This is a genomic window from Streptomyces sp. NPDC033174 (assembly GCF_055577795.1).
Genome location: NZ_JBVIPQ010000009.1, coordinates 59,188 through 283,052, shown reverse-complemented (window position 1 = coordinate 283,052; position 223,865 = coordinate 59,188). Strand labels below are relative to the sequence as shown.

The 223,865-nt window shown below is 70.2% G+C and carries 201 protein-coding genes and 14 pseudogenes (1 of these 215 running past the window's edge); 114 read left to right on the top strand and 101 right to left on the bottom strand.

Annotated elements, in window-relative coordinates:
* The first annotated feature begins 93 nt into the window (after nt 1-93).
* Nucleotides 94-501, top strand: a complete 408-nt coding sequence (locus ACZ5VC_RS27450; protein ID WP_469122672.1) for a glycine cleavage system protein H — start codon at nt 94-96, stop codon at nt 499-501.
* Nucleotides 502-693: 192 nt separating this feature from the next.
* Nucleotides 694-1,194: an SMI1/KNR4 family protein gene (locus tag ACZ5VC_RS27445; protein WP_469122671.1), complete on the top strand. Its 501-nt coding sequence runs from the start codon at nt 694-696 to the stop codon at nt 1,192-1,194.
* A gap of 84 nt (nt 1,195-1,278) precedes the next feature.
* Here the strand turns inward: ACZ5VC_RS27445 and ACZ5VC_RS27440 are convergent, their stop codons facing one another.
* A complete protein-coding gene (locus tag ACZ5VC_RS27440) occupies nt 1,279-2,097 on the bottom strand; it encodes an MmyB family transcriptional regulator (protein ID WP_469122670.1) in 819 nt (272 codons plus the stop codon).
* Nucleotides 2,098-2,230: 133 nt separating this feature from the next.
* Between ACZ5VC_RS27440 and ACZ5VC_RS27435 the strand changes: the two genes are divergently transcribed.
* A complete protein-coding gene (locus tag ACZ5VC_RS27435; RefSeq protein WP_469122669.1) occupies nt 2,231-2,677 on the top strand; it encodes a hypothetical protein in 447 nt (148 codons plus the stop codon).
* A gap of 68 nt (nt 2,678-2,745) precedes the next feature.
* Here the strand turns inward: ACZ5VC_RS27435 and ACZ5VC_RS27430 are convergent, their stop codons facing one another.
* Nucleotides 2,746-3,678 carry a LysR family transcriptional regulator gene (locus ACZ5VC_RS27430; RefSeq protein WP_469122668.1) on the bottom strand — a complete coding sequence of 311 codons (933 nt, stop codon included), beginning with the start codon at nt 3,676-3,678 and terminating at the stop codon, nt 2,746-2,748.
* Between the two features lie 75 nt (nt 3,679-3,753).
* On the opposite strand from ACZ5VC_RS27430, the gene ACZ5VC_RS27425 reads away from it, so the two are divergent.
* Nucleotides 3,754-4,464 (top strand): CTP synthase C-terminal region-related (seleno)protein, encoded by a 711-nt coding sequence (locus tag ACZ5VC_RS27425; protein ID WP_469122667.1) that lies wholly within the window; start codon nt 3,754-3,756, stop codon nt 4,462-4,464.
* Nucleotides 4,465-4,950: 486 nt separating this feature from the next.
* Nucleotides 4,951-5,145, top strand: a complete 195-nt coding sequence (locus ACZ5VC_RS27420; RefSeq protein WP_469122666.1) for a hypothetical protein — start codon at nt 4,951-4,953, stop codon at nt 5,143-5,145.
* 45 nt (nt 5,146-5,190) lie between these two features.
* Here the strand turns inward: ACZ5VC_RS27420 and ACZ5VC_RS27415 are convergent, their stop codons facing one another.
* The 5 genes from ACZ5VC_RS27415 to ACZ5VC_RS27395 form a co-directional block, all read right to left on the bottom strand.
* A complete protein-coding gene (locus tag ACZ5VC_RS27415; RefSeq protein ID WP_469122665.1) occupies nt 5,191-6,468 on the bottom strand; it encodes a mannosyltransferase family protein in 1,278 nt (425 codons plus the stop codon).
* A 75-nt stretch (nt 6,469-6,543) separates the two neighbouring features.
* Nucleotides 6,544-6,954 carry a hypothetical protein gene (locus ACZ5VC_RS27410; protein ID WP_469122664.1) on the bottom strand — a complete coding sequence of 137 codons (411 nt, stop codon included), beginning with the start codon at nt 6,952-6,954 and terminating at the stop codon, nt 6,544-6,546.
* Nucleotides 6,947-7,444 (bottom strand): SigE family RNA polymerase sigma factor, encoded by a 498-nt coding sequence (locus ACZ5VC_RS27405; protein ID WP_468712169.1) that lies wholly within the window; start codon nt 7,442-7,444, stop codon nt 6,947-6,949. Before ACZ5VC_RS27405 ends, ACZ5VC_RS27410 begins: the two co-directional genes overlap by 8 nt.
* Nucleotides 7,445-7,723: 279 nt before the next feature.
* Nucleotides 7,724-9,631: a serine/threonine-protein kinase gene (locus ACZ5VC_RS27400; RefSeq protein ID WP_469122663.1), complete on the bottom strand. Its 1,908-nt coding sequence runs from the start codon at nt 9,629-9,631 to the stop codon at nt 7,724-7,726.
* A 368-nt stretch (nt 9,632-9,999) separates the two neighbouring features.
* Entirely contained in the window at nt 10,000-10,881 is an 882-nt protein-coding gene (locus ACZ5VC_RS27395; protein WP_469122662.1) for an SGNH/GDSL hydrolase family protein, read from the bottom strand.
* A gap of 849 nt (nt 10,882-11,730) precedes the next feature.
* Between ACZ5VC_RS27395 and nadE the strand changes: the two genes are divergently transcribed.
* Nucleotides 11,731-12,561, top strand: a complete 831-nt coding sequence (gene nadE / locus ACZ5VC_RS27390; RefSeq protein ID WP_469122661.1) for an ammonia-dependent NAD(+) synthetase — start codon at nt 11,731-11,733, stop codon at nt 12,559-12,561.
* 240 nt (nt 12,562-12,801) lie between these two features.
* Here nadE and ACZ5VC_RS27385 read toward each other — a convergent pair whose 3' ends face one another.
* From ACZ5VC_RS27385 to ACZ5VC_RS27370, 4 genes are read right to left on the bottom strand one after another with little or no spacing between them, the layout of a single operon-like run.
* Nucleotides 12,802-14,232, bottom strand: coding sequence for an NAD(P)/FAD-dependent oxidoreductase (locus ACZ5VC_RS27385; protein ID WP_469122660.1), 1,431 nt, complete (start codon nt 14,230-14,232; stop codon nt 12,802-12,804).
* Nucleotides 14,233-14,238: 6 nt separating this feature from the next.
* A complete protein-coding gene (locus ACZ5VC_RS27380; protein WP_469122659.1) occupies nt 14,239-15,426 on the bottom strand; it encodes an MAB_1171c family putative transporter in 1,188 nt (395 codons plus the stop codon).
* Between the two features lie 4 nt (nt 15,427-15,430).
* Nucleotides 15,431-15,964, bottom strand: a complete 534-nt coding sequence (locus ACZ5VC_RS27375; RefSeq protein WP_469122658.1) for a hypothetical protein — start codon at nt 15,962-15,964, stop codon at nt 15,431-15,433.
* Between the two features lie 14 nt (nt 15,965-15,978).
* Nucleotides 15,979-16,131, bottom strand: coding sequence for a hypothetical protein (locus ACZ5VC_RS27370; RefSeq protein WP_469122657.1), 153 nt, complete (start codon nt 16,129-16,131; stop codon nt 15,979-15,981).
* Nucleotides 16,132-16,441: 310 nt separating this feature from the next.
* Here ACZ5VC_RS27370 and ACZ5VC_RS27365 point away from each other — a divergent pair, with 310 nt between their 5' ends.
* The 4 genes from ACZ5VC_RS27365 (at nt 16,442) to ACZ5VC_RS27350 (ending at nt 21,272) form a co-directional block, all read left to right on the top strand.
* Nucleotides 16,442-16,768, top strand: a complete 327-nt coding sequence (locus tag ACZ5VC_RS27365) for a hypothetical protein (protein ID WP_469122656.1) — start codon at nt 16,442-16,444, stop codon at nt 16,766-16,768.
* Between the two features lie 194 nt (nt 16,769-16,962).
* Entirely contained in the window at nt 16,963-20,061 is a 3,099-nt protein-coding gene (locus ACZ5VC_RS27360; RefSeq protein WP_469122655.1) for a CHAT domain-containing protein, read from the top strand.
* 27 nt (nt 20,062-20,088) lie between these two features.
* Nucleotides 20,089-20,493 carry a hypothetical protein gene (locus tag ACZ5VC_RS27355; protein WP_469122654.1) on the top strand — a complete coding sequence of 135 codons (405 nt, stop codon included), beginning with the start codon at nt 20,089-20,091 and terminating at the stop codon, nt 20,491-20,493.
* Nucleotides 20,493-21,272 (top strand): hypothetical protein, encoded by a 780-nt coding sequence (locus ACZ5VC_RS27350; RefSeq protein ID WP_469122653.1) that lies wholly within the window; start codon nt 20,493-20,495, stop codon nt 21,270-21,272. The genes ACZ5VC_RS27355 and ACZ5VC_RS27350 overlap by 1 nt, the downstream gene beginning before the upstream one ends.
* Here the strand turns inward: ACZ5VC_RS27350 and ACZ5VC_RS27345 are convergent.
* The 5 genes from ACZ5VC_RS27345 to ACZ5VC_RS27325 all read right to left on the bottom strand — a co-directional run bounded on the left by ACZ5VC_RS27345 (nt 21,256) and on the right by ACZ5VC_RS27325 (nt 27,595).
* On the bottom strand, nt 21,256-21,351 hold the full coding sequence (locus ACZ5VC_RS27345; RefSeq protein WP_469122728.1) for a pentapeptide repeat-containing protein: 96 nt from the start codon (nt 21,349-21,351) through the stop codon (nt 21,256-21,258). The two genes, ACZ5VC_RS27350 and ACZ5VC_RS27345, sit on opposite strands and share 17 nt — an antisense overlap.
* Nucleotides 21,352-21,439: 88 nt before the next feature.
* On the bottom strand, nt 21,440-22,381 hold the full coding sequence (locus tag ACZ5VC_RS27340; RefSeq protein WP_469122652.1) for a nitroreductase/quinone reductase family protein: 942 nt from the start codon (nt 22,379-22,381) through the stop codon (nt 21,440-21,442).
* Between the two features lie 469 nt (nt 22,382-22,850).
* The gene (locus ACZ5VC_RS27335) at nt 22,851-23,420 is read right to left on the bottom strand and encodes a hypothetical protein (RefSeq protein WP_469122651.1); all 570 of its coding nucleotides are present in this window, start codon (nt 23,418-23,420) and stop codon (nt 22,851-22,853) included.
* Nucleotides 23,421-23,509: 89 nt separating this feature from the next.
* Nucleotides 23,510-25,465: an RICIN domain-containing protein gene (locus ACZ5VC_RS27330; protein ID WP_469122650.1), complete on the bottom strand. Its 1,956-nt coding sequence runs from the start codon at nt 25,463-25,465 to the stop codon at nt 23,510-23,512.
* A gap of 1,146 nt (nt 25,466-26,611) precedes the next feature.
* The gene (locus ACZ5VC_RS27325) at nt 26,612-27,595 is read right to left on the bottom strand and encodes an aldo/keto reductase (RefSeq protein ID WP_469122727.1); all 984 of its coding nucleotides are present in this window, start codon (nt 27,593-27,595) and stop codon (nt 26,612-26,614) included.
* Between the two features lie 111 nt (nt 27,596-27,706).
* Between ACZ5VC_RS27325 and ACZ5VC_RS27320 the strand changes: the two genes are divergently transcribed.
* The 4 genes from ACZ5VC_RS27320 (at nt 27,707) to ACZ5VC_RS27305 (ending at nt 31,410) form a co-directional block, all read left to right on the top strand.
* Nucleotides 27,707-28,294, top strand: a complete 588-nt coding sequence (locus ACZ5VC_RS27320) for a TetR/AcrR family transcriptional regulator (protein WP_469122649.1) — start codon at nt 27,707-27,709, stop codon at nt 28,292-28,294.
* A gap of 76 nt (nt 28,295-28,370) precedes the next feature.
* Nucleotides 28,371-29,579, top strand: coding sequence for an MFS transporter (locus ACZ5VC_RS27315; RefSeq protein WP_469122648.1), 1,209 nt, complete (start codon nt 28,371-28,373; stop codon nt 29,577-29,579).
* Nucleotides 29,580-29,678: 99 nt separating this feature from the next.
* Complete coding sequence (locus ACZ5VC_RS27310; RefSeq protein WP_469122647.1) at nt 29,679-30,674, top strand: GlxA family transcriptional regulator; 996 nt, start codon at nt 29,679-29,681, stop codon at nt 30,672-30,674.
* A 91-nt stretch (nt 30,675-30,765) separates the two neighbouring features.
* Nucleotides 30,766-31,410: a cysteine hydrolase family protein gene (locus ACZ5VC_RS27305; protein WP_469122646.1), complete on the top strand. Its 645-nt coding sequence runs from the start codon at nt 30,766-30,768 to the stop codon at nt 31,408-31,410.
* A gap of 28 nt (nt 31,411-31,438) precedes the next feature.
* Here the strand turns inward: ACZ5VC_RS27305 and ACZ5VC_RS27300 are convergent, their stop codons facing one another.
* Nucleotides 31,439-32,206: a class E sortase gene (locus tag ACZ5VC_RS27300; RefSeq protein WP_469122645.1), complete on the bottom strand. Its 768-nt coding sequence runs from the start codon at nt 32,204-32,206 to the stop codon at nt 31,439-31,441.
* 558 nt (nt 32,207-32,764) lie between these two features.
* On the opposite strand from ACZ5VC_RS27300, the gene ACZ5VC_RS27295 reads away from it, so the two are divergent.
* Complete coding sequence (locus ACZ5VC_RS27295; RefSeq protein WP_469122644.1) at nt 32,765-33,196, top strand: hypothetical protein; 432 nt, start codon at nt 32,765-32,767, stop codon at nt 33,194-33,196.
* Between the two features lie 83 nt (nt 33,197-33,279).
* On the opposite strand, the gene ACZ5VC_RS27290 is transcribed toward ACZ5VC_RS27295, so the two are convergent.
* Entirely contained in the window at nt 33,280-33,909 is a 630-nt protein-coding gene (locus ACZ5VC_RS27290) for a VC0807 family protein (protein ID WP_469122643.1), read from the bottom strand.
* Nucleotides 33,910-34,238: 329 nt separating this feature from the next.
* On the opposite strand from ACZ5VC_RS27290, the gene ACZ5VC_RS27285 reads away from it, so the two are divergent.
* Entirely contained in the window at nt 34,239-34,580 is a 342-nt protein-coding gene (locus ACZ5VC_RS27285; protein ID WP_469122726.1) for a nuclear transport factor 2 family protein, read from the top strand.
* Between the two features lie 94 nt (nt 34,581-34,674).
* On the top strand, nt 34,675-35,790 hold the full coding sequence (locus ACZ5VC_RS27280; RefSeq protein ID WP_469122642.1) for an AI-2E family transporter: 1,116 nt from the start codon (nt 34,675-34,677) through the stop codon (nt 35,788-35,790).
* Nucleotides 35,791-35,899: 109 nt separating this feature from the next.
* Here the strand turns inward: ACZ5VC_RS27280 and ACZ5VC_RS27275 are convergent, their stop codons facing one another.
* The 3 genes from ACZ5VC_RS27275 to ACZ5VC_RS27265 form a co-directional block, all read right to left on the bottom strand.
* Nucleotides 35,900-39,289, bottom strand: a complete 3,390-nt coding sequence (locus ACZ5VC_RS27275; protein ID WP_469122641.1) for a hypothetical protein — start codon at nt 39,287-39,289, stop codon at nt 35,900-35,902.
* A gap of 180 nt (nt 39,290-39,469) precedes the next feature.
* Nucleotides 39,470-40,090 carry a DUF4232 domain-containing protein gene (locus ACZ5VC_RS27270; RefSeq protein WP_469122640.1) on the bottom strand — a complete coding sequence of 207 codons (621 nt, stop codon included), beginning with the start codon at nt 40,088-40,090 and terminating at the stop codon, nt 39,470-39,472.
* Between the two features lie 157 nt (nt 40,091-40,247).
* On the bottom strand, nt 40,248-41,066 hold the full coding sequence (locus ACZ5VC_RS27265; RefSeq protein ID WP_469122639.1) for a dienelactone hydrolase family protein: 819 nt from the start codon (nt 41,064-41,066) through the stop codon (nt 40,248-40,250).
* Nucleotides 41,067-41,272: 206 nt separating this feature from the next.
* Here ACZ5VC_RS27265 and ACZ5VC_RS27260 point away from each other — a divergent pair, with 206 nt between their 5' ends.
* The 3 genes from ACZ5VC_RS27260 (at nt 41,273) to ACZ5VC_RS27250 (ending at nt 44,995) form a co-directional block, all read left to right on the top strand.
* Nucleotides 41,273-43,123 (top strand): bifunctional phosphatase PAP2/diacylglycerol kinase family protein, encoded by a 1,851-nt coding sequence (locus ACZ5VC_RS27260; protein ID WP_469122638.1) that lies wholly within the window; start codon nt 41,273-41,275, stop codon nt 43,121-43,123.
* A gap of 2 nt (nt 43,124-43,125) precedes the next feature.
* Nucleotides 43,126-44,079 carry a YihY/virulence factor BrkB family protein gene (locus ACZ5VC_RS27255; protein ID WP_469122637.1) on the top strand — a complete coding sequence of 318 codons (954 nt, stop codon included), beginning with the start codon at nt 43,126-43,128 and terminating at the stop codon, nt 44,077-44,079.
* 76 nt (nt 44,080-44,155) lie between these two features.
* Nucleotides 44,156-44,995: a phosphatase PAP2 family protein gene (locus ACZ5VC_RS27250; RefSeq protein WP_469122636.1), complete on the top strand. Its 840-nt coding sequence runs from the start codon at nt 44,156-44,158 to the stop codon at nt 44,993-44,995.
* A gap of 7 nt (nt 44,996-45,002) precedes the next feature.
* Here the strand turns inward: ACZ5VC_RS27250 and ACZ5VC_RS27245 are convergent, their stop codons facing one another.
* Nucleotides 45,003-45,554: a GNAT family N-acetyltransferase gene (locus tag ACZ5VC_RS27245; RefSeq protein WP_469122725.1), complete on the bottom strand. Its 552-nt coding sequence runs from the start codon at nt 45,552-45,554 to the stop codon at nt 45,003-45,005.
* 48 nt (nt 45,555-45,602) lie between these two features.
* Between ACZ5VC_RS27245 and ACZ5VC_RS27240 the strand changes: the two genes are divergently transcribed.
* From ACZ5VC_RS27240 to ACZ5VC_RS27225, 4 genes are all read left to right on the top strand, one after another.
* Nucleotides 45,603-46,229, top strand: a complete 627-nt coding sequence (locus tag ACZ5VC_RS27240) for a TetR/AcrR family transcriptional regulator (RefSeq protein WP_469122635.1) — start codon at nt 45,603-45,605, stop codon at nt 46,227-46,229.
* A gap of 84 nt (nt 46,230-46,313) precedes the next feature.
* Complete coding sequence (locus tag ACZ5VC_RS27235) at nt 46,314-47,624, top strand: ATP-grasp domain-containing protein (protein ID WP_469122634.1); 1,311 nt, start codon at nt 46,314-46,316, stop codon at nt 47,622-47,624.
* Between the two features lie 22 nt (nt 47,625-47,646).
* Nucleotides 47,647-49,716 carry a CocE/NonD family hydrolase gene (locus ACZ5VC_RS27230; protein WP_469122633.1) on the top strand — a complete coding sequence of 690 codons (2,070 nt, stop codon included), beginning with the start codon at nt 47,647-47,649 and terminating at the stop codon, nt 49,714-49,716.
* A gap of 105 nt (nt 49,717-49,821) precedes the next feature.
* Nucleotides 49,822-50,550: an SOS response-associated peptidase gene (locus ACZ5VC_RS27225; protein ID WP_469122632.1), complete on the top strand. Its 729-nt coding sequence runs from the start codon at nt 49,822-49,824 to the stop codon at nt 50,548-50,550.
* A gap of 74 nt (nt 50,551-50,624) precedes the next feature.
* On the opposite strand, the gene ACZ5VC_RS27220 is transcribed toward ACZ5VC_RS27225, so the two are convergent.
* From ACZ5VC_RS27220 to ACZ5VC_RS27180, 9 genes are all read right to left on the bottom strand, one after another.
* Nucleotides 50,625-52,181, bottom strand: a complete 1,557-nt coding sequence (locus tag ACZ5VC_RS27220; protein WP_469122631.1) for an MFS transporter — start codon at nt 52,179-52,181, stop codon at nt 50,625-50,627.
* A 72-nt stretch (nt 52,182-52,253) separates the two neighbouring features.
* Nucleotides 52,254-53,477 carry a beta-ketoacyl-[acyl-carrier-protein] synthase family protein gene (locus ACZ5VC_RS27215; RefSeq protein ID WP_469122630.1) on the bottom strand — a complete coding sequence of 408 codons (1,224 nt, stop codon included), beginning with the start codon at nt 53,475-53,477 and terminating at the stop codon, nt 52,254-52,256.
* Entirely contained in the window at nt 53,474-53,743 is a 270-nt protein-coding gene (locus ACZ5VC_RS27210) for an acyl carrier protein (RefSeq protein WP_469122724.1), read from the bottom strand. The genes ACZ5VC_RS27215 and ACZ5VC_RS27210 overlap by 4 nt, the downstream gene beginning before the upstream one ends.
* 47 nt (nt 53,744-53,790) lie before the next feature.
* Entirely contained in the window at nt 53,791-54,777 is a 987-nt protein-coding gene (locus ACZ5VC_RS27205) for a beta-ketoacyl-[acyl-carrier-protein] synthase family protein (protein ID WP_469122629.1), read from the bottom strand.
* Between the two features lie 2 nt (nt 54,778-54,779).
* A complete protein-coding gene (locus tag ACZ5VC_RS27200; RefSeq protein ID WP_469122628.1) occupies nt 54,780-55,931 on the bottom strand; it encodes a cytochrome P450 in 1,152 nt (383 codons plus the stop codon).
* Nucleotides 55,932-56,469: 538 nt separating this feature from the next.
* On the bottom strand, nt 56,470-56,640 hold the full coding sequence (locus ACZ5VC_RS27195) for a hypothetical protein (RefSeq protein WP_469122627.1): 171 nt from the start codon (nt 56,638-56,640) through the stop codon (nt 56,470-56,472).
* Entirely contained in the window at nt 56,637-56,975 is a 339-nt protein-coding gene (locus tag ACZ5VC_RS27190; RefSeq protein ID WP_469122626.1) for a hypothetical protein, read from the bottom strand. The genes ACZ5VC_RS27195 and ACZ5VC_RS27190 overlap by 4 nt, the downstream gene beginning before the upstream one ends.
* 550 nt (nt 56,976-57,525) lie before the next feature.
* A complete protein-coding gene (locus tag ACZ5VC_RS27185; RefSeq protein WP_469122625.1) occupies nt 57,526-58,017 on the bottom strand; it encodes a hypothetical protein in 492 nt (163 codons plus the stop codon).
* Nucleotides 58,014-60,503 carry a molybdopterin oxidoreductase family protein gene (locus ACZ5VC_RS27180; RefSeq protein ID WP_469122624.1) on the bottom strand — a complete coding sequence of 830 codons (2,490 nt, stop codon included), beginning with the start codon at nt 60,501-60,503 and terminating at the stop codon, nt 58,014-58,016. Before ACZ5VC_RS27180 ends, ACZ5VC_RS27185 begins: the two co-directional genes overlap by 4 nt.
* A 289-nt stretch (nt 60,504-60,792) precedes the next feature.
* On the opposite strand from ACZ5VC_RS27180, the gene ACZ5VC_RS27175 reads away from it, so the two are divergent.
* Nucleotides 60,793-62,517 (top strand): PP2C family protein-serine/threonine phosphatase, encoded by a 1,725-nt coding sequence (locus ACZ5VC_RS27175; protein ID WP_469122623.1) that lies wholly within the window; start codon nt 60,793-60,795, stop codon nt 62,515-62,517.
* A gap of 52 nt (nt 62,518-62,569) precedes the next feature.
* On the opposite strand, the gene ACZ5VC_RS27170 is transcribed toward ACZ5VC_RS27175, so the two are convergent.
* The gene (locus ACZ5VC_RS27170) at nt 62,570-63,142 is read right to left on the bottom strand and encodes a hypothetical protein (RefSeq protein ID WP_469122622.1); all 573 of its coding nucleotides are present in this window, start codon (nt 63,140-63,142) and stop codon (nt 62,570-62,572) included.
* 204 nt (nt 63,143-63,346) lie between these two features.
* Between ACZ5VC_RS27170 and ACZ5VC_RS27165 the strand changes: the two genes are divergently transcribed.
* Entirely contained in the window at nt 63,347-63,910 is a 564-nt protein-coding gene (locus tag ACZ5VC_RS27165) for a hemerythrin domain-containing protein (RefSeq protein WP_469122621.1), read from the top strand.
* Nucleotides 63,911-64,225: 315 nt separating this feature from the next.
* Here ACZ5VC_RS27165 and ACZ5VC_RS27160 read toward each other — a convergent pair whose 3' ends face one another.
* On the bottom strand, nt 64,226-64,411 hold the full coding sequence (locus tag ACZ5VC_RS27160; RefSeq protein WP_468712264.1) for a DUF2795 domain-containing protein: 186 nt from the start codon (nt 64,409-64,411) through the stop codon (nt 64,226-64,228).
* Between the two features lie 482 nt (nt 64,412-64,893).
* Between ACZ5VC_RS27160 and ACZ5VC_RS27155 the strand changes: the two genes are divergently transcribed.
* The 3 genes from ACZ5VC_RS27155 to ACZ5VC_RS27145 all read left to right on the top strand — a co-directional run bounded on the left by ACZ5VC_RS27155 (nt 64,894) and on the right by ACZ5VC_RS27145 (nt 67,946).
* Complete coding sequence (locus ACZ5VC_RS27155) at nt 64,894-65,751, top strand: SDR family NAD(P)-dependent oxidoreductase (RefSeq protein ID WP_469122620.1); 858 nt, start codon at nt 64,894-64,896, stop codon at nt 65,749-65,751.
* 62 nt (nt 65,752-65,813) lie between these two features.
* A complete protein-coding gene (locus tag ACZ5VC_RS27150; protein WP_469122619.1) occupies nt 65,814-66,977 on the top strand; it encodes a low temperature requirement protein A in 1,164 nt (387 codons plus the stop codon).
* Nucleotides 66,978-67,136: 159 nt separating this feature from the next.
* Complete coding sequence (locus ACZ5VC_RS27145) at nt 67,137-67,946, top strand: alpha/beta fold hydrolase (protein WP_469122618.1); 810 nt, start codon at nt 67,137-67,139, stop codon at nt 67,944-67,946.
* Nucleotides 67,947-68,027: 81 nt separating this feature from the next.
* Here ACZ5VC_RS27145 and ACZ5VC_RS27140 read toward each other — a convergent pair whose 3' ends face one another.
* Complete coding sequence (locus tag ACZ5VC_RS27140; RefSeq protein ID WP_469122617.1) at nt 68,028-68,867, bottom strand: hypothetical protein; 840 nt, start codon at nt 68,865-68,867, stop codon at nt 68,028-68,030.
* Between the two features lie 212 nt (nt 68,868-69,079).
* Here ACZ5VC_RS27140 and ACZ5VC_RS27135 point away from each other — a divergent pair, with 212 nt between their 5' ends.
* Nucleotides 69,080-69,952: a hypothetical protein gene (locus ACZ5VC_RS27135; protein ID WP_469122616.1), complete on the top strand. Its 873-nt coding sequence runs from the start codon at nt 69,080-69,082 to the stop codon at nt 69,950-69,952.
* 76 nt (nt 69,953-70,028) lie between these two features.
* Nucleotides 70,029-70,268 carry a hypothetical protein gene (locus tag ACZ5VC_RS27130; protein WP_469122615.1) on the top strand — a complete coding sequence of 80 codons (240 nt, stop codon included), beginning with the start codon at nt 70,029-70,031 and terminating at the stop codon, nt 70,266-70,268.
* A 176-nt stretch (nt 70,269-70,444) separates the two neighbouring features.
* On the opposite strand, the gene ACZ5VC_RS27125 is transcribed toward ACZ5VC_RS27130, so the two are convergent.
* Nucleotides 70,445-70,882 carry a VOC family protein gene (locus ACZ5VC_RS27125; protein ID WP_469122614.1) on the bottom strand — a complete coding sequence of 146 codons (438 nt, stop codon included), beginning with the start codon at nt 70,880-70,882 and terminating at the stop codon, nt 70,445-70,447.
* 380 nt (nt 70,883-71,262) lie between these two features.
* Between ACZ5VC_RS27125 and ACZ5VC_RS27120 the strand changes: the two genes are divergently transcribed.
* Nucleotides 71,263-72,681 (top strand): hypothetical protein, encoded by a 1,419-nt coding sequence (locus ACZ5VC_RS27120; protein WP_469122613.1) that lies wholly within the window; start codon nt 71,263-71,265, stop codon nt 72,679-72,681.
* A 362-nt stretch (nt 72,682-73,043) separates the two neighbouring features.
* Nucleotides 73,044-73,730, top strand: a complete 687-nt coding sequence (locus tag ACZ5VC_RS27115; protein ID WP_469122612.1) for an esterase/lipase family protein — start codon at nt 73,044-73,046, stop codon at nt 73,728-73,730.
* 100 nt (nt 73,731-73,830) lie between these two features.
* Here the strand turns inward: ACZ5VC_RS27115 and ACZ5VC_RS27110 are convergent, their stop codons facing one another.
* Entirely contained in the window at nt 73,831-74,253 is a 423-nt protein-coding gene (locus ACZ5VC_RS27110) for an ATP-binding protein (protein ID WP_469122611.1), read from the bottom strand.
* 162 nt (nt 74,254-74,415) lie between these two features.
* On the opposite strand from ACZ5VC_RS27110, the gene ACZ5VC_RS27105 reads away from it, so the two are divergent.
* Nucleotides 74,416-74,928 (top strand): hypothetical protein, encoded by a 513-nt coding sequence (locus ACZ5VC_RS27105; RefSeq protein ID WP_469122610.1) that lies wholly within the window; start codon nt 74,416-74,418, stop codon nt 74,926-74,928.
* A 36-nt stretch (nt 74,929-74,964) separates the two neighbouring features.
* On the opposite strand, the gene ACZ5VC_RS27100 is transcribed toward ACZ5VC_RS27105, so the two are convergent.
* Nucleotides 74,965-75,774 (bottom strand): alpha/beta fold hydrolase, encoded by an 810-nt coding sequence (locus tag ACZ5VC_RS27100; protein WP_469122609.1) that lies wholly within the window; start codon nt 75,772-75,774, stop codon nt 74,965-74,967.
* Nucleotides 75,775-75,956: 182 nt separating this feature from the next.
* Between ACZ5VC_RS27100 and ACZ5VC_RS27095 the strand changes: the two genes are divergently transcribed.
* On the top strand, nt 75,957-76,193 hold the full coding sequence (locus ACZ5VC_RS27095) for a hypothetical protein (RefSeq protein WP_469122608.1): 237 nt from the start codon (nt 75,957-75,959) through the stop codon (nt 76,191-76,193).
* 199 nt (nt 76,194-76,392) lie between these two features.
* Here ACZ5VC_RS27095 and ACZ5VC_RS27090 read toward each other — a convergent pair whose 3' ends face one another.
* The gene (locus ACZ5VC_RS27090; RefSeq protein ID WP_469122607.1) at nt 76,393-77,334 is read right to left on the bottom strand and encodes an NAD-dependent epimerase/dehydratase family protein; all 942 of its coding nucleotides are present in this window, start codon (nt 77,332-77,334) and stop codon (nt 76,393-76,395) included.
* 180 nt (nt 77,335-77,514) lie between these two features.
* On the opposite strand from ACZ5VC_RS27090, the gene ACZ5VC_RS27085 reads away from it, so the two are divergent.
* Nucleotides 77,515-77,802, top strand: coding sequence for a hypothetical protein (locus tag ACZ5VC_RS27085; protein ID WP_469122606.1), 288 nt, complete (start codon nt 77,515-77,517; stop codon nt 77,800-77,802).
* A 243-nt stretch (nt 77,803-78,045) separates the two neighbouring features.
* Nucleotides 78,046-80,193 (top strand): FG-GAP repeat domain-containing protein, encoded by a 2,148-nt coding sequence (locus ACZ5VC_RS27080; RefSeq protein WP_469122605.1) that lies wholly within the window; start codon nt 78,046-78,048, stop codon nt 80,191-80,193.
* 357 nt (nt 80,194-80,550) lie between these two features.
* On the opposite strand, the pseudogene ACZ5VC_RS27075 reads toward ACZ5VC_RS27080, so the two are convergent.
* Nucleotides 80,551-80,904, bottom strand: a pseudogene (locus ACZ5VC_RS27075) (sensor histidine kinase); the annotation flags it as partial.
* 118 nt (nt 80,905-81,022) lie between these two features.
* Nucleotides 81,023-81,366 (bottom strand): annotated as a pseudogene (locus tag ACZ5VC_RS27070) (exo-beta-D-glucosaminidase); the annotation flags it as partial.
* Between the two features lie 592 nt (nt 81,367-81,958).
* On the opposite strand from ACZ5VC_RS27070, the gene ACZ5VC_RS27065 reads away from it, so the two are divergent.
* Together ACZ5VC_RS27065 and ACZ5VC_RS27060 are read left to right on the top strand one after the other, a co-directional pair.
* Entirely contained in the window at nt 81,959-82,708 is a 750-nt protein-coding gene (locus ACZ5VC_RS27065) for a cyclodityrosine synthase (protein ID WP_469122604.1), read from the top strand.
* A complete protein-coding gene (locus ACZ5VC_RS27060; RefSeq protein ID WP_469122603.1) occupies nt 82,698-83,906 on the top strand; it encodes a cytochrome P450 in 1,209 nt (402 codons plus the stop codon). The genes ACZ5VC_RS27065 and ACZ5VC_RS27060 overlap by 11 nt, the downstream gene beginning before the upstream one ends.
* Nucleotides 83,907-84,040: 134 nt before the next feature.
* Here the strand turns inward: ACZ5VC_RS27060 and ACZ5VC_RS27055 are convergent, their stop codons facing one another.
* Nucleotides 84,041-84,244: a hypothetical protein gene (locus tag ACZ5VC_RS27055; protein ID WP_469122602.1), complete on the bottom strand. Its 204-nt coding sequence runs from the start codon at nt 84,242-84,244 to the stop codon at nt 84,041-84,043.
* Nucleotides 84,245-84,492: 248 nt separating this feature from the next.
* Nucleotides 84,493-85,152 (bottom strand): lysophospholipid acyltransferase family protein, encoded by a 660-nt coding sequence (locus ACZ5VC_RS27050; protein WP_469122601.1) that lies wholly within the window; start codon nt 85,150-85,152, stop codon nt 84,493-84,495.
* Between the two features lie 368 nt (nt 85,153-85,520).
* Between ACZ5VC_RS27050 and ACZ5VC_RS27045 the strand changes: the two genes are divergently transcribed.
* Nucleotides 85,521-85,685, top strand: coding sequence for a hypothetical protein (locus ACZ5VC_RS27045; RefSeq protein ID WP_469122600.1), 165 nt, complete (start codon nt 85,521-85,523; stop codon nt 85,683-85,685).
* A gap of 208 nt (nt 85,686-85,893) precedes the next feature.
* Here the strand turns inward: ACZ5VC_RS27045 and ACZ5VC_RS27040 are convergent, their stop codons facing one another.
* Both ACZ5VC_RS27040 and ACZ5VC_RS27035 read right to left on the bottom strand, forming a co-directional pair.
* Entirely contained in the window at nt 85,894-86,190 is a 297-nt protein-coding gene (locus ACZ5VC_RS27040; RefSeq protein WP_469122599.1) for a hypothetical protein, read from the bottom strand.
* A gap of 292 nt (nt 86,191-86,482) precedes the next feature.
* Complete coding sequence (locus ACZ5VC_RS27035; protein ID WP_469122598.1) at nt 86,483-87,172, bottom strand: DUF6882 domain-containing protein; 690 nt, start codon at nt 87,170-87,172, stop codon at nt 86,483-86,485.
* 240 nt (nt 87,173-87,412) lie between these two features.
* On the opposite strand from ACZ5VC_RS27035, the gene ACZ5VC_RS27030 reads away from it, so the two are divergent.
* Both ACZ5VC_RS27030 and ACZ5VC_RS27025 read left to right on the top strand, forming a co-directional pair.
* The gene (locus ACZ5VC_RS27030; RefSeq protein WP_469122597.1) at nt 87,413-87,772 is read left to right on the top strand and encodes an STAS domain-containing protein; all 360 of its coding nucleotides are present in this window, start codon (nt 87,413-87,415) and stop codon (nt 87,770-87,772) included.
* Nucleotides 87,769-88,701 (top strand): anti-sigma factor RsbA family regulatory protein, encoded by a 933-nt coding sequence (locus ACZ5VC_RS27025; RefSeq protein ID WP_469122596.1) that lies wholly within the window; start codon nt 87,769-87,771, stop codon nt 88,699-88,701. Before ACZ5VC_RS27030 ends, ACZ5VC_RS27025 begins: the two co-directional genes overlap by 4 nt.
* Before the next feature lie 193 nt (nt 88,702-88,894).
* Here ACZ5VC_RS27025 and helR read toward each other — a convergent pair whose 3' ends face one another.
* The 3 genes from helR to ACZ5VC_RS27010 form a co-directional block, all read right to left on the bottom strand.
* Nucleotides 88,895-91,042 (bottom strand): RNA polymerase recycling motor ATPase HelR, encoded by a 2,148-nt coding sequence (gene helR / locus ACZ5VC_RS27020; protein ID WP_469122595.1) that lies wholly within the window; start codon nt 91,040-91,042, stop codon nt 88,895-88,897.
* A gap of 477 nt (nt 91,043-91,519) precedes the next feature.
* A complete protein-coding gene (locus tag ACZ5VC_RS27015; RefSeq protein WP_469122594.1) occupies nt 91,520-92,107 on the bottom strand; it encodes a pyridoxamine 5'-phosphate oxidase family protein in 588 nt (195 codons plus the stop codon).
* A gap of 831 nt (nt 92,108-92,938) precedes the next feature.
* Nucleotides 92,939-93,487 (bottom strand): DUF1062 domain-containing protein, encoded by a 549-nt coding sequence (locus tag ACZ5VC_RS27010; protein ID WP_469122593.1) that lies wholly within the window; start codon nt 93,485-93,487, stop codon nt 92,939-92,941.
* Between the two features lie 357 nt (nt 93,488-93,844).
* Between ACZ5VC_RS27010 and ACZ5VC_RS27005 the strand changes: the two genes are divergently transcribed.
* Nucleotides 93,845-97,960 (top strand): hypothetical protein, encoded by a 4,116-nt coding sequence (locus ACZ5VC_RS27005; protein WP_469122592.1) that lies wholly within the window; start codon nt 93,845-93,847, stop codon nt 97,958-97,960.
* Nucleotides 97,961-98,072: 112 nt separating this feature from the next.
* Complete coding sequence (locus ACZ5VC_RS27000) at nt 98,073-98,906, top strand: SDR family NAD(P)-dependent oxidoreductase (RefSeq protein ID WP_469122591.1); 834 nt, start codon at nt 98,073-98,075, stop codon at nt 98,904-98,906.
* A gap of 463 nt (nt 98,907-99,369) precedes the next feature.
* On the opposite strand, the gene ACZ5VC_RS26995 is transcribed toward ACZ5VC_RS27000, so the two are convergent.
* From ACZ5VC_RS26995 to ACZ5VC_RS26985, 3 genes are all read right to left on the bottom strand, one after another.
* On the bottom strand, nt 99,370-100,908 hold the full coding sequence (locus ACZ5VC_RS26995; protein ID WP_469122590.1) for a hypothetical protein: 1,539 nt from the start codon (nt 100,906-100,908) through the stop codon (nt 99,370-99,372).
* A 91-nt stretch (nt 100,909-100,999) separates the two neighbouring features.
* Nucleotides 101,000-102,163 (bottom strand): FAD-dependent monooxygenase, encoded by a 1,164-nt coding sequence (locus ACZ5VC_RS26990; protein WP_469122589.1) that lies wholly within the window; start codon nt 102,161-102,163, stop codon nt 101,000-101,002.
* 355 nt (nt 102,164-102,518) lie between these two features.
* Nucleotides 102,519-103,667, bottom strand: a complete 1,149-nt coding sequence (locus tag ACZ5VC_RS26985) for a hypothetical protein (RefSeq protein WP_469122588.1) — start codon at nt 103,665-103,667, stop codon at nt 102,519-102,521.
* A gap of 376 nt (nt 103,668-104,043) precedes the next feature.
* Between ACZ5VC_RS26985 and ACZ5VC_RS26980 the strand changes: the two genes are divergently transcribed.
* The 3 genes from ACZ5VC_RS26980 to ACZ5VC_RS26970 all read left to right on the top strand — a co-directional run bounded on the left by ACZ5VC_RS26980 (nt 104,044) and on the right by ACZ5VC_RS26970 (nt 107,781).
* Entirely contained in the window at nt 104,044-105,210 is a 1,167-nt protein-coding gene (locus ACZ5VC_RS26980; protein WP_469122587.1) for a polysaccharide pyruvyl transferase family protein, read from the top strand.
* A 31-nt stretch (nt 105,211-105,241) separates the two neighbouring features.
* The gene (locus ACZ5VC_RS26975; protein WP_469122586.1) at nt 105,242-106,651 is read left to right on the top strand and encodes an FAD-dependent oxidoreductase; all 1,410 of its coding nucleotides are present in this window, start codon (nt 105,242-105,244) and stop codon (nt 106,649-106,651) included.
* 443 nt (nt 106,652-107,094) lie between these two features.
* A complete protein-coding gene (locus ACZ5VC_RS26970; RefSeq protein WP_469122585.1) occupies nt 107,095-107,781 on the top strand; it encodes a hypothetical protein in 687 nt (228 codons plus the stop codon).
* 41 nt (nt 107,782-107,822) lie between these two features.
* Here ACZ5VC_RS26970 and ACZ5VC_RS26965 read toward each other — a convergent pair whose 3' ends face one another.
* The 3 genes from ACZ5VC_RS26965 to ACZ5VC_RS26955 form a co-directional block, all read right to left on the bottom strand.
* Nucleotides 107,823-108,095, bottom strand: a complete 273-nt coding sequence (locus ACZ5VC_RS26965; protein WP_469122584.1) for a hypothetical protein — start codon at nt 108,093-108,095, stop codon at nt 107,823-107,825.
* Between the two features lie 245 nt (nt 108,096-108,340).
* Complete coding sequence (locus ACZ5VC_RS26960) at nt 108,341-108,946, bottom strand: hypothetical protein (protein WP_469122583.1); 606 nt, start codon at nt 108,944-108,946, stop codon at nt 108,341-108,343.
* 364 nt (nt 108,947-109,310) lie between these two features.
* Entirely contained in the window at nt 109,311-110,345 is a 1,035-nt protein-coding gene (locus tag ACZ5VC_RS26955) for a PucR family transcriptional regulator (protein WP_469122582.1), read from the bottom strand.
* A 108-nt stretch (nt 110,346-110,453) separates the two neighbouring features.
* Between ACZ5VC_RS26955 and ACZ5VC_RS26950 the strand changes: the two genes are divergently transcribed.
* The 3 genes from ACZ5VC_RS26950 to ACZ5VC_RS26940 all read left to right on the top strand — a co-directional run bounded on the left by ACZ5VC_RS26950 (nt 110,454) and on the right by ACZ5VC_RS26940 (nt 113,416).
* Nucleotides 110,454-111,350 (top strand): alpha/beta hydrolase, encoded by an 897-nt coding sequence (locus tag ACZ5VC_RS26950; RefSeq protein WP_469122581.1) that lies wholly within the window; start codon nt 110,454-110,456, stop codon nt 111,348-111,350.
* A 170-nt stretch (nt 111,351-111,520) separates the two neighbouring features.
* On the top strand, nt 111,521-112,759 hold the full coding sequence (locus ACZ5VC_RS26945; RefSeq protein ID WP_469122580.1) for a serine hydrolase domain-containing protein: 1,239 nt from the start codon (nt 111,521-111,523) through the stop codon (nt 112,757-112,759).
* Nucleotides 112,760-112,837: 78 nt separating this feature from the next.
* Nucleotides 112,838-113,416 carry a hypothetical protein gene (locus tag ACZ5VC_RS26940; protein WP_469122579.1) on the top strand — a complete coding sequence of 193 codons (579 nt, stop codon included), beginning with the start codon at nt 112,838-112,840 and terminating at the stop codon, nt 113,414-113,416.
* 15 nt (nt 113,417-113,431) lie between these two features.
* Here the strand turns inward: ACZ5VC_RS26940 and ACZ5VC_RS26935 are convergent, their stop codons facing one another.
* Nucleotides 113,432-114,082: a TetR/AcrR family transcriptional regulator gene (locus ACZ5VC_RS26935; protein WP_469122578.1), complete on the bottom strand. Its 651-nt coding sequence runs from the start codon at nt 114,080-114,082 to the stop codon at nt 113,432-113,434.
* Between the two features lie 140 nt (nt 114,083-114,222).
* Here ACZ5VC_RS26935 and ACZ5VC_RS26930 point away from each other — a divergent pair, with 140 nt between their 5' ends.
* The 5 genes and pseudogenes from ACZ5VC_RS26930 to ACZ5VC_RS26910 form a co-directional block, all read left to right on the top strand.
* Nucleotides 114,223-114,897 (top strand): FMN-dependent NADH-azoreductase, encoded by a 675-nt coding sequence (locus ACZ5VC_RS26930; RefSeq protein ID WP_469122577.1) that lies wholly within the window; start codon nt 114,223-114,225, stop codon nt 114,895-114,897.
* 2 nt (nt 114,898-114,899) lie between these two features.
* Nucleotides 114,900-115,220 carry a DMT family transporter gene (locus ACZ5VC_RS26925; protein ID WP_469122576.1) on the top strand — a complete coding sequence of 107 codons (321 nt, stop codon included), beginning with the start codon at nt 114,900-114,902 and terminating at the stop codon, nt 115,218-115,220.
* An 87-nt stretch (nt 115,221-115,307) separates the two neighbouring features.
* Nucleotides 115,308-116,033 (top strand): DUF2625 family protein, encoded by a 726-nt coding sequence (locus tag ACZ5VC_RS26920; RefSeq protein WP_469122575.1) that lies wholly within the window; start codon nt 115,308-115,310, stop codon nt 116,031-116,033.
* Between the two features lie 15 nt (nt 116,034-116,048).
* The gene (locus tag ACZ5VC_RS26915; RefSeq protein ID WP_469122574.1) at nt 116,049-116,462 is read left to right on the top strand and encodes a hypothetical protein; all 414 of its coding nucleotides are present in this window, start codon (nt 116,049-116,051) and stop codon (nt 116,460-116,462) included.
* A 29-nt stretch (nt 116,463-116,491) separates the two neighbouring features.
* Nucleotides 116,492-116,575, top strand: a pseudogene (locus ACZ5VC_RS26910) (VOC family protein); the annotation flags it as partial.
* 102 nt (nt 116,576-116,677) lie between these two features.
* Here the strand turns inward: ACZ5VC_RS26910 and ACZ5VC_RS26905 are convergent.
* Nucleotides 116,678-117,031 (bottom strand): hypothetical protein, encoded by a 354-nt coding sequence (locus ACZ5VC_RS26905; protein ID WP_469122573.1) that lies wholly within the window; start codon nt 117,029-117,031, stop codon nt 116,678-116,680.
* A 164-nt stretch (nt 117,032-117,195) separates the two neighbouring features.
* On the opposite strand from ACZ5VC_RS26905, the gene ACZ5VC_RS26900 reads away from it, so the two are divergent.
* On the top strand, nt 117,196-117,549 hold the full coding sequence (locus ACZ5VC_RS26900; RefSeq protein ID WP_469122572.1) for a hypothetical protein: 354 nt from the start codon (nt 117,196-117,198) through the stop codon (nt 117,547-117,549).
* A gap of 55 nt (nt 117,550-117,604) precedes the next feature.
* Here ACZ5VC_RS26900 and ACZ5VC_RS26895 read toward each other — a convergent pair whose 3' ends face one another.
* A complete protein-coding gene (locus ACZ5VC_RS26895) occupies nt 117,605-118,330 on the bottom strand; it encodes a GbsR/MarR family transcriptional regulator (protein ID WP_469122571.1) in 726 nt (241 codons plus the stop codon).
* A 263-nt stretch (nt 118,331-118,593) separates the two neighbouring features.
* Between ACZ5VC_RS26895 and ACZ5VC_RS26890 the strand changes: the two genes are divergently transcribed.
* From ACZ5VC_RS26890 to ACZ5VC_RS26880, 3 genes are all read left to right on the top strand, one after another.
* A complete protein-coding gene (locus ACZ5VC_RS26890) occupies nt 118,594-119,586 on the top strand; it encodes a hypothetical protein (protein ID WP_469122570.1) in 993 nt (330 codons plus the stop codon).
* A gap of 138 nt (nt 119,587-119,724) precedes the next feature.
* On the top strand, nt 119,725-120,327 hold the full coding sequence (locus tag ACZ5VC_RS26885) for a TIGR03086 family metal-binding protein (RefSeq protein ID WP_469122569.1): 603 nt from the start codon (nt 119,725-119,727) through the stop codon (nt 120,325-120,327).
* A 195-nt stretch (nt 120,328-120,522) separates the two neighbouring features.
* The gene (locus ACZ5VC_RS26880; RefSeq protein ID WP_469122568.1) at nt 120,523-120,762 is read left to right on the top strand and encodes an NADPH-dependent FMN reductase family protein; all 240 of its coding nucleotides are present in this window, start codon (nt 120,523-120,525) and stop codon (nt 120,760-120,762) included.
* A 321-nt stretch (nt 120,763-121,083) separates the two neighbouring features.
* On the opposite strand, the gene ACZ5VC_RS26875 is transcribed toward ACZ5VC_RS26880, so the two are convergent.
* Nucleotides 121,084-122,751 (bottom strand): sigma-70 family RNA polymerase sigma factor, encoded by a 1,668-nt coding sequence (locus ACZ5VC_RS26875; protein WP_469122567.1) that lies wholly within the window; start codon nt 122,749-122,751, stop codon nt 121,084-121,086.
* Between the two features lie 2,710 nt (nt 122,752-125,461).
* On the opposite strand from ACZ5VC_RS26875, the pseudogene ACZ5VC_RS26870 reads away from it, so the two are divergent.
* Nucleotides 125,462-125,581 (top strand): annotated as a pseudogene (locus ACZ5VC_RS26870) (IS5-like element IS4811 family transposase); the annotation flags it as partial.
* A gap of 161 nt (nt 125,582-125,742) precedes the next feature.
* On the opposite strand, the pseudogene ACZ5VC_RS26865 reads toward ACZ5VC_RS26870, so the two are convergent.
* A pseudogene (locus tag ACZ5VC_RS26865) lies at nt 125,743-125,985 on the bottom strand (IS110 family transposase); the annotation flags it as partial.
* A 106-nt stretch (nt 125,986-126,091) separates the two neighbouring features.
* Nucleotides 126,092-128,473 carry an LPXTG cell wall anchor domain-containing protein gene (locus ACZ5VC_RS26860; RefSeq protein ID WP_469122566.1) on the bottom strand — a complete coding sequence of 794 codons (2,382 nt, stop codon included), beginning with the start codon at nt 128,471-128,473 and terminating at the stop codon, nt 126,092-126,094.
* A gap of 186 nt (nt 128,474-128,659) precedes the next feature.
* Here ACZ5VC_RS26860 and ACZ5VC_RS26855 point away from each other — a divergent pair, with 186 nt between their 5' ends.
* Together ACZ5VC_RS26855 and ACZ5VC_RS26850 are read left to right on the top strand one after the other, a co-directional pair.
* Nucleotides 128,660-129,154 (top strand): hypothetical protein, encoded by a 495-nt coding sequence (locus ACZ5VC_RS26855; protein WP_469122565.1) that lies wholly within the window; start codon nt 128,660-128,662, stop codon nt 129,152-129,154.
* A 221-nt stretch (nt 129,155-129,375) separates the two neighbouring features.
* Nucleotides 129,376-130,029: a TOPRIM nucleotidyl transferase/hydrolase domain-containing protein gene (locus tag ACZ5VC_RS26850; protein WP_469122564.1), complete on the top strand. Its 654-nt coding sequence runs from the start codon at nt 129,376-129,378 to the stop codon at nt 130,027-130,029.
* A 173-nt stretch (nt 130,030-130,202) separates the two neighbouring features.
* On the opposite strand, the gene ACZ5VC_RS26845 is transcribed toward ACZ5VC_RS26850, so the two are convergent.
* The gene (locus ACZ5VC_RS26845) at nt 130,203-131,255 is read right to left on the bottom strand and encodes an aldo/keto reductase (protein ID WP_469122563.1); all 1,053 of its coding nucleotides are present in this window, start codon (nt 131,253-131,255) and stop codon (nt 130,203-130,205) included.
* Nucleotides 131,256-131,652: 397 nt separating this feature from the next.
* Between ACZ5VC_RS26845 and ACZ5VC_RS26840 the strand changes: the two genes are divergently transcribed.
* The 4 genes from ACZ5VC_RS26840 to ACZ5VC_RS26825 all read left to right on the top strand — a co-directional run bounded on the left by ACZ5VC_RS26840 (nt 131,653) and on the right by ACZ5VC_RS26825 (nt 135,902).
* A complete protein-coding gene (locus ACZ5VC_RS26840; protein WP_469122562.1) occupies nt 131,653-132,387 on the top strand; it encodes a dienelactone hydrolase family protein in 735 nt (244 codons plus the stop codon).
* Nucleotides 132,388-132,757: 370 nt separating this feature from the next.
* Nucleotides 132,758-134,275 carry a hypothetical protein gene (locus ACZ5VC_RS26835; RefSeq protein ID WP_469122561.1) on the top strand — a complete coding sequence of 506 codons (1,518 nt, stop codon included), beginning with the start codon at nt 132,758-132,760 and terminating at the stop codon, nt 134,273-134,275.
* Between the two features lie 403 nt (nt 134,276-134,678).
* Nucleotides 134,679-135,068, top strand: a complete 390-nt coding sequence (locus ACZ5VC_RS26830; protein ID WP_469122560.1) for a PP2C family protein-serine/threonine phosphatase — start codon at nt 134,679-134,681, stop codon at nt 135,066-135,068.
* A 345-nt stretch (nt 135,069-135,413) separates the two neighbouring features.
* Nucleotides 135,414-135,902: a carboxymuconolactone decarboxylase family protein gene (locus tag ACZ5VC_RS26825; RefSeq protein ID WP_469122559.1), complete on the top strand. Its 489-nt coding sequence runs from the start codon at nt 135,414-135,416 to the stop codon at nt 135,900-135,902.
* A 136-nt stretch (nt 135,903-136,038) separates the two neighbouring features.
* Here ACZ5VC_RS26825 and ACZ5VC_RS26820 read toward each other — a convergent pair whose 3' ends face one another.
* A complete protein-coding gene (locus ACZ5VC_RS26820; protein WP_469122558.1) occupies nt 136,039-136,257 on the bottom strand; it encodes a hypothetical protein in 219 nt (72 codons plus the stop codon).
* A gap of 320 nt (nt 136,258-136,577) precedes the next feature.
* Between ACZ5VC_RS26820 and ACZ5VC_RS26815 the strand changes: the two genes are divergently transcribed.
* Complete coding sequence (locus ACZ5VC_RS26815; RefSeq protein WP_469122557.1) at nt 136,578-136,724, top strand: hypothetical protein; 147 nt, start codon at nt 136,578-136,580, stop codon at nt 136,722-136,724.
* 103 nt (nt 136,725-136,827) lie between these two features.
* Here ACZ5VC_RS26815 and ACZ5VC_RS26810 read toward each other — a convergent pair whose 3' ends face one another.
* Both ACZ5VC_RS26810 and ACZ5VC_RS26805 read right to left on the bottom strand, forming a co-directional pair.
* Nucleotides 136,828-138,444: a sodium/solute symporter gene (locus ACZ5VC_RS26810; RefSeq protein WP_469122556.1), complete on the bottom strand. Its 1,617-nt coding sequence runs from the start codon at nt 138,442-138,444 to the stop codon at nt 136,828-136,830.
* Nucleotides 138,441-138,974, bottom strand: a complete 534-nt coding sequence (locus ACZ5VC_RS26805) for a DUF485 domain-containing protein (protein WP_469122555.1) — start codon at nt 138,972-138,974, stop codon at nt 138,441-138,443. The genes ACZ5VC_RS26810 and ACZ5VC_RS26805 overlap by 4 nt, the downstream gene beginning before the upstream one ends.
* 236 nt (nt 138,975-139,210) lie before the next feature.
* Here ACZ5VC_RS26805 and ACZ5VC_RS26800 point away from each other — a divergent pair, with 236 nt between their 5' ends.
* The gene (locus ACZ5VC_RS26800) at nt 139,211-139,603 is read left to right on the top strand and encodes an MmcQ/YjbR family DNA-binding protein (protein ID WP_469122554.1); all 393 of its coding nucleotides are present in this window, start codon (nt 139,211-139,213) and stop codon (nt 139,601-139,603) included.
* Nucleotides 139,604-139,685: 82 nt separating this feature from the next.
* Here the strand turns inward: ACZ5VC_RS26800 and ACZ5VC_RS26795 are convergent.
* From ACZ5VC_RS26795 to ACZ5VC_RS26780, 4 genes and pseudogenes are all read right to left on the bottom strand, one after another.
* A pseudogene (locus ACZ5VC_RS26795) lies at nt 139,686-139,926 on the bottom strand (transposase); the annotation flags it as partial.
* 118 nt (nt 139,927-140,044) lie between these two features.
* A complete protein-coding gene (locus ACZ5VC_RS26790) occupies nt 140,045-141,643 on the bottom strand; it encodes a sodium/solute symporter (RefSeq protein ID WP_469122553.1) in 1,599 nt (532 codons plus the stop codon).
* Nucleotides 141,643-141,927, bottom strand: a complete 285-nt coding sequence (locus ACZ5VC_RS26785) for a hypothetical protein (RefSeq protein WP_469122552.1) — start codon at nt 141,925-141,927, stop codon at nt 141,643-141,645. Before ACZ5VC_RS26785 ends, ACZ5VC_RS26790 begins: the two co-directional genes overlap by 1 nt.
* Before the next feature lie 146 nt (nt 141,928-142,073).
* Nucleotides 142,074-143,354, bottom strand: coding sequence for a PucR family transcriptional regulator (locus ACZ5VC_RS26780; protein WP_469122551.1), 1,281 nt, complete (start codon nt 143,352-143,354; stop codon nt 142,074-142,076).
* Between the two features lie 546 nt (nt 143,355-143,900).
* Here ACZ5VC_RS26780 and ACZ5VC_RS26775 point away from each other — a divergent pair.
* The 3 genes from ACZ5VC_RS26775 (at nt 143,901) to ACZ5VC_RS26765 (ending at nt 146,099) form a co-directional block, all read left to right on the top strand.
* Nucleotides 143,901-144,788 carry a hypothetical protein gene (locus ACZ5VC_RS26775; protein WP_469122550.1) on the top strand — a complete coding sequence of 296 codons (888 nt, stop codon included), beginning with the start codon at nt 143,901-143,903 and terminating at the stop codon, nt 144,786-144,788.
* 226 nt (nt 144,789-145,014) lie between these two features.
* Complete coding sequence (locus ACZ5VC_RS26770; protein WP_469122549.1) at nt 145,015-145,347, top strand: hypothetical protein; 333 nt, start codon at nt 145,015-145,017, stop codon at nt 145,345-145,347.
* A gap of 98 nt (nt 145,348-145,445) precedes the next feature.
* Nucleotides 145,446-146,099 (top strand): EF-Tu C-terminal domain-related protein, encoded by a 654-nt coding sequence (locus ACZ5VC_RS26765; RefSeq protein WP_469122548.1) that lies wholly within the window; start codon nt 145,446-145,448, stop codon nt 146,097-146,099.
* Here the strand turns inward: ACZ5VC_RS26765 and ACZ5VC_RS26760 are convergent.
* Nucleotides 146,089-146,886 (bottom strand): hypothetical protein, encoded by a 798-nt coding sequence (locus tag ACZ5VC_RS26760; protein WP_469122547.1) that lies wholly within the window; start codon nt 146,884-146,886, stop codon nt 146,089-146,091. The genes ACZ5VC_RS26765 and ACZ5VC_RS26760 overlap by 11 nt on opposite strands.
* A gap of 317 nt (nt 146,887-147,203) precedes the next feature.
* Between ACZ5VC_RS26760 and ACZ5VC_RS26755 the strand changes: the two genes are divergently transcribed.
* The 4 genes and pseudogenes from ACZ5VC_RS26755 to ACZ5VC_RS26740 all read left to right on the top strand — a co-directional run bounded on the left by ACZ5VC_RS26755 (nt 147,204) and on the right by ACZ5VC_RS26740 (nt 149,530).
* Nucleotides 147,204-147,941, top strand: coding sequence for a hypothetical protein (locus tag ACZ5VC_RS26755; RefSeq protein WP_469122546.1), 738 nt, complete (start codon nt 147,204-147,206; stop codon nt 147,939-147,941).
* A 24-nt stretch (nt 147,942-147,965) separates the two neighbouring features.
* A complete protein-coding gene (locus tag ACZ5VC_RS26750; RefSeq protein ID WP_469122545.1) occupies nt 147,966-148,379 on the top strand; it encodes a hypothetical protein in 414 nt (137 codons plus the stop codon).
* 100 nt (nt 148,380-148,479) lie between these two features.
* A pseudogene (locus ACZ5VC_RS26745) lies at nt 148,480-148,567 on the top strand (IS5 family transposase); the annotation flags it as partial.
* Nucleotides 148,568-148,729: 162 nt separating this feature from the next.
* A complete protein-coding gene (locus tag ACZ5VC_RS26740; protein WP_469122544.1) occupies nt 148,730-149,530 on the top strand; it encodes an inositol monophosphatase family protein in 801 nt (266 codons plus the stop codon).
* A gap of 11 nt (nt 149,531-149,541) precedes the next feature.
* On the opposite strand, the pseudogene ACZ5VC_RS26735 reads toward ACZ5VC_RS26740, so the two are convergent.
* The 3 genes and pseudogenes from ACZ5VC_RS26735 to ACZ5VC_RS26725 all read right to left on the bottom strand — a co-directional run.
* Nucleotides 149,542-150,241, bottom strand: a pseudogene (locus ACZ5VC_RS26735) (IS630 family transposase); the annotation flags it as partial.
* 93 nt (nt 150,242-150,334) lie between these two features.
* Nucleotides 150,335-151,048, bottom strand: a complete 714-nt coding sequence (locus ACZ5VC_RS26730) for a hypothetical protein (RefSeq protein ID WP_469122543.1) — start codon at nt 151,046-151,048, stop codon at nt 150,335-150,337.
* Between the two features lie 312 nt (nt 151,049-151,360).
* Nucleotides 151,361-151,990: a TetR/AcrR family transcriptional regulator gene (locus tag ACZ5VC_RS26725; RefSeq protein ID WP_469122542.1), complete on the bottom strand. Its 630-nt coding sequence runs from the start codon at nt 151,988-151,990 to the stop codon at nt 151,361-151,363.
* Nucleotides 151,991-152,058: 68 nt separating this feature from the next.
* On the opposite strand from ACZ5VC_RS26725, the gene ACZ5VC_RS26720 reads away from it, so the two are divergent.
* Nucleotides 152,059-153,687, top strand: a complete 1,629-nt coding sequence (locus ACZ5VC_RS26720) for an FAD-binding oxidoreductase (RefSeq protein ID WP_469122541.1) — start codon at nt 152,059-152,061, stop codon at nt 153,685-153,687.
* 60 nt (nt 153,688-153,747) lie between these two features.
* Here ACZ5VC_RS26720 and ACZ5VC_RS26715 read toward each other — a convergent pair whose 3' ends face one another.
* Nucleotides 153,748-154,320 carry a TetR/AcrR family transcriptional regulator gene (locus ACZ5VC_RS26715; RefSeq protein WP_469122540.1) on the bottom strand — a complete coding sequence of 191 codons (573 nt, stop codon included), beginning with the start codon at nt 154,318-154,320 and terminating at the stop codon, nt 153,748-153,750.
* Between the two features lie 141 nt (nt 154,321-154,461).
* Here ACZ5VC_RS26715 and ACZ5VC_RS26710 point away from each other — a divergent pair.
* Nucleotides 154,462-155,251 (top strand): annotated as a pseudogene (locus tag ACZ5VC_RS26710) (SDR family NAD(P)-dependent oxidoreductase).
* A 437-nt stretch (nt 155,252-155,688) separates the two neighbouring features.
* Nucleotides 155,689-157,983, top strand: coding sequence for a CehA/McbA family metallohydrolase (locus ACZ5VC_RS26705; protein ID WP_469122539.1), 2,295 nt, complete (start codon nt 155,689-155,691; stop codon nt 157,981-157,983).
* Between the two features lie 114 nt (nt 157,984-158,097).
* Here the strand turns inward: ACZ5VC_RS26705 and ACZ5VC_RS26700 are convergent, their stop codons facing one another.
* Nucleotides 158,098-158,565, bottom strand: coding sequence for a hypothetical protein (locus ACZ5VC_RS26700; RefSeq protein WP_469122538.1), 468 nt, complete (start codon nt 158,563-158,565; stop codon nt 158,098-158,100).
* On the opposite strand from ACZ5VC_RS26700, the gene ACZ5VC_RS26695 reads away from it, so the two are divergent.
* Nucleotides 158,530-158,991: a DUF4328 domain-containing protein gene (locus tag ACZ5VC_RS26695; protein WP_469122537.1), complete on the top strand. Its 462-nt coding sequence runs from the start codon at nt 158,530-158,532 to the stop codon at nt 158,989-158,991. The genes ACZ5VC_RS26700 and ACZ5VC_RS26695 overlap by 36 nt on opposite strands.
* Before the next feature lie 92 nt (nt 158,992-159,083).
* On the opposite strand, the gene xdhC is transcribed toward ACZ5VC_RS26695, so the two are convergent.
* The 3 genes from xdhC to ACZ5VC_RS26680 are packed head-to-tail and all read right to left on the bottom strand — an operon-like array spanning nt 159,084 to nt 163,808.
* Nucleotides 159,084-159,944 (bottom strand): xanthine dehydrogenase accessory protein XdhC, encoded by an 861-nt coding sequence (gene xdhC / locus ACZ5VC_RS26690; RefSeq protein WP_469122723.1) that lies wholly within the window; start codon nt 159,942-159,944, stop codon nt 159,084-159,086.
* Nucleotide 159,945: 1 nt separating this feature from the next.
* Nucleotides 159,946-162,348, bottom strand: coding sequence for a xanthine dehydrogenase molybdopterin binding subunit (xdhB, locus tag ACZ5VC_RS26685; protein WP_469122536.1), 2,403 nt, complete (start codon nt 162,346-162,348; stop codon nt 159,946-159,948).
* The gene (locus tag ACZ5VC_RS26680) at nt 162,345-163,808 is read right to left on the bottom strand and encodes a xanthine dehydrogenase small subunit (RefSeq protein ID WP_469122535.1); all 1,464 of its coding nucleotides are present in this window, start codon (nt 163,806-163,808) and stop codon (nt 162,345-162,347) included. Before ACZ5VC_RS26680 ends, xdhB begins: the two co-directional genes overlap by 4 nt.
* A gap of 570 nt (nt 163,809-164,378) precedes the next feature.
* Between ACZ5VC_RS26680 and ACZ5VC_RS26675 the strand changes: the two genes are divergently transcribed.
* The gene (locus tag ACZ5VC_RS26675) at nt 164,379-164,732 is read left to right on the top strand and encodes a VOC family protein (protein ID WP_469122534.1); all 354 of its coding nucleotides are present in this window, start codon (nt 164,379-164,381) and stop codon (nt 164,730-164,732) included.
* Between the two features lie 110 nt (nt 164,733-164,842).
* On the opposite strand, the gene ACZ5VC_RS26670 is transcribed toward ACZ5VC_RS26675, so the two are convergent.
* The 3 genes from ACZ5VC_RS26670 to ACZ5VC_RS26660 form a co-directional block, all read right to left on the bottom strand.
* Nucleotides 164,843-165,658, bottom strand: coding sequence for an alpha/beta fold hydrolase (locus ACZ5VC_RS26670; protein WP_469122533.1), 816 nt, complete (start codon nt 165,656-165,658; stop codon nt 164,843-164,845).
* A 158-nt stretch (nt 165,659-165,816) separates the two neighbouring features.
* Nucleotides 165,817-166,482, bottom strand: coding sequence for a DUF4097 family beta strand repeat-containing protein (locus tag ACZ5VC_RS26665; RefSeq protein WP_469122722.1), 666 nt, complete (start codon nt 166,480-166,482; stop codon nt 165,817-165,819).
* A gap of 395 nt (nt 166,483-166,877) precedes the next feature.
* A complete protein-coding gene (locus ACZ5VC_RS26660) occupies nt 166,878-167,639 on the bottom strand; it encodes a TioE family transcriptional regulator (protein ID WP_469122532.1) in 762 nt (253 codons plus the stop codon).
* Nucleotides 167,640-167,697: 58 nt separating this feature from the next.
* On the opposite strand from ACZ5VC_RS26660, the gene ACZ5VC_RS26655 reads away from it, so the two are divergent.
* On the top strand, nt 167,698-168,900 hold the full coding sequence (locus ACZ5VC_RS26655) for an erythromycin esterase family protein (RefSeq protein WP_469122531.1): 1,203 nt from the start codon (nt 167,698-167,700) through the stop codon (nt 168,898-168,900).
* Between the two features lie 60 nt (nt 168,901-168,960).
* Here the strand turns inward: ACZ5VC_RS26655 and ACZ5VC_RS26650 are convergent.
* Nucleotides 168,961-169,169 (bottom strand): annotated as a pseudogene (locus tag ACZ5VC_RS26650) (DUF899 family protein); the annotation flags it as partial.
* A 317-nt stretch (nt 169,170-169,486) separates the two neighbouring features.
* Between ACZ5VC_RS26650 and ACZ5VC_RS26645 the strand changes: the two are divergent.
* Complete coding sequence (locus ACZ5VC_RS26645) at nt 169,487-170,599, top strand: ABC transporter substrate-binding protein (RefSeq protein ID WP_469122530.1); 1,113 nt, start codon at nt 169,487-169,489, stop codon at nt 170,597-170,599.
* Nucleotides 170,600-170,785: 186 nt separating this feature from the next.
* Here the strand turns inward: ACZ5VC_RS26645 and ACZ5VC_RS26640 are convergent.
* Together ACZ5VC_RS26640 and ACZ5VC_RS26635 are read right to left on the bottom strand one after the other, a co-directional pair.
* Nucleotides 170,786-171,500 (bottom strand): annotated as a pseudogene (locus ACZ5VC_RS26640) (transposase).
* A gap of 12 nt (nt 171,501-171,512) precedes the next feature.
* Nucleotides 171,513-171,983, bottom strand: a complete 471-nt coding sequence (locus ACZ5VC_RS26635) for a hypothetical protein (RefSeq protein ID WP_469122529.1) — start codon at nt 171,981-171,983, stop codon at nt 171,513-171,515.
* A 152-nt stretch (nt 171,984-172,135) separates the two neighbouring features.
* Between ACZ5VC_RS26635 and ACZ5VC_RS26630 the strand changes: the two genes are divergently transcribed.
* Nucleotides 172,136-172,681: a GNAT family N-acetyltransferase gene (locus ACZ5VC_RS26630; protein ID WP_469122528.1), complete on the top strand. Its 546-nt coding sequence runs from the start codon at nt 172,136-172,138 to the stop codon at nt 172,679-172,681.
* 384 nt (nt 172,682-173,065) lie between these two features.
* Here the strand turns inward: ACZ5VC_RS26630 and ACZ5VC_RS26625 are convergent, their stop codons facing one another.
* Entirely contained in the window at nt 173,066-173,506 is a 441-nt protein-coding gene (locus ACZ5VC_RS26625; RefSeq protein WP_469122527.1) for a MarR family winged helix-turn-helix transcriptional regulator, read from the bottom strand.
* A 137-nt stretch (nt 173,507-173,643) separates the two neighbouring features.
* Between ACZ5VC_RS26625 and ACZ5VC_RS26620 the strand changes: the two are divergent.
* From ACZ5VC_RS26620 to ACZ5VC_RS26610, 3 genes and pseudogenes are all read left to right on the top strand, one after another.
* A pseudogene (locus ACZ5VC_RS26620) lies at nt 173,644-175,119 on the top strand (MFS transporter); the annotation flags it as partial.
* Between the two features lie 81 nt (nt 175,120-175,200).
* Nucleotides 175,201-175,707 carry an MSCRAMM family protein gene (locus tag ACZ5VC_RS26615; protein WP_469122721.1) on the top strand — a complete coding sequence of 169 codons (507 nt, stop codon included), beginning with the start codon at nt 175,201-175,203 and terminating at the stop codon, nt 175,705-175,707.
* A gap of 122 nt (nt 175,708-175,829) precedes the next feature.
* Nucleotides 175,830-176,957: an NADH:flavin oxidoreductase gene (locus ACZ5VC_RS26610; protein ID WP_469122526.1), complete on the top strand. Its 1,128-nt coding sequence runs from the start codon at nt 175,830-175,832 to the stop codon at nt 176,955-176,957.
* Between the two features lie 343 nt (nt 176,958-177,300).
* Here the strand turns inward: ACZ5VC_RS26610 and ACZ5VC_RS26605 are convergent, their stop codons facing one another.
* Nucleotides 177,301-178,308, bottom strand: coding sequence for an AraC family transcriptional regulator (locus tag ACZ5VC_RS26605; protein ID WP_469122525.1), 1,008 nt, complete (start codon nt 178,306-178,308; stop codon nt 177,301-177,303).
* A gap of 217 nt (nt 178,309-178,525) precedes the next feature.
* On the opposite strand from ACZ5VC_RS26605, the gene ACZ5VC_RS26600 reads away from it, so the two are divergent.
* On the top strand, nt 178,526-179,299 hold the full coding sequence (locus ACZ5VC_RS26600; protein WP_469122524.1) for a type 1 glutamine amidotransferase domain-containing protein: 774 nt from the start codon (nt 178,526-178,528) through the stop codon (nt 179,297-179,299).
* Nucleotides 179,300-179,787: 488 nt separating this feature from the next.
* Here the strand turns inward: ACZ5VC_RS26600 and ACZ5VC_RS26595 are convergent.
* A pseudogene (locus ACZ5VC_RS26595) lies at nt 179,788-179,910 on the bottom strand (PucR family transcriptional regulator); the annotation flags it as partial.
* On the opposite strand from ACZ5VC_RS26595, the gene ACZ5VC_RS26590 reads away from it, so the two are divergent.
* Nucleotides 179,890-180,081, top strand: a complete 192-nt coding sequence (locus ACZ5VC_RS26590; RefSeq protein ID WP_469122523.1) for an MmyB family transcriptional regulator — start codon at nt 179,890-179,892, stop codon at nt 180,079-180,081. The pseudogene ACZ5VC_RS26595 and the gene ACZ5VC_RS26590 overlap by 21 nt on opposite strands.
* A 78-nt stretch (nt 180,082-180,159) precedes the next feature.
* Here ACZ5VC_RS26590 and ACZ5VC_RS26585 read toward each other — a convergent pair whose 3' ends face one another.
* Both ACZ5VC_RS26585 and ACZ5VC_RS26580 read right to left on the bottom strand, forming a co-directional pair.
* Nucleotides 180,160-180,723, bottom strand: a complete 564-nt coding sequence (locus ACZ5VC_RS26585) for an NADPH-dependent FMN reductase (protein ID WP_469122522.1) — start codon at nt 180,721-180,723, stop codon at nt 180,160-180,162.
* 975 nt (nt 180,724-181,698) lie between these two features.
* Complete coding sequence (locus tag ACZ5VC_RS26580; protein ID WP_469122521.1) at nt 181,699-182,193, bottom strand: hypothetical protein; 495 nt, start codon at nt 182,191-182,193, stop codon at nt 181,699-181,701.
* A 357-nt stretch (nt 182,194-182,550) separates the two neighbouring features.
* On the opposite strand from ACZ5VC_RS26580, the gene ACZ5VC_RS26575 reads away from it, so the two are divergent.
* The 6 genes from ACZ5VC_RS26575 to ACZ5VC_RS26550 all read left to right on the top strand — a co-directional run bounded on the left by ACZ5VC_RS26575 (nt 182,551) and on the right by ACZ5VC_RS26550 (nt 189,999).
* Nucleotides 182,551-183,447: an alpha/beta hydrolase gene (locus ACZ5VC_RS26575; protein ID WP_469122520.1), complete on the top strand. Its 897-nt coding sequence runs from the start codon at nt 182,551-182,553 to the stop codon at nt 183,445-183,447.
* A gap of 135 nt (nt 183,448-183,582) precedes the next feature.
* Nucleotides 183,583-185,406, top strand: a complete 1,824-nt coding sequence (locus ACZ5VC_RS26570; protein ID WP_469122519.1) for an ABC transporter ATP-binding protein — start codon at nt 183,583-183,585, stop codon at nt 185,404-185,406.
* Between the two features lie 29 nt (nt 185,407-185,435).
* On the top strand, nt 185,436-186,104 hold the full coding sequence (locus ACZ5VC_RS26565) for a metal-dependent transcriptional regulator (protein WP_469122720.1): 669 nt from the start codon (nt 185,436-185,438) through the stop codon (nt 186,102-186,104).
* On the top strand, nt 186,101-187,816 hold the full coding sequence (locus tag ACZ5VC_RS26560; RefSeq protein WP_469122518.1) for an ABC transporter ATP-binding protein: 1,716 nt from the start codon (nt 186,101-186,103) through the stop codon (nt 187,814-187,816). Before ACZ5VC_RS26565 ends, ACZ5VC_RS26560 begins: the two co-directional genes overlap by 4 nt.
* Nucleotides 187,817-188,130: 314 nt before the next feature.
* Nucleotides 188,131-189,750, top strand: coding sequence for an MFS transporter (locus tag ACZ5VC_RS26555; protein ID WP_469122517.1), 1,620 nt, complete (start codon nt 188,131-188,133; stop codon nt 189,748-189,750).
* A gap of 105 nt (nt 189,751-189,855) precedes the next feature.
* Nucleotides 189,856-189,999, top strand: coding sequence for a hypothetical protein (locus tag ACZ5VC_RS26550; protein WP_469122516.1), 144 nt, complete (start codon nt 189,856-189,858; stop codon nt 189,997-189,999).
* A 116-nt stretch (nt 190,000-190,115) separates the two neighbouring features.
* Here ACZ5VC_RS26550 and ACZ5VC_RS26545 read toward each other — a convergent pair whose 3' ends face one another.
* The 3 genes from ACZ5VC_RS26545 to ACZ5VC_RS26535 all read right to left on the bottom strand — a co-directional run bounded on the left by ACZ5VC_RS26545 (nt 190,116) and on the right by ACZ5VC_RS26535 (nt 191,489).
* Complete coding sequence (locus ACZ5VC_RS26545) at nt 190,116-190,457, bottom strand: VOC family protein (protein WP_469122515.1); 342 nt, start codon at nt 190,455-190,457, stop codon at nt 190,116-190,118.
* 131 nt (nt 190,458-190,588) lie between these two features.
* Nucleotides 190,589-191,077, bottom strand: a complete 489-nt coding sequence (locus ACZ5VC_RS26540) for a hypothetical protein (RefSeq protein WP_469122514.1) — start codon at nt 191,075-191,077, stop codon at nt 190,589-190,591.
* A gap of 106 nt (nt 191,078-191,183) precedes the next feature.
* Nucleotides 191,184-191,489 (bottom strand): hypothetical protein, encoded by a 306-nt coding sequence (locus ACZ5VC_RS26535; protein WP_469122513.1) that lies wholly within the window; start codon nt 191,487-191,489, stop codon nt 191,184-191,186.
* A gap of 276 nt (nt 191,490-191,765) precedes the next feature.
* Between ACZ5VC_RS26535 and ACZ5VC_RS26530 the strand changes: the two genes are divergently transcribed.
* Both ACZ5VC_RS26530 and ACZ5VC_RS26525 read left to right on the top strand, forming a co-directional pair.
* Nucleotides 191,766-192,359, top strand: coding sequence for a TetR/AcrR family transcriptional regulator (locus ACZ5VC_RS26530; protein ID WP_469122512.1), 594 nt, complete (start codon nt 191,766-191,768; stop codon nt 192,357-192,359).
* Between the two features lie 49 nt (nt 192,360-192,408).
* Nucleotides 192,409-192,771: a DoxX family protein gene (locus ACZ5VC_RS26525; RefSeq protein WP_469122511.1), complete on the top strand. Its 363-nt coding sequence runs from the start codon at nt 192,409-192,411 to the stop codon at nt 192,769-192,771.
* 252 nt (nt 192,772-193,023) lie between these two features.
* On the opposite strand, the gene ACZ5VC_RS26520 is transcribed toward ACZ5VC_RS26525, so the two are convergent.
* Nucleotides 193,024-193,983, bottom strand: a complete 960-nt coding sequence (locus tag ACZ5VC_RS26520; RefSeq protein ID WP_469122510.1) for an SDR family oxidoreductase — start codon at nt 193,981-193,983, stop codon at nt 193,024-193,026.
* A 20-nt stretch (nt 193,984-194,003) separates the two neighbouring features.
* On the opposite strand from ACZ5VC_RS26520, the gene ACZ5VC_RS26515 reads away from it, so the two are divergent.
* Nucleotides 194,004-194,411 (top strand): ricin-type beta-trefoil lectin domain protein, encoded by a 408-nt coding sequence (locus ACZ5VC_RS26515; RefSeq protein WP_469122509.1) that lies wholly within the window; start codon nt 194,004-194,006, stop codon nt 194,409-194,411.
* 231 nt (nt 194,412-194,642) lie between these two features.
* Complete coding sequence (locus ACZ5VC_RS26510; protein ID WP_469122508.1) at nt 194,643-195,200, top strand: hypothetical protein; 558 nt, start codon at nt 194,643-194,645, stop codon at nt 195,198-195,200.
* A 10-nt stretch (nt 195,201-195,210) separates the two neighbouring features.
* On the opposite strand, the gene ACZ5VC_RS26505 is transcribed toward ACZ5VC_RS26510, so the two are convergent.
* From ACZ5VC_RS26505 to ACZ5VC_RS26475, 7 genes are all read right to left on the bottom strand, one after another.
* The gene (locus ACZ5VC_RS26505) at nt 195,211-195,912 is read right to left on the bottom strand and encodes a hypothetical protein (protein ID WP_469122507.1); all 702 of its coding nucleotides are present in this window, start codon (nt 195,910-195,912) and stop codon (nt 195,211-195,213) included.
* Between the two features lie 581 nt (nt 195,913-196,493).
* Nucleotides 196,494-198,080, bottom strand: coding sequence for an oxidoreductase (locus ACZ5VC_RS26500; protein ID WP_469122506.1), 1,587 nt, complete (start codon nt 198,078-198,080; stop codon nt 196,494-196,496).
* A gap of 186 nt (nt 198,081-198,266) precedes the next feature.
* Nucleotides 198,267-198,749, bottom strand: a complete 483-nt coding sequence (locus ACZ5VC_RS26495) for a hypothetical protein (protein ID WP_469122505.1) — start codon at nt 198,747-198,749, stop codon at nt 198,267-198,269.
* Complete coding sequence (locus tag ACZ5VC_RS26490) at nt 198,746-200,596, bottom strand: glycoside hydrolase family 15 protein (protein ID WP_469122504.1); 1,851 nt, start codon at nt 200,594-200,596, stop codon at nt 198,746-198,748. The genes ACZ5VC_RS26495 and ACZ5VC_RS26490 overlap by 4 nt, the downstream gene beginning before the upstream one ends.
* A 25-nt stretch (nt 200,597-200,621) precedes the next feature.
* On the bottom strand, nt 200,622-201,872 hold the full coding sequence (locus ACZ5VC_RS26485; protein WP_469122503.1) for an NAD(P)/FAD-dependent oxidoreductase: 1,251 nt from the start codon (nt 201,870-201,872) through the stop codon (nt 200,622-200,624).
* Nucleotides 201,873-202,073: 201 nt separating this feature from the next.
* Entirely contained in the window at nt 202,074-203,189 is a 1,116-nt protein-coding gene (gene tal, locus ACZ5VC_RS26480; protein ID WP_469122502.1) for a transaldolase, read from the bottom strand.
* Between the two features lie 32 nt (nt 203,190-203,221).
* Nucleotides 203,222-204,028, bottom strand: a complete 807-nt coding sequence (locus tag ACZ5VC_RS26475; RefSeq protein WP_469122501.1) for a helix-turn-helix transcriptional regulator — start codon at nt 204,026-204,028, stop codon at nt 203,222-203,224.
* 127 nt (nt 204,029-204,155) lie between these two features.
* Here ACZ5VC_RS26475 and ACZ5VC_RS26470 point away from each other — a divergent pair, with 127 nt between their 5' ends.
* Together ACZ5VC_RS26470 and ACZ5VC_RS26465 are read left to right on the top strand one after the other, a co-directional pair.
* A complete protein-coding gene (locus ACZ5VC_RS26470; RefSeq protein WP_469122500.1) occupies nt 204,156-204,695 on the top strand; it encodes a DUF2231 domain-containing protein in 540 nt (179 codons plus the stop codon).
* Nucleotides 204,696-204,762: 67 nt separating this feature from the next.
* Complete coding sequence (locus tag ACZ5VC_RS26465; protein WP_469122499.1) at nt 204,763-205,185, top strand: hypothetical protein; 423 nt, start codon at nt 204,763-204,765, stop codon at nt 205,183-205,185.
* A gap of 126 nt (nt 205,186-205,311) precedes the next feature.
* Here the strand turns inward: ACZ5VC_RS26465 and ACZ5VC_RS26460 are convergent, their stop codons facing one another.
* Nucleotides 205,312-206,484 (bottom strand): PP2C family protein-serine/threonine phosphatase, encoded by a 1,173-nt coding sequence (locus tag ACZ5VC_RS26460; RefSeq protein ID WP_469122498.1) that lies wholly within the window; start codon nt 206,482-206,484, stop codon nt 205,312-205,314.
* Nucleotides 206,485-207,234: 750 nt separating this feature from the next.
* Between ACZ5VC_RS26460 and ACZ5VC_RS26455 the strand changes: the two genes are divergently transcribed.
* From ACZ5VC_RS26455 to ACZ5VC_RS26445, 3 genes are all read left to right on the top strand, one after another.
* Nucleotides 207,235-207,729, top strand: a complete 495-nt coding sequence (locus ACZ5VC_RS26455) for a MarR family winged helix-turn-helix transcriptional regulator (protein ID WP_469122497.1) — start codon at nt 207,235-207,237, stop codon at nt 207,727-207,729.
* Nucleotides 207,726-208,169: a MarR family transcriptional regulator gene (locus tag ACZ5VC_RS26450; protein ID WP_469122496.1), complete on the top strand. Its 444-nt coding sequence runs from the start codon at nt 207,726-207,728 to the stop codon at nt 208,167-208,169. The genes ACZ5VC_RS26455 and ACZ5VC_RS26450 overlap by 4 nt, the downstream gene beginning before the upstream one ends.
* Nucleotides 208,170-208,452: 283 nt before the next feature.
* Entirely contained in the window at nt 208,453-208,590 is a 138-nt protein-coding gene (locus tag ACZ5VC_RS26445) for a hypothetical protein (RefSeq protein WP_469122495.1), read from the top strand.
* Between the two features lie 394 nt (nt 208,591-208,984).
* Here the strand turns inward: ACZ5VC_RS26445 and ACZ5VC_RS26440 are convergent, their stop codons facing one another.
* A complete protein-coding gene (locus tag ACZ5VC_RS26440) occupies nt 208,985-210,244 on the bottom strand; it encodes a hypothetical protein (RefSeq protein ID WP_469122494.1) in 1,260 nt (419 codons plus the stop codon).
* Nucleotides 210,245-210,776: 532 nt separating this feature from the next.
* Here ACZ5VC_RS26440 and ACZ5VC_RS26435 point away from each other — a divergent pair.
* The 11 genes and pseudogenes from ACZ5VC_RS26435 to ACZ5VC_RS26385 all read left to right on the top strand — a co-directional run bounded on the left by ACZ5VC_RS26435 (nt 210,777) and on the right by ACZ5VC_RS26385 (nt 222,604).
* Nucleotides 210,777-211,571, top strand: coding sequence for a hypothetical protein (locus ACZ5VC_RS26435; RefSeq protein WP_469122493.1), 795 nt, complete (start codon nt 210,777-210,779; stop codon nt 211,569-211,571).
* A gap of 317 nt (nt 211,572-211,888) precedes the next feature.
* A pseudogene (locus ACZ5VC_RS26430) lies at nt 211,889-213,038 on the top strand (hypothetical protein).
* Nucleotides 213,039-213,421: 383 nt separating this feature from the next.
* Complete coding sequence (locus tag ACZ5VC_RS26425; protein ID WP_469122492.1) at nt 213,422-214,474, top strand: type III polyketide synthase; 1,053 nt, start codon at nt 213,422-213,424, stop codon at nt 214,472-214,474.
* A gap of 20 nt (nt 214,475-214,494) precedes the next feature.
* Nucleotides 214,495-215,073 carry a cupin domain-containing protein gene (locus ACZ5VC_RS26420; protein ID WP_469122491.1) on the top strand — a complete coding sequence of 193 codons (579 nt, stop codon included), beginning with the start codon at nt 214,495-214,497 and terminating at the stop codon, nt 215,071-215,073.
* Nucleotides 215,061-216,266 carry a cytochrome P450 gene (locus ACZ5VC_RS26415; protein ID WP_469122490.1) on the top strand — a complete coding sequence of 402 codons (1,206 nt, stop codon included), beginning with the start codon at nt 215,061-215,063 and terminating at the stop codon, nt 216,264-216,266. Before ACZ5VC_RS26420 ends, ACZ5VC_RS26415 begins: the two co-directional genes overlap by 13 nt.
* A 762-nt stretch (nt 216,267-217,028) precedes the next feature.
* A complete protein-coding gene (locus ACZ5VC_RS26410) occupies nt 217,029-219,470 on the top strand; it encodes a bifunctional serine/threonine-protein kinase/ABC transporter substrate-binding protein (RefSeq protein ID WP_469122489.1) in 2,442 nt (813 codons plus the stop codon).
* 294 nt (nt 219,471-219,764) lie between these two features.
* On the top strand, nt 219,765-219,938 hold the full coding sequence (locus ACZ5VC_RS26405) for a hypothetical protein (protein WP_468712907.1): 174 nt from the start codon (nt 219,765-219,767) through the stop codon (nt 219,936-219,938).
* A 294-nt stretch (nt 219,939-220,232) separates the two neighbouring features.
* Entirely contained in the window at nt 220,233-220,361 is a 129-nt protein-coding gene (locus ACZ5VC_RS26400) for a hypothetical protein (RefSeq protein ID WP_469122488.1), read from the top strand.
* Nucleotides 220,362-220,466: 105 nt separating this feature from the next.
* Entirely contained in the window at nt 220,467-220,970 is a 504-nt protein-coding gene (locus ACZ5VC_RS26395; protein ID WP_469122731.1) for a hypothetical protein, read from the top strand.
* Between the two features lie 321 nt (nt 220,971-221,291).
* Nucleotides 221,292-222,251 (top strand): MerR family transcriptional regulator, encoded by a 960-nt coding sequence (locus tag ACZ5VC_RS26390; RefSeq protein WP_469122487.1) that lies wholly within the window; start codon nt 221,292-221,294, stop codon nt 222,249-222,251.
* Nucleotides 222,248-222,604 carry a hypothetical protein gene (locus tag ACZ5VC_RS26385; RefSeq protein ID WP_469122486.1) on the top strand — a complete coding sequence of 119 codons (357 nt, stop codon included), beginning with the start codon at nt 222,248-222,250 and terminating at the stop codon, nt 222,602-222,604. Before ACZ5VC_RS26390 ends, ACZ5VC_RS26385 begins: the two co-directional genes overlap by 4 nt.
* Nucleotides 222,605-222,825: 221 nt before the next feature.
* Here the strand turns inward: ACZ5VC_RS26385 and ACZ5VC_RS26380 are convergent, their stop codons facing one another.
* Nucleotides 222,826-223,865 carry the 3' portion of a helix-turn-helix transcriptional regulator gene (locus ACZ5VC_RS26380; RefSeq protein WP_469122719.1) on the bottom strand. 1,804 nt of this gene lie beyond the right edge of the window, so the window shows 1,040 of its 2,844 coding nt (coding positions 1,805-2,844); its start codon lies off the right edge, out of view; its stop codon occupies nt 222,826-222,828.

Sequence of the window (223,865 nt, the reverse complement as noted above, 5' to 3'; positions counted from 1 at the left end):
GGCGACGGGGGGTTTGCGTGACGGTGACCTGTGCAAGAAGTGGTGGGGACGACGACCGGTGACCGTGGCCGTCCCACGACCCAGGAGGTCCGCATGCAGAACATTCCCGACGACCGGAAGTACAGCCGCGAGCACCTGTGGGTGCAGGTGGTGGGGGACGACCGCGTGCGCGTCGGCATCACGAACCCCTGGCAGAGCAGTCTCGGTGACATCAACCGCCTGGAGCTCCCGGACAAGGGGGCCGCGATCGACGCGTCCCAGCCGGCCGGGGTGGTCGAGTCGACGAGCGCGGTCGCCGAACTCCGTATGCCGATGAGCGGCACAGTGGCCACGGTGAACGAGAAGACGGTCGCGGCGCCGTCGACGGTCAACACGGATCCGTACGGCGAAGGCTGGCTCTTCGAACTGACCGTCGACAAGCCGGCGCAACTGGACGGACTGTTCACGGCCAGCCAGTACCTGTCACTCGACGAGGGCGTCGACCAGGACCTGCCCGGCTGATCATCGAAGGGGACAGATGTAGGCTGCCCGGTCGGCGGGAGGGACCGCCGCACGGAAGGGGGCCGGACCGTGGCAACGGATTCAGCCGGTTCAGCAGTCTCAGCGGTTGCCCCGGAACCAGCGGCGCAGTTGGCCGACGCGGGCCGGAGTCGGCTCTGGGACGCCGCTTCCGTGCGGGCCCGCGTGGCCGCCATGGCAGAAGCGGACCCGGACCTTCAGCGATTCGGTTCCGCCTTCCACGGATACCGACTGCGGTCACCCTTGACCGAAGAGGCGGTCCATTCCTTCGAGCGGACCTTCGGTGTCGGCCTTCCCGGCACCTACCGAAGCTTCCTCACGGAGGTCGCCGACGGAGGCGCCGGTCCCTACTACGGCGTTCTCGGGCTCGAAGAGGAGCTGGATGACGAGGACGCGGTGTACGACCTCCGGGAGGAGAGCCGCGGGGCCGGCTTCCTGGCCGCACCTTTTCCCTACACCCGGGCCTGCCCCGGGCCCGGCAAAGGCGGCCACGCCGACTACACGCTGAGCGGGACCCTGGTCATCGCGGAATGCGGGTGCGGGATGTTCTGCCGCCTCGTCGTCACCGGGGAGAGCGCAGGACAGGTGTGGTTCGACGACCCGGACTGGGGCGGCTTGACCCCGGGACCCGACTTTCACACCTGGTACGAGGCCTGGCTGGACTCGCCGAGCTGAGGCCTCACCGAGCAGGCACCGCATGACCACCGACGGCCGCCGTGATCGGCCTCTTGCCGGGCCCGCCCAGGGGGCGCGGCGCCCTCACCCCGCAGGCGCGGCAGCGGCGTGAAGTGCCTTCGTGGTGAACTCGTCGAGGGGGTAGAACAACTCGATCGCCAGTTCCGACAGCGTCACATCGGCCGGCGCTTCGAACGTGGCCATGGTGCTGAACATCGATAGCTCGCCCAGCGGAGTGCGGACCCTCAGCGGCACCTGCACCGGGCCCGGACGTGCCGCTGGGGCGGCGGTGGCCTCCGGCGCCTCCTCGTCCACCGGGACGGGGTACCGGCACACCTCTTCGTACAGCGCGCGCAGTTCCGCGTCTCCGGTGGCGTCGACCTGCCGGAGCAGCCGCTGGAGGAAGAGCGTCCGGACCTCGGGGAGATTGGCCAGTCGCGAGGCCAGGCCGTCGGGGTGGAGGGTCAGCCGGAAGACGTTCGGTTGTGGCTGGAGCAGATGCGGCGGTATCCCGTCCATGAGTACGGACATGGCCCGGTTGCCGACCAGCACGTTCCAGCACCGGTCGACGACGACGGCGGGATAGGGCTCGTGCGTGGTCAGCATCATGTCGAGTGCGGAGCGGACGGAGGCCATTTCCTCGTCGTCGAGACTGCTCTCCCGGTACGCGGGCGCGTAATCGGCCGCCAGCAGCAGGGTGTTGCGCTCACGCAGGGGGACGTCGAGCGCGGCGGACAGGCGGAGCACCATCGTGCGGCTCGGGCGCGCCCGCCCCGTCTCGACGCAGGAGAGATGCCGCGCGGAGGTTTCCGCGAGGAGGGCGAGTTCGAGCTGGCTCAGCCTGCGGCGGCGGCGCCACTCCCGTAGCAGGGCACCCACGCGTGACGCCTGATTCATCTCCATGTCGACGAGAATAGTTGCCTGTTGATCACCGCGGCCATGACCTCGGAGGTCATTGAGTTCGTGATCCCCGCGATGCCAAGGTCTCACCAGACCAGGGCCGGTCAGGCCCCGGCCACGAATCAAGGAGACCCGTATGAGCAGTCCGGCCACGATGAGCACGCCCGCCACGGCCGCCCCGCCCCAGGCTCGCGACCGCGCCGCGGCGGATCTGCTGCGCACCAGCCTGCGGATCGACGGCTGGAGTACCGCCCTCTTCGGTGTCGTCCTGCTCGCCGGAGGCGCGTGGCTCAGCGGTCCGCTCGGCCTGCCCGTCACCTGGGCCGTGCCCTTCGGAATTGCCATGCTGGGCGGGGCCGCGGCCCTCGGCCTCATCGTCGGCTATCCGCAGATCCCCACGCGCCTCGTCACGGCCGTCGTCGCAGCCAACGCACTGTCCTGTGTGCTGCTCCTCGTGCTCGCGTTCACAGGCGTGCTGCCGCTCACCGGCCTGGGGGTCGCTTTCCTGATCGTCGGAGCGGTGGTGGTCGCCGCCTTCGCCGGGCTTGAGTTCGTGGGCCTCCGTCGCGCAGCGGCCGGATGAGTCGCTGACCGTGCCGGATACGGACTTGCCCCGATGGAGGGGCTCAGCGGGGACGGGTCTCCCCGTCATTAGTGCGCACGTTCGGATTCTAGGGCTCTGGTCGGCCGAGCAGCTTCCCCACTGGTGGTGAGGAGGTCGGCCAACCGCTGTGCGGCGTCCGTGGGGTGAGCGGTGTGGAGGAGTTCCGTACGGTGCAGTAGTCGGGGTTCCTCGACCGGGATCGCCGTGACGCCGGAGAGCGTGGCGGCCACAGGCAGGGGAAGCGCCGCGAGCCCGTGGCCGGCGGCGGCAAGGACGGCCAAGCCGTGCAGGTCGGTGCCGCGGTGGCGGATCCGGGGACGGAATCCGTCGGTGCGGCAGACGGCGCGCAGCCGGTCGAGGGGAATGGCGGTGTCGGGGGCGTCGATCCACTGAGCCTGCGCCAGATCGGTCAGCCGCACCGCGGGGCGCCGTGCCAGGGGATGGCCCTCGGGGAAGAGGACGGCCAGGGGCTGTTCGGCTGCCGCGAGCGTGGTCATGGGACCCAGGTCCGGCAGCGGCAGCGGGTCGCTGGGTGCGGCAACGCCGTCGACGAGGCCCAGGTCGGCGCGATTGGTGAGCACGTCCTCGAGCACCGCTTCTCGCCCCAAGACCCGTACTTCGAGATCCAAGGGGCGGGTGACTGTCCGCAGTTGGGCGAGGCTGTGTGCGAGGGCCGGGGTGAGGGCGGCGGGCGAACAGGCGAGGGTCAGCTGGGTGGGATTGGCGTGGTGCAGGCCGGCGATGTCGGCGCGGGCGGCGTCCAGGCGCAGCAGCAGGGCGGGGGCGTGCTCCATCAACCGTGTACCGGCCGGAGTGGGGGCGACGGGCCGCCGTTCAACCAGTCGGCTGCCCAGGTCGGCTTCGAGCGCGGCGATGTGCTGGGAGACGGCGGACTGGGTGTAGCCCAGGGCCGAGGCGGCGTGGGAGAAGGAACGGTGTTCGAGGACGGCGACGAAGGTGCGCAGCAGATGCGTATCCATGTGCATCAGTGTTGCTTATGTGGAGTGCAGCAATCATCGTTGGACGCGATGTGGGGCGGTCGGCAGGATGGCGGCATGAACCACACGGCACGCATCGCACTGGTCGGGGACCGCTCCGACTCCGTCCGCTCCCACGCTCGTATTCCAGGCCTGCTGGAAGCCCTTCGCGTTCGGGACGGTCTGGATCTGGACGCGTACTGGATCGCCACGGAGGACGCCGATCAGGGCATGGACGGCTTCGACGCCGTCTGGGTTCTGCCCGGCAGCCCCTACCGCAGTGAGACCGGGGCCCTCGCCGCGATCCGCGCGGCACGCGAGAGCGGCATCCCCTTCCTGGGCACCTGCGGAGGCTTCCAGCACGCCCTGCTCGAATTCGCGCGCAACGTCTGCGGCCTGGATCGCGCCGCCCACGCCGAGAACACCCCGGACGTCGCCGACGAGGACGCCGTGATCGTCCCGCTGGCCTGCTCGCTCGTCGGCCACGAGGGCGTCATCCGGATAACCCCCGGCTCCCAGGCCGCCGGCCTGATCGGCGCCGACCGCGCGCAGGCGCGCTACCACTGCAACTACGCGACGAACCCCGCTTACCTGGACGCCCTCAGCGCACACGGCCTGACCTTCACCGGCACCGACGAATCCGGTGACGTCCGCATCGCCGAACTGCCCTCCCACCCCTTCTTCCTGGCCACCCTCTTCCAGCCAGAACTGGACGGTGACGGCACCCGGCCGCACCCGCTGATCACCGGCCTGGCCGCCGCCGCCGTCGACCACGCCCGCACCCGATGAGCCCGGGCACCACGCGGGCCTGGGTCAGCTCCCTGCTCCGCGCTTGGCTGCGCGCGTGCACGGTGCCCGATGCCCACGCGACGAGCCCGCTCGCCCCGACCACGGAGGCCGCACTCACCGCCGCGCGCGTCGACCACGACCCACACCGATGGCCTGCCGAATCTGCTTGAGCCTCCCCGGCTCCTGTAACCGTCGACAGCGGAAGCTGACGCAGCCCGAGAAGGTGCGGCGGACGCGCTGCGCCTCCGGGTCGATCGTTGCCACGGTCTGACTGATGGAGACTATGCAGTTCTCGACTCCTGGCTGAGGCAGTTGCCTCGGCAGTAGGCGGGCGCGGCGATGTCAGGTCACGCCAAGTCAGGCCAGGTCACGCCAGGCCAGGTCAGGTCAGGTCAGGTCATGAGGACACCGGATTCGTGGCGAGGGCGTAGGCCCGATTCGTTTGATCACTTCCGTCGGCCGGGGGTTGTCGTTGATGATGTCCGCGTGACCAACCGCATCAGCGCTCTGATCTCGGCCTTCGGCGTCCTTGTCGGCGTATTGCTGGTCGCCGTTGCCGTTCGTGACTACCGCTTCGGGGCATCGATCCTCTGGATCGGGACGGCAGTTGTGATCCTTCTCAGCGCCTTGTACGCGCTCGTGCGGGACGTGCGGCGGCTCCGCACCGAGCCGACGGTCTGACGGGCGGCGCCGGCTCCGCTCCGACACTCGCACCCTTCGGCTTCGTCACCCCGCCCACCGGCCTGACAGGAACGTGAGGGCGAAGACGGTTGTCAGGGGTACGACGAGACAGAGGTAGAGAGTCTTGACCCGCGGCCGGCGCAGGCTCCACGCGGCCAGGGCGATCCAAAGGGGCCACCACAGCAGGGTCGCGCGGGGGATCGACATGTACCAGTACGAGGTGCCCAGGGCCCACAGGTTGAGGCCGGTGTAGACGGCCTCGGCCCAGCGGCGTTTCAGGAGCAGCAGTACGAGCACGGAGAGCCCGACGAGCATCGCGAGGAGTTCGGCCTGGAACATGAAGGCGTACGGCGTGGTCTGTGCATGGGTGAAGGCGGCGTGCCAGGTGTTGGCCCAGGCTTCCCATGGAGTGTGGAAGGTGCGGTACCAGCCCCGTTCCTGCGCATGTTTCCAGGCCATCCAGTCGCCGGTGTGCGCCTGCAGGTACCAGGTGTAGAGGGCCGCGGGCAGCGCGGGCAGGGCCAGCCAGGGCAGTCGGCGCCAGTGGTGGCGGTTGCGGGCCGTGAGGGCGAAGTGCACGGCTATGGCGGCGGCGAGGAAGAGGCCGCTGATGCGTACGGTCGTGGCCAGGGCGGTCAGAGTGGCGGCGAGGGGCCAGTGGTGCCGCTGGGCGGCAAGCCAGGCCGGCAGGGCGAGTGCGAGGAAGAGCGCCTCGCTGTAGCCGGCCGCCAGGAAGATCGCGCACGGTGAGAGCAGCAGGAAGAGAACTGCGCGCCGGCCGGTGTCCGTACCGGGCAGGTGCAGCCGGGCGATCCGCGCCAGCGCCACGACGGCGACGGCCCCCGCGACGAAGGAGATCAGCAGGCCGGCCGCGGTCCAGTCGGGGATGACGGTGTGGACGGCCCGCAGCAGAAGCGGGAAGCCGGGGAAGAAGGCTTCGCGGTTGTCCCAGCCCCTCAGCCAGGGGCCTGCCTCGCCGGGGAAGTACCCGTCGCGCGCCACATGCAGGAAGTGGGTCCAGTCCCACTGCTGAAAGGGTGCGAGGACAGAGCCGGGAGCTCGGGTTTCGGCGTCGGCGGGAAACAGCCACCGGGTGCAGTAGGCGGTGGTCCAGACGCCTATTCGGGTCATTAGGTACAGCCACAGTGCTTCACGGTCTGCGGTGCTCAACCGGTTCGCCAAGGCGCCCCACAGGGGTGCCCTCGCACTCTGCGGGCCGGGTCCGGACGGTGCCCGGCTGAGAGGCGACAACTGGTCCTGGTGGACGAAGAACTGCGTGGACACAGTCTCCTTCTCACTCGCCCGTGGTGACAAAATAGGCATATCGGACTCTCTTGGTTGTGTGGAGGCGCGCGGGACCGCCCGACGGCGGCCCGCCGGGTCACGAGGCGAAACAGATCAGGGTGCTGAGGTGCCGACCCCATGGTCGGGAGGCTGCGACGAAGTGGCGGACGAGCTGCCTGTGGTGTCCGTTGTGGCCGGGCTGGTGGTGGTTCCCGTCGCACCGGGGCTGGAGTAGGTGCCGGTCGACGGTGGCCGGGTGGTGGACGCGGGCGACGGTTCGCGCGAGGACGACGGGCTGGTGGCCGGGAGGACGGGAGCGGGCTTGCCCGGCAGGAGTGTCGCCGTGGCCGCACCGCCCCCGGCGACGATCAGGCACGCGGCCGCCGTGAGCGCGACGACATGGCGCCGGTGCGCCCGCTTGCCGCGTTCGGCGATCTGCGCGATCGGGGCCGTACGCGCACGGGACTGCCCGGCGTCGGCCGCTTGCCGGAACAAGTGCCGGAGCGGGTCATGGGGCTCAGGCATCAGGGGCCTCCTCAATGCGCCAGTCCTGCAAGCTGTGGGCGAGCGCGGCGCGTCCGCGGACCAGGTGCGTCTTGACGGTGCTGGCGGACAGACCCGTCTCGCCGGCGATCTGCTCGACGGTGAGGTCGCACAGGTAGTGCAGGGTCATCGTGCGGCGCTGCTGCGCCGGCAGCTCGCGCAGCGCGTCGACCAGCACCACCTGATCCGGACCTGGGCCCTCGACATGAGGTGAGGGGCCACCGCGCCTCCAGGCGTCGGTCGTACGCCGACGGAAACGCCATCGGCTCACCGCGAGACGCCAGGCGACCGTACGGATCCACGCCTCGGGCCGGCCGTCACGGTCGAGCTGCCGGCGCCGGCTCCACCCCTTGACGAACGCCTCCTGCACGACGTCCTGAGCCTCGTGCAGATCGCCGAGCATCACGTACAACTGCCCCGTGAGACGTGCCGCCGCCTGGGCGTAGAACTCTTCGAACTCCTCGACGGTCAACAGCCACTCCCGGATCTTTTCGCTTCACCGGGCATACGCTCGGCGCGGCCCATCCGGTCGACACCGAACACGAAGAAACACAGTGACGCTCGTCACGCACCCGAAAACACACCGGACGCGCCTTGCCGCCGACGGCCCCAGCCTTGCGGCCCAACCCTGCCCGCTCAGAACGTCACGCGGCCGCGGACGCGGCAAGGCACCCCATGGATCGCCGATGGCAGCGCCTTTGCCGAGACGTCCCGTACCCGGTGTTGCCCGAAGGCGGCACCGGGGTACGACTCAGGCCTGGCTCGTCCAGCGCTGTGAGGCCTCCCCGGTGCACGATTGCGTCACCAGGCCGCTGCTCATGCCCAGGTCGAGACAGCCGCCGCCGTAGCTGCTCCGGAGGCTGCCGCCCGACGCCGTACGCCACAGCCGGCCGGCGTCCTGGGCGCAGTCCCCCACGAAGACGGCCTGGCCGAGGCCGTTGGAGTACAGGCACTGGCCGGTCTGCTGGTTGACGAGCTTGAAGCTGCCGTCCGACCGGCTCCGGACGGTCCACCGGGCGGTCGAGTCCGAGCAGCTGCCGGAGTCCGAGGCGCCGTAGACCTGGGTGATGCACTTGCCGTTGTCGCCGTTGCGGTAGCGGTGGGTGCCGGAGGCCGGGGGCTTGGTGGTCGGGGACGTCCCGCCACCGGAGGTGCTGGAGCCGCCCGGGCCGCCAGAGCTGGTGGAGCCACCGGAACTGGTGGACCCGCCAGAGGCGCTGGAACCAGTGCCTCCGCCCGTTCCGTCCTGTGCCCCGGTGCCGGCGCCCCCGGAGACGGCCGCGCCCCCGGCGACCGCGCCCCCGGACCCGCCCGTTGCTGACTGCCCCTTGCCACCGTCGTTCTGCCCAGCAGCGTCCGTCGCCGGCGACTTCACCGGGGACGCGACACCCGAAGGGCTCCCGCCCCCCGTCGACGGCATCGGGCCGGTCGGCACGGAGGCCGATGGGGGCGGCGTGGTCTGCACCTGGGCCTGAGGCGTGGACGTGTACGGCAGATGCTGGATGGCGAACGTCGTACCGCCCGCGACCACGACGACGGGGACGACGGCGAGAAGGACACGGGTGCGGCGGCGGCGCCCGGGACGCTCGGGTCGCTCCGGACGGGCCTCGGCCCCGGGCTTCGGCTCCGCCTCGGTGCCCTTCTCCAGCCCCTGCTTCCGTCCCTTGCCCCGTTCCAGGTCCGGCCCCTCGTCCGGTTCCGGCGTGCCGCCCGTGAGCGGGATCGTCGGTACGTCGATCTCCTGCACATCCGCGGCGAAGGCGGCTCGCTCGGACAGGCGCTCGGTGATGGCCCCCGGCCACAGCGGCGCGGTGAACGGGCCGTACCGCGAGGCTCGTTCGAACAGTTCGGCGGCGGTGGGACGGCCTTCGGGGTCCTTGTCCAGGCAGGCCGCGACGATCTCGGCGAGGTTCGGCTCCAGCTCCTGCAGCGGCTCCAGGTCGGGTTCTTCGTGGACGATTCGGTACAGCACCCCGTGCCCCGACTCGTCGCCGAAGGGCGGCCGGCCGCACGCCGCGTACGCGAGGACCGAGCCCAGCGCGAACACATCGGTGGCGCCCGTCAACCGCCGTGAGGCCGCCGCTTGTTCGGGGGCCATGTAGGCGGGCGTGCCCACGACCATGCCCGTTCTGGTCAGCTGGCTCTGTTCGGCGGCCCGGGCGATACCGAAGTCGATGAGGGTGAGACCGTCGAGGGTCAGCATGATGTTGGACGGCTTGAGGTCCCGGTGCACCATGTCCAGTGCGTGCACCGACGCCAGGCCGGCGGCCGCCTCCCGCAGCAGCAGCCACAGCGCGTGCGCGGGCAGGGGGCCGCCGTGCAGCTCGATGGCTTCCCTCAGGGTGAGCCCGGGGACGTACGCGGTGGCGAACCACGGAGGGCGTGCGGTGCGGTCGCTGGCGAGCAGCGGGGCGGTGGCCGTCGCGGGTAGCCGGGACAGGTTGTCCAGCTCGTGCCCGAAACGGCGTACGAAGTCCTCGTCCTCACCGACGACGGAGGACAGCAGTTGCTTGACGGCGACGTACCGGCCCTCTTGGACCCCGAGGTACACCCGCCCCATACCGCCGGCCCCCAGTCGCCCCGCCAGCGGAATCGACCCGATCCGCCGCGGATCCTCCGCCTCCAGCGGTTCGGCTCCGCTCCCCCTCAGCTCCAACACGTCAGCCCCGTCAGAATCGGAATCAGTTCCTAGAAATCTACTCTAGAACGAGCGAGTGAACCCAGGAGCCCGAAACGACAACGCGTCGAGGTGGAAGGGAACTTGCGCCTCCCAGCGGCGTCACATGTCAATGCCGCTGACGCCCCGGTTCGCTGCGGATGAGCGCTGGGAGCTTGCCATGTCAGTCTCTTCCCTACGGGGCGCCGTCGGTGTGTCAGGAGGCGTACCTCGTCACATCGCCGGTGGCCGGCTTATCACCGCTCCGGATGCGGCGCGCGTCGGCGCTGGGCTGCGCATGGAGCGACCACCGGGGGGCGTGGGTATCGCCCCGCCAGTGGGCTCGGAGTGCACCGGCGGGGCGCGTCGCGTCAGCCGATCGCTGTCAGCGCGGCTTCGGCCATGGCCCGTTCACCGGCCGCGTTGGGGTGGAAGGGCGCGGCGGCGCTGGTGGTGAGCGGTTCCATCCAGCGGGTTCCGGCCGGCTTGCACGCGTCGTGCCCGATGGACTTGGAATAGGTGTCGACGTAGACGGCGCCATGTGTGGCGGCCTGAGCGGCGATCACGGTGTTGAGACGCTTGTGGGTGTCACGCAGCCACGGGGCGTCGCCCTTGGCGATCGAGAAGACGGAGGGACAGTTGGTTCCGTCGTCCGGCAGGATCGCGGGGTATCCGGTCACCAGAATCCTGGCACGGGGAGCGCGCTGGTGGATGCCGTCGAGGGTGGCGGCGAGTTTGGGGGCAGTGGCGTTGATGGTGGCGGCGAGGCTGTCCGTGCCGGTCCAGGTGTAACTGCTCTTGCACGGGGAGCCGGAGGGGTTGAACGCGCCGAGGAAAACGCAGCGGGTGATGATGTCGGCGAAGCCGACGTCGTTCCCGCCGATGGTGAGCGTGACCAGGTCGGTGTCCGCGTTGAGCGCGTCGAACTGTGGGGGCGCGGAGGGGTTTTGCGCCGAGGCCATGTGGACTGTGGTGGCTCCGCCGCAGGTGACGTCCTGGTGAGCTGCGGGAGACAGCGCGGAAGTCAGCAGCGAAGGGTAGTTGACGTTGGAGCGGGCGCAGGCGGAGTTGACCTGGTCCGGCACACCGGCCGCCGAGGCGTAGGAATCTCCCAGCGCGACGTATCGGTTGAGCGCTGCATCGGAGGCCAGGGCGGGCGTCGCGCCGAGCGCGGTCGCGGCGGCCAGGGCGACTGTGGTGGTGGCGAGGGCGAGAGCGGTACGCGTGCGGCGGCTCGCAAGCGCTGATCGCATGACGGTGCCTCTCGTGGTGGGGGAGGGGAAGCCTCCTGCACGTTGACGGGACGTCAGGAGGCGTACGAGGCCGACGGCGGTGCGGGCCCGTCCGCCCCGCAGCCGGCTCCCGCGCGGGCACTGCGCGCAGTTACTGGTGGGTCTACTGGCACGTAATATGCGGTCGGCGTACTGGAGCGTCAAGGTGTCCGACGGTAATTTCCGAGGCGGGGACCACCGGATCTCGGGCGGACCAACAACCCTGCGTGGAAGGTGACTTGGCACTCCTCGTGACTGCTCCTTGAGCGCGGGAGAGCCCCTGCGGACGAGGCGATGCGCCACTCGGGCGGGGTGGTACGGAGCGGGGTGCGGCTCCCAGCCGGGTCGCCCCGGGAAGCCACCACGCGGTCGAGGAACCGTACGGCCGTGGGGTGGCCGAGTCGGCTTCGCCCGTCCCCCCGACTCGGGAGGCCGGGGCGGGCAGCGGGCCTGCCGGGCGACGAGCCCCGACCCGGGACCCGGACACGGGCGGCTGCCCGGCCTCGGCCGTGGTCCCGTCGACGATCCCGCCCCGGGCGAGACGGGCGGCGAGCCTCGACCCGCCGGCCCGGACACGGGCGGCTGCCGGAGCGCGGCCGTTACTGGCCTCGGCCGCAGCCCCGACGACGATCCCGTCGGGGCCCGCGATCCCGCCGGGCGCCGGGCGGGCGCTCCGAACCCCGAGCCGGTAGGGCACCGCCGTGGTCTCCCGCTCGCATCCGCCGCATCAGCCCGCACCAGCCGCCCCGGGCCGTCAGGCCCCGAGCCGCCGGCACCCCCCTGGGTAGGGTGGCGCGACAGCACATCATGAACCGAAAACAAGGAGCAGACGTGAGCGAGCCGGCGTCCATCGCCCTGCAGCAGGAGATCGCCCGGGAACTCGAGGTCGCCGCGACCTTCGACCCCGCGTACGAGATCGAACGCCGGGTGGCCTTCCTCGCCGAGCGGCTGACCTCCACTGGTCTGCGCTCCCTCGTGCTCGGTATCAGCGGCGGTGTCGACTCCACCACCACCGGTCGGCTGTGCCAGCTCGCCGTCGAGCGGGCCCGCGCCGCCGGGCACGAGGCGCGGTTCTACGCGATGCGGCTGCCCTACGGCGTACAGGCCGACGAGCACGACGCCCAGCTCGCGCTCTCCTTCATCCGGGCCGACGACGTGCTGACCGTGGACATCAAGCCCGCGAGCGACGCCGCCCTCGAGGCCTCGCTGGCCGCCGGCGTGAGCTTCCGCGACGCCCGTCACCAGGACTTCGTGCACGGGAACATCAAGGCCCGGCAGCGCATGATCGCGCAGTACACGGTGGCCGGCGCGCACGACGGACTGGTCGTTGGTACGGATCACGCCGCCGAGGCGGTCTCCGGCTTCTTCACCAAGTTCGGCGACGGTGCCGCCGACCTGGTCCCGCTGACCGGTCTGACCAAGCGCCGGGTGCGCGCCGTCGCGGACGCGCTGGGCGCGCCCGCCGAGCTGGTGTGGAAGACCCCGACGGCCGACCTGGAGACCCTCGACCCGGGCAAGGCCGACGAGGACGCGCTCGGGGTCACCTATGACGACATCGACGACTTCCTGGAGGGCAAGCCGGTGGAGGAGCGGGCCTTCGAGACGATCGTCAGCCGCTACCGCCTCACCGACCACAAGCGCCGGCTGCCCATCGCCCCCTGAGGACTCGCGCGGCAGGACGGCGGACACGGCGACTGGCCTGTCCGCTGGCAGGCCTGCACGAGCGCCACGGCGTCGGGCCCGCCGATGGCGTCGAGGGCCGCGCCCTGCCCGTTTCGCAGGCTCACCCAGGCCGGTGGGAGAGAGTGGCGGCGGGAGGCGTTCCAAGGGACGGGTGGCGCGGATGCGCGGACGAACGGGTCGCGCGGATGCGCGGACGAAGACCGTCACGCCCGTCATGCCCTACGCGGGAATGTTCTCCGTGGGCCCCGCCGACAGCCCTCCCGCGGCCAGCTCCCGTTCCGTCAAGGGGGGACCTTGCAGGGCGGGGGCCTTGGCCCCCACCGCCGCAGCGAGGAGGATCCCGGGACGGAACAGGCGAGTGGGGGCCGTCTCCATCGTCATGACGTCCAGAACCGAGAGCATGACCCGTCGGTTGCCGGCGCCCACGGTGACGACGCGATCGAGATAGCGGGCCATGGCCCGCTCCATGAGAGTAGGCGGCTCGTCGGCCGCGCCCGGGTAGAAGATGTCCTGGCCCGTCGCCAGGTTCCAGGCGTCACCGACGGGCCCGGCGACCGCGCGCTGGACGCGCCGGGCCGTGCCGGCCCCCCGCACTCCGACGTCGCGAAGTACGCCCCCCATGGCCAGGACGGACTTGGCCGCGACGGGCAGGCCGTGACCGTAGACCGGGTTGTACGTGGCGACGGCGTCGCCGAGGACCGCGAAGCCCTCGGGCCAGCGCTGCGCCTTCTCGAAGAACCGCCGGCGGTTGGCCGTGCTGTGGCTCACGGCCACGTCGGTCAGCGGTTCGGCCTCCGCGACGAGGTCGCCGATGATGGGGTGGCGCAGCCCACGGGCGAACGGTATGAACGCGTCGGCGGTCGCGGTCGGCCGGCCGCCGCGGGTCCCGGACAGCGTCACCAGCCATCGGCCGCCTTCGATCGGGACGAGAATGCCGCCCTGGCCGGGTCGCCCGGACCGGGGGTCCGCCTGGACGTTGACGACAGGGAACTCGCGGGCCGCGGCGGGAGCCCGGTAGATCCGGGTGGCGTAGCCGACGCCGGAATCCACCGAGCGCTCCTCGACGGCGGGCAGGCCGAGGGCCTCCAGCCAGGCCGGAGCACGGGACGCGCGGCCGGTCGCGTCAATGACGAGATCTGCGGGGATGATCTCCTCGGTCTGCCGGACGCGGGCGCGGACACCGACGACCCGACCCGCGGTCCCTTCGAGCGCGAGGACGGTGGCCCGCTGGCGGATGGTGACGCAGGGCAGCCGCCGCACATGAGCGCGGATCCGAGCGTCCAGGAGGTCGCGGCTGCACGCGAGGATGTAGTGCCGGGGCCGCTCGTGCCGGCCGAACCACGCGCCGGGGGGACTGAGGGACACCAGGTCCGTCATGACGGGGATCCGGCCGGCGCCCGCGCCGACGAGGTCGTCGGATATGCCGGGCAGGATACGGGTCATGGCCTTGACGCCGCCCGACCAGATGACGTGCGCGTGACGGGCCTGGGGGAGGCCCTTGCGCGGCTCCGCGCCCTCGGGGAGCTCGTCGTGTTCGAGGACTGTGACGTCGGCGAAGGCGGACGCGGCGGCCGCGGCGAGCATGCCGGTCGTACTTCCACCGAGGACGACCACCGCCGGCCGCCGAATGGCCGGCCGTCTTTCACTCATGGGTTGTCACACGCTCTCTCTTGTGGCCGCGCGCTGCAGGATCGTTTCCACGGCGGCGGGCCTGCGCAGGGCTCGCGAGATGGGTTCCAGGGCGCGGTAGTCCTCGCCGAGGGAGGCGGATGCGCCGTGGTCCTCGGGTTCGCTCCCGGAACAGAAGGCTCTGATCGCTCCGGTCACCGCCGCGGCGGACGCGACGACGGCTGCTCGTTCCTCGGTGTGGCCTGCCTTGACGGCCTCGTCGTAAGCTCTGGCGCGCAGGTCAGCGTCGAGGAATCCGGCCAGTTTCAGCAGTCCGTCGTTGATGTCGGACTCCCGCCGCATCAGGCGCACCCCCGTCGGTGCCCAGGGGCCCAGACGTACGGCTGCCGCCGATGGATCGATGGCGCGCATCAGGCGCCACAACGGCCCCAGGTTCCGGTAGCTCCTGCGCTCCTGCATGTGTTCCTGCACAAACGGGCCGGCCTGCGGAATGATGAATCCGACTGCCACGAAAGCGCCGTTGAGGGCTGCCATGGGCGGTGCCACATGGGTGCTGAGCCAGTCCAGGTCATTGCCGGCCCATCGGGCGAAGTAGGCGGACAGCTTGGCGCCCTCGTACACGATGCCGATCACATAGCCGATCTGCATGGAGATCAGCCCGGCGCGGAGGTACGGCCACTTCCTGACGCGGGGGATCCATGTCCACAGCAGGAGGGCGGCCACCACGGTGGAGGTGGTGTGGGCGAGGAGGTACAGCAGGATGTGCTCGCGCATCCACGGCGTCGTGGCGTAGTAGGTGTCGAGATCACGCAGGCGTTCGACGCCGGCGTCGGCGGGGAAGAACGTCACCCACAGGCCGACGATCACCGCGCCGTACGCGACCAGTACCGCCCGTACCTTGCGGGTCCTGCCGGGGGACGGGTCCTCCCGCCAGGTGATGATCAGGCCCAGGCAGGAGGCGCAGAAGGCGGTCAGCAGGGTGTAGACGATCGGCGCGGCCACGTTGGGTTCGCCGATCAGGGCGTTGATGCGTGCGATGTTGCTCGGCGCCGCGGAGACGAACACACAGGTGGCAAGGACCAGAAGGCCCGCGACGGCACGGACGTCGGGCTCCCGTCGCCAGGCGCGGACGATGCTGGGCGCCTTGATGACGAGGGCGGCCGTCAGGGCCGCGGCGGGGATGGCGTAGGAGATGTAGTAGTCGGCGAGAGCCATGGGTTCAGTTCAGTCCGTGGTAGTCCAGGGACGTCCGCAGGCGGCCGACGACGGTGTTCTTGGTGACCGGCCCGCGGGCATGGGGGCCGGTGATCCAACTGCGGAACTGTCTGCCGACCAGGAGGCCGAAGGTCTCGGCGTCGGCCTCGTGCTCTTCGTCGAAATCGCTGCGAGCAGCCACCGCGAGCAGGGCGTCCCAGTCGACTTCCTCCAAGGAGAGCATGCGGGCGGCAACGGCGGCTCCGCCGACGCTGTGGGAGCAGTCAGCTGCGTGCTCGTGCCACAGTTCGTGGCCCAGGATGACGAGCTGGTGCTCCGGCGTGGCGCGCTCCTCGATCACGATCAGCGTGTTGGTGCCGAAATCGATCCGCAGCCCGGACGCCGTGTCAGCCGGGAACGTCCTGAACTGCAGGCGAACAGGCCGGTCTTGGCGTCGGCTCATCACCTCGCAGAGAGCCTGCATCACGGCAGAAGGCTCGGACGGGCGCTCCAGCTTCTGCCCTGCCTCATGGGCCAGTTCGGCCAGGAGTGTCTTCATGGGCCTGGTGACGCTCACTTCTCCCCCCGCCCGTTCGACCGGAGCATCGCCCCGAGCATCTGCGCGAACATCGCCTCCTGTACGGGCGTCGGTTGCAGACCCTTCTCTCGCAGCGGCTTGTTGAGACGCGAGAGCGTCTCGCGGAGAGGAGTCGCGGTCTCGCTCACCGATGGTTCTCCCTAGGTCGGGGCATGGCTCTGGTGCTTCTGTGACGGCTTGACGGTACTTGCCCGGCCTAAGTTGGACCAGGGCTGTTTCCACGATCCTCGCTGGCCGGAAAACGATCGTTGACACGGCACGGTCGCGTACCGGCGCCGCGGCGCCGCAGGTGAGACGCATCAGTGAGCGCATCGGTTGATCGACTGGTGTGAAGAGATGGCATAGGGGACATTCGGGTGGGAAATTGCCCGTATGGAAACTGGCTCGGGTCTCCATGCCGTCGTCGTGACCAGTTGCACGACAACCAAGGAGGCACTCATGACTGTTGGGAAGTTTTCCACCATGGCCTCGACGGCGGGATTCACGGTCGACCCCTATCGGTTCCCCGGCGCGGTCATCGACGATTTCACCGAACCCGCCTGTGCGTTTGAGTCCGGCGACTTCCTCCTGGCCGCCCCGGACCCCGGACAGCGCGTGTCGCTGCCACTGGAGCCGGCGGACCGCAGGCGACTGGACCTGCACGCCGCCCTGACCGCGGCCGGCATCGCACCTTTGCCAGGCGACCTCGAGGCCATCAAGGCCCTGTGCGCTCTGGACGACGCCACCCACTTGGCGCTCCGGCGGTGGATCAGCCGCGCTCTGTGAGGGTGCGGCTGCGGCGGTAGTGGCGATGGCCAGGGGCGGGAGCCGGATCCCGGCAGCGCCGGCCGCCATCTTCCGGCGCCGCACTTGAACGCGATCGCGTCCGTAGAACGCGCGGCGGGCATGGGGGAGTAGACGTTTCCCGGCTGCGTACCCCTCGGCACTGAGGCGGTGGCCGCCCCTGAAACACTGCCCCCATGCGCATCGGTTTATGGATCTTGGGGGCGGTCTACGCCGTGCTGCCGGGGGCGGCCGCCGTGTCTGTGTATCTGGACGGGCCGCCCGCCGACCTGACGCTGATTCAGATCGCCTCGTTGGTCCTCTTCGGCCCGCTCACGGCCGGCGTCCTCCTCCGTGCGGCGTACGATCCGCTGATCGGGGAGGGCTGGCGGTACATGCCCCCGGCGCTGCGCGTGCTCCTTCCCCTCGCGTATGTCGCCCTGATGGTCTTCTTTGCGTTCGTGGGGCTGGCAGTGCGCGTGGCCGTTCTCGGCACCGGGTTCGATCTTGTCGACAGCCCGCGGCAGTGGTGGGCGGAGGCGTCCGCCCCGGTTCACGAGCTGTGGGTACTGATGATCTGCCTGGCCGCCCCCGTACTGATCTGGACCCCGGTGGTCCACTACGAGGGCGCACAGCTGGTGCTGCGTGCCCTGGTGTTCCTCGCGGCGCGCAACGCGATCCAGTCGGGTGACACGGAGGCCCTCCGGCTCGTCACAGCGCCGCTGCGCAAGCCCCGGCGGCTGCCGAGCGTGACGGCGTTCAACGAGGCCGTCGTGGCCTCCCTCGACAGTCTCGTCCTGCTGAACCGCCTGGGCGAGACCGACGAACCGGAGTCCCTGGACGCCTGCCTGGCGGCGGTCCGCCGCGGGCTGGCCGGGATGCAGGCGCTCCCGGGGCGCAGTTCCCGGAAGTTCCTGTGGACGCTCCGGGACACCCTCGGCGACGCCCTCTGGGAACGGTACCTGGACACGCTCAGCTCGGCCGCGCTCGACGAGGCGATCCTCGTCCGTCGCGAGGTCGTGGCCGCCCCGCGCTGGACGAAGGGCATCGACGACCGCCCGTACCTGCTCCAGCTGAGCCAGGCGCTGGGCGCCCGGTTCGACCTGCGTGGTGACGAACGGGATCTGCGGGAGGCCGTCGACATGGCCGAACGAGCCGTGCGGTCAAGGCCGTTGGGAAGAGGCCCGAGCGCAGAGGCCCTGCAAATCCTGGGCGTGCAGCACATCCGCGGCGTGCGCGAGGGGATCGACGGCCCGGCCGCGTGGGAGGCCGCCGTCACGGCTCTCCGCGAGGGCATCGCGCTCGAAGAGGAGGCCGGCGGGCGGAGCTGCCGCTACCAGCTGGCCGCGGCCCTGCTCGAGGCGCCACGGGAGGGCAAGCGGGCCGCGGCGCTGGCCGAAGCGGAGGAACTGGCCCGGGGCCTGGCCGACGAGGCGACCCCCGGGACCAGGGCCGAGGGCGAGTACCGCAACCTCCTGGGCTTGGTCCTGCTGGAACAGGTGAACGACGGTCCCGATCCGGTCCCCGCGCTGTGGGAGGAGTGTGCCCGCGCCTGCCGCGCGGCGGCGGAGAACGCGGCCCTGCCCGCCAAGATGCGTGTACACGCGGCACGGCATTGGGGCCTGTTGGCGGCGGCAACCGCCGTCGAGATCGCCATGGGCCGGCTGACGCCGGAGGCGGCGGGCGACACCGTGGACCGGCTGTGGGCGTCCGGCGCGGACGGGCTCGCGCTCGCGGTGGAGCTCATGCCACTGGTGGCCTGGCGCGGCGTTGCCCACCACGACCAGCGCACCTTCCTCACCGAACTGGACGAGCTCGCCGTCGACGCCGCGGCCGCCGCCGTCGGAGCGGGCCGGCCCGAGCGGGCGGTCGAACTCCTCGAGCGGGGCCGGACGGTGATGTGGTCGCAGCTGCTCGACCTGCGCACGACCGAACTGTCCCGGCTGCGCGCCGAGGACCCGGAGACGTTCGCCCGGCTCGACACGATCCGGGCGGAGCTGGACGGCTCGCTCCCGGAGGGCGAGGAGGAGAGCCCGGCGGCGGCCGAGCGGCGGACCGCCCTGGCCCGCGAGTGGGAGTCACGGATCCGGCAGGCGGGACTGCTGCGCAGCCCGGACTACGCCACGCTGCGCGCGGCCGGCGCCGACGGTCCCGTCGTGATCGTGAACATCAGCGTACTGGGCTGCCACGCCCTGGTCGTACGCGCGGAGGGCCCCCCGGTCGTCGTGCCACTGGAGGGCCTGACCCACTCGGACGTCCGGGAGGCCCTGGAGCGCGCGGCCCAGGCCGACGAGCGGCTCGTCCAGGCCCACGCGACGCTGCGGACGGCCCGGGCGGACGGCCCCGCCGCCATGGACGCCGCCGGGGCCGGGGACACCGCCGCCGCGGACGCCGTCCAGGCCGCCGGTACCGATGTCGAGGCGGCCGAGGCGCTCGTCATCCGGGCCGAGATGCGCCGAACACAGGCCTCCGCGCGGATGCTCGACTGGCTGTGGAGCCACCTCGCCCGACCGGTGCTCGACGCCCTCCCCGAACTCGACTGTGCCACCGGCGAGTTGCCGCGGCTGTGGTGGTGCCCCACCGGCCTGGCGACCTATCTGCCGTTGCACGCGGCCGGGGCCCAGCGCGGTGGCGAGCGGGAGTCGGTTCCCGGGCGGGTCGTGCCCTCGTACGCGCCGACACTCACCTCCCTGCTGCATGCCCGCAGGCCCGTGACCCGCACGGACGCCCCGGGACGCCTGCTCCTGGTGACCGTGCCCGAGCCGGATCTGCCGGAGGTCGCAGCGGAGGCCGCGGTCGTCGCCCGGCATGTACCGGCGCTGCGACGACTGCACGACGAGCACGCGACCGTGGACGCCGTCACCCGGCTGCTGCCGGAGCACACGCGGTTGCACACGGTCTGCCACGGCGTAGCCCGTGAGGGGCTGCGGCTCGGCGGCGGCGAGATCCTCACCCCGCTCCAGCTGTCCCGTGTCCCGGCCGTGGACGCGGAGTTCGCGTTCCTGTCGGCCTGCGACACCGCCGTACCGGATCCGGACGTCCTGGACGAGGCGACCCACCCGGCCGCGGTGCTGCACTTCGCCGGCTTCCGGCACGTACTGGCCAGCCTGTATCCCGTACAGGACGCGAGCGCCCCGGCGGTGACCGACGCGGTGTACGGGCGTCTCGCGAGGGGCGACGGCGACCTGGACGCGGCCCGGGCGCCACGGGCCCTGCATGACGCCCTCGCCGAGCTGCGTGCCGCCCACCCGCACCAGCCCAAGATCTGGATGCCGTACATCCACGTCGGGGCCTGACCCCGTTCGTCTCAGGAAGAGGGGAAGATGACCGACCGCGCCCTGGAGAAACGCGCCCGCACTTGGCTGTGCGACCACTACAGCGAAGTCCGCGCGGACTTCGAGGAGGACGGCGCCCTCGACGAGTTCGAGGACGTCCTCGACGAGGTGAGGGAGGGCGGCAGCGCGCTGGAGGCGCTGCGGCAGCTGGGCCACGATCCGTCCCTGGTGCTCGGCGAACGGCGCAAGGACGGCGTGGGCGCTGCCGGGCTGTGGAGCGAGGAGACCCCGGTGAGCAGCGTGTTCCGGTGCCCGCGCGCCACCGGCCGCTGCACGGCCCGCCGTTCACGGGACGAGTCCGGCGCCTGGCCGATGTGCTACCTGGACCCGGACGACCCGGACGGGGTCCCCCTCAGGCCGGCGGCGCAGCCGGCGGACGGGAGCCCGGTCTGATGGACGGATTTCTCTCGGAGGTCGGCAAGAAGGTCACCGAACGCTGGTTGACCCGGATCGTGCTGCCCGGGCTGCTGTTCGTGGTCGCCTGCGCCGTGGCCCTGGCCCCCGGCCGCTCGGGAGCCGTGGACGTGGCGGCGACGATCGACTGGCTGGAGCGGCTGCGCACCGGCCGGTACGCCTCGCCTTCCGGGAAGGCGGCCGCGCTGGTGATCCTGGTCCTCGCGGTCGCGGCTTCGGCGCTGTGCGCGGACTGGCTGGCGTCGGGTGTTGGCCGGCTGTGGGCCGGACGGTCGCGCCTGCTGCGGCGGACGGTGGGGCGGCTGCGGGGCAGCGGCGGAGAGGTCCCGGACCGGGCCACGTGGATCGGGGGCCGGCTCGGCGCGGTCGAGGAGCGGATACGGATCCAGCACGGCGTCCACATGTCCTTTGTGTGGCCGCGCCTGTGGCAACTGGCTCCCGATGGCACCCGGCAGGAGGTCAACGCCGCGTGGGACCGCTACGCGGCGGCGGCCCTCCGCACGGCTTGGGCGGTCCCGTACGGGGCGCTGGCGGCGGCCGCCCTCTGGTGGCCGGCACTCGTGATCGGGGCCGGCCTCGCCCTGACGGGTGTGCGCGAGGGGCGGGCGGCCGTGACGGGCTTCGCCGTGGCCGTCGAGGCGGCCGTCGACACGGGCCTGAAGGGGCTGGCAGAGGTGCTCGGGGTGCCGCTGCGGCACGGCCGGGTGCTGCCGGCGGACGGCGCGTTGATCAACGAACTTCTCAACAAGGGGCGTTGACGTGACTAGTCCCTCGGAGGTCGGCCAGTCTCAGATCCGCGCCGGCGAACTTGGTGCCACGACACCGCGCCTTGCGCAGATTCGCCTGTCCGGTCAGAGCACCGGGCGCTGGGCGGCAGGGGCCGCGGCGTCCGGTTGTCGGACGTCGCGGCCCCCGTATGCCCCCGTCAGGCTCCGCCGTCCTCGCCTTCTTCAGGCGCGTTCGCGGGAGGGACAGGGGGCCAGGGGACCTCGGCCAGGAGGGGGAGAATGGACGCTTCCTCGTAGTCGAGGTGTGCGTTCAGCTCCGACGACATCTCCTCGAGCTCGGTGCGGAAGCGCTGCGGCTCGGCGACGCTGATGCCGGCCAGCAGGGCCACGAGCCGGCCCTGGATGTGCGCGACCGTGCGGTGTTCGTCGCTGAGTCGGTCGAAGGTGGCGCTCAGGTGGGGGTGATGGCGGACGATCCCGGGGAACATGTGCGCGTCTTCGCTGGTGTGGTGGAACTCCAGCGCCTGACAGAACGCCAGGCAGCGCTGCCGGATCTGCAGCCCGAGACTGGGGGCCGGAAGCCCACCGGGACCCTGGTGGGCCGCGCGTACGGCGAAGTGGGCGTCGACCTCCGCCCTGACCTGGCGCAGCTGGCCGCGCAGCCAGGTATGCACCTCCATGAGCTTGTCGGCGAGGGTGCGGACTTCCCGGGGACCCTCCCAGTCGTCGGGGTCGGCTCGCTCCAGCACCACGACGGGCAGCGGGCGGGACGTTCGGGCCTGGTAGTCGCCGTATCCGGGAACCTCCCGCACGACATGCGCGAACAGTGCGTCGCGCCGGGCTCCCTCAGCGGGGACCGCGAGGGCCTCGAAGGTCTCGGTGCCGATCTCCACCCGCACGACGGGGTGGGCCAGGACGTTGTGGTACCAGGCGGGATGCCTCGGGCCACCGAGGTTGGACCCGATGAGCAGGAGTGAATCGCTGTGACGGACGTATCCGAGCGGAGTGGTCCGCTCGGCCCCGGACTTCGCGCCGGTGGTCGTCAGGAGGAGAAGATTCTCGCCTTCGAACGGGCCACCGACCTTTCCTTCGTTGGCGCGGAATTCCTCGATGACCGATTCGTTGAAAGACGTGGGCATGCGTGTGTGTTCTCCGGAAGCTGCGGGTGATCCGCGGTGCGTGCGGATGCGGCTGATGGACGAGCGCAGAACGAAAGCGGCCGCACGGTCTCTCACCGGACACACCGAACACGGGCTGCGGACAGGTGCACACAGCGGTCGGATGATGCCGTCGGCGCCCCATTCATCGGGCGCGGCCCGCGCATGACACACGGCACACGTGATGGTGCCGGGATACGCGAAGGCGGAAAGACGACGTGCGGCTGCGCTACGTCAGTTTCAGGGCGCGGAGTAGGAACTCATGACGGACCCCTTGAAATGAAGGGTGTTCGCCCGATCGCCGACCGGCCCACTGCTCTTTGGCCGGCGCCACGCGACACCGGCTCCATTACATGCATTCGACAGGCACCTGTCAACACGGATGATCACGCGTCTTCGGCGATCGGTGCTCCTCCGCCGCGTTGAACGGCCAACCGGCTACCGGCGGGCGCTACTTGCTGCTGCCACGCCGGTGGCGAACGGCCCCGAAGACTGCCGCCGCCGCGGCCACAAGGGCGACTCCGACGAGGGTCACCGTCACGGGACCGGTGCCGGCCGCGGCCGTACGGGTCTGCGCATCCTCCGTGTGCGCGGGCGCCGTCGAGGAGGGGCGCTGTTGCACGGCGGGGGCGGGCGGTGCGGGGGCGGCCGCCACGGTGATGTCCGCCTCGTCCCGTCCGAGTGCCGGGTGGCCCGCCTCCACGGCGACCTTCCAGGTGCCGGGTGGCAGCGCTTCGGCCGTGGTGTAGGAGTTCGGGTGGGCGGGGTCGCGGACGAGCATCCAAGGCCCGGCGGTACGGGAGCCGTCGGCGCTCACGGCGTTGACGGTGGCGGCGACCCGCTCGGTGACGGGGTCCTCGTCGTTCTCCCACGTGACCACCGCGGTCACATGGCCGGCCTGCTGGCCCTTGATGTCGACCGCCAGGGTGCCGCCGTGTGCCCATGCTCCTCCCGTGCCGAGGGCGGTCAGTGCGAAGGCCGCCACGGCGGTGAGCAGGGCGGGTCGGAGCGCTGTGCGCATGGTCGTCGTCCTCCGGTGGGGCGAAATCGGTGGGGCCGACGGGCGGTTGGGACCGCCCGTCGGCCGTGGTGGTGGCAGAAGCCGACGGGTCAGGAGGCCTTCTGAAGCGTCCAGACCTGCGCGGGGCCGCCCACCGCGTGCTGCAGCTCGATCAGCCAGGACCCGTAGTAGGGGCGGTTGCTGACGGCGAGCACATAGCCGCTCGAACCGGCGCTGACGGTCACGCCGTTGCCGCTCGCGGCGATCCTCCACTGCTGCGCGGCGGTGTTCCCGCAGGGCTGCTGGGAGACCCACGTGCCGGCGCCGGCCGTACCGCCGAGCTGCAGGCACTTCCCGGACACGACCGAACGGACGCGGCTGTAGCCGTTGCCCGCGTCGTCGAAGTACCACTGCTGCTGGGCGTACCCGTTGCGCTGGGAGCCGACGAGGACGGTGCCGTCGGCGGTCCTGCCGCCCCAGATCTCAGCCGCCGTTCCGGTCGGGCCGTTGGTGAGCAGGTAGCGCGTGTTCGGCGTGGTGGTACCGCCGCCGCTGCCGGAGGTACGGAAGGCCGTCGCCCTGCCCGGCCCACTGTCCCGGCCGGACTTGTCCCGTACGGAGACGGCGAGCGTGTAGCTCGTGCCCGGCTTGAGGTTGTACACGCGGGCGGTGTTCGTCTGCACCCAGCCCAGGGGCTTTCCGTCCAGGAAGAGCTGGTACCAGACGGCAGTGTCGACGGCCTTCCAGCTGGCCACGGCGGAGTCGGACGCGACCTGTCCGACGGTGACGTCGGGCGCCGTCGTGGAGCCGCCCGTGGGAGTCGGCGTCGGCTTCGGGTCGGGCTGCGTGGTGCCCTTCGTACCCATCAGGAACTGGTTGTCGGCGATGTTCCAGTGGGTGGCGAGGTAGCTGCCGGGCTTCGGGTTCGTGTGGAAGTAGTCGTCGTGGTTGCAGTCCAGCCGGTTCTCGTACGCGCCGTCCTGACAGATCGAGCGCATCTTGGGGTAGTACGGCGTGTCCGAGTAGCACATCACGTCCCACTCGTCGGTGCAGTGGGCCCCCAGGCTGGTGTTGGGCGCGCTGTTGTTGACCGCGCCCAGGTTGTGGCCCAGTTCATGTGCGGCGGTGTGCCCACCCCAGCAGCCGGTGTCGGTACGCCCGTAGGAGGGACCGAAGTTGCTGAGGTTGCTCTGGCCGGGCCGCTCGTCGCCCGCGAACGTCCCGATGCCGCAGTAGACCTGCGTGTCCGCGAAGATCATGTACTTGCGGTCGCGACGGTCCAGGCCCTTGGTGGCGAGCGCTTGATTCGTGGCACTGAACTCGCCCAGGGACGAGGCCGGGAGCTCGATGTTGAGCACGGTGGGCAGGCAGTCGGAGCCGGTCACATAGCGGATGTGCCGCACGCCGCCGGTGTCCTTGGCGCTCTCCGAGAAGATGAGGTCGGCGTCGGAGGACCACTTGCGGAAGGACGCCAGGTACTCGGCGTACCTGTCCCTTCCGGGCGCGTGTACGTAGACCACCTGGACGCGGTTGCCGGTGCTGCCGTCCCCGTCGCACTGCACGGTCTGTCCGGCCGGGCCGTTGGCGCCCGTCGTCCTGGGGGCACTGGAACCCGCGGCGGCGGGCGGCCCGCCGGCCTTCGGGGCGGCGGCGTCGAGCCGAGGCGTGGTGCGGGGCAGTTCGCGGTCGGACGGCTTCGTGGCGCCCGGCTTGGTCGGGTCGGCCGCCGGCGCGGTCGATTTTACGGCCGGCGGCGTGTCCTTCTTGATGTCGACGCCCTTGGGCGGCGCGTCCGGGCCGTGGGTGCAGTGGCCGTCGGTGGTGCGGTACACCCCGGCGCACGGATCCCCCGCGGGCGCCGGTGACAGGCCCTTGTAGACAATTCCCCGGTTGGGCTCGCTCTTGGGCGTCTTGCTCAGCGGCTTGGGGTCCTTCTCCCGGGTGGGCTCGGCGGCCGGTTCGGGAGCGACGGCCGGCGTTCCGGCCGGCTGGGCCAGGGAGACCGGGCGGTCCGTGTCGGTTGCCGGTCGGGTGACCTCGTAGGCCACGCCTCCCAGCACGGCCATGGCCGCGACCGCGGCCGTGCCGAATATGAGTCCGCGGGATGTGCGGCGCTGTGACGTGAGTCTTCGACGTCCGGGCAAGTGGCACCTCTTCCTTGGTCAAGGGACGGTGCGCGGAAGCCTGCCAGAACGAATGGAGGGAAAATTCAGGCATAGAGGGTCTAATGAATAAGTACGTTCCGTTACCTTGCGGTTCAAACTGACGACAGATCAATTTGCTTTAGACGCAAGCCAGTTGCGTTCTGGTCGTCGCATTGGTCTAGCCCTTTTTAAGGTTTCCGTGATCTGATCGAGATCTATAAATTCCTTATTTGACTCGCTGTCAGTGGAATCCCTCACTCCAAGGAATTCGCGAGATTACGCATGGTGCGCCGACTGAAAGGGTTTCCTTGAGGTCGCATAAGTGGGCCTATGGCTCGGCCGTCCGGGCGGTACTAGAGGCCGGTGAACGACCGGAAACCGAGCAGGTCGCAGAGCGCCAGCAGACCGAGGGCCACTCCGCTGGCCAGCAGGGGAAGGGCCAGGATGAGGAGGACGCCAGTCCGGCGACGAGCTTGCGACGGTATGGCTCCGCATCCGGCAGGCGCCCGGGTCGCGCGGATCGTAAGTGATCCCCTCCTCGTCGCGGCCCCCGTTCACACCCCGGTAGGCGCGCGGTACGCCGTCGGCGTCGGTGAACAGGTAGACGTACGGCGTGTCGGCGTCCCCCGGTCGAAGGAGCCGGAGTTCTTCCGGTGCCCCTCCACCGTGATCCCCCGGGGCCGGGAACTCGAATCCCTCCCGCTCCGGCAGCGCCTCGCGCAGCACGGCGACGAAGCGTTCCACGGCGGCCGGGCTGCGGGAAGCAACCACTCGTCTCGGCCGCGTCGCTTTCCGGGCCGGTCGGGACGGCGGCGAGCCTGCGTCCGTTGCGGCCGCGCACCTCCACCCGCTCGATCGCCGCCACGCGTATGCGCCGGAGCTCCCTCCTCGACTCCAGCAGCAACTCACCCGAGCGCAGCGGGAGCGCTGCCCGAAGCGTCCGTGAAGTACGAGCGCAGACGAGGCGGTTGAGGTCACCTGCCACCCTGGAGACCACCTTGACCGGCTTCCACCGCCCGAAGTCGTCCGGCGGCCCGCGCGGAACCGGGGCGACAGCCGGTCCGCCGGTCAGCCGTTCAGTGAGCTCATCAGCTCGGGGGCGTACCGGTCGCCCGAGGCCACGCCGTGCGGGGCCACCGCGTCGATGGCGGCGAGGTCCGCGTCGTTGATCGTCACCGCGGTGGCGGCGATGTTCTCCTCCAGGTAGCGGCGGCGCTTGGTGCCCGGGATGGGCACCGCGCCCTGGTGGAGGGTCCAGGCCAGGGCGAGCTGTGAGGGCGTGACACCCTTCTCGGCGGCGAGACGGCGCACCTGGTCGACGACGGCCAGGTTGCGGTGGAAGTTCTCACCCTGGAAACGGGGGTCGGTGCGGCGGAAGTCGTCGGCGGCGAAGTCGTCCGGGCTGGTGATGGCACCGGAGAGGAATCCCCGCCCGAGCGGGGAGTAGGCGACGAGCCCGATGCCGAGCTCGCGCAGGGTGTCGAGGACGCCGTCCTGCTCGATGCCGCGCTCGAAGAGGCTGTATTCGGTCTGTACGGCGGCCAGCGGGTGGACGGCGTGTGCGCGGGCGATGGTCGAGGGCGCGACCTCGCACAGGCCGATGTGGCGGACCTTGCCCGCGGCGATGAGCTCGGCCATGGCGCCCACGCTCTCCTCGACAGGCACGTTCGGATCGATGCGGTGCAGGTAGTAGAGGTCGATGTGGTCGGTGCCCAGGTGGCGCAGGGAACGGTCGACCGAGCGGCGGATGTACTCGGGTGTCGCGTTGTGGCCGAGAAAGGCACCGTCGTCGGTGAACTCGATTCCGGTCTTCGTGGCGATCACTGCGGCTTCGCGGCGGCCGGCCAGCGCCTTGCCGAGAAGCTGTTCGTTGCGGAAGGGGCCGTAGCCCTCGGCCGTGTCGAGAAGCGTGACGCCCAGCTCCAGGGCGCGGTCGATGGTGGCGAGGGACTCGGTCTCGTCGGTGGCTCCGTAGTGGGCGCTCATGCCCATGAGGCCGAGCCCTTCGGCGCCGACCTTCAACCCCTGGCCGCCGAGCGTGCGGATCTCCATCGTCGTATCCATGGTGGTGCCCTTCGTTAGGTAACTAACTGGATATATAGAGAGTGCGCCAAGGTCGCGGCAGATGTCAATAACCAGATAGTTACTTGCTACGCTTCGAACATGGCACGGGATTCCAGCGCGACCAAGGCCCGGCTGCTCGACGCGGCCTTCTCCGAGTTCGCGACGTACGGCATCGCCGGTGCGCGAGTCGACCGCATCGCCGAGGCCGCGCAGGCGAACAAGCGGCTCATCTACGTCTATTACGGCAACAAGGAGCAGCTCTTCGACGCCGTGCTCCAGCGGGCCCTGGAGACGGGCTCGGAGTCCGTACCGTTCGACGCCGACGACCTGCCCGGCTACGCGGGCGCCGTCTTCGACCACCTCGTCGAGCGGCCCTCGCTGATGCGTCTGGTGCTGTGGAAGCAGCTGGAGCGTCCGGGGTCCACGGACGTGGAGGCGGCGTCCTACCAGGGCAAGCTCGCGGCTGTGCGGCAGGCGCAGGAAGCGGGCCGGATCGACGCCGGGCTGGACGCGGCCGATGTGCTGACGCTGGTGATGGGCCTGTCGCAGGCCTGGTTCGGCGCGGTGGGCGGTCCGGCGGCGGGCGAGACGGGCGCCGGCTGGGCGCCGGCGCGTCTGGCCCGGCACCGGGCCGCGGTGGTGGAGTCCGTGCGCCGAGCCGTCACGCCGCCCGGGGATGGGGCTTGAGGACAGAGCCAGTCACCGGTTCTCGACATCGCGTCCGGAATTTTTTGGCTCGCGCGGTGGCCCTACTGTGTGATCCATGACACAGATCGCCGGACGGTCCCGTACCCGCAGCCCGCGCCGGCTCGGATACGTGAGCGCCGGGGCGGTGTTCGCCATCGGCATGGCCGGTACGACGCTGCCCACCCCGTTGTACGGGCTCTACCGGCAGGAGCTGGGATTCTCGGAGCTGGTGGTGACGCTGGTCTTCGCCGCCTACGCGGTCGGCGTGATCCTCACCCTCCTGCTGGCAGGGGGTTACTCCGACGACGTGGGGCGCCGCCCGGTCCTGTTCTACGCGCTGGGGCTCGGCGCCCTCAGCGCGCTCTGCTTCCTTCTGGAGGGCGGGCTGCCGCTGCTGTTCGGGGGCCGGGTGCTGTCGGGGTTCTCGGCGGGACTGCTCAGCGGGGCGGGGACGGTCACCGTTCTGGAGCTCGCCCCGCCGGAACGCAAGGCGCGCGCCGCTCTTGTCGCGACCGCCGCCAACATGGGCGGGCTCGGCTGCGGCCCGTTGCTCGCCGGTCTGCTGGCCGAGTACGCCCCCGAGCCGCTCACCCTGCCCTTCCTCACCCATCTGGCCCTGCTGGCGGTGGCGTGTGCTGTCGTCCTGCTGCTGCCCGAGACCGTCGAAGACCCCCGGCGCCTGGCCCCGCTGCGGCCACGGGGCCTGTCCGTCCCGGCGTCCGTCCGGGGGGTCTTCGTGCCGTGCGCGCTGGCCGCCTTCGCCGGGTTCGCCCTGCTCGGCCTGTTCACCTCGCTCGCGCCCAGCTTTCTGGGCGAGACCCTGGGCGTCGACAACCACGCGGTGGTGGGGCTCGTGGTCTTCTCGGTGTTCTTCGCATCGACCGTGGGCCAGTGGCTGGCCGGCCGCGTGCCGGTGTCGAGGGCGCTCCCGCTCGGCTGTCTCATCCTGGTGGTCGGCCTGCTGTTGGTCGCCGCGTCGCTGTGGACCGAGCTGCTGGTACTGCTCCTGGCCGGTGCGGTGGGTGGGGGCCTGGGGCAGGGGGTGGCGTTCCGGGCAGCGCTCAGCGCCGTGAGCGACGCGGCACCGGCCGCACACCGGGGCGCCACGGTCTCCTCGTTCTTCGTCGTCGCCTACACCGGCATCTCGCTGCCCGTCGTGGGCGTCGGCGCCCTGACCCTGTGGCTGGGGCTGGTGGGCGCCGGGCTGACGTTCAGTGCGTGCGCGATTCTCGTGACCGCCGCCACGGGCCTGTACCTGTTGCGCCACCGGCTCCCCGCCTCCTGAACGGGCGGTCCGGCAGCGCCCCGACCTGGGGTGGCGATGTCCGGATGTGACACAAGCCCGTCATTGCGGTCGCACGGGCCCGGGGCGAACGATGGGGCCATGCCCGAGATCAAGCACCGCGTCGTGATCGCGGTCTTCCCCGACGTCGATCTGCTGGACGTGACGGGGCCGGCCGAGGTCTTCGCGCTGGCCAACCGAGAGTCCGGCGGCCGTGCCCGCTACCAGGTCCGCCTGGCCGGCCCCGGGACGGCGGGGGAGGCGGTGGCCACCTCCGCGGGGGTGCGGCTGGTCACCGATCTCGGCTTCGCCGACGTCGGCGCCGCGGTGGACACCCTCCTCGTGCCCGGCGCGGTGGACACGTACGCCGACGGGCCCCGTCCCCGGATCGACCAGGACGTCGTGGACTGGATCAAGAACACCGCGCCGCACGCGCGGCGGATCGCCTCCGTGTGCGTGGGTGCGCACCTGCTGGCGGCGGCCGGTCTGCTGGACGGCAGGGCCGCGACCACGCACTGGTCCACAGCCGACCGGCTCGCCGCCGACCACCCCGAGGTCACCGTCGATGCCGACCCGATCTTCATCCGCTCGGGCCGGGTGTGGACCGGAGCGGGCATCAGCGCCTGCCTGGACCTGGCCCTCGCCCTGGTCGCCGAGGACCACGGCGAGGACCTCGCGCTCACGGTCGCCCGGCACCTGGTCGTCTACCTCAAACGGCAGGGCGGCCAGAGTCAGTTCAGCGTTCCGATCAGCCGCCCGCCGACGACCCGACGGGACATCGACGAGCTGCGCCTGTACATCGCCGACCACCTCGACGCGGACCTGTCCGCGGGCGCGCTGGCGGAGCGCATGTGCCTGAGCGAACGGCACTTCGCCCGCGTCTTCACCCAGGAGACCGGGGCCACACCCGCCGCGTACGTCGAGGCCCTGCGCGTCGAGGCCGCCCGCCGCCTGCTGGAGACCACCGACCAGCCCCTGGAGCTCGTCGCGCGGGCCACGGGGCTCCGCTCGGTGGAAACCCTGCACCGCGCCTTCCGGCGGCAGATCGCCACGAGCCCCGCCACCTATCGGCGCCGCTTCCGCACCACTACGGCCTGACCAGTCAACAGCCCCGGCGCGGATCACCGTCGCGCACGTCCGCGCGCCCGGCCGTGCCGGTTCCATCCCATTTCCGGAGGAAGAGACAACCATGCCCGTTTCCAGGACACTTCGCGACGTGATCGGTCTGGACAACCAGCCCCCGAAGCTCGCCGACGCCACCCTTCTGATGATCGACTTCCAGAACACCTACCGCACCGGTGTCATGGCCCTGGAGGGGGTCGAGGAGGCGCTGGCCGCCGGCGCACGTCTGCTGTCCGCCGCCCGTGCCCGGGGCGCGCACGTGGTGCACGTCATCAACGACGGCGGTGAGGGCAGCCCGTACGACATCCGCGCCGAGATCGGCGCCATCAGCCCCGAGGTCGCCCCGGTCGAGGGGGAGCGGGTGGTGGTCAAGCGGTTCCCCGACGCCTTCCACGAGACGGACCTGCAGAAGACACTGCGCGATCTGGGCGCGGGTCCGGATCTGGTGCTCGCCGGCTTCATGACGCACATGTGCGTCCTGTTCACCGCACAAGGAGCCTTCAATCTCGGCTACCGGCCCGCCGTCGTCGCCGAAGCGACCGCCACCCGCACCCTCGCCGCCCCCGATGGCACGGCCCTGCCCGCCGAGGTCCTCCAGAGCGCCGCCCTGACCACCATCGGCGATCTGTTCGGCCCCGTGGTCCCCCGCGTGCACGACCTCATCGACGGGATCGACGACACCGAGCAGGAGGCGAACGCCGACGCGCTGTGACCGGCGCGTACCTGTGCGCTAGTCGGCGCTAGTCGGCGGCCGGGGCTCCGGACGTCTTCTGCAGAACGCCGATCTTGTCGATGCGGTGTTCGGGGTTGCCCTGGGCGTCGCTCCAGAAGTTGCCCGCCGCGTGGTCCTCAGGTGTGGCGCAGGTCGAGATCGTGATCATGGCCCGGGTCGGTGCCACCCCCGGGTGTCCCGGCACGGCGGCGCGCTGCTCCTCGAGCGAGCGCTCCGACCGGAAGGACGTCTTGCGGGTCGCGACGATCTCGTACGTGTACACGACCTTCCCGACCGTCACGAGGACGGTGTCGCCCTTGTCCACGGACGGCAGGTCGCGCAGTGGGCCGCCTGCCGACAGGCGATGCGCGGTGACCAGGAAATTGCCCACCTGGCCGGGGCCGACTCCGCCCCGCTTCCCGTACGGGCTGGCCGCGACGCCGCGGTCCTGGATGCGGGTGCCCGGCGCGTCGTCGGTGGTGCCCTCGTACGGGACGACGCGTAGTGCGGCGATACCCGCCGAGGGTATGGAGAGCATGGACACCTGAGTCCGCGGCGAGGGGCGCGGGGAGGGTGAGGCGTCGGCTGCGGCGGACGGTTCGTGGCCGGGTGTGACGGCCGCGGTGGTCACGGGCGGGGCGGCGGGAGCCGTGGCGGGTACCGCCGCCGCCGTCGCCGGCGGCGAAGAAGCCGGCGTGCCTGCGATGGCCTCGGGCGACGCGCACGCCGCCAGCAGGACGGTCATGGCTCCGGCCAGTACGGCGGATGCGGCGCGGTGCGGTGAGAGCAGATGCATGGGCGTGATCCGTGTCGATCGGCCGGGTCGTGCGGCAGGTGGAGGACCCGGTCCACCCCGCCAGAGTGACATACGGAGCAAGAAGGCCATAAGGGGTCAGGGCTGTGACCTTTCCCCCTGGCGCGAACCCGGCGGGCGTGGTAAACCGCTCGCCGAGCGGCGGCGCGCGGCCGTTCTGTCGGGCGGCGGTGATCAACGTGTAGGTGGAGGCCGAAACCGCATACGGACCGCCGTCCGCCCGTGTCCGGAGTTCGTCCGGCTCATCTGCTCGTCCATGCGTGGCCGGAACTTTGCGGTCGCGTTTCGGCGCCTGAGGTCCGTGTCGGGCGACGCCGTGCGCGGCTTCGCGATCCCCCGCCGGGCCGTGCGGCTCCTCGACAGTCGGCGTAGGGGAGCGGACGCCGTGCCTCGGCTGCCGCGGCGCCGGCCGAACGATTTCAGGCCCGGACTTTTCGGCCAAGGTATTCGACCTGCTGGCAACTTCCGCCCCTCTTCACGCATCTGACCACAGGCAGCATTCACCGTTTGGGAAGTGAACTTCCTTGAGCAGGGGGACAGTTGCATAGAAACGAGCACATTCGCCATCTGCGCCCAGCCGCGGCCGCCGCGTGCGCGGCCGTGGTCCTCGCCGTGGGGCCGGCCGCTCCCGCACAGGCCACCGCCGTGACGGAACGCGCGTCCGCTCCGGGCAAGAGCGCCCAGCGCACGCAGGCTCCACAGCGCATCACCCTCATCACCGCCCCGGCGGGCAGGGTCCAGTCCGTACCCGTCACCGTGCAGGGCGCGGCCGCGGGCGACAACCTCAAGTCCCTCCAGATGTACGTCTCCTGGGACGGGGCCCGCTCATGGAAGAAGGTCCCGGTGATCAACGGCAAGGTCACCGTTCGCAACCCGGCCAAGGGGAAGGCACTCTCGTTCCGCTCCGAGGTCACGGACAAGGACGGAAATGTGTCGACCGTGACCATCCACGACGCGTACTGCGGGAAGTGATCCGTCATTGAGACGCCGACGGCCCGCCGGGCCCCCGAAGGTTCCGTCGGGCCGTCGGGCCGTCGTCAAAGATTCGGCCGCGGTCAGGCCTGAGCGGCGGCAGCGGCCGCCTGCGCGGCACGCTCCTCGCCCTTGCGCTGTGCCCGCTTGGCGTACAGGGTCGTCCACACGGCGAGCGCGCCGAGAACCCCGTAGATCAGGACGGGGCTCAGAACCACCATCGTGTCCGTGCTCAGCGTGTACGCCAACGCGATGCGGACCACGGCCTCCACGCAGTAGGCCACACCCCAGACCGTCGTCATCGTGACCATGGTCGTGCGGAAGCCCTCGAACTGCCAGAGACCGTTCCACCATGCGGTGCTCTCGGCGGTGCCGTCGGTCGCGAACTTGCGGCCGAAGTAGAACATCAGCGGGCGCCGTGCCAAGAGCGTCGCCAGACACAGCAGTCCGAACAGACCGGTGATGGCGGAGTCCTTGACCAGCAACGAACGGGCCGACTGCTCGCCGACGACGGACACCACGGCGGTGACGGCGAGCAACACCAGGGTGACGATGCCGAATTCGTCGAGGCGGCGCCGCCAGGCGAAGTGGACGGCGCAGTCGAGCACCGGCCAGGCACCGCTCACCAGGAGCGCGGAGAACTCGCTCCAGCCGTGGTCGTGGAGCGCGTTGTACGTGACGATCGGAGCGACGACGTTGAGCGATATCGTCATCGCCCAGCCGAGAGCCGCGGCGCCACGGGACCGCGCCGGCGGCGCCGGGCGCTCATGGTGCTGCGTTGCCGGCGCGTCCTCTGCCCCCGGAGGGTGGGGAGCGCTTGGAGCGCCTGGAGTGTTCACGGTGTCCTGAGTGGACATGGTTCCCCCTGAAGTGCCTGGTGAATGCGGTATCGCGAACGTTATGCAGACCGGCGGCCAGGAACCAGAGGCTGGATCTCAAATGATCACCAAATTTGGCGGAGCGAAGGAGACCACGTCTCAGGGCGAATGCTCGTTCCGGCGCGGACTAGGGTTCGTTCGTGGCAGACGAGAACGAGCGGGCAGTGCAGGCGGCCATCGCGGCGGAGATGCGGCTCCTGGACCCCGGCGTGCGTGCTTCGCCGGCCCTGGTCTCGAAGCTTCTGGACCCGGAGTTCACCGAGATCGGAGCGTCGGGACGACGCTGGGACGCAACGTCGATCCTCACGGTGACGAGTGCCGGTTCAGTGGACCCGGAGTCCCCGGTGGAGGTCAGCGAGATGACGGGCGTCGTACTCGCCCCGGGCATCGTCCACCTGACGTACCTCGCCGACGACCGAGGACGCCGTGCATGGCGGAGCTCTCTGTGGCGCCTGACGGAAACGGGCTGGCGGATGTACTTCCACCAGGGCACGCCGGCGAGCTGAGGAAGCGTACTGTGCTCCGCCCGCACGGCCGTCGCTGCTCCGTGACCACCGGCCGGATCACCAAGGGGAAGGGGAGTCCCCCTAGGGTGATCCCATGTCTGCCACGTTGAGTTCCACGAGAGCCCGCGCCGCACTCCGCGTATCGGCGCGTATATCCGCCGAGTTGCTGCTGGTCCTTGTGATGACCGCGGTGGCCCTCTGGGTAGTGGGCCGTATGTGGCCCGTCGTCTGGCCGCTCATCGTCGGCCTGCTCCTCACCACCCTCACCTGGCCCCTGACCCGCTTCTTGCGCCGGCACGGATGGCGCCCGGCCCTGGCCGCTTCGGCGGTGACCCTGCTCTTCCTCCTGGTCGCCACCGGCGTGGTGGCGCTGATCGCGGTCCCGGTGGCGTCCCAGTCCGGCGAGTTGACCGACGGCGTGGTCGAAGGCATCCACAGAGTGCGCGAGTGGGCCGCCGGGCCGCCGCTCAACATCGGCGACGCCCAGATCACAGACGGACTCGACGCCGCGGTCGCCCGTATTCAGAAGAGTCTCGGCAGCATGGTCACCGCTCTCGTCACCGGGGTGAGCACCGTCGTCAACGGCGTGGTCACGGCCGTCCTGGCGCTCTTCCTGATGTTCTTCTTCCTCAAGGACGGCCCGCGGTTCCTGCCGTGGCTCACTCGCCAGCTGCCCGGTCGGCTCGCCGTCGACATTCCCGTCGTGGCCGAGCGCGGCTGGGACACCCTGAGCGCGTTCGTACGATCCCAGGCGCTCGTCGGCCTGCTCGACGCGGTCTTCATCGGCCTCGGCCTGTGGGTGTTGGACGTACCACTGGTGCTACCGCTGGCGGTGCTGACCTTCGTCTCCGCGTTCGTGCCGATCGTGGGCGCGCTGTTCGCCGGTCTGGTCGCGGTACTCATCGCGTTGGTGTCGAACGGCCTGACGGACGCGCTGATCGTTCTGGCGATCATCGTCGTCGTGCAGCAGCTCGAGGGAAACGTGTTCCAGCCCATGATCCAGAGCCGCGGGCTCGGTCTGCACGCGGCGGTGGTCCTGCTGGCGGTGACGCTGGGCGGCAGCCTGGCGGGCATCGTGGGCAGTCTGCTCGCCGTGCCGGTCGCCGCGCTGATCGCCGTGGTCTGGAACTACGTGCGCGAGCAGCTCAACGACCCGCCGAGCGAGCCGGAAGCCGACGCACCGCACACCGGTGTCTCCGTCCCGTCGTGAGGGCATGGCTGTCCCCGGCCCGTCGTGAGAGCCACGGCGTGACGCCCCGCTCTTCGTGGTCTCCGCCGCCCACGCGGTGCGCCCGGCGCCCGGCGGCCCGCCCCCGGCGTCATTCGGTCACCGTGACGACCCGGTACGCCCCGTGGCGTACGTCGGGGTCGGGATGCCGCCGCAGCCGCCGCAGCACCGACCGCCACTCCTCGGGCCACTCGAGGGCGTTGGCCGTCCCCGTCACGAGACCGACCGCCAGCAGGCCGGTCGCGGTGCCGCCGTCCCGGGCCAGCCGGTCGGCCGCGGCCAGGAGCGAGCCGGTGTCCCGCGGCAGCGGTCGATGCGCCCAGGTGGTCCACAGCCGGCCGGCGGTCTGCGTCGCGACGGTCACTCCGCCGACTTCCAGAACGTACGAGAGCTCCCGCAGGCGCCGGAGGAGTACGGTCGGCTCGGCGCTGCGGTCGATCAACCGGCTCAGCAGGTCGGCGCGTTCGGCGACCAGCAGGGGTTCCGGCGCGAGCTGCCGGGCGATCGCCTCGGACACCTCGGGCCGTGCGCCCGGGTCGGACAGCGACACCAGAGTCCGCAATCGTTGCAGCGCCGGCACGTCCCGGTCCTCCCACGCGTCGCAACCGCCCTCGGGCCCGCGCATCGCGGCCAGGAGTTCTTCCACGGCGCCGTGGAAGGCACTACCCACAGCCGCGCCGCCCACAGGGTGCGGCAGTTCGGAGACGGCCAGGTCGCGCAACGTCCACGCCGCGTACTGCCAGGGTCCGCGGCTGCCGAGATCGCAGACCGTACGGGCGAGCCGGTCGGCCAGTTCGGGGGCGTAACGGGACCACACACCCACGGCCCGCAGCGTGCCATAGCTCGCGAAGCCGTCGAGCGTCGCCAGGCACGCGTCGTACGCCGCGTCGACCACGGAGGCATACGCGCGACGGTGACCGTCGGCCAGCTCCCACGGGGTGACTTCCAGGAGGGCCCCGAGCACCGGCGGGGCGTCGTCGCCTGCGGCGTCCTCGAGGAGACGCCAGGCCTCGGCCACGCCGAGCAACGGCGGCAGGGCGCGGACGACGGCGGCCCGCACGTCCGGGTGCCGGTCGGGGGCGTGGAAGGCGCTTGCCAGCAGGACCACCGCCCGTCGCGGCGACAGGAAGCGGGCGGCGAGCCGTACGGCCTCCTTGCGGGAGGTCACCTTCGCGGGGCGCTCCCCGGTCAGCAACGGGCCGAGCAGGTCGGCGAGTTCGGACGGAGCGGTGAAGCGAGCGGCGCGCCCCGCCGCGTAGACGGCGACCCGTGCCCGGTCACCGCCGGCGTGCTCCAACAGCACCGGCAGCACGTCCCGCGGCCGGTCCGTCCAGGGCAGCGCGCCGAGGGCGGCTTCGGCGACGACCGCGTCGCCGTCGTCCTTGTGCCGCATCGCCAGCGCGCGCCCCAGCTCCGGTACGGGCGCGGCGGCCCGGATCGCGGCAGCCCGATCGTCCAGGGGAAGAGAGCCGTCCGCGACCGCCTGCCCCGCGATCCCTACCGCCGCCCGCTGCTGGCGGGGCAGCCAGCGGTGGCTCCGGGCGAGGTCAGGCAGCGGGCGCCGGGCACCCCGCACCAGGAAGCGGCCGTACGGCGGGGTGCCGTCGAGGAGCGGGTCCAGCAGATCCGTACGCCGCCGGGCCAGCACATCCCGTACGGGCGCGAGGACGACCGCCGACGGCTCGAGCGCGACGATTCCGGCCACCCGGTCGTCGCGGGTGGCCGGGGCGGCGAGCCACAGCCGCGCGGCCGCCGCGAACGTCTCGTCGTCACCGCGCTCCAGGGCCGTGACCAGCATGTCCTGCAGCTGGGGCATCGTCCGGGCACGCGGCCCCAGCGCCTCGGCCAGGCCCAGCAGCAGCCGGAAGTCGGCCCGCCCGGCCGCGGCTTCGAGCCAGGGTCGCAGTGCCTCGAACACCTGGTGTTGCTGGCCCCGGCGCAGGACCCGGTGCAGCGGGCCGAAGTCGGGTACGCCGACACGCCCGGCGATCCGCTCCAGCGTCCGCAGCGCCCAGGTGCGCAGGGCCGTTTCGCCGTCCGTGGCGTGCTCGACCAGCACGCGCTCGGCGAGCGTGCGCAGTGCGGTCCTGTTGTCGGCCGAACCGTCCCGCGCTTCAAGGGCGTCGAGGGCGATCCGGTCCAGCGGCGCGGCGTCGTCCGCGCTGAACAGTGCAGGGCGTACTGCGGCGAGCGCGTTCAGCGCGGCGGCGCGCACGGGGTCGCGCTCGTTGCGCAGGCGACCCGTCGCGGCCAGTACCTCGGTGATCGCCCCGCGGCCGCCGTCCCGGGCGGCGCACGCCACCATCAGCGGCCAGGCGAGGGCCCGGTCGTCCGCATCGGGCCGTCGGACCGCCGCGAGCAGTGCTGTCCGTGCCTCGGTGAACGGGCCATGGGCGAGGGTGTCCAGATCGTCCCACCAGGACCAGGCTTCGCCGGTGAACCCGGCCGCCGCCCGTCGCACCTCGGCCCAGCGGCGCTCCCGGGGCAGTAGGTCGAGCACGCGCAGAGCCGGCTCTCCGGGCGCCCCTCCCGCGGTGACCGTGTCCAGGAACGCCGCACGCCGGGCAGGGGCCATGGCCTTCAGCAGCGCCTCGAAATGGCCCTCGCGGTGCAGCCAGTGGCGGCCCAGCGCCGGCAGCGACGCAGGCGCTGCCCGTACGAGTCTGCGCAGCACTCCCGGTGGCGGTATCGGCTCGTAGCGCTGTTCCCTGCGGTCGGGGGAGACGATCCACCGGACCACGCGTTCGGCGTCGGCGGTGGCCAGCGCGCCGAGTCCGCTCCGCAGCAGCGCGGGCGGCAGGCTCCCGGGCCCGTACCGCTCCAGCAGCGTCAGCACCCGCTCGGGCCGCAGCGGCGAGAGTGCCGCGACCGTCGTGGCACGGGTGCGCCACCAGTCCTCCCGCTGATGTCCGGCGCGGTCGGCCAAGGCGCGTTCGGCGTGGTCCAGAACCGGGTCGGGATGCCGGCGGGCGAGGGCGGTCCAGCCGTCGACGGCGTGCGCGAGCCCCGGCAACTGCCGTGACACGAAAGGCGTGGAACAGGCCACCAGCAGCCGCGCGGCCTCGGCGTCGCCCCACTCCGCGCGCAGCCGCGTCACCAGGCGTTCGGCGAGCGCGGTACGGCCGCCGGAGGCGAGCAGGCGCGCCAGCCGGTGCCGCAGGGACGCCGGCGCGTCCTCGTACGCCGCCTCCACCGCCTCGTCCGGCACCGCCAGGACACGCGCCCCCCGCAGGGAGTACCCGGCGACGACCGGGTCGGGGTCGGCCAGCCGCTCGGCGAGGAAGGCGACGTCGCGCCCGGCGGAGGCGGCCAGCGCCGCCAGCCGCCGCTCGTACGGGCCGCCCGCGTCCAAGTCGGTGAGCAGGGCGGTCAGTTGCTCCTCGTCCGCCAGTCGGCGGGCGGTCCTCGCGGTGAGCGAGAGGCGGGCGGGGAACGGCAGAGGTTCAAGTGCGGAGAGCAACTGCTCCGCGGTGGTCGGCATCCGCCGATTGTGCCCGTGATGATCCATCCGTGCGATCGATTATCCGACCGGGCGCCGGCGGGAGGCCGGTGCGCCGGGCGGTCCGTCGGTTCAGCGGTCCGCGCATCACGCTCGCGGGCAGCGCCGGGTTGGCGGCGGCGTGCACATCCAGCTCCTCGTCGGCGTCAGCCGGCGCCGCGCCTACAGGGTGAGCGCGTCCTCAGGGTTGGCCATCCACGCCGTCACGGAGTTCTTGAGGGGCGAGACGTACAGGCCGGGAGTCGCGGCCTTGAGCGGCGTCTGCTCCAGGTCGGACTCGGTGTCCATGGTCATCGCGATCGACGTGACGGTCTTGCCCGTGCCGTCCTTGAGACCGCCCATGAGCCCGGCGTAGGCGGATTCGCCCGGCGCCAGCCTGATCGCGTCCTCGATGGCGGGGGCCTCGCCCCGCTTCTTGGCCTGCCCGTCCAGATCGCCGAACGTCACGACCGGATGGCCGAGCGCCCTGCATGCCTTGGTGCCCTTGTTGGTGATCTTCAACAGGTAGCTGCTGGTCGTGGGCTCCGCGAGGGTCGCGGTGAACTTCACGTCGAACGTGCTGCACGGGAAGACGTCGTAGTCGGGGTCGGGCGACGAGCCGTCACCGCCGCCGGACGAGCCCTTGTCCGGGGACTTCGACGGTGTCGACGGCGTCGCCGGCTTCTTCGGGCTCGTGGTCGGCTTCTTGGCGCCTGCCGCCCCGTCTTCGGTGGGCCCGCAGGCGGTGAGGGCGAGGGCCGATACGGCGGCGAGGGCGAGGGCGGCTCTGCGGACGGTGCTCATCATGTGTTCCCCCGACTGAGAAGCGCGAAGTGCGCTGGAGTGAGAACCACGGTCCCGTACAAGTTTCACAGCTTGGTGACGGTGTCTTGCCAAGTCCACAACGGTCGTGGGGCCGGCACCTCGGCCGGCGCGGCGCGCCGCTCCGCCGCTCGGTGTGTCAGCCCAGCAACCGGTGACGGAACAGGTCGAGCACCGTGTCCAGCGCGGCACGCGTGGGCTGGCCCGGCGCGTCGATGAGGTGCTCGGTCAGGACGGAGTGCGGGGCGTGTGCCGCTTCGGGGTTGGCGGTCGATCCGTCGAGTTCCACGGCGACGAATGCCTCGCCGAGCGTCCTGCGCAGGAACGCGAAGCGGTCCGCAGGGACGAGCCGGTCGCCGTGGAACCGCAGGCCCAGGACCTGCAGCCCCTCGCGCTCACAGCGTCCCCGTACGGTGGCGAGCTCGTCCGCGGAGATGTCGATACCGCCCGACCGGCGCGGTGTGACGGCCAGCGGCAGCGACGGCTGGGAGAGTACGGCGGCCAGGAGGCGCGGATCGCTGGCCATGGCGAGCGCGAAGCCGCCGGTCAGGCACATGCCGACGGCCCCGACTCCCGGCCCTCCGCAGCGCTCGTGTTCGGCGGCGGCCAGCGCCCGCAGCCAGTCCACGATCCGGGAGCTCCGCCCCGTGGCCAGTACGGTGAACTCTCGGCTCACGCACACCCGCGCGATCGACGCGCCCGCGTACAGCGCCGAACGCAGCGCACCTCGGGCGCCGGGAGCCGGGTCGCGGCCCGGTATGCCGAAGAGCACGGGAAGCACGGCCGTGCAGCCGATCGCGGCCACCCGCTCGGCGAACTCCAGGACCTTGGGCGTGATTCCCGGAATCTCCGCCAGCACGACGACGGCAGGCCCGGTACCGCGCCGCAGGATCTCGCGGGTGGCCCCCTGGTGGGTGAACGTCTCCCGTTCGAATCCGGACAGATCGTGGTCGGTCACGGGCTTCCTCTCGGCGTGGGCGAAGGAGCGACTTCGGGCGAACGAGCGTGTTCGGGCGAACCGCCCAGCGCCTGGCTGACTTTAGAACAGATCTCCGTGTGCCACCGGCCGTCCGGACGCCCACCGGCCCCCGGTTGCCAAGCCGTTCCCCCGGCGGCGGCCCGGTTCGGCGAATCATCCGGCCGTGACGGGCAATGAGGGATTCCATGACGACGGAGAGCGGTGCGGCCTCGAGACGTTCCTGGCTTGTGGTGCTGGTGCCGGCGCAGGTGACCCTGATGGTGGGCCTGGGCCTGCTGGTGACGGGTGCCCCGGCCGGCAGTCCGCTCGTGCCTGCGGAGGACGGGATCAACCGGGGATTCGTCGCCCACCGCGGCTCCTTGGCCGACGGCATTTCGGAATGGCTGTCCGTCGTGGCCAGTACGGAAGGCATCATCGGCGTGACGCTGGTCTGCATGGCCGCGCTGCTGATGCTGCCTGGCGCCCCGCGCTGGACGGAAGCCGTGTTCCTGGGCACGTCGGTCGCCGTGCAGTCGGCGGTCTTCCTCGTCGTGACGATGTTCGTGCAACGGCCCCGCCCCGAGGTGCCCCATCTGGACGGGGCGCCACCGACGTCGAGCTTCCCCTCGGGGCACGTCGGAGCGTCCGTCGCACTCTACGGAGGGCTGGCCACGCTGGCACTGACCCGCATCCGTGGTCCCTGGCGGCATGTCACGGCGGTGGCGCTGGTGCTGGTTCCCCCGGCCGTGGGGCTGTCGCGGATGTACCGGGGCATGCACCACCCCACCGATGTGGTGGGCGGCCTGATCAACGGCGCCCTGACGCTCCTCGTCGTCGGGGCCGTGTTCCTCTCAGGCCGGGGCCCGGCCGACGGCCGCGGCAGCCGGCGGCCCTCGCCGGGCACCGTTCCCGCCGCGCCCGTGGGTTCCCGTACCGGCGGCCGGGTCGTCGTGGTCCGTCATCCTCTCGCCTGCGGGGACGAACTGGCCGACCGTGTGCGCGCCGTCCTCCACGACCACGGCCGCCCGGATCAGAAGTGGACGCGAACGTCGGCCGAGCGGCCGAGCGGCGACCTGGCGGCGGAGTGCGCTCCGGCAGGGCCCGGCGCCTCGGGCGAGGGCTCCGGCCGCGTCGACCTGGTCGTCGTCTGCGGAGGGGACGGAACAGTCCGCGCGTGCGCCGATGTGGTGGCCGGTACCGGGATCCCGCTGGCCGTCGTGCCCTGCGGCACCGGGAACCTCCTCGCCCGCAATCTGGGACTCCCCTTGGATCCGGCGACCGCCCTGGCCGAGGCCCTGGCCGGAGACAGCTTCAGCATCGACGTGGGTCGGGTGCGAGGCGACGGCCTCCCGGCTACGCGGTTCACGGTCATGGCCGGCGCGGGCTTCGACGCCGCCATGGTCCGCGACGCCTCCCCGCGCCTCAAGGCCAGGCTCGGCTGGGCCGCATACGTACTGTCGGCGGCTCAGCACCTGCGAGACCCCCGCACGCGCCTGTCGGTCCAGGTGGACGGAGGCCGGCGTCACCGGCACCGGGCCCGCATGGTCGTCATCGGCAACGTGGGCGCTCTGCAAGGGGGTGTCGACCTCCTGCCCCGGGCCCGGCCCGACAGTGGGCAGTTGGAGGTCGTGCTGTTCGACCCGAAGGGAGCCTCCGGCTGGTTCGCCGCCGTCGGACACTTGACGTCCCGCCTCGTGCGCAAGGGCACCCCGAAGCGGGGGCCCGCGGCCGACTTGGGACCGGGAACGGAAGGCGACCGGTCCGCGGCCGGAGGAGCCCTGAAGTACTTCAGTGGCACCCGGATCGACATCCGCTTCGCCGCGGCGCAGCCCCGAGAAGTCGACGGCGACACCGTCATGGAGGGCTGCCGGCTGATCGCGGAGATAGAGCCGGGCGCCCTGCGGATGCAACTGCCCCGCGCTCCGGGCGCGACCACCGGGCGCACGCATGACGCACCCGGCGGTCGCGAGACCGCGAGTCTCCCGACCCCGCCGAGCCTCCCTGCCCCGCCGAACGTCCTCGCGCCCCGCGCGCTGAGGCACACACAGTCAGGATGACCATGGGCACCGCCACTCGCGTACCGCAGAGACGTGACGTCCGGGGCGAGGAACTGTCCGGCGACGAAGCGTGGGCCGCCCTGCGCCGCTACGGCGGCTGGAGCCTGGCCCGTGACTCCTTCGTACGCTTCCGCTACGCCGACGGGTTCAGCCACTCCCGCGCGCTGGCCCTGCAGACCGTGCTGTCCATCGTTCCGCTGGCCATCGCCGCCATAGGCCTGTCCAGCGTGCTCCACACCGAGGAGATCGGCCGCGTGGCCGAGATCACGATAGGCCGGATCACGAGCGGCCCCAGCCAGGAGATGGTCGACGAGGCGTTGCGCCAGAGCCGACGGCACGCGGGCGACGGCGGCCAGGCGGCCCTCTGGCTGGGCCTGCTGTTCTCCCTGGTCAACGTCACCACCAGCCTGTGCCAGGTCGAGCGCGGTGCCAACCGCATCTACGGGAACGAGCGCGACCGGCCCTTCCTGCACAAGTACTCCCGCGGGCTGGTGATGGCCGCGCTGGCGGGGTTCCCGCTGGGGCTCAGCTTCATTCTCACCGTCCTCGGCTCCGACCTGACCTATGCGTTCGCGCAGGTCTACCACCTCGGCCCGGCAACCACCCGGGCCTGGGAGATCCTGCGCTGGCCGATCGGGATCCTGCTGGCCGTGCTGGCCACCAGCGCGATCTTCCGTCTCTCGCCCCGCCGGGCCCAACCCGGTTACACCTGGCTCGCCTTCGGCGCCGTCGTCTATCTGGCGCTGTGGATCACGGCGACCTGGGGGCTGAGCCTGTACGTCGGAGTGAGCAGCTCCTTCACCAGCGTGTACGGGCCGCTCAGCGCGGTCATGTCACTGTTGCTGTGGTCCTACCTCACCTCGCTGGCGCTGTTCCTCGGTCTCGCGTTCGCCGCCCAGCTGGAGGCAACGCGAGCGGGTGTGAAGAGACCAGTCACGCGAGATCCCGGAGTCTGACCGCCCGGCCGCCGCGCAGACCGGCGCGGGCCCACTGCCCACCGCTCACCGCTCACCGAAGGAGGAGGGCGTCACCATGGCACAGCGCACCGCCCGAGCCCGAGGGCCCGTCGTCCGCGCACTCCTTGCCCGTCACGGCGGGACCGATGCGACATTCGGCATGAGGCTCGTGCTGACGGTGGCCGCCACCGCCGTGGTGGCCGTGCCCTTCGCTCTCGCTCTGGTCCTCGTGGAGTCCCAGTGGGCACCGCTGCACCGCCTCGACCGGTCCACGGCCGAGCGACTGCATCACACCGCCCTCGAACATCCGGACTTGGTGCGCCTTCTGGAGTTCCTCACCAGCTACGTGTGGGACCCGGTGCTGATGCGACTGCTGGTCGCCGTCCTGGTCGTGTGGCTGATGAAGCGCCGCGCGTGGCGGCTGGCGGCGTGGGCTGCCGTCACGGCGGTGGCCGGCGGCCTGATCGGCCTGCTGACGAAGAACGCCGTGGAGCGGGCACGCCCCCATCTGCCGGATCCGGTCTCCCACGCGCCCGGCTTCTCGTTCCCCTCCGGTCATGCCATGACGGCCACCTCGTCCTGCGCCATCCTCCTGCTGGTCCTGCTCCCTCTGGTGCCCCGCGCCTGGCGCCCGCTCCCGTGGGCGCTCGCGGTGACGGCCGTACTGGGGGTCGGGTACACCCGAGTCGCGCTCGGCGTGCACTGGGTGAGCGACGTCGTCGGCGGATGGCTGCTCGGCATCACCGTGGTCACGGCGACGACATTCGTCTTCGAGGCCTGGCGTACGGACATCGGGCGCCGGCGGACCACGGTCACGCAGGGACTGGAACCGGAGCTTTCGGCAAGCCATCACCCGGAACCGCCTCTGGAGCTGCATCACCAGCCTCAGCCCCCGGACGGCCCGCCCAACTCCTGAGGGCGGTTCAGGGGCGACGAGCTCGCCATTCGGGGGCGAGGACCGCCCACATCTGCTTGTCGTGGCGGGTGCCTCCGACGGGCCACGACTGGCGCCGCACCCCTTCGAGGGTCATGCCGAGCCGCTCGGCAACCGCGGAGCTCCGTTCGTTGTCGGCTCGACAGTTCCACTCGGCGCGATGGAGCCCCCGGGAGGTGAACGCCCAGTCCAGAAGGGCGCGGCAGGCCTCGGTGACCAGCCCGTGGCCCTCGGCGGCGGGCTCCAGCCAGCAACCGATCTCGCACGAGCCGGCGGCGGCGCTGAAGTCCACGAACATCACACCGCCGACCAGCGTGCCGTCGAGCCGGATGCCGTACAGACGGGCACCGTCCGCGGCCTGTCGTTCGGCGTACCGGCGCAGGGTGGCCCGCGCTCCGTCCAGATCGTCGGTCACGAACGCCGGGCCGACCCAGGGCCGGATGTGCTCGCGGGCCCGGTCCATATGGGCGGCGAACTCCTCGGCGTGCCAGACCTCCAGCGGCTCGAGGCGCGCGTCGTCCCGCAGCGGCAGCGAGAACATGATGACCCCATTCACACAACAAGTGTTACGGGTATGTACCGTAGCACCATGCCACGCACCAAGGGCGATCATGAGGCCCGCCGTCGCGACGTCTCCGAAGCGGTCTGGCGAGTGCTTGCCGCGCACGGCTTCGGCGGTCTCACCCTGCGCGCCGTCGCCACCGAACTCGGCGCGACCACCGGTCTGCTCACCCACTACTTCCCGGCCAAGCGCGACCTCGTCGCACACGCCCTCGACCTGCTCGAACAGCGCACCGAATCCCGTCCCCGCCGCGCCCGGGGGCAGGGCCTGTCCGCGGTGAGGGCCGCCCTGCTCGACGTCCTGCCGCTGACTCCCGAAGCCACCGACAGCAACCGGATCTGGGTCTCGTCCTGGGACGCGGCCCTCGCCGACCCCGCTCTGAGCGACGACTACGCCCGCAAGTACGCACAGAGCCGGGACAGGCTGCGCGACCTGATCGCCTCGGCCCAGGAACTCGGCGAACTGCCGCCCAAAGACCCCGCGCGCATCGCGGCCGGCGCCCAGTCCTTCGTACTCGGGCTGGTGGTGCAGGCCTTGTTCGCCCCGACGGCCCTCCCGCCCCGTCGCCAGGTCGAGCTCCTCGACGACTACCTGGCGTCACTGGCGTCGCCGGACCCGCGACAGGGCGGACCGTCCCCGACCCCGGATGTGTGAGACGAACCTCGGCATGTGTGAGACGACTCTGGCGAGGCAGGCGGTCCAGGACGATCCCTGAGCATCACGACCGGAGGAGTGCCTGTGACCGCACGCAAGAACATATTCGTCCTGGGCCTGGACGAGGCGAATCTGCCGACCCTGCGCGATGTGCCCCACGCCGACGAGTACGAGTTCCATCAGCTGCTGACCGTGGAGGAGCTCCAGCACGGCGAGGTGTCCGTGGCGGAGCTGAGGGAGAAGGCACAGGGCGTGCTGGACGCCTTCGACGGCAGCATCGACGCGATCGTCGGCTATTGGGACTTCCCCGTGAGCACACTCGTACCGATGCTCAGCGAGCGCTACGGAACGCGCAGCACGAGCCTGGAGTCGGTCGTCAAGTGTGAGCACAAGTACTGGAGCCGGCTGGAGCAGCAGAAGGTCGTCGACGAGCATCCACGCTTCGGCCGGGTGGATCTGGAGGCGGACGACCCGCGCCCGCCCGAGGGCATGAGCTTCCCCATGTGGGTCAAGCCGGCCCTGTCGTACTCCTCGGAACTGGCCTTCGGTGTCAAGGACGAGAAGGAGTTCCGCGAAGCGGTGGAGGAGATCGGCAAGGGAGTCGCCCGCGTCGGCCGGCCCTTCGAGTACGTCCTCGACCGGCTCGACCTGCCCGCCGAGATGGACGGCGTCGGAGGCCAGGTCTGTCTGGCGGAAGAGGCGCTCTCCGGGGTCCAGGTCGCCGTGGAGGGTTATGTCCGCGACGGTGAGGTCACCGTCTACGGCGTCCTCGACTCCATCAACTACCCGGACTCGTCGAGCTTCCTGCGCCACCAGTACCCGTCCGCGCTGCCCGAGCCGGTCATCCGGCGGCTGCACGACGTGTCGACACGGGTCATGCGGCAGATCGGCATGGACGCGGCGACGTTCAGCATCGAGTACTTCTACGACCCGCAGACCGACGCCATCAATCTGCTGGAGATCAACCCCCGGCACTCCCAGTCGCACGCCGAGCTGTTCGAGTACGTCGACGGCGTACCCAACCATCACTGCATGATCAGCCTCGCCCTGGGCAGGGATCCCTCCCTGCCGCACCGGGCCGGCCCGTACAAGGTGGCCGCCAAGTGGTACCACCGGTGGTTCGCCGACGGTGTGGTGCACCAGGTGCCGACACGGGAGGAGCTCGACCGCATCGAGCGCGAGATCCCGGGCGTACGGATCGACGTGGTGCCCGAGGAGGGGCAGCGCCTGTCGCAGACCCCGCAGCAGGACAGCTACAGCTACGAGATCGCCCACATCTTCACCGGCGGGGACAGCGAGGAGGACCTGCGGGCGAAGTACGACCGCTGTGTGGCGGCCCTCGGCCTCGCCTTCGACGGGACCACTCCGGGCGGCCGCGACACGAAGAACGCCTGAGGGAAGGGAGCGGACCGGCCGTATGCGTTTTGTCAGCAATCTGCCCTGTGCGACGAAGGAAGAGGAACACGTCGTCGTCCCCATGTCCGACGGCACACGCCTGTCGGCCCGCGTCTGGCGCCCGGTCTCATCGGACGAGGAACCGGTGCCCGCGGTGCTGGAGTGCATCCCGTACCGCAAGCGCGACCTGACCGCCCGCCGCGACTCGATCCACCACCCCTACATAGCCGGCCACGGCTACGCCTGCGTACGGGTGGACCTGCGGGGCACCGGCGACTCCGAGGGCGTGCTGGCCGACGAGTACACCGAGCGGGAACTGGCCGACGCAGAGGAGGTCCTCGCCTGGCTGGCCGAGCAGCCCTGGTGCGACGGCGCCACCGGCATGATGGGCATCTCCTGGGGTGCGTTCGCCGCCCTCCAGACGGCCGCCCGCCGGCCGCCGAGCCTGCGCGCGATCGTCATCGCGTCGTTCACGGACGACCGTTACGCCGACGACATGCATTACATGGGCGGCACCATGCTGTCCGACAACCTCGCCGAGGCGGGCACCATGTTCGCCTACGCCACCTGCCCACCGGACCCCGCCGTGGTCGGCGAGCGCTGGCGCGAGATGTGGCACGAACGCATGGAGCACACCCGGCCCTGGGTGCTGGAGTGGCTGCGCCACCAGCGGCGGGACGACTACTGGAGGCACGCCTCGGTCTGCGAGGACTACGCCGCCATGCGCTGCCCCGTCCTCGCGTCCAGCGGCTGGGCCGACGGGTACTCCAACGCCGTGACACGGCTGCTGTCCCATCTGGACGTACCGCGCAAGGGACTGATCGGTCCCTGGTCGCACAAGTTGCCGCACCTCGGCGAACCGGGCCCCGCCATCGGCTACCTCCAGGAAGTGGTGCGCTGGTGGGACCACTGGCTCAAGGGCGTGGACAACGGCGTCATGGAAGGGCCCATGCTGCGGGCGTGGATGCAGGACAGCGTGCCGCCGTCCACCTCGTACGAAGAGCGCCCCGGCCGGTGGGTCGGTGAGCCGGGCTGGCCCTCGCCGCACATCACAGCGGTCACCCACCCGCTCCTGCCCCACCGGATCGGCCGGCCCGAGGAGGCGGCGGAGGTGCCCGGTGAGCCCAGGGGCGACGAGGGTGGCGACGACACGGGCGACGACGCCATGACCGTGCAGTCGCCGCTGTCCGTCGGCCAGTTCGCGGGCAAGTGGGCTTCCTACAACGCCCCGCCGGACCTGCCGTACGACCAGCGCGAGGAGGACGGCGGCTCGCTCGTCTTCGACACCGGGCCGCTGAGCGAGCCCGTCGAGATCCTCGGCTCTCCCACGGTCGAACTCGACGTGTCCGTCAGCGAACCGGTGGCCACCGTCGCCGCCCGCCTCTCCGACGTGGCACCCGACGGCCGGGCCACTCGTGTGACGTACGGCCTGCTCAACCTTGCCCACCGCAGTGGCACTGGCGAGCCGGAACCCCTTGAGCCGGGCCGGCGCTACCGGGCCACCGTCGAACTCAACGGGGTGGCCCAGGTGTTCCCGCGCGGCCATCGCATCCGGCTCTCGCTGTCCACCTCCTACTGGCCGCTGGCCTGGCCTCCGCCGCGTCCCGCCCTGCTGAGCGTCCACCAGCGGACCAGTACCCTCACGCTGCCGGTGCGCCCGGCGACGGAACCGGACGAGGTGCCGCAGCGCCCCTTCGGAGAGCCCGAAGGCACCCAGCCCCTCACGACCACTTCACTGACGGCTCCGGAGCAGCGCTGGGAGGTCAGGCGCGACCTGATCGGTTACGACTGGGCGTTGGAGATCGTGAAGGACCGGGGCACCGTGCGCATCGACGACATCGGTCTCGATGTCGGCTGCCGGGCCTACGAGCGCTACACCGCCACGGCCGACGACTTCACCTCCGTCGGGGGCGAATCGGCGTGGACCATGCGCTTCCGGCGGGACGACTGGGACGTGCGCGTGGAGACCCGCACACAGCTGACGTGCAGCGAGACGGAGTTCTTCGTCGACGCGACCCTCGACGGCTATGAGGGAGAGCGCCGGGTGTTCTCCCGCACCTGGAACGAGACGCTGCCCAGGGACCACCTGTAGCGCGGGGTGGCACGGGGCAGTACGGGCCGCACCGGGTGCCGGTGCGGCCCGGCTGTCTGCCCGTCGGTGCCGCCCCCGCGGCCCAGGGGGTGGGAGAGTGGTGCCATGTGCGGCCGATATGCCTCCACCCGAGCACCGGAGGATCTCGCCGGCCTCTTCGAGGCCCGCTGGAATCCGGAGGAGACCCTCGCCCCGAGCTGGAACGTCGCCCCGACCGACCCGGTGTGGGCCGTCCTTGAACGCCCGGACCGGGGCAGCGGCGAGCTGGAGCGCCGGCTGCGCACGGTGCGGTGGGGCCTGGTGCCGTCGTGGGCGAAGGACCCGTCAGTCGGTTCGCGGATGATCAACGCACGCGTCGAGACGGTGCACGAGAAGCCGGCCTACCGGCGGGCGTTCGCCACACGCCGGTGCCTGCTCCCGGCGGACGGCTTCTACGAGTGGCAATCCGTCCCCGCGACCGGCAGGGCGAAGGCCTACAAGCAGCCGTACTTCATCCGCCCGCAGGACACGTCGGTGATGGCGATGGCCGGTCTGTACGAGTTCTGGCGCGACCCGGCCGTCACCGACGAGGACGCCCCCGGGGCCTGGCTCACCACCTGCACGGTCATCACCACCGAAGCCACCGACGCGGCCGGCCGCATCCACCCCCGCATGCCCCTCGCTCTCGACCCCGACGACTACGAGGCCTGGCTCGACCCCACCCACCAGGACGTGCACGACCTGCGCGCCCTGCTCCACACCCCCGGGGGCGGGCGCCTCGACGTACGACCGGTGTCGACCGCGGTCAACAGCGTCCGCAACAACGGCCCCCACCTTCTCGACGCCCCCGCCTGACGCCCATGCCCTGACGCCCATGCCCTCACGCCGGTCGCTCTCCGGCGTGGGACACCCCATCGCGTCGGCACCCTCTACACCGGTTCGTCCACCACGGTCCGCGACCGAAGTCCCGAGCCGAGCCGGGCGACGGCGCGCGGCCGGCTGAGGAGGAAGGCGGTGCAGGCGGCGGTCAGGGTGACGGCTCCCGCGGTCAGGGCGGCCGTGGTGAGTCCGTCGATGAACGCGTGGTCGACGGCGCCGAGCAGCCGGGCACGCACGGCGTCGGGAAGAGCGGCGAGTTGGTCCGCCTGTGGCGTGCGCTCCGTGATGCCCCGCAGAATCCCTGGGGGAAGGCTCTGTTCCTGGGCGAAGGTGTCCAGGCGGGCGGTGCAGACGGTGGCGAGGACCGAGCCCTGGACGGCGACCCCGAGGCAGGCGCCGACCTGGCGGGTGGCGTCGTTGATGGCGGACCCCAGACCCGCACGCTCGGACGGGACGGCGTTCATGACCGCTTCGGTGCCGGCCGCCGCCACCATGCCGGCGCCGAGCCCCGCGATGACCTGGAAGACGACCAACCGGGGGTAGCCGGAGCTGTCCTGGGTGCCGGCCAGCACGGCGAAGGCCACGGTGCTCAGGAGGAGCCCGGTGATGATGGGCGGCATCTCTCCGCCCCGGGCCAACAGGGGCAGGGCGGCCGTCGCGCCCGCACCCAGAGCGGCCAGCAGCGGAAGGGTGTGCACGCCGGCCTGCCAGGGTGTGTAGCCGAGGACGCCCTGCAGATGGAGCGTCATCATGAACAGGGCGCCGTAGATGCCGAAGGAACTCATGGCCAGGGTGAGAGCGCCCGCGCCGATACGGCCCTCGCGCAGGATCCACAGCGGCAGCATCGGGGCCCTGCTGCGGCTTTGCTGAAGCAGGAAGACGGTCAGGAGCAGACCCGACACAAGGTATCCGGCCAGCATGGGCGTGCTGGTCCAGCCGCGTCGGGGTGCCTCGATGATCGACCACACGAGGGTCAGCAGCGCCGCGGTGGAAAGAAGGGCGCCTGTCAGGTCGACGCGCCCCGTGCCGGGCGCCTTCGATTCGGGTACCAGCCACAGGGCCAGCGCGATGGTGAGGACGGCGACGGGAAGGTTCAACCAGAACCCGGCCCGCCAGGAGAACTGCTCGACCAGCCAGCCGCCGATCAGAGGCCCCGTCAGGCCGCCCGCGCTGCCGATGACCGCCCAGATGGCGATGGCCCGCCGGCGCAGGGCCGGTTCGGGGAAGAGATTGGTGATCACGGACAGGGTGGCGGGCATGAGCAGCGCTGCTCCGGCGCCCATGCCGCCTCGTGCGGCGATGACCTGTACGGGGGTGGTGGCCAGGGCTCCCGCGACGCCGGCGGCCCCGCACAGGGCAAGGCCGAGCATGAAGGCACGGCGCCGGCCGATCCTGTCGGTGACGGCGCCCAGGGCCAGGACGGTGCCGCCCAGGACGAGGGCGTACCCGTCGACGATCCACTGCACCTGGGCCATGGACGGGGACAGCCGCTGCTGGAGGTCGGGGATGGCGACGTTGAGGATGGTCAGATCCAGCCCGAGCAGGAACAGTCCTGAGCACACCACGGCGGTGGCGGCGTAGCGTCGGTCGGGCAGGCGAGGGCTCATGGTCATCTCGTCGAGGTCGGTGTGGCGGAGTGGGCGTCAGCCGCACGTCCGGCTGCGCGGTGGGGCGGGCGGTCAGGCCGTGGTGAAGACCAGTACGGTGTTCTGTCCGCCGAAGCCGAACGAGTTGCTGATGGCAGCGTTCATCCGGTGCCGGCGGGGCACCTTGGTGACGACATCGAGGTCGATGTCCGGATCGAGGCAGTCCAGGTTCGCCGTTGGAGGGATCTCCTGGTGGAGGAGGCTCAGGACGGTCAGAGCCGCCTCGATGGCCCCGGCCCCGGCGATGCTGTGACCCGTGACACTCTTGGGCGCTGTGACGGGTGGGGGCCTGTCGAAGACCGACCGCAGTGCCCGTGCTTCCGCCAGGTCGTTGAGACGGGTCGAGGTGCCATGGGCGTTGACGTGGTCGACGTCGGCCGGATGCAGGCCCGCGTCGGCGAGCGCGAGGCGGATGGCGCGCGCGGCTCCCGAACCGTCGGGGGTGGGAGCCGTGGGGTGGTGCGCTTCGCCGGAGACGGCGGCCCCGGCGAGGTAGGCGTGGATCGGGGCGCGACGGGCCCGAGCGTGCTCGGCCCGTTCCAGAACCAGGACCGCGGCGCCCTCGGAGAGGACGAACCCGTCCCGGTCGCGGTCGAAGGGGCGACTGGCGGCGTCCGGCGCCGACGTGCGGTGCGACAGTGTCTGCAGCCGGTCGAAACACATCGCCGCCATCGGACCGCAGGCCACGTCCGTGCCGCCGGCGAGAACGATGTCACACGTTCCGGAGCACAGCAGGTGCCGTGCCAGGCTCATGGCCGTGGCGCCTGAGGCGCAGGCCGTGCTCACCGTCAGTCCCGGGCCCTGAATGTTCATGTCGAGGCTGATCTCGCCCGCGGCCATGTTGGGGCTGCTGCGCGGAATGGTGCTCGGGGCGATCCTGCTGCCGCGGCCGTCGAGGAACTTCTTCCAGGTGTTCCTGGCGGTCTCCTCGCTCTGCCCGCTGGCTCCGATGATGACACCGACGCGTACGGGGTCCCAGCCGGCCGGATCGAGCCGCGCATGGCCGACCGCCTCGCGGGCGGCCGCCAACGCGAGCTGGATGAAGCGGTCCATGCGCCACACCAGCTTGCGGCCGAGCCTGCGCTCGCCGTCGAAACCGTCGGCCCGGCAGCAGAACGTCACCGGCAGGCCCGCCAGTTGGGGCTGATGAGCGGCGGTTCCGGTACCCAGGCGCATCCGCTCCCACGTACCGTCGACGTCGCTGCCCGCCGAGGTGATCATGCCCAGGCCGGTGACGGCCACCGCGTTCCGGCTCATGCCACCGGCCCGCCGCTGACGGCCGGGGTGGTCTGCGCGGGCTGGATGTCTTCCAGCAGTGTGGCGACCTCCTCGAGGGTGGAGTGCTTCTGAATGCCGCCCAGGTCTTCCGGCAGGGTGATGTGGTGGTCGTCCTCCAGGATGGTCAGCATCTCCATCAGCGCGAGCGAGTCCACCTCCAGCGCCTCCAGACGCGACTGGCCGGTGATGGTGCTTTCATCCACCCCGAAGTGGTCGGTCAGGGTACGGATCAGCAGATCGAGCATTGCGGACAAGGCGCATACCTTTCTCGTCGAGTGGTCCCGCGGGGTGTTCATCCGGATGCTTGGGCTTCCACGACCAGGCAGGTGGCGGTGAGGCCGACGCCGACGGACACCAGCACCGACACCGGTGCCGCCCTGTCGGCGCCGCGGGCGCACAGACAGGCCAGATCGGCAAGGAGATCGCCCGGCCCCAGGTGCGCGGAGTGCTGTCCGGTGGTGCTCACCTTCGCTCGCAGCGTCGCGGGAAGGGCCGACAGCAGCCGGCGCGCCAGCATCGGACCGAGACGCGGCAGCATCATCAGGCCGATCGACGGATCGTCGTCGGACAGGCCGGCATCCAGCAGAGCGTGGTGAACGGCTGTCTTCACCGCCCGCAGCACGGCGATGCCATGCTCGAGATGGCCTCGCACGGTGTCGTCGACCACGATGCGCGTACCGCGCCGCTGCTCCGGCGCGCCCGGTGGGCCGGCGGGACGGCGTACGAAGGGGGCGCCCGCCGTGGCAGCGGAGCGGATGGACAGCGGCCCGCGCCCGCCCCGACGCAGCAGTACCGCGGCGGCACCGTCCTCAAGTTCGACACCCTGGACCGACCTCTGACCCCAGTGCTCCGGGGACAGGCCGGCGAAGCTGTCGGCGGCGACCACCAGGGCCGAACCCAAAGCGGGTTCGCACATCAGGCTCATCACCGCATGGGTGACGCCGGCTGCTCCGCCATTGGACATCTGCTGCAGACCCAGCACCGTGGCTGCCCGCGCCCCGCAGGACTCGGCGAGGTGGAAGGGAGCCAGACGCCAGTCGTCACCGTTGTCGAACCCCAGGGCCAGACACAGCAGATCCAGGTGCTGTGCCGCCTGCCCGGTCTGCCGCAGCACCTGGCACGTCACCTCGTACGCCAGCTCCGGACCGGTGCGCATCGTCGTCGTGGTGCCGCTCCTGCCGGGGCTCGGGTGGGCGGACGGAGCCGGTACGTGCGGTGAGGAATGGCGGATCCCCGGCAGCAACTGAGCGGCGCCGGCCACGCTGACGCGGTTGTCCACCCTCACACCGAACCCGCTTTCGCCGTGGCGCGGCAGGTGACCGGCAGACTCTCGAGGGAGGCGACCGCACCCTCCTGGCCGCGCAGCGTTTCGGCGGGCACCGCGAGGGCGAGGTCGGGCATCCGCGTGAAGATCTGGAGGAGCGCGCCGCGTACCTCCCGGCGGGCCAGCGCCGCTCCCGGGCAGAAGTGGGCGCCGGAGCCGAAGGAAAGATGGGCGGCGGGAACCGGACGGTCCAGCCGCACGCTCAGCGGATCCGGCCACCGTTCAGGGTCGAGATTGGCGTGCAGGAAGGAGACCACGACCGCCTCGCCCCGCCCGATGTCGGCATCGGGGAGCTGAAGCGGCTCCCGCGCCACCCGCAGGCTCGAGTGGGGAAACGGGGGTGCGAGGCGCAAGAGCTCTTCCAGCACCCGGTCGCCCACAGCCTGTTCCCCGCGGCACAGCAGCTCACGCACCGCCGGGCGCTGCGTCAGCAGCAGCGACGCGGCCGGGAGGACCGCGACCAGGGACTCCACCGTCCCGAACACCATCAGCTCGACGGCCGCCAGCGTTTGCGGCCCGCTCAGGCGGCCCGCCTCGTACGCCTCGACCAGCACACCGGCGACACCGTCGCTGCTCCGCCGCCGCGCATGCGCGACCATGCGTACGGCGATGCCGTCCAGCGCACGCTGCGCCGCCGGACTCGGTCGCACACTCCACCCGCCGTCCACCACCACGGCGACGGCGTCGCGTGCCAGATCGGACGGCACTCCCAGCACCGCGGCCACCGTCGCCTCGGCCAGGGGCACAGCGACATCGGTCACGAGGTCGAAGGCGCCTTGCGCGGCGGCCCGGTGCATCAGCGCCGCACACGCCTCGTCGACCACACCAGCGACGGCCCCCACGGACGCACCCCTGAGTCGCTCACCCACAGCACCGCGCAGTTCCCGGTGCGAGGGCCCGCTCGCGGCGAGCAGTTGCGGCGTATCAGCCAGCAGGACGCCGGTATTCGTGAGAGCCCCGGCGTCGATCGGTGCACCGTTCCACGACAGGCCGCCGACCGTCACGTCCTTGGCGAAACGGGTGTCGGCCAGTACGGCCCTGGCGTCGCGGTCGGTGAACACCGCCCATACCGGAAGGTCGCCGAAGACCCGGACGGCGGCCGTGCGCACCGACGGCCTGGTGAAGCGTGTCGCGAAGCGTGGATCCCACACCGCCGGACACGAGAGACGGGCTGGGAGCGTTCGTGCGGGCATGAGAACGCGTCACCAATCTCGACAGATGCAAGGGCTCATTCCGAGCATCGTCCCAAGGCGGCTATTCGGGACAAGCGAGACACGCTTCTCGTGCGTTACTTCAGATCATGCGACCGGCTCACGCGCACATGAGGGCAGACCGCCTTGTCCCCGCCTCAACCGCTACGGGCGATGCCGCCGAAAGGGCCTGGTCCTCAGTGAGGACCAGGCCCTGTCTTCGTGCCGCTACAGCAGGATTCCCAGCAGGGATTCAACGGCCTGGAGGAGGTGAGAGAGGAGGCCACCGGGGCCCGGGTTCAATACCATGGCATTCTCGATTCTGCGGAAGAGGATGAAATCAAGCAATTCCCTCAGGAGCGGTTCCGTAACGAGACCGACCGGGTGTTTGCCGGAGAGCGGAAGAGAAACGACATGGACCGCCCGCCGCGGCGTGCGCCGCGCCGTGGGGAACGGATCAGCCCGCGCAGCCGGGGACGCTTCCGACCGGGCGGCAGTTGGCGCCGGTGTTCCCGGTGACCCTCGTGTTGACGAGGCTGACCGTGGATCCGGGGTTCTCCCAGATGCCGCCGCCCTGCCCGCCGTCGGCCGTACTGGCGCTGTTCCCGATGACCCGGCTGCTGGTCAACGTGGCGACGCCGTCGGCGAAGTTGCCCACCCCGCCGCCGCGGTGGACCGCTGGATGGTTGTGCCGAAGCCGCTGATGGTGACGTTGCCGCTGATCCGGGGCAGCCCGGCGGACGGGTTGTCGGCCTGCGCCGGCGTGTAGGTGCAGAACGGAGCCAAGAAGACGGGTGCGCCCGTGGTGTTCGCCTGCTGGATCGCCGCCCGCAAGGCCGTCGTGTTCCCGCACGGAACGACGATCTGGGCGTGCGCCTGCTTGGCCGGAATCATGGCCAGGCACAGGCCGAGCCCGGCGGCGGCACCGAGGGTCTTCAGTCGTGGCATCACTGTCGCTGTCATGGCGCCCAGCAAAGGCGGCGGTCGTCACCCTCACCACACGGGGTGCGCCGCTCGGGTCTGGAATCCACCCACCCGGTCGTGCGCCGGGCGACGGCCGGGGGCGCCGGGCAGTCGAGGAGGCATCGCTTCGAGACCCCGCAGGGGCGCGCCCTTCCTAACTCCCCCTCGTGACAGCTACGTTGGAGCGGTCTCTTTCCGTCGGTGTCCAGCTGTAGGGGCAACGCCCGTCGATGGGGGAGGGCCGCCACCTCGAGGCGGACCCCGTCCGGAAGGAGGAGATATGGCCGACAAGCCGTCGTCCATGCGGGCAAGGTTGAGGCGTGAACTCGCGATACGGGTCGCCGCCGGTCTGGGCGTACGCGCCCTGTGGGCGGTGATCGTAGAGCTCTTGCGTCACGACATTTGAGGAGCGCCGTAGGCCGGTCCTGAGGGCGGCGCCGGCACGACGGGGGTCGCCCCCATGCTTCCCGTCGTGCCGCGCTGTCCTTCCCGGCCACCGCCGCACCGCTGAAGGCGAGCTGGGCAGGTCGACCCCGTCGCACGGTAGCCGTCACAAGCTGGTCAGGACCTGAGGGGCGAGGGTCTTGACCATGGTGTTGGTCCAGCGCATCTGCCGCAGCGTCTGCGGGTGGCACGAGGAAGCCAGCTCGAGCAGCTTGTCGTCCTTGGTGGCCTGAGCGGCTTGGGCCAGCATCTCCCAGTACAACGAATTCTCCGACGCGCTCACGTGCAGATCGCGCAGGTCGCGCAGGAGAAGCAGACCCGGCTCGGGCCGGCGCCCCACCGCCTCGGCCGCCTTCTGGCGCACTGTCGCGAGAAAGCCGGAGGAGGTCTCGTCCGGGGGATCACCCAGGGCCAGGCTGTAGTCCGCGGCCGTCCGGGCCAGTCGCCGGACGTGCTCGCGCGACCAGGCGGCGAGGTCCGTCGCGACATGGTGGATCTCGTGCTCGGTGCGGTGCCGGTCCGCCACGGCCATGAGTTCTCCGGCCAGGTGCTGCTCGCCGTGGTGGACAACGCGCAGGACGAGCTTGATGCCGTTCACTCGCCGCCTCCTTCGGGCGTGTTCCGGGCGGCGCTTTCCGACTGCGATGCGTAGGCCGCAGGACCGCCCACGGTCGGGGGCACGTGGGCGCCCCGAGACGGGGCGGACGCCGTGGTGGTGGGGGCCGGGGCGCTCTTGCCGTCACCGCGCTCGATGAGATGCACGGCGGCCGCGGCTGTTTTGAACAGCGGTTGCTTGGAGACGGGATCCCAGTCGGTGACGGTCGTCTCGTTCGCGGCCCGCCCCTTTGTCGTGCCGCCCGGGCCGTGTCCGGCGGGCGTGTCCCAGTACCCGTAGTGGAAGGGCACGAACAGCAGACCCGGGCGGATGTCAGTGACCCGCAGACGCCCTCGCAGGGCACCGCGCGGGGTGGTGACCTCGACCAGGTCGCCTTCGCCGAAACCGAGCCCTTCCGCGTCCGGGGAGGACATCTCCACCCACACATCGGGTGCGGCGGCGTTGAGTTGCGGCGCGCGCCCCGTCTTGGTGCGGGTGTGGAAGTGATAGATCGTCCGACCCGCGGTCAGCTGGAAGGGGTGGTCGTCGGTCGGTTGCTCGTGGGACGGGATGTACGCGGCGGCCTTGATCATCGCCTTGCCGTCCGGGTTGAGCGAGCGGTACTCGACCACACCGTTCGCCGCTCCGGTGACGAGGTCCTTGCCGTAGCTCTCACAGGTGTCCGGGTCGGCCCAGGCGACGCCTTCGGTGTAGAGACGCTCCGTCCCCTCGGGCGCTGCCTCGTTGCACGGCCACTGGATGCCGCTCGCGCCGCGCAGCTTGGCGTAGGTGATCCCGGTGTAGTCGCAGGGGCGGCCGGCGCTGCACCGCTTCCACGCCTCGAACGCCGACTCGGGGTCGTCCCAGGTGATGAGCGGGCCGCCGTCCTTGTCCCGGAAGTCCATCCTTGCGGCGTAGTCCAGGAAAATGTCCAGGTCCGGTTTGGCCCCGCCCGGCGGCTCGACGGCCTTGTCCGACAGATGCACCGTGCGGTCGGCGTTTGTGAAGGTGCCGGTCTTTTCGCCCCAGGTCGCCGCCGGCAGCACCACGTCGGCCAGCTGCGCAGTTTCGGTCAGGAACAGATCCTGGACCACGACGAACAGCCGCTCCTGGCCCAGGATCGAGCGGATGCGGGACAGCTCGGGCAGGGAGACGGCCGGATTGGTCCCGCTGATCCACAGCATGCGCAGGGAGCCCTGTTCCGCGTACCGGAACATCTGCATGGCGTGCGTCGGCGGGGCGTAGTGCGGGATGGCCCGCGGCTCGACGTTCCACACCTTCGCCAGATCGGCGACGTGTTCGTCGTTCTCCCAGTTGCGAAAGCCGGGCAGGTCCCCGTTGGCACCGCACTCGCGGGTGTTCTGCGCGGTGGGCTGGCCGTTCATCTGGAGCACCCCGGCCCCGGGCCGGCCGAGCATCCCTCGGATCAGGTGCAGATTGTTGATCTGCACGGCGGCGGCGGTGGCCTGATGGGACTGGTAGACGCCCTGGAGCACCGTGGACAACAGCCGGTCCGCCGTACCGAGGATCTCCGCCGCCTCGATGATCCGGTCGGCCGGGACGTCACAGATTTCCGAGGCCCACTGCGGGGTGCAGACCTCGACACGCGCCGCCAGTTCGTCGAAGCCGACGGTATGGGCGGCGATGTAGTCATGGTCGACCCGGTCGGTGCGGATGATCTCGTGCAACAGCGCGTTGAGCAGCGCCACATTGGTTCCGAGGCGCGGCGCCAGATGGACGGCGGCCCGGCGCGCCACCGGAGTGGGGCGCGGATCCACACACACCAGCCGGGGCGGGGCACTGCCCTCCAAACGGTCGAGGACGCGCATCCACTGGACCGGCTGCGTCTCGGCGATGTTGTGGCCGAACAGCGCGATCACGTCCGCGTGATCGATGTCGTCGTAACTGCCGGGCTGCCCGTCGCAGCCGAAGGACTCCTTCAGCGCCTCCGCGGCGGTGGAGGTGCACAGCCGTGTGTTGCCGTCCACATGGTTGGTGCCGATCCCAGCCCGGGCCAGGACCGCGAGCGTGTAGTACTCCTCCAGGAACAGCTGGCCGGTGGTGTAGAAGCCGACCGCACCCGGACCCCGCTCGTCGAGCAGCGCCCTGGAACGGGAGACGACCCGCTCCATCGCGGTGTCCCAATCGCTCTCCACCAGACGTCCGCCCTCTCGGATCAGGGGACGCGTCAGCCGGTCCGGCGAGGCGTTGGCCTGCCAGCCGAAAAGGTCCTTCGGCTCCAGCCGCCCGTGGTTGACGCGATCCCCAGGGCGTCCGCGTACACCGACGATCCGGCCGTCCCGGACGGCGATGTCCATCGCGTCACCGTCGGAGTGCAGGATCGACGCCGACTGCACCCACCGCTGCACCCCGTCCGATTCGACGCCTTCCGCCAGGTGGGTGTCCACGCGTGCCGGCCAGGACTCATGGCGTCCGTACGGGGTGCGGCCGCCCCACGGCTGAGCGATCCGGTCCACCGAAGCGTCCACGCCTGCCTCCCGGCGATCACAGACGACACCTCGCGCGCCGACGACGTCATCGGTACCCTCGGCCTTCGCCGTCTAACGGCACCCGTGCCGCCGAGGAGGGGCACATCGGGGCCCGCGCCGCCGATATCAGCAGCAGTCCGGGAGCGGGCGCCGCGACACACCGTCGAGATCGCCGCCGGTGATCGACTCCTCGCTGCCGGCGGCGGGGGGTGGTGATCCAAACCGCCGGATCGGGGTAGCAGAGGCTCAAGCGACAGCGACAGTGGCACGAGTGCGGAGGTGTGCGGTAGTGGGCGTTCCACCCGAACGGACAGGAGTCGACGAGAGTGTCGATGACTGGCAGCGTTTGCTGGACCGGCTCGAGGCCGGGGCGTACGTGGTGGATGCCGATGGCTGCATCGTCGCTGTGAACGCGCGGTTGGAGGCGCTGCTGGGACGCGGCGCTGAGACCCTGCTGGGTCACGACGCGCATGATCTGCTGCACCGGGACGCCCATGGGCACGCCATGCCCAGAAGCCAGTGCCCGATGATGGAGGCCTTTGTCGCCGGACGGGCCCGGCAGGAGGATTCTGGTTACTTCGAACGCGGCGACGGGACCTCGGCGCTCCTGTCGTGGATGGTGTCCCCGCTTCGCCTCACGACCGACGAGGTGGGCGCGCTCGTCGTGTTCCACGCGCATGAGCCGTCCGGCGTCCAGGGCCGGGGGGCGCCTGTCCGGACGGGGCCGCTGCCGGAGCTGGAGCGACTGGCGCTGCTGGCCGAGACCACCACGCAGCTCACCTCCACCCTCGACATCGACGACGCGCTCGACCGACTGGTGCGACTCGTTGTTCCCCAGCTGGGGGACTGGGCCGTGATCGACCTCATCACGGAGAACGACGAGGTGTGGCGCGCCGTGGTCGCGCACGAGGGGGACGGTGGCCGGCCCTCACGCCTGGTAGACCTGCAAGGAGCCATGCCGCCAGTGCCTCAGGTCTCGCCGCTGCCGCTTTCCAGGGCGTTGCGAGGCGCCGGGTCCACTCTGGCCACGCCCAGGACGTATCAGGGGCCGCCCGACTCCGGGATCGCCGTCGAGCAGCGCCGGCTGTTCGAGACCACCGGTATGCGTTCGGCGGTCATCGTGCCCATCCACGGACTGCGCGAGGTCCTCGGCGCTCTGACGGTCGGTAGATCCAAGCAGCCCGACGACTTCACCGCCGCCGACATCCCCCTGGTCGAGGACATCGCCCGCCGCGCCGGCCTGGCACTCGACAACGCGCGCCTTTATCAGCGCCAGCGCAAGGTGGCCGAGACCATGCAGCGCCACCTGCTGCCGCAGATGCCTCGCGTCCCGGGACTGGAGATGGCCGCCCGCTATCTGCCCGCGCCGCACGCCTCCCAGGTCGGCGGCGACTGGTACGACGCCTTCCACCTCCCCGACCAGGCCCTGGCCCTCGTCATCGGCGACGTCGTCGGGCACGACCTGGACGCCGCAGCCGACATGGCCCAGCTCCGCAATGTCCTACGTGCCTACGCCTGGTCCCGCCAGGATCCCCCCAGCGTCATCGTCAACCATGTCGACCAGGCGCTTCCCCACATTACGGAAGTCGACATGGCCACCATGATCCTCGGCAGACTGGCGGCCGACGCCGACGGCCGGTGGCAGCTCCAGTGGACGAACGCCGGCCATCCGCCGCCCCTGCTCGTCACACACGACGGCCGGACCGAATACCTCACCGACGGACACGGCATCCTCCTCGGCGCCAATGCCGCCGGGGTCAAGCGCACCGACGGAACGGTCCACCTGCCGCCGCTGTCCACGCTGGTGCTCTACACGGACGGTCTGGTGGAAACCCCTCGCCGCCCCATCGACGACGGCCTGGAGCGGCTACGCCGGCACGCCGCGTCCCTGGCCCACCGGCCGCTGGAAGCCTTCAGCGACCTGCTGATGGAAAGGATCCGTCCGCGCGACAACGACGACGACGTCGCCATACTCGCCGTGCGAGTGCCTCTGGCGGAGGGCCCCGGTAGCTGACCGGCGTCAGACGAAGGGTGGGCTTCCCGTCACGCGGGGCGAGGCCGGGTGTCTACGAGGGCCGGGAGGGCGGCGTCCACCCGACGGTGCACTGCCGGCGCCCCGGGCTCGCGTCCCCGAGCCGGTCCATCAGCTGCTCCTGGTGAAGTTCGGCGATGGGGGCGAGGAAGTCCGGGTGGCGCAAGAGCGGGGCCGCTCGCCAGTCGCGGTCCTCCGGCTTCGTCAAGCGCCGGAAGTCCACCGGCGCACCGTCGACATGCATCGTGTCGGCGAGTGCGTCCATGGCGGCGGCCGCCAGCGGCGGCGTACTCAGCAAGCAGGCAGCCCAGCTCGCGACGACCTCGTCGACCCAGCTGCGCCACGGGTGGTCACGGCCGTCCTCGGACTGGTGGATGTCCGCCCCTGTGACCCAGTCCAGGCGTGCCGAGCCACCCGGACCGGTGACGGCGACCAGCTCGACGTCCAGCTCCGTGGGGTACCGCAGCCAAGCGGCAACCGTGACGGCCTGGCGCGCCTGGGCCTCCGCCAGGCTGACCGCCAGGGCGCCGGGTCCCGAGGGAAACGTGTGGGTGAGCCACTGCGTCGTCGCGCCTATGAGCGGAGAGAGGGAGAAATCCTCGGGCACGGCCGACCACCTCAGCAGGCAAGAAGGGGATTAAAGCATTGGCACGCTAATCGCTACCGAGCGGGAAGGAAATGACGCAGTTCACCGTCGGCCGGTGGCCTTGGCCACACCGGGCGACACGCGCGGTGAGCGGCAATCCACTCCTCGCATTCCGGACGAGGTTTCACTGAGCGGAACGAGGTCACCACGCGAAGGAGAAAAACAATGGGTCACGGCGGAGATGTCATCGCGGAACTGATCACCGACCACGAGGAAGTGGAGGAGCTCTTCGCCAACATCGAGGAGCTGCCGTCCGGCGACGCGCGCAGGAAGCGCTACGCAGACCAGGCCACCATGGAACTGGTCCGGCACTCCGTCGCGGAAGAGGCACACCTGTACCCGGCCGTGCGCGAGCATCTGCCCAACGGCGACAGCATCGCGGACAAGGAGCTGGAAGATCACGCGACTGCCGAGCGGACCATGAAGGAGCTCGAGGGCTGCGAGGCCGGCGACCCGGAATTCGACACGCTGATCACCCAGCTCATGACCGAGATCCGCACACACGTCGCCGACGAGGAGAACAACCTGTTCCCGCAGCTGCGCGCCGCGTGTTCCGCCGAGATGCTCGAAAAGCTGGGTGACAAGGTTCGTCAGGCGAAGAAGATGGCCCCCACCCGCCCTCACCCCGCCGCCCCGGACAAGCCCCCGGCCAACAAGCTCCTCGCCCCGGGAGTCGGCCTCGTCGACCGGCTGCGCGACGCGATGACGGGCCGCGGCAAGGACTCCTGAGCCGCGGGAGGGCCTGCGGTCACTCTGCGGAGGCGCTCGGCGCAGGCCACGTGGCGTGGGCTGCCCGAGCGCAGTCGCTGCGGCGCTTTTCCCGTCGGGTGCCCCCAGGCTCACGCAAGCCGGAAGTGATCGCGCACCGCGACCGGTCCGCCCCGCGTAGGACTCCGAGCCTGTCGTTGACGGCCCAGGGGAGCCGGGCCCGTACGCGGGCCATCGACCGAAGTCTTCTTGAACGCCTGAAGCCCGGGCCGGCGACGACCGCCGATGCCCGGGCTTCGCGCGGACCGGTGAGAGGGCCGGTCCGCGGGTCGGGATCTACTTGCCGACTTCCTTGCTGACTGCCGCGGGGGAGTCGTACTGCTTCTCGGGGAGCGACTTGAGCGCTTCCTTTATCTCACGGCCGGCGCCATTGTTCTCCGCCTGCTCCAGGATGTCCTTCTTGGAGGCGGGGTAGTCCACGCCGCTGAGGGACTTCTGCATTTCGATGGGGTTCACGTTCATGGGCCGAATATGCCTCCGGCGGCTGTGCCTGAATACGATCCCGCCGCTGCTTCACCGCGATGGCGCAAAACCGCAGCCGCCCGCGCTTCCGGGTGCCCCCGCCGCAGCGGGCGGGACGCCGACCCCGGTCCGGCATTTCCGTGAAATGACGTTTCGTATGCCACCGCGTGCTGGACAGACGCGATGGCATACGTCACGTCCCCAGCAGGCGGGGCCGTGGCATACCCCACGACAGCGCTGTGCCGCGCCGCTTCCTCGCCAGGGATGGCCCCACGTTACGGAGCGCAGCCACCATGTGTCGCCGCGACAAGCGGTTGCGTCATCCGATCGCCTCACCCGCGTTCAGGTGCGACCCACCACGGGCGAATCACGGCGTGAACCGACGTACATCCCGATAGCGGCTATTCCTCGCGGTCCGACCTAAACTGCGCGCACCATGCGCAGAGCGGTCAGCCGACCATCACGGAAGTGGGATTGAGACCATGGCGTCCGACACCCCCAGGACAGTCCTGATCACCGGCACCTCCTCCGGCATTGGCCTGGCGGCGGCCGTGGCCGCCGCCCGAGCCGGCTGGACGGTCATTTCCACCATGCGTGACCTGGGCAGGTCCGAGGCCCTCATGAAGGCCGCCGAGGCGGCCGGTGTCACCGGCAAGGTGCGGCTCAAGCAGTTGGACGTGGTCGACCCCGCCTCCGTCGCCAGCTGCTTCGAGGACACCGCCGCCGAGTTCGGCGGCCTGCGCGCGGTCGTCAACAACGCCGGCGCCGGCCACGTCGGCACGATCGAGCTCGAGACCCTCGAGGACGTCCGCGACACGATGGAGGTCAACTTCTTCGGGGTGGTCGCCGTGACCAAGGCTGCGATGCCGCACCTGAGGGCCTCGGCTGGTCGCCTCATCACCGTGTCGAGCGTGGGTGGCGTGATCGGACAGCCCTTCAACGAGGCCTACTGCGCTGCCAAGTTCGCCGTCGAGGGCTTCATGGAGTCTCTGGCCCCGCTGGCGAAGTCGGTCGGCGTCGACGTCGTGGTGGTCGAGCCGGGTGCCGTGGGAAGCGAGTTCGTGGCCAACGTCGGTATCGACATTCCCTCCTACCTGGCCGCCGCCGGGCCGTACGCGCCTTCCCTCACCAACTACCTCGCCCATGTGAGGGAAAGCTTCACCACGCCGCAGACCATCGAGGACGCGGCCACGCACATCATCGATGCCCTCGACGCCGAGCGCCCGGCGTTCCGTGTCCAGACCTCGGAGTGGGCGCGGGACTTCGTCGCCATCAAGCTCGCGGACCTCGACGGCTCCGCGACGACCTCGAAGACGACCGATTGGGTCTCCACCGGCTGACCCTCCCGCCCGTGGGCGGCTCGGTGAGGGTCCGGCGGAGTAACGGTGACGAAGGTGGCACGATGACGCTTGCCTCAGCTGGGGCGCAGCACCGGCCGGTACGGCACGCGGGCTGGCTGGAGCTCTTCTTCGACCTGGTGTTCGTGGCGGTGGCCGCCCAGCTGGCCCACGCCCTGCACGGGGATCCGGGCGCGGCGGACTTCGGCCGCTTCCTGGCGTTGTACTTCCCGGCCTGGTGGATCTGGATCAACATCACATTCTTCGCGAATCTATTCGAGGGTGACAGTGCGCGCAGACGGCTGCTGATGCTGGTCGCGATGCTCTGCCTCGCGTTGATGAGCGCGGCCGTCCCGGACGCGTTCGGCGACCGCGCGCCCGCGTACGCCCTGGGATACGCGGGCACCCGCGTCGTGTTGTGGATGCTGTGGTGGCCGGCGACCCGACTGCCGGGTCGCGGGAGTGTGCCGCGCTGGCGGCCGGTCGCCTACTGCCTGGGCAGCGGCGCGCTGTGGGCGGCGTCCGCCGTGGTACCCGCGCCGGGGCGGTACGTCCTGTGGGCGGTGTCGCTGGCCTTCGAGATCGTGCTCCTGCTCAGCTACACCTGGCCAGAAGGCCCCGGTCGGCTGCACGCCGGCCACCTCGTCGAACGCGTCGGCCTCTTCGTGATCATCGTGCTCGGCGAATCCGTGGTCAGCCTGATCACTTCGGTCGACCACACGTGGACCGCCGCGTCAGGAACCGTCGCCGTGGTGGGATTCATCCTGCTCACCTCGCTGTGGTGGTCGTACTTCGACTTTGCCTCCTCCAGCGCCGAGCGTGTCCTCGACTCCGCCCAGCGCAAGGACGCGTACCTCCTGGCCCGCGACACGGCCGGCTTCCTGCACTTCTTCGTCACCGCCGGGATCATCGCCATGGCCGCGGGGCTCGCCACCGCGGTGGAGGAGGCCAGTCATCCGCACCTCGCCCACGGCGCCGCAGTGGCCGTCGCGGGAGGCCAGGCGCTCTATCACACGGCTCATGCCGCCATCGCCCTGCGCTACGGACGCCGTCTGCCCGGCATCGCGGTCTGGGCCGTGCCGGGCATCTGTATCCCGCTGCTCGTCATCGTGTTCAGCGACAGCCTCTCCCCACTGCTCGCCATCGCCGTCCTGGCGGCCGAATCCCTCGGACATCTCCTCTGGGCCCGCCTGGCCCTGCGCAGGGGCCGGGTCACACCCCTGCGCTGACGGTACAAGCGGTTCGGCCGACCGGCTGCGCGGCCCTACGAGGCCCGGGGGACTCGGCAGCGAGAAAGTGTTCGTACGGCGGCGTCACCGAGACGGGGGACGGCCCGGATGGCGGCCGAGGTGTTGCCGTGGCCACGCCTCGGGGAGACGCTGAACGGGATGACCACGATCTCCGTCAAGAGTGCGTCGCTGCGGGACGGGCCGACCCTTCCCTACGCCGAGGCCGGCTATTCGGGTGGCACGCCCGTCGTCTTCGTTCACGGCATCGCCGACTCGTGGTGGTCCTTCGAGCCGATGTTGCGGCGGCTGCCGATGGCCCTGCACGGGTACGCGCTCACTCAGCGCGGACACGGCGACGCCGAGCGCCCGGACGAGGGCTATCGGCCGGAGGACTTCGCCGCCGACATCGTGGGCTTCCTCGACGCCGTCGGAATCGAACGCGCCGTCCTCGTCGGCGCCTCCAGCGGCGGTGTGGCCGCCCGGATGGTCGCCGGCAGTCACCCGGACCGCATCTTGGGCCTGGTCCTGATCGGCGTACCCGCCACTCTCGCGGACAAGCCGGTGATCGCCAGTGCGTGGGAGGAGATCCAGGGGCTCTCCGATCCCGTACCGCGCGAGTACGTCGACGGCCTCATGAGCACGATGACCGCCCGGCCGATCGCCCCAGGGCTCATCGAGACCATGACCGAGGAGAACCTGAAGGTGCCCGCCCGCGTATGGCAGGAGACCATGCGAGGCCTGATGGAGGCCGATCTCCCCGCCACCCTCGCCGGGATCCTGGTGCCGACCCTCGTCATCTGGGGTGGCGAGGACGATTTCCTTCCGCGCGCCGACCAGCAGGTCACACTCGATGCCATCCATGGTTCACGGTTCCTGGTGTACGAAGGCGTCGGCCACGTCGTTCATTGGGAACAGCCCGATCGCGTCGTCGCCGAAATCGCCGCGTTCGTGGCCGACGCGCTCGGGTGAAGCGCGACGTCGGCGCGGAGTCCTGCGGTGACAGTCCCGCGACGAGTGCCGCCGCCGTCCGACCGTGCCGGGACCGCCCGGCTAGGGGAAGGTCGCCGGTCTGCTGTCCGCGAGGACGCTCCGCGTGTAGGCCACGTAGCGGTCGAAGAGCTCGCACTGAGTCGCCCGGGCGATGTCGACCACAGGTGAGTCGGCTCGCCTGACCCCGGCCAGGTACGGGGACATCCGGCACCGCCCAGCCGTGGAATCAGGGTCGACGAGGCTCACGTAACAGGTGGGGAGTTGCCCGGTGAAACGCACGGACATGAGCCCCGCATGTCCTTCGGCGGCGAAGCCCCTGGCGACCTCGAGCAACTGGCGGGCGGATTCGGCTGCCCGCCGCGGCAGATGGGTGTCGCCGATGCTTCGGGCGTACTCGGCGACCAGTACCGATTCCGGATCCGCCACTATGTACGTGATGTTCACGCCCTGCCTCAGGAGTCGCCGAACCGGGTCGGCGAAATCCTGCTCGGGGCGCGAGACGAACAAGCTCGCCAGACTGCGCAGCGCCACGCCGACCTCGATGATCTCCGTACGCGCGCCGTCCAGGAACACGGCCTTCTCGGTCGGAGCGGGCCGCCCCTGCGCATGGATCGTGAGGCCGCGGCCACCACCGGAAGCGAACAGCCTCTCGTCGAGGAGCTGCGCCATCTCTCCCAGAAGACGCTGTCGTTCGGCGTCCCGCAGGAAGAGGTCGTAGTAGAAGGGGATGGCGACCCCAGCCGCGGCGAAGACAGCGAGCTCGTTGAGCACGGCCCAGCCGAAGCCCTCACGTCCGTTGGACACCAGGGCCAGACTCAGGCCGCCCAGCAGAACGCAGATCGCGAGTGCGATGCGGAACCTGCTGAGCAGGGTGCGATTTCCCCTCACGTCACTGTCCATGCTCCCCCCCCGGGTCCCCGTCTTCCTCCCCAGGACGACGACGCTTCACACAGCCGTCCGCGACCCGGGGCCGCACGAGGGCGGCAGTACCGTTTCTTCGCTCCTGTGGGCGAGTCCGCGAACCGCCGCGGCCAAGACCCCTGTGTTTAGGGGATCTCGCATGGTGTTAACCCTGACATGCCCACAGTCGACGGCGAAGTGGAATCCTCAACATGTTCCTCACCCAGCTCGCACTCGTCTCCGAAACGCAGAGCAACCCGATCACACCCTCCGAACTCAATCGCGTCGCCGCCGCCCTCCAGAAGCAGGCCACCCGAGACTTCGGTCCGCTGTGGCAGGTCGAGGCAACCGTCGACGCATTCGACCGCCTTGAGGATGTTCCGATCGGTTATTGGCCGCTCATCGTCGTGGACGACGTACAGGACGCCGCCGGATACCACCACGACAAGAACGGACAGCCGTTCTCGTTGATCGAGTTCAGCGACAGCTGGTCACTGACCGCGAGCCACGAGATGCTCGAGATGCTGGCCGATCCATGGGGAAACCGGCTGATCCCGGGAAAGTCCCCGCATCCGAACCAGGGCCTCGTCGAGTTCCTGGTCGAGGTCGCAGACCCGTCCGAGGCCGCTGAATTCGGCTACATGGTCAATGGGCTGCTCGTCTCCGACTTCTTCACACCACGCTTCTACGATCCCGTCGCCTCCGACAGCGTCCGCTACAGCTTCGGCGGCCACATCAAGAAGCCCCGTCAGATTCTGCGCGGCGGATACATCAGCTGGCGGAATCCGCTGACGGACGAGTGGTGGCAGCAGCACTGGTTCGAGGGCAACCAGCCGAAATTCGAGAAACTGGGACGGCTGACCAGCGGCACGAACATCCGCGCGGCCATCGACGCCAAGACCAAGACGGTCAGCCGTATCGCCCGCAGCGGCCCGGCAACCGAACGGTTCGGGGCAGCCAGGGAACTCATGGCGGCAGCTCGGGAGTCAGCCGGCGCCCGTGCCGACGCATGGCGCGGGCAGATCGACGAATTGCGACGTGCGAACCCCGACGCGCAGGCCTGGGCAGATGGCGACAACGACTGAGGTCGACTGAGTTCGACTGAGCTGGATTGAGGACACTGTAAACGGCCCCGGGTCGGTCGAGGAGGAGGAGGCCACTATGAGCGAGGATTCCGCGAGCAGGAAGGCCCGCGCGGAACAACTGCGCGCAGCGATCGACGAGGTCAGGCGCCGCTCCCGGAAACCGGCCCCAAGGGGCGACGGTCCGGACGAGGTTCCCCCGGCTGACGAGAGCCTGCGGGAGGCGGTTCATCGCCGCATGCGTGAACTCGACGACACCGACAAGGGCGAGGGCGACGACCCCGGTGCGGCGCCCAGAGGCACTCGAGACCAGAAGTAGGCAACACCGCGGCAACGGGACCTCGTCGGTGCTCTAGAGCTTCGCAACTCCGAGCTACCGAGAGGCCCCGCCTTCATGCGCTGATACTGCGGCGATCACCCGATCCAGAGTCCAGTTCGGCTGATCAAGCACCCCGACCGGTAAGCGGAAGCCGTCTCGACCCCGTTATCCTGCCCTCAATCCAGGCAGAATTCGTTTTCCTCCGGGTCGGTCATCACGATGATCCCCTCGTCCATGCCATTGGGCTCGAGCCGGTACAACCGCTTCGCTCCCAGCGCCTCCAGCCTCGCGGCCTCCTCCTCCAGCGTGGCCATCCGCTCGTCCCCGGTCAGGCCGGGTGCTGCGCGCACATCCAGGTGCAAGCGGTTCTTCGCTGCCGGCTTTCCCTCCGGGACCTTCTGGAAGAACACCCGCGGCCCCTTGCCGTCCGGATCCGTGATGGCCGACCGGTCGTTGTGGTGCTCGGGCGGCACGCCCCACGCCGTCAGCGCAGCCGTCCAGTCGGGGAAGCCCTCGGGCGGCGGCTGGATGCGATAACCCAGCGCCTGAGCCCAGAACACCGCCTGCGCGCCCGGATCGGCGCAGTCGTAAGTCACCTGCAATTCCTTGGCCATGCCGCCTCCGACCGCTCGAAACCTGCTCTCCTCGCCCCGGTCGCCTCCCGGAGCACACTGCCATCCTCGCACCGCCCTCGGACAAGCCGCTCGCCGACCCAACGGACCGAGCACCGACGGCGCCGGCCGGCTCCACGAACACGACGCGAGCAGTCGAACGACCCCATCTCCCCTGCCACCGAGCAGGGTTCATGCCCACGCAGCCCGAATCAAGCCTCATCGGCATCGGCCGAGCAACCCCAACCCCGCACCCCGCATCGTCAGTTCCGGGCTGACCCCACCGCCTGGAAGATCATTCTGTTCGGGATCCTCAGGGCCGTCCCGAGCCCTTATGCTTCCGCAGGCACCAAAGATCATCCAGTGCGGAAACCAACGGGGACATGAACAAACACACGGTAGTGGCCACGACCCTCGTCCTGTCGCTCGGACTCCTGGCGGGCTGCGGCTCCTCCGAGCCTGAGAAGACCAACTCGCAGGGCAAACCGGGTGGTTCGGCCGCCCCGGAAAGTACCGCGAAGGCCGCGGGGCCGGTCTACGCCGGGCCCGCGATACCCGGCCTCGCCGCGAAGCAGGCGTGGAGCCTGCCGCCGGCCGGTGCCATCGACCTCGGCGACACCCTCCTCTTCGTGAAGGACGCGAAGGGCACGTACGCCCAAGCGGGAACGTACGAGAAGGAGCCGGCCGACGGCACGACCGGCACCCTCCACTCCAGTGCCACGCCGGAGCCCGTCACGCTGGAGTTCCGCGACCTGAAGACCGGCGCCGTACGCAAGACCCTGAAAGTGACGGCCGACCATGTCGCCGCCACCACCTGGCACAAGGGCGTCCCGGCGCTGGAGGTGCGCGCGGGCAGTAAGACGGAGTCCGACGGCCTGAGCGCCGAGAAGACCACCGTCACGATCACCGTCTACGGCGCCGACGGTGCGGAACTCGGTAGGACCCAGCACTCCGGCGACGACACGTTCCACGTCCACGAGGGCCATCTCATCGAGCAGGCCGGTGACGCGAGCTTGCTGCTCACACCGATCGACGGCGGAAAGCCCCACAAGGTCACCTGCACCGGCACCCTGGCGAGCTGCTCCTACGACCCGCGCAACCATGAGATCGACGGTGGTCAGGCGCACGCCCCGCTGATCACCGGCGATTACGCCTTCCACGTGGAGAACGCGTCGAACTACGAGAGCGAACCCGAGCAGCTCGTCATGTCCGACCTTGCCACCGGCAAGAAGGTCTGGAGCACGGCAGACGTCACCCCGCCGCAGGGCGTGGACTTCAACGACGATAAGAAGCGGACCTCCGGAGCGCTGCGCGTGCTGGACGTCCGTGACGGCCGGGTGCTCACCGCCTGGGGTGCGGGCGCCTTCTCGCCGGACACCTGGATCACGGCGACCTATGACCTCACCTCGGGCAAGCAGATCGGCGGTTCCACGAAGTACTCCTACGCCGACAGCCCTCACGACACGATCAACACCGAGGGTTCGTCCGTCGTCTCCCCGGACCGCGAGCTCGCCGCTGCCGCCACGAAGAACGGCGCGGCCGTGTGGCAGCTCGCCGACGGCAAGGAGGTCTGGGCACAGAAGGGGAACGAGAAGCCGTTGACCCCGCTGCGTCTCTCCTCGAACGGCGTGCTCTACGGCACCGTGGAGGGTGGGGGCGAGACAGTGCTCGCCGTCGACGCCCGCACGAAGAAGGTGCTCGCCAAGAGCCTTCCCGCGGCGAGCGTTCCGCTGTTCTCGGAGTCCGCGGGTTACGGCTGGATCAGTATGGACGGGTTCTTCGTCTTCCAGGTGGAGGGCTAGGAAGCCGGGTTCGGCGGCCGGCATGGGCACGGCGTGGGGGAGTCCAGGGTGTGACGAGGGCTGCTGTCGCGGAGGTGCCCAGGCCGGCCGGCCTCAACCCCGGCGCTGTACGGGGGCGGTGGGCGCGACCCGGTGAGAAACCCGGCGCACACCTCTTGACCGCGGATACTTACCGGTCAGTATGCTCACGCCACCCCTCAACGACCCCGGTGTCCTCCTTTCCTGCGGCTGCGGTGAACCGGCCCCTCGGCCCGGCACCGCAGGCCCGCACATACGGCTCCCGCAACCCGGGAAACGCCCCGCGCAGTCTCGTCAGACGCGCCATCGAGCGCTACTCCGAACCGCACTCCGTGAGGCCCCTCGTGAAGAGATCCCTCGTGTCCGCGGCCGTCGCCGCGGCCGTTGCCCTTGTCGCCGTGCAGACCTCAGGTCCCGCCCGGGCTTCCAGCAGCTCCACTTTCCGCTCCGACAGCAATCCCATCCTTTTCGTGCACGGCTACAGCGGTGACGGCAGCAACTGGAACACCATGGAGAACCGTTTCATGACCGACGGCTGGCCATCCTCCTACCTGGACCGGTGGACCTACGACTGGCGGCAGTCGAACACCACGACCGCCCAGCAGCTCTCCGCCGAGGTCGACCGTCTGCTCGCGGCGACCGGCGCCGCCAAGGTCGACATCGTCAGCCACTCCATGGGAGGGCTCTCCTCGCGCCACTACCTCAAGAACCTCGGAGGGACCTCCGAGGTCGACGCCTGGGTGTCACTGGGAGGGCCGAACCACGGGACCGACAGCGCCAACGGCTGCTTCGACACGTCCTGCACCGAGATGCGCATCGGCTCAAGCTTCCTCGCCGCGCTCAACTCCGGCGACGAGACACCGGGCTCGACCCGGTACGCGACCTGGCGGTCGCCCTGCGACACGGTGATCAACCCCGACAGCTCCGTCCCCGTGTCCGGCGCGACGAATACGCAGACCGCTTGCCTCAGCCACACGGATCTGCTCAACGACGCTACGGTCTACGCCCAGACACGGGACATGATCAACTGATAGCCCGCCCCGGCAGCCGGCAGGGACCGCGGTCACGACATCCGCCACCGCGGCCCCGCCGGAACCGCGCCGCGCAACCCCGTGGCAGCGGAGCGGACGGTCAGCAGATGCCCTCCTCGTGCTGCGGCGCCGCGGCACCGGGCGGTACGAAGCAGGCGGTCACGGTCTTGCCCGACCGCTGACGATGGGCCTCCCAACTGTCGGCGACAGCGTCGACGATGGCCATCCCGCGGCCTCCGGTCGTCGTGACGTCATGCGGTCGCTGGGAGGGCAGCGCGGGGGCGGAGTCGTGAACACTGACATGCAGACAGTGGCTGTCCCAGGTCAGGACCAGCTGCGCCTCACTGTGCGCGTGCACGTGTGCGTTGGTGACCAGCTCCGAGACGCTGAGCAGTACCGCATCCACGGTTTCGGGCGCGTCCTTCGTCCAGCCCAGGGATTCCAGGTGCTCCCGCGTCCAGCGGCGGCTTTCCCGTACCCCGCGCGACACAGGAAACGACTGCGCCCACCCGACAGCACGCATCGACGAATCTTTCGACACAGGACCTCCCCTGGCTCGGTTCCCCACACCCGCCTACCCCCGGCCGCCGGGATTACGGCATCGAGCGACGGACCGCAGGGGGGCGGCCTGGTCCCGGGCCGTCGGAGCAGACGACGCTCGGGCTGGGGTGGGATCATTTCCCCCATGGGTGCGGAGCGGGATGCCGATACTGAAGGTGTGGTCCTCGACGACCTTCTGCGCGATGTCGGCGCGGACAGGACGGGGGCATTGTGGCGGCTGACCGGTGGGGCACGGCAGCTCGATGCCAACGTCGTGCGGCTGGCGCCGGGGGCGTCCATCGCGGAGCATGTGGAGCCTGATCTCGACGTGCTGGTGTCGGGGATCGCCGGACACGGAACCTTGCGGTGCGAAGGCACTGACTACGACCTTCGGCCCGGAGCGATGCGCTTCTTGGCGCGCGGGGCGAGGCGGGGCGTGTACGCGGGGCAGGACGGTGTCGTCTACATGACGGTGCACCGCAGGCGCCCCGGGCTGGCACTCCGGCCTGCCTCGTCTTCGGCGGTGCTGGAGGACGTTGACGACGGAGAGGGCGGCGAGGCGCCCTGTCTCCTCAGCCAGGTCTGTGCCCATTGCGGGGCAGTCGTCGAAGTGCGCGCGGCCGCGTACTGCCCGCGGTGCGGTCAGCGGCTGCCGTAGTCACCCGCTGCCGACGCTGGAGCAGAGGCGCGGCGGTCACGCGGAATTGCTGCCCGCGGAGGCTGCCGCCTGGGCGCGACGAATGGGGAACATAGTCTGGATGGGCTCGCTGGCGAGGAAGTCGAGAATGATGTGGTTGACCTCCCCGGGCTTCTCCATCGGCAGCGCATGAGAGGTTCCGGGGACGACGCCCAGCTCGGAGTTGGGGATCCCGCGATAGAGGGCGATCGTGTGCTCCAGCGTGATCAGGTCGTCGTCCCCGACGAGGACGAGGGTGGGCGCGCCGATGCGGGCCAGGTCCTCCGCGGGGATGTTCGGCTGAGTGCGGTACATCGCGGACAGCTTTTCCGCGACGACCGGCCAGTGCTCGGCGCCGTCGGGCGACGTGGCCTCGTACATCTCTCGGAACATCGCCATGTCGGGAGCGTCGGGCGTCATGTGATCCAGCATCTCCGGCACCGCGCCGCTCTGCGGACTCGGGAGGAAGTTGGCCCCCATGGCCACGACCTTCCGGACCAGGTCGGGGCGGGCGATGGCGACGAGGAGGGCGACGATCCCGCCGTCGCTCCATCCGACGAGATGGGCGGGACCGCCGACGACCGACTCGATGAAGGCGGCGGTGTCGTCGGCCATGTCCTGGTAGGAGAGGGGTCCCGCGACGTCGGGCGTATGCCCGTGCGCGCGACGCTCCTGGAGGAAGACGCGGTACTTCGCCGCGAAGTCGGGTCGCTGAGCCCCCCACGTCTCGTTCGTGCAGAAGCCGCCGTGCAGCAGGAGCAACGGGTCGCCGGCGCCCTCTGCCTCGTACCAGGTCCTGACGCCGTGGAGATCCACATAGTCGCCCATGTTCCGGGCCTTTCCCGAGTGCCGTCCTTATTGGTCAGTCTTCGCTGTGGGCGAGGGACCTGCCATCCGGGCGGCTTTGCCGCCGGGGGAGTGGCCCGCACGCGCCGCGCCCAGTCACGGCGCGTGACTGAAGCGTGTGTCCCAGGATGACAAAATATTCGAACAAGCGATCTAATATGGGCATGGACGTCACCGCCTTCCCTCACGACCTGGTCCAGGTCCAGCACGACTGGAACACCACCTACGCGGCTCTCGCCGCGTCCCGCCCCGCCGACAACACGGCGCTCCGCCGCCGGCTGCTGGAGCTGTCGGTGCGCCTGTGGTGGCACCCGTACTGGGACGGCGCCCGGTCGGTGCCGGCAGCGCGGGTGGAGCTGCGGAAGCCGGCCCGCTCGCAGGATGAGGAAAGAGCGGCATGAGGCAGGAGAAGCCGGGTCGGTCGGCCTCTCGATCCGGCCTCTCGGCTTGGTGTCCCGGCTCGGCCTGAATGGGGGAGCGCAGCCGCGGCGACCAGCACCGGCGATCAGTCCGTTTTGGGGAGCCGGCCGATCCGGGCGGCTGTGGTTCGCCCGGACCGGTCGTGGAGACCGACCTGCTCTTCCCCGTGCCCCGGGGACGTCAGCCGGTGATGGCCACTCGCTCACGCCACCAGGCCACCGTCGCTTCGATCTGCTCATCGAGGGGAGTGGCCCGGACTGTGAACGCGGCTTCGTAGGCGCGCGAGTCGAGGACGAACGGGCGGTCGAACTGGTAGCGGATCTCCTTCAGTTCGCGGATCAGCGGGGAGAAGACGGATGCGATGCCCAGCAAGGCCGGTGCCATCGCGCGCACCGCGACCGGCCCCGTCCCCGCGTGGGCGGCGAGGCGGTCGGCCATCTCCCGGACGGACAGCGGCGGCGCCGTGGGGACGTGCCAGGGCCGTCCCCAGGCGCGTTCCTCTTCGGCGACTTCCACCAGGGCTCTGGCGACATCGGGGAGATAGCTCCAGCTGTGGGGAGCGTCCGGGTCCCCGAGTGTGGAGATCGGCTTGCCGCGCAGCAGGCGTGGCATGACCCGCGCGGCCAGGTGCCCGCCGTCGGTCACGCCGGGCCCGAAGAAGTCCGAGGCCCGGACCTCGACCGCCCGGACACGCCCCTGCTCGTGCAGGCTCCGCGCCTGCTCCCAAACGGCGGCGCGTACCCGTCCCTTGGCCCCGGTCGCCGCGAGCGGCCGTTCCTCGGTCAGGGGGCCGTCCACCGGGCCGTAGCCGTAGAGGTTACCCAGCAGGACCAGGACGGCCCCGGTCGCCTCGGCCGCCGCGCACATCGACGCGGCGAGGGGCGGCCATTGCGTGGCCCAGCGATGCAGGGGCGGTGCCGCGCAACTGAAGATCGCGGCCGCACCCCGCGCGACCTCGGTCAGCCGCTCGGTGTCCGTCGCGTCCAACGCGACGTGCTCGATGCCGGGCTCCTGGGGGCGTCCCGACGTGGTGACGACCCGTACCGAGTGCCCGTTCTCGACCAGCAGGCGAGCGGTTGCCGCCCCGGCGGGCCCGAATCCAACGACGATATAAAGACTCACCCACGCACACTAGTACGAGCGTGCAGGCTGAGGGGAGTTGTAGCGGATTGCCGGACGGGGGACGGGCGGCCGTCACGCCTCGACCCAGTGCCGAGGCTCCTGCCGCGTAGGGACCTCAAGACGGCCGCTGGTGACGGCGGGTCAGGATGACTTCGCAGGTCGCCTGGGTCATGGTGAGCCATGCCCACTCTCCACATCGAGCATCCGATCACCGATTACGCTGTCTGGAAGACGGCGTTCGACCGGTTCGCCGCCGCGCGGCAGGAAGCCGGTGTGCGGCGCTACCGGGTTCAGCGCCCTGTGCACGACCCGCGGTACGTGCTCGTCGATCTCGACTTCGGCACGACTGACCAGGCGGAGCGCTTTCTCCACTTCCTGCAGAGCCAGGTCTGGTCCTCGCCGGTCAATGCGCCCGCACTCGCCGGCGAGCCACTGACGCGCATTTTGGAAACAGCCGACGAGTCCTGACAACGACGGGCGCGTCGTCCCGTCAGCCGGACGAACTCGCCCTTCGTCGCTGGCGAGAAGGCGGCCCGGGCCACAAATTGCCTCGAGTGCCCCTCGGGGCTGCTGTTAGGCTCATAGACGCTTGTTTGTGCATGGGGGAAGCAGACCGGGGGGTCGGGGACTTCACACGTCGCACGACGGCGCGCGCACTGCGCGGGTCGTCTTCTTGCCATGCCTCGACCACTGGTTTGGGGAGAATGTTCGATGCGTAGGACCAGGATCATCGGCGCGGCTCTGGTGCCCACTTTGACGCTGGCTGTCGCCGGCGCGGGTGTCTCCACGGCGCTCGTGACGGCGGCGCCCGCCGACGCCGCGGTATTGCAGGCGTGGGGTGCGCCGGCGTCGCTGACCGCGTTCGGCACGCACAACTCCGTCCACGGCCTGAAGATCACCTCGGACGGCACCGCCGTCACCGTGTGGAGCCGTGACGCGGGGGCGGGCAACCAGGAGCTCTGGGCCGCCACCCGACCGGCCAAGAGCACCGTATGGAGTGCGCCGGTCCGGGTGGCGGAGACGAAGGGTGAGGTCTACACCGCCACGCTGACCGCCGGTAAGGACGGTTCGGCGACGGTGGCCTGGCTGCACTGGGAAGGCTCGCTCGGGTACACCTACAGCTCGTCCACCCTCTCGGCAGGGGCCAGGACGTGGACGGACCCGGCGCAGGTCTCGAACATCTCCCACCCGGCATGGCTGACCCTCGCCGGCGGCCCGGGCGGACGCCTCGTGGCGGTGTGGACCAGCTTCGGCGACAACGCGCAGGGCGACGCGGGCCGCGGGATGTACGTCTCGGAGCGCCCGGCGCCCGGCGCCGCCTGGTCCGAGCCCGTCAAGCTCACCGACGCCCTTGCCTTCTCGCCGGCCGCGACCGTCGGTGCCGACGGCGCGGTCACGGTCGCCTGGAAGGACGACTTCGACAGCAGTGGCCTGTCCTTGCGGGTCGCCAGCCTGCCCGCCGGAGCGACCGAGTGGCAGGCGCCCAAGGCCGTCGAGGGGACCACGTCCTCTCTCGCCGGCGACCTCGACCTGCAGTCGTCCGCGTCCGGCGCCACCCTGTTGAGCTGGACGGAGGGCGGCTCCTCCCATCGCTTCGCCTACCGTCCCGCGGTGGACGCGTCGTGGGGTCCCGCCGAGTCGGCCCCCTCCGATGGGCTCCCGTACGACTCCGCAGCGCCTCAACTCGGCCCCACCGGCGAGGTGACTTCCGTGTGGAAGGACATGTTCGCGTTGCGCACGGCAACCCGTTCGTCGGCTGGTGTCTGGTCGCCGGTCCGGACGTTCGCCGAAACGGGGGTGGACGACGTCTGGTCCTCGAGCATCGGCCCCGACGGTACGGTCACGGCCCTTTGGACCACGAACGACGGGGATCTGAAGGCCGCCGCGCGCACGGACGGCGCCTGGGCCCCGCCCGTGACAGTCGGCCGGATCGACGCGGACGCGGTCAAGGGCACCGCCTTCAGCGCGACCGGAGCGGACGGCCGGGCCGTCGTCGTCTGGAATCGCACGACCGGGACGACGGACAAGGGAAAGGACATCCACCAGGTGTGGTCGGCCGCCACGATGCCGGGCACCTCCCAACCGTGGAGCGCGGCCAAGCGCCGTGACTACGTCGGCGCGGACGGCCTTCCCGACCTCTACGCCCGGACCGGCACGGGCGCGCTCGCGGTCTACCGCGGCACCGCCCAGGGCACCGTCTCCGCCCGTACGGACGGCGGTACTTGGCCCACCTCCTCCACGCTCATCCCCTTCGGTGACCTCGACGACGACGGCGCCAACGACACCCTCGTGCGCACCGCGTCGGGCGAACTCCACCGCTATACGCCCCCTCGCGGCCAGGTCGTCACGCCCAGCAGCCCCCACACCAGCGTCGGCACCGGCTGGACCGGCCTCGACGTCCTCACCTACTCCGGCGACTTCAACGCCGACGGACGGCCCGACCTCGTCGCCCGCCAGACCGCCACTGGTGACCTCTACCTCTACGCCGGCACGAAGAACGGCACTCTCACCCGCACGGGCCGCATCGGCACCGGCTGGAAGAACCTCACCATCGTCGGCGTCGGCGACCTCAACAACGACAAGAACGCCGACCTCCTCGCCCGTACGAGCACCGGTGACCTGTACCGGTACAACGGCACCGGCAAGGCCACCATCGGATCCGGCACCAAGATCGGTTCCGGCTGGACCTCCATGACCGACCTCGTCGGAGTCGGCGACCTGAACCGGGACGGAAACGACGACATCCTGGCGCGTACGAGCGCCGGTGACCTGTACCGGTACTACGGCACCGGCAAGGGCACCATCGGATCCGGTGCCAAGATCGGAACGGGCTGGAAGTCCTTCACCAGCCTCCGATAGGCACAGAGCCCCGCGGTCTTGCCTCCGTGGCCCCACAGCCTGGAGGCAAGCCGGCGGCGGGCGGAACCGGGACGACCCGCCTCGCGACCGAGGGTGGCGCAGCCTTAGCCCTGGGATGCTGCCGGGGGCCCACAGCGTGAGCCCCGACCACGCGTACCCGGGCCGCGGGCCACTGGCGCCGAAACTGACGGATCGTCCGCGGCAGCGGTGACCGGTCGGTCCGGTGACCGCTCCCGCATGGCTACCGCTGCCGCGCCGGCCGGTCCGGCTACCGCTCCCGCGCTCAGTGGCCCGTCGGCCAGGGCGTTCCCATCAGGAGCGGCCCTCCCCGACGCCGAAGGCATGAGGCGGTTCACGTCACCCACCGCTGCCCGTGGGGAGCGCCAGGCGGAACAGCGCGCCACCGCCCGGGGCGTTCTCGGCCGTCAGCTCGGCGCCGTGCGCCCGGGCGATCTGGCGGGCCATCGCCAGACCCAGTCCCGAGCCTGGCAGGGCACGGGCCGACTCGGCCCGGTAGAACCGGTCGAACACGTACGGCAGATCCTCGGGCGCGATGCCCGGCCCGTGGTCCCGCACCGTCACCCCCGCCGCGGTCAGCTCCACCTCGCCCGGCGGGCCGCCCGGCGGACTGAACTTGGCGGCGTTGTCCAGCAGGCTGACCAACCGCCGACAACCGGCGGGCGCGCGAATGGGCGGGCTGGCGGCCGGAGGTGTCCCTGGAGGACGGGCTGAAGCACACGTCGACATGGATCGCCGACCACCTCGGTCTCTTCGCGGCGGACCGCTACCAGGTCTGAGCCGGCCCTGAACGGCCCCGGCTCCCGGCAGCTCAGCGGGCCGGGGCCGTCACCGTCGGCGTGTTCCACCGGGAGACGCGCAGCCGGGGCTCGGAACCGTGCAGATCACCTGTCCGGTATGCCGCCGTCAGCGTCGCCGACTCACCCGGCCGGAGGCTGATCTGGTTGTCGCCACCGGACCGGCAGCACGGGAGCGCACTGCGCGTTCACCAGGTGAACATCGGTGAGCAGAGCCGGGGTGGTCCCTGTGCCCGCGTTGCGTACGGTCACCGTCGTCGTGGATGTGCCCGTGGCGTCCGCCGTCGTCGATGCCGTCGCGGAGACGGTCGCCCGCTCCATCGAGTTCAGCCCCCGGTGGATCGGCGTAGGCGGTGGTCGTCGCAGCACTCCCAGCCGGGCAGCGCGCGGCGGTGGAGCACGGGGGCCTCCGCGGGGCCGGAGTCGGGACTCGGCATGGTGCAGATTCAGCCACGGGTGATCTGTGCGATCTGGTTGAGCCGACCGCGTCGCCGGGGTGCTCAGAGGCGGGCGGCATCCCGCCCGATCGGGGGTGTGCGGTGCTCCCCGACGGACTGGGGAGCGGGAGCAAAGGGTGTATATCGGCTGGAACAGAGCCGATACTGCCACGGTGGAGGTCAGAAGCGACGGCGACAGTCCGTGAGCGGTACACCCGTGGGACCCGGGTTGAGTCCGAAGCGCTGGAATGCCCCGCGTCGCTGCCGGGTGGCTTGAATCGACCGGCTTCAATGTCCCGCACGAGCTGCCCGACGGTCCGGCCGACTCCAGGCCGAGGGGACGGTCAACGGCATCGTTGGTGGCGGAAGGGTTAATTCCGAGTGACGGTAAACCTTCGGGAATGGACGTTCGTTGACACTCTCCGTGTTCGGAAGCTAACTTCACGGCGTCGTCGCCACACCCGGAGCACCAGGCTCCGTCGGGACTTGCGGCGCAAAGGACGCTTTTTTCAGTTGACCGCTGAGACCGTCTTCCAGATCCAGCCCCTGACTCCGCCGGCAACGGCGACGGGGATCTTCCAAGTCCAGCCCTATACCGCCCACTGCCAGGTGATCTGCGCCGAAGGAGCGCATGCCGTGATCGGCGTCTCACCCGGCAACAGCTACTTCTCCGCCCAGCGCGTCCTCGATCTGGCCCGCTGGGGCCTGGAGTACTTCGACCGCGTCGACTTCGTCTATACCGACCTGCACGTGGCCGAGATGTACGAGGCCTCCGGCTACGCCCCCGACGACGCACGGCGCAAGGCCGTCAAGAACCTGCGGGGCGTACGGGCCAAGGTCCTCAACGCCGTGCAGGAAGTCGACCCCGAGGGCAAGCGGCTGCGGGCCCATCCCATGTCGGCGTTCGCGACCAACCCGGCGTACCGCGAGATCCACGACCACCTCCAACGCCGACTGGATGTGGACGCGGACTTCCGTGCGACCTGCGAGGCGCTCGTCGACGCCTTCCTCTCGTCCAAGGTCCTGGACGGAAGGCCGGCCACCGCGCGCCAGCGCGAGGTGTGCCTGGAGTACGTCTGCGCCGAAGCGCCGTTGTTCCTGGACACCCCCGCCATCCTCGGCGTGCCGTCCTCGCTCAACTGCTACCACCAGCTCTTGCCGATGGCCGAACTGCTCTACTCCCGCGGATCGGGCCTGCGCGCCTCCCGCAACCAGGGCCACGCCATCGTCACCCCCGCAGAAGGAGACACCCATGTCCGTTGAGTCGCTGCTCGAACCGGCCGCCGAGGAGCTGCTCGACTTCCCCTTCTCCTGGCGGGGCGACCGACTCCCCGACGAGCTGGAGCAGTTGCGCAAGGAACCGGTCAAGCGCGTGCGCACCATCGCCGGTGACCCGGCCTGGCTGGTGTCCTCCCACGCCCTGTGCAAGCAGGTACTGGAAGACCCCCGGTTCAGCCTGAAGGACACCTCGGCGCCGGGTGTGCCCCGGCAGTACGCCCTGACGATCCCCCCGGAGGTCGTCAACAACATGGGCAACATCACCGGAGCCGGCCTGCGCAAAGCGGTGCTCAAGGCCATGAACCCCAAGGCGCCCGGCCTCATCCCCTGGCTGCGGTCGCACGCCACGGCGCTGATCGACGACCTGATGGCCGAGGGCGCGCCCGCGGACCTGCGCGGGCAGTTCGCCGACCCGTTCTCGTCCGGCATGCACTGCCACATCCTCGGCATCCCACAGGCCGACGCCCCGCGCCTCATGCGGAGCCTGGACATCGCGTTCATGAACTCCGCCTGCCCCATCACCGGCGCCAAGCTCAACTGGGACCGCGACATCGCCTACATGGTGGAGCGCCTGGACGACCCGGCCACGACCGGTCTGATGGCCGAGCTCGCGGCCCTGCGCGAGGACGCGGAGTACGCCCACCTCACCGACGAGATGCTCGCGACGGTCGGCGTGACCATGTTCGGCGCGGGGGTCATCTCGACCTCCGGGTTCCTGACCATGGCGGTCGTCTCCCTCCTCCAGCACCCCGAACTGAGGGAGGAGCTGCTGGCCGACCGCGCCAAGATTCCGGCCGCGGTCGACGAGCTGCTGCGGATCAACCTGTCGATCGGCGACGGTCTGCCGCGTCTCGCCCTCGAGGACGTCACGCTCGGGGACGTGGAGGTGAAGAAGGGAGAGCTCGTCCTCGTCCTGGTCGAAGGCGCCAACTTCGACCCCGACGTCTTCGCCGATCCGCACCGCGTCGACCTCACCCGCGAGAACAACACCGCCCACCTGTCCTTCGGCGGCGGCCGGCACTACTGCCCCGCCACCGCGCTGGGCAAGAAGCACGCGGAGATCGCCCTGGAGGCCCTGCTCGACCGCATGCCGGACCTGCAGCTCGCCGTCCCGATCGAACAACTCGTCTGGCGCACGCGGTTCATGAAGCGTTTGCCCGAGAGGCTGCCCGTCATGTGGTAGCCGCCGGAGTGCCGCCGCCCCGCGGGGGGCGGCGGCAGCGGGGGCGGGGCGGTCGGGCGCGGGCCGGAGGAGCGGCGCCCCGCCGTGGCCGTGCACGGCCGATTCGTCCCTGCCCCGTGGGACGGCGTGCCGGACTACTGGTCCCCGGAGGCGTTCCGTGCCGTCTGCAGTGCCTGGTCGGCGATGACGATCGCTTCTTGATCGTGGCCCGCCGCCTTTGCTGCCTGGGCCTGACTGAGGGACACACGGAGCAGTTCAACGGTGTGTTCCGGCAGGCGGTTGCTCGCCACGATCTCTTCCAGCTTCCGGATGGTGTCTGCGGCCAAGTCCTCGGACATGGTGTGGTGTCTCCTGCGTTGCGGATCAAGGACATGCGACGGTGCCACGCCGCAGCGGGCAGAACAAGGAGGCTTGCGGCCGAACTGCTCCCACGCGTGACGGGAGGCGAACTCCCCACCCGGACGGCCCCGTCTCAAGGCTTCTTCGCCGGTCGCGCGGCCACTGCCCTCGCAGAAGGCGACGGCGCGCCGCGCCTGCCCCGTTCTCGCGTTACGTGCCCGGCCGCGTCAAGGAGGAGCGGGATTGCTCACGCGGCGAGCGCCGCCGGCTCGCCCAGGCGCACAGCGGCGACGCGCCAGGCAGCGGTGACGGCTCGGTGGGCGGCCGCGCTCGCCTGACCGATGTCGGCGGGGAGTTGAAGGGGAGCGCCGACGTGGACGTGCAGGCGGGGACGCCGGACGGGGGCCGTGAGGAGTCCTGCGACCTGCTTGGTGGGGCTGCCTGAGGTGACCCGGCGAGCCCCGGCCTGGCCGATCGGGATGATGGAGGCGCCGGAGGCCACGGCGAGGCGTGCGGGGCCACTGCGGAAAGGAGCCGGGGCGGCCTCGGCGGCGTCTGTGCGGCGCGGAAGTCCTCCCTCGCCGTAGATGAGAACGTGACGGCCGGCGTCGAGCGCTGCCGCCGCCTGACCCAGCGCGTCGGCCGCGTGCGCGGTGCGGCGGAAGACGGGGACGTGGCCGTCGCGATCGAGGAGGAACCGCAGGACGGGGACGCGCCAGAGTCCGGCGGCGGCGAGGACGACGGGTTCGATGTCCATCCGGCGCAGGGCGGCCAGCACGACGCCGGGGTCTGCCGGCGATGTGTGGTTGGCGACGAGGATGCCGGGGGCCGGGACCGTCGCGAGATCGGTGGATGTCGTCAGTCGACCGAGGGAGGGGACGTGGGTGGCGGCGATGCGACTGAGCACGGGACTCCTGCCTTCTGGACGACGACGTGATCTTCATCGTCGCGCCGGGGGCCGCAGGGGGCCTGAGTGCGCGTACTCATCTGTCCCGGTGGTTCCGTGACCACGTGCTCAGTCCGTCGGACCACCGGACGCAGCACGTTCGGAGTCGACCACCAACAGGTTCCCTCCCGCGTGCGCCGGGCCACGCGACGATCGGGTGGGGGAGCCCGCTGTCTCCGCGGGTCGACAGGCTCGCTGACGGTGACGCCGGCCGGCAGATGCCCATTCCGGTTCCTGACTGGCAGTCGCGTCGCGGCGTGTGGAGGTGATCTCGCACATGAGTACGTCTACGGGTAGCCTGGCGCCGCCGGGATCAACAGGATGGCTCCATGAGTGAGCACGAGCGTTGTCCCCGACTCGCTGCCAGACCCGACCGCACCCATGGGACCGCCCGCAAAGTGATGAAGTCCCTCCTTGTCGTGGCGGCCGTAGCAGCTGCGGTTCTGCTGCTCTACATGGCTTTCTTCATCGGCATCTTCGTCCTGGCCAGTTGATCGCTGCCGCATCGCCGTACCTCGAGGCACGCATGGGAGCAGGCCGGTCGTGCACCGGGGGCGTAGGAGACGGGCGGCAGACGGCACAAACCATCGCCTCGAGGGGGCCGAGGATCCCACGGAGGCACGACCAGGGAGCCGCCGCTGCGCAGACCCGGCCCGCGCACGTCGAGCCGGCTCTTCGGCGTGGCGCGCGGTGTGGGGCGGTCTAGCCGGTCACCACGTTGAAGGCCTGGAGGATCTTCGGCTCGACCTCAGGGATTCCCGCCTCGCGCACCAGCGGCAGGAGTTTCTCGCTGAACCTCTGGAACGCCTCCTCGGATTCCCATACGTCCACCACGACCCAACCGGTGGGAGTGGGCCCGGCGACATGCGAGATCAAGCCGGGGACGGGCCAGTCCGATCTGGCCCTCACCGTGCCCCGCCCACCGGTCAAACCGTTCGTGACCTGCTCGTACTGCGCCTGGGTGGTTCCGGGAAGCTCGTGTACGACGATGATGGCCATGGGGACTCCCTCTCGCTTGACGGCCGCGCTCGCCACCCAGTCGACCAGCACGCGCGACCGTGCACACGAAGAGGGCCGCCATCCGAGGTACCGCGCCGGGCGACGTCCTCCGCCGGGTCAGGGGGAGCTCCACCACCCGGCGCGGTTGCGCTCTCGCCGTCGGCCGCGGGCACGCCGGATCACCAGCCCCATGAGGACAGGTGGCGGTTTTCACTGATCCGGCTGGGCACCCGTTCTGCCTCGTCGGGGGCTGATCGGGAGGTGGGGGCGCCCTGAGGGCGGCGCCTCGCCCTCAGGGAAGAACCTTGACGCCTACGCCTGAGATCCGACCGACGGTGTCGAAGGTGACCTCGACCGCGTTGTCGCCGGGCAGATCGGCGACGATCCGGTCGCCCTCGACACGCTGGGGCACACCGTGGTGATCGAAGTACCCGCCGACGACGTGCCGGGCCGAGTACCCGATCAGTCCCGCCCCGGTGAGCAGCGTCCGCGGCAGCGTGACCGGATCCAGGACCGCGCACGGAACCTGTGGGTCGTCGGGTAGGAAGTAGACCTGCGTGCCCGGTCCGGCCGGAACGCCGATGTACCCCGGTGCCTCGGCGACCCCCATCCCGGTGAAGGCCAGCATTTCCGCCGCGCGCCGCGGGTCGTCGAAGCCGGACAGGTCCAGGACCTCCTCGGTCAGTTCGGCGATGCCGTGCGCCCGGCCGTACCGTTCGACCGCGCCGGTCAGCGCGACCACCTCGGTGCCCCGCAGGCCCGGGTTCGCCCAGCCCCACATCCAGGACCGCTCGTCCATGTCGTACGTACCCAGGACGGCGACGCGCAGCTCCAGCTCACCCTGTCGGTACAGACGGGAGGGCAGGTCGGCGGTCCACGGCCCCTCGGGCAGGAACGTGGTCAGGGCCTCGAGTTGAGCCGCACCCCAGGCGGCATGCCGTTCGGCCTCCAGGAGGAACGCGTCGCTGAATGCACTCACCATGCCTTGACCCTATGTGACCGCCACGATCCATTCCGAGGAGGGCCGCCGACCTCGATTGGGGCGCCACCAGGACCGGGCCGGGCGGCAGGGTCATTTGCCTGGAGAGGTCGTCCCTGGGAACGTATCCCCGGGCTCACCCGGATAGCATGAACACCGGTCGGGCTCGACCGAGTAGACGGTAAAGATGACCACTGCGAGATAGGCAAGCAGGCTGCCTGGCCTGCGGGGTGGGGCGAGGGCATGGATGACCCGCAGCACAGCACGAGCGGGCCTGCCGCCGTGCAGCCACGCGTCGAGGCCTCGCTGGAGATCAAACCGCTGCCCGCGGGGCTGCGTGCAATCGGGGAGATCAGCATGAGCACGCAGGCAACATGGCAGCAGGCACTGGAGCAACTCGCACAGAACCGGACCGCCACGCTGCATCTGGACATGGAGCAGGTGACTTTCGTCGATGTGGCAGGCGTAACCGATCTGGCCGTCGTCGCGCAGCGGATCGCGGACGACAGGCGGGTGGTGGTGCACCAGCCTCCGCCACAACTTCCCCGTATTCTCGAGATCTTTTGGCCCGGACTTCCCACGATTGAGGTGGCTCAGCGATGAAGACGAGCCACCCTGGTGAGCCGTTCGTCCACCCCGCCTTGTTCTACCGGGATGACGAGCAGTACGTGAACGGAACAGTGCCCTTCGTCCTGGAAGGGCTCGACGCCGGCGAGCCGGCGGCTGTCGCCGCGCCACCGGACCGGCTGGATCTGATCCGTGAGGGGCTGGGCGCGCGTGCCGCCGAGGTCCACCTCGTGGACATGACACAGGCCGGCCGCAATCCGGGCCGCATCATCCCGGGTGTGCTGCGCAAGTTCGCCGACGCGCACGCTGCCGCGGGCAGGGTACGGATCATCGGTGAGCCGATCTGGCAGGGCCGCTCCGAGACCGAGTACCCGGCATGCGTGCAGCACGAGGCACTGATCAACCTGGCCTTCACCGGCCGGGACGTGACCATCCTGTGCCCCTACGACGCCTCACGCCTTGCGGAGCAGGTCCTCGCCGACGCGTTTGCCACCCACCCCGTGCTCATCGACGAACGAGGCGAGGTGGCATCCACCACCTACAGTCCCGAGCAGGTCATCGCCCGGTACAACGAGCCCCTGCCCCACCCGCCGGGTGTCGACGCGAGGTCCTTCACCGCCGAGACACTGCCCGATGTCCGGCACTTCGCCGTCCAAGGCGCGCAGAAGCTCGGCCTGGCGGGGTTGGCTCTGGAGGATCTCGCCCTGGCGGTGGCGGAGCTGACCACCAACAGCGTCGTCCATGGCCCAGGGGCCGGAACTCTGCGGCTCTGGGCCGAGGGGGAGCACATCGTCTGCGAGGTGCACGACACAGGGCGGATGACCGATCCCCTGGCCGGGCGCCGCCCGCCGGCACACACCCGCCCCGGTGGCCGCGGACTGCTGCTCGTGAACCACATCGCCGACCTCGTACGCCTCCGCACCGGCGAAGAGGGCACCACCATCCGCTTCTACCTGGCTCGCTGATCGCCGCGGGCGATCGACTCACGACGACCGGTGGTGAAGGCCGAGTGCCCGATCAGTACTGCTGGCCGGCGGCGGGGGGCGTCAGGCGGATCGTGCCCCAGGTACGAGCCGGCCGATCACCGTACACGTACGAGTCGGCCGGTCACCCGCACCGGCGCCGGCCGGTGCGGGTGAGGCGAGAGCGCGTCCGGCGTCAGGAGCTCGTGAGGATGACGAGTTGCCGGGTCGCACGGGTCATCGCGACATAGCGGTCGACGGCTCCTTCGATGCCCGTGCCGAACGTCTCCGGGTCGATGAGGACGACCAGATCGAACTCGAGCCCCTTCGACAGCCCCGGCGTCAGGGACCGGACGCGGGATGTCGCCCGGAACGTGGGATCGCCGATGACGCAGGCGATCCCGTCGGCATGGGCAGCGAGCCAGGTGTCCAGGATCGAGTCCAGATCCGCGACTGATCCATGGACGACGGGGATGCCGCTGCTGCGGATGGAGGTCGGCACATTGGCGTCCGGGAGCGCGGAGCGGATGGCCGGCTCGGCCTCCGCCATGACCTCTTCCGGTGTGCGGTAGTTGATGCTGAGGGAGTTCACGGTGATCCGGTCGAGCCCGACCCGCTCGAGCCTCTCCTCCCACGACTCCGTGAACCCCTGCCTGGCCTGGGCTCGGTCACCGACGATGGTGAAGCTCCGGGAGGGGCAGCGGAGCAACAGCATCTGCCACTCGGCGTCGGTCAGTTCCTGGGCCTCGTCCACGATGATGTGTGCGAACGGGCCTGCGAGAGCGTCCGGTTCGGTACCGGGCAGCGCGCCCTCGTCGATCAGCGTGTCCTGCAGGTCCCGTCCGCGCAGCATCGTCACCGCGCCTTCACCGTCGTCGTCGGCCTCCAGCAGGCCGTCGATGACGTCGGCTCTGCGCGCACGCTCGGCGGCGACAGCGGCCTCGTGCCGACGTTTGCGCACCGACGCCTCCGGATCGCCGAGCCGCTGCCGTGCCGCGTCCAGGAGCGGCAGGTCGGACACCGTCCAGGCCTGGGCATCCTTGCGCTGAAGTCTGTGAACGTCGTCGGGGCCGAGCCAGGGAGCGCACTTGCGCAAGTAGGCGGGTACCGACCAAAGATCTCCGACGAGTTCACTCGCTTCGAGCATCGGCCACGCACGGTTGAGGGTCCTGATCAGGTCTCGGTCCTGGAGCAGCGACCTCCGGAGGAGGGCGGGCGAGGCGTCGCTGTCGTCCTTGTCGATCAGGATCGTGAGCAGTTCCTCCAGGATCTGCTCGCGCGCCTCGTTGTGCGGAGTACCTGGCTCCACTGCCTCGAACGCCGCCGCCCAGTCGTCGGGGCTGAGCCAGATGTCGGACCAGTGGCTCGAGACCGTCATCCCCTCGGTGGGCGGCTCCTCGTAGATGCCGACGGCCGGTTCGATCGCCTTCACCATCTCCGCGGACGACTTCAGAAGGGCCACGCTCGGGTCGGTCTCGATCGCTGCCCCGGCTCCTTCCGTGACGAGGTCGCGCAGGGTGCAGGTCTGCACGCCCTCCTCGCCGAGGCTGGGCAGGACATCGGCGACGTAGGCCAGGTAGGGCTGGTGCGGACCGACGAACAGTACGCCGCCCCGACGGTGACCGAGGCGGGGCTCGGAGTAGAGGAGGTGAGCGGCGCGGTGCAGAGCGACGACGGTCTTGCCCGTACCCGGACCGCCGTCGACGACGAGAGCGCCGTGTGATCCCGCCCGGATGATGGCGTCCTGGTCCGCCTGGATGGTGGCGAGCACGTCCCGCATCCGGGCCGACCGGTTGCTGCCCAGGCTGGCGATGAACGCGGACTGATCGTCGAGCGCGGCGTGCCCCTCGAGCCCGTCGGAGGTGAACACTTCGTCCCAGTAGTCGCTGATCAGGCCGCGGGTCCAGCGGTACCTGCGGCGGCTCGCCAGACCCATCGGGTTGGCGTGGGTCGCCCCGAAGAACGGCTCGGCCGCGGGGGAGCGCCAGTCGAGCAGCAGCCGACGCCCCGCGCTGTCGGTGAGGCCGAGGCGTCCGATGTACACGGGCTCCGGGTTGTCCGTACGGACGACGTGTCCCAGGCAGAGGTCCATACCGAAGCGTCGCAAGGTGCGCAGGCGACCGGTCAGGCGGTGGATCTCGGCGTCCCGGTCCATTGCCTCCCGGCCGACGCCGCCGGGCGCCTTGCGCTCGGCCTCGAGACGGTCGGACAGGTCCGCGATCGCCTGCTCGAGGGCTTCCGAGATGGCCGCGAAGTGGCGCTCGTCGCCGTCGATCAGCGCCGGGTCGGCCTTGGGGGAAAGAAGCTCGGAAAGATTGAACGCGCTGGTGGTCAGAGGGGTCATGTCATCAGCTCCGGTCCGAGGCCGCCGCCGCGACGGCCGATTGTGCACACGCCCGAGTCTCTGTGCCGAGCGCCCCCGTCCGCAGTTGGTGTTCCGCCACCAACTCGACATCACCGCACGTCCTGTGAACCGACACCCACGCATGCACTATGTGAATCCCCCGTCTTTTCCCGCAGGTTGTGACTTCGGCCCGCGATTCTGCCCCACGGCCGGGGCCTTGCGGCAAGCCCCCCAGTGGGCTATAAGTTGAAAGTGGCAAGGAGTGGGTGTTCCTCATTGCCTTTCTCGTCCGTTCGGGACGGACAAGCCTCCGCGGCTCAGCGACGTACCGTGCCTGACCATGAAGATCCACCTCGTCAGCCAGCCGGTCCGGCGGCGGACCGCTGTCGTCCCGGGGGTCGGGCGAACAGGACGGCAGAGAGCGCGACACGGGCAGGTACGACGGCCACGGCAACCCCGAAGGCAGGGGACGGTTGCTCAGAAGTTACTGGGGGGCAGCGGGAGAGGCAGCCCGGGCAGGCCGTCGATGCTCTGTGCGATGTGGTCCTTCTTGGCGAAGTACGCGCTCAGCGAGGCGTCGTCCTCACGCGAGAAGCGCTTGCCGTGCAGGTCGCGATCTTCGTCGTACGACATGAAGGGCACCCCGTATCCGCAGGAGTCGCGGACGAGTTCGGCCGTCACCACGATGATCGCGCGCAGCCCGTGCAGGGCCGGGTCGATGTCCGGGAAGTGTGCGAGCAGTTCCATGAAGCGCGGGTCGTCACGGAAGACGGGCTCGCCCCGGCCGTGCACCCGAACGATGTTGGGCGGCCCCTGGAAGGCGCACCACATCACCGTGATCCGGCCGTTCTCCCGCAGGTGCGCGATGGTCTCGGCAGTGCTGCCGGCGAAGTCGAGATAGGCGACCCGCTTCTCGTCGAGCACCGCGAAGGAGCCCTTGAGGCCCTTGGGGGAGAGGTTGACCGTGCCGTCGCCGACCAGCGGGGCGGTCGCGGTGAAGAATATCGGCTGTTGCTCTATGAAGGCGCGCAGCCGGCCGTCGATGCGTTCGTAAGTCTTTCCCATGCCTAAGGATTATGTAAGGAAACTCTTCGCCTGTCTAACGAACTCGATGGCCCAGTCGCGAGCCTTGGCGTCCTCGTCGGCCAACAGGACTTGCACAGCCCGGAGTTGACGGCGCTCGTCCTGTTCGGCGAGTTCAGGCAACCTCCGTGCACGACACGTGTCACGTGACGATGTCGCTGCTTAGCGCAGGCGCTGACCAGTAGGAACGTTGGTGAACGGACAGGCAAGCCGGCAGCGGACCCCACAGAAGTGACGTCCTGGCTGAGGTGCGTGCCACACTCCCCGAGGCAGATCTCCCCGCCGTCCCGTCGCCGGGAGCGGAGTCGAAGTATCAGCGCGTCAACAGCAGAGGGAAGTCGACGGTCCCGTGCCGGAGGCTCCCTGGCCGGAGATTCGCGCACCCTCGATCATCAGCATCGCGATCTCGTCCTCCGCGCGCGGGCAGCTGCGCACGACGGCGCGCAGTACCTCACCCCGGACGGTCCATTCCGGCCCCCAGTCGGCCCCGTCCGCCGGATCGTCGTCGGTCGATGACGGAAGTTGACCGATTCGTCGCGAGGGAAGGCGTCCCAGACACGGCGTTCGGCGGGGGTCAGTTCGATGATCTCCACCGCAGGACTCTGACGCGGGGCCGGGCCGCACGTCAATCGGCCCGGGTCGCTGCCAATTGACCCCCTGTAATGACCGGGCCCCTGATCGGCCGACTGCGAGCTCGAAGAGCACTCGCGAGCCCGACTTCAGGGTGCGGCCCAGCCGCAGCGCCGGCCGCACGTGGCGGCCAGAGCCTGTCCGGCGGGTCATGCCGGACAGGCCCGTGGTCCCGAGGAATGCTCAGCGCTTGAGCGTGAAGGTGAAGTCGCCGGAGAGCTTGCCGCTCAGCCGGACTGCCGAAACGAGATTCCCCTCCGTGATCAGCCTCTCGACCTCGGCCCGCGAAAGGCCGCACCCTTCAGCGATCAGTCGCACCGGCCGGACAGGGATCCGCGCCGCAAAGCGGACCGAGACGTCGATCACCTCGCGACCCAGGTGATCCGATCCGCCGGTGTCGAGACGCCAGGCGTTGTCCCAGTCGAGGGCGATGTGATTACGGCGCCGCACGACCGGATCCTGGAGCAGCTCGGCTGCGAGGCCAAGGTCGTTGTCATGCAGCCGGTCCAGCAGCTCAGGTCGTACGGAGCGCACATTCATCCGCTCCAGGACCGTGAGCTTCGCGGTGTCCCCGCAAGCGGTACAGAGCGCGAGGAGCCAGGCGTCGATGAGCTTGTGGTTTGCGTTGACGCGGAATTTACCGCTTGCCCGGAAGTGCTCGGACGCGCACGCGTGGCAACGGCGGCGGACGAGCGGCAGGCAGGTGGGCACGACCACCCAGTTATTGAGCACAGAAGTACACCGGTTTCAGTGAGAAGTCCGCAGCAAGAAGAAGCGCGGCGCAGATGCGCGACGCGCGACAGATCAGCGCTCGGGAGGTCTCACAGGGTGTACAACGGCACGTCCTTGACCAGACGACTTGGACCGGCAGCACGGTAATGGCGCACAACGGCGCTGCTCCACTGGTTTTCGAGCGCCTCACCGACAGGTTCCATCCGGCGGATCATGACGAGGCCGGAGCCGGATCACGGAGACGGTGACGGTGCCGTCGACCGCCTTCACTTGGGGACCGTGGCCGGGACCCGCGAGCGGGCCCGTTCCACAAGCCCCGCACCCACGTTGTCAGTGCGGCCTGACAAGATCGAGGGCATGACCAGCAGCACCGGAAGCGCCCTCCCTCTCCCGTCCAACCATCGCATCTCGGAGACGTACGCCGACTGGGCACGCGCCCAGGACCCCGTCACGGAGACTGCCGCGCGGGCCGTGCTCGAGGAGGCCGATCGGAAGCGCGGGCGGGCCTGGGAGAAGCCCGGTCGGTTCGTGGAGGACATGGAGCGCCTGGCCCGAGGCCTGCCGGCCGCCCATCTGCCCTGGTTCTGGGACACCATCGGCCACTGGCTGCTGGAGACGCACCGCCGTTCGGCTGCCCGCGCCTACGGCCTGGCGCGTACCGCCGAGCGCACCCATCAACTCTTCGTGGACCCTGACTGGCGGCAGGCGAACCTGCTGCTGTTCGCCCGGTTCGGAGCCCTGCCCGCCACCGAACTCGGCGGCCACCTCGTCTGGTTGAGCGGCATCCTCGAACCGGCCGACGCACACCGTGAGTTCACACGGATGCTGGCCGTCTGGGCGGCTTCGCCCGGCGACCTTCCCGCCGACCTGGCCCGTCGGGTCCGCGACTCGGCCCGCTCCGCCGGCCTTGGCACCGAGGAGGAGGCCCGCGTGCTGGGCGGTGTACTGGCCGCCGCGCGCGGCAAGGCGATACCCGACCGGCTGCTCGACGCGGCCGCCGGCCCGCTCGCCGCGTACCCGCCGGACGACACTCAGGCCACCGCCTTCCTCGACCTGTTCCCCGAGTCGAAGAACAACGCCGCCGCATGGCTGCGGCTGCTCATCGCCTGCGGCGCCGCCGGCGCCGCGGCGGCCGGCCGGATCGCACCCGAGGGCGGCCTCGGCGACTGGCTGCGCCGCTACGCCGCCGGCTACTCGCACCGCACCGTCGCCGGCGGCGGCGTGACCCGCCAGCCCATGCCGGCCGAACTCTTCGACATGGTGGGCCGGTTCGCGCCGCTGCTTCGTGCAGCCGGTACGCCGGTGCGGCTGCACGAGGACCGCTACCAGTGGCCGCACCTGGACGCCGACCTGCTCGACCTCTGCCTCGCCGAGGGTGTCCCCGTCGAGGACCCGGGTCCCGCCATCGGCCTGGAATTCTGGGGCGAGCACTCGCAGCGTGACCTCAAGGCGCTCGCCGCCGACCCGGTGTTCGGGCCCAGGCTGGAGGGCACCGTGCACGCCGGGCTCCGCACCCGCGGCGGCACCGCCATTAGCCGCCTCCCGCACAACCCGGGCATCGCGGCCGAGGTGCATGCCCGGATCGAGAGGCTGCTCGACGCCCTGCGCGGCGGCGGCCTCGCCGCCGCCGACGAAGCCGTCGATGAACTGCGCGACCTGCTCGACCGGCCCACGGTCATCGCCCTGGACGGCATCGAAGAAGCCCTCGACGCCCTCGACCTCACCGGACCGCTGGCCCGCGCGCTGCGCGCCGGACTGCCGGAGGAGCTGGCCTGGCCCGCGCTCGAGCAGGCCCTTGCCGAGTTCCGCCCCGGTGAGACCGTGCACGTCACCTGCACCTGGCCGGTGCTCACCGTGTACGGGGACGCGCGCGCCATCGCCGTCGACCACGCCGGCCGGCGCGGCGACCACATCCTGGAGCTCCCCCACGCCTCCCGATCCCACACCGTCCACTGGGCCGGCGGCCGCTTCCTCGTCTCCTGGAACGACACGAACGAAGACAACAGGGGCCATTACGCCTACTGGTCCGACCAGCCCCGTGAGACCTTCGAACCGGAGGAGACGTACGGACTGCGCCCCTACGGCGGCAGCATCCAGGGCGGCCTCGGCTACCAGTTCGAAACCCCCGACGGCGGCGGCCGGTTCGACGGCGAGCGCGTCCTGAGGGCCGGCGGCCGCGAAGGCATCGGCCACCGCGACTACCAGATGAGCGACGGCCGCACGGCCTGGAGCTCCGAGGTGTTCGGCCGGAGCCGCGGAGGCTGGGCCCGCCTCGACCCGAACACCGGCGTACCCAGCGACGACCACACCCTGCCCGACTTCCACCGGCCCGCCGAAAGCCCGCCCGGTACCGCTCCCTTCAGCGACCACCACATCCTCGCCGCACTGCCACCCGGCGCGCCGGCCTCCCCACTCGGCCAGGACGGGCGACTCACCGGCTGCCGGGTCCACCACCGCACTCCGTACGCCGGGCCGTCACCCCGCGAGTTCGTGCTCGAGAGCATCGACGGCCGCACCGCCTCCTACCGCAGCCGCCGCTGGGGCCGGCGCCCCTGGGGCATCCTCGCCCTGCCGCTCGGTGGGGAGGACGCCGTCCTCGCCGGCGAGACGACCATTCGCTGCCACGCCGCCGACGACAACTCGCTCCTCTGGCAGGTCCGCGGCTTCCCCGGCAGCACCGACAGATCCCCCGTCCGCGTCACCCTCGGCGAACAGGCCGGTCCGGTGCCTCCGCCCGCGTACTGGCACTTCCTCACCCCTCGCGACGAGGCCTCCTCCACATCCCTCCGGGCCGTCACCGACACCGCCGTGCGCCGGCTGCTGGAACCCGGCACCGGAACCGGCGACGAAGCGGCCACCGTTCTTCCCGGTGTGACCGACCCGCGGATTCTGGCCGGCATCGCCCGAGCCGCCAGTCTCGCCGCCGACGTACTGCGCCGCCGCCAAGAACTCTCCCACCGCGTCGCCGTCATGCGGTCCGGGCCGGTCGTCGACCTGCCCGACCCGGCACCCGACACCCGCCTCCTCCCCGCGCTGCGCGGCCTGCTGCCCCGGCTCCGCGGCTACGAGGAGAAGCCGTCGCCACCACAGCCCGCGCTCCTCACCGCTGTCGCCGCCGACGGCCGGTACCTGCGCGGCGAGATCGACGACGAGGTCCGGGTGCTCGCCCTGCCCGCCTCCCCGCCCGAGTGGGCCGTCCTGACCGGCCGGATCGACGCCGTGGCCTGGCGGGCCGCCATCACCGCCACCCCCGCCGAACACCGGCAGGCCCTCACCGCACTGCTCGGAGTGTGGAGCCGGCAGCCCTTCGCCGAGGCCGACAGCACCTGGCGGACCGGCCGCGCCCCCGAACAGCGGATCGCCGAACTCCGCGAGGGCGGCGCCACCGTGGCCTCCGGCCCGGTCCGCAGCGGCCTCGTCCCCTTCCTCCAGCGCGCCGCCGAACCGGCACCCGCCGACGCCGAAGAGTACGAATCGCAGACGATCGCCGGCGCCGACGGCATCCGGCTGCCCCGCCTGCTTACCCTGCTCGCCGAGCACGGCCCGCTACCGGTCCCCCCGGAGGCCATAGACCTGTTCCGCTGGCGCACCGGGGTGCTCCGCCCGATCGCCGCCCTGGTTCTCGACGGATTCCCGGGCAGCGCCGACTACGACGAGCACCGCAAGCTCCTGCGCGGCAAGCCGTACAAGGCGGACCAGACTGCCGTCCAGGCGTACGAGGAATTCCAAAGGCGCCTCGGCCCGGCCGGCCGGCGCACCGTGCTCGCGGCCGCCCTGCCCGTGGACCCGGCCGAGCTGTGGGCGCCCGGTGGCATGACCGCCGCCGCGGACCGGATGGCCGCCGCCTGGACCGCACTCCTCGGCACCGCCCCGTACACCGACGACGGCAGCCACGCCGCCGCCCTCGCCACAGACCGTGGTCTGCCCGAGGCCTGGGCCACGGCCCTGCTCACCGGCCGCGCCCCTGAGCCCCTGGACGCCGACGGGGCCCGCGCGGCCGCCACCGCCGCAGCCTGGGCCCTCACCGAACGCCCGGTGGGTGACCCGGCCATGACCGGCGCCCGCACCCTGATCGACCACCTCACGGCCGCTCCGGAGGCCCTCCTCGCCGGCCTGCGCCGACTGGCGGAACGGTCCACCGTCACTCCGGTCCCGCCCGGCCAGTACGAGACCAACCCGCTGTTCAGCGTCCCGCACGTGGTGGACGAGGCTGCCGCTTCCCTCGGTGTCAGCCGCGACGCGGCCGCCCTGCACCTCCAACTCCACGCCCTGGACCGCCCGGCCGACCGCACCCTCCGCCGCTGGAACTTCTGGACCCTCGACCACTACCGAACCGTCCGCAAGGAGCTCACCGCGGCGAAGGCGCCGCGCCCCGTGCCGTCCGCCGCAGCGGCCGAGCCCGCAGCGGTCCCGGCTCCCCTCCACGAACGGTTCGCCCAGGCCTGGACGGAACGCGCCAGGCCACAGTCCTGACACAGCGGAGGTGCGTGACTCGCGGACGCGCGCGAGACCTTGCCTGGTGGTGTTGACACCAGGTGCAGCACACACTTCCGTTCCATCGCCCCCTAAGACCAGGCTGGTTGGCATGAACCGACGTACCGTCCTGATCACCGGAGCGACCCAGGGCCTGGGCCGCGGCATCGCGCGCGACCTCGCCGTACGGGGCCATACCGTCCTGCTGCACGGACGCGACCGCGCCCGTCTGGATGCCGTGGCGGCCGAGGTGAGCGCCGCCGCCTCAGGCGCCACCGTACGCACGTACCTCGCCGACCTGGCCGATCTCGAGCAGGTGCACGCGATGGCCGCCCGGATCCGTGCGGCCGAGCCCCGGCTCGACGCGCTCGTCAACAACGCCGTCGCGGGCGGCGGCGCTGAGCCGCTCCGGCGCGAACTGAGCCGGCAGGGGCACGAGCTGCGGTTCGCCGTGAACCATCTCGCCCCCTACGCCCTCACCCGCGGTCTGCTGCCGCTGCTCACCGCCTCCGCGCCCGCCCGCGTCGTCAACGTCGCCTCGATCGGACAGGAGGCCATCGACTTCGACAACGTCATGCTGGAGCGTGACTACGAGGGCCTGCGGGCCTATTGCCGGAGCAAACTCGCGATGATCATGGCGACCTTCGAGCTGGCGGCCGAACTCCAGGGGACCGGCGTCACGGTGAACACCCTCCACCCGGCACACCTGATGGACACCGAGGGGGTGCGCGAGTACGGCCTGACTCCGGTCACGGGAGTCGACGAGGGAGTGAGGCCCACTGTGCGGCTCGTCACCGACCCGGACCTCGAAGCCACCACGGGCCGCTATTTCGACCAGTTCACCGATGTGCGCGCCCACGACCAGGCGTACGACACCCGGGCCCGGGAACGCCTGATGAAGCTGACCCACCGGCTTCTCGCCGAGGGACCGCCCGGCAGGCCCTGAGGGCAGCACTCCGGGAAGACCGGGGCGATCCCGAGGGCGGGGGCGACGGCTCGCCAGATCGTCGACCGGCCGTCGCCAGGCCGATCCGGGGGTCCTCCAGCAACGGGCGGATGCCGAGGCCGTCGCACTGGGCCAGGACCAGCGTGCTGACTTCGGTGACGTCGTGCATCGGAGCTCCCTGCTGGCCGCCCTCCGCAAGCACGCCGCCGTACCCGGCGTCGACCCCTACGAGTACGAAGCGTGGGAGGGCCTCCGGGTCGCCGAGGGAGCGGCGACCGTCGCCCTGCGCATGGCCGCTGCTCTCGGCGGCCGCATCAGGACCGGCGCGCCCGTCGAGCGGTCACCGTACGGCGGCCCTTGGGCTGCTCCGTACGCCGTCCGGGAGCGGTCGGCCGGATCCGGATCCCCGACTCCGGCTTCCGGAAGCCGTGAACGGTCAAGGAGCGCTCGCCGGGGCGGACCGTCACTCCTTCGGCGTCGCCGACGCCCTGGCGCAGAGGTACGGACGCGCGAGCAGCAGGCCGGTGCCGGTCACGGCGATGCCGAAGTAGACCGGCGCGAGGTGGATGAAGTCCGTGTAATGGATCGCGCCGTGCACCATGACGGCCGGCAGGAAGCCGGCGGCGGCCGCCGCGGCCAGCGTCCAGAACACCCAGGCCTCACCCCGCCGCCAGCCCCACGCGCTGATCAGAACGATGGCCACCGCGGCGGCCATCAGGGCGCCGCCGAACCCCGCGCGGTCATGGGCGACGAACGGCACAAGCCGCGGACTCACCGTTTCCAGCATGTGCGTGCTGGTGCCCAGGAAAGAGAGGTCGGTCGGCACGAAGACACCGGTGAGACCGACCACCGAGATCACCGCTCCGCCGACGAAGAGCCCCGCCCCCGTGACGATCAGCATCAGCTGGCCGACCAGCGCCCGCCGGCGCTCCGGCTCCGGCCCCTCGGGTGCCAGGCGCCACCGCGGTACGTGCGGGGTCCGGCGCACCGCGGCCACGAACATCGGGAACAGCACGATGGCGGTGGCCGTGTGCAGGGGCTCCACGAAGCCGGTGGCCAGGAAGTAGAACAAGGTGGGGAAGCCGATCGCCCCCGAGAGCAGATACACGTCGCGGGCCCAGGGCCAGCCGCGTCTGATCCCGCCCACGGCCAGGCCGGTGTAGAGAGCGCCGATCGCCACCATCGTGCCGGCCATGGTGATCCGGTCGTGCTGGAGGAAGTGCACGAGGTGGTGGTTGGCGACGTGCAGTTCGTGCAGTGTCATGCCGAGGTAGTCGCGGTCGTACCAGAGCAGCACCGGCCCGAGAGTGATCGCCGCGGCGCCGAGTCCGGCGCCCGTCATACCGAGACCGACGAGCAGCGCCCACCACCAGGCGGGCCAGCGGCGGGGATCGCGGCCGATCTCCCGGAGCACCGGAGCCGGCGCGGTGGGCGTGGCCGCTTCGGTGACCCGCGCGAACCAGCCGGGTCCGGCCTCGACGAGCACCTCGGGCCGGGCGAGCACGACGGCGCCCGGCTGCTCGAGCACGGTGGCCGCGGCGCTGACCGACGGGTCGGACACATGGACCAGGTGCGGGTCGTCGTCGCTGGTGAATCCGTCGACATGGGGCTTGAGGGCGGCCTCGGCCTCCGGGTCGCAGGCGCGGACGACCAGCGGGATCGAGCGGCCGGCAGCCGCCTCCCGCACGGTCTTCGCGTCGGCCGCCGAGACGGGCGCCACTTCGATGACGCCGGCCCCGAGCGGAGGCAGCGCGCGTACCGCTTCATGGGCGAGCGAGGGCGGCACGGATATGCCCAGGCGGACGGTCACGGGCACGCCGGCGACCTCGCCGGCGAGCCGCTTCGGCGGATGGCGGTGGCCGAACCCCCGGGCGATCAGGCGCGCGCCGGCGGGACGGGAGCCGATCGAGGCCAGCAGCCGCAGCGCGGTTCGCTGCGAACGGCGCCGGCCGAGGACGGCGGCGGCCGAGCCGCGCAGCGGGTGATACGTCCAGTCCGGCATCAGCGGCTCTCGTTCTCCGTCGCGGTCACCCGGTCACCGGGTGCGGTCTCTGTCACGCCCACCCGGTCACCCGGCTTCGTCTCCGCCGTGATCACCCGGTCACCTGGTCGCGGGGAGCGGTCCAGCCGAGCACCGGCGTCATGGAACGCAGCGTCGCCCGCGTCGGCGTCAACCGGGCAGCCGCGTCCCGCAGCAGTACCGCCGGCGGCCACGACAGCTGGCCGAGTGCGCCGAGCCTGGCGGAGCGGCGCGTGATGGCCTGTGTCCTCGGGCGGCGCAGCAGGTCGTACGAGCGGAGCGCGGCGGCCACGTCCGGGGCGGCGTCGAGGCAGTGGGCGAGGGTGACCGCGTCCTCCAGCGCCTGACACGCGCCCTGGCCCAGGTTGGGGGTCATGGCATGGGCCGCGTCGCCCAGGAGCGCGACCCGCCCACGGACGAATGAGGCCAGCGGCGGCAGGTCGTACAGGTCGTGTCGGAGCACCGCGTCCGCGGGGACGGCGGCCAGCAGGGCGGGGATGGGACCGGGCCAGGACCCGAACCGGCGCAGCAGTTCGGCGTACTCGGACGAGCCGGAGGCCGCTCCCGCCGGCAGCGACGCGGTAGCGAAGCAGTACATCCGCCCGCCCGGCAGCGCCGTATAGCCGAACCTCTCCCCACGGCCCCAGGTCGCCGCGCCCTCGGAGGGCGGCTCGGCGAGGGGCTCGGTGACCATGCGCCAGGCGGTGTAGCCGGCGTACCGGGGGGCGGCCACGTCGGGCCACAGGACGCGGCGGACCGCGCTGCGCAGCCCGTCGGCGCCGACCACGAGGTCGGGCCGGGACTCGCCCCCACGGTGATCGACGACCGGACCGTGGCCGTCGTCGCGGACCGCGGACACCTCGCTCCCCGACCGCAGGCTGTCAGCGGGCAGTGCCTCGGTGAGTGCCTTCAACAGATCCGCGCGGTGCAGGACCACCAGGGGGTGGCCGAAGCGGCGGGCCAGCTCCGCGTTGTCCGTACGGGACAGCCAGCGGCCCTTGCGGTCGCGCACGCCGCCTGCCGCCTCGACGGCGCCGAGCGCCCGGACGGCGTCGGCCAGGCCGAGCTCCTCCAGCGCATGCAGCGCGTTCGGCCACAGGGAGATGCCGGCGCCGACCTCGGTGAACTCCGGGGCCCGTTCCAGCACCTCGACGTGCCAACCCCGGCGGTGCAGGGCGACGGCCGCCGCGAGACCGCCGATCCCGCCGCCGACGATGGTCGCGGCGCGCTGCGGCATGGGTCCTCACTCTGGGTTCGGGGGCGCCGCCCCCGGGGTGAAACGGCCGTCGATCCGGTGCCCGAGCGGTATGCGACGCGGCGCAGGCCCTGCTGAGCAGCGCCTCATAGCAACATGTCGACAGACGCCTGTCAACGCGCGGAGGGGGGCGGACCGGCAACGGCCGCTGAGTTGACCGATGGCAGCGGCGTAAGCGGGAGGGAGTCAGCACCGGCCGTCAGGGTCCGCGATCACGGACGCGCATGATGTCGAGCGCCACGGGTTCCGCCATGGCAGAGCTCGGCCGGCCGCTCCAGAGGCCGCCGGCGGGGACCGGGACTCCTTGGAATCGGCCCTCCCTGTCGCCGGGGGCGTCCTACGGGGCGGCCTGGGTCCGGAAGTCCTCCACCGGCGGGACGCTCCACCGTGTCGGGTCCAGCACCTTGGTGTCGCCTCGCAGGGCGGCCAACGGCGCGTCGATGACCGCTGCCGCGGCTGTCAGACCGAGCAGAGCGCTGAGGCCACCCGATACGGAGTCCAGAAGCACGGGGGTCAGCGCGGCCGCCGCGACGGCGAGCCGCAGCAGCATCCGGCCGTGCACGGCCGCGCGGAAGTACGGGCGGGGGCGTACGGGCCGGGCCCGCAGGCCGGGGGTGGTTGGGCGCAGGTTCGCGGGATTCGTCAGATAGCGATCGGTGTAGTCGAGCGCCGCGTAGCCCCACACCATCTCGCCGGTGTCGGCGATAACGGCCACAGGGTAGGCCGGGTGGCCGCGCCGTCTGGCCACCGCCAGGACGGGTTCCCACCGCTCCGGCCAGAGTATCCAGACGTGGCTGCCCGCGAATCGGGGGCCGAACACGGCGAGCTGCTTACGGGCATGGTCCGGGCCGATCAGGCCGCGGAGCAGTCCGTGGACGCCGTACCACTTGCCCTCGGCGTCCCGGACCTTCAGGAGCTGGGCGTGTTCGAGCGGCGGATCGACGAGCTTGGTGCTGTTCTCGGGCACGATCCGGATCCACTCGGCGCCCGCGGACTCGTAGCGGACGGCCACCACCCGCCCCGCCCGGGCGTCCTGGGCCAACAACCGGTGCGGCTCGGGCAGCCTCCGGACCAGCAAGTGCTTGGCCGTCTGCCAGGAGACCGCCGCGCTCCAGGAGACCAGCAGCAGGGTGCCCAGGACGACGACGGCGGGGTGGACTTCGAGGTGGGCGGCGTGGCGGAACGCGGCCAGGGGCGCGACGGCAACCAGCAGCATGCCCGCGGCCAGGTACCAGTCGACCGGGTTGCGGGGGAGTACGGACGGCAGCGCCTCCATGGGCTGGGGGACGGGCACCGGCGGGCCGGGCGGCGGGGCCTGGCGGGTCATCAGGGCCCATGCGCCGATGCACACCGCCCCTGCGGCGAGCGCGGCCAGGACGTCCCAGCGGGCTCCGTCGGCCCGGTCGTGGAAGAAGCAGAGGACGACGGCGACGGTGGCGCAGCAGAGCGAGGCGGCGCGCAGGGATTCGGCGACGGTGTGTCTCACAGGAGTCCTGGGGGTCGGCCTGACAGGGGCGAGGGGCGAAGAGGAGGAGCGAGGAGTGAAGATCCGAAGATCGGCTCAACGTACCCAGACCGCCCGGGCGGCCGGAAGGCTGTGCCCGTTCCCAGCCCGCGTGTGGCGAGTACCGCCGACTGGTTGAAAGGGAAACCGGCCCCTGGTCGACGTTCTGAGATGCGTAAACGCCGCCATGGGGTGAACTGGTGGAGGAGCACTGGAACGGCGCAGTACGGAAGGGACTCGGGCAGCCCATCGGCTCGGTGCAGGCCGGCACCCCGTAACGGCCTGAGCCGTACGGTTGTCCTGCCGCCGCCGCACAAGCCGTCGGGATCGTCTTCCTGAACCTCGCGAGGGGCTGATCATGGGCAATCGAAGCAGCGTGACCGTAGGGGTGCTGGGGTCCTACGGGGGGCGGAACGTGGGTGACGAGGCGATCCTCACCGCCATGCTGGACCGCATCCGGACCGGGCGTCCAGACGCCCACCTCGTGGTCTTCTCGCGGGATCCCGAGTACAGCCGCATCATGCATCCGGACGTCGAGGTGGTCGCCTGGGAAGGCGTGTGCAGGGAGCGGATCTCCGAGCACCTGCAGCGCCTGAGTGTGCTCGTGCTCGGAGGCGGCGGGATTCTCTACAACACCGAGGCGCGCCGCTACCTGCGACTGGTCCGGACCGCCCAGGACCACGGTGTTCCCGTCTTCACCTATGCGGTCGGCGCCGGTCCGCTCAGCGACGAGGCGGACTGCGCGTGGATCCGCGCGACGCTCGGCGACGCGGCAGAGGTGACGGTCCGCGACGAGGAGTCGAAGCTGGTGCTGGAGGAGGCCGGGCTGGACAGGCCTGTCACGGTCACCGCCGATCCGGCACTGCTGCTGGAGCCCGGCGACGGCGGCGGTGAGCTCCTGCGGGCCGAGGCCGTACCTCCCGGTGTGCGACTGGTGGGGATGAGCGTGCGGGAGCCCGGCCGGGCTGCCGAGCACCTCGATGAAGACGGATACCACCAGCTTCTCGCCAGCGTGGGGGACTTCCTCGTCCACCGGCTCGACGCCCATGTCGTCTTCGTCCCGATGGAGCGCGACGACATCCGGCACGCGCACGCGGTGGTGTCCCACATGGCCGAGGCCCAGCGCTGCAGGGTGCTCCACGGCAGCTACCGCCCGCAGCAGGTGCTCGACATCGTCAAGCAGCTGGACCTGGCCATCGGCATGAGGCTGCACTTCCTGATCTTCGCAGCGCTCGCGGGGATCCCGCTGCTGCCCTTGCCCTACGCGGGCAAGGTCTTCGACTTCGCCCAGCAGATCGGGGCGCCCGCCCTGCGCGGTGTGGTCAGGGAGGCCGCGGGCCCCCTTCTGGCGGAGGTGGACCGTCTGTGGGACGAGCGGCCAGCCCGTTTGATCCACATGAACGCCCGCACCGCGGCGATGAAGGTGAGGGCTGCTCAGACATCCGACCGGCTCCTCGCCTATCTGGACCAAGCCGCTCCCCGCCCCCTCGTCCACAGCACCGCGCCGGCCGCCGCGGTCGGCTGATTCCACGCGACTGGCTCCCGAGGGAGGAACCGTGTCCTACCTGATCCCACCCCGCGTCCCCCGCACTGTCGAGCTGCCCCCGCGCCAGGCGCTGCACGCGGGCTCCACGCAGGTTCTGGTGATCGGCGGCGGGCCGGCCGGCATCGGCGCGGCCGTCGGTGCCGCGAACGCGGGCGCCGAAGTGGTGCTCGTCGAGCGGTACGGATTCCTCGGCGGCAACGCCACAGCGGCGCTGGTCATGCCGCTGATGAGTTTCCACAACGAAGTGAAACAGACCGTCCCGGGCGATTCAGCCCGCCTCCTGCCGCCCGACCACGGCGAGGGTGAGCCGGTCGTCGGCGGCGTGCTGTGGGTGCTGCTCGACCAGCTGGTGCGCGCAGGAGCGGCGATCCGTCCCTCGCTCGAAACGGGCTACACGGTGCCCTTCGACCCCGAGCTGTTCAAGCTGGTGGTGTACGAGCTGCTGGAGACCCACGAGGTGCGCACGCTGCTGCACGCGTTCGCCTCCGGTGTCGTCACCATGCCCGACCGCGCACGGGCCGTGTTCGAGACGAAGTCCGGCCCGCTCGTCATCGACGCGGACGTCATCGTCGACTGCACAGGAGACGGCGACATCGCCGCAGCGGCGGGCGCCGCGTACGAGATCGGCCGACCGGAGGACGGCTGGACCCAGCCCATGACGCTCATGTTCCGCATGGTCCGCTTCGACCAGGAGGAATTCGGCGCGTACGCCCGTGCCCACCCCGACCAGTGGAAGGGCGTGCACGGCCTGTGGGACCTCGTCCGCGCCGCCACCGATGCCGGCGAACTCGACCTGCCGCGCGAGGACATGCTCTTCTTCGCCACTCCGAACGCCGGCGAGGTCGCGGTCAATTCCACTCGCGTCACCGAAGTGCTCGGCACCAGCGTCTGGGACCTCACCCGCGCCGAGTTCACCGCTCACCGCCAGATGGCGCAGATCGCCCGCTTCCTGCGCGACCGCGTGCCGGGCTTCTCCGACTCGTACGTCGTCCAGAGCGGCGTACAGGTCGGTGTCCGTGAAACACGTCGCATCGTGGGTGAATACCAGCTGACGGGCGAGGACGTGCTGACTGCCCGCACGTTCGGGGACGCCATCGCCCGCGGCGCCTACCCGGTGGACATCCACAACCCCAGCGGGCGCGGCACCACGCTCAAGAGGATCCCGCGTGGCCAGTCCTACGACATCCCCCTGCGCTGCCTCTTCCCCCGTGATGTCGACCGGGTCCTGGTCGCGGGCCGCTGCATCTCGGGCGACCACGTGGCCCACTCCTCGTACCGCGTCATGCCGATCGCGATGGCCACCGGCCAGGCGGCGGGAGTCTGCGCGGCCCTCGCGGCGACCCAGGGCAAACGGCCGCAGGACATCCCGGCGGGTGAGGTCCAGCGAGAGCTCCGCTCGCAGGGCGCGAGCCTCCTGTGATGCCTGCGTCGAGAGGGAACGGGCTGCTCCCGGCCGGCACGGGCTGCGGGGGCCGGCAGTCGGTCCAGCGCCCCGTCGGCGCCTCGTGTGGCCGGCTGAGCCACACATAGGAGTGACCGGCTGCATTGCCATCGTGCCTGCTGAGGGCCAAGCTGATGCGCTACAGCCGGAAGGGAACGACATCGAGGTCGTCCATGCCGTCCCACGACCGCTCCGCATACAACCGCAGCCGCTTGGGACAGGCCGGTCGACGGTCGGTTCCACCTCTTTTGGGGCACACAGCACTTATGAACATCTCGCTCCCGCTCCGGCTCTTCGCCGCAGCGACCGTGCTCGGCCTGGCGCTCACTGGGTGCAGTGGTTCCGGCGGGTCCCCGAGCTCATCGGGATCGACGCTCGTCACGCCTGGGCCCTCCGCGCCCTCGCGCGCGACGCCCACACCCTTGACACCCTCGGCGGCCACACCGTCGGCCCGGAAAGTCCCGACCACGCTCGCGCCGACCCAGAAGGGCACACCGCCGCTCGGCTCCTGGAGTCTTCAGCCGGTGTGGCCGTTCGCCACGCTCGCCCAGGCACAGGCGTGGGAGCGTGCGTACCAGTCCGGCGGCCACCAGCCCTGGCACCGCGACCCCGGTCAGACCGCGCTGGCCTTCACCCGCAACTACCTGGGATTCAAAGAGATCGACAGGGTTTCCTCGCGCTCTGTCAGCGGTCGGCACGCTCGCATCGGCGTCGCACCGACGGGGCCCGAGAGCGGCACCGCGGCGGTCATTCACCTCGTGCGGTTCGGCTCCGGCGCGGGTGCTCCGTGGGAGGTCGTCGGCACCGACGACACGACGTTCTCCCTGACCACACCCGCGTACGGGTCGCTCGCGCACTCCCCCCTGACGACCGGCGGGCGGATCTCCGGTGTGGACGAGAGCATCCGTGTCGAAGTACGCCAACCCTCGTCCAACGCGCCGTTGGGCACCTCCCCGTGCTGCATTCCCGCAGGAGGCGACGACCAGCACTGGAACGCGAAGGTCTCCTTCTCCGGAGCCCGCGACCCGGTGCTCACGATCGTCGCCTCCACGGGCGGTCACGTCGCCACTGTCGAACGCTTCACCATCACGGCCGTACGCGCCAGGTGACCGCATGACGGTCGCCCGTACGGGGCGGCCGTCGCTCTGCCCTACATGGCCGCTCGTTCTTCGCGGATGTCGCTGACGCTGGCGAGGAGCGTGCCCTCCGACTGTTCGTAGTGGGAGAGGGCGATGCCGAGTCCGAAGAAGGTGGGCGCCCACTCGCCGACGAAGATGCCCCACCGGTCGGCGCGGGCGAGCCCCTTCCCCGGTTCCGCGGCGAGGGATGTGGCCCAGGTGGCGATGGAGAGGCCGATGGAGGCGAAGGCCGCCATGTAGGCGTGTTCGCTTCGCATGCCCATCTCGTGGAGCTTCTTGATCATGGCTATCCCTTGGGTGTGAGGGGGCGGATCTCCACCAGCATCACCCGCTCGGCAGGCACGCGCATCCGGAGACCGCCCCGTACGTGTCGGGCGGCGGCGGGTGGCAGCCACTCGCGCGAGCGGCGATCGGGGTGCTTCGATCGCTCGGCGAGCAGGACCTCGGCGCGTGTGGGTGGCGGCCGTCGGCCGGGTGGAGGCCGGCGTTCGAGCGCGCCGTGTGGCGATGGAACACCGGCCCAGGTGGTTCAGTGCGTGAAGTGCGAGAAGTGCCAGTCCGGTCCGGACGGCATGGTGGGGGCGAGGGAGCGGGCCCGCTGCCACATGCCGTGGGCCTGCTCGCTGGGGCGCTGCTGTTCGCCGTGAAGGGCGTTGAGGATCAGCAGGCCCCCGGTCAGTGCGGGGACGGTCCACTGCATGCACGCCAGCCGCCGCTGTGCCTTGTCCGTGTCGATGGGGTGCTTGGCGGCCTTCTCGGCGTCCTTGGGATCGGACGATGCGGCGATCTCGATCTTCTTCCCCAGCACGCGGCTGTAGGCGGTTGCCGCGAGGGCGGCGCCGGTGAGGACCGTCTTGGCCAGCGTGGAAACACCGACGCCCTGCTGGGAGGCGACGCGCGGGGCGTTCACGGCGAGCATGCCGCCGGAGCCGAACAGGTGCACGGCGATGGCGGCGGCGTTGACCGGTGTCCACTTCGCCCAGCCCGAACTGGCGATCCTCATGCTGGTCGCCCAGGTGCCACCCTCGTCGCGGGCCGCGCCGTTCAGGCCGACAGCACCCATCAGGGATCCACCGAACCAGGTCGCCAGCCCCACATCGTGCAGGCTGCGCAGCATCGTGTTGCGTTCGGACATCAGATCGGCTCCTTGCGCGGGCTGAGGAAGCGCCGGCGAAGCGGCCGGCTGTTCCTCACCGTTCCCGATCACGCCGTCGACGGCCATCGTGGCTGGTACGAATGGAGCAGCCACCCGGAGGGGGACCGGCACCCGGCCGCCAGAGCCGCGTCCTTGGCCTTCAGCATCACCTCGGCCCGGCCTCCGCGCCCCCGTCACTGCCGCCCGGCGGAGTCGGCCTCATGTTCCGCGCGGCCCTCCCGGCCGACGGGAGGGGTGTCGCCGAAGCAGCGCATCCCCTTGACGCCCGCCGAGCCCTGCCGAGTCTCACCGAGTCCTGCTGAGTCCTCCTGCGTCCCCGTCCCGACGGCGAGGTGGATCTCCCTCAGTCGTCGAGCAGCCGCCATGCGACGAGGGCGAGCCTGACCCGTGTCAGTCCGGTCGGTTCGGTGATGTCGACCCCCAGATTCCTCGCGATCTGGTCGAGCCGACGGGCGACGCTGCTGTGGTGCAGGTGGAGAAGGTCGGCGGCCCGGCGGAGGGAGCCGGTGGCGCAGTAGATGTTCAGCGTCTCCAGGTCTTCCGGGTTCTTGGCGATGCGGGAGATGGCGGCCACATCGGCGTTGTCGCGTGCGGTGTCCCTGGGTATCTCGGCCAGGAGCGCCAGCGCGCCCAAGTCGGTGTGGCGGATGACGGGTTCACGGGGGGTGGTGAAGCGGAGGGCGGTGCGGGCCTCCCGCCAGGACCGGCCGGGGGTGTCGGCGCTGCCGATGCCGGCGCGGATGCCTGCCGGGAACCGGGTCGGGTCCACGGTGGCGGCCAGGATGACTCCGACGTCGGCAAGCGGTGCCGCCTTCACCGGGCGGGCCGGACAGATCAGGGCGCCGATCTGATCGAGCGGGAGCTGCGAGCGTACGGCGACGACGTGGACCGGCAGGTCGGCGGCGAAGCCCAGGAGCCGCAGCGCCCGAGCTCGGGCCGCCTCGTCGCTGTCGGCGCTGATCGCCAGTTCCACGAGGGCGGGGTCGGCCATGGTGGTGCGGGCCGGGCCGTACCTCTCGACGACCGCCGCGGCGGCGATGGCGAGCCGGTCGAGCAGCGCTTCGTCGAGTGGGCTGGGCGGGCCGGGCCGTTCCAGCCACACTGTGCCGATCTCCTCCTCGTCGAGGGTGATCGGCGCCGTGCTGGACGCGGGTGGCGGCGGGGCGGGCGCGTGCCTGCCGTCGGGCGCCATGCGGATCGTCTGCCCCGTGCCGTGGATCCGGATCCCGGCCACGCACTCGGCCAGGCCCGCCGAGGCCCGGGTGAGCGCCGGAAGGTCCACGCGTCGGCGCATCAGCGTGTCGTAGAACATGACGACGCGGATCGCGCCTTCGACGTGCGAATCCAGTCCCGACAGCCGTACGGCCAGAGCCTCCATGGCAGAAGGATAGAAGGACAAGGGCGCGCCGATCGGCGCGTGATCGGGGCCGTATGCACGACGGTTGGCGGATGACCTCCTTGGGGGGCGGCCGTGAGGATCGTCGTCATGGACCCCGAACTCGAAGCCTTCCTGCCCTTCCTTCCCGAGAACGACCTGACCGACCCGGTGACTACGCGCAAGAACTTTGCCGCGCTGGCCGCCGCGGTGCCGGCGCCGGACACCACGGGTATGGAGGTCGAGGACCGCACGGTGCCCGCCGATCCCGACGTGGCGGTGCGGATCTACCGCCCGCACCAGGCGCAGGGCGCCATCGTCTGGCTGCACGGAGGCGGATTCGTCTTCGGCGACCTGGACACCGAGCACCCGTGGGCCACCAAAATCGCCGACGGCTCCGACGCGGTGGTGATCTCGGTGGGCTACCGCCGCTCCCCGGAGCACCGGTTCCCGGCCGCCCTGGATGACGCCTACGCCGTTCTGACCTGGGTGACCGAGCACGCGACCGAACTCGGCATCGACCCGGCGCGGATCGGGGTCGGAGGCCACAGCGCCGGCGCGAACCTCGCGGCCGCGGTGTCGTTGCGGGCGCGTGATGAGCACGGTCCGGCGATCCGCTTCCAACTGCTCAACCAGCCAGGGCTCGACGACCGGCAGGAGACGTGGTCGGCGCGGAACTTCACCGACGTGCCCTGGTTCAATCGCGAGAAGGCCGCCGCCTCGTGGCAGCACTACCTGGGCTCCCAGCCCGCCACGCCGTATGCCGCGCCCTCGCGGGCCACCGACCTCTCCGGTCTCCCACCGGCCTACATCGCCACCGCGGAGTACTGCCCGAACCGCGACGAAGGCATCGAATACGCGCTGCGCCTGCTGCAGGCGGGCGTCCCGGTCGAGCTCCACCAGTGGCCGGGCACCTTTCACGGCTCCCAGGCGATCCTCCACGCCGAGATCTCACAGCGACAGAACGCCGAACTCTGCGCCGCCCTGCGCCGCGCTCTGGCCGATTGAGCCGTGGCCGTCCAGGTGGATGTCACCAGGTGGATGCCCAAGTGGCTGCCCAAGCGGATGCCCGAGTGGCTGTCCGGGTGGCTGCCCAAAAGTACGAGGAGAGCCTCGTTGCACTCATTGATCACGAAAGGACTGACGTTTTGAAGATCCGAATGGCAGTGTGTGGAAGCGTGGCCGCGCTGAGCGTATGCGCGGGCACGGTGGCCGCGGTTCCCGCACCCAACGAGGCAAGGGCCGTGCCGGCCGGCATCAGCACGAGCCCGTCCACCCCCTTCGATCCCGTGGGGCTCGAGTCCGCCCTCGACGGTGTCCACCGCGCCGGGGTGCCGGGGGTGTACGCCGAGGTGCGCGATTCCGGCCGGACGTGGCGCGGCGCTTCGGGGGTGGCCGACGTCCGGACCGGCCGTCCCGTCACGCCCGAGATGCGGCAGCGCATCGGCAGCATCACCAAGACCTTCACCGCCGCCGCAGTCATGCAGCAGGTCGAGCAGGGCCGGATCCACCTCGACGCGCCGATCGGTCGCTACCTGCCGCGGCTGGTGCCGGGAGAGCGCGGCAGGAAGATCACGGTTCGGATGCTGCTCAACCACACCAGCGGCATTCCCGACTACATCCCCTATGCGTTTCCGTCCCTCCAGGGGTTCCCTTCCGTGCCGGACATCTCACCCGAGAGCCTGGACGACAACCGGTTCAGGCAGTTCCGCCCGGCCGAGCTGATCGAGCTGGGGCTCACGGCGCCTCCCACCGGCGAGCCCGGAGGCCCAACAGGGGTGTATTCCAACACCAATTACCTTCTCCTCGTCCAACTCCTGGAGCGGGTGACCGGTACCACGGCCGAGGAGTACATCACCCGGAACGTCATCGAGCGCGCCGGGCTCCGGCACACCGGGTTTCCGGCCGGGCCGCACATCAAGGGCCCGCATTCGCGGATGTACGAGGCCCTCTTCGGCTTGATCTCTCCGCCGCGCGACTACAGCGTCTACAACATGTCCTGGGTGGGGCCGTCGGCCGCTCTGGTGTCGACCATGGAGGATCTCAACCGTTTCTACGCCAGGCTGCTCGACGGCGGAATCGTCAACCAGTCGTCGCTGGCGCAGATGCAGCGCACGATCCCGGTCCGCGCGCTGGACGGCTCGACGGTCGAATACGGCCTGGGTCTGCACAAGGTCGGTATCTCGGGCTGCGGCACCTTCTGGGGCCACGACGGCACGGTGTGGGGGGCCGGAACGATCTCCCTGACCCGGGCCGACGGCAAGCGCCAGATGTCCGTCGCGATCAACCTCCAGAGGTGGAACACACCCGACTCCTCGGGGAAGCCGCAGCGCCACCCCATCGACGACGCGCTGTCGACGCTGTACCGCCAAGCGATGTGCGGTGACGGAAACACCCGGGCTGAGATCGCCTCGTAGGTCGCTTGGTTGGCCGTCGCGTGCTGCGGCCGGCCGAGAGGCCACCGAGGCCGGCAGCGCCTCGCGTACGGTCAACACATGCACGATCAGCGGGAGCAGGATCAGAGCGACGGCGAGCCGTGGCCAGAGCGGGCAGACCTGCCCGCTCTGGCCACAGCCGTCACCACCGACGCGGCCACAGAAACCGAATCAGTGGTGTTCCTGTGCGCGACGTGTGGCGTCCCGTTGACGGGGCCGCTCACACGCCTGCCCGCTGTTCCCGAGCCTCCGTACTACGCATGGTGGGACGCCGATGAGCCGGGTCTCTCGCCGGCGACCGTGCCGTCGGGCCGCTACGCGATCGAGACGGAGCCGTACGGCGCGCCCTTGGTCGTCGCCGAGGCGGCCGGGCCGGTGATGCCGCGCCACGGGACGAAAAGCGTGCACGGGCAGCCGTTGGTCTCGCAGGGCCCGCGAGGCAACATCGTCGTCAACCCGGGCGACGCCCGCGGCCTGGAGCTGCGGCACGCGTCTGCCGCCTGCTGTGGAGCGACCCCGTACGGCGGAATGAACCAGCTGTGTGTCTGCGGAACCCTCGTCGCGACCCTCTGCTCCGACTGCTGCCTGCCGTACGAGCTCCATCTGTCGGCCGGCCACGTCCGCGCCGTTCGCCCCTGACTCCCCTCCGCTCATTCACCGCGTCCCTGGGCCATCGGGCCGGTGCGGGTCGTCGAGGGCCGTGTGGGCGAGGGCGGTCAGGGCGCTGGTGATGCGTTCGAGGGTCGTGCCGCTCTCGCGCTGATGGCGGAACAGGTCGGGCGCGAGCGGGGCGAGCAGGTGATCGGCTGCGGTGTCGGGGTCGGACAGGCCGGCCTGTCGGGCGAGATGGGCGACGTGCAGGCGCCAGAAGCCGTAGGCGCCGGTGCGGTAGCGGGCGTTGCCGGTTTCGGCTCCGAGGACCAGGTGGATGTGGTTCTCCAGGAGTTCCGCCATGGCGCGGTAGAAGGCGGCCAGCCGGGCGGCCGGTGTCGGCTGCGGCGCGGAGGGGTCGCCGGGGCCCAGGGGCGGGGCGCCACGCAGCAGCTTCGCCTGCAGGGCCCGCTCGTGCTCGTCGAGGAGGGCGCGGGCGATGGACGCGCGGTCGGGATAGCGCCGGTAGAGGGTGCCCCGGCCGATCCCGGCGGCCTTGGCGATGTCGTCCATGGTGACGGCCGTGGGGTCGCCCTCGGCGAAGAGGCGTTCGGCGGCGGCGAGTACGCGTGCCCGGTTGCGGGCGGCGTCCGCGCGTTCGCGCGGCGGCTCGGTGGCCAGGGGCAGTGGTGGGGGCGGCGGCAGGTCTGTCACGGGAACAACCCTACGAGTAAGTGGACAGGGCGTCCACTTGCTCGTAGGGTGCGGAGCGCCGGTAAGTGGACGACGTGTCCACTTGTCGGCGGCCGTCGACGTTTTCGTCTTGTCGTACTCACTTCTTCACAGGGGGTCCCATGTCCCGGTCCCGGCTCCTGCATCTGGACAGCAGCGCCCGCTCCGACTCCTTCTCGCGCCGCCTCGGCGCGGCCTTCGTACGGGCCTGGCGCGAGGGCGGCGGCGACGTCATCCACCGCGATCTGGCGGCCGATCCGCCGCCGCCCATCCGTGAGGGCTGGACCGAGATCTGCGACACCCTGCTGCGCGAGGGGATCACCGACACCGGTCGCTACACCGAGGCCGTCCGCACCGACCGTCAGCGGGAAGCATGGACGGTCGTCCGCCCACTGCTGGACGAGTTGGTCGCCGCCGACGTCGTACTGATTGGCGCCCCGATGTACAACTTCGGGATCCCCGCCGCCCTCAAGGCCTGGATCGACCAGGTGACGTTCCCCAAGATGGTGCTCGCCCCGCGGAAGTTCGTCGTCGTCTCGGCCCGTGGCGGAGCCTATGGGCCCGGCATGCCACGCGAGCCGTTCGACCACCAGGGCCGCTACCTGCTCGACTTCTTCCGCGGCCACTACGCGGTGGACGACGGGCGGATCATCAGTGCCGAATTGGTCAACTCCCTCGTCGACCCGGGCCTGTCCGGCTTCCTCCCGCAGCACGAGGACTCGGCCGCCGACGCACTGCGCAGCGCCATCGAACTCGGGACCGAACTCTCCGGCCACACCATTCCGAGGGGGAACTGACCGTGCCGTGGGTCTGGCTGCTGCTGGCCGGCGCCGTCGAGGTCGCCTGGTCCCAGTCCATCAAACCGACCGAAGGATTCACCCGGCTCCCGCAGACCGCTCTGTGCTTCGTACTCATGACCGGCGCGGTGTACCTGCTCTCGCGCGCCCTCCAGGGCCTCCCTGTCGGCCCTGCGTACGCCGTCTTCACGGGGATCGGCACCATCGGGGCCGTCCTGGCGGGGCTGCTGCTGCGCCAGGAGTCACTTTCTCCCGCCACCCTCGCCGGGCTCGTCCTCATCACGGCAGGCCTGGTCACCGTGCATCTTGGCACGTCCGGCTGAGGGCCCGACGCCGCTCCCTGAACACCCGTGGCGCAGCCCGCGGATGAGGACGTGATGAGGAGGGCGGAAGGGTGCGACGATCCCCGAGTGAGAGAGATCGACGAGTTGGTCAATGTGGACGATCCGGCGTGGCCGGGGGTTCAGGAGATGCTGAGGGCGAGTTCCGTGCCGGTTCAGGTGCTGCCCGCCGACATCGACGAGGGACGCCGATGCCTTCTGCAGATGCAGGTCAGCGCGCGATCGGTGCTGGGTGCTCTGGCGCTGAACACCGGCGGATTGCTCGTGGACAACGGGTGGGTGCGGGTGTTCGGCGGGGGCTCGGTCGTGGACGGGGGGCTTCAGAGCCTGGCGCAGGTCAACCGCTTCCCCGCCGACTTCGATCCCGTATGGCATCCCGCAACGGGCCTTGTAGTGGGCCACGACGTGGTCGGTGGGGTCTTCGCGCTGAATGGTGGCGATCCTGCGGCCCTGGGTCGCCCTGGGGCACCGGGACAGATGACGTACTTCGCTCCCGACACCCTGGAGTGGGAGGCGATGGAAATGGGCCACTCAGCGTGGGTTACGTGGCTGCTCTCCGGCCTGTTGGGCACGTTCTACGACGGGCTGCGATGGCCCGGCTGGCGTGAGGAAGCCGCAGCCCTGGGCCTCTCGCAGGGGATTGCGGTGTATCCATTCCTCTGGTCCAAGGAGGCTCACGCCGATCTCGCGGCCACGAGTCGGCGGCCCGTGCCGATGCGTGAGGTCATGGGAGTCGCTGCGGATTTCGCTCGGCAGATGGGGCCGTCTGATCCCGGGTTCCTCGGCGAGGCGTGACACGGTTCGCTCGTCATGAACCCCAAGCGACCGGGCTCGCGGCCGCAGTGGCCTGCGGCCGGCGACGTGCTCGTCCTGATCTCGTCACCGACGACCTGTGGCGGCGCATTGCCCCTCGACACCGATCTTGCCCGAGGCCGTGCGTGCTACGCCGCCGAGGCCTGGCTCGATGCCTTCGAGGGCCTGAGTGCCGCCGACGGAGCCACACCGCTCGGCCCCAACGACGTGGAGCTACTGGCCAGGTCCGCCTGCATGTCCGGCCGCGACGACGCGACGTGGCCGGGCTGGAGCGCGCGCATGCGATGTGGCTGGACGCCGACGACGTACCCCCGCGCCGTCCGCTGCGCGGTCTGGATCGGTCACAGCATGCTGTTCCGGGGCCACGGCGCCCGGGCGAGCGGCTGGTTCTCCCTCGGTGGGCGCTGGTGACTGGCAGTCCGGCCACGTGACGGCGAGAGTTGGCCCGGTTCTGGAGCAGTGTGACGGGTCGTCCGATGCATCCGGAGGACAGACCGGGTGACCGGGAGACTCAGGTGCTGCTATATCCGTTGCCAGGTGCCGAACCGCTGCCAGCGGCGGAACATGTCGTACACCCGCTCCCTGTCGGGACCTGCTCGCCGAGTACGGCCCGCCTCGAGCTGCGTTCAGTGGAACTCGTGGACCAGTTGAATCTCACCGACGATGTGAGCGTTGAAGACGTCGAGCTCCTCCGCCGGAACCCACAGTTCGAGGATCGTCCGCCCGCCGGCCTGCTGGACGGGATACCGGCTGAGGAAGTCGGAGTCGACCTCGAAGCGCGTGACGAAACCGGCCCCGTCGTGCTTCACGTTCCAGTCCCTCGCGATCTTGATCGCGTAGTCCTCGTTGAGGACCGGGTAGAAGATCGGCTGCTCCGGCAGGCGAGGTGGCCAAGCACGCCAGCCCAGCTCCTTGAGCAGGTCCAGCTCCTTGGGTCCGGTCGGGCGCCACAGGGTTGTCGTTGCTCGCCGGCTGGTCATGGAAATCGCTCTCTGAACGTCGAGGGCCCGCCGAAACGGCTGGTCAGGAGACCGGACGTTACCGGTACGGCAACCCCGGTGCCACGCCGTTTCGGCACCCGCCCACCATGTCCAGGGGGCCGCGATCGTCAGTCACCGGACACCCCCCAGCTGCGTGGTCAGGAATGACCATCCCGATTGGCAGCGGTTTGGTGACGAGAGGCCGCCCGGCCGGCCGGAAAAGGCTGCACCGGCACGGGTGCTCGTACTACATCGACCTCTCGGGCGGGATTCTGGCGGACTACGAGCCGGAAGAGCTCGAGCAGGTGGCGACCCGGATCGGCGAACCGTACGCAGTCTGTGTGTCGTGCCAGTCCATGGACGCGGCCCGGGCCTTCCTTCGGGACGTCCTTCCTGGTGTCGACGGTCTCGTCGACACCAACCATTACGAGATCCTGAAGGCGAGCGAGCTCCTCGCGCTGGTGGACCGTTGTCCCGGATGGGACTGGCGTCGCCAACCGAGCACGGACCTCCAGTAGGCCGGCTCACGTCGGCGCCCTGTCACCTGCGGGTCCGGATGAGGATGGCAGCGGTTCAGTCGTGTGCGCTTCGCCTCGCGGCATGCGCCTGCCGCCACTCCTCGGCTGCCTGGATCATGGCCTGGCCGACGTGCTCGAAGAAGTGGCCTATGTCCTGCATCCGGGTACCGGCGGGTGTGCTGACGCCGAGGATCTGGGCGCTTTGACGGGCGAAGTCGGCGAGCATGGTGTTCTGGCGAGCGCTGGCCATCCAGCCGCGGTACCAGGCGTCGGAGTCGATGACGTATCGGTCGCGGCGTCGGCCGGGTTCCTGTTCGCGCCTGATGAGCTCCTGCTGTTCGAGTTCGCCGACGGCCTTGGAGATGGAGGCGGGGCTGACCTGGAGGCGCTGAGCGAGCTCGGTGGCGGTCAGGCTGCCACCGTCGGTGACGTACAGGCAGGTCAGCACTCGGGCCGTCATCCGCGGCAGCCCCGTGCCCACCATCATCGCGGTGAACTGTTCCTCCAACTCCTGGACCGCCTCGGGGTCGCGCCCGTGTGTGTCGTCCACGACCGGAGCGGCCGGGGGCGGGGTCCGCTTACGACGGCGGGCGCGCCCTGCGGTCGCCTGATGTGCCGTGTCGGCCCGGTAGCCGCCCTGGCCGCCGTTGCGGGCCACCTCCCGGGTGACAGTGGAGATGGGCCTGTCCAGTCGGCCGGCGATCTCGGTGTAGGTGAGTCCTTCCGCCAGCCCCTTGGCGATCTCCCGCCGCTCGTGGTGGGTCAGTCTGCCTCCGGGCATCGGACTTACCTCCGTCAAGTCTTCGCGTGTGGGCAGTATTGCGTTCGCAGGCAACTCATTGCAAATCAATAGAGGCCGAATGTGCATTCATCTTCATAGTCATTGCAAGAGTAGACCTCTGTGGCCTGGAGATTTATGGCCTACGCCGTCATTTTGATTGACAGAATAGTGAACGCAATTTAGCTTTTAGTCATTCGCGAACACGCGAATGTCGTCGGAGTGGCTTGGTGTGAGGGCTGCTCGTCGCCGTGATCGGAGCCCTCATGACGTCCTTCCTCATCCCGTTGCGCACCTTGCACCGGCCGCTGGTGATATGCGCTGCCCTCATGCTCCCCCTGATGGTGGTCGCCGGTGTGGGGCTCAAGGTGGACGGCCGGACGCTGTTGGACGAGTCGGTGTGGGGGAAGCCGCTCAAGTTCGGCTTCGCCTTCGCCCTTTACGCCGGCACGCTGGCGTGGCTGCTGACCAAGCTCACCAGGGGCAGACGGCTGGGATGGTGGCTGGGTACCGTCTTCGCGGCGGCCGCGACCGTCGAGGTGGGTGCCATCACGGCCCAAGCGGCGCGCGGCACCTTCAGCCACTTCAACGCCGACCAGACCGACCCCGTCACCCTGGCCCTGGTCCCCCTCCTCACCTTCGGCGTGATGGTCATCGTCGTCGCGCAGTTGATCCTGGCGATCGTGGTGCTGATGCAGCGCACCGGCGGGGCGGCATTGAACCGGGCCATCCGCGCCGGGCTCGCGCTGGCCACCTTCGGCATGCTCCTGCCGGTCTACTGGATGGTCACCGAGATCCACTCCCGCACGGTGGTCGACGCCAACGGTCACCCCGTGCAGATGTACCAGGGCCACGGCATCGGCGACCCCGACGGCCATGGCATGCCCCTCACCAACTGGAGCGCGACCGGAGGCGATTTCCGGGTGCCCCACTTCTTCGCCCTGCACGGCATCCAGGTGCTTCTTCTGATCGCCGCGGTGCTGGCGGCCCTGGCCGCCAAGCACGTCTGGCTGCGCGACGAGAAGGTACGGGCCCGCCTGGTCGGCACTGCCGCCCTTGGCTACACCGGGCTGGTCGCGGTGGTGACCTGGCAGGCGTGGCGCGGCCAGTCCCTGATTCACCCGGACATGGCCACCCTCCTCGCCCTCGCCATGGTGCTGTTGCTCGCGGCGGCGGCCACCGCAGCAGTGATCGTCATTGCCAAGCGCGCTCCCGCCGTACCCGCCAAGCCCCCCCGGCTCCCACAGATGGCGCGCTGACGACCCTCCTTCCCCTACTCAACTTTGCCGGCGGCCTCTGCGAAAGCTCCCGCGATCGTGTCAACCATCAACTGCTGCGCAGCTGCGGTGAGTTGCCCATAGGCTGTGGTCTCGAAATGTTTCCTAGGGGGAAACCGCGTGAACCATCCGGATGGCATCAAGCTGCTCACAGGCGCTCATGACTACCTGCTCTCGGTGGTACGCGGCGTCTCTGAGGACGGCTGGGCGAAGCCCACGCCGTGTACCAGGTGGACGGTACGCCAGGTCCTCAACCACGCCCGCCTCGACCAGCAGGCGTACGTAGCGGCCCTCACCGGCGAGGGAGGGCCGCAAACCGATCCCTTCCAGCCGGTGGACTCCTTCGACGCCGACCCCGTACGGCAGCTGCAAGACGTCCTGACGGGCGTGAGCGCCGCCTGGGTCGCCGCAGCCGACGCGGAAAACGTGACGACCCCGCTGCCCGTGGGGCCGCTGCCCCTGTGGGTGGGAGCCGGAGCATGTGCGGTGGACGCGGCCGTCCACGCTTGGGACATCTCCGTGGCCACCGGCCAGGATGCGCCGCTGCCGTCCTCGCTCGCAGAGGGCATGCTGGCCGTGGCCAGGCAGCCGTGGGGGGAGCAGTTGCGCACCTTCGCCTTCGCCCCCGTGGTGCCCACCCCGCAGGGCGAGACCGAGGACGCGGCGGACGCACTGCTGCGCTTCCTCGGCCGCGACCCCCGGTGGAAGGCTCCGAGCGCCTGACGGTGGCCCAAGGTGCCGGGCCGTCCACTGCGCCGGCTGCGTCGTTCGACGCGGGACCGTGCGGCCGCGGTTTGCCGTGGCCGCCGGTGTCCTGACGGTCGGAGTGCTCGTGTTCCTCAGGTCGGCGGCAACAGGCTCCACACTCGTCTGACCGACTTCGTGCAGGCACTTCCCCCTGGGCGGGGCCGGGCGCTCGTGTTCGCCACCAGTGGGCTCCCCGAGTTGCCGACGGCGCCTTTCAGCCGTCCTCTGGTCCGGCTCCTCGAAGGCAATGGCTTCGCGGTGGAGGGGAGTTTCTCGTGCCGGGCGTTCGACACCTGGACGCCCTTCAAGCTCGTCGGCGGTATCAACAAGCAGCGGCCGGACGCCGGTGACATGGCCGCCGCACGGGCGTTCGCCGAGATGCTGCGGGACGGCAAAGGGCCAGTGTCCTGACTGCGCCGCTTCGATCGCTGAGAGAGGCCCGGGGCGGTCCGGCCCGTGCCCGACGCGACCGTTGAGCACGTTCGCGTCTTCAGTTCGCTCATGCGCGAGCACCGAGCACCGAGCACCCAGGCGCAGGTCTCCACGGTTCGGCAAGGCGACCAGGCTGCCGAACCGAAGACCCCGGGCCGTCGTGAGTCCTGGCTCTGGGGGTGTCTGTACCGCGGCTGCCCAGGCGAAGCCCCTTGCGGGTCCGGAGGCCTTCGGCGCCTGCTGCGTCCCGCCAAGGGCTTCGCTTCGACAGCGTTCGCCTGGTCGCTGCTCGGTCAACCCTCAGCGTGCGCCGAAGACCTGCGTCCAGTAGGGGCCGCCACCGGAGTGGATGCCGAGGCCGATCTCCTTGAAGGAGCAGTTGAGGATGTTCGCCCGGTGGCCGGGGCTGTTCATCCAGGAGTCCATCACCGCGGCCGCTGTGCGCTGGCCCATCGCGATGTTCTCGCCGTACGTCGACCAAGGGTAGTTGGCGGCTGTGATGCGCTTGCCCGGGTCCTCGCCGTCGGGGTTGGTGTGGTCGAAGAAGTCCCGCGCGGCCATGTCGTCGGAGTGCCCTTGCGCGGCCTGGGCCAGCTTGGAGTTCTCGGTCAGTGCGCCGCAACCGGCCTTGGCGCGCTCGGAGTTGACCAAGCTGACCACCTGCTGGGCGGTGGAGGACGAACCTGAGCCGTCCGTCGTGCTCGTGGGCTTCGGCCGGGGTCGCGGTGAGGTGCGCGTGGTGGCCGTCTTCGTGGGCTTGGGTTTGGCGGCGCGGCTCGCGCTGGGGGTAGGGCTCTTGCTGGGACTCGGCGACGCGGACGGCGACGGGGAGGACGACGGCGTCGCGGTGGCCGGGTCCGTGCGGGTGGGCAGGGCGGCTCCGGGAGCGTCGGCACGTGCGGCGTCTACGGTCACCACCTCGTCCTCGGGACCCGTGATCAGGTAGAAGGACCCACCGGTGACCGCCACCACCGCTATGCCCGCGGCGACGACGGCCCGGCGTCGCCCTCGCCGCTGCTGCCGGCGACGGGCGCTTCTGGGGCCTGGCGCGGCGGAGTCGACGGCGTGCTGGGGGCCGCGCGGCGTCCGGGCCTCGTACGACGCGGCGGGCTCGTATGACGTGTGGGGCTCGTATCGAGAGGAGGCGAGCGGGGCGGACGCGGCGGCGAGCCCGAGACCGGCGCTCTCGCGGACGCCTGCGAGCAGCAGCCCGGCCGGGGGCACCAGCAGCAGGCCGGCGAGCAGGCCCTCGGCCGGCACGAGGCCGCTCCACAGGCCCGCGCAGTGCGCGCAGGCGCGGGCGTGCCTGGCTATTCGCTTGCGCCACAGCGCGGACGGGCGGCCGTCCCATCCACCGATCTCGGAGCGGAGGGTGGGGCACAGCGGGCTCGCCGAGAGGGCCCGTACGACGACCCGGGCGGCCTCCAGCTGCGCCTTCATCCGCTGCACCCGGACCGCGGTGTGCTGTGTGGACAGCTCCAGGGCCGCCGCCACCTCGTGGCGGGTCAGCTCGCCGGCGCACTCCAGCCACCAGAGGGACAGCAGAGCACTGTCGTCCGGCTCCATCCAGCGGGTCGCCTCCGCGGTCTCTCGGCGCTGGCCGGACAGATTCAGCCGGACGACGGTCAGATCGACGAAGTCGGCGCCCGGCTGAGCCAGGTCGCGGGCCTCGTCGAGGACGCCGGTGTGGATACCGGCCTGCTGTGTGTGCCAGTGGCTGCGGATTCCGTTCATGGCGATGGCCACCAGCCAGGACCGGAAGCTGTCCGGGGAGCGCAGATCGGCCAGTCCGTCGAGCGCCCGCAGCATCGTCTCCTGCACGACGTCGTCGACATCATGATGGCCGTTCATCGCCCGGCCCACGATGTTGTAGACCAGGGGCAGGTAGGCGGCGATGAGCTGGTCCTGCGCCCGCAGATCGCCGGCCTGCGCCGCTCTGACCAATTCCGTACCGCTCTGTTCGCCCATGTTCAGATCCGCCCTGTCTGTCCCAGTCCTTGCCGATGCCCAACACTTGGGAGACCGCAGGCCCTCCGTCCGATAACAAGAAATTCTAAAAATGCTGCGGTGAATCTTCCGGGCGGGTGGTCGAAGGCGGGTGGTCGCGGGCGGGGGCAGAGGTGGGCGTGCGGCCGCCCGCCCGGGGGCCCGGCCGCCCAGGACGGCTGGGCGGCCGGATCGGCTGTCCGTCACCGCCCGCCGGATGGGCTAGGTGTCGGACTGCTCGTGGGCGAAGGGCTGGCACTGTCGGAAGGAGTTGGGGACGGGGTCGTCGGCGACGGGGAGGCCGAGTGGCTGGGCCGGCCTTTGGGTGGCTTGGGCGTCGGCTTCGCTTTCACGGGTGGTGGCGAGCTGGTGGCAGCGGGAGCTCGGGGAGGCCTTGATTCCCGGGCATCCGGGTCGTCCCGATCAGGAGCCGTCGTACGAGGATTCCGGGCACTGTCGCTGCTCCGCTCCCTCCCACCCTTTCTCGCCGGGTGCGTGGCGGGATGCTCTGGTGATGGTGAGGCCGTAGGTGAAGGGCTGTCGTGACCGGGGGGTTCGTCGGGAATGGCCTCCATCGCGCGCGGCGCCGCTCCGGGGGATGCGGCGGAGTGCTGCGGAAACAGCAGTGCGGAGGCCAGGCCTCCGAGCACGGCGAAGGTGGCCGCGCCGAGAGTCCAGGTGCTGTACTTCCTCAGCTGCGGGGAGCCGTGCCGGAGTGCGGTCGCATCCGCTGGGGATGTGGAGGGCAAGGAAGGCCCGGGGGGCCCCGAGAGGCCCGCCCCTTCACCGAAGAGCACATCCAACACCGCCGGTTCGACTGGCGGAGCACCTCTGCTCCCGTCACCCGGTAGTCCCGCGTGGGGCTCGTAGGCGCCGCACTCGGGACACGTCACGGTGTCGTTGAGGGTACGGCGACAGGGAACGCAGTAGTCCATGGGCTCGACCCCTCAGCGTGTGAGTCGCTGGAAGGAGCCCGGGCCCGCCCATCCGGCCGGCTGACAGCCACCGGCCGGAAGAACGCGCTTGGTGCCCTTGGGAAAGATCCTTGGCATGCGTAAACCTCGCTCACTCACCGGTCTGTAGTTCGGTCACCGGTTACCGAGGTCAACGGGACCGGGTGAGTCGGTGTTCAACCAGCAGCCGAAACGTGGCGCACGCAACTCCCCGTGGGGGCGGCACGGAACTCGACGGCGCGGCGCACCTCTGCGGTGCGTCGGGCCGGGCGGATCAGTACCGTTCGGGGGAGCCGTTCTCGTTCTTCAGCGCGGAGACCAGGTTCCCCGACGGGATGCGCTTGCTTCGCGCCGAAGCAGGAACTCGCGGAGTAATACCTCTGTTCTCCGCAGCTGGTCCGGGGCCGCCGGGGCGATGCCATGGCGGTGAGCCGCCGCCGGAGACTGGGCGGCTACGCGGCCCAGATCGCCCGTCAGAACTCGAAAGCCTGACCCATCCCGATGAAGCTCCTATGGATCATCAAGCTAGTCCCCCGAGTCCGGGGTAGGCGCCGCGCATCGTCACCGAAGGGGGAGTGGGTCGGCGGACAGCCTGCCGCCCCACCGAACTCAGAGCTACGCCGCATGCTCGTGGGTGCAACCCCATTGCGGTGAAAGGCGCGACCTGAACGCTGACGGCCTCCGGCTCCATTTCGCCAGCGTCCGCCAGCCGAAACTTGAGGCGCGCCAGGGCTCGAGCCCGGGACTCGCTCGATAATGGGCATGTGAAGGGCTCCTCTGGTTCTGCCGGAGGCCGCACGTGAGTGTGGCCGGGGCTCTGGGTGCCACCAGAGCCCCGGCCCGGCGTGTGGGCGTTGAGGTGGGGCCGGCCGATCATCCGCCGGCCGGGCCCGCTTCACGCGAGCCGCTGCCATGCCGTCCGATGCCCCTACCGGCCCACGACTGCTATCGCGTCAACTGCGCCACACACCCTGCCACCGCGGAGACCGCGCCGAGCATCGCGATGATCACCTGCGCTCGGTGAGCTGGGTCGAGCTGCTTTCGTCGACCGGGCTCCTTGGCCCGCTTCCCCATGTTGACCACCTTCCATATGGACGGGCTTGCCCAACCCCGATGCCGGAAAAGCCACGGGCCTACTGGACACCCGGGCACTGACGGCACGCCAGCGAGCGCGCCCCGGCGAAACCTGGCGAATAGTCACCAGCCCCTGAGCTGTAGTTGGCATCAACTCAGCCGAGAACCCCGGGCCTTGACGTGACCGGATAACAAAACACGCGCCAGCCACGCCTTTCGCACCTGTTCGGGCCTGGCCGACTGGGCCGCAATCCCGTGCCGCGGGTGTGGGCAGCCCTGTTCACGAGCGACTCAGCCGTGTCGTGACCATCGGGGACCACGATCCGCTCGGGGCTGTGCGGGGAAGCGGCCATGCAGCGGAATGGCGGAGGCTCCCGACGGTGTGGGCGCGCGAACGGGCTGCCACGGTCCTCACCGAATTCACGGGAATGGACCTCATGCGCAAGCGGGTTGTGGGTGAGCTAAACGCGGTGGGATCGATGCTCACCTGCTCGGCGGTCCCGAGTACCGGGCTCCGGTCCGCCTGTGCTCTCCCACGATGCCGTGTCCTTGTGTGAGGATCCGCGTTGGCGAGGGCGACGCGTGCACACGTCCCGGCATCCCGCATGCCGGGCGGCGTCAGTCAGCGGCCCCGTCTCCACGTCGGCGTCGGGGCGCGCCGGGGCCGGCATGCACGGGCCTACGAACGCCTCGTCCAGCACTCGGAGACCTTGATCACAGGGGCCGCGATCACGTTGATGACCCGCCGTCTCGGGCGGAGAGCACGGGGGCCGCCGGTGACATGGTTCGACGTGGACTGCAACACGGAGCTCCCGCTGGCCGCGGACTTCCAGACGTCGTCGATCGGCTGACTGCGTCCGCACCGCTCGACCTCGATGACGCCGGCGGCAGTCGATCAGCTTCATGATCTGGCTCCGGCCGAGCCTTGCCGTGTTCAGGATGCCTGTGCTTCCACGATCCCGTCCCAGCTCTTCGGCGTTCCGCTCGCCCGGCCGGAGAGGACAGCGGTGGCCGCTGCGTAGGCGTCGATCGGATCGGACTTGCCGTGAGCCCGCCTGGCCTTTCGATCTGGGCGGTCGACCTCCACGACCGTGATGCCGTTCGCCGTCAAGAGCAGGGCGAGTTCGGCGCCGTTGGCCCCGCTGCCCTCCATGCCGACGGCGATGACATCACCCTGGGCGCTCAGCCAGGCTGCCGGTGGCCAAGCTCCCATGCCCTTCGCGTGACGCCGGCCCCCGCACTCCTGCCGGCGGGACAGGGGCGCGGGGGCCGGCGCGGCTCAAGACAGCGGCAGGCTACTCCTGGCCGGTGGCTGCCTCCCTCTTGCGGCGCCACCAGATGAGGGTCGCACCGGCGGCTGCCAGGGCCGCAGCGATTCCGGCGAACAGCCCGACGGGAGTGTCGGATCCGGTGTCCGCGAGATCGCCCTCGGGGTCCTGGGGCTTACCGGTCGGGCCGCCGCTTCCCCCGTTGCTCTGCGTCGGTGTGGGAGTCGGCTTGTCCGTCGGGTCGGGGTCGCCCGGGTCCGTCGGGTCCGGGTCGGGGCCGGGTCCCGGGCCCTGGTCGAGCTTGCCTGCGCCGTTGCCTCCGAGGTAGGTGGTGCTCGTGTCCCGGTAGGCGGCTTCGTCGGTCACGGACCGCTGGGTGGTCTTGTCGAGCTGGGGGTGCTCGATGTCGAACCGCGTCTTGGTGATGTTCCGCTTCGGTGACTTGGAGAAGTCGACGCCGCCGACGGAGATGACCCAGACTTCCTGGCCCTTGCGGAGTTCGTACTTGAACTCGCCTTCCTTGAAGATCTTGACGTACTTGTTGTAGACGCCGTACTTCGTCCAGTCCTCGTTCGGGGCGCGCAGGGGCCACCGCTTCACGTCGTTGCTGTTGATGATCTTGCGGAAGTCGGTGGGCGACTGCTGGTCCTTCTGGCGGACCCATTCGGCGGCCACGCGGGAGGTGTAGACACGGCGCAGATCCGCGTACTCGGGCGCCTCGTTGATCCACTTCTGCACCACAGGGACGACCGTGGTCTTCAGGACGCGTTCGTTGTGCTCGATCTCCGCCTTGGTGAGCTTGCAGGGCTCGCCGTCGCCGGGGCCGGGGGTGGAGATGTCCATGGGAGCAGTCAGCAGCTTCAGCGGCGCGTCGAGGATGTAGATGCCGCCATCCTGCTCGCGGACCTTCGCCGGGGCCGGTTCGATCCAGTTCCGTCCGGAGTGCAGGCACGGCCATCCGTTGCGCTTGGCCAGGCTGTCCCAGGCCCGCTTACCGACGTCGGTCTTGGGGTCCATGGCTTTGAAGAAGTCGTGCTTGAGCCGAAGATCAGCCTCCAGGAGCACTCGTCCGGCGTCCGTCTTCGCGAACGACGAGTCCATGATCTTGTCGGGCTGGTCCGGGTTGAGGTTGACCCAGAACTTCTCCGGCGTCAGTGCGAGCCAGGTGAAGAACGCGTCCGAGGCCAGCTGCAGCTTGGCCTTGCCACCGTAGGACGGATGGGCATCCGGGTTCTTGACGTAGTCGGCCTTGAACGAGTAGTCGATGCCCTTACCGGGCTGCGGGTTGCCGACGTAACGGAGTTCCAGAGTGGAGAAGTCCACGCCGCCGGGGCCACGGCCGCCGGGGAACGCGCCGCGCGTGCCGCTGTTGCGGGCGGCTTCCTGAAGCCGGCGCGCATCGTTCGGGGTGGGGCCGGAGTTGTTCGCCGCGGAGTTCATCGATCCCCGGCCGCCCTTGAGGGGGTCGGGATTCATGACCGGGTCGTACTTGGTGTAGATGTTCGGCTTGCCGATGTTCGCCCGGCCGTTGGAGCGGTGCTCGCGGACGCGTACCTGAGTGCGGTTGGTGCCTCGGTCCTTCTTCAGCTCGTCGTCCAGGTCGCGCATGGCGTTCTTGGTTCCGTCCTCGGTCTTCTGACCGGTGACGTAGGTGAGCCGATGATCCTTGTACTTGGGGTCCTTCAGAATCGCGCGTTCGGCGCGGTGCTGGTCCGAGCGGTGCTCGCCGCTCGACTTGAACTCGGCGAACTCTTTGCTGTTCTTGTTGTACGCGTCGAAGTCGCGGACGATCCACTTTTTGCCAGTGGGGTCGCTGGGGTCCTTGACGCGCACCTTGACCTGGCACAGCCAGTCCGGTCCGACGAGGTTGAAGTCCTTGACGACCTTCGCTTCGAACCGGCGGCCCTTGGCGTTGTTGACCTCGTTGCCGACCAGGCGGACCTTGAACCAGTCGTCGAAGTTCTGCATGCCGCGCGGGCCGGTGAGCTGCTTGTTGTAGCGCGCGTATATTTCCATCGCCCGGTCCGCGGGGTTACCGGACTTCTTGTACGCGTTGCCCCACTTCTTGATGTCGGCCTCGGTGTTCCCGGCCTTGTCGAGCTGGGCCCGTGTGGGTTCCTTCAGGTCGTCGAACGCGGCGGAGGGGTTGTCGAAGCTGTAGTCGGTCTCCAGACCGGCGGGAAGTTCCGAGAAGTTCCCGCTGCCCGGTATCTGGCCGGGCGGAGTGTTGATCTCCTTGCCCAGCCACTTCTTGTCGCACCGCTTTCCGCCGATGATCTCAGCGGACGCGCCCGTGATCGGTAACCCGGGAAGGCCGGTCAGCGTGACCGCGCCGGCGGCGGTGAGCGCGACGGCCAGCCGCGCCACGAGTCGATGGCGGCGCCTGGGTGGTGTAATCGCTTGCCTCACGATGTGCGTCTTTCCCTCGTTTGGTGGGGGCAGCTGAGGGACGTGGGGTCGGTGCGCGTTGCCCCCGTGACATGAGCACCGCCAGTCACCATAGGGCTTCAACTGAGGGTCCACGCAGGGGATTTGGCCGTGTCGGGGACACCTTCACACGAAGCAACCGTCACTCCGCTTCCTTACAGTGGGGCCATGAGCGAACCAAAAGGGGACGTCCGCGAGGCGGCGGAGCAGCTTTCGGCATGGCTGGACGAACGTGCCGTCGCCTTCGGAGAGTGGACCGGTGCCACCGGCCGGGACGGAGTGTGGAATTTCAGTGAAGCGTCGCTGGAAGACCTCGAAGGTCTTTTGCGGGAGCGGTACGCGGACGATGCGGCGATCCTCGCGGACAAGACGAGTAGCTTCGTGCAGGGCGCCACGTGGTATCTGGGTGAGGTGCTGCGGCGTCACCGCGGCGCCGTGTGGGGCTTTGCCCCGTGGGCGCCGGGCAAGGACGCTCCGGTGCCGTCCCTGTTCGAGGGCATCGGCGCCGTCACCGACACCCCCCACCTGACCGGTCCCGGAAACGGCGGGGACAGCGGCCGGTTCTATCCGCTGGGGGCGTTGAACGTGCTGTTCTGGGAGACCGATGAGCTGGACCAGCCCATCGACTCCCACCTCCGCGACGCGCTGGACGAATTCGCCTGAGCCGTCGCCGACGGCCGGGGCATAGATGTGGGGAGGGCCTTCGGTCGGCCCATGAACCACCACCGCCTATTGCTGGGGGCGCGGGCGCGCCGCGTGCACGGGCTGGGAGCCGTTCCTTAATGCCGGACCCTTTCCGGGGTCTCGGGTCGTCGCCCCCGTGGAAAACCCGCGTGCGTACGGGATTTCGGTCGTGCCAGGATGACCTGGGGAAGCGAGGTCTCGTGGACGAGTTGAGGCGATTCGGCCCGGCGCTGGTCGCGTGGGCGGCCGGCGGAGCGGGGGCGGATGCGGCCGCCGCGGTGGCGCGGGAGCTGGCGGGCGGTGTGCGGATGGTCGTGCTCGTCGAGGGCAGCAGCGATCAGGTGGCGCTCGAAGAACTGGCCACGCGCTGCGGCCGCGATCTCGAGGCGGAGGGCGTTGCGGTCGTACCTCTCGGAGGTGCGATGAGCATCGGACGGTTCCTGGACGTGTGCGGTCCTCCGGGGCTCGGTCTCCCGCTGGCCGGTCTGTGCGACATCGGCGAGGAGCGGCACTTCCGGCGTCATCTGGAGCGGGTCGGGCTGGGGTCCGGTCTCACGCGCGCCGGACTGGAGACACTCGGGTTCCACGTGTGCGTCGCCGATCTGGAGGACGAGCTGATCCGCTCCCTCGGGGCCGAGGGCGTGCGGCAGGTGATCGAGGCACAGGGTGAGACGCGCCCCTTCCACACCTTCCAGGGCCAGCCGGCACAGCGGGAACGGCCGGTGGAGCATCAGCTGCGACGCTTCATGGGTACGCACAGCGGTCGCAAGGCGCTCTACGCGCGGGCGCTGGTCGCGCACCTGGACCTCGGGCGCGTTCCCCGGCCTCTGGAGCAACTCCTCGCCCACGTGTGACACGGCTGAAGCCCTTGGCCGCATGTGACACGGCCGAACACCTTGGCCGCATGTGACACGGCAGAAGCCGCCGACGCCGACGCCGACGGCGCTCTGGTGCGGGACGCGGTCGAGTGGGTGGTGCCCGTCCCGGCACAGGCACCACCCCGCAGGACCCCACGCTTGACCGATGCTCAGCGGTCCGCGTACGGCCGCCGCCGCCGGTGCGCGTCGGTCAGCGCCTGCGGCCGCCAGACCCCGTCGGGGTGGTAAAGGTTGCGGCCCGGCGGGACGATCTCGTCGATCCGGTCCAGCGTCGCGTCGTCGAGCACGAGGTCGGCGCCCTTGAGCAGGCCGTCCAACTGCTCCATGGTGCGCGGACCGATGATGACGGAGCTGACCGCCGGGTGGGCGAGCGGAAAGGCGACCGCGAGCTCCGGCAGCGTGCGACCGAGGCCGTCGGCCAGCTCCACCAGCTGCTCGACGGCTTCCAGCTTGGCGACGTTCTCCGGGATCGCCGGGTCGAACCGCGCCGGGGTCAGCGCCGCCCGCCCCGTCGTCATGTCCACGGGCGTGCTCAGGCGGTGCTTCCCGCTCAGGAACCCGGAGGCGAGCGGGCTCCAGGTCAGCACCCCCATCCCGTACCGCTCGGCCACCGGCAGGACGTCGGCCTCGATGCCGCGGGCCAGGATCGAGTACGGCGGCTGCTCGGTCCGAAAGCGAGGCAAGGAGCGGCGTTCGGCCGCCCAGTGCGCCTCGATGATCTCCCCGGCTGGGAAGGTCGAGCAGCCGAACGCGCGGATCTTGCCCTCCCGCACCAGGTCGCCCAGGACGGAGAGGGTCTCCTCCACATCGGTGTGGGGGTCGGGCCGGTGCACCTGGTAGAGGTCGATCCAGTCCGTGTCGAGTCGGTGCAGGCTCTCCTCGACCGCCTGCACGATCCAACGGCGGGAGTTGCCGCGTCGGTTGCGGCCCTCGCCCATCGGGAAGTGCACCTTGGTGGCGAGCACGACGTCCTCGCGCCGCCGCCCCTTGAGCGCCTTGCCGACGATCACCTCGGACTCCCCGGCGGAGTACATGTCCGCGGTGTCGACGAAGTTGATCCCCCGGTCGAGGGCGGCGTGCACGATGCGCACGCAGTCGTCGTGGTCCGGGTTGCCGACGGCGCCGAACATCATGGTCCCGAGGCAGTGGGCGCTGACTTCTATGCCGGTTCGGCCGAGCGTGCGGTATCGCGTGGAGGTCATGTGGCCGCACTCTAGGACTTGGAGTGCACTCAAGATCAACCCCTTTCCGGCGATCTCCGGACCGTCCTCCTCCGCTTGCTCCTCCTACGCGGCAAGCCACATCGGCCGACGCCCGTACGTGCGAAGGCGAGCAGCCGCGCCGTGCCGTTCCCCGCGTCAGGGCGGGCCCGCGCTCGACCGGGTGTCGGCGTCGGCCTTTTTTCGGTGGGCTAGGATCGCGGCTATGACTACCGGGACGGCATTGCGCCACACACGGATTGGTGACCCGGTGCTCTTCTGAGCGCCGTACGGGCCGGTGCGGGCCCGCTGTTCGATCGAGGACCTGGCGCTGCTGCGCGCGCTCCGCCTCCGTCGTGTTGATCACAGGCTTGACACATCAACGACGACAGGAGAATTCATGCCCACCAAGACGCTGCAGATTCCCACCGCGGACGGCCGGGCCGACGCCGTCGCCGCGTTCCCCGACCATGGCGAGCGGCATCCAGGGGTGCTGATGTACGCGGACGGCCTCGGCATCCGGCCCGTGCTGCGGGAGATGGCCCGCGAACTGGCCGGGCACGGGTACTACGTGCTCGTCCCCAACCTCTTCTACCGGCACGGCCCGGCACCGCTGATCGACCTTCCCGAGCACATCGGAGAGGAGGTCCGGCCCGCGATCATGGCCCAGCTGATGCCGTTGATCGAGGAGCACACCGCCGAACGCGTACTGCGCGACGCCGACGCCTATCTCAGGTTCCTCACCGCCCAGCCCGAGGTCGCCACCGGACCGGTCGCGGTGACCGGCTACTGCATAGGCGGCCTCCTGGCGATGCGTACCGCCGCGGCCCACCCCGGGCAGGTGGCCGCCGTCGCCGCATTCCACGGTCCCGTGGGCGCGGACGGGCCAGACGCCCTCGCCGAGATCACTGCCCAGGTCCACTTCGGCCACGCCGAAACCGACCTGACGCCCGAGGCCCTGGGCGAGCTCAACCAGGCTCTGGACGCCGCGAAGGTCGACTACACCTCCGAGATCTACCCCGGCACCGTCCACGGGTTCACCATGTCCGACACCGACGCCTTCAACCCGTCCGCACTGCAGCGCCACTGGGACCGCCTGCTCCCCCTCCTCGATCGCACCCTGGTCAGAAGCTGAGGCTCCAGTCCGCAAATCGAACCGGTGGTGACGGCCCGTCAGGCCGGGCGGCTGGTGGATGCCGGCTCACTGGTCGGCGCGTGAGTGAGTGATACTCGGCGGCCGTTGGCGCTTTGGTCGGCACCCGGTTTGCAGCGTGTGGGACGAGCCAGTTGGGTGAACGTGATCTTGTGATCTGCCCGGTCGGGCCTGATGCGAAGGTGGAACCGGCGCCCCCTCCGGCATCAACTGGGCATACTATGCGCCAATATTTGTGGCTGTCGCGCTGCTCCGGCAGCCACTCTCGATGCTCTGCCGTGAGGGGCTCATGCGTAGATTCAGAGGGCTTGGTGCTGCCCTAGTATTTTCTGTCGTCGGCGCGGGTGCCGGCTTGGCGCTGACGCCGCAGGCGTCGGCTGTCACACCGCCGGTGGCGTTCACCGCGGACGCGCTGCCGACGTGGCAGCCCAACGGCATCGTGTGGTCGATGGCCGAAGCGGGCGGAACCGTGTTCGCGGGCGGTACGTTCTCCGCCGTCCGCCCGCCCGAGGGCGCGGCGGGCACCCAGCAGCAGGCGGTGAACTTCGTCGCGCTGGACGCCGCGACGGGTGCTCCGAAGCCCTGCAAGCTGTCCTTCACCATTGGGACGGGCAGCGCGACGGTGCGGGCGCTGGTCGTCTCGAAGGACAAGAAGACATTGTACGCCGGCGGCTACTTCCGTGCGGTGAACGGCACTCCGGTCTCGAGCCTGGCCGCCATCGACATCGCTTCCTGCACTCCCAAGGCTACTTTCCGTCCCGCCCTCCCGGCCACCGTGCGCGCGCTCGCCGTCACCCACAGCACCTTGTACGTGGCGGGCGACTTCTCCACTGTCAACGGTCAGGCACGTCGGCGATTCGCCGCCGTCGACGCCGGCACCGGCTCGTTGAAGCCGTTCAGCGCGAACGCGGACGAGCCGGGCCGCGCGATCGAGGTCACCCCGGACGGCAAGAACGTGCTCCTCGGCGGTGACTTCTTCACGGTCAACGGCAGCAACAGTCACGCACTGGCCATCGTGAACGCCACTACCGGTGCGCTCACCAAGGCGTATCCGAACGGGTACATCCCGTCGAACTCGGTGGTCAAGGACATCGCGACCGACGCCACCGGCTTCTACACGGGCCACGAGGGCACCGGCGGAGGTGCGTTCGACGGCCGCATCGGCCTCAACCTGAGCGACTTCAGGGAGAAATGGCGCGACCGCTGCCTGGGCGCCACCCAAGCCGTCCTGCCCTACCAGAGCGTGCTCTACATCTCCTCTCACGCACACGACTGCTCCCTCCAGGGCGAGTTCCCCAACGGCAAGCGGCACTTCCTGCTGGCCCAGCTCACCCAGCACAGCGGTACGGCCCCCGCGCCCATAGGCGGCTACGTCCGCGCCCCACGCAAGCTCGGCTGGCACCCCACCGCGAACGACGGCATCGGGGAGGGCATCGGACCGCGTGTCATGTCCGTCGCGGTGAAGAACAACGTCGCGTACATGTGGGTCGGTGGTGAGTTCACTCGTATCAACGGCAAGCCGCAGCAGGGCCTGACCCGCTTCGCCTCCACCGGCGATGTCGGCGCCCCGACCGTGCCGGTCGTCACGGCAACATCCGTCAAGCGCGGCGAGGCCCAGGTCCGCTGGCGCACCAGCTACGACCCCGACGACAGCAAGCTCACCTACAAGATCTATCGCAACGGTGCCGCCACGCCGGTCGCCACCGTCTTCGCCAACTCCCTCGAGTGGGAGCGCCCGCAGGCGTCCTGGAACGACACCACGGTCAAGGCGGGCCAGTCCTACACCTACCGGGTGACCGCGAGCGACGGGGCGGGCAACACCAGTGCGCTGTCCGCGACCGTGCGGGTGACCGTGGCGACGTCGCCGTAGGCCCACCCCTGCCGGCCGTGCGGACGGCGCCACTCAGCACTGGCACCACGACGACGCCGTGAGCCCGTGCGTCGCCGGCTCCTCCACCAGTGGCGACACGGCCGGACGGGACAACTGCAGTGCCCGGCCTCACCCGTGAGACCGAGCACTGCAGTTGCCACCTGAGCAACTGAGCACCTGGGCACCTGCGCACCTGACCCGGCACTCGGTGTCAGAGCCGACGCCTCGGCCCTACTGCCGCCCGCCGGTCAGCTGATCCACTCCGTACGGTCGGTCAGCGGCCCGGCTGTCCATGCGCCGAGGCAGCGCTCACGCCGGACCCGCGCGAAGCCGAGCGACCGGGCAGATGCGGATCGTCGCTCTTCGGCATCCTCCAACCCGACGCCGAAACCGGCCGGCCACCGTGCGTCTAGCGGCCGGCGGCCACCCGTCGGCCCTCGTGCTGCGGGCCGACGGCACGGTCGACTTCCTCCCCACCCCCGGCGGGCTGCTCGTCGGCATCCTGCCCACCGCACCGCTCGGCACCGCCGAGACCACCCTCGCACCCGGCGAGATGATCCTGCTCTACACCGACGGCCTGACCGAGGCCCGTACCAGCTCCGGCCGAAACGACCTGTACGGCGAGGAGGCCGCGCTCCTTCGCCGCGGACCACGCCCCCGCCGCACCCCAGAAGCTGACACGGCACTGACCGGGCTGCTGCAGAGCTTCGGCGACGGCCTGGACGACGACCGCGTCCTCGCTCTGGTCGGCCCGGACCAGGTCTTCACCATTCACCCCCGCCCGGAGACCTGACGGGCACGAGGGCGGCGTCCCGGAGGGCCATGAGGCCGGGCTTCCACCTGTGAGACCGCTCGCCGCCGGACGCACGGTCGAGTCGCCCAGCGCGTCCGGCCGAGTGAGGGCACGGCGCCAAAGGTGACCAACCAGTTCACCGGGATCCGTCCGGGCGGTCAGGAAGTCATGGACGACCGGAGCAGCCTCGCCCGCGCAGTGCCCCTACGACCAGGGCCGGAACCTCTGGGCCCGCAGACACGTCGACCTGCGCGCCCATCTCTTTCGGATTCCTGTCACACATTGGCGGCCCGGTTGGTCAGTGGTGTGTAGTCGCCAAGCAGGCCGATGTGAAGGAGTGCAGCCATGACGAACACCTCGATTTCCCGGATGCCGAACCCGGCCGAGTTCGTGCCGGAGCTGAACGACATCAGCGCGGCTCTGTTCAGGGCCACGGGCAACCGCTCGGTGCCGCGCACCACGATGAGCCTGGTCCACCTGCGGGCCGGGCAGATCGTCGGCAACACCTACCTGACGATCCTGAACACCGGCTTCCTGCGCAAGGCCGGGGAGACCGAGGAGCGCATCACCGCCGTGTCGTCGTGGCAGGACGCCCCGTACTTCACCGACGCCGAGCGTGCCGCCCTCGCCTTGGTGGAGGCCACGCTGCAGCCCGCGCCGCACGGCAAGGAGCGGGTTTCCGACGAGCTGTACGCCGAGGTGGCGAAGCACTACGACGAGAAGGCGCGGGCCACCCTCACCATCGCGATCGGCCAGATCAACTTCTTCATCGCCCTGGCCGTCATCGGCAAGCCGCAGCCGGTCACCTCCCTCGCGAGCCAGCAGTGGGACTGACCTGATCCGTCCGTTCACCGGGCCCCACGGCCCCGTCCTCTCTCGGGGACGGGGCCCTCTCAGCCGTCTGTGCTCATATACGCCCAGCATGAGGGGACGAGGACGGGGCGAACACGGGGTCGGGGTCGGCCCGGAGTCAGGAGATGAGCGAACGGCCCGTGGGCGTCAGCCGGAGCCGCCGGGGTTCTGCTGACTGTGCTCGCTGGATGCCGGGCAGGACTTCGTCGCGTATCAGAGGATCGGCCCGGACTTCGGCGAGGTGCCGCCGGTCGAAGTCGTCGCACCGGCCGAACTCCGCCGGGCCATGGCCGCCACCGTAGCGGCGCTCGGCCGAGCCTACGAACTCCACTGACACCGGCACACCGCAGTCGGGGGACCTCGGCGGTAACGGCGGCACTTCTTGCCGGGTGGGACTGAGCGCGAGCTGTGCCGGGCCCCTGATGGAACCGGGGTATGACGTACAGGTTCACGGTCCGCACGGTGGCTGCCGAGGTCGACGTCGATGGGGCAGGTGTGGCGGAGTACGAGGACGAGGAGGGCTCTCCACCTGTTCATCACCCGGCCGGCGTGTGGCGGGCCGCCTTCGACCTGGACGCCGATCCTGATGGCCTTTCACGGACATCCCCGTGGGGCCACGGGGTAGGCGGACCGTACACAGTACGAAGGAGGAGCCCCATGTCCGGTTTGATGACGCGTATCAAGCAGTTCACCCGCAGCCCGCAGGGACAGCGCACGATCGAGTCGGCCCGCCGCGCCGCCGCCGACCCGCGCAAGCGCGCCCAGGCCCGCAGGCTGCTCGGCCGGCTTCGCGGGCGCCGATGACACGCGTACGGAACAGCACCGGGCGCCCGGCCCGCTGACGGGCCGGGCGCCTCTCGTGGCGCATGCCAGCCGACGCGGCCGCCATGCGCCCTGCCGGAAGCGGTCAGGAGGCGTTGCTGCCCGCCGTTGCGGGGCTGCCGGCCAGGATCGTCGCCTCCACCTCCTCGTAGCGCTGACGCTGGTCGGCCGCGTCCTGGTCGTACAGGACGGTGGCGAGCCAGCCGGCCAGGAAGCCGAGCGGGATGGAGACGATGCCGCTCGTCGTGAACGGGAACCAGTTGAAGTCCTCGTCGGGGAAGATGGACTGGGGTGACCCGGACACCAGGTTGCTGCCGGTCGTCAGGACGAGCGCGGCGACGGTGCCCACGATGAGGGTGGCGAGCAGTCCCGTGCGGGTGTAGCGGCGCCAGAAGAGGCTGTAGACGAGCGCCGGGGCGATGGCGGAGGCGCCGACGCAGAAGGACAGGGTCAGCAGCGCCTGGAGGTTCAGGTGCCGGGCGCCGGCCGCGACGGCGATCGCCACCAGCCCGACGCCCGCCGTCGAGGCCCGGGCGACGGCCATCTCGGTGGAGTGCTTCAGCGCGGTCCTGCGCAGCCCGTGCGCGATGAGGTCGTGCGCCAGCGTGTTGGCGCAGGCGAGGGTGACCCCGGCGACAGAGGCGAGCAGGGTCAGGAAGACCGCCGTGGCCACCGCCGTGAACAGAAGCGTCTCGAGCACGTTCGGATCCGGTCCCATGACGGCCTGGCTCACCATCAGGAAGGACGTCTTGCCCTGCGGATCTCCGGCGACGAGCGCCTTGGGGCCGACGATCGCGGCCGCGCCGAAGCCGATGACCGCGAGCATCACGCAGGTGACGACGACGGTCGAAACGGCCCAGGAGAGCGAGCGCCGCACGGCGGTCGTACTGCGGGAGCTGAACATGCGCATCGTGATGTGCGGCAGCACCGCCGCGCCCAGCACGATGGTCAGCTGCGTGGCGATCATGTCGATGTCGTCGCCCGCGAACTGCAGCCCGGAGGCGAGATAGGCGTCCCCGGCCCCGCTTCCGGCCTTGGCCGCGTTCAGCAGGAGCGGCAGGCTGAAGTCGAAGCGGTTGAGGATCAGCACCGCGATGGCGGTCGCCGTGGCGAGCAGAACGACGGTCTTGACGATCTGGATGAACGCCGTGCCCTTCATTCCGCCGATGGCCGCGTACGCGATCATCAGCAGACCGAGGAACACGATCGCCCCGGTCTTGAAACCGTCGGCGTCGAAACCGAGCACGACGGCGAGCAGATCACCCGCGCCGGCGAGCTGGAAGATCACCAGGGGAAGCAGCGCGGACAGCGTGACCATGGCCGCGGTGATCCGCACGAGCGGCCCCGGGGCGCGACGTGTGAAGACGTCGCCCATCGTGAACCGACCGGCGTTGCGCAGCGGTTCTGCGAGCAGGAACATCATCAGGACCAGCGAGAGCACGGTGCTCAGGGTGAGCGTCACGCCGTCGAAGCCGAGCAGCGCGATGATGCCGATGGTGCCGAGCACAGTGCCGGCCGAGATGTAGTCGCCGGCGATGGCGAGGCCACTCTGTACGGGCGACAGCGAGCGGTAACCGGTGTAGAACTCGCCCAGGTCGCCGTGGTCGGGGCCGGTCATCACGCACACCAGCAGGGTGACCGTGATGACGGCGATGAACGCCACCAGCGACATGGTCTGGGCGTCGGAGCCGAACTCGGTCATGACCGGGCCCCTTCCCTGGGGCCGGCGGGCCACTGCCACTGGTCCTGGCCAACGGGGTACCCCGGACCGTCCGTCCGCGAGCCGCCGCGGGCACCCCAGCCGCGCGTCTCCTCCGCCCGCTGCGGAGTGCGCTCCCGAATGACCGCCGTGAGCGGGTCGATGCGATGGCGCGCGATGCGCTCGTACAGGGCGATCGCCGCGAGCGCGACCGGCAGCTGACAGAGGCCGAGCATCAGGCCCGTGTTGAGACCGCCCGTGATCTCGCTCGTCATCAGCCCGGGTGCGAAAGCCGCGAGGAGGAGGAAGAGGATGAAATACCCCAGCGCGGTGAGCGTCGCCACGCGACGCAGCCTGCGGTAGCCGGACCGGAGCGCTTCGAGGTCGCCGTGAGGGCGGTGCGGCTCGTGGTGGTCCTGGTGCTGGCGCTGGTCCTGGTGCTGAGGCGGCGCGGGCGCGTCCCAGAAGTACGCGTCCGCGTCACCGGGGCGGCGCGAGGGGGGTGGATCCGGGAAGGGGCGGTGGTACGACATCGACTTGCTCCTTGCCGCCGCGGGGGGCGGGCGGGCGGATGGTGTGCCGGTTGGTGCGCGAAGGTTACTCATCGGTAGCGCGATGGCGTAAGAGGGGTTCCACCGACTGGACGGACGGGTTCGGTGGAGATTCCGAGCAGGTGGGAGCGCGTCTGTGGCCGCCGCCCTGCCCGGACGCTCGCGCTCGCTGCGGCTAGCGTGTCGGCCAGAGGGGCCCACGACACGAGGAGGCGTCGATGAAGGCTGCGGTGCGCACGTGGGAGGCGGTGCGGAAGTTCGCTCTCGGGCTGCCGGGCGCCGTGGAGGAGTTCCCCTGGGGTCCCGAGGACTGTGTGGTGAAGGTCAACAAGAAGATCTTCGTCTTTCTCGGCAACGCGGACGGGCCCCAGGCCCCCGGTATCGCCGTCAAGCTGAAGGACCAGGCGCTGCACGAACATGCGATGACCGCCCCGGGTGCCGAGCCCACCGGGTACGGACTCGGCAGAGCCGGCTGGGTCTCCGTACCGCTCGGGGAGAAGGGAGCCCCGAAGACGGAGTTGCTGTGCGAGTGGGTCGAGGAGAGCTACCGGACCGTCGCCCTCAAGCGCCAGGTCAAGGAACTCGACGCACGGATCGCGGCGAACGGCTAGGACCGGTCCGGTCGATCATGTTCGTAGCCGGATAGTGAGGGATGCGGCGGTTGCGGTGCTCGGCCCGTGGAAGCCGGCGGCGGATCGGAACGGGCACCCGCCGCATGCTGATGCGCCCGCACAATGGTGGAGTCGATGGAGACATCCCAATCGATCTCACCCACCGCGTCCGCCGTGGCCTGGACCTGCTGGAGCAGAAGCTCCCACGATCCATCAGCTGGCCACAGCCGGTGCCGTTCGTAGACATCGGGCAGGTCACGCCACTGAACCCCGGTCCGTACCCGGTGCAGAATCCCGTCGATGACCTGACGGTGATCCCGCCACCGACCGCAACGCCTGTTGCTGTCCTAGCCGAGCCGCGCGCCACCGGAGACCTCCGCCGGCCGAGCGGCCGGCCAGGGCCACGCCGGGCGGGCCGAGCTGCTTGCCCCGTTCGAGGGCTTACTCGGTGAGCGCCGCCCGGGGCACCGGTCGCTTCCCCATGACGCTGCCCAGCCAGCCGAGCAGGAAGGCGGCCGGTATCGAGACGAGGACGACCGTCTGGAGCGGGAACCAGTCCACGTGCCAGTCCGGGAACAGGGCCAAAGGGTTTCCGGAGAAGACCGGGCCCGAAAGCTGCAGGCCGACCGCGCAGCACAGACCTCCGTACAAGGTCCACAGGAGCCCGGTTCGGGTGTAGCCCTTCCAGAAGAGCGAGTACACCAGTGCGGGAAGCAGGCAGGAGGCCGCCACCGCGAGGGAGAGAGCCGTCAGGAACAGGACGTTCCATCCCTGGACCCAGACCGCCAGTGCGATGCTCAACAGGCCCACGCCGGCGGACGCCAGGCGCGCGGCGGCCACTTCCCGGCCCTCGGTCGTGCGCCCGCGGCGCAGTACGTGGGTGTACAGGTCGTGGGCGACGGCTCCCGCGGCGGCCAGGGTGACGCTCGCCACGACGGCCAGCGTGGTGAGGAACGCCGCGGAGGCGACGAGGACGACGAGAAGAGCCCCGTTCGTGTGGGTGGACGAACCGCCCGCCAGCTCGCCCGTGAGCATCAACAGGGCGCTGTTGCCTCCGGGATCCGCGGCCATGATGGCCGGAGCGCCGACCAGTGCGGCCGCCGCGAAGCCCATGAGAGCCGTGGTGAAGCAGAAGGCGCCGACGACGGTGAGGGTGTGGCGCACCGTGCGGCGCGCGGTGGCGGCGTCGGGAGCCGTGCCGAGGAGCATGACGACGTGCGGCAGACACGCCGCTCCGAGCACGATGGTGATCATCAGCCCGATGAAGTCGAGCGTGCCTTCGGGTTGGGCGCTGCCGGCGAACCGGAGGCCGGGGCGCAGATAGTCGGCGGGCCGGCCACTGCCACGCGCGGCGGCGTCGAGCAGCGCGTCGGTGCTCCAGTGAAAGCGGTGCAACAGCACGGCGGTCACGGCCAGGGCCGCGCAGAGCAGCACCACCGTCTTGATCACCTGGATCACGATCGTGCCGCGCATGCCGCCGAACACCGTGGCACACAGGACCAGTGCGCCGATCATGACGATCGCCGTCTGTTCGACGCCGGGACCGGAGAGTCCCAGCAGCGCCGCGATGGTCACGCCCGCACCGGAGAGCTGGACGACCAGATAGGGAACGCATGTGCACAGGGTCACGACTGCCACCGCGATCCTCACCACGCGCCCCGGAGTCCGCAGGGCGAACGTGTCGCCCAGGGTGTAGCCGGTGCGCTCGCGCAGGGGAAGGGCGAGCAGCAGGAGCACGCCGAGGGAGAGCACGGTGCACAGGGCGATGAACAGGCCGTCGTAGCCGAAGACGGCGACGCTGCCCGTGGTGCCGAGAACCGTGGCCGTGGACAGGTAGACCCCGGACAGTACGAGGGCTCCCCGCAGGGGTCGCAGCGTGCGCCCCGCCGCGTAGAAGTCGTCGACCCGGTCCCTCGCGGGGCCGCTCAGGACACAGATGAACAGGATGGGGACGACGAACGTCACGAAACACCCGATGATCAGGGCGCGTGTGTCGGTGTCGAGGGCGCCCGGTGCGGCGAGTGAAATCTCCGGTCTCATCAGTACTCCCCGTGCTCCCCGTGCTCCCGCGCGACGTACGCACTGCGGTCGTATCGCGCCGCCGTCCACACCAGCAGGAAGCCCTGGAGCAGGAGGGTCGGCAGGCCGAGCGTGGTCCCACCCAGGAGGGGGGTGGCCATGAGGTCGGTGGCGGAGCAGGCGAGCAGCAGGTGGACGGCGAAGGCCGAGCCGTTGATCAGGGCGAAGGACATGCCGGGGCGGCGGTGGGGCGCGGGGGGACGCCGGGGGTGAGGGTGCGGCCGAGCGGCGTGCGGGTGGGCCATAGCGGTCTCCTGGCGGGCATGGGTGCGGGGCGGATCGCCTCTGAACGAGGCTCACCAGAGCACCTCGACCCGGGCCCGTCCATGGGGTGCGCAGACGCCGTTGTCCACTCCCAACCTGGGAGGGGTGCGGCTGTGCTGATGCACACTCAGTCGGCCGGGAGGGAGCGTTCGCCGGTGGTGCCGAGTGCCGCGGCCGGCCCGAGCAGGCGGTGGGCGTCGAGCGCGAGGGTCAGGTGCACCAGGTCGCGGGGATGGGTCAGCGTGAGGCCGGTCAACTGCTCGAAGCGGCGCAGGCGATTGAGCACGGTGTTGCGATGACAGAGCATGTGCCGGGCGGTCCGGACGGCGGAGCCACCGTTTTCGATCCAGACTCCGAGGGTGTCGAACAGCGTGGTGCGGTCGGCGGGATCCAGGTCGTACAGCGGCCGGAGCACCCGGTGTGCCAGCTCGGCCGACACGTCGGGCCGGGAGATCAGGAGCCCGTCGGGCAGGCGGGCGTCGAGCCGGGCGACCTCACCGTCTCCCCGGCAGGTACGAAGGGCGAGGCCGGCCATGTCATGCGCGCGGGCCAGGCTCCCGAGACCCTGGACGACCGGGCTGATCCCGACACGGATCCCGGGCCCGGCGGCCAGCCCGGAGACGAACGCGTCGAGAGGGCGGTCGCCGAGGTGGGCGACCAGTACGTCCCGCCGGCCGCGGGCATGCCGCAGGATCCGGAGGCCGTGCAGGGTCGGGACCGTTTCGGGCACCCGGCCGTACGGCGGTGTCGCCGCCACCACCGCCACCGCGAAACGTCCGTCCAGCGGCAGCTCGAGGATCCCGGCCGCGTTCCGGGTGAACTCGGGGTCCTTGCCGGTCTCGAGCAACGCGGCGAGGACCAGCCGGACGCGTTCGGCGTGCCGGCCGGCCACGCCGTCGACAACCCGCCGGTAGGCGTCGGCGACCAGGACGGCGTCGCGGTCGTTGCTCTTCCACACCAGCTCGGCCACATGCACCAGCCGGTGCATGTCACCCAGTCCGTCGCGCTCCACCACGTCGATGATCCCGCTCCAGACCCGGGACCCGGCGACGCGGAAGGCGTGCAGCACTTCATCGAGCGGGCGGCCCTGTTCCGCGCGCCGCTTGCCCAGCTCCCGGGTGTACCGCTCGACGTCCACGATCCTGCCCGGATCCACACAGGCCTCCAGCGCGTGGCGGACGCCGGCGCCCACGGTCTGCCGTACGTCGGGCGGCGCGAGCACCGGGTCGGCGTAGTACGGCACCTCGGCGCGGATCGCGTCCACGACCGTGTCCGTGAATTCCGTGCCGTACGCGAGGAGACGGCGGCAGGCGCGGTCGAAGAGCTGCGGGGGAGCGGGGTCCGGAGCACCGACGGCCGCGCCGCGGTCCAGGCGGCGGCCGCTGCGGGGGACGGAAGGGTGGTGCATGGAGCCTCCAGGCGGACGGGGCGTGCGCGAACACCACGCGCGTCGCCCAGCCGTTGACCGCGCGGAGTGCGGTGACGTTCCACCACCGGGTCGGTCGCCGGGCTGCAATGCCGGCAACCTTCCCGGGGACGGCCATGCTAAGCGGTCGCTTACGCTTGGGCGGGGCCTCGACCGAATCGTGATCTCGGCGGCCGGCGGGGCCCGTAAGACGGCGAAGACGACGATCAAGGTAAGCGGCCGGCAGATCAGCGTCGCGCGGCGTGCCGAAGCCGGCCAGGGCCACGCGCGCGCTCGCCACCCACTGCTTGGAGACCAGCGAACCGAAGACGTTGTGCGGCCTCGTCGCTGCCCGTGCTGCCGAGATCGACCGGCCATCGCCATCGCCCTCGTCAGCACACGGTGGAGGCGGTGCCGACCGCGACTGCGGTGGTGCGAACTGCCCTGGATCGCGTACCTGTTGCCCTCTTCGTACCCTGTTGGCAGACTCGCTCCGATCGCTTTCGATCGTCAGTTCTTCACGGGGGGGTACACACAGTGAAATTCCGCATGCCCGCACGCGCCGCCGCCCGCGCGGCCGCCGTGCTCGCCGTCGCAGCTCTCACGCTTCCGATGGCCACCGTGGGCACGGCCCGGGCAGCCGAGATGCCGCAGGGCGAGTTCAGCTGGTCCGGGGACCAGGGCGACGGCTGGGACGACCAGGCCCGCTGGTACGGGCCGGGCCAGGGCGACAAGATCGACGTCACCGCCTCCGCCGACCACCGCACCCTCCGGGTCACCATCACCCGCCCCGGCGATTCCTGGACAATGGACCTGGCCGCACCCGCCGGGCAGGTCCTGGCGGTCGGCACGTACCAGAACGCGGTGAAGACCCCGGAAACGCCGGACACCGTCCTGGATCAGCCGAGCATGTTCGTCAACGGCTACTACGGCGGGTGCGCCACTCTCACCGGCGCATTCACCATCAGCGAGCTCGTCTTCGGCGAGGGATCCGCCGTCAAGAACATCAACCTCTCCTACGAGCAGGACTGCGACGACCGCGGCGTGCTCAGGGGCTACCTGACGGCCAACGACGTCACCCCGCCGAAGCCGGTCGCCCTGGGCATCACGATCAGCAGCAGCGGCAAGCTGTCCAAGGCCGGCAAGGCGACAGTGAAGGGCACGGTCACCTGCACCAAGCCGGTGAAGGTCGCGATCGGCGGCTCGGCGAGCCAGGAGCAGCCGAAGTTCGTCCAGGGCTTCATCCGGGCCGAGGTGGACTGCGTGCCGGGCAAGACCTTCGCCTGGCAGGCGCCGGTCCAGGTGCACACCCCTGAGACGGACACCCCGTTCATCAAGTCCGAGCGGCTCAAGGTCCTCGGCTGGGCCTCGACCACGGACCCCGACCTCGGCCGGTACGTCTCCGTCAGCGCCGACAAGTGGGTCAAGCTGAGCTAGCGGATGGCGTGTCGGGCGGCCCGGAACAGCGGCGGAGCGTCTCCGTCGGCTCGATCCGGGCCGCCGCCGAGTGCCGGCTCGGCAGGACGGAGTGCTGAGCCAGTGGCTATCGAGTCGGCGATCACGACGGCAGGACGGCCGCCCGGGACACGATGAGTACGGGAACCGGCCTGCCTGAGTACGCCCGCGCAGGCGAAACCGCATGCGGAACCGCTTGACTGTGCTCATGCACGAAACAACCTCAGCCCTGATTGCCGACAGCGCCGCCGGGACGGCCGACAGCCGCGAGGTTCCGGTGTGGACCACGGTCTTGACGGTGCTCCTGATGCCCGTGGCCTTCTTCTTCGGCGCGTTGGCCCCCATGGCCACGGATGCCCGCCCCCACACCGTGGCCGTCGTCATGGCCTGCTGGTGGGCGTGCTGGACGGTCACCCCGCTGCTCGTGGTGGCTTCCCGGCTCACTCCCCGCCGCCCCTTCCTCAACAAGGCGTGCCGCTGGGCAGGACGTGCCGCGCCGGTCCCGCCGACGGCTGTGGTCCTGCTGGTGCTTACGCTGTAGATGGCGGACGCGGCGTCGTTCGGGCGGGGGAGTCCGTCGGGCGACGCAGGGGATCTACAGGCCCGTTGGTGGTGAGTGCGGTGGAGAGGCCGTTTCTGATGTCCGTCGAGGACGTCTTTCGCCTGCAGCAGGGAAGGGTGACGATGCTGACGGGGCGCATCGAGCGCGGCCGGGTGCGCACCGGCGACGCGGTGGAGATCGTGGGCCCGGGCGGCGGTGCGACTGCCATTGTCGAGGGCATTGAGGAATGTCGCGCACGTATCGACGAGGCAAGCGCGGACATGCACGTGGGGGTGCTGCTGCGCGAGGTCGCCTCGGACGCGCTCCAGCGGGGGCAGGTGCTCGCAACGCCGGGGTCGATCAGTCCTCATGCACGTTTCACTGCCGACATCACGCTGTTGTCGGAGGAGCAGGGCAGCTCGGATGTGTTCTCCGGCGATCGCCTTCGGTTCCACATCCGCGCCGCCGCAGTGTGGGGCACAGTCACACTTCTCCATGGTGCCGGCGTGGTGCGGCCACTCCACGGGGCCGAGGTCACGGTCACAGTGGAAGAGCCCGTCGCTCTGGAGGACGGCCAACGATTCGCGTTCCGTCACCACGGTCGTGCTGCCGGCGTAGGTGTCGTGACTCAACTCCCGCGCTGGGCTCACGAGCGGATCCCGCGCGGCGGCCTCGAGGTGTCACCGATCCGGTGTCGGCGCGTACCGATTGACGTTCTCTCCTGTGGTCGTGGTTCTTGGACTACAGCGTGAGTACCGGCCGGGTCGAGAAGCCGTCACAGAGGTTCTCTCCGTCCGGGCCGTAGACGAACTCGACCATGGAGGGGTTCCGGTTGGCCGTGGCCAGGGGCAGCCACGCCAGCAAGTGGCCGTAGCCGCCGCACACCGACTCGCCGCCGTCTCCGCCGTGGATCGCGTCGTTGTCGCTGGTCAACTCCGTACGGTAGGTGTCGTAGGCGATGCGCAGGCCAAAGGGGTTCAGCTGGTTCTGCGGGCCGGTGCGGTCCCCGTAGGGGATGCGATCGAGGGGGCAGTCGTTGCCCCACCGGAACAGGGTGTTCGCGCCGGCTCCACAGGCGTGCTCCCATTCGTCGGAGCTCGGCATCCGCAGGCCGCGGGCCTCTAGTGCGGCCGGCGTCTCAGCAGGCAGTTCGGTGAGGTTCTCGTCCTCCGTGGCCATGAGCACAGTCGGCAGGACGACGCTCCGGCGGGGGCTGAGCACCTCTGCCAGGTGGGCCCGCAGGTCAGAGCCGCAGACGAAGCCTTGTTCCAGGCTCTCGGCGTAGTCGGCGGTCTGCTCGGGCGTCGGCTGCCAGGTGTCGAGGTCGAGACCCAGGGACACGGGGCCTCCGGGTATCAGAGCGAATTGCTGACCTTCCCGCTCGACCCGGACGCGGTGCAGCGGGGCGCCGAGGTGCTCGATGGTTTCGACGTCGGTGACGCGGCCATTCACCAGGGCGGCGATTTCCTGGGCGATGCGACGTGCGGTCGTCGAGTCGAACGACCGCCACTGTTCAAGGGTGAGATCAGCAAAGGACATGGGCCGCAGTGTTGCACGCAGGTCTGACACGCCTGGGCCCCATCTGGGGACGGCACGACCGCGATCCGGGCTGCTTCGGCCCGCGCCCGTCGTCCGGGCGATGCGTGCCACGGCCTGTCGCGGTGGGCGGCGAAGATCCGACACCAACTGGGCTGCACAGGACCACAATTGAGGAACAGCAACCGATGTCACACCCCGGCGTCCCGCGTTCCTCCCCGATCTCGAGCGGTCGCGCGCCGTGCTGGTCGCCTGCGACAACGGTGTTGACCCCGTACCCCACTTGGGTAGCCCACGGCGCGGGCGCGCAGCCGGCAGAGATGCTGGTTTCCCCCGACATCGGTAGGGCGTTCCACCCCGAGACCGTCACGGTGGTGACCTCGTGGCAGCATCCCGCCGAGGTGGTCGACGCCGTCCGCCGCGCCGCTGAGGAGGCGTCGGAGGTTCTGCTGTTCCACTACGTCGGCTCCGGTCCGCGCCACAGGGAGTTCGCCCTCACCCACGCCGCTGCGGGACCGGAGGGCCTCGCCCCGCTGCGAACGGTTGCCGACGTCGTGCGGGAGAGCCCGGCGGCCCGCCCGGTCGTCCTCCTGGACTGCAAGGATTTCGAGACGGCTGCGAGCTGGTTCACCCGCAGCCCGGGACCCAGTGAGGCCGGCACGTCGCGCACGCTGTCCCTGATGGGCAAGTCACCGTATGTGTACTTCAGGTCTGGTGACGACATGCTCCCAGCAGGAGACGAGTTCACCGGCACCCTCGCCGAGGCGCTGCGCCGCGGCATCGCGGACGGCCCGGAGGTCCTGGGTCTGTCAGCCCTGCGCAACGCGGTCGAGGGCCGGTGGGCCCAGTTCCGGTACTGGGTCGAAAACGAGCACATCGGCGCACCGGACACACTGAGTCTCATCGGCGGCCATGGTGTGGCGCTGGGCAGGAACATCGCCTTCGGATCTGACGCCGACCGCAGCCAGATCCCTTTCTCCTCGATGCGGGAGTCGTCGACCTCGAAGAGCGCTGGTGGGTCTAGCCATCCGCACGACAAACTGGTGGATCCGGTGTAGCCGTTACGAAGGAGGCTCGTCCACATGCACCTTCAGGAGACCGCCGACAGCCCCGAACCGGACCTCACCCGGCCGACGCAGGTGCCGCCCTACGCAACCAGGGTGACGAGGAGGGATCGGCGCGACATTGCCAACCGATACGGCGTCGTCAGCACGCTGCTGGGGTCGGGCATCGACGCTGACCGGATCCAGGTGTTCCACGACCAGGAGGACGACGGCGTCTACTGGGTCGTCACCCTGCATGGCGGGCGCGCGGCCGTACTGACCGATGACACAGAGGAACATGTGGTTCACATGGAGGGGCCGTGGCCGTTCAAGGCCGTGTTCCTCAGCCCGGGCGGTGTCCGAACGACGATCGATTACTCCATCGAGGACCTCAAAGCCCAGGTCGTCAGATGGCACACCGAGACTGTGGGGCTCCCAGACGACTTCCGCTGAAACGTGGAGGGGCGCTCGCAACCGGCTGCGGAAGCGGGCGTCCAACGGCACCTGGGAGAAGGCCTTCACCGCCCTGCTCGCCCAGGCCGATCGGGCGGTGCCCAGAACGACTCCGGACGTCGTCCTGGCCGACAAGGCGTACTCGTCCCGCGCGATCCGTTCTCCGCTGCGTCGTCGGGGGGTCCGGGTGGTGTTCCGGGCGCGCCGATCAGACCACCACCATCCACCTCGCCGGACTTCACCTCGCCGCCCTCTTCCTCTGGTCAGAGAGGTGGTCCGAAGGAATTGCCCTAGTGCTCTGACCGGGAAGGTTCGCCGGGCGGTAGCTTCGCCTCGATAGTCTGCACGGCGTGATCAACTCATACGCGGGTTCCGATGATGCTGCAGTCGCGATAGCCGGGGCGAGGGCTGGCGCGGACGTGGTCCGCAGAATGTACGGCCAGCGGCTCAGCCGCATCGACAAGGGTGCCGGGGACTTTGCCACCGCCGCCGATGTGGAGGCCGAGAAGACGATCCTTGGCGTCATCCGTACCGCACGGCCCGATGACGCGGTGCTCGGCGAGGAAGCCGGGCAGCAGGGCGCCGTCGACGCTGTGCGCCAGTGGTTGGTGGATCCTCTGTGTGGCACGCTGAACTACGCCGTTGGCAACATGCTGGTGGCCGTCAATGTGGCCCTGCGCGATGGGGCGGCGGCGGTGGCCGATCCGTTCAGCGGCGAGGTTTTCTTCACCGACGGGGAGACCGCCTGGGTGCGGCATGACGGGGCCGACGACGCACTACTGACGCCTTCGCCTGCTACCCGATTGGTGGACGTCAACCTGGATCCGCCGTTCCCGAGTGCGCCCGGATTCCGGGCCGTGGATCTGCTGGCCCGCCCTGAATTCGTCGAACGTTTCCGGCCTCGGGTCGTGTCCACGACCCTGGCGCTGGCCTGGGTCGCTGCCGGCAAGCGCGCCGCGTATGTCACCGATGGCGGCGACCTCTCCAGGAGCGTGCACTTCGCGGCCGGCATTGCTTTGTGCCGGGCTGCTGGCTGCGTTGTCACCGGGATCGACGGTGCCCCGATCGGTGAGGCAGGTCGTGGGCTTGTGGTCGCCGCCGACGACGAGACCCACGGGCTGCTGATGTCGATGATGCGTAGCCGAAGCTAGTGCTGTGACGTGTCGGCGCCGTTGTGGGCGGACAGGTTGTCCAGGATGACGTAGATCGGGGCGCCGTCGGGGCGGGCGGCTCGGATCGACTTCAGCGCGGCCAGGGTGCTCGCGGCACTCCTCTTGCGGCGGTTGACGCCCCAGAGGGTGTCGTCGCCGATCGAGTAGCAGCCGTGGAAGTAGCGAACCTCGTGGGTACGGTGGTAGGTCGCGGGATACCGCTCGGGCCGGCCTTGCTCGGCCCAGCACGATCCGGCGGTGGGCCGGATGCCGAGCGGCCCGAACTCGTCGAACGCGAAGACACGGTCCGGGAAACGCTCCAGCACCTCGTCGACGCGGTCCAGCTTGGCGTCGCGCCCCGGGTCGGGCGATTCCTTCCACGTCTTGGTCCGCTGGAAGGTGACGCCGCGGCGGGCGAGCAGGCACCGTAACGCCTCGCGGCCGATCCGGATGACGCGGCCGTGTACTTTCCGCAGGTAGGCGGCGAGTTTGCGGATGGACCAGCGGGTGAAGGGCTGGCCGAGCTTGGTCGGGCGAGTGGTGGCCGTCTGCACGGCGAAGTCCTCGTCGTCAGGGCTGAGCAGGCGGGGACGGCCTCCCGCCGACCGACGGTGCCAGACAGGCCACGCCGATTTCGTTGAACGGGTGGATCACATCGCGGACGGTGCCCTCATCGGCCTGCACCAGCCGCGCGATCACAGGCACCCGATTGCAATCCACACCGAACCCGGAGGGCCCTCACCCAATCAAGATCCCCCAGCCGAGACCTGCATCACCCGTCCACAACCTCCCGAGACAGAACACCTAGCGCCGGGCCTGCTCGACTGCGGCGATCTCGGACGCCGTCGCCGTGGCCCGCCGGCCCGCCTGGACCTGCTGGAGTCGCTTGATCGTGGCAGCCAGCACGTCATGGGCGTCCGTGGGATCCCCGCCGGCGTCCTCGACGCGGACTCGGGCGATGACAGTGCCGGACCGGCTATAGCCGTAGACCGAGCCGCTCGATCCGCTGTGCGCGAGGAAGACCGATTCCTCTCCGACTCGCGCGGGCACTTCGACCGGAGCCGTTTCGTCCCTGTCCAACCACCGGTCGTACGCCGTCTTCGCGTGCCCGGCGTTGTCGAACTGGCAGACGTCCAGGTCGATCCCTCGCGAAACGGTCGATCCCTGGTAGTCGTAATCGCCGCTGCCCGCCCGCTGCCAACCGGCCGGCGCGGGGGCGTCCCCGGGAGCGCAGTCGTCGGGCTCACCCGGCATGCTCTTGTGCAGGCTGCCGGGGTAGTAGCCGGGGACCACGTCCTGGGCGTCGGGGATTGCCTGGGTGAGCTCGCCCCGGTCGAGCTGTCTGGTCAGCGGTACGTCGGTGTCGTCCCTGAAAGGCTGCACCTTGCCGGGTTTGCTCGCGGGCGGCGCCCCGGCGGCTGCCGGCGGCGCCCCTTCCGGCGCCTTGTCCGCCGAACAGGCGGAGAGCGTGAGACAGGCCAAAAGGGCTGTGGCGATGGCAAGGTGACTACGTATCATGTGATCAACATTAGCCCGGCCCGCGGTCGCCCGGACGGTCGGAGTCAGGCCGTCGTTTTCGTATCTCGCCAGGCGGCACGGGCCCGGCAAGATCTGAAAGAGACGCCCGAGGCGGCCACGAAAACGTGATTCGATCACCCACTCGGCGGTGCCTTGCGATGTCCGAACTGAAGGCTTAGGGCAACCCAAGTCAGCCCGAAGTGCCTTCACCGAGTGCGCGAGCGCGTCCAGCACCCGCCGGTCCTCGGACGTTTCGGTGAGCTCCCGCTTCGCGGCCTTCGGGTGCGCCCCGTTCCGTGCGGATCCGTACGGTCAGCGACCGCCGTCCGGGCCGAGGGCCGCGGCGGCCGCGAAGAGGCGGGCGCAGCGCTGTGTCATGGACTCCGGGGTCTGTTCGGGGTGCTTGACCCACCAGCGGACGAGGGTGGCGACCAGGTCCCGCCATACGTACATGAGCGCGTCCGCGTCCAGCGGGTCGGTGGACCCGGCGCCCCGTAGCAGTTCGGCGGTGCCGGCGGCGGCCAGCCGGTCGATGGCCGACCAGTACTCAGCGGCCCGGCGTGCGGCCTCCCCGCCCGGCGGCAGGGTGGTGTCGTAGAGCACGAACCACGCCTCCCGCTGCCCCTCCAGCGCGTTGAAGATCCCGCGGAGCACGCGCAGCGGCGTTTGCGGGGTGGTCCCGTCCGGGCCCATCGCCGTACGGATGGCTTCCAGGAGTCGGTCTCCCACCGGGACCAGGCACGCGATGTAGAGGTCCTCCTTGGTGCCGAAGTACTGGTGCAGCAGCGTCTTGGTGACGCCCACGCGCGCGGCGATCGCGGGAAGCGACGCGGCCGCGTAGCCGCGGGTCCCGAACTCTCCTGTGGCGGCCTCCAGCATCTGCCGCGCGCGGAGCTTCCGCGGGACTCCCTTGGTGCCGGGTTTCGAGGAGGGGGTTGCCATGGATCGATATTACCAGTACGTAATTTACCGCATGGTAAATTCAAGACCGCGACCTCTGGAGCACCTCCATGGACGGCACCACCGCTCGGCCGACCACCCGCGCACGCTCCTGGTGGGGCTGGGGCTGGACGGACGCGCACCCCGACGACGCCGAATGCGTCGCGATGGGGGCACTGATCCCCGGCACCCTCGCCCGCCCACTGTCCGTGCCCCGCGTCCGCGACCTGGGTGTCGGGGCCCCCGGCGTCGAGCCACCGGCGAGCCTGTCCCACCTGGTCACCGCAGACCCGGCTGACCGCGCCGCCCACGCCATGGGCAAGGCCTACCGTGACGTGGTACGCGCCCTGCGCGGGCAGCCGGGCCGCATCCCCGACCTCGTTGCCCGCCCGGTGGACCAGCAGGGCGTGGCCGATCTTCTGGACTGGGCCGGCGACCGTCGGATCGCCGTCGTCCCGTACGGCGGAGGCTCCTCGGTCAGCGGGGGAGTGGAGTACCGGGGCGACGCGCACCCGGCGGTGCTGTCCCTCGACCTGACCGCCATGGGACGCGTCCTGGAGGTCGACACGGAGGGGCGCGCCGCGCGCATCCAGGCCGGAACCCTCGGGCCGAGTCTGGAGAACCAGCTGCGCCCGTACGGCCTCACCCTGCGGCACTTCCCGCAGAGCTTCGAGTTCTCCACCCTCGGCGGCTGGCTCGCCACCCGCGCCGGCGGCCACTACGCCACCGGGCGCACGCACATCGACGACTTCGTCCAATCGATGCGCGTGGTCACCCCGTCCGGTACGAGCACCTCCTGGCGGCTGCCCGCTTCCGGGGCGGGCCCCTCGCCAGACCGGCTCTTCCTGGGTTCCGAAGGGGCGCTCGGCATCATCACCGAGGCGTGGATGCGCCTGCAGGAACGTCCCCGGCACAAGGCCTCCGCGGCGGTCGTCTTCACCGACTTCCACGCCGCGCTCCGTGCGGTACGCGCCCTCGCGCAGTCCGACCTCTCGCCCGCCAACTGCCGTCTGCTCGACGCGGGCGAGGCGGCGCTGTCGGGCGCCGCACAGGACGGTTGCTCCGTCCTCGTCCTGGGCTTTGAGTCGGCGCACGAACCGGTCACCGACCGGCTCGCGCGCGCCGTCGAGCTGGCCCGCTCCCACGGCGGCCGGTACGGCGGGACCGCCGGCCCGAGCAAGGACCCGAGCCAGGCCCCGGGCGAGGTGCCGACCGGTGACGGGGCCGTGAGCGCCTGGCGTTCGGCCTTCCTGCGAATGCCCTACCTCCGTGACGGACTGGTCAGGATGGGCGCCGTAGCGGAAACCTTCGAGACGGCGGCCACCTGGGACCGCATCCCCGGCCTGATCGACGCGGTGCGCACCGAGGTCGGTGCGGCGGCGCTCGAAGCCACTGGACACCCCGCTACCGTCAATTGCCGTCTGACGCACGTCTATCCGGACGGCGCCGCCCCCTACTTCACCGTCCTCGCCGCCGGACGGGCCGGCGACGAAGTCGCCCTGTGGGACGACCTCAAGGCCGTCGCCGGCGAGGTCCTGCACCGGCACCGGGCCACCATCACCCACCACCATGCCGTCGGACGGGACCACCGGCCGGGCTACGACCGCCAGCGGCCCGAGCCCTTCGCGCTGGCCTTGCGGGCCGCGAAGGACGCACTCGACCCGGGTGGCATCCTCAATCCCGGTGTGCTCGTGGACTGACGGGCCCTCGCGTGATCCCGGCCCACAACGCGAGCCTGGCCTGCGGCGCGGCGCCGTCGTCTACGGGGTCCGTGTGGGGGTGAACTCCGTGAGGATCAGCAGGGCGTCGACGAGGTCTGCTGCCGGGGCACCGGTGGCCAGGCGGCGCAGCTGCTGCCCGAAGACGAGGGCGACGGCCGCGCCCGCCAGGCGTTCGGGGTCCGGCACGCCGAGGTGGGTCAGGATCCGGGTGGCCAGCAGGTCGTAGGCGGCGAAGCACTCGGCCGCGGCGGCACGCAGCCGTTCGTCGCGGCCGGCCTGGACGTACAGCTCGAAGGGCGCGATGTGGCGGCTGTCGAAGGCGTTGCCGCCCGCGACCTGCGCCACCACCTCGGCCGCCTGCCCGATGTCGAAGCGTTCGTCGGAGCACGCGTCGGCGAGCGCCGTGAAGTGCCGGGTCTCCTCGGCCACGAACTGCAGCAGGCTCTCGCGCAACAGCTCGTGCTGGGTGGCGAAGTGATAGGTGACGGAACCGAGGGAGACCCCGGCCTCCTTGGCGATCCGCCGGTTGGTGACGGCGGCGATGCCGTCCTGCCCGATGATCCGCAGTACGGCGTCGATGATGCTCTGGCGGGTGTCGGAGGCATGGGGCATGTCGACATTCTGCCTCACCGGCCCCCGCGGCCACCTGTGCGGGGCTGAGGAGTTGGGGATGCCCGAGGTGTGGACAGGGGGCGGAGCGATCCATACTGTTCGTTCGAACGAACAGTAGAGGGCAGCCGCAGGGGAGTCATCGTGGACATATCCGGATCCAACGTTCTGCTTACCGGGGCTACTGGAGGCATCGGCTCAGCCCTGGCCGCGAGCCTGGCGGGGCAGAGGGCCCGCCTCACGGTCACCGGGCGCCGGGAGGAGGCCCTCAAGGCCACCGCGGACGCCTGCGGCGCCCGCACGGTGGTCGCCGATCTGGCCGTCCGGTCCGACGTCGTCCGGCTCGCCGACCTGCGCCGAGGCGGACGTCCTCGTCGCCAACGCCGCCCTGCCCGCCAGCGGCGACCTCCTGGACTACACCGAGGAGCAGCTCGACCGCGCCCTCGACGTCAACCTGCGCGCGCCCGTCCTGCTGACCCGGCTGCTCGCGGCGCACATGGTGACCCGCGGTCGCGGCCACATCGTGCTGGTCGGTTCCATCTCCGGGAAGGCGGCGACCAAGTCGACCTCCCTCTACAACGCGACGAAGTTCGGGCTGCGCGGGTTCGCCCTCGCCCTGCGCCAGGAACTCAGGGGTACGGGGGTGGGGGTGTCCCTCGTCCAGCCCGGCTTCGTCCGCGACGCGGGGATGTTCGCGGACACGGGCGCTGCCCCGCCGAACGGCATCAGGACCGTGACGCCGGGACAGGTCGCCGACGGCGTCGTACGAGCCGTCCGCCGTGACCTGTGCGAGGTCAACGTGGCGCCACTGGAGCTGCGGCTGCTCAGCGCCATCGCCGGGCAGTTCCCCGGGTTCGCCGAGCGGATCCAGGCCCGAGCGGACGTCGACGGCTCCGTGCGACGGATCGTCGAGGCCCAGCGCTCACACCGTTAGGCGTCTGCGTCCCGCGCTCACCGTTGGGCGTCTGCGGTCCGGCGCCGCCAGGGCGGGACCGCCGCCCCTGCTCCACCGTCTCCGCCACCCTCCTGCGGATCCGTAGGCACCCGTGCGCCCATGCACCCGCACCCCCTGGCACCCGCACCCCCTGGCACCCGCACCCCCTGGCACCCGCACGCCCTCGGATCTGCGCCCGTATGCCCTCGCACGCCCCCGCACCGGAACGCCTTCCCCGCCACCTCACGTGAACGGAGAGCACGACTGTGCCGCGTCAACACCTCCCGAACGCCGCCGCGCCCGGCCCGCTCCCCGGCCCGGGTGTCGAGCGCAGGTCCCTGCTCCGATTAGGGGCCCTGCTGGCCGCGGGCGGAGCCGCCGCGCTGGTTCCCGCACCGGTCGCACATGCCGCGACGCGGGGCCAGGGGACCGAAGCGGTGACGACCACTTATAAGGGCCGCTCCCCGTACGGCAACGACCAGTGGGCGTACGTCGCCTTCGACGTCCCCACCGGAGTGCAGCGGATCTCCGTCTCCGCCTCCCACGACGCCGCCGCCGGCATCCTGGACCTCGGCATCTTCGGTCCGTCCGGATTCCGCGGCTGGTCGGGCGGCGCGCGCTCCGGGTTCACCCTCTCCGCGGCGGACGCCACTCCCGGCTATGTGCCCGGGCCCGTCGGGCCCGGCCGCTGGTCCGTCATCCTGGGGCCGATGGTCGGCAGCGCCGACGGCATGGCCTGGCAGGTCGACGTCACCCTGCACTCCGGAGACCCGCTGCCCCGGACCCCGTACGACATCCTGCCGGCCTCGGTGGCCGGGCGGGGGCCCGGCTGGTACCGGGGCGACCTGCACCTGCACAGCGTGCACTCCGACGGGCAGCGCACGGTGGACGAGATCGTCGCTGCCGCCCGCCAGGAGGGGCTTCACTTCATCGCCACCTCCGACCACAACACCAACTCAACCGGGGTCACCTGGCACGGCAACGTCCCGACCGATCTCCTGGTCATCAACGCCGAGGAGGTCACCACACGCCATGGCCACTGGCTGGCCGTCGGCCTGCCCCAGGGCGAATGGGTGGACTGGCGCTACGGCCCCGCGGACCAGGGGGCGTTCGAGGGCCACGCCCGGCGCGTGCACAGTCTGGGCGGACTGACGATCGCCGCTCACCCGCTCACTCCGGCAGCGGGATCCTTCTGGGAGTTCGGCCTCGACCGCGTGGACGCGCTGGAGGTGTGGAACGGGCCGTGGACCCTGGACGACGCGGCCAACATCGCCGCCTGGCACGTCATGCTCTGCCTCGGCAAGCGGATCGCCGCCGTGGGCAACAGCGATGCCCACAGCCCCGTTGACGCCGTCGGCCGGCCCCACAATGTCGTGCACGCCACCAGCCTGTCGACTCCCGCCGTACTGGACGCACTGCGCCTGGGCCGCTCGTACGCCGTCGAATCCGCTGCCGTGACCGTCGACTTCACCGCCCGCGCCGGCACGGCGGTCGCGGGACCCGGCGAGGAACTGCCCCTGTCGTTCTTCGACACCGTCGACGTGACCTTGGACGTGACGGGCGCCCCGGACAGCATCGCCACGCTGTACACCGAGTGGGGCATCATGGCCGCGACCTGCATCGACGGCACCGGCAGGGGGCGGCTGCGCTGGCGCGGCTGGGGCAAGGCCTCCCTGTTCGCCCGGGCCGAGGTGCGCCGGCCCAAGCCCGCCTCCACCACATTGGACCAACTGGTCGCCATCACCAATCCGGTGTGGTTCTACTCCGCGCAACTGCCCCCGTACGACGTCGAGCGGCGCGCGCTCTTCCACACCGAGCGCCGGCCGGACGGGTCGTGGAGCAGCATGCGTCCGCTGCCGGGCGCCGGCGGCGCCGCTTCGTTCGCGGGGCTCCAGAGCGCCGCGGCCGGGATGCCGGACGGGTCCGTCGTGGTGCTGGGCGTCGCCCCCGACAACGGTTTGTGGCTGACGACCGTACGGGGTTCGGCCACCCTTCAGCCCTGGCAGCGTGTCGCAGGACCGGACGGCTCGAGCGGGTTCACCGTCCGGGAGGCGGACATCGCCGCCTTCCCCGACGGCACCTGCCAGATCGTGGTGACCGCCATGGACGGCACCACCCTCCACCAGCAGCGCCGCGCCGACGGGGGCCCGGCCGGCTTCCGGGCCGTGCCCGGCTTCACCGCGAGCAGCCGCTGGGGTGCGACGAAGGTGTCGATCACCGCCATGCCCGACGGGTCCGCCCAACTGCTCAGCTACGGCACGGACGGTGCCATGTACCACTGCATCCGTGGGCGGGACGGCGCGTGGACGGCCTGGGGACGTCTGGCCGGCTACAACGGGGCTCCGTCGTTCTCCGGGCCGGCCCTGGCGATCAGCGGCATGCCCGACGGTTCCTCCCAGGTCCTCGCGATCGGGCTCGACGGGATGGTCTACCACCAGCAGCGGCGGCCCAACGGCTCGTGGACCGGATTCCAGCCCCCTCGGGGCGTCACCACCGCCACCATGGGGGCCAGCGCCATCGGCATCACTGGGATGCCCGACGGCTCCTCCCAGGTAGTGGCGGTCGGACTCGACGGCCGGATCTGGCACAACATCAGGAAGCAGGACGGCTCCTGGACACCGTTCGCCCAGATACCCGGCCCGAACGGGAGGGACCCCTTCCCCGCGGGGCAGGTCCGCATCACCGCCCTGCATGACGGCACGACGCACGTGACGGCCATCAGCGCCGGCTAGGCCGTTTCCTTCGGATGACCTCGCTGCGGCGCAGCGCGTACCCCGGCCCGTCCGTTGGGCTGGCGGGCCGGTGGGGCCACGGTGTGAGCGAGTCTCTTCAGACCGCGCGGACCTTCATCTGCCACGATCCCTCGGCGGCATTGAACCGGAGGAGGAGGGGCCCTCGGGGACGGGAGCGCTCACCCGGTGGCGCTTGCCGGCCTCGTTGCCCGGCATGGTCTCGGCGGCGGCCGCGATGGTCGTGTGGCCGGCGACCTCGTGTCCGCTCATGTGGCAGTAGCTGCCGCCGGTCAGGTCGCGGAACTTCACCTTGAGGTCGGCCACCGGCCCCGCGTAGAGCAGCGCTTCCGGACCGCGGCCGGTCAGCTCGCTTTCGAGCCGGCGGGCGTGGGCGAGTGGCCCGAAGGTCAGCGTCCACCGAGCGTGCGCCTTGACGCGCAGGCGCAGTGGGCGGCCTTCGAGCGCATCGACAGCCGCACTGCCGCGGAAGTTTTCCAGCGTGGAGTTGAAGACCAGCTGGTCGTCCTTGTTCCGCTTGTCCAGGCTGTGGGCACAGAAGTAGCCGTCACCTTCACGCGTCATCTCGACCAGGACGGGACCCGGCGGAACATAGCCTGCTGGATCACCTTCCTGTTCTGGTTCCACCAGGCTTGCTGCAACGCCGAGGTACTCGCCCCGGGCACCCACAAGTACAGCCCGGCCTTCGCCCTCGGCGCCTGGATCATCCCGCTCGCCAGGTGGTGGCTGCCCCGCCGCATCACCCTCGACATCCGCCGCGCCGGCGGACCGCCCCGCGACGCGTGGCTGATCAACGCCTGGTGGTTCGTCTGGCTCTGCGACGGCCCGCTCACGGTCGCGGTCCACCTATGGGTGCTCGACCAGAGCAACTTCGACAACCCGGTGGACCGCAGCATCGGCGTCCTGTCCTCGATCCTGGCGATCGCGGTCATCCGCCGCGTGACCGCCGACCAGCCGGCCGGCCCTCTCCCGTACCTGAACATGACGTGAGCCGCGCCCCTGGTCCCGTGGGCGACCTGGGAGTCTTCGAGCCGACCGGCTGTGCCGGTGTACCGTGCGCCTGATCTTTGCCGTCTCGCGCGCTATCGGCTACCGGAGCGTACGTGGACCGGGGCGTCGGCGTTCGGCACCGCCCCGCGGCGGTCTTGTTCGAAGGTCCGGAGCAGGTCTGCCGCGACGCTCACCGCGATCGTGGCAGGTTCCTTGCCAGTGATCTCCCTCATTCCGATCGGGGTCTTGATCCGGTCGATGGTGGCGGCGTCGTGGCCGCCCTCGGTGGCCAGGCGGTGCCGGAAGCGCGCCCATTTGGCGGCCGAGCCGATCAATCCGACCGAGCCGAGATCGGCGGTGCGCAAGGCGGCGTCGCACAGTGCGGCGTCCTCGGCGTGATCGTGGGTCATGATCAGGACATGGCTGCCGGGCGGCAGCTCCGTGAGCACCTCCTCCGGAAGCAGCGGTGTGTGGTGCACATGGATCTGCGCCACCGCATCGGCGAGCGCACCGAGCCGTTCGTCGGTGAGCATGTCGGGACGGGTGTCGATCAGGTGCAGATCGAGGTCGTGGCGGGCCAGGATGCGTGCCAGCTCCAGTCCGACGTGACCGACGCCGAAGACGGCCACCGCTTGGACCACCGGCAGCGGTTCGAGCAGCACACTGACGGCTCCGCCGCAGCACTGCACGCCGTGCCGGCCGGTGACCTTGTCGTTGAGGGCGAACTCCATCATCTCCGGCTCGGGATCGGGCGTGCCGTTCAGCTCGCGGGCCCGATCGATGGCGACGGCCTCGATGTTTCCGCCGCCGATGGAACCCCAGGTCTCGGTCTGTCCCACAACGAGTTTGGCACCGGCCCGGCGGGGCGCGTGGCCGCGCACGGTCGCGACGGTCACGAGTACGCCGGGTTCCCGGCGGGCTCGCAACCGCGCGACCGCGGCCACCCAGGTCATGTCAGGCATTGCTCAGAGCGCTTGTGCCGGCGGGGCTCTTGCTGCCGTTGCGGGCGAGGCCGTTGTGCTCCGCGTCGCTCGCGCGGGCTGCTTCGATCGCCCAGTACACCGCCTCCGGTGTCGCGGGGGAGGCGAGTTCCACGCTGACTCCGACGGGCCCGAATGCCGCGGCGGCCTGCCGCAAGGCTTCTCGCACCGAGAACGCCAGCATCAGCGGAGGCTCGCCCACCGCCTTGGACCCGTAGACCGCGCCCTCCTCGGTGGCGTTCTCCAGCAGCCTGACGTTGAACTCCTCGGGCATCTCCGAAAAGCTCGGCAGTTTGTACGTGCTAGCGGCCTGGGTCAGCAGCCGGCCGCGGTTCGGCCCGTCACCGGCGTCCCAGCGCAGGTCCTCGAGGGTCAGCCAGCCCGCGCCCTGCACGAAACCGCCCTCGACCTGACCGATGTCGATCATCGGGGACAAGCTGTCGCCGACATCGTGCACGATGTCCACCCGCCGGATGCGGTACGCGCCGGTGAAGCCGTCCACCTCCACCTCGGTCGCGGCTGCGCCATAGGCGAAGTACTTGAACGGCGTGCCCCGGAACGTCTTCGCGTCCCAGTGCAGACCCTCGGTCCGGTAGAAACCGGCCGCCGACAACTGAACCCGCTGGAAGTACGCGGTGCGCACCAGGTCGTCCCAGGCCAGCTCCTTGCTGCCGTTGCCGAGGGCGCGTGCGACGCCCTCCACGATGCGCACATCCGAGGCGTTCACACCCAGCTGGGTGCCGGCCACCTGCAGCAGCCGCTCGCGCAACTGCTCGCAGGCGTTTTTCACCGCCGCACCGTTGAGATCCGCACCGGAACTCGCGGCCGTGGCAGAGGTGTTGGGCACCTTGTCGGTGCGCGTCGGGGCCAGCCGCACCTTGTGCAGCGGGATACCCAGCGTGGTCGCGGCCACCTGCAGCATCTTGGTGTGCAGGCCCTGCCCCATCTCGGTGCCGCCGTGATTGATCAGGACCGAGCCGTCCTTGTAGATCAGCACCAGCGCGCCGCCCTGGTTGAAGGCGGTGAGGTTGAACGAGATTCCGAACTTGATTCCGGTGACCGCGAGCGCCCGCTTGGTGTTCGGGTGCGCGGCATTGAAGGCCGCGATCTCATGCTCGCGATCGGCGATGCCGGCGTCGGCCTGAACCTGCCGCCAGATGGTGGAGATCCGTTCGGGGTGAGCGACCGGCTGTCCGTACGGCGTCGACTGGCCCTGCTGGTAGAAATTGCGCTCCCGCAACTCCATTGGATCCAGGCCGAGCAGCGGCGCGCACCGGCCCATGATGTCCTCGATCACCAGCATGCCCTGCGGTCCGCCGAAGCCCCGGAAGGCGGTGTTGGAGACCTTGTTGGTCTTGGCGATGCGACCGGCGATGCGCGCGTTCGGAATCCAGTAGGTGTTGTCGATGTGGCACAGCGCGCGGGCCACCACCGGCTCGGACAGATCCAGGCTCCAGCCGCCGTCCGCGGTCAAGGTGGCGTCCAGGGCCCGGATGCGGCCGTCGGCGTCGAAGCCGATCTTCCACTCGGCCTGGAACCCGTGGCGCTTGCCGGACATGGTCAGATCCTGAGTCCGGTTGAGCCGCACCCGGACCGGCCGGCCGGTCAGCTTGGCGCCGAGCGCGGCGACGGCTGCGAAACCGTGCGGCTGCATCTCCTTGCCTCCGAAGCCGCCACCCATCCGCAGGCACTGCACGGTGACCTCGTGGCTGTGCAGGCCGAGCACATGCGCGACGATTTCCTGTGTCTCCGACGGATGCTGGGTGCTGCTCTGGACGAACATCTGCCCGTTCTCGTCGACAAGGGCCAGCGCCGCGTGCGTCTCGAGATAGAAGTGTTCCTGGTCGGAGAACTGGAATTCGCCGGTGAACACATGCGCGGAGTCGTCGAAGCCGGCGTCGACGTCGCCCGTCAGCATCACGGGCCGGGCGCCGTGAAAGCTGTTGGCCGCGATCGCGTCCCGCAGCGTGATCAGAGAGGGCAGTTCGTCGAGTTCCACCTCGACGGCCGCCGCACCGAGTCGGGCCGCTTCCACGGTCTCGGCGAGCACCCAGGCGACCGCGTGGCCGTGGAACATGACCTCGTCGGGGAACAGCGGTTCGTCGTGCTTCATCCCGGCGTCGTTGACGCCGGGCACGTCGGCACCGGTCAGCACGCGGACCACACCGGGCACGGCGAGCGCGGGCTCGGTGCGCAGCGCGATGATCCTGCCGTGGGCCTTCATGACCTGGACCGGGTAGGCGTGCAGCACGTCCTTGGTGCGGTGGACCAGGTCGTCGGTGTAGAGCGCGGTGCCGGTGACGTGCAGGCCGGCGCTCTCGTGCGGCATCGAAACGCCGACGACAGGCATTTCGGGGCGCTCGGACAAATGACTCATGACGACACCGCCTCGGTGGTTTGCGCGTACAGCTTCAGCAGGCTCTGGCCGAGCATCGCGGAGCGGTAGTCGGCGCTGGCACGGTGATCGTCCATCGGCGTTCCCTGGGCCCGCAGCACCTGCGCCGCGGCCTCGACGGTCTCCGCCGCCCACGGCTTGCCCTCCAGGGCTGCCTCTGTGGCGAGGGCGCGGATCGGGGTGGCGGCCACGCCTCCCAGGCCGATGCGCGCCTTGCGGACGATGCCGTCCTCGATCTCGAGCGCGAAAGCGACGGCCACGCTGGAGATGTCGTCGAAGCGCCGCTTGGCGATCTTGTGGAAGGCCGCGACCGGCGCCAGCGGCAGCGGGATGCGCACGGCGCGGATCAGCTCGCCGGGCCGGAGCACGCTCTGCCGGTATCCGGTGAAGTAGTCCGCCAGCGGCACCTCGCGCTCACCGTCGGCGTCGGTGAGTACCACCGACGCCTCCAGCGCGAGGAGCACCGGCGGGCTGTCGCCGATGGGGGAGCCGGTACCGAGGTTCCCGCCGAGGGTCGCGCTGTTGCGGATGAGCCGGGATGCGAACTGCGGGAACAACTCCGTCAGCAGCGGGACCCTGCCGTCGAGGCGGCGTTCGATCTCGGTGAGCGTCTGCGCCGCACCGATCTCGATGTGGTCCGATTCGACCCGCAGCTCCCGAAGTTCGGGCAGCCGGTCGACGGCGACGACACAATTCGCCCGCCGGGAACGGATGTTCACCTCCACGCCCCAGTCGGTGCTCCCGGCGACCACCACCGCGTCGGGCCGCTCGCGCAGCAGCTGCAGCGCTTCCGGCAGGGTTCCCGGCCGCAGGAACGCATTGCCGCCCTGGGTGTATTCGGTGACGACCGGTGAGCGCGGGGACTGCTCACGACGTTGCGCCATTGGGTCGTCCTCGGCGGGTGTACCGACGGCGAACGCGGCATCACGAATCGGTCGATAACCGGTGCAGCGGCACAGGTTTCCGCTCAACGCGTGCAGATCGAAACCGTTCGGGCCGTGCTCGCAGTCGGTGCTGTCGGCCGAGTCTGCGGGCGCGCGGCGCTCGGGCCGGTAGTACTCGGCGGCCATGCTGCAGATGAATCCCGGTGTGCAGTAACCGCATTGGGATCCGCCGCGAACGGCCATCTCTTCCTGTACCGGGTGCAGCGTGGGCGGCGTCCCGGGTTCACCGGCGATGGCGAGACCTTCGGAGGTGACGATCTCCTGACCGTCGAGCGCCGCGACCGGGACCAGGCAGGCGTTGACCGCCACCCAGTCGGTGGGCTTGTTCACCCCGGGACGGGCCACCAGGACCGAACAGGCGCCGCACTCACCCTCGGCGCAGCCCTCCTTGGTACCGGTGAGGCCACGCTCGCGCAGAAAGTCCAACACGGTGGTGTGGGGAGTGGCCGGTGAAATCGGTGTTTCTTTCCCGTTGACCGTGATCCGCGCCCCTACCATGGCACATCCTCATTTCGGTGCGCGGTTGATCTGATTGTCCTAGTCGCCATTTCGAGAGCCTTCTGTTTCGGTGGCGCAGCTCGAGAACCCGGCGCGTGAATCAGCACGCAACGATGTGCCGAAGCCGGTGAAAGAGATCGAAAGGTGCCGGGGCCGCAATTGGGCACGCCGGAAAGGGGGCTGTTCAGCAGCCGTGTGCTACACGGCCCGGAGCCCAGGCGGTCTCGTGAGAGAGGCGATGTACTTCGGAGATGGTCGGCATCCGACTTCGCCTCCTTCCATCAGCTCACGAACCGGTGCGCACGCAAGCTACGTTGCCGCACGTCCATCGGTCAAGCCGATGCGCGAGGACCGGTTTTGTCCGCAGAGATGCTCGCCCGGCACCGGAGGGCTGTCCACCGCTTCACAGCTGAGGCGGACATGTCGATCGTCCTGCTGTGTCCGCGACCCCGAGGGTTTCATCCTCGGTCTGGCCCAGCAGCTCGCCTGATCCACACCGAGGGCCTCCGGGACGTCCAACGACAAGTCCAGTGCCTGTATTCGAAGCCCTGGCCGTTCTAAGCTCGGCGGATGACCTTGGAATGGGAGCAGGTAGTTGTTGACTCGGTAGATCCGGTGGCTTTGGGGCAGTGGTGGGCTGCGGCTCTTGGTTGGGTCGTGGTCCACGCCTCTGCTGAGGAGTTCGAGATCCGACCGGAGCCGGACCGCCTGCCGGGGTTGCTCTTCGGCCGGGCTGAGGAGAGCAAGAAGGTCAAGAACCGACTGCATCTCGACTTCAGGCCCGATGATCAGGACGCCGAGGTGGCTCGTCTTGTGGCTCATGGCGCAGAGCGTGTTGACATCGGCCAGGGCGATCAACCCTGGGTTGTATTGGCGGACCCCGAAGGTAACGAGTTCTGTGTCCTTGGCCGGCGGCGTCGGTAAGAACTCCTTGAGGCTTGGAACGGGCCGGCCTTCTTGTCCGGGTGAGCGGCGGCGACGTGCCTCGTTGCGGTCGCGCCGCAGACGCCGAAGACGCTCCGCTGGTCACGTCTTCAGCGCTCCCCGCGGTCGACGGCGGCGACCGCGCGTACGGCCTCGGTGATGGCCGGGAAGTCCTTCTTGAGGATCGCGCCGTGGTTGCTGGCGACCTTCGCGCCGATCTGGATGTTCGCGTTGCGTGCCGTCACCGCATCCAGGCTGGTGCGTATCCGTTCCTGCTCCTCACCGCGGCTTGCGAAGGACGTCCCCGAAGCGACCACGTACCGCACCGGGACGGTGATGTTGTCCAGCACGGGGCCCAGCTCGCGCTCGCGGGAGAGCCTGCCGAGCTCGATGTTGCTGTTCGCCTGCTGTTCGGCAGTCATCCGCGGGGCCAGGCCCGTCGGGCGCAGGAGCGGCAGGAACCAGCTCATGCGCCGGAACAGCTTCCGGATCCGCTGCTCCATGGCCTCGTCCAGCCAGTCGTACGGGAACGCGCCGTCGACCAGGACCGCGCCCAGGGCACGCTCCGGATTCCGGTCGGCCCAGTGCGCTCCGACGACCGCCCCGTAGGACCAGCCCACTACGAGCGCCCGGTCCACACCCCTGGCCGCGAGAACGGCATCGACGTCCCGGACGGCTGCCTCGAAGGAGTAGTCCGCCGAAGGCTTCGATGCGCCGCGTGCCCGCTCGTCGTAGGTGATGTGCCGCCACCCCGGCCCCAGTTCGGCGATGACCCGCCGCCAGTATCCCTGGGTGGCGAACTGGCCGTTGAGGTAAAGCACAGGGATACCGGGGCCGCCGGTGTCGGTGACGGCCAGAGCCGTATCGTCAACCGGCACCATGCCGGTCCACTTGGAATCGGTCGATGAAGTGCTGTTCTTCGTCATGTGTTCCACCTGGTCGTGTGAGGAGTCTTGTACGGGTTCTCCAGCCCTGCACGTGGATCGCAGAGCCGTGGGACGGCCGGCCGGGCCGTCGGCGACGATCGAGAGGATTTCGATCGCGGTGGACCCGGCCGGATGGTTCTGGTTCTGCTTCTGCTGCTTCAGCGGCTGTGGGCGGTGATGTCGCCGCGGGAGGTGGTGGCGCGGATGTCGAGATCGGCGGCGCCGTCGTTCTTGAGGGCGTTGCTGATGCGGCCGTAGTCGGTGCTGGCGTCCAGGGCGGCCGAGACGCCGGCGGCGGCGGCCACCGAAATGTCGCCGGACTGGGTGCGGAGCACGACCGTGCCGCGCACGGCCTCGGTGATTCGGATGTCGCCCCTGGCGGTGCTGATGTCCGCGGGGCCGCCCAGCCGGCCGACCTCGATGTCGCCGTCGATCGCCGTGAGGCGGACGCTCGCGGCCTCGTCGATCTTGATCTGGCGGTACGCGCCTTCGAAGGCGACATCGCCGAGGCGGCCGACGCCGCGGAGCTCGCAGCTGGCGGTCCTGGCCTCGACGCTGGAGCCGGCGGGCAGTTGGACGGTGATTTCCAGGGATCCGGAGGAGCCCAGGAGCCGGTTCTTGGGCTCGGGGGTGTGGATCCGCAGGACCCCGTCGGCGTAGGCGACGGTGGCCTGCTCGGCGGCCTGGACGTCGCGGCTCTTGGAGGGGTTGGCGGGCAGGACCTCGACGGTGGTGTCGGCGCGGTCGGCGGCGATGAGCTGGATGCGTCCGGCGGGGATGGCCAGGACGGTGGAGATCGGGGCGGGGGTGTCGAACTTCTGCATCATGCTCTCCCGTGTGCGTTCGTCGTTTCTGACATTGGAAACGCTACGTTGCTTTCAGGTTCGAGGCAACATCTTCGTTGCACGGGATCGATATTAATGCAGGTAGACGTCCTGTAACTGTTGCAATGGTTCTGCCTGGAACGCAACGACACTGCTTCGCTCATTGCAATGAGTGAGGAGTGAACGCTATGGCGGTGGACGGCGCCGTCCCCGCGAGCGCCCGTCCGGGCAGCGCGAGGTCGTCTTGTGCCTCGAGCCCGATTCGGCTGACTACGGCTGCCGGCGGCCCACGCTCGCTCCGCTGCTCGCCCTGCCGTAGTTCCTCTGGGGGTGGCTCGGGAGTGGTGTGACGTGGGGTGAGAGGTCTTCGTTGAGCCCGGCCGACGGCCGACGGCTCATCCGCGCATGCGGAGGTACGCCTCCAGCTCTGCGGCCCCGGTGAGCATCGCCCGCCCGCGGGCGGACAGTCGGCCGCGCCAGTCGCCCAGTGCGGCCTCCAGGGGCTCCAGCCCGCCGGCCGCCCGTACCTGGGCGATCAGCGGGGCGATCTGCTCCAGCAGGTAGCCGCCCCGCCTGAGTTGGTGGGTCAACCGGGCGTCCCGTACGTCCGCCTCGTCGTAGACGCGGTAGCCAGTGAGCGGGTCGCGGCGCGGGCGTACCAGCCCGGCGCGCTCCCACTTGCGCAGCGTCGCGGGCCGGATGCCGAGCTTCCCTGCCAGCGGCCCGATGAACGAATCGCCGGACCCGGGCCCGGACTCGGACGCCGCGGCCCGCTCGGACCCCGCACCCGCCTCGGACACCGCGATGAACTCCAGGTCTCGGAGGGCGCTCTCCACGGCCTGGAGGGTCCGGCGGTCGTCGAGGAGCTGGGCGTGTCCGGCGTCGATGAGCCGGCACGCCTCGTCGACCGCACCCTCGTTCACGGCCCGCATGATCGACGTCGCCGTCCGGTGGCCGTGGCCGGGCACCAGGGCAAGAAACGCGCGCAGGGCCCCCGCGTGCAGCGGTGTATACGTGCGGTAGCCGTGGGGTGTGCGACCGGCGGCCGGAAGGATGCCGGCCTCCTCGTAGTTCCTGACCGCCTGCGTGGACAAACCGTGCCCGCGCGCCAGGTCAACCGGCCTGAGCCGCTCACCGCTTTGAAGGTTTCGTCCCATGAGCCTGCCGATATCCCGGAAAAGCTTCAATCGAAGGTTCAACGATACCGTTGAGGGCATGGCTACCGACATCAAGGACGCCGCCCATACCGTCGACGCGGCCGCCGTCATGAGGCTGTTCCCGGCCCGGCCGCGGCTGCTCGCCCTGGGCGAGCCCACCCACCAAGAGGGCACTCTGCTCGACCTGCGCAACGAGTTCTTCCGGCAGCTCGTCGAGGAGGAGGGCTACCGGACGGTCGCGATCGAGAGCGACTGCATGCGGGGCCTGGTCGTGGACGACCACGTCACCTCGGGCGCGGGCACCCTCGACGAGGTCATGGAGACCGGATTCAGCCACGGCTGGGGCGCCTCTGCGTCCAACCGCGAACTCGTACGCTGGATGCGCGCCTACAACGAAGGCCGACCCGCGTCCGAGCGGCTCCGCTTCGCCGGTTTCGACGGCCCCCTGGAGATCACCGGCGCCGCGAGCCCCCGGCAGGCCCTCACCGCACTCCACGACTACCTCTCGGCCCGGGTGGACGCGGAGCTGCTCCCCTGTACCGCGGAAACACTGGACAGCCTGCTCGGCACCGACGACCGGTGGACCACTCCCGCCGCGATGAAGGACCCGGCCCAGTCCGTGGGGCAGTCGGCCGAGGCCAGGGAACTGCGGCTGCTCGCCGACGAACTGGGAGAACTGCTCGACGAGCAGACGCCGCATCTGATCACGGCAACCTCACGGGACGACTGGGACCGGGCACGCCTCTACGGGCGCACCGCGACCGGCCTGCTGCGCTACCACTACTGGATGGCCGACACGTCACAGGCCCGCATGGCCCGGCTGTTGGGCGTGCGGGACCAGATGATGGCCCACAACCTCCTCGCCGTCGCCGCTCGGGGACCGGCACTGATCCACGCCCACAACTCCCATCTCCAGCGGGAAAAGAGCACGATGCAGATGTGGGAGGGGCCGGTGGAGTGGTGGAGCGCCGGTGCGCTGGTGAGCGCCCAGCTCGGCGAGGAGTACGCCTTCGTGGCCACGGCCCTCGGTACGATCCGGCACCAGGGAGTGGACACCCCGCCGCCGGACACCATCGAAGGACTCCTGTACGCGCTCCCGGAGGACCGCTACGTCATCGACGCCTCGCGTCTGGCCACCGCCCTCGGCGACACGCGCCCCGGGCCCCGGGTATCTCCCTGGTTCGGCTACGCCCCGCTTGATCCGGCCCACTTGGCGGACAGCGACGGCATCGTGTTCGTCAAGGACGTCCGGCAGAGCTAGTGCCCCCATCAGCACGACGGCCGCACCCTTGCCGGCGCCGTCGCCGTCGTCGAAGGCGCGTCAGTCGTGGTGGCCGTGCCGGCCGAGGGTCTCCACGGGGGTCGCGCCGGGGCGGATCCACGGCGGCACGGGGCGGCTGGTCGGCCCCAGGTCGCGTTCCCGTCCGCGTCCGAGCGCCAGAACCAGCACGGGCCGTGCCCCTCGGGCCGGCCCTCGGGGTTGTCCTCCCACGCCTCGCCGCGTCCGCAGGGCGTCATGTCGAGCGCCGCCCCGGAACATGCCTCGGTCTCGGGGCGCGACGCCGACGCGGCCAAGGTCAAGACAATGCCACGACGTCGCCAGACCCTTCCCTGAACAGGGGCACAGAGGCACACGGGCCTCGGGGATCAATGGAAGGTTTCTCGAAGCCCGGCAGCTCAGCGAACAATTATTCGGTTGCCCGTTGGTGATGGTGGTGGATGCAATGACCGGCATGACCCGTAGTGCGTCCGCCACGGCGAGATGAGACGAACGCGTACTACCGGGCCTTGCCACTCTGCGATCCAGCCGGAGTGCAACCGAATCGTCACACGGGAGACGCCAGCGCATGAACACGCCACCATCGCCTCCAGAAGCGCAGCGGACTGACGGATCATCCGTCCAGATCGGCGCTCTCGTTCCGCTGACTCGACCTGGCTGGGTCGAGGCCGGCCAACACTTGCTCGCTGGACTCGAGCTGGCCGTCCGCGAAGTCAACGACGCGGGCGGGATCGCCGGAAGGCCCCTCGAGCTGGTTGTCCGGGACACCGCGGCTGATCCACAGAGGGCCGCCGCGGCCGTAGACGAATTGGCGCGTCTGGGCGTGGCTGCCTTGGCGGGGGAGTATCACAGCGTCGTCGCTCGCGCCGCTGCCGCCAGGGCCGACGCCCTTGGCCTACCGTTCCTCTGCTCGTCAGCGGTTCTCGACGCGCTCACCGACCAGCCGACGGAATGGGTCGCGCGCCTCTCCCCGCCGCAGTCCCACGGCTGGCAGATCTACGCAGACTTCCTCCTCAGCGCGGGCCACAGCCGAATCGCGGTAGTAACCCAGCCGAGTGTCTACTGGGCAACTGGGACCCGCATTCTGCGGGAGTACCTCGCTCCACGCGGCGGCACCGTCGTCGAACTCGACATGAGCGCGCTCGCCCCCTCGGCGGTGTGCGATGCACTCGTCGACAATCGCGCGACAGCCCTCCTTCTGCTGGTCGGCAACCCTGATCCGGCAGTGCCGATCGTCAAGTCCGTCCGCCGGGACCAGCGCCTCGCCGAGATCATGATCGGTGCTCCGGCCGGGCAGCCGGAGTTCGCAGAATGGGCGACGTTGCTGGGCGAAGACGGCGCCGCGATACCGTTCTTGCGCTACCTGCCCGAGCGCCTCAGCCCACTCGGTGCACGAGTCGAGACGGCCCTGCGCGAGCGGCTGGCCGAAGCGCCATCCTTCGTCGCCTTCGAGGGCTACGACACGGTCGTCGTCCTCGCCGATGTGCTGCGTTCTCACGGCGCGGACCGGGCGCGCACTGCCGAATCCTGGCCGCGCGTCGCAGTCGAAGGCACCCGCGGGCAGATCCAGTTCTCCCGCACGCCGGGCATCAGCGTTTGGCAATGGGCTTGGACGCCGGTCCAAGTCGTTGATCGAGACCCGGCGGAACCCAATCGCTTTCGGATCCTTCACACCGGCTGAGAGGGCACGGAGGTCCGGCATTGACGGAAGAAGCGGCGGTAAGGGCGTAGATCGAGCGGCGTAGGTGTCGCGGGCGTCCTTACGGCCCTTCTCCTGCCACGGCCCTGGCGGGGCGATCACCATGTACGCCTAAGCGTTGTCCCGTAAATGTTCTATGGCGTGCTGGATGACCTGCCTGTTTCTTCGTCACCCGGCAAGGGTGAGGTCGTGCAGGCGGGCGATGCCGAGCATGGCGTGGTGGACGCCGTCGCCCTTGAGGCGGCAGTCACGCAGGATCTTCCGGGTCTTCATGCGGGCGAAGGCGTGCTCGACGCGGGCGCGGACTTCGCGATGGGAGGCGTTGTGTTCCTCTTTCCGGTCAGGGAGTTCGGCCTGCCCGCGTTCGCGGCGGTGCGGGATGACCAGGCCGGTGCCGCGGTAGCCCGCCGTCGGTGATGACCGTGGTGTGGCCGATGGCGTCCTTCGCACCGGACGGCTCCCACGCCTTGCAGTCGTTGCGGTTGCCGCACGGGCCGGCCCACCGCGACGACGAGCCGCGTGTCGGCGTCGATGACGACCTGGTGGTTGGTGGAGTACCGATAGTTCTTCGACTGCTCGGCGATGCGGTGGTCCCGCGTGGGCACCAGGGTGCCGTCGACGATCTGTGGCCGATGATGCGGTCGGCCGCAGACTTCGATACCCCGAACAACGGGGTGAGTTGGCGCAGTGTCAGATTCGTGCGCCAGTGCGCGGCGACCAGCAGGACCCGGTCCTCCGGCGGCAGGCTCCACGGCCTTCCCTTGTGGACCGGGTCCGCGCCTTCACGCCGCAATGCAGTGATCAGTTTGCCGAACTGACGTGGGCTCAGCCCGCTGAACGGGGCTGTCCAGGACGGCTCCGACGCCATGATCACACCAGCCACAGCGAGATCGTCTCACTGAGGTGTGGTGGGATCTCCCTCCGCCCGTCTCTGGCGGGGCCACATGTCGCCATACGCGGCGTCCATGAACTGGACCTGCGGCCCGCGCAGCGTGGATGCGTCGGCTATCTCGCCTCGAGCTGCCTCAGCAAGGCGGAACGCATAACGATAGGTAGCCCCCCGCAGTGGCTCGCTTCTGGCCGCGAGGTCAATCTCGGCCTGGGCGAGCCACAGATCATCGACGAGTTGTCCGAGCTCGGAATCGGCCGCCGTGCCGCCGGCGTCCGAGCGTGTGAGCGCCACTTTCTCCACCTGCAACGCAGTCCTCACGAACTTCAGAACCGCATCCTTGAGCTCCGCCCGGTGAGCGGCTGACTCCTGCACTTCGAGCTGTCGAGTGCTCGCGCGCGAGACGAGGTACTGACCAAACAGCGACCCGCCCGCGCCGAGCGCAACCCCTGCGAGAGACAACAGCGCCGGCCCCAAGGTTCCCCAAGATCCCATAGCTGGAGTCTCTCAACATGATCCACCCCGTGAGGAGGGCGGGGACGCCCACCGCTCACGCGGGGCAGTTACGGGACTTCCCTCAGGTGGTAAAGCGGTGGACAGCCCACCGGTGCTGGGCAAGCATCTCCGCGATGAACCACGAACTTCTCTCCATCCCCAAACGCGTCCGCTTCGTCGAGCTCAGCGCAAAGGCCCTGCGGGCGCTTGCCGATGGTGACCTTGCAGGTGGCAGCGCCGAGGCCGGAGTCACCCTTGACGAACACTTCGTCTGTGACCGGGCCCGCTGGATCTTCGGCTATCGCGCTGACCAGCTCGCCGAAGACCCGTCAGCCGCGCCCTGGATCACGCGGGCCGCGGTGTCCGAGCCGGACGGGACCGTCGTTGGCGACGCCGGGTTCCACGGGCCGCCGGACGCGGCCGGCATGGTCGAGGTCGGCTACACCGTCGTACCCCGGTACCGCCGCCAGGGCTATGCCCGCGCCATTCTGACGGCGCTGCTTGCAAGGGCCGCCGCTGAACCCCGTGTCAGGACCGTGAGGGCCACTATCAGAGCCGACAACCAGGCATCCCTGGCCACCATCGCGGGCTTCGGTTTCACTCGTGTCGGCGAGCGGGGAAACGGGCGCGACGGGCTCGAGATCGTCTTCGAGGTCCCGGCAGACGTGATTCAGGCCTAGTAGGTTTACGGCCTGGGAGTATGTCCCACAAGCACCAGGGGCGGATTCCGGGCCGCGAGGGGCGCATGACGACGGCCAACCCTGACAAGTAATGACGGCTGAGCTGCAGGTCACAGTGTGGGTCGCCAAGGGGGAAGCATGGCCGCCTTCTGCCGCGTCCGGCCGCGTGATCCTTCGCTGCGTGACTCTTCGTAGCCGAGCGTTACCGGCCGCAGGAGGTTCGACCTCCACGGCTACGGGGCGGCGGAGCTGTGTGATCTCCCGGCGAAGATCTGCGATGACGTTGTCCAGGGCTTCGCGCTGCCCGGTGTCGGGCTCCGCCTGGGGGGCCGACGGTGACGGTCTCCCGCACTTCCGTCAAGAGCGCCCCCGGTCGCGAAACCGTCAGGCATCCTTGTCCATCGTCGGTCGCAAGCGTTGCAGCAGGGCGTAGAGCGTCGCGCTCTCGGCTTCGCCCAAGGCGTCGAGGGCACCGTGGGTCTCCTGCATCTCCTCTCGGATGCGGCGGATGATCTCGCGGCCCGCGTCCGTCGCGACGACGTTCTTCACTCGGCGGTCCGCCGGGTCGGCTTCACGGCGGACCAGCTCGCGTGCCTCCAGGCGATCCACGATCCCCGTGACGTTCGACGCGTCGCACACCAGCAGGGTGGCGAGGCCGCGCATCGGCAGCGGGCCGTTGAGCTGGGCGAGGACCTTGGCCTGCATGGCGGTGAGGCCGTGATGGGCGGCGGCGGCCGCGAAGTCGCGCCATTGGGCGGTGCCGATGGCGGAGAGCAGTTCCAGCAGCTGGAGCTTGGTGGGTGCCTGCGGGGCAGTGTCGCTCATGGTTGGAGCCTACTCGAAATGCTTCACGTCATCAATTATTTACTTGACCTTCTTAAGTATCGAGGTCTATCTTCGACGGAAGTACTTGATGTCATCAAACATCAGCGATCTGAAGCATTGAGAAGGTCCCGCCAGCCATGAGCCACGCAACATCCGCCCCCGGGCAACGGAACGAGACGGTCGTCGTCCTCGCCCTCAGCCTGGCCGCCATGGTCGTGTCGATGATGCAGACCCTGCCCGTCCCCATCCTGGGTCTGATCCAGAGCGACCTCGGCACCTCGACCGCCAATGTCAGCTGGGTGACCACCGCCACCCTGCTGTCCGCCGCCGTCTTCACCCCACTGCTCGGCCGCTTCGGCGACCAGCACGGCAAGAAGTCGACCCTGGTGGCCGTGCTCGTCGTCATGGTCGCCGGCTCCGTCATCGCCGCGCTCGCGAGCTCGCTGCCGCTGCTCATCCTGGGCCGGGTGCTCCAAGGCGCCGCCACCGCGATCTTCCCGCTGGCCCTCTCCGTCCTCCGCGAAGAGGTCCGCCCGCAGAAGCTGCCCGGCGCCATGGCACTGGTCAGCGGAACCCTCGCGTTCGGCAGCGGACTCGCGCTCGTCGCCACGGGCCTGCTCACCTCCGGCGACGACGCCGACTACCGCAACGCCTTCTGGATGGCGACAGGCTTCGCGGTCCTGGCCCTGCTCGCCGTCGCCTTCCTGGTCCCGGCGACCCGGCACAAGACCGGCGGACGCACCGACTTCCTCGGCGCGCTGACCCTCGGCACCGCCCTGCTGCTGCTCCTGCTGCCGATCTCCCAGGGCCACGAGTGGGGCTGGGCCTCCGGCCGTACGCTGGGCACCTTCGCCGGCGCGGTCGTCATGACCGTGGTCTGGGTCCTGGTCGAGCGCAAGGTCCGCGAGCCGCTCGTCGACATGCGGATGTTCGTCCACCGCCCGGTCCTCATGGCCAACCTGGCCGGCATCCTCGTCGGCTTCGGCATGTTCGCGAACTTCCTCGGCGTCTCCTACCTCGTGCAGATGCCCGAGGCGCTCACCGGCTTCGGATTCGACGCGTCCATCCTGCGCGCATCCGTCGAATTCCTGCTGCCCGGCGCGATCGTCTCCCTGCTCGCCTCGCCCATCGGCGGCCGGCTCGTCCGCCACCGGGGCCCCCGGTACGTGCTCGGCATGGCCGCCGCGTTCGGGGCCGCCGGCTTCGGCTGGCTGGCCCTCGACCACGCCCACACCGCCTCGGTCATCGGAGCCGGCCTCATGACCGGCGCGGCCGTCAGCTTCGGCTACGCCGCCATGCCCGCCGTCATCATGGCGAGCGTCCCGCACCACCAGAGCGGCATCGCCAACGGCATCAACTCGATCTCCCGCTCCACCGGCAGCGCGATCGGCAGCGCCGTCGTCACCACGATCCTGGCGTCCACGACCATCGAGCACCTGCCGGCGGGCGTTCCGCCGCTGCCCGCCGAATCCGGGTTCACCCTCACCTTCGGCATCGGTGCCGTGGCCTTCGCACTGGTCGCGGTGATCAGCCGGCTCGGCCTGCGCGGACAGCACGGCCCCCGGGTCGAGGCAGACAAGGCACACACGGGCACCCCGTCGACTCCGGCCGAGGACACGGCCGTTGCCGATCCGGTTACGGAAGCCGCGGCCCAGACCTCCGCTGCCCCGGCCGGGGCCGGGTTCCACGGTCTGGTGCGGGACGCCGACGGCGAGGTGCTGGGCGGCGCCGCCCTCACTCTCATCTCGCCGGACGGGCGGCAAGCGGGCCGCACGGTCTCCCAACCCGACGGCCGGTACGCACTGGACGCCCCGATGGGTGGCCCGTACGTCCTGATCGCCGCCGCCGACGGCCATCAGCCGCAGGCCGCCACGGTCATGGCGGCGGACACTCCGGTCGCGTACAGCCTCAGGCTTCCCCGCGCCGCGAAACCGGCGGGTCTGCAGGTTCGAGGCACCGTCAGCGGCGGATCGGGCGGCCGCCGACTGCCCGATGCCCGGCTGACGCTGCTGGACGCCGACGGGAACGTGGTGCGCACCACCATGACGGACGCCGACGGCGCGTACACCTTCACCGATCTGACCGCGGGTGAGTACTCGCTCGTTGCCAGCGGCTACCCGCCCGTGGCGTCGACGCTGGCCGTCGGCGCCCGCGGTACGGACGACTTCGACATGGCGCTGGCGCACCCCTCGGCGCCGTAGGCGGCGGTGGGCGGGATCACGGGCAGCTCGCCGGACAGGCGGAATGCCGTGCTCGCCCGGCGTTCGATCCCTCCACGCATTCAAGGCACGTTGCACATACCTATTGATACTGGAGCACCCTTATGACCCTCACCACCTCTTCCTCCTCCCGTGCGGCCGAGATCCTGTCCCGCCCCGTCACGCTGAACGGCCTGACCGTCCCGAACCGCATCGTGATGGCGCCGATGACGCGCATGTTCTCCCCGGGCGGCGTCCCGGGGGAGGACGTGCGCTCGTACTACGCCCGCCGTGCCGCCGCGGGTGTGGGCCTGATCGTCACCGAGGGGACCTACGTCGGCCACGACTCGGCCGGGTCCAGTGACCGTGTGCCTCGGTTCTACGGTGAGGAGCAGCTGGCTGGGTGGGCGAAGGTCGCCGAGGCCGTTCACGCGGCGGGTGGCACGATCGTGCCGCAGCTGTGGCACATCGGCATGGTGCGCAAGCAGGGCGAGGCCCCCTACGCCGACGCCCCCGCCGTCGGCCCCTCCGGCATCCGCGTCGACGGCACCGAGAACGCCGGCAAGGCGATGACCCGGCGCGATCTGGACGATGTCATCGGCGCCTTCGCCGAGGCCGCCGCGGCCGCCGAGCGCGTCGGCTTCGACGGCGTCGAACTGCACGGCGCCCACGGCTACCTCCTCGACCAGTTCCTGTGGGCGGGCACGAACCGACGTACCGACGCCTACGGCGGCGACCGGGTGGCCCGTACGAAGTTCGCGGCCGAGATCGTGGCCGCGGTCCGCGAGACCGTCTCGCCCGACTTCCCGGTGATCTTCCGTTACTCGCAGTGGAAGCAGGAGGCCTACGACGCGAGGCTCGCCGAGACCCCGGAGGAGCTGGAGGCGATCCTGGCCCCGCTCGCCGCGGCCGGCGTCGACGCCTTCCACGCCTCCACCCGCCGCTACTGGCTCCCGGAGTTCGAAGGCTCGGACCTGAACCTGGCGGGCTGGACCAAGAAGCTCACCGGCAGGCCCTCCATCACCGTCGGCTCGGTCGGCCTCGACGGCGACTTCATCCGCGCGTTCGCGGGCGAGGGCGCCGAGGTCGGCAGCATCGACAACCTCCTCGACCGCCTGGAGCGCGACGAGTTCGACATGGTGGCCGTCGGCCGCGCCCTGCTCCAGGACCCGGAGTGGGCGGCGAAGGTCCTGGGGGGCCGGATTGAGGAGCTGAAGCCGTACGACGCGGCGGCGCTGAAGACGCTGAGCTAAGGCATGCTGAGAAGTTGCTCGTGTACTGGGTGGGCCGTCCGGGGAAGTCGCGGGCGGCCATCCATATGGTGAGGTCGCGGCGATCTGGACCGGACCGGAAACCGGGGGAGATGGGCGGCATTGGGCGGGCGGGTCGCGGCGTAGCGCTCGCTCTGTGCCGCCTTCCGTACTTGCGCGCCCGATCTCCTGCGCTGGCAAGCGGCGTTACGTGGAAAGGCGCTGGTCCGATCGCGCCCAGCGAGTGAGAATCCTGTGGTGCGCCACGCCTACGAGGATGCCGAACTCGTCATGGGCCCGTGTCCAACACCCCTCGCGAGGGGTGGAAGTCCCCGCGACGCGGTGATCACCGTTGGGGATCAGGGGACGAGGGCCGGTGTCGGCTGCGGTACGCCCCCGGAGGCATGCCCTCCCATCGCGTGAACGCGCGGACCAGAGCCGTCGCACCGCTCAGGCCGACGAGGGGAGCGATCCGGTCCAAGGGCAGGGCCGTGGTCTCCAGCAGCCGCCTGGCACGGTCGTGGCGGGCGGAGTCGAGGAGCGCGCGCCACGACGTGCCCTCCGCGTGCAGGGCTCTGCGCAGGGTCCGGACACTGAGGTTGAGTTCCTTGGCGGGGCCGTCGGGGCCAACGTCCTCGAGGGCGGTGTGCTCCAGCCACTGCGTTACGCGCTCTGCGGCGGTCGTGGCCGTGGACAGCTGGTGCAGGAGCCGGTCGGCATAGGCCCGGTGCAGCATGTTGAGCGCTGGATCGTAGAGGGGCCGGCGCCGGTCGAGGTCCTCATTGGAGATCGTGATCGCGTTCTCCGGGGCGCCGAAGGTGACCGGGCAGCCGAGCACTCGAGCGTAGGGCTCCGCCGGGCCCACACGGCTGTGCGCGAACGACACGGCCAGGGGCGTCCAGTCGTCACCGGCGATCCAACGGGCCGCCCGCACCATGCTGGCGACGACCGCCTCCACCTGCTGGGGGTGCATTGCCGCCGGGGCGACGGTCGGCCGGTACCGGACCTGGCTGACGCCGCTGCGGCGGTGCAGGGTCACCGTGCCTGCCTGGCTCACCAGCGGGTGGTAGCGCTCCGCTGCCTGCGCGGCGTCCGCAAGGCTGGCGCAGGTGAGGACGAGGTGACCCAGGATGTGCAGGCTTTCCGGCCGGATGCGATCCCCGACGAGGAGACCGGTGTGCGGGCCTGCACCCTGGGCGCCGAGCACCATGTCCCACAGCGCGCGCATCTCGGTGAATTGCAGCCGATCCGTCGGCAAGGCCCAGGAAGGGGACTCGTCGGTGCCCTCTGCTTTGGCGCTCAGGACTGCGAGGGCGTAACAAGCGGTGACGGAGGGCGACTCGAAGCTGGACACGGATGCCAGTGAAGGCGGGCACACCACTCCCGTCAACCGGCACCGCCGGCGCACGGCCGCCGGGAGACGGTTCGAAGAGTCAACGGGTTGGCCGCCGGAGTGCATGACGGGGCCACGGGCCGTCCCTAGGGTCGGTCTTCTGACACCGAGGGACAGGAATCCACGTGCCGCCGGGGATCGTGTCGCCCTGGTCATCACCACCCAGAGGAGCGCCGCAGTGATTCTCTTCCTGCTGCCCGCAGGCGACTACGACCCGACCGAGGCGGCGGTTCCGTGGGCCGCACTGCGGGACGCCGGCTTCGAGGTGCGGTTCGCAACACCCGGCGGCAAGGCCGCGTTCGCCGACCGCAGACTCACGGACGTCGGCTTCTCCTTGCTTTCGCCCTGGTTGATGACCCGCCGTGCCGAACTCGCCGCGTACCGACGGCTCACGGAGGACCCCTGGTTCCTCGCTCCCTCGTCCTATGCGGATGTCGATGCGGCCGACCTCTCGGGGCTGTTCGTACCCGGGGGCCACGCTGAGGGGATGCGTACTCTGCTCGAGGACAGCACCGCCCAGCAGCTGTTCGCCCAGGTCTTCACTCAGGGGCTGCCGGTGGGAGCCGTGTGCCACGGGGTGCTGCTGGCCGCCCGAGCCAAGGATCCTGCCACCGGACGCTCGGTCCTCTACGGGCGGCGGACGACGGCTCTGACCTCCTTGCTGGAATTGACCGGGTGGAACCTCACCCGGTTCTGGCTGGGTCGCTACTACCGCACGTATCGCACGACCGTCCAGCAGGAGGTCACCGCGGCCCTCGCCGACCGGAGCCACTTTCTCGCAGGCCCTCCGCTGCCGATTCGTGACACCGCCGCCAGGCCGGGACGCGGCTTCACGGTCAAGGACGGCAACTACGTCTCCGCACGATGGCCCGGCGACTGCCACCGTCTGGCGGCCGAGTATCTGGCCCTTGTTCGTGCCCATGACGCAGGAGTGGCGCGCCACTCGGGTTGAGCCTGCGCGACCCGGCTCCCGGCACAGTGCGCCTCTACGAGTGCAAGGCGGCCAACCACTCGCTACTGACCTCCGACCCGGGTTGCGAGGGCCAGCAACCCCTCGGCCCGGTCGGATACGTGTACACCAAGGCGGTGCCGGGCTCAGTACCCCTCCACCGGTGCTACATGCCGTCGGCCTTCGACCACTTCGTCTCCAACCGCGGCGATTGCGAAGGGCCCTATACGAGGGAGGGACTGCTCGACTACGCGATGGCAATGATCAAACCGTAGAGACGGGCCGTGGAAAGCTCTGCACGCAGTCAGTGTGCAGAGCCCCGCTCCTGCCGAACATCAGGCCAGTGCCTCCTGCTCGACGAGCAAATCGGGAGCTCGCCAGGGGCCTCCGGTCGCCGGGTGAGCTCCTGGCCCAGCGTGTCCATCAGAGCGACCAGGACGGGTCGTCCCGGATGAGGCCGCGGTCGATCTCAGCTTCGACGTCTTGAGGCGTCACAGTTCCTGGTCGGGCCAGCCGAGAAGGCGGGCGCAGACGACGGCGGTCTGGAGGGTGTATCGCTGGGCGGGGTCGCCCGGGTCTGCTCCGGTCAGGCGGTGGATGTGGTCGAGGCAGTACGCGTCCCTCACCCGCTGATCGGCCCGGTCGAGCTGGACTGCCAGGTCCTGCTCGCCCCGGAGGGAGACCAGCGCGTTGTCCGGTACACCCCGCCCGTCGGCAGCGACACCGCCGAACGCCTAGCCCTCCTCAAGGTCGTCGGCACCGGCCAGTTCACCGTGTCCGTCTGACGGGCAGCACGCCGGGGCATGTGGCACGTCCCGGTCGGCACAGCCATCCGACTCCGGCTTCGGAATGGAAGGCGGACGCTATCCCCGGTCGAGTTCTGGCGCCTGTGTGCCAGCCTCTGTCAGTAGGGCAAGCACCCCGCCTATCTGCTCTCGCACATGCGGATCGGCGATGAGTCCGTCCGCGCCGACCATCTGAGAGGCCACCGGAATCCTGGCGCAGGCCGATTCCACGATGGCAGCGCCGGTGTAGCCGAGCACGAGGCGCAGCGTGGCCTCCGCACCCTGACCACGCCCGGGGGAGGCGGAATTCACCCAGGCCACGGGCTTGTCGCAGATCTCGGTTCCGCCGACCGTCCAGTCCAGCAGGTTCTTGAACGAGCCGGGCAGAGTGCCCGCGTACTCCGGAGTACAGATCAACACCGCAGCCGCCTCCCCGATCACCGCCCGTAGCTCGACCACGGGAGCGGGTAGCGGATCGTTGTCGTCGTCGGGATTGAAGTGCGGAAGCGCAGCCAATCCCTCGTAAACGACGGTGCGCACCTTCGAGGGGGCTACTGCTTGCGCAGTGCTCAGCACCGCCCCGTTGGAGGAACCGGCCCGCAGGCTTCCGGACAGCATGAGGATCAGAGGCAGCGTAGACACCCCGTCACCCTAACGACCCCTGGTCATGTCACCTTCTGTGGATGTCGGTTCGACCCCAGTTGGGGAGTCACGCGCCGCGCGTCTTCGTGATCGAGGTGGAGGACGACCCGCCGGCACGGAGACGATCTGACCCGGTCACCCTCGTCCGTCGAAGCTTCCGCCCGGTGAACCGGCAGAGGACCACACCTCCTCAAAGGGTGCTTTCCGATGCAGGGCAGCTCATCAACGCACGTTCCACGAAGAGAGCTTCCCACCCGACTGGGGGGCGGGTCCGGGGCTGCCTCCCTGACAATTCCCGTGCGCTTCTCCTCTGCCTGTGGCGGCCGCGAGTCCCTCGACCCGATTCCTTTCCTCCCCGGCTGGTCGCGGAATGCAGTGCGGACACCGCGATCGACCGCCGGGCGTGGCAGCACCCGCTGCGCTGTGTCCTGACCCTGGCCCTGACGATTCGGAGTCAGGCTGCGCCAGAATCCGCGCCGATGCCGGCCGCAGAAGTTGTGGAAGAACCGGAGCTTTCGACGACACCGGGCCCCCGTCGCGGGCGTGTCGGCGTACACAGGAAGGTGCTCAGCCGCCTTCGAGGCGGAGGACATCGCGATCCGTCGCCTGCGCCTGAATCCGTGCCTTGGGGTGGAACCAGATCGATGTGTGGCCTCCCGCCGCCGCTGCCGTGCGGGTCGGCGGCCCCAGCGGCCACGCTGTCCGGCTGCACCCGCGGTGATCCGGTCGTCAGCCGCGGAACGCGGATCTTCTCCGGAACTGCCTCGGACTGGGTGCCGTTCACTGTCCGGGCGTAACCCGACAGCACCCGGCTGCCGCCGTCCGCGCTCAGATGGAGCTTGGTGACGAAGCCACCGCGAGCGGCGAGCGCCTCAGCTCCCGCCCCACCTCCGCCGGGCGGTCGACCAGCTCCGCCCGGATTCGAGCGGATCCGACCGCCTGAAGTGAGCCCCATTCGACTGAGGGAGGCGGAGCCTATCGCGATGATGGCGGTGCGGGTGTGAGCGCCCGTGCGGGAGGTGCGGTGGGGGCAGAGGAGGTGCTGTCGGCCAGGCACGTCAGCGATATGACAATCGGCGCCTGAAGGCCCTGTGCCGACTCTCCTGGGAAGCTGGCCATGACCGTCCAATTGCTCTTCATGAGGGTGAGCGTCTTGCTGCCCATGTCGGGACCGGTCCGCCAGCCATGCTCGGAACGGGCTCGCGTGAAGGCCGCCTTCAGGGCGGCGTCCACCGTCTCCGGCGCATGCCGTCCCGAGAGCCGTTCGAAGCACTTGCCCAGAACGTTCGAGGGTTCCCTCTCCACCGTGATGCCCTCGGCCGCCAGTACCGACGTCATCTCCGATACCACCGTGTCAGCGGGCAGCGGCGGACCCGAGAAACGCGGGGGCAGTGGGCCGAGGTCCCGCAGCGGATGGGCGCAGGCCGTCGCCATCGCCGTCATCAGTGCCGCCATGACCAGGTACGCCAAGACTGTGGGCTTCCGTCGCCGTCGCACGATGATGTCCGTCCTGTCTGTTCCTGCACGGGCCGCCAGTCTCCCATCCCGCCGAAGCGCCCACTTACGCCCTCAGGGCGTGGTATCGCGATTGCCCAGGCCTGGACGCCGATGAGAACGGTTTGTGGCGTCAGGGAGTCGGGCGGACGGTGTTCATCGACGTTCGAGTCCGAGACTGACTACGCGGCCGACGCCGGCCAACGGCTCTCACGGAGCAGGACGACAGGGCCCCCACGGCCGGAGGGCAGGCGCCGATCGGCGCGTGATCCGGTTGGGATGCGCGACGGCTGGCGGATGATCCCGTGAGTGAGGGCCGTGAGGATGGCCGATATGAATCCCGAACTCGAAGTATTCATCCCGCTGCTCCCCGAAGAAGACCTGAGCGACCCGGTCACCTCACGCAAGAACTATGCCGAGCGTGCCGCGGCGGTGCCCGCGCCGGACACCACGGGTATGGAGGTCGAGGACCGCACGGTGCCCGCCGATCCCGACGTGGCGGTGCGGGTCTACCGCCCGCACGGTGCACAGGGCGCCATCGTCTGGCTGCACGGCGGCGCGTTCGTCATGGGGGATCTGGACAGCGAGCACCAATGGGCCACCCGGCTCGCAGCGGGCTCGGGCGCGGTGGTGGTATCGGTGGGCTACCGCCTGGCCCCCGAGCACCGTTTCCCGGCCGCCCTGGACGACGCCTACGCCGTACTGACCTGGGCGGCCGAGCACGCCGCCGAACTCGGCGTCGACCCGGACCGGATCGCGGTCGGAGGGCACAGCGCCGGCGCGAACCTCGCGGCCGCGGTGGCGTTGCGGGCACGTGATGAGCGGGGCCCGGCCATCCGCTTCCAGCTGCTCAACGAGGCCTCCCTCGACGACCGCCAGGAGACGTGGTCGGCGCGGAACTTCACCGACACGCCATGGTTCCACCGCGACAAGATCGCCGCGTCCTGGCGGCATTATCTGGGCTCCCAGCCCGCCACGCCGTACGCCGCCCCCGCCCGGGCGGCCGACCTGTCCGGGCTGCCGGCCGCCTACATCGCCACCGCGGAGTTCGACCCGAACCGCGACGAGGACATCACCTACGCGCTGCGCCTGCTGCAGGCGGGCGTGTCGGTCGAGCTCCACCAGTGGCCCGGCACCTTCCACGGGTCGCAGGCCATCCTCTCCGCCGAGATCTCGCAGCGGCAGATCGCCGCCCTCGCAGCGACCCTGCGCCGCGCGCTGGCCGCATGAGGTCACAGCAGGCCTCCCACCGACGGTGACGAGTGGCCCCTGCCGAACGACACCGTCGGTGGGAGGCCCGGGGGATACGGCCATCGGCTCGACTACGGGCCGGGTCGCGACGAGATTGACGAAGACGGGAGGGCGATGACCACCACTGATCTTGCCAAGACAAGGGAACAGTACGCACCACCACCGGATGCCGATTCCGCGACGGGACAGAGCCTTACGGTGCTGCTGCGCCCTTACGGATGGAGTTTCGCCGCCGTCGTCATCCTGCAGGTCATCGGCGCTGTCGCAGGTCTGGCGCCGCTGCTGGCGGTCGTCGAATTGGGTCGCACTCTGCTCTCGCCCGGCCCGATCGATCACGATCGCGTCTGGATCGTCGTGATCGCGGGTGCGGCCGGCATGTTCTTCCGGCTGCTGTTCACGGCCGCGTCGTCAGGAATCGGGCATGTTCTCGATGGCCGGGTGCAACTGACGTTTCGCCGGCAACTGGCCGCGCAGCTGGGGCGCGTACCGATCGGCTGGTTCTCCCGGCGCCGGACCGGCGAGCTGGCCAAGGTGGTGGGGGAGGACGTCAGTGCCGTACATCCCTTCATCGCCCACACCCCCGGCGAGCTCGTCTCCGCCTTCGTGGTCCCGCTGGTGTCGCTGATCTACCTGTTCACCATCGACTGGAGGCTCACACTGATCACGCTGGTACCGGTGGTGCTGGCAGTGGCGCTGGTCCCGTTGATGATGACCCCGACCCGGCTGCGCGAGCAGGAGGAGTTCGACGCGGCCATGGGAGGGATCTCGAGTTCCGTCGTCGAGTTCGTGCAAGGCATCGCGGTGGTCAAGGCGTTCGGCGGATCGGGGCGCGCCCACCGCCGGTTCCTCACGGCGGCGGACGATTTCGTCGGCACCTTTCACCGGTGGGTGCGCGGCATCTCCCCGATCGCCGCGGGAATGCAGCTTGTGCTGTCACCGCCGTTCGTGCTCCTCGTCGTGCTGTTCGGCGGTGCAGTCCTGCTCACGAACGGTGACCTGACACCGGCCGACCTGCTGCCCTTCCTGCTGCTCGGACTGGGCCTGACCGCTCCGGTGGCGGCTCTCGGCCACGGCTTCGACGAGATACAGGCCGCCCGGCGCGCGGTCGGCCGGATCCGGGACGTACTCGACGTGCCGTCGCTACCGGAGCCCCCGCACCCGGTCGCACCGCAGGGACACCGGGTCGAACTGCACGGGGTCCGCTTCGGCTACGACGACGGACGCGAGGTGCTGCGCGGCATCGACCTGGTCCTCGAACCCGGGACGGTCACCGCGCTGGTTGGGCCCTCGGGAAGCGGAAAGTCCACGCTGGTTCAGCTGTTGCCGCGGTTCTTCGACCCGGCCCGAGGTTCGGTTGTCCTCGGCGGTGTCGATCTGCGCGAACTCGAAAGCCGGGAGCTCTACCGGATGGTCTCCTTCGTCTTCCAGGACGTTCGCCTGCTGCGCGCCTCGATAGCGGACAACATCGCGCTGGCGGTACCGCATGCCGACCTCGACGACGTGATCCGCGCCGCCCGGCTGGCGAACGTTCACGATCGAATTCTCGAGCTGCCCCGCGGATACGAGTCGGTGATCGGTGAGGATGCCGGACTGTCGGGTGGCGAGGAACAGCGGATCTCGCTCGCACGCGCACTGCTGGCCGAGACCCCTGTTCTGGTACTCGACGAGGCGACCGCCTTCGCCGACCCGCAGACCGAACAGGCCGTGCGCCGGGCCCTGGCGACGCTGGAGGGTGATCGGACCATTCTGGTCATCGCCCATCGCCTGGAGACGATCGCCGACGCCGACACCGTCGTGATGCTGGACGACGGGCTGATCGTCGAGCGCGGCAGCCCGGCCGAACTGCTGGCAGGCGACGGGAAGTTCGCCGCGTTCTGGCGGTCGCACCTGTCAGCGGGCAACAACGGGATCGATCCGGAGTGGGAGGAGCGGCCGTGACGACGAATGGCCTGGTCGATCCGGTGGAGATGTACCTCCGGACCATTTTCGAGCTGGAAGAGGAGGGAGTGGTGCCACTTCGGGCCCGGATCGCCGAAAGAGTTCGGCAGAGCGCGCCGACCGTCTCGCAGACCGTGGCGCGGATGCAGCGCAACGGTCTGGTGCGGGTAGCTGACGACCGGCGTCTGGTGATGACGGAGCCGGGCCGCCGACGGGCCATGCGGGTGATGCGCAAGCACCGCCTGGCCGAGTGCCTCTTGGCGGACGTGATCGGCCTTCGATGGGAGGACGTTCATGTCGAGGCTTCCCGATGGCAGCACGTGATGTCCGACGCGGTGGAGAGCCGGTTGACGGAAATCCTCGGCCACCCCGCCATGTGCCCGCACGGCAGCCCCATTCCCACCGGGGAGGAGTGTGGCACTGGCCTTGCCTCCGTCCTCACCCTGACGGACGCCGCGACCGCCACGGAGAGCACGGTGATGGTCGTCCGGATCGGTGAACTGCTTCAGAGCGATCCCTCGGTCCTGCTGCGCCTGAAGCGCGCCGGGGTACGGCCCGATCACGCGGTCGCAGTCATGGCTACCGAGAACGGCGTGAAAGTGACCGGGGACGAGCGGGCGACGATCCCCCACGAACTCAGTGACCACATCTTCGTGGAGATGCCTGGTGGCTTTCCGCAAGGAGGCGAACCCCGATGATTCGCATGCTGCTGCGCGTCCTTGGCCACGAGTATGCCCGGCCGATGCTCCGCACCGTGGCCCTGATGGCGACGACCGCGATCGCCGAGGGTCTGTCCTACGCCCTGCTGGTTCCCGTACTGCGGGCCCTGTTCGGCGACGCGCCCGCCGATGCCTGGCCCTGGCTGCTCGGGTTCGGGGCCGCGGTCGCGGCCTACGCCGCGCTGCGCTATGCCGGCGATCTGTCCGGCTTCCAGGTCGGGACCACGCTCCTGCGCGGCACGTACCACCGGCTCGGCAATCATCTGGCCCGACTGCCCCTCGGCTGGTACGGCGTCGGTCGCGTCGGTGAGGTGTCCGCCCTGGCCAGTCGCGGCGTCCTTCAGGCGATGAGCGTGATAGCGCACCTCCTGGCACCCCTCATCTCCGCCTGTGTGACTCCCCTGACGATCGCTGCCGTGATACTCGCCCTCGATTGGCGGATGGGGTTGGCCGCCTTGGCTGCCGTGCCGGTCGTGGCGACGATTCACACCTGGGCGGGACGCTCGATGGCCGCCGACGATGCGGAGCGCGCTGAACGCGACCACGAGGCCACCGGGCGGGTCATCGAATATCTCCGGGCCCAGCCGGTGCTGCGCGCCGGCGGCCGGACTGCCGAACGCTTCCGGTTGCTCGACGACTCGCTGCGGGAAGTCCAGCGCGCCTCCCGCCGCTCCACGCTGTCGGCACTGCCCAGCGCAGTGGGCTTGACGCTCACGGTGCAAGCGATGTTCACCGTATTGCTGGCCCTGGGCGCCTACCTCGCGCTCGGCGGGAATGTCGATACGGCGGAGGTTTTGACGATCCTGGTGCTGGCCGCCCGCTGCGCGGATCCGCTGCTGTCGCTGGCGGACATCGGTGGCAAACTCCGCGGCGCGCGTTCGGTGCTGGCGGGCCTCGACACGGTATTGCGTACCGAGCCGCTGCCGGAGGCTGCCGAGCCGGTCCAGCCGCTACGCCATGACCTGGAGTTCGAGTCCGTCACCTTCCGGCACGGCGACCGCACGGTGATCGACAACGTGTCGTTGTCCGTGCCGGAGGGGCAGCGGCTTGCCGTCGTCGGACCGTCGGGTGCCGGCAAGAGCACATTGCTGCAGTTGCTCGCCAGGTTCTACGACGTCGACTCGGGCGGGGTCCGCGTAGGAGGTGTGGACGTGCGCGCGATCAATACGGAGGTGTTGATGGCGCAGATCGCCATCGTCTTCCAGGATGTCTATCTCTTCGACGGCACGATCGAGGAGAACGTCCGTCTGGGCCGTCCCGACGCCGACGAAGCAGAGGTACGGGCGGCAGCGACCGCGGCGCGGTTGGACGAGGTGATCGAGCGGCTGCCCGGCGGATGGGCGACGAATGTCGGCGAGGGCGGCGCACTGCTGTCGGGTGGTGAACGCCAGCGTGTCTCGATCGCGCGAGCGCTGCTGAAGAACGCGCCCATCGTGCTGCTGGACGAGGTGACCTCCGCCCTGGACCCGGTGAACGAGGCGGCCGTCCACAAGGGCATCGAGCGGCTGATGGCGGGCCGCACGGTTGTGATGATCGCGCACCGGATGCGGACCGTCCAACGCGCCGATCGCGTCGTCTTCCTGGACGGCGGCCGGATCGTGGAGGCAGGCAGCCACGACGAGTTGTTGCGCCGCGGTGGCCGCTACGCCGATTTCTGGGCAATTTCCATGGCCCCGTCAGCGAGTGAATGAGTAGGTCTCCCGACCGAGGCCCGTGGAGGCGCTGGTGACCAGCGCCGTGCGCCGCGTCGGGGAGGCCCCCCATGCGGACGCCCCGAGGCGGTTGGGGGCCGGAGAAGCGGCTCTACCGGTACGCCGACTGCGGCCCCGCTCCGCGCAATCGACAAGGTCGGCCGGGCCAAAGGCGGCCCGCTGCACGGCATTGGCCGTCCTCGTACGCCGTACCCGTCAGCCCGGTGGGCCAATGGCGTGAACGGTGCCGCACCGGCCACGCATGGGCTCTTTCTCCGCAGCTGACACCAACGTTCAATCATTAAGGAGAACTCATGTCCTCGACTGTGACGACGACGAGCACCGCACCACCCGTGGACCAGCCACGCCGGCCCGGGCTGGTGCTGTTCATGGTCTGCGTCGCGATCTTCATGCTGATGCTCGACGCGACCGTCGTCTCCGCCGCGCTCGCCGACATCCGCTCACACTTCGACGCCTCCATCGATGGGTTGCAGTGGGTCATCGACGCCTACTCGATCCCGTTGGCCGGCGTCCTGCTGACCTTCGCCACGCTCGGCGACCGGTTCGGGCGCCGGCGGATGTTCGTCATCGGCATGAGCGTGTTCACCGCGGCATCGTTGGCGTTGGCGTTCGCGGGCACCATCGTGCTCCTCGACATCTTGCGCGCGGTGCAAGGCGTCGGCGCCGCCATGCTGTTCGCCACCGCGCTGCCGCTGCTGTCGGTCGCGTTCCCCGAGACGGCGGCCCGGGCGAAGGCGATCGGCATCTACGGCGCCGTGATGGCGGGCGCGACCGTCGCCGGCCCGGTCATCGGCGGCGCGCTCGTCACCCACTTCGGCTGGCGCTCGATCTTCACCATCAACGTGCCGATCGGCATCGCCATCATCGTGCTGGCCGCGCTGAAGATGCCCGAGTCGGCGAGTACCCCGGACCGCCGCTCCGACTGGCTGGGCGCGCTGCTGCTCACCGGCGGCCTCGTGGCCGGCGTGTTCGCCCTGACCCGGAGCAACGCGCTCGGCTGGTCGTCGGGGACGGTCATCGGCTTGATCGTCACCGCAGTCGTTCTGCTGGTCGCCTTCCTGGCCTGGCAGGTGCGGGCAAAGAACCCGCTGTTCGACATCTCGATGGCGAAGAAGCCCGGGTTCTCCGGCACCGCGATCGTGTCGGTCGCGCATATGGCCACGCTGATGGCCGCGTCCAACTACCTCGCGCTGTTCCTCATCGGCACGCTCGGCTACACGCCGTTGGAGATGGGCCTGCGGCTGGTGCCGATCAGCGTCGGCGCGATGATCGCAGCGCCACTGACCGCGATCTTCGCCAGACGCGTGTCGATCGCGGTCTCGCTGCCGGTCACCATGTCGCTGGTCACCGCGGGCATGTACCTGATGGGCAACTTCGGCTACGACAGCGACTGGACCCACTTCCTGCCGGGCATGCTCGTCGGCGGTCTCGGTATCGGCGCGCTCACCGCGGTCAACCAGGCCGCGTCGTTGACCTTCGCCTCGCAGGAGAACGCAGGCATGGCCAGTGCCACGTTCGGCACCCTGCGGCAGGTCGGCATGGCCATGGGCGTCGCCGGGCTCGGCGCGATGTTCAGCCACGTCGGCGAGGACAAGGCGGAGTCCGGGCTTGCGGCCGTCCCCGGGTCCGGCGCGGTGCCGCAGGACTTGAAGGACCGGTTCGTCGAAGGGATAGGGTCCGGGGCCGGCCACCAGGTGGTCGAGGCGGTGCCGTCGCAATTCCACGACAGCGTGCCCGCGCTGACCCAGGTCGCCGACACCGCGTCGATCGACGCGATGAACGCCCTGGCCAACCTGGGCGCGGTCATCGGCGCGGTCTCCGTGGTCCTCGCCCTGATCGCCTTCGCGGTCGACCGCCGCCGGGTCGGCAAGGCCAGCGAGCAGGCACGGGAGCCGGAGCCGGAGCCGGTGTGATCTCGGGCTCGACACCACTCCCGCCGAAGTACGTGGCAGGAGTGGTCCCGAGCACCGCGCCGCGGGACGGGGTGCCGCTGTTGTCCGTCGAGGTCGACAACTCCCATGAGACCGCTCAGGACCGAACAACTGGAGAAGTACGGCCGCTTCTTCCGGCTGACGATGAAGGGCACCGACGGCAAGGAGCGCGCGATGTGGCGCACCCGCTGGATGGTCCTGGGATCAACTCGCCGAGATGTGGGCGTATGACGCCGCAGAAGGCAGGATGCGACATGGCCGTGCGGGCTTGCTTGATCTTCACATCTCAAGAACCCGCGCGGCCGTCGTCATGTCACGGCCTGCGATCAATCGCGGTGGCCGCAGGTTCAGGGACCGACGTACTCGAAGACCCCGCCGTACGGGTGCCGCAGCACGGCGCGGTGGCCATTCGGTGTGGGGGAGGTAGCAACCATCACCTCGGCGCCTGCAGCCACCGCCTCCTTCACCGCTGCGTCCAGGTCTGCGACCGCCAGGGTGGCCGCCACGCCGGCAACCCGCTGCGCGGCCTCGTCCGGACCGCTGAACAGCAGGAAGGGGCCGACGCTTGCCAGGGTGACCCCGGCGAAGGCGAAACGGGATGCGGTGCTTCCGGTCAGTTTCTCGTAGAAGGGCACAGCCGCGTTCAGGTCCTCGACGCGCTGCCGCACGACCACTGATTCGATAGCCATGACCGACATCATCACACCATCGCATCGTCCGGCCTGACTTGGGTGCTGTCCGTGCTCGTGTACATCGACTCTGCGCCGACCAGGGTGCTGCTCGACGAGGTGACGACTGCTGTCGCGACCTGCGTACGAAATCAATCGCGGGTCAGCCCGTTACGACTGGGGCGACGTGGGCGGACGAAGGTGTCGAGCGCGCCCACGGCCGCACGGATATGGGCCGGGCCGCGACGCAAACGCTCTCCCGCGCACCACCAGGACAGCTGCCCGTCCGCATCCCGCGGATGCATGCCCAGGACATGCTCGGCACACTGCGGCCACGCCTGCCGCAGCCGCTCGGTGACGGTCTCCTGCGCGGCATCGGCGACGATCGCCAGCGCAGAGACAGGATCGTCCGCCGAGGCCGGGTACAGGTAATTGCCGTGCCACTCGCCGTTGGCCAGAGCGACGTAGACGTTCTCCGGCTCGTCCGCATCGTATGGCGGAAGGGCCAGCAGTTGCAGGGGTTCCTGCTCGGGAAGGGTCACCGCCAGGTCCCGGTTGAGGAGGGCGAGAGCCCGGTCCCACACGGGGTACTCGCCCGGCGAGACGCGACGGGGCTCGGGGCGGTCGAAATGAGCGCGCATGGGCACCATCCTCCGACACGCAGCAACAGCCCCAAATCGCACCCCACGTCGTTAGAGGTGACAGCGGTCTCCTGCACCTGACAGCGGTCTCCACCCCTGTGCTGCGTCAGGCGCCGCCGCCGCTGATTCCGGGGGCGACGAAGCGCCGGTGCAGGGGGAAGAACTGCGGCGCGGGGTCGCTCTGCACGCCCATTTCGCCCTTGAGTACGGGTGCGATCCTCTCGGCGATGAACCGGTTGAAGTGGTCCTCCGACTCCCAGATGTCCAGGACGTTGAGGCCGTTGGACACGAACCACGCGGCGTGCAGCACGCACCCGTCCGGAGAGTCCTCTTCCCAGCGCACCCTCTCACGCACCGCGTCGTAGAGGTCGGGTGTGAGCTCGGGCCAGGAAAATGTCATCACGACTGCCATGGGAACGTCCCTCTCACTCACCTGCACGCTTCGCGACCGGTTGGCACGCCGCTTTCCATGACGACGCCAAGTGGCTGACGCCACCGGGGCATGTCGGCGCGCCCATCCGCGGACACAGGGTCTGGTTGAAGCTCGCGCCGACTCCCGTACGCGCCGCATCGCGCTTGGGCTGGCGCATCTACCGTCCATGTCCGTTGCCGGGCCCGCTCTTTGCCTGCGCCGTGGTCTCCGCTATGGTTGCAAGTAAGTACTTACTTGCAACCAGAGGGGTGGGCCGTGGACAGTCGTACGCGCGTCGTGGCGGAGGCCATGCGGCTCTTCGGTGAGCAGGGCTACGCCAAGACGACGATCGCCGAGATCGAACGCGCCGCAGGGCTCTCGCCTGGGTCCGGTGCCCTCTACCGGCACTTCCGCTCGAAGGAGGAGCTGCTGGCCGAGGGTGTGCGCTCGAAGGTCGCGGACAACGCCGGGCTGCTCGCGCTCCTCACGGACATGCAGGCCGTGGCCGCGCTGCCGTTGCGCGAGCGTCTGGCGACACTGGCTCGTGCCGGCCTGCGGCGTCTGGAGGAGGAGCGCGACCTCAACCGGATCGTGCTACGCGACCTGGCAACCTTTCCTGCGCTGCTGGAAGAGGTCCGTAAGGGCGAGATGCGCCGTATCCACACCGCGGTGGCGCAGTGGCTGCGGATGCAGGCCGGCCACGAGGAGAGGGACTGGGACGCCCTCGCCGTGGTGCTCGTGGGGGCGGTCTCGCACTTCTGGCTGCTACGGGACGTGTTCGACACCCATCCCAGCGGACTCGATGAGGACCGTTTGGTGGCAGCCTTCGTGGACTTCGCCGAAGATGCCCTCCAACAGCCCGGCTCCTGAGCGGTGCCAGCACAACCGATCAACCAACACAGATGACCGGAGTGACTCGATGAACATCGCATTGTGGACCGCGCAAGGCCTGCTGGCCGCCGTCTTCCTGGGCTCGGGCTTCCTGAAGTCGACGCAGACGAAGGAGAAGATGATTGCCACGGGCCAGACCGGCGTCGCACCCTTCTCCCTGCCGGCGATCCGTGTGGTCGCGGCACTGGAGATCGTGGCGGCTCTCGGGCTCATCGCTCCCCGACTGACTGGCATAGCCCCGGTCCTCACGCCGTTGGCTGCCGTCGGCCTCGCCGTGGTCATGATCGGTGCGGCTGTCGCGCACTGGAGCCTTCGGGAGTACAAGCAGGTTTTCGGCGCCAACATGCTCCTCCTGCTCGTCTGCCTCTTCGTCGCCTTCGGCAGGTTCTGAGCGCCGGCACTCCCGCAGACGCTCCGGGCAAGGACCAGCCTTGGCTCCCCTCCCATTGGGGGGAGCCGGAGCGACCCTCGGGAAATCCACACCGCGGCTCTCGAGACTCGGGCCCCAGCGCTCCACTTAGCCGAACAGAGCGCTTGAGGTGATCTGGATGGTACGGGTGACTCGCCGACGTGCCGGGTCATCGCGAGAAGCCGGCCGGGGCCTGAAGGTCCAGGCAGGCGGATGTCGCTCAGCGGGCTGAGGTCAGCGAAACGAGTCGATGTTCTCGCGTACCCAGTCGTCGTAGGTGCGCAGGGGACGGCCGATGATGTCTTGCACGGACGGCCGCTGGTCGAGGGTCCACTGAACGAGTTCGGCGAATCGGGCGCCGTACTCTTCAAGGGCGTACAGCGTCACGTCGATCGCACCCTCCGGCCAGCCAAGGCGTTGCCAGATCGCCCGGCTCTCGTCCGGTGCCAGCTCGACCGTATCCATGTGGCGGTTGAGAGCGGCGCTGATGCTCCGTACGCGTGAACGTGTGCTCAGCGGCGGGCCCACCGCCTCGATGATCCTCCCGATGCAGCCATCACCGATCAGAGCGGCAGTCGCTACGGCGGCGAGGTCCTCTTCATGGATGAAGGGGTAGTGACCCCGGTTGAGGAAAGCCTCTCGGACCACGCCATCGGCGCGGACGGTGTCGGGCCAGTCCGACCCTGTCGCCGGGTAGGTCCCCTCGATGACGGAACCCATCACGGCCGACGGCCGGATGTGCGTCCAGGCGATGCCCGAGCGTTCCACCGCCTTCTCGATCGCCAGCCAGAACCAGGTCTCCGGTGGATTCGCCTCCTCGTACTCCGGCCCATGCGACGACAACAGGACGATCTTCCTGGCGGCGGCGTCCCTCGCCAGGGTCAGGGCGTCCTGGACCGTCGACGGATGGGCGCCTGCGAGGAACACGGCCTCTACGGCGTCGAAGGCCCGAGCGCACTCCAGCGGCCGGGTGATGGAACCTTCGACGACTTCGACCGTGTCGGGCCAGCCGTCGCACTGGTCCGGCTCGGCGATCACCCGAACATGCCGACCCAGGGCGAGCAGTTGTCGTGCCAGGCACCGGCCGACGATCCCGGTCGGGCTGTTGCCTTCATCCTTACGCGGGCTGACGACGGTCAGCAGGTAGACGCCTTCGGTCTTGGGCGCCGTCTCGTTCCGCTCGAACCTGTCCACAGCAAGACCCTTTCAACGCGTTGACGTGGATCTTGCACCTGGTCCGGGCATCGGACGGCCTCTGCCGTACCCCATGGCCGCGGGACCACGGCTGCGGATCGAGGTCGAAAACCCTACCAGGAGAAGCGAAAGGCCCGCAGCAGGCCACGGCGTCGGGGCATCCAGGGCACGGCCGCGGACGGCACCAGTTACTACATGAGCGGTACCTGCCCGACGGCTCTGTCTGCGCGACGCCTCAGGGCAACGCCACCGCCAACGGCACCCTGATCACCGTGTGGACCTGCACCGGATCGGAGACCCAGCGGTGGAAGTGCGAGCACGGTCTGATCGTCCACAAGGCGAGCGGCAGGTGCATCACCCTCGAGGCCAACGGCGCGAACACCAACGGCGCGCTGCTGACCCTGTGGACCCAGGGCAGCCCCTCCTGACGTCCAGGACTGGGTGGTGAAGGGCTTCTGGTCCCGCACCGCTCCGACAACGACGGAAGGGGCCGGCCCGTATCCGTGTCGGCCCCTCTCCTGCCAGCTGCGTCAGCGCTCCCCGGCCTCGTCCCACCGCACGCCGCCGATCCGGCGCATGCTCCGGACCTCGGCCGGCCGCCCCAGGTAATTCACGGGCGGTGCGCCCGCCATCCGTCCTATCGTGTTCCGCTGCCGTCCATGCCGAGACGGCCCGACGAGAGAGGCCGCGGAGTGCCGGACGTGTACAAGGTCATGCTGGATGCCGAGCTGAGCAAGGCGTTCGACGTGTGGTCCGGCTATCTGGACGCCGACACGGGTGAGGACCCACAAGTCCGTGCTCGGCTGCGCTCCATGCTGGAGTCGGCCCGCACGGCCTACTCCGAGGGAGATCGCGCGTCCGCACACGCCCTGGTGGAGGGCATGTACGACGACGCCCGGGAAGCCGGCCTTCTCTGGGCTCCCTTGCCGCCTCGCCCCTGCGAGGCCGACGGGCAGGCGCGCGACTACGCCAAGGACGAACTGCGGCAGATGCTCCCTGTTCACCAGCGCGAGGACCTCGAGAGCGTCGCGATCTACCTGAGGGTCACGGGCCGCCGCCTCCAGACCGCCCCCGGCCTCGATGACGCCACCCGCCAGGACATCCTCTACGTCACCGCCCGCGCCGGGATGGCCCTCGACCTCGCCCACCTGACAGCGGCGCGACGCGAACTCGAGCGCCTGAAGACGATTGCGCGACGCTGGGGCGTGGAGCCCTGAGAGCCGAGTCTCAGGGCCGGTCTGTCCGGTGCTCACCTTCAATCCGTTGGCCGGCCTGAGCGAACCAGTCGCCCGCTGACTCCGGCGCGTCCCCCAGGGCCAACTTCGACCTGCACGACATCACCGCTGTCCTGGCCCACCGCTGCACCGCAGCCACGTCATCGGCCACGTCGAACAGTTCCCGAGCCGTCTGCTGCGCCTCCCGAACCCAGTCAGCGAAAGGATCTTCGGCCAGGACCGCGGCCAACCTCTCGCGGGCCGCCGTCGCGTCGCCGACCAGCCCAGCGGCCACCCCGGCGTTGAAGCTGTCCCACAAAAAGCCAGGTCGAGCCGGTCGGGACAGCAGGCAGCGAGCCACAGCGGTCAGGTCGGCGAACCGGTCCCTGATTCCGGCCACCTGCTCTTCAGCAGTGCCGGCGAGCACGGAGGCCACGGAAGCGAACTGCACCTCGTCGCGGAACGGTTCCGACCCTCGGGATCGCTCGACGAAGTCGAACGTCACATGTCCGACGTCCTGCCACAGCCACATCACTCCGACCGTCAGCCCGCTGCCCTGGCTCCACTGCGGCGACGGGAACTCGACGACGCCAAGCCACCATCCGTGATCGTCGAGCCAGAGCCGCGATCGGCCCCGTTGGCGGAGGCCGAGAGGACGGAGTCGTTCCCGAGCTGCCGCGGCGACCAGTCGTGACGCAGGAGAGAGAGCTGCCATGCCCAGCATTCTCGTCCACCCGCACATGGGCATCGGCGCCGATCCGCAGGTTGTTCAAAGACGAGCGAAGTGAGGCGAAAAGCAGCACCGGCCGTTTTCAAGGCTCTGTCCGCAGTTCCGTGAATCCGCAGGTCAGGGTCGGGAACGGCGGATCGTTTTCGGCAAGGTGTTTCGTGCCGTGGCGAGCAAGACGGTCGAGGATGTGCTGTTTCCCGGAACCGGTGTGCGAGTGGAGCGCGTGACCGACTCCTGTGACGCCTTGGTGGTGGAGGCGGTGTCCACCTGTCGGCCGGGCCTGTGCCCGGACTGCCGGAAGCATGGCAAGACGCGTGCACAGCTCGTACCAACGTGCCCTGGATGAGCATCCGTTGGGCTACCGGCGGGTCGTGGTCCGGCTCCGGGTGCGACGGTACTTCTGCGACCGCAGGAGCTGTTGCCGCCGAACGTTCGTCGAGCGGATCGCCGGTCTACTCCTCCGGTCCCGGATTCTCAACCAGCCATGATCTGCACGGAGTCGCGGACAGAGCCGTTTCCTAGGTTTTCGCGGATGCTGCAATTCGGCCGTGGCTGGTGGTTTCGTCTCACTGACGGCTGATTGCCCGTGAGATGCCGGCGGTGACGGTTGTGGCGAGGACCCAGCCGGCAGCGGTCAGCCCGTAGGCAAGCCATTGTCCGATGCCTCGTGGTGCGAAAGCCGCCTCCTGCCCGAAGGTGATAATGGGGATCAGCAGGTCGAGCGTGTAGAAGACAGCGTTGAACGGCGGTGCCTTTCCCGCTTCGAGCGGTGCGGGGGAATGGACTGCGAAGAAGATCGCACCACAGGCGAGGAGAGCCATGAGCCAGAGGCCGGCGCGCAGAGGCCGGTAGCCGTAGCCGACGGTCGTGTCCTGGACGTAACCCCAGACGCGGACGTGCGGTGGAAGCGTAGCTCGCCGATGGCGTTGCTTGGCCAGCAGCACCGTGCGTGCTTCGTCCTCGTGTCCGAGCCGCCGGTACGCGGCTGCGAGCTGTTCGTACGGCTGCGGGACGTAGCCGTCGGTGCCGCGCCGGAGCCAGTCGAGCCGTTCGGCCGCTGCCAGGGGGGATGCGAGGGCGTCGTAAGTGGTCTCGGCCAGCCGGATGTCTGCCGGCCAGGTGTCCGGGGTGTCATACAGGGTGCCCAGATGGGCGTTGCGCGCATCGACGGTGCCGTCGATCGGCCGCTGGGTACGCAGATCTGTCTCCCGGGCCTGGGTCATCCGCAGGGACAAGGCGGTCTCGCCAGGATGTGTGAGCGTGGTGTCGCGGAAGCTGAGCTGCGTGCCGATGTTGCTGCCGTCAAGCTGGATGCCGCCGTTGACGGTGAGGCCCCGCCCGAGGTCGAAATTGCGGGTGACATGAACGTCGACAGCCTCCAGCGCGACGTCGTCGGCGTTGTTGAGAACGGCGCCGCAGAAGCCGATCGCGGCCGAGACCACGGCACCGGACAGGATGATCCGCCCCTCCGCTCTGAAGCCCGGGTGGAAGGTGAAGTCCTCGGTGATCCGGACATGGTAGGCGTCCAGTGCGTTGCCGTCGGGATTGCTCAGGGAGGCGCCCTCCAGGTCGAACTCGCCGTCGATGGAGGCACCGGATACGCGGAATCCTCCCTGGACAGCCAGGTTGGTGCACAGCACGTCGCCGCCCACGGCGACATGGACCGCGGATATCGCCTCGGACCCCGGTGCCGTGACCACGGTGTCGCGGAGGTCCAGGTCACCGTGGATCTCGGCGCGGTTCAGTATGAGGGGTCCGGTCAGGTGGCATCGGGACAGCACCAGTCGGCCCTCGATCTGGGCCATGTCGGCGGCAAGACCCGGCAGGGAGCTTCCGGGGAGGACCAATTCGCGGAGCCTGGCGCCCTGTAGCAGGGGTACTTCGTCGAACCGGCAATCGGCCAGGACAACCGGCACGGCGATCTCGGCGAATCGCAGGTCCAGGCTGCCTGCGATGCGGGCGCCGGTGAGGCGGAGTGCCGGGCGGTCACCCGGGGCGGGATCGGCGCCGGCACCCAGCAACAGCGCCTCAATGACGTCGGCCCGTATCGCGGATTCCGCCGATGACGTGCCGTCGCGGACATCGACGGCAGTGCCCTGTGTGAAGGAGTTCCACAACAGACGTTCAGCAGCACCAAGTTCATCAAGACGCATGATTGACGATCATGTCGGTGCGGACCCACCCAGGACAAGACCTGACAGCCGACCTTGCAGACGAGGCAGCCACGGGTACGCCTGCGCGGGGCATGTCCCTTCACGCAACCGCGGACAGAGCCGTTTTCAAAGATCCTCATCACGCATACGCGCGGCTGGCCCCCGCCCCGCGCCCGCGGGGGGCGCTCAGCCCGGCCAGGTGAGGAAGCCTCCGACGATGGTGCCGTAGGCGAGGTGCGCGGCGAGGGTGACGGTGGGTGTGCCGGGGCCGTAGTTGAGCATGAGGAAGCCGGGTGGTTCCAGCAACGCGACGCGGGGGGCGCTGGTTTCGGGTGTGCCCATGCGCGGGTGGACGAGGGGCAGCAGGATGTTGACCAGCGCGGTGGCGGCGAACAGGCCGTGGGCGAGGCCGAAGACGCATCCCAGCCACCAGCTGCTGTAGCCGATGGCGGCGAAGACCGCGTAGTAGATCAGGGCGAAGAGCTGGCCGTTGACGAAGTGTGCGCCGTAGCCGAGGGCCTTGGCACGGGTCCGGTTGCTGGTGAAAGCGGTGCCGAGCAGGAACGGCAGGTCGATGCGGGTGAGGTTGAAGGCGTTGGCTGCCCGCAAGCCCGTGGTCAGGACCAGGGTACCGGCGAACCCGCCCGCCAGAGCGGCCCAGATGCTCATCGAGTGGCCTCCCCGACGGCGCAGGCGGCGCTGATCAGAGCGAGGTGGGACAGGCCCTGGGGCAGGTTGCCGAGGAAGGCGCTCGTGGTGGGGTCGGTCTCCTCGCTGTAGAGACCAACGTCGTTGCCGAGAGTCACGAGCTGGTCCATGAGGGACACGGCTTCCTCTGTGCGGCCGCACCGGGCGAGGGCTTCGACAAGCCAGAAGGAGCAGGCGAGAAAGGCGCCCTCGGCGCCGACGATGCCGTCGGCGCCGAGGTACCGGCTGACGTAGGGGCCGTCCTGCAAGGTCCGCTGGATGGCGGCGACGGTTGCGTACATGCGGGGGTCGCCGGGCGGCAGATAGCCGTGGAGCAGACCGAGGAGGAGCCCGGCGTCCATGTCGTCGCTGTCGGCGGAGCGTACGTAGCTGTTGCGGTGGGGGCTGAAGCAGCGGGTGTCGACGAAGTCGGCGATGGCCTGTCGTTCGCGCCGCCACAAGGGCGCGTGGCAGTCGGGGATCAGGTGGCGTGCGGCGAGGTCGAGGGCGCGGTCGAGGGTGACCCAGCACATCATCTTTGACTGGGTGAAGTGTTGGGGTGTGCTGCGGACCTCCCAGATCCCCGCGTCCGCCTGCTGCCATGTGGCGCAGATGAAATCGGCGGTCTGGGCCAGTCGGCGGGCGATGTCGGCGTCGAGCCGGTGGCCTGCTGTGGTGTAGAGCCAGGCGGTCTGCAGGAGTTCCCCGTAGGTGTCGAGCTGCAGCTGGCCCGCGGCAGCGTTGCCGACGCGCACGGGCGCCGAGCCTCGGTAGCCCGGCAGGGGCAGGATCTGCTCGGTTGCGCGGGTGCCGCCGTTGAGGCGGTACAGCACATTCAGGCGGGGGTGGGTGAGCTGGGAGGCGTGCATGAGCCACCAGAAGTAGCTGGTGGCCTCCGGCGCGCATCCCAGTTTCAGGAAGGCGTCCAGGGTGAAGGCGGAGTCCCTGATCCAGCTGAAGCGGTAGTCCCAGTTCCTCTCCCCGCCCAGCTCCTCGGGCAGGGAGGTGGTCGCGGCTGCGGCGACCGCGCCCGAGGGGGCGAACACCAGCAGTTTCAGGGCGAGGGCGCTGCGCAGGACCGCCTCGCGCCACGGTCCGGTGTAGGTGCGGTCCTCGCTCCATCGGCGCCAAGTGGCGACGGTGTGGTCCAGGCGCGCCTCGCACTCCGTACGGGTGGGCAGGACCAGCGGCTCCTGATGTGCGTACGCGAGCGCGACCATGCCCCGCGTACCGGCATCGGCCCGGAACCGGGCGGTGACCGAGTCGTCCGTGCCCTGCGGCTTTCCCGCGTCCCAGGCGCAGATCGCGACGGCATCGGGACCGCAGGCCGCCACCGGGATCCCGGAACGCCGCGTCATGTGCGGTGCGCGCGTGCCGTACGCGAATCGCGGCTGGACGCTCCAGCGCATGGGAACGCTGCCGGAGACGCCCTCGATCCGCCGGACCAGTTCCCGCCCGGGCGTCAGGGAGACGTTGTCGGAGAGGGTCAGCGCATCGGTCAGCCGGACCGTGCCGTGAGCGGTGGTGAAGGTCGTCTCCAGCACGTTGGTGCCGGGCAGGTAGCGGCGGCCCGCGGTGTACGGCACGTCGGGCTGGAGAAGGAACCGGCCGCCGCGGACGGAGTCGAGCACGGCGGCGAACAGGCTGGGCGAGTCCAGGTCAGGCCAGGCCAGCCAGTCCACCGAACCGTCGAGGGCGATGAGCGCGGCGGAGCGACCGTCCCCGATCACCGCATAGTCCCGCAGCTGCGCGTACCCGTCGGCGCGTACCGGCTGCGTCGCGTCCGGCGCCTTGGATGTGCGGTGCGATGCGGGAGGCGTGGCTGTCACCTTCAGGACCACCTTCTTCGTGCTGTCACCCAGTCGGGTCGGGGCGGTCGAGAAGGTCGCTCAGCGGGATGTCGGGGTCGGCGAGCCTCGTGGCGTCGACCGGGTGCCCGGAGGTCACCAGGGCGCGAATCGGGTCGGTGACGTCCCAGACGTTGACGTTCATGCCGGCCAGCACCCGGCCCTCGGAGAGCCAGAAGGCGATGAATTCGCGGGACTCCCTCCGTCCGCGGAAGACCACCTGGTCGTAGCCGCCGGGTTCGACGTAGCCGGTGTACTCCATGCCCAGGTCGTACTGGTCGGTGAAGAAGTACGGAACTCGGTCGTAGGCCACGTCCTGGCCGAGCATCGCCTTGGCCGCGACCTGCGGCTGGTTGACGGCGTTGGCCCAGTGCTCGACACGGATGTGCTTGCCGAGCAGTGGGTGGAAGGCGTTGGCGACGTCGCCCGCGGCGTAGATGTCCGGGTGCGAGGTACGCAAGTGGGCGTCGACGCGAATGCCGTTGTCGACCTCCAGGCCGGCGGCGTCGGCAAGCTGGGTGTTGGGGGTGATGCCGACTCCGACGATGACCGCGTCGGCGGTGACGCGGCGGCCGTCGGTCAGCAGCACACCGCTCGACCGTCCGCTGTTCCCCGTGATCTCGGCGACCTGGACACCGAAGCGCAGGTCGACCCCGTGATCGGTGTGCAGGTCGGCAAAGATCTGGGAGGCCTCGCGGCCCAGCACGCGCAGCAGCGGCAGCTCCGCCATCTCCAGCACGGTGACCTCCACGCCGGCCGCGCGGGCGGCAGCCGCGGTCTCCAGCCCGATCCAGCCGGCGCCGATCACCACGATGCGGGACGCGGACTCGAAGGATTCCTTGATGCGGTCACTGTCGGCGAGTCGGCGCAGGTAGAGCACTCCGTCGAGGTCGGCTCCGGTCACGGTCAGGCGACGCGGTGAGGAGCCGGTGGCCAGGAGCAGCTTCGCGTAGCCGATGGGGCTGCCGTCATCGAGCGTCACCTCGTGTCCGGACGGGTCGATGGCGGTGACCGGGGCGCCCACGCGCAGGTCGACGTCGTGCTCGGCGTACCACTCGGGGGGATGGACGTAGACGGTGTCACGGTCGGCCTTGCCCAGCAGGTAGCCCTTCGACAGCGGCGGTCGTTCGTAGGGGCGCTCGCTTTCCTCTCCGAGCAGCACGATCGGGCCGTCGAAGCCCTCCTCCCGGAGGGTCTGCGCTGCCTTCGCACCGGCCAGGCTGGCTCCGACGATCACGAATGCTGTGTTCGCGGCCATGTTCTCTCCTCTGCTGCGTCGGCTCGGCCCGCCGGCGGATGGCGGGCGCTCGGCGATCCGCTCCTGCCGGCGTCGCACGTGCCCGGGCCATCGTCGTCGATAGCCCTGCGCTGTCAGCGGTTGATGTGTTTCCCGGTGTGTCCCCGGCAGGTCGTCACCGGAGACCGTGGCACCCGGACTGTTCGTCGGCGGCCGGCTGCGTCAGACTGCGGCGCGCTTGGCGGGCAGTTCGGCCTCCAGCTGCTCGAACAGCTCGTTGCCGGAGGCGGTGAACTTGGCGATGCCCTCGTCCTCCAGCACCCGGACCACGTCGTCGTAGGACACTCCGACCGTCTCCAGGTCGTCGAGGACCTGCCGGGATGCCGCGTAGGTGCCTTGGATGGTGTCGCCCTGGATGTGGCCGTGGTCGGCGACCGCGCGCAGGGTCTGCTCCGGCATGGTGTTGACCACCCCTGGCGCCACCAGTTCGTCGACGTAGCGGGTGTCGGCGTAGGCGGGATCCTTCACCCCTGTGGAGGCCCACAGCGGGCGCTGGGGGCGCACCCCGGCCGTGGTCAGCGCCTGCCACTCCTCGGATGCGGTGGACTGCTGGAAGTGCTGGTAGGCCAGGCGCGCGTTGGCGATCGCGGCCCGCCCGCGCAGGGCCAGCGCCTCCGGTGTGCCGATCTTGTCCAGTCGGCTGTCGACCTCGGTGTCCACCCGGCTGACGAAGAAGGAGGCCACCGACGCGATGGACGCCAGGTCACGCCCCGCCGCATGGGCCTGACCCACGCCGTCCAGGAAGGCGCGGAGCACCTGGTCGTAGCGGTCGAGAGAGAAGATCAGCGTCACGTTGACGCTGATGCCTTCCGCAAGCGCGGTGCTGATCGCCTGCAGGCTGGGAAGGGTGGCGGGGATCTTCACGAACAGGTTCGGCCGGTCCACCAGCCACCACAGGGCCCGTGCCTCGGCGACCGTCGCCGCCGTGTCATGGGCGACGCGCGGATCCACCTCGAGCGACACCCGTCCGTCCACCCCGTCACTGGCCTCGTACACCGGTCGCAGTACGTCACAGGCCCAGCGCACATCGAACGCCGTCAGCAGCCGTACGGCTTCCTCCGGCCGTACCCCGCGCCGGGCCAGATCAGCGAGCTGCGCGTCGTAATGGGCACCTGAGCGGATCGCCTTCGCGAAGATCGTCGGGTTGCTGGTGATTCCAACCACCTGCTGCTCCCGCACCAAGTCGGCCAGCCCGCCACCGGCGAGTCGCTCCCGGCTCAGATCATCGAGCCAGACCGCTACGCCTTCGGCGGCCAGCCGGTCCAGGTTCTCACGCATGATCTTCTCCCTTGCGTCTCGCGGGACGCCGTCTACGTGTCGTCCGGATCCTCCACAGATCGGGGGCAGACCTCCTTCCCGCACGCCCCGGTGGCAGGGCCGGGCACGCTCGCACCGCCGGCTGCGGCGCGTAGTTCCACACAACACCGTCCCGGGCGAGGGGCGAGGACCGCATCGATCCCAGCTGCCTGCAGGCCGGTGAGGAAGCCATCGAGGAAGGCGTGGTTGATCGAGCACACCAGCTCAGGTGAACGGGCGGCCAGCGGATGGAACGGACAGTTCAGGAGCCGCAGTTCGGTCGGGGCCTGCCGGTCGGGCTCGAAGCCGTGGGCCTCCAGCACCGACTCGGACAGTGTGAGGGAACGCTCGGGCCCCAGACGGCCGGGACGGCTGCTGGAGCGTGTGGCGGCTCCCAGCTCCTCGCCCCGGCGGCGGGCCGTGCGCAGAGCGGCCACCTGCGCGTCCTCGCCTTGCTGCTGGTCGAGGACCGCATCGATGAGGATCTCGGCCAGGACGTCGGGGCGGCGTTCGGGAATGCTGACGCGGATGTGGGTGTCGGCCGGCTCGTAGACCTTCGGCTTGCGGCCGACCCTGCGGATGCCGCCGGGGTTGTCGTACCGGGATGTCAGCAGCCCGGTCGCGACGAGCTTGTCCAGATGGAAGGCGGCCAGCTTGACCGAGATCCCGGCTTCGGCGGCGGCTTCCTCTCGTGTCACGGGTCGGCGGGCGCGCCGTATGAAGTCGAACAGTCGACGGCGCACCTCGTCCGCGAGCACCGAGACCGCTTCCATTCCCGAAGCGGCGGAGGCCTGAGGAGAAGCCGGGGTCAGTTCAGTCATACATCCCACAATAACTCCAATCAATGTGGGGGTAACTCGTCACGTCAGCGCTCTTGCATGAGAGCTTGACCCTGGTCTCGAATAAGTCCAATACTGATTGGTGAAACTCCTGGAGAGGGGTCATCCCATGCACAGCGAACTGCACAAGCAGGCGAAACAGCCGGTCAGTGCCGCCCTCGCCGGCCCGTACGGGCACCCGATCCATCCGATACTGGTCACCGTGCCGATCGGCGCATGGGTGGGCAGCCTCGTCTTCGACATCGCCTCTCACCTCGTGGACGATCCCGACTTCCTCGCCCGCGGTGCGATGTGGCTGATCGCCGTGGGCGTGATCGGGGCGCTGGCTGCCGCGATGGTGGGCTTCCTGGATCTGTTCGCCATCCCCGCCGGCACGCGCGCCTTTCGCGTCGGCGTCATCCACATGACGCTGAACCTGGTGGTGACCGCCGCGTACGCAGGCAGCTTCCTGTGGCGTCACGCCGGAGACGGGCCGTCCGGCAGCGTCGAGGCGGGGCAGCTCGTACTGAACGCCGTGACGCTGGCCGTGCTCGGCGTCTCGGGGTTCCTGGGCGGCAAACTCGCCTACCACTACGGCGTCCGCGTCGCCGACGAGGCGACCCAGGCCGAGGGTTTTCTTCCCTCCCACGGGCACTCGGCCCGCCATTGACCCGCAGCGCCTCCGGCGCATCCGCACTACGCCGTCACCGCTACCGCTACCGCTCAGGGAGTTCCCCATGGACATCGCCGCACTGATCACCTGGGTGGTAACCGCCCTCGGCGGCTTCTACATGCTCGGCATCTGGCTTTCTCACGGCGGCGCCCGCAGCGGCGACAGCCACCTGCCCGTCCCCGTCGTCTTCGGCCACTTCGCACTCGCCGCCATCGGCCTCGTCGTGTGGATCGTCTACGTGGTCACTGACAAGGACGCTCTGGCCTGGACCGCCTTCGGTCTCCTGCTGCCCGTCGCCCTGCTCGGGTTCGTGATGCTCGCCCGCTGGATCCCCGTCCACCGCGACCGAGCTGCCGCACCGGCCGGTTCCGGCCAGAACGCACCGGCCGAACGCCACTTCCCCGTCCCCGTCGTCGCGGGACACGGGCTCGCCGCCGTCGTGACCCTCGTGCTGGTCCTGCTCACCGCACTTGGGATCGGCGAATGACATGACCCAGCACCTCCACCCCGCCCTGCCCGTCGCCCTCGACCCCGCGGCCGTCCGGGAGAGGGCGAGGCGGGAGAGCTGGCTGCGGGGCGTCTGGCATCGTCCGGGTGAGCGCCCTGATGTGGGCTACCGCTTCGTGCGGCCGGCCGAGGCTTGCTGAGTATCCGCACCGGAGCTGACGTGGCGCTCGGTCTCCTGGGGGCCGTGCCAGTCCAGGCACATGACGGTGGCGTCGTCTTCGAGCCGGCCGTCGGCGGCGTCCCGGACCGCGGATGTCAGCACGAGCGCGGTCTCCCGCGGGTGCAGGTCACGGGTGCTCTCCAGCAGGGCAGGCAGGTCGACCTTCTCGCCATGACGTTCGAGCATGCCGTCGGTAAACATGAGCAGACGGTCACCGGGGCGCAGATCGATGTCCTGAACGCGGTAGGGGTGGGGCGTTGGCACGGACAACCCGAAGGGGTGGTCCACCTTGCAGGTGATCGCCTCCGCAGCCCCCTCGCGCATGCGCAGGGGCCAAGGGTGACCGGCGTTGACGAGCTGGGCCTGCCCGGTGTGCAGATTGATACGCAGCAACTGCCCGGTGGCGTGGCCGTTGCCGTGGTCGGCCAGGGCCTGGTCGGCCCGATGGGCCTGCTCGGCCAGGCCGGCTCCCGCGCGGCGAGCGCCGCGCAGGGCGCTCACCAGGACCGTTGCAGCCAGGGCGGCGTCGATGTCGTGCCCCATGGGGTCGGTCACCGACAAATGCAGGGTGTCGCGGTCCAGGGTGTAGTCGAAGGTGTCGCCGCTGAGGTCTTCGGAGGGCTCAAGGTTCCCGCACAGAGTGAACTGTGCGGCCTCGCACGACAGCGACGGGGGCAGCAGCTGGTACTGGATTTCTGCTGCCAAGGTGGGGGGCCTGGAGCGTTTCCCCCAGGTGTAGAGGTCGGTGAAGCGCCCGTTGGCGATCACGACGTAGGCCAGGATGTGGGCGGCCTCCCCGACCGCGTCGAGGATGTCCTCGCCGGGGTCTCCCGGCAGGAACAGTTCCAGCAAACCGATCGCGTCGCCCCGATTGGTGACCGGCACGATCACCCGCTGTCCCTGACTCGTCGCCTCCTGATACAGCCGCTGGGTGCGGATCACCTGTTCATAGACGCTGCCGAACAGGGGGATCCGCTCCGCTTCCCGTCCTCCTTCCCCTGCCGCGGCGGTGGACAGCCGCGCCACCGCCTTCCCCGTCAGGTCCACGATGAGGAACGAGACCTTCGTGGCCCCGAAACGCCGTCGCAGGTCCTCGGCGACCACGTCGACGGCATCCACCGGAGCCGCCGTCTCCGCCGCCGTCAGCAGCCGGGGAAGGCCAGTCTGCCCACCACTCACGCCACGGCCCCTTCCACCTGCCCCTCCTACCAGCTTGCGAAGCGCCAGGGTGGGCGTCAATCGGTGACCAGCCACGGCAGGGCAAGGTGGTCACGCCATGGGCTCGCGGACATGAGTCAGTCCCGGCGTCCGCCAGGGGTCCGCCCGGGGTCTGCGGGGGGTCTGCCAGGGGCGCGGCCGTCGCCGCTGTGGCCGCGGAGCTCGACGAGGGCCGCCTGGCCGTATCCCTTCCTCTGCTGGGGGCCACGTAACGGGCCCGTGTCCAATGGGACTTGGCAAAGTCCGGACCGGGCGGCGCTGGCGGTGGTCGGGGCGATGACTACCCAGACCAGTCAGCCTTGCCATCCGGTCCCACGAAGACCTGGTGCGCCGGGACGATCGCATCCGGCTCAGTGAGGCTCCGCACTCACCACGCGTGCAGAAACTCGCGTACCGGACCGGCATGATCTTCAGGCCACTGCTGCCGGCGGCCGCGCGCGAAGGAGTGCCCGGCATTCGAGGACTCCGTACGGCTCCCGCCGGCCGAAGGCCGCCACTTCACCGGCTCCGTGGGACTGCTCCCCGCGCACGCGGGGATGGGCGATCTTCCCTTGGGACACGACCTGCTTCAGAGGGCTGCACGGGATGACTCCCCTGGGCGTCCCGAAAAAATACTAGCCATGGACATAGTAGCCATGTACTTTATTCGGCATGAGCAAGGGTTCACCGGGCCCCACGCCCGGCTTTCTGGTGTGGCGGCTCGCCAACAAGTGGCGCGTCGCGGTCGATCGCGCGGTGGCTCCGCTGGGCCTCACCCACGCGCAGTACTCGCTGGTCGCGTCGCTGTACGGCATGCAGCGCGCCGGCGAGCGGCCCAGTCAGCGTCAACTCGCCGACCACACCGGCCTCGAGGCCCTGTACGTCTCGAAGCTGGCACGGGCCCTGGAGTCGGTCGGCCTGGTCGAGCGCACCCGCGATCCACGCGACCCGCGCGCCGTACAGCTCGCCCTCACCGAGCAGGGTGAGGCCGTCACGCGGCAGGCCATCGTGGTGGTCCAGGAACTGCTCCAGCAGTTGCTGGAGCCGCTCGGTGGCCTCGACGCCCCGCGGACGCGCGCGTTCACCGACGAACTGACGACCCTGCTCGACGCACCTCTCGCTCCATCCGTACCGAACGACCAGAGCACTCAGGGGAGAACACCATGACCACCACCGCACCCGTCGCCAACGCCCGCGCCCTCGGCCTGGCCCACTACGCCGCCCGTGGCGTAGCGGAGCACGTCCTGGCGCGGCACGGCATGACGTTTCAGCAGCAGATCGCCCTGCGCGCCGCCGTCACCACCGACACCCCGCAGACGCCGGACGACCTCGTCACCCAGGTCCGGGACTCCCTCAAGGCCGACCCGGCCGACATCCGCGCCACTCTCGACGAGCTGCTGGCCAAGCACCTGCTTGTCGCCGACGGCCCGCACCTTCGACCCACGGACGCGGGACGCGAGCTGAACGACACCGTCGGCGCGGAGACCGCCCCCATCTCCGCCCGTATCTGGGGCGGGATACCCGCCGAAGACCTGGCCGCCGCCGGCCGCGTCCTGGCCCTGGTCGCCGAGCGCGCCAACGCGGAGCTCGCGGTGCTGAGCACCTGACCACCCGACAACCCGACTCGGCTGCGAACGAAGGGCTGCTCGCCGTGCGTGCGGGGGGATGGTCCCGACTGACCTGAACTCGTCGGCCTCGGCTACGCCTGCTCCCCGTGTAAGCGGGGAAGGGCCCCGACCGACCGCCGAGGTTTCCCTCCTCCTGCGGGTCAGCCGGTGCGGCGCGAGCCGGCAAGAGCCAGCCCACTGATGACCACGCCGGTCAGCCCGCCAGCCCGGCCACGATGGCACCGAGTCGCCCGGTGCTCATGGTGAAAACCCTGGCGGCGGCGTGCGCTCCCGGATCGAGGGGGGCACGGTCGTCACCGACGTCACCGACGACGGAGGCAAGCTCTCGGTCGCGGCCGAGCACGCGGGGGCGCGTCTCGTCGCCCGACTGCCTCTGCGGCGGTCGGGTCGGCTCCCGTAGGGGACGGGTCCCAGCGTCCTCCGCCCGAGTACCGCACCGTCCGTCCGTGCCGCACGTCAGGCACACCTGGGCCGCGTCGTGGGCGTCCACGTGGGCCCCGTCGCCCCTGTCGCGGCCGCGGTCGAGGAGGCGGACCGGGAAAGGGGGTCCACACACTTGGCGTCCCCGGACGCCTGCCTCGCGGCCACACTCGCGCACTTGGAAAGCAGGAACATCTCGTCGTTCGCCCGAGGCCCCACCGTCGCCCGTACGCGTGGACTGCGCACAGGAGTTGCGTGCGCAGGAGCGCGGTTCAGGGAGCCGCGGCGCTGCCGGTCCGCCGGTGAGCGCACCTCGACGGGTGGTCGTGTGAGAGTTCGAGCCCAGGCCGTACAGGATCCGCGCGGGGGGCCTTTCAGCCGGTCGCCGGGTGAAGCATCATGTCGAGGTCCATTCCGGCGTACTCGTTGACGAGATACAGGTGGGGACCGTCGAAGGTGCGGCGGTCCTTGCCTGTCTTGGCGTCGAGAACGACGTAGCCGGGACCGGCGTGTGCGTAGACGGCGCCGTGCCAGGCGGTCTGCACCGACGGCATCTCGCGCGAGCGGTCGTCCTCGGAGATCGTCCACAGCACCTTGCGGCTGGTCGTGTCCATCGCCCGCACCTCCTTGTCACCGGAGCACACGACCACCGACTGCTGGTCATAGGCGCAGGTCAGGAAAGAGCTGTAGCCGCCGCCCGTCATCATCCCGGGCACGGCCCTGCCCGTGCGGATGTCATGCAGGGCGGCTTCAGAGGCGAACAGCCCGCCACCCAGGCGATTGACCTGGAGCGACGAGGCGCCCTCCTGCTTCCAGCGGACAGCGCCGTCGGTGACCGACCGGCCGGTGAGGGAGAGGTCCTCGTTCTCGGCGTGCCAGCTGCCCTTCTGCCCCGCCGTCGCCCGGTCGCGGACCTGCACACCGGCGATGACTCCGCTGTCCAGGGCGGCGGCGGCGAAGCCCGGCTGGTTCCACGCCACTTGGTGCGTCGTCAGGGATACGCCATAGCTGACGGCACTGTCGCCGGATGCGCCCGAGCCGTCGGGACTCGTACGGGCGGCCACGACCGCGATGCCGTTCTCCGCACCGATGACGACCGGCGGTACGTCGCCCATGTGCATCCCGGAAGGCACCGGCAACGGGGTCGTCCAGGTCACTTTGCCGCTGTCCGCGTCCACGGCGCGCACATAGGCATCGATCCGACCCGAGCTTGTGCCACTGCCCTCCGTGGAATTGGTGAACGCGAAGAGCACCTCGGTGCGTTCGCCCTGCCGCACGAACACCAGCGGGGTGCTCCTGCCGCCCTCCAAGCGCTCGTCCGCACCGGTCCAGAGGTTCTTCATGTCCCGCCCGGTCGACCAGAGCTTCCGGCCGGTTGTGGTGTCGTAGGCCTCCAGGCCCTTCTCCGTCAACACGTAGGCGCGCGGGCCGCGCAGCCCGAAGTCGCGGGACTTGACCTCCTCGTCCTGGGCAGGCTTCACGCCCTTCCCGAACGCGAGCGGCGGGTCGAACGCCTTCGCCTTCACCTCGGGCTTGGCCGTCCCGGCTCCCGCCGGGCCCTTGCCGTCCACCCCGGACGCCCCGCCGGAGCACCCTCCAAGCCCGCCCACGACGGCCGCAAGGATCAGCCCCACGACAGGCCGGTACACCGCTCGCACAGAAATCGCCCCCCGATTCGATGGTCAACCCGCCATGATCCTAGTCCAGTTGCAGCGGCAAAGGAACGTCCGTTTACCGTCTCCGGCCCTTCCTGTCCTCAGGGCACAGGCGCACCTCGGACGCTGACCTCGCGAGGCCTGGCAGCCCCGGGGCTCGGCGGGCGTGAGCTCTTGGTCTGGGCATTGGGCAAGTTACTGGGGCCGCCGTTCCGATTTTGCCCGTTGAGTCGTATGGGCCCGCCCAGGCCATGAGGTCGACCGAGCTCGCCCCGGCTCGAAGCCGAGGTGCCGATGATTGACGACCTGGTGACGTTTTACCGCGACGAAAACGTCGCTCGAGGACGTCGGTGCCGTGCCGGCTGCCGACATGCGGAAGGCAAGAGCGGGCTTGGTTGCCGGATTACCCTCTCGTCCGGGGGTTCGTGACGACAGAAACTCCAGAAGTGGGCCCGCAGCGCTGCCGGGGAGGCACGCGACGGACGAGAAAGATCGACGAGGGGGCCGATCCATGGCGGAGACGGGAATGGGCACGGCCGACGGGGCGGACAGCGAGCGGCCTGTGCATCCGGACGCCGACCGGCCGGCACGGCGGCCGGCGAGCTGGATGCGTCTCGTCGGCGCGCTGCTGATCGTGTCTGGCCTCGCCCTGGCGCTGGCGTGCTCCGCCGTGTTCGCCCTCCGGCTGCCCCATGACATCGAGCGGTACCGGGACTACGCCGCCGCCGAGCCGTGCCCCGGCGAGGCGGGGGCAGAGGAGTCGGCGGACTGCCTGCAGGCGCTCACCTTCACGGTCAAGAGCACCAGGGTGGCCCCGTACAGCAAGGCCGGAACCTACAGGGCGACCTTGCACCTTGCGCCCTCCCGGGACAGGGTTGTGGAGTTCGGGGATCCCGTGCCCCTGCTGTCGCACCTTCAGCCCGGCGACCAGGTCGTCGGCACTGTCTGGCGGCGAGAGATCACGGCGCTGACCCGGGGAGACGTACGGCAGGCCACCAGCGACGAACCGCGCGACGAGTTCCAGATGACGGCCGCCGTCGGTACCTGCGTGGGTCTCCTGGCCGCCCTGGGGCTCGCGTTCGGCGCCGTACGGGTGGCGCGCCCCCAACGCTACGATCCGTTCACCTGGCGCTTGTTGGGCAGGCCACTGGTCGCCATCACGCTGATCGTCCCGACCGCCGTGGGCTTCCTCGCCCTCTGGCTCGAGCTCCCGTGGGGGGCCGCGACCGCCGCCGCACCGATCGTGGCGTTCATCGCCTGGCAGCTCTACCGGTACCGGCGTACAGCGGGCGCTGGTACGGGCTGACACCCCTTGCAGGCGCGAACGGGAAGAAGAGGCAACTGCCTGAGAAACAGCGGCTGCTCGCCACGTCCCCCGTGTCGCGGCGGGGCGGAGCTCCAGCCGGATCGGGCAACCGTGCGCGTCACGCCGCAGCGCGACGGCGCACCGGGGATTCGAGCAATGAGTGAGTCGCTTGCCGTCGCCATGGATGACCGCTGCCACCCGCTGATGCTGATGCTCCAACGACCGTGACGGCGCTCCGGCACCATGACGGACGAAAAGTAGGTTGGCGGGCTGCCGCCGAACTGCGACGATGCCTCCGTTTCCCAGGCGGAGGATCTTTGTTCGTTTTCGTGTGTGCCGGGTGTGGCGCCGAGTTGACCGCCCCGTTGTCCCAGGTCGCCCTTCCGGTCCACGCCCATCAGAAGTACGGGAACGGGATCCAGCTCCCGGTGCTCATGGATTCGGGCACGTTCGCCGTGGACCCGGAGCCCTGGGGGCCGCCGTGGCGCAGGTGGGGGCAGATCGACCCGGACGAGGCAGCCGCCCGCGGTGTCTACGCGCCGGTCTACGCCCTGTCCGACGGCGCGCCCGGCGTGATCGTCATCGCACCCGGAGACATGCGCGGCGCCCTGCTGATCCCCGACAAGCGTGGTGGTGCCTGCTGCGGTCTCGACGGGGGCGACGGCCCCAACATGGCCTGCGAGGCGTGCGGCCTGCCCGTGGCGACCAGGATCGACGACTGCTCGCTCTGGCAGGCGGTGTGGCTCGCCTCGAACGCCGTGCGCCGCTGCCCCGTCGATGACGGCGACGCCGAACCGCTCTCCTGGAAGGAGCTGACGGAGGCAGGGGAGAGCACACCCCCGTTCGAGCCGATCGCCACGTGGGGGTCCCGGCTTGGGTCGAGCCGCCACTGGTCATGGAGCCCGCAATGGGAGGCGGCAGCCGGCCGGGCGCTCGCCCACCTACTGGCGGCCTCCGAGGGACAGCCGGTGACCGTCCCGAAGGGCATGACCGAGGAAGTGTTCCAAGGCGCCCTCGACGCCCTGCTGCCAGCGGGTCCGTCGGCGCGGCGCGCCGTCCTGGCGGGACCAGGACTCCTCACCCCTGACGCGGGCGTCGACATCCTCCTCGTGCCGGTCCACCCGCAGACGGGTCAGACCTGGACCCCCACCGGCCCGGCTACATCGGCATACCCGGTGCCGCTGCCGCTCGGGGTATGGCTGTGGCTGGTCTCCCCCGAGCCGCATCTACCGGTGCCCGCTTCGGGCCGCGTACCCGACGACGTCCTCCGCGAGCCGGTCGGCCGCCGTCGCCGCCTCGGCGGCGGCAGCGGCTGGCGGCCGGACTTCGACGACTCGCTCCCGCCGTGCCCCCCCGTACCCGTTCCTGGCCGACAATCGAACGTTCCACCACACCCTGGCCCGGCTGCCGGCCGTCCGCAGCGCGTGGCTGCGCGAGATCCGCGACAAGCTCACGCAGCGCATGTGAACCGGCCTCTTCCGGCCGACTGGTGGATGCGCCACACCGACGTGATGCCGGAGAGGAAGCCCACTGCTGCTGGAGGCGGCGGCCACCGCTCGCGCCGCAGACGCCGACCCCGCAGGTCCGTTGGGACTTGAGCGCGGCTGCTTGCCGCTCGGCGGGACCAGCCAGGGACGTGGACCGGGGCCGGTTCTCCCCCATGGGTGCCCAGCCGGCGGTCGGTGGCTCCTCCTGGCGCGCCCGGTGGAGGTGTCCAGGCCGGGCCGTCTTCCCCGGCCCGCCTCATACGACCCATGGGTACGAACGGGTGACCTGGACGGATGGTGATCGTTAAGGACGCGTCCGGATCAACGGAGGCACTGTCGTGCCGGTGGGGGTAGGGGTGTTGCATGGCCACCTTGTGTCGGCCGGCCGTGTCGGTTCCGGAGTACGTCATCACCATGGAGGAGACGCTCGAGCTCGCGCGCACGCGCCATGTCGGCCATCCCCAGCTGGGCCTCGCGTTGCGTCTGATCGAGAACACCGGGGTGCGGACGAGGCACCTCGTGCAGCCGATCGGTGAGACGCTCGCGCATCCGGGCTTCGAGGAGCGCAACAGGTTGTATGCGGCCGAGGCGAAGGCCCGAGTACCGCTGGTCGTGCGGCGCGCGCTGGAGGACAGCGAGCTGCGGCCCGCTGAGATCGATGTGATCATCTATGTGTCCTGCACCGGGTTCATGATGCCTTCGCTCACCGCCTGGCTGATCAACACGATGGGATTCCCTTCTTGCACCCGGCAGTTGCCGATTGCTCAGCTGGGTTGCGCGGCGGGTGGGGCGGCGATCAACCGGGCGCACGACTTCTGCACGGCCTATCCGGGAGCGAACGCGCTGATCGTGGCATGCGAGTTCTGCTCCCTGTGCTATCAGCCCACCGACATCGGTATCGGATCGCTGCTGTCCAATGGGCTGTTCGGCGACGGTGTAGCCGCCGCGGTCGTCCGCGGGACCGGTGGCCACGGCATCCGCCTGGAGCGCAACGGCTCGTACCTCGTCCCGGGGACGGAGGACTGGATCGCGTACGACGTACGGGCCACTGGCTTCCACTTCCTGCTGGACAAGCGTGTGCCGGGCACCATGGAGCCGCTCGCTCCCGCGCTGCGCGGCCTCGCCGACAAGCACGGTTGGGACGCCTCAGACCTCGACTTCTACATCGTGCATGCCGGTGGGCCGCGGATCCTCGACGACCTGAGCACCTTCCTCCAGGTCAAGCCGGAGGCGTTCCGGCACAGCCAGGCCACCCTCACCGAGTACGGGAACATCGCGAGCGCCGTCGTACTGGACGCGCTGCGCCGGTTGTTCGACGAGGGTGGCGCCGCCGACCAGGCGCGTGGCCTCCTGGCGGGGTTCGGCCCGGGCATCACGGCCGAGATGGCACTGGGCCGCTGGAGCCGCACGCCGTGACCCTTCCGGAAGGAAACCCGATGACCGAGTACTGCCACACCGCCTCCCCACCGGCGGACAGCGGCCTGATCGTGCCCCCCGGCGAAGGCCGCACCCTTCGTGCCGCCGCCCAGCATGTGACGTTCAAAGTGACCGGAGCGCAGTCGCGCCTCGCATCGAGCTTCGAGGTGGTCGTACCGCCGGGCTTCGACGTCGGCGCGCACGTCCACGCGCGCAGCGAGGAACTGTTCTACGTTCTTGAGGGCGAACTCGATGTTCTCGCCTTCGAGCCGCGTGTGCGTACCCCGGACGGTTGGCGGGGATGGAAGTCGCCGAACGGAGAGCGTGTGGTCCGCGCCACGCCCGGCACGGTCATCCAGGTCCCGCCTGGCTGCCCGCACGCCTTCGCCAACCCCACCGACGTCCCGGCCCGGATGTTCTTCCAGTCGTCCCCACCCCCGGGCCACGAGCGCTATTTCGAGGAACTCCTGACGATCCTGTCCGCCGACGGGCCCGTGGACCACAGCGCCATCGCCGCACTGCGCCGCCGTTACGACATCGAGCAGCTCACGCCGCTGCGCCATGACCAGCCGGCGAGGAGCCAGCCATGCAGGACGTGACCGCTCCCTTGTACGAGGTGTCAGACTTGGCTGCGCTCGACTTCGACCCCTTTCTCCGGGAGGCGCTGAAGGCCGAACCGGTCATCCGGATCCGGCTGCCGCACGGAGCCCCCGGCGAGTGCTGGCTGGCGACACGGCACGACGCCGTCCGGTTCGTCACCTCTGATTCCCGGTTCAGTCGCGACATCGTCGGCCGGCCGCTGCCGAGCATGAACAGATACCTCATTCCGCTGGACCGCGCGGTCAGCTTCGTGGACCCGCCCGACCACACCCGCGTCCGCTCCGTGGTCTCCTCGGCGTTCAACCGCTTCGGCATGGCAGCCCTGCGTCCTCGTGCCCAGGCCGTACTCGACGAACACATCGACTCCATGGTCGCAGCCGGCCCGCCCGCCGACCTCGTCCAGCACGTGACCTCCCCCTTCCCCATGCATGTCATCGGAGCTCTGCTGGGTGTGCCCGAAGCCGACCGGCCGCGCCTGCGCACGTGGGCGGACACCGTCCTGACCCGGGCGAAGGATGAAGCGGGGGTCGAGCGCGCCCGACGGGCCAAAGAAGACGTCCGCGCCTCCTTCTGCGAACTGGCCCGCGAACGCCGGCTCCAGCCGCAGGACGACCTCATCAGCGAACTGGGAGCCGCAGTCGGGAGCGGCAAGATCGAGGAAGAAGAACTGCTTGCTCTGGCCGTGCTGATGGGGATCAACGGCTGGCACGCGGTACGCAACCACACCTCCAACATGGTCTACCTCCTGCTCACCGACGACAGGCTGATGAGTCGGCTGCGGTCCGACCCGCGCGCCGTACCGGCGGCCGTGGAGGAACTGCTGCGCTGGATCCCCCACAAGCACGGCGTGGGACAAGCCCGCATCGCCACCGAGGACGTCGAGGTGGGAGGCGTCCTGATCCGCCGCGGCGAGGCCGTCTACGTCTCGTACGTGGCAGCGAACTGGGACGAGCGGTACTACCCCGCGCCGCACCGGATCGACATCGACCGCGAAGGCCCGCCCCACCTGGCCTTCGGCTACGGCCCCCACCATTGCCTGGCGCCATTGCTGGCCCGCATGGAAGCCGAGTTGCTGCTGACCACCCTCATCACACGCCTCCCCGAACTGCGGCTGGCCGTCGATCCCGGCAAGGTGGCCTGGCAGAAAGACGTACTCATCCGAGGACCGGTGGCACTACCGGTCACCTGGTAGAACACCAAGCGGACCGGCCGGTTGAGGAAGGCGCTGCTCATGACTGACACCGAAGCCGTCGACTGTCTCACCGCCACGGCTGCCTGAGAGACCTGACCCCGAGCGGGGCACACCACGGGTACCCGGGGGGACAGCCATCACATTCCCGGGCCCCGCCCGGCGTCGTCGTACGGAACCCAGCCCCGCGCGTTGTGCCTTCTCGCCGCTCCGTGCGGACCCCGAGTTCATCAACCCCGCCCGCCTCATGGGCCGCTCTGGTTTCAAGAACTCACCGCATCGCCCCACCGAGGCAGAACTCCGCCGGCTCCTGAGCACTGCCTCGCCCCGAGCCCCCGAGCCCCCGAGCCCCCGAACCGCCGAGCCGCCGAGCCGCCGAGCCGCCGAGCCGCCGAGCCGCCGAGCCGGTCGGGCGCTTCCTGCGCACGTGCTCAACTGACCGCAAACGTAAGGCGATAGCCCGCCACTGTCACTATCAGCGACGACTACCCTCGTTGGAGGGGCGCTCGAGCAAGACCGCCCCCGCTGCCCCACCAGCCAACTGCACTCCCGACGACGCCCGTGACCGGGCCAGATAGCGAAACGTTGCTGGAGTATTGGGCCGCCCGGCGGTCCCCGGAGGACGGGGTAGGGCGCCCGGCGAGCTCCGGGGGCGAGCACCTGCGCCGCGTCCGACTGCCGGGCGCACCGTGCCATCGTCACCGTGGGTGTGATCAAGCCATCCTTCCGTCACCTGATCGGCTCAGCAGGACCTAGAGTGTGCGCGTGACCGAGGAGAATCCCGAACTCATCGCCGGCCGGTACCAGCTGGTCGAACGCATCGGCCAGGGCGGTATGGGCCGGGTCTGGCGCGGCCTCGACCAGCAGCTCTTCGGACGCGAGGTTGCCGTCAAGGAGATCCTCTTCCCGCCGGGTATGGACGACGGCGACCGCGCCGCGCTGCTCCGGCGGTTCACCGGTGAGGCGCGCGCAGCGGTCACTCTCAGCCACCCTGGAATCATCACCATCCATGACGTCGTGGAGCACCACGGTGCCCCCGTCATCGTCATGGAGTTGATCCGCGGGCAGTCCCTGGCCGCCGCCATCCGCAGCCGGGGCCGGTTGCCCGTGCAGCGGGTGGCCGAGATCGGCGCCGCCATGCTCGACGCGCTGACCGAGGCGCACGGGGCGAGGATTGTCCACCGCGACGTCAAGCCGGACAACGTGCTCCTGACCAAGGACCGCGTCGTCCTCACCGACTTCGGCATCGCCCACCTCGCGGACGCCACGACCAAGCTGAGCCACAGCGGGATCGTCATCGGCACGCCGCAGTACATGCCGCCGGAGCAGCTGGAGGGCAAGCGTCCGACCCCCGCCAACGACCTTTGGGCTCTCGGCGCCACCCTCTACCACGCCGTCGAGGGGCACCCGCCGTTCGAAGCGGAGGGGCTCCACGCTCTCGCCGTGGCCGTGTTCACCCGCCCGCACCGGCCGCCGGTCCACGCCGGCCCGCTGGCGCCCGTGCTGGACGCGCTCCTCACCAAGGACCCGGCGCAGCGCGTGGGCGCCGCGGAAGCGGCCGAGATGCTGGCGTCGGTGCTGCGGTCCTCCCCGCCCCGGGGCGACGCATCCACCGGGCACGGCCCGGGGCACGAGCCCGCGCCCGAAAAGACCGAGCCCACTCCCACCCCCACGCCCGATCCGAGAGCGACCCCCGTACCCGCACCGGACGCGGCGGCGGAGCACGCTTCCGCACCGACGGCGCCGGAGCAGACACCTTCGACGACGCCGTCACCGCGGACCCTCACGGTCCTGGACTCCGGGTCCGCCGCCGACGCCGGCACCCCGCGGCGCCCCGTGCCGGACCGGCCGACCGCCCCGCCCGTGCCCGTACCCCCGGCTGAGGACCCGGTCACGCTCGGGTCGACGGCCAAGATGGAGCACGGCGAGCGGGCGTCCGCCCGGCGGCGGGCCCTCACCCGGCGCTCCGTGATCCTGGGCACCGCGCTGGCCACGCTCGCCACGGGCTCCGTCCTGACCTGGACCCTCACCCGTGACGATGACGCGCCCCGCGGCGGCGGGGCGGCCGGCAGCGGCTCGCGGGCCTCCTCCGTCACGGTGGTGATCGGGGTGGACGCACCGCTCAGCGGCGGGCTCTCCCCGATGGGCGTCGGTATCAGGAACTCCGCCGACCTGGCGGCCAGGACCGCCAACGAAACCCGGCACGTCCCCGGCGTGAACTTCGCGATCAAGGCCCTGGACGACGGGGCCGACCCCGCCAAGGGCGGCCCCAACGCGGCCCGGTTCGTGTCCGACGAGAAGGTGCTTGGTGTCGTCGGGCCCCTCAACTCCGGTGTCGCCCGGACCCTGGTGGCACCGCTCGCGCGGGCGGACGTGGTCAACGTGTCACCGGGCAACACCGACCCCGCGCTGACGCTGGGCCCCGACTGGGCCGCGGGCACCAAGTCCCGGCCGTACTCCACCTACTTCCGCACCGTGGCCACGGACGTCGACCAGGGGCCGTTCGCCGCCCGGTACCTGCACGGCGAGGCGAAGAAGACCAAGCTCTACGTGATCGACGACGCGAGCGCCCACGGCACCACCCTCGCCTCCGGTTTCACGGCCGAGTTCACGAAGCTCGGCGGGACTGTCGTCGGTACCGAGCAGGTCGATCCCGCGGAACGCGCCTTCGCGGGCCTCGCCGCGAGGGTGCGGTCCTCGGGCGCCGACGCCGTCTACTTCGGCGGCTACTACGACACCGCGGCGCCGCTCTCCCAGCAACTCAAGCAGGCGGGGGTGAACGTCCCCCTGATGGGCGGCGACGGCATCTTCGACCAGCAGTACCTCACGGCGAACCCGAAGGCCGAAGGCGACCTCGCGACCAATATCGGCGTATCAGCCGAGGAGTCGGCGGCAGGGCAGGACTTCCTCGCCCGGTACCGCAAGGCGGGGTACCCGGAGGCGGCCGGCTGGTACGGCCCCTACGCGTACGACGCGACCTGGACCCTCATCGAGGCGGTGAAGGCCGTCGTGGCGGCCAACGGCGGCGCCCTCCCTCGGAACGCCCGGGCGAAACTGCCGCAGGCCGTGGCGCGGCTGGCCTTCGACGGTGTTACGGGCCGCGTCGCGTTCGACGGGGCCGGCGACACGGTCAACCGCAGACTGACGGTGTACGCGGTGAACGACCGCAGCTGGGCGACCGTGACGAGCGGACCCGCCACCCGCTGACGCCCGCAGGGGGGCGCGGCCGCCAGGTGGATCGCGCTGGGCCGAAAGCCGTCACGGGGCGTCCTGCCGTGGTGGATCGAGCCTGGTTCGACAGCCGCCGGGCAGCGGGCGGCTGTCCTCGACGGGCTCATCGGCGAGGTCGGGCCGCCGGCGGCGATCCGGTCGCCATGGACCCCTGGGGCATGTGTCGCCGGGCCGATGGAGTGAGCGCGGCGTGGAGGGGAAAGAATGGTCAGGGGAGAAGGCATACCGCACGGAACGTCCGGTGACGGGAAGCCTTCCGAGGGGGACACCATGAGCGCCGACGAGGATCGCGATGCCCGCGACGAGGCCGCCCGTCGCCGACAGAACAGGTACTGGACGATCGGTGTCACGATTGTGCTGGTCGCGTGGTGTCTCTTCCTGATCTCCATCTATGAAGATCCCGGCCCGGTCTGCGGTACGGGTCAGGACAAGGGCCCCTGCTGAACACGCCTCCCGGTGCGCCGGGGGAGGGGGAGGGCGGGGCCGACGAAGCTCGTTGAACCTGGTGTCGTCGGCCATTGGTGTCACCGGCCCCCATGCCCGGCTCCTTCTCCGTGGACCGGTGGAGCTGGATCTGCGAAGGCGATCACAGCCCCCGCGAGGTGCCCTTGGGCGACCATCGTCCCGCGCGGCAGCGGGCTGCTCTCGAAGCCCGCCTCACTCCCCGCTGACAGGCTCGGGCCGCGCTCGCGGCGGCGGCAGAGGGAGCAGGCAGGCCCCGGAGGCGACCAACTCCTCATGCGGTCGGCCCTGCTGGAGGCAGTGGCAGAGCTGCCCGATCAGGCGGTCGAAGAGGTCGTCGTCCTCCCCGGCGTGGGGGAGGAGGATCACTCCCGGGACGAAGACCTGGCGCGGTGGGCGGGATGATCACGTACGTAGGACGAGCTTTCCTCATCCTGGCCCGAGCCGAACTGACCGCAGCGGGCCGAAACCGTTGGACTGCTGGTCAGGGCACCTGTCAGGCTCCGCCTCATGGAGATTCTCGATGTCCTGACCCACGTGGCGAAGACGGGGCGACTGGGCCCGGTGTTCAGTGGAGCCGACTGGAGCGATGTGACCGCAGCAGTCGGCGAACCGTGGGAAATCGGAACGATGAGCCGGAACAGAGAGTGGCCGCGGCTCTTCGCCTACGGAGACCTTGAGCTCAGTGTTTGCCGCTGCCGCAAGGTCTCACTCATCTGCATACAGACCTGGCGCGACGTCGTCGAACTCCCCCCGTCGGTCGTCGGGGGGACGGGCACCTTCGTTGCAGGGATCACGCACGCGGACGTGGTTTCCGCCCTGAACAAGGCCGACTGTCCCTGGCAGCCTTACCTTCCGCTGACCTTTGGCGACCAGTGCTCGCTCGTGGCAATCCCGTCAGGAGCGAACTTCACCTTCGAGATCCTCCAAAGCAAAGAGCCCGTGCTGAACGTTATGGGCCTCCCAGGCGACGGACACGACTGCGCGGCGGGGACCACAGGTCAAGATCACTGACGCGAAGCGCTGTCAAATCTCGGTAAGAGCACAGACCTTGGGGAACGGTCGCGGAGCGTCACCTAGGTGTTCGATTGCGAGTGGCGGTGGCGCGTGAGACCGCGTACACGCTGTCGCTTGGCAGCCGAAATGACGCCCCGTCAAGTCGTTGGTCGTCACTGCCGCGGCTGGCTGTGGACTGTGATGGTGCAGGTCATTCAGACCGATGCATCGTCCGCGGGGCGGCGGACTGCGCGCGTCACCTGCACAGAGTCCGCGGTCGCCGCAGGAGGGCTTGGCCCCGGTTGAGTCTCCCGTGGGGGGAGACAGCAAGCTGGGGGCATGGACAGCGACACGCTCTATTCCATCGGAGAGCTATCCCGCCGGACCGGCCTGACGGTGAAGACCATCCGGTTCTACTCCGACAAGGGCATCGTCCCGCCAACCGGCCGGAGCCCGGCGGGCTACCGGCTCTACGGCCCCGACGCACTCGCACGCCTGGACCTGGCCCGTACGCTGCGCGATCTCGGGCTCGATCTGGCCACCGTGCGCAAGGTGCTGGACCGGGAAGCATCCATACCGGAAGTCACGGAAGCACACGCCAACGCCTTGGACGTGCAGATCCAGGCTCTCCGCCTGCGCCGGGCAGTACTCCGCGCAGTCGCCAGACGCGCCCCCACCACCATGGAGATGGACCTCATGCACCGACTTGCCACGCTCTCCCAGGCCGAACGACGCCGACTGGTGTCCGGCTTCATCGAAGACGCCTTCCAAGGCCTCCACACCAACCCCGAGTTCGTGAGCCTGATGCGATCCGCCATGCCCGAGCTTCCCGACGACCCCACGCCCGAACAGGTCGAGGCCTGGGTGGAATTCGCCGGACTCTGCGAGAACGCAGACTTCCGTGTCGCGATACGCCGCACAGCTGAGGACCAGGCGCAAGAGCCTTCCCAGCAGGACGTCAGCACTCTGCACGATGCTCTCAACCAAGCGATGCGTGAACGAATTGCCGAGGCCGTATCCTCCGGCGTGCTGCCGGCCTCCGCCAAAGGCGCATCCCTTTCCGACTCGCTGGGCGACCTCTACGCCGACGCATTCGAGCGTGCCGACGAAAGCGATCTGCGCCGCTGGCTCCTCGCCCGCCTGCAGACAACCGCCGACCCGCACGCCGAGCGCTACTGGCAGCTCCTGGCAACGATCAACGGATGGTCCGCATCACCAACGCTCGCTCCCGTCTACTCCTGGTTCACCGCCGTCTTCGCCGAGAGCGCCGACGACCACCACAAAGGTCTGATGCGATGAGGACGCGCGACCTGAAGTTCGGCTTGTACGCAGACGAGCAGGGGCTGGCATGGGTCAAGAAACTCGTTGAGGACGCTGCGGGCTCCCGGAGCGCCCGGATCATCGGTGAGACCGTCGCACACACTTTTCCCGGGAGCGAGCTCTCGACCGTTGACGTGTACGACTTTCTGGCGGAACAGTGGGCCGTGGAACATCCTGCTCAGGCCAGCGGCGCACGGCAACTGATCGAGTTGCGCGTCCACATGGTGTGCTCCTTGAGGACATGGCGGGCGATCCGCAGAACAGTGATCAAGACTCTGTGCCCGGAGGGAATGGCCACCCACACCTGCCGTGTTCCGTGGATGGCTGCCTGAAGTGGTTCGCGTGGATCGCGGCCACACCGATTCCGGTCCCGCAGGCGGCATCACCGCGGGCCAGGACTGAGGCAAACGGCCTGGACATGGCCGTCAGCGCTGGGCGGATCGTCAGGCCGCTGACTGCTGCTCGAACTTGTCGATGAACCCTGTCACTGAAAATGAAATGACGAAGCCATGCCGGGGACCCCGCGGACCGGAGGTGGCCGGGTACCGAGCTCTCAGGGCTGTGCGCAGCCGCTTTCGGCGCGGTGCACCAGCCGGGAGAGTTCCGTTCGCGAGCGCACTCCGAGCAGGGCGAAGACGTTGCGCAGGTGGTGGTCGACGGTGCGGGGGCTGACCGAGAGGATCAGCGCCACCTCCCGGTTGGTGGCGCCCTCGGCGACACAGCGCGCGATGCGCAGTTGCTGCGGTGTCAGCCGGGCCAGGCCATCCGCCGGTACGGAGCCGGGTGCGTCACCGGTGGCCCGCAGCTCGGCACGGGTCTGCTCGGCCCAGGCCGGGGCCCCGCAGCGCTCGAAGGCGGCCAGTGCGTCCCGCAGCCGGTTCCTCGCCTCCGCCGGACGGCGTCGGCGGCGCAGCCACTTCCCGTACAGCAGCAGGGTACGAGCCCGCTCGAAGTCGCCGTGCGCCGTCTCGTGCCGGGTCAGGGCCAAGGCGTAGAGGGCGTCGGCGGTGTCGTCCGGCGGGGCGACAAGGGCACGGCACCGGGCCAGCTGCGCCGGTGCCTGCGGGTCGACGCCCTGGGCGGCCCAGAGGGCGAACTCCTCGACGGCCGCCCTCGCTTCCGCCGAAGCCCCGGACATCACGGCGGCTTCGACGAAGCAGGGCAGGGCGAGCATGCGGACGGCGAAGTGGCCCCGCCCGGGCCCCGGCCGGGTCAGCGGGCCGAGCCGGGCGGCGGCCTCGAAGGGCCGACCGCGGCACAGGTCCGCGCGCGCGGACGCCCATTCGGCCAGGGTGAGGGTCTGGAGGAGCCCGTGCGGCCGGGCGATCTCCACCGCGGCGCCGGCGTGTGCGGCGACGGCGGCCGCGTCGTCCTCGACCGAGGCGACCAGGGCCAGGATCGCGTGCTGACCGGCGGCCACGTTGCGCTGGCCGGCCCGGTGGGCGGCGCGGAGGCCTTCCTGCGCGTGGCCCCTGGCCCGTGCGTGCTGGCCGGCGCGCAGCTCGGCGTACGCGAGGTGTTCGAGGATCCGGGGAGTGAGGGCGGCCAGCCCTCTCGATCGCGAGACGGCCAGGGCACGGGCGTTGGCCCGGC

Coding starts and splice junctions, on each gene's coding strand:
- ACZ5VC_RS27105 (WP_469122610.1), top strand. CDS start 74,416: ATGGGTGCGGAGCGGGATGCCGATACTGAAGGTGTGGTCCTCGACGAC.
- ACZ5VC_RS26875 (WP_469122567.1), bottom strand. CDS start 122,751: ATGGGCGAACAGAGCGGTACGGAATTGGTCAGAGCGGCGCAGGCCGGC.
- ACZ5VC_RS26765 (WP_469122548.1), top strand. CDS start 145,446: ATGTCCGTCGAGGACGTCTTTCGCCTGCAGCAGGGAAGGGTGACGATG.
- ACZ5VC_RS27260 (WP_469122638.1), top strand. CDS start 41,273: ATGACGACGGAGAGCGGTGCGGCCTCGAGACGTTCCTGGCTTGTGGTG.
- ACZ5VC_RS27395 (WP_469122662.1), bottom strand. CDS start 10,881: ATGCGATCAGCGCTTGCGAGCCGCCGCACGCGTACCGCTCTCGCCCTC.
- ACZ5VC_RS27255 (WP_469122637.1), top strand. CDS start 43,126: ATGGGCACCGCCACTCGCGTACCGCAGAGACGTGACGTCCGGGGCGAG.
- ACZ5VC_RS27430 (WP_469122668.1), bottom strand. CDS start 3,678: ATGGATACGCATCTGCTGCGCACCTTCGTCGCCGTCCTCGAACACCGT.
- ACZ5VC_RS27225 (WP_469122632.1), top strand. CDS start 49,822: ATGTGCGGCCGATATGCCTCCACCCGAGCACCGGAGGATCTCGCCGGC.
- ACZ5VC_RS26670 (WP_469122533.1), bottom strand. CDS start 165,658: ATGACGAAGAACAGCACTTCATCGACCGATTCCAAGTGGACCGGCATG.
- ACZ5VC_RS26485 (WP_469122503.1), bottom strand. CDS start 201,872: ATGGCCGCGAACACAGCATTCGTGATCGTCGGAGCCAGCCTGGCCGGT.
- ACZ5VC_RS27085 (WP_469122606.1), top strand. CDS start 77,515: ATGCCCACTCTCCACATCGAGCATCCGATCACCGATTACGCTGTCTGG.
- ACZ5VC_RS26505 (WP_469122507.1), bottom strand. CDS start 195,912: ATGGCAGCTCTCTCTCCTGCGTCACGACTGGTCGCCGCGGCAGCTCGG.
- ACZ5VC_RS26905 (WP_469122573.1), bottom strand. CDS start 117,031: ATGACCAGCCGGCGAGCAACGACAACCCTGTGGCGCCCGACCGGACCC.
- xdhB (WP_469122536.1), bottom strand. CDS start 162,348: ATGAGTCATTTGTCCGAGCGCCCCGAAATGCCTGTCGTCGGCGTTTCG.
- ACZ5VC_RS26770 (WP_469122549.1), top strand. CDS start 145,015: ATGCACGAAACAACCTCAGCCCTGATTGCCGACAGCGCCGCCGGGACG.
- ACZ5VC_RS27035 (WP_469122598.1), bottom strand. CDS start 87,172: ATGGTGAGTGCATTCAGCGACGCGTTCCTCCTGGAGGCCGAACGGCAT.
- ACZ5VC_RS27145 (WP_469122618.1), top strand. CDS start 67,137: ATGACCACGATCTCCGTCAAGAGTGCGTCGCTGCGGGACGGGCCGACC.
- ACZ5VC_RS26680 (WP_469122535.1), bottom strand. CDS start 163,808: ATGGTAGGGGCGCGGATCACGGTCAACGGGAAAGAAACACCGATTTCA.
- ACZ5VC_RS27385 (WP_469122660.1), bottom strand. CDS start 14,232: ATGAGTGAAAGACGGCCGGCCATTCGGCGGCCGGCGGTGGTCGTCCTC.
- ACZ5VC_RS26760 (WP_469122547.1), bottom strand. CDS start 146,886: ATGTCCTTTGCTGATCTCACCCTTGAACAGTGGCGGTCGTTCGACTCG.
- ACZ5VC_RS26465 (WP_469122499.1), top strand. CDS start 204,763: ATGGACATCGCCGCACTGATCACCTGGGTGGTAACCGCCCTCGGCGGC.
- ACZ5VC_RS27160 (WP_468712264.1), bottom strand. CDS start 64,411: ATGAACGTGAACCCCATCGAAATGCAGAAGTCCCTCAGCGGCGTGGAC.
- ACZ5VC_RS26420 (WP_469122491.1), top strand. CDS start 214,495: ATGACCGAGTACTGCCACACCGCCTCCCCACCGGCGGACAGCGGCCTG.
- ACZ5VC_RS26930 (WP_469122577.1), top strand. CDS start 114,223: ATGTCCCGGTCCCGGCTCCTGCATCTGGACAGCAGCGCCCGCTCCGAC.
- ACZ5VC_RS26470 (WP_469122500.1), top strand. CDS start 204,156: ATGCACAGCGAACTGCACAAGCAGGCGAAACAGCCGGTCAGTGCCGCC.
- ACZ5VC_RS27360 (WP_469122655.1), top strand. CDS start 16,963: ATGCGCATCGGTTTATGGATCTTGGGGGCGGTCTACGCCGTGCTGCCG.
- ACZ5VC_RS26560 (WP_469122518.1), top strand. CDS start 186,101: ATGATTCGCATGCTGCTGCGCGTCCTTGGCCACGAGTATGCCCGGCCG.
- ACZ5VC_RS26415 (WP_469122490.1), top strand. CDS start 215,061: ATGCAGGACGTGACCGCTCCCTTGTACGAGGTGTCAGACTTGGCTGCG.
- ACZ5VC_RS27425 (WP_469122667.1), top strand. CDS start 3,754: ATGAACCACACGGCACGCATCGCACTGGTCGGGGACCGCTCCGACTCC.
- ACZ5VC_RS26960 (WP_469122583.1), bottom strand. CDS start 108,946: ATGTCCGAACGCAACACGATGCTGCGCAGCCTGCACGATGTGGGGCTG.
- ACZ5VC_RS26665 (WP_469122722.1), bottom strand. CDS start 166,482: ATGCAGAAGTTCGACACCCCCGCCCCGATCTCCACCGTCCTGGCCATC.
- ACZ5VC_RS26675 (WP_469122534.1), top strand. CDS start 164,379: ATGACCTTGGAATGGGAGCAGGTAGTTGTTGACTCGGTAGATCCGGTG.
- ACZ5VC_RS27165 (WP_469122621.1), top strand. CDS start 63,347: ATGGGTCACGGCGGAGATGTCATCGCGGAACTGATCACCGACCACGAG.
- ACZ5VC_RS27190 (WP_469122626.1), bottom strand. CDS start 56,975: ATGACAGCGACAGTGATGCCACGACTGAAGACCCTCGGTGCCGCCGCC.
- ACZ5VC_RS26755 (WP_469122546.1), top strand. CDS start 147,204: ATGCTGGTTTCCCCCGACATCGGTAGGGCGTTCCACCCCGAGACCGTC.
- ACZ5VC_RS26395 (WP_469122731.1), top strand. CDS start 220,467: ATGGAGATTCTCGATGTCCTGACCCACGTGGCGAAGACGGGGCGACTG.
- ACZ5VC_RS27350 (WP_469122653.1), top strand. CDS start 20,493: ATGGACGGATTTCTCTCGGAGGTCGGCAAGAAGGTCACCGAACGCTGG.
- ACZ5VC_RS26455 (WP_469122497.1), top strand. CDS start 207,235: ATGAGCAAGGGTTCACCGGGCCCCACGCCCGGCTTTCTGGTGTGGCGG.
- ACZ5VC_RS27440 (WP_469122670.1), bottom strand. CDS start 2,097: ATGGAGATGAATCAGGCGTCACGCGTGGGTGCCCTGCTACGGGAGTGG.
- ACZ5VC_RS27150 (WP_469122619.1), top strand. CDS start 65,814: ATGACGCTTGCCTCAGCTGGGGCGCAGCACCGGCCGGTACGGCACGCG.
- ACZ5VC_RS26775 (WP_469122550.1), top strand. CDS start 143,901: ATGCCCGCACGCGCCGCCGCCCGCGCGGCCGCCGTGCTCGCCGTCGCA.
- ACZ5VC_RS26545 (WP_469122515.1), bottom strand. CDS start 190,457: ATGGCTATCGAATCAGTGGTCGTGCGGCAGCGCGTCGAGGACCTGAAC.
- ACZ5VC_RS27355 (WP_469122654.1), top strand. CDS start 20,089: ATGACCGACCGCGCCCTGGAGAAACGCGCCCGCACTTGGCTGTGCGAC.
- ACZ5VC_RS26475 (WP_469122501.1), bottom strand. CDS start 204,028: ATGACTGAACTGACCCCGGCTTCTCCTCAGGCCTCCGCCGCTTCGGGA.
- ACZ5VC_RS27340 (WP_469122652.1), bottom strand. CDS start 22,381: ATGCCCACGTCTTTCAACGAATCGGTCATCGAGGAATTCCGCGCCAAC.
- ACZ5VC_RS26625 (WP_469122527.1), bottom strand. CDS start 173,506: ATGAGCGACACTGCCCCGCAGGCACCCACCAAGCTCCAGCTGCTGGAA.
- ACZ5VC_RS26555 (WP_469122517.1), top strand. CDS start 188,131: ATGTCCTCGACTGTGACGACGACGAGCACCGCACCACCCGTGGACCAG.
- ACZ5VC_RS26725 (WP_469122542.1), bottom strand. CDS start 151,990: ATGGCAACCCCCTCCTCGAAACCCGGCACCAAGGGAGTCCCGCGGAAG.
- ACZ5VC_RS26575 (WP_469122520.1), top strand. CDS start 182,551: ATGAATCCCGAACTCGAAGTATTCATCCCGCTGCTCCCCGAAGAAGAC.
- ACZ5VC_RS26995 (WP_469122590.1), bottom strand. CDS start 100,908: ATGCCGGACTGGACGTATCACCCGCTGCGCGGCTCGGCCGCCGCCGTC.
- ACZ5VC_RS27135 (WP_469122616.1), top strand. CDS start 69,080: ATGTTCCTCACCCAGCTCGCACTCGTCTCCGAAACGCAGAGCAACCCG.
- ACZ5VC_RS26525 (WP_469122511.1), top strand. CDS start 192,409: ATGAACATCGCATTGTGGACCGCGCAAGGCCTGCTGGCCGCCGTCTTC.
- ACZ5VC_RS26715 (WP_469122540.1), bottom strand. CDS start 154,320: ATGCCCCATGCCTCCGACACCCGCCAGAGCATCATCGACGCCGTACTG.
- ACZ5VC_RS27005 (WP_469122592.1), top strand. CDS start 93,845: ATGACCAGCAGCACCGGAAGCGCCCTCCCTCTCCCGTCCAACCATCGC.
- ACZ5VC_RS27240 (WP_469122635.1), top strand. CDS start 45,603: ATGCCACGCACCAAGGGCGATCATGAGGCCCGCCGTCGCGACGTCTCC.
- ACZ5VC_RS27300 (WP_469122645.1), bottom strand. CDS start 32,206: ATGCATCTGCTCTCACCGCACCGCGCCGCATCCGCCGTACTGGCCGGA.
- ACZ5VC_RS27275 (WP_469122641.1), bottom strand. CDS start 39,289: ATGCCGACCACCGCGGAGCAGTTGCTCTCCGCACTTGAACCTCTGCCG.
- ACZ5VC_RS27315 (WP_469122648.1), top strand. CDS start 28,371: ATGACACAGATCGCCGGACGGTCCCGTACCCGCAGCCCGCGCCGGCTC.
- ACZ5VC_RS27210 (WP_469122724.1), bottom strand. CDS start 53,743: ATGCTCGATCTGCTGATCCGTACCCTGACCGACCACTTCGGGGTGGAT.
- ACZ5VC_RS27450 (WP_469122672.1), top strand. CDS start 94: ATGCAGAACATTCCCGACGACCGGAAGTACAGCCGCGAGCACCTGTGG.
- ACZ5VC_RS27215 (WP_469122630.1), bottom strand. CDS start 53,477: ATGAGCCGGAACGCGGTGGCCGTCACCGGCCTGGGCATGATCACCTCG.
- ACZ5VC_RS26845 (WP_469122563.1), bottom strand. CDS start 131,255: ATGACCTCCACGCGATACCGCACGCTCGGCCGAACCGGCATAGAAGTC.
- ACZ5VC_RS26435 (WP_469122493.1), top strand. CDS start 210,777: ATGGCGGAGACGGGAATGGGCACGGCCGACGGGGCGGACAGCGAGCGG.
- ACZ5VC_RS27250 (WP_469122636.1), top strand. CDS start 44,156: ATGGCACAGCGCACCGCCCGAGCCCGAGGGCCCGTCGTCCGCGCACTC.
- ACZ5VC_RS27270 (WP_469122640.1), bottom strand. CDS start 40,090: ATGAGCACCGTCCGCAGAGCCGCCCTCGCCCTCGCCGCCGTATCGGCC.
- ACZ5VC_RS26390 (WP_469122487.1), top strand. CDS start 221,292: ATGGACAGCGACACGCTCTATTCCATCGGAGAGCTATCCCGCCGGACC.
- ACZ5VC_RS26805 (WP_469122555.1), bottom strand. CDS start 138,974: ATGTCGTACCACCGCCCCTTCCCGGATCCACCCCCCTCGCGCCGCCCC.
- ACZ5VC_RS26610 (WP_469122526.1), top strand. CDS start 175,830: ATGACCCTCACCACCTCTTCCTCCTCCCGTGCGGCCGAGATCCTGTCC.
- ACZ5VC_RS26955 (WP_469122582.1), bottom strand. CDS start 110,345: ATGGAGGCTCTGGCCGTACGGCTGTCGGGACTGGATTCGCACGTCGAA.
- ACZ5VC_RS26730 (WP_469122543.1), bottom strand. CDS start 151,048: ATGATACGTAGTCACCTTGCCATCGCCACAGCCCTTTTGGCCTGTCTC.
- ACZ5VC_RS26780 (WP_469122551.1), bottom strand. CDS start 143,354: ATGCACCACCCTTCCGTCCCCCGCAGCGGCCGCCGCCTGGACCGCGGC.
- ACZ5VC_RS27055 (WP_469122602.1), bottom strand. CDS start 84,244: ATGTCCGAGGACTTGGCCGCAGACACCATCCGGAAGCTGGAAGAGATC.
- ACZ5VC_RS27445 (WP_469122671.1), top strand. CDS start 694: ATGGCAGAAGCGGACCCGGACCTTCAGCGATTCGGTTCCGCCTTCCAC.
- ACZ5VC_RS26385 (WP_469122486.1), top strand. CDS start 222,248: ATGAGGACGCGCGACCTGAAGTTCGGCTTGTACGCAGACGAGCAGGGG.
- ACZ5VC_RS26405 (WP_468712907.1), top strand. CDS start 219,765: ATGAGCGCCGACGAGGATCGCGATGCCCGCGACGAGGCCGCCCGTCGC.
- xdhC (WP_469122723.1), bottom strand. CDS start 159,944: ATGACCTGGGTGGCCGCGGTCGCGCGGTTGCGAGCCCGCCGGGAACCC.
- ACZ5VC_RS27140 (WP_469122617.1), bottom strand. CDS start 68,867: ATGGACAGTGACGTGAGGGGAAATCGCACCCTGCTCAGCAGGTTCCGC.
- ACZ5VC_RS26915 (WP_469122574.1), top strand. CDS start 116,049: ATGAACCCCAAGCGACCGGGCTCGCGGCCGCAGTGGCCTGCGGCCGGC.
- ACZ5VC_RS27415 (WP_469122665.1), bottom strand. CDS start 6,468: ATGCCTATTTTGTCACCACGGGCGAGTGAGAAGGAGACTGTGTCCACG.
- ACZ5VC_RS26660 (WP_469122532.1), bottom strand. CDS start 167,639: ATGGGACGAAACCTTCAAAGCGGTGAGCGGCTCAGGCCGGTTGACCTG.
- ACZ5VC_RS27320 (WP_469122649.1), top strand. CDS start 27,707: ATGGCACGGGATTCCAGCGCGACCAAGGCCCGGCTGCTCGACGCGGCC.
- ACZ5VC_RS26810 (WP_469122556.1), bottom strand. CDS start 138,444: ATGACCGAGTTCGGCTCCGACGCCCAGACCATGTCGCTGGTGGCGTTC.
- ACZ5VC_RS26565 (WP_469122720.1), top strand. CDS start 185,436: ATGTACCTCCGGACCATTTTCGAGCTGGAAGAGGAGGGAGTGGTGCCA.
- ACZ5VC_RS27245 (WP_469122725.1), bottom strand. CDS start 45,554: ATGTTCTCGCTGCCGCTGCGGGACGACGCGCGCCTCGAGCCGCTGGAG.
- ACZ5VC_RS27060 (WP_469122603.1), top strand. CDS start 82,698: ATGTCCGTTGAGTCGCTGCTCGAACCGGCCGCCGAGGAGCTGCTCGAC.
- ACZ5VC_RS26750 (WP_469122545.1), top strand. CDS start 147,966: ATGCACCTTCAGGAGACCGCCGACAGCCCCGAACCGGACCTCACCCGG.
- ACZ5VC_RS27040 (WP_469122599.1), bottom strand. CDS start 86,190: ATGGCCATCATCGTCGTACACGAGCTTCCCGGAACCACCCAGGCGCAG.
- ACZ5VC_RS26550 (WP_469122516.1), top strand. CDS start 189,856: ATGAGACCGCTCAGGACCGAACAACTGGAGAAGTACGGCCGCTTCTTC.
- ACZ5VC_RS27365 (WP_469122656.1), top strand. CDS start 16,442: ATGACTGTTGGGAAGTTTTCCACCATGGCCTCGACGGCGGGATTCACG.
- ACZ5VC_RS27155 (WP_469122620.1), top strand. CDS start 64,894: ATGGCGTCCGACACCCCCAGGACAGTCCTGATCACCGGCACCTCCTCC.
- helR (WP_469122595.1), bottom strand. CDS start 91,042: ATGACCCCTCTGACCACCAGCGCGTTCAATCTTTCCGAGCTTCTTTCC.
- ACZ5VC_RS27095 (WP_469122608.1), top strand. CDS start 75,957: ATGGACGTCACCGCCTTCCCTCACGACCTGGTCCAGGTCCAGCACGAC.
- ACZ5VC_RS27325 (WP_469122727.1), bottom strand. CDS start 27,595: ATGGAGATCCGCACGCTCGGCGGCCAGGGGTTGAAGGTCGGCGCCGAA.
- ACZ5VC_RS26400 (WP_469122488.1), top strand. CDS start 220,233: ATGCGGTCGGCCCTGCTGGAGGCAGTGGCAGAGCTGCCCGATCAGGCG.
- ACZ5VC_RS26720 (WP_469122541.1), top strand. CDS start 152,059: ATGGACGGCACCACCGCTCGGCCGACCACCCGCGCACGCTCCTGGTGG.
- ACZ5VC_RS27410 (WP_469122664.1), bottom strand. CDS start 6,954: ATGCCTGAGCCCCATGACCCGCTCCGGCACTTGTTCCGGCAAGCGGCC.
- ACZ5VC_RS27280 (WP_469122642.1), top strand. CDS start 34,675: ATGTCTGCCACGTTGAGTTCCACGAGAGCCCGCGCCGCACTCCGCGTA.
- ACZ5VC_RS26980 (WP_469122587.1), top strand. CDS start 104,044: ATGGGCAATCGAAGCAGCGTGACCGTAGGGGTGCTGGGGTCCTACGGG.
- ACZ5VC_RS27110 (WP_469122611.1), bottom strand. CDS start 74,253: ATGCGTGCTGTCGGGTGGGCGCAGTCGTTTCCTGTGTCGCGCGGGGTA.
- ACZ5VC_RS26990 (WP_469122589.1), bottom strand. CDS start 102,163: ATGCCGCAGCGCGCCGCGACCATCGTCGGCGGCGGGATCGGCGGTCTC.
- ACZ5VC_RS26540 (WP_469122514.1), bottom strand. CDS start 191,077: ATGCGCGCTCATTTCGACCGCCCCGAGCCCCGTCGCGTCTCGCCGGGC.
- ACZ5VC_RS27335 (WP_469122651.1), bottom strand. CDS start 23,420: ATGCGCACAGCGCTCCGACCCGCCCTGCTCACCGCCGTGGCGGCCTTC.
- ACZ5VC_RS26790 (WP_469122553.1), bottom strand. CDS start 141,643: ATGAGACCGGAGATTTCACTCGCCGCACCGGGCGCCCTCGACACCGAC.
- ACZ5VC_RS27310 (WP_469122647.1), top strand. CDS start 29,679: ATGCCCGAGATCAAGCACCGCGTCGTGATCGCGGTCTTCCCCGACGTC.
- ACZ5VC_RS26940 (WP_469122579.1), top strand. CDS start 112,838: ATGCACGATCAGCGGGAGCAGGATCAGAGCGACGGCGAGCCGTGGCCA.
- ACZ5VC_RS26450 (WP_469122496.1), top strand. CDS start 207,726: ATGACCACCACCGCACCCGTCGCCAACGCCCGCGCCCTCGGCCTGGCC.
- ACZ5VC_RS26800 (WP_469122554.1), top strand. CDS start 139,211: ATGAAGGCTGCGGTGCGCACGTGGGAGGCGGTGCGGAAGTTCGCTCTC.
- ACZ5VC_RS27290 (WP_469122643.1), bottom strand. CDS start 33,909: ATGACGATATCGCTCAACGTCGTCGCTCCGATCGTCACGTACAACGCG.
- tal (WP_469122502.1), bottom strand. CDS start 203,189: ATGCGTGAGAACCTGGACCGGCTGGCCGCCGAAGGCGTAGCGGTCTGG.
- ACZ5VC_RS26700 (WP_469122538.1), bottom strand. CDS start 158,565: ATGACGCGTGAAGGTGACGGCTACTTCTGTGCCCACAGCCTGGACAAG.
- ACZ5VC_RS26965 (WP_469122584.1), bottom strand. CDS start 108,095: ATGATCAAGAAGCTCCACGAGATGGGCATGCGAAGCGAACACGCCTAC.
- ACZ5VC_RS26840 (WP_469122562.1), top strand. CDS start 131,653: ATGCCCACCAAGACGCTGCAGATTCCCACCGCGGACGGCCGGGCCGAC.
- ACZ5VC_RS27000 (WP_469122591.1), top strand. CDS start 98,073: ATGAACCGACGTACCGTCCTGATCACCGGAGCGACCCAGGGCCTGGGC.
- ACZ5VC_RS27120 (WP_469122613.1), top strand. CDS start 71,263: ATGAACAAACACACGGTAGTGGCCACGACCCTCGTCCTGTCGCTCGGA.
- ACZ5VC_RS26950 (WP_469122581.1), top strand. CDS start 110,454: ATGGACCCCGAACTCGAAGCCTTCCTGCCCTTCCTTCCCGAGAACGAC.
- ACZ5VC_RS27330 (WP_469122650.1), bottom strand. CDS start 25,465: ATGGCCGTGCTGGGAGGCGTGGCCTACGAGGTCACCCGACCGGCAACC.
- ACZ5VC_RS27030 (WP_469122597.1), top strand. CDS start 87,413: ATGGATGACCCGCAGCACAGCACGAGCGGGCCTGCCGCCGTGCAGCCA.
- ACZ5VC_RS26645 (WP_469122530.1), top strand. CDS start 169,487: ATGAACACGCCACCATCGCCTCCAGAAGCGCAGCGGACTGACGGATCA.
- ACZ5VC_RS27220 (WP_469122631.1), bottom strand. CDS start 52,181: ATGAGCCCTCGCCTGCCCGACCGACGCTACGCCGCCACCGCCGTGGTG.
- ACZ5VC_RS26630 (WP_469122528.1), top strand. CDS start 172,136: ATGAACCACGAACTTCTCTCCATCCCCAAACGCGTCCGCTTCGTCGAG.
- ACZ5VC_RS27045 (WP_469122600.1), top strand. CDS start 85,521: ATGAGTGAGCACGAGCGTTGTCCCCGACTCGCTGCCAGACCCGACCGC.
- ACZ5VC_RS26500 (WP_469122506.1), bottom strand. CDS start 198,080: ATGCGTCTTGATGAACTTGGTGCTGCTGAACGTCTGTTGTGGAACTCC.
- ACZ5VC_RS27080 (WP_469122605.1), top strand. CDS start 78,046: ATGCGTAGGACCAGGATCATCGGCGCGGCTCTGGTGCCCACTTTGACG.
- ACZ5VC_RS26895 (WP_469122571.1), bottom strand. CDS start 118,330: ATGCCCGGAGGCAGACTGACCCACCACGAGCGGCGGGAGATCGCCAAG.
- ACZ5VC_RS27305 (WP_469122646.1), top strand. CDS start 30,766: ATGCCCGTTTCCAGGACACTTCGCGACGTGATCGGTCTGGACAACCAG.
- ACZ5VC_RS26655 (WP_469122531.1), top strand. CDS start 167,698: ATGGCTACCGACATCAAGGACGCCGCCCATACCGTCGACGCGGCCGCC.
- ACZ5VC_RS27375 (WP_469122658.1), bottom strand. CDS start 15,964: ATGAAGACACTCCTGGCCGAACTGGCCCATGAGGCAGGGCAGAAGCTG.
- ACZ5VC_RS26785 (WP_469122552.1), bottom strand. CDS start 141,927: ATGGCCCACCCGCACGCCGCTCGGCCGCACCCTCACCCCCGGCGTCCC.
- ACZ5VC_RS27125 (WP_469122614.1), bottom strand. CDS start 70,882: ATGGCCAAGGAATTGCAGGTGACTTACGACTGCGCCGATCCGGGCGCG.
- ACZ5VC_RS27015 (WP_469122594.1), bottom strand. CDS start 92,107: ATGGGAAAGACTTACGAACGCATCGACGGCCGGCTGCGCGCCTTCATA.
- ACZ5VC_RS26570 (WP_469122519.1), top strand. CDS start 183,583: ATGACCACCACTGATCTTGCCAAGACAAGGGAACAGTACGCACCACCA.
- ACZ5VC_RS26825 (WP_469122559.1), top strand. CDS start 135,414: ATGACGAACACCTCGATTTCCCGGATGCCGAACCCGGCCGAGTTCGTG.
- ACZ5VC_RS27230 (WP_469122633.1), top strand. CDS start 47,647: ATGCGTTTTGTCAGCAATCTGCCCTGTGCGACGAAGGAAGAGGAACAC.
- ACZ5VC_RS27380 (WP_469122659.1), bottom strand. CDS start 15,426: ATGGCTCTCGCCGACTACTACATCTCCTACGCCATCCCCGCCGCGGCC.
- ACZ5VC_RS27025 (WP_469122596.1), top strand. CDS start 87,769: ATGAAGACGAGCCACCCTGGTGAGCCGTTCGTCCACCCCGCCTTGTTC.
- ACZ5VC_RS26900 (WP_469122572.1), top strand. CDS start 117,196: ATGACCATCCCGATTGGCAGCGGTTTGGTGACGAGAGGCCGCCCGGCC.
- ACZ5VC_RS26495 (WP_469122505.1), bottom strand. CDS start 198,749: ATGAGCATCTGGGCCGCTCTGGCGGGCGGGTTCGCCGGTACCCTGGTC.
- ACZ5VC_RS27130 (WP_469122615.1), top strand. CDS start 70,029: ATGAGCGAGGATTCCGCGAGCAGGAAGGCCCGCGCGGAACAACTGCGC.
- ACZ5VC_RS26890 (WP_469122570.1), top strand. CDS start 118,594: ATGACGTCCTTCCTCATCCCGTTGCGCACCTTGCACCGGCCGCTGGTG.
- ACZ5VC_RS26425 (WP_469122492.1), top strand. CDS start 213,422: ATGGCCACCTTGTGTCGGCCGGCCGTGTCGGTTCCGGAGTACGTCATC.
- ACZ5VC_RS26855 (WP_469122565.1), top strand. CDS start 128,660: ATGAGCGAACCAAAAGGGGACGTCCGCGAGGCGGCGGAGCAGCTTTCG.
- ACZ5VC_RS26510 (WP_469122508.1), top strand. CDS start 194,643: ATGCCGAGACGGCCCGACGAGAGAGGCCGCGGAGTGCCGGACGTGTAC.
- ACZ5VC_RS26535 (WP_469122513.1), bottom strand. CDS start 191,489: ATGGCAGTCGTGATGACATTTTCCTGGCCCGAGCTCACACCCGACCTC.
- ACZ5VC_RS26815 (WP_469122557.1), top strand. CDS start 136,578: ATGTCCGGTTTGATGACGCGTATCAAGCAGTTCACCCGCAGCCCGCAG.
- ACZ5VC_RS27435 (WP_469122669.1), top strand. CDS start 2,231: ATGAGCAGTCCGGCCACGATGAGCACGCCCGCCACGGCCGCCCCGCCC.
- ACZ5VC_RS27100 (WP_469122609.1), bottom strand. CDS start 75,774: ATGGGCGACTATGTGGATCTCCACGGCGTCAGGACCTGGTACGAGGCA.